Source organism: Bacillus sp. YKCMOAS1, from assembly GCF_030268125.1.
GTDB lineage: Bacteria > Bacillota > Bacilli > Bacillales > Bacillaceae > Bacillus > Bacillus safensis.
Genome location: NZ_BSEI01000001.1, coordinates 285,007 through 515,692 on the forward strand (window position 1 = coordinate 285,007; position 230,686 = coordinate 515,692).

Here is a 230,686-nt window from a genome sequence, read left to right on the forward strand (position 1 = left end):
GGCCAAAGCCGCCAGATTCTGTGTAAACTTCTACTTCAACTGTTGGGTTACCGCGAGAGTCTAATACTTCGCGTGCATATACGTCAACAATGTATGGCATTTTTAATTTCTCTCCTTTTGAATCAATTTGTTATTTTTGAATCAATGATGTTCCTGTCATCTCTTTTGGTTTTTCAAGACCAAGTAAGTCTAAAAGCGTTGGAGATAGATCGGCTAAAATGCCGCCTTCTCTAAGCGTCGCACCTTTTTTCGTCACGATGACTGGCACAGGATTCGTTGTATGTGCAGTATGCGGCTTTCCTTCTTCGGTAATTAGCACGTCTGCGTTACCGTGGTCTGCCGTGATGATGGCATGTCCGCCTTTTGCCAGGATTGCGTCGACTACAGCTCCTAAGCACTCATCTACTGCTTCAATAGCTTTGATTGTTGGCTCAAGCATACCTGAATGACCAACCATATCCGGGTTAGCAAAGTTCAGAATGATCGCATCATGCTTGTCAGCATTGATGTCTGCAACAAGTGCATCCTTTACTTCATAAGCGCTCATTTCCGGCTTGAGGTCATAGGTTGCCACATCTGGTGAATTGATTAAGATGCGGTCTTCACCAGGAAATTCTTCTTCACGTCCACCGCTCATAAAGAACGTCACGTGAGGATATTTCTCTGTTTCAGCAATCCGCAGCTGTTTCAATCCGTTTTGAGCAAGCACTTCTCCTACTGTGTTATCCAAATTCACTGGTTTGAAGGCAACATAGCCGTCAACCGTTTCACTGAAGTGTGTGAAGCAAACGAAGTGTAAATTCTTCGGATGAGCTTCTCCGCGGTCAAACGAGCGGAAATCTGCATTTGTGAAAGTGTTCGAGATTTGGATGGCACGGTCTGGACGGAAGTTATAGAAAATCACAGAGTCGCCGTCGTTTACTTTGGCAACCGGCTCACCATTTTCTCTCGTAATGACAGATGGAATAACGAATTCATCGTAGATTCCATTTTCATAGGAGTCATCAACGACATCATAGATGTTTTGATAACTTGGGCCTTCACCATACGCCATCGCGCGGTACGCTTTCTCCACACGATCCCAGCGTTTGTCACGGTCCATTGAGTAATAGCGTCCAGAAAGTGTTGCCACTTCACCGACACCGATTTCTTTGATTTGTTCTTCCAGCTGTTTTAAGTACACTTTGGCTGTCTTCTGACCAACGTCACGTCCGTCCAAGAAGCCATGAATGTATACCTTTGTTAAGCCTTCTTTTTTCGCCAGCTTCAGCAGGGCAAAAAGATGCTGGATATGACTGTGCACACCGCCGTCTGACAAGAGACCAAATAAATGAAGCGCCTTGTCATTCTCTTTTGCATAAGTCATTGCCTCTAGGAACGTTTCGTTTTTCTCAAATTCCCCATCACGAATGGCAACATTCACTCTTGTTAAGCTTTGATATACAATGCGCCCTGCACCGATGTTCAAATGCCCCACTTCAGAGTTCCCCATTTGACCTTCTGGGAGACCTACTGCCTCACCTGAAGCCGTTAAGGTTTGATGCGGAAATTCGTTCCAGTAGCGGTCAAAGTTCGGTTTTTTTGCTTGTGCGACAGCGTTACCGACTGTTTCGCCTCTTAAACCGAACCCGTCTAAGATGATTAATGCTGCTGGTTTCTTACTCATATTGACCTTCCTCCAATAATTGAACGAAAGACTGAGGTTCTAAGCTTGCGCCGCCTACCAAAGCACCGTCAATATCGGATTCTGCCATATATTCCTTAATATTTGCCGGCTTCACGCTTCCGCCATATTGAATGCGAAGGCTGTCTGCCGCTTCTTGACCAAATTCGCTTGCAACGGTTTGGCGGATGTGTGCGCAAACGTCGTTTGCATCTTTCGCTGTAGAAGATTTTCCTGTACCAATAGCCCAGATTGGCTCATAGGCAATCACAGATTCAGCAACTTGCTGCTTCGTTAAACCAGCTAGTGCTTTCTTCACTTGATCAGCGACAAGTTCATTTGTTTTGCCAGCTTCACGCTCTTCAAGCGTTTCACCAACACAAATAATTGGAACGATGCCATGCTTGAATGCAGCATGTGCTTTTTTGTTCACTGTTTCATCTGTTTCAGCAAAGAATTCACGGCGCTCTGAATGCCCAATCACTGAATAGCCGATGCCTAGATCTTTTAGAGCAGCAGGGCTGATTTCACCAGTGAATGCACCATTTTCTTCAAAGTGCATGTTTTGTGCACCAATTTTAAGGTCTGTTCCGTTTGATAGGCTGTTTAGCTTTTCAAGGAAAAGAGCTGGCGCACAGACAATGGATTCCACTTTGTCAGGAGATGGAATAGATGACTTAACTTCTTCAACAAAGCTGACTGCTTCGCCAAGTGTTTTGTTCATTTTCCAGTTCCCAGCTATAATTGGTTTTCTCATGATTGACACTTCCTTATAGCAGTTTTGGTCTTATTTATCGTTTAATGCAGTAACACCAGGAAGTTCTTTGCCTTCCATAAATTCAAGTGAAGCGCCGCCGCCTGTAGAAATATGGCTCATCTGATCGGCAAGACCAAATTTCTCAACAGCTGCTGCTGAATCTCCACCGCCAATGACAGAATATGTATCTTTTGCTTCTGCCAGTGCTTCTGCGATTGCTTTTGTTCCTTTAGCGAATGCATCGATTTCAAATACACCCATTGGTCCGTTCCAGACAACAAGTTTGCTGTTTTTAATAACGTCAGCATACTTTTCTCTTGTCTCTGTTCCAATATCAAGTGCTTCTAGATCACTTGGAATTTCAGAGATTGGCACAATGCTTGTATTCGCATCATTTGAAAAATCGTCGGCTACCAGAACATCTGTTGGAATCAGGAAGTTCACGCCTTTTTCTTTTGCACGGTCCATAAAGGATTTCGCTAAATCGACTTTGTCTTCTTCTAATAGAGATTTCCCTACATCGTGGCCAAGTGCTTTCACAAATGTGTAAGCAAGTCCGCCGCCGATGATGAGGTTGTCTACTTTATCAAGAAGACTTTCAATGACACCGATTTTATCCTTTACTTTTGCGCCGCCGATAATCGCAGTAAATGGGCGATCAGGATTTGAAATGGCTTTTCCTAACACCTCAAGCTCTTTTTGCATGAGGAAGCCTGAAACAGCCGGAAGATAAGCTGCAATTCCTGCTGTCGATGCATGTGCACGGTGTGCAGCACCGAACGCATCATTGACATACACATCGGCTAAATCAGCAAATGCTTTTGATAATTCCGGATCGTTCTTTTCTTCACCAGGATAGAAACGAACGTTTTCAAGCACTAGCACATCTCCTTCTTTTAAGTCAGAGATTTGCTTTTTCACGTTGTCGCCGTAAGCTTCATCTGCTTTTTTCACATCTCTTCCAAGAAGCTCTTGCAGACGTTTTGCCACAGGTGTCAGACGCAGTTCTTCAGTAACTTGACCCTTCGGACGACCCAAATGACTAGCTAGCAGTACCTTTGCGCCTTGTCCTGTTAAATACTCAATCGTTGGTAATGCTGCGCGGATACGAGTATCATCCGTCACTTCTCCGTCCTTCATTGGAACGTTAAAATCTACGCGGCAGAACACAACTTTACCTTTTACGTCAATGTCTTTTACTGATTTCTTATTCATGCTCGTCAGGAGATCCTCCTTTATTCTGGTTTCCTTACGCATTGGACAAGACTCTCTTTATCCTTTTCCCATTTTGCCCTCATCAAAACGAGAAATCGTGCAGAACGGATAAAAACAGAGAAAAAGGGAAAGGGATGCTTCCCCTTCCCTTGTCCGTCTTCATTATATCGTGTCTCTAGGAAAGAACCAAGTGAGTTCCTTCAGTGTGAGAAATTAAAGACCTTGTTTTGCAATGTAAGCTGCAAGGTCAACAACGCGGTGAGAATATCCACTCTCGTTATCGTACCAAGAGATCACTTTCACCATGCTGCCTTCCATCACCATTGTAGAAAGAGCATCGATTGTTGAAGAGTTTGCATTACCATTGTAGTCACCAGATACTAATGGCTCTTCGCTGTAGCCAAGGATTCCTTTAAGTTCTCCTTCAGCTGCTTCTTTAAGTGCTGCATTTACGTCTTCAGCTGTTACATCTTGGTTTAATTCAGCAACAAGGTCAACTAAAGAAACGTTAGGTGTTGGAACACGCATAGCGCCACCGTTTAATTTACCTTTAAGTTCAGGCAATACAAGCGAAACAGCTTTCGCAGCACCTGTAGAAGTTGGGATGATGTTTTCCGCAGCTGCACGAGCACGACGGTAGTCTTTGTGCGGAAGGTCAAGAATTTGTTGGTCATTTGTGTATGAGTGAACAGTTGTCATCATACCGCGTTTGATACCAAATTTATCGTTAAGTACTTTTGCAAATGGTGCTAAGCAGTTTGTAGTACAAGATGCATTAGAGATGACATCGTGGCTAGCTGCATCGTATTTGTCTTCGTTTACACCCATAACGATTGTGATATCTTCTTCGTTAGCAGGAGCAGAGATGATGACTTTTTTAGCGCCAGCTTCTAAGTGTTTCGCAGCGTCTGCACGTTTTGTGAAGAATCCAGTAGATTCAACAACGATTTCTACGCCTTGTTTACCCCAGCTTAATTTCGCAGGGTCACGCTCAGCTGATACTTCGATTGTTTTACCGTTCACTACTAAGTTTGTACCGTCTACAGAAACCTCTGCATCTAGTTTTCCGTGAACAGAGTCATATTGTAAAAGGTGTGCAAGCATGTTAGCATCTGTTAGATCGTTAACCGCTACTACCTCAACTTCAGGATTATTTAATGCTGCACGAAATACGTTACGTCCAATACGTCCAAATCCGTTAATACCGACTTTTACTGCCATGATGTTTCCTCCTTTTATAGGTCACAATGTTTTATATTGAGGGATCAATTGACTCCCTTAATAACTCTTTTGCGGCTCCTTCGTCTGTGACGAGAACCGTTCGGCGTGGTTTTTTGAAATAAGCTTCAATCGCCCCCGCCTTTGATGATCCACCTGCAACAGCAATGATGTGTGGAATGCTTTCTAGATCATCTAGCTGCATGCCGACGGAGTGCACTTTGTGTACGACCTCACCATCACGATTAAAGTAATAGCCAAAGGCCTCTGTCACTGCGTCATGCTCATCAATCTTTTTTAAATCTTCAGCTGGTGTATTTCGTCTCATCGCCATTGTTTTTGCTTCACCAATACCATGAATGAGCATCGTGGACGATTTAATCGTTTGAAGCACTTCTTTGACGGACGGCTCTTCAATAATGGAAGAGTATGCACCTTCTGACAGCTGTCCTGGAACAAACAGCAGTTTGTAAGTACCGGAAGCTTTTTCAGCCATGTGGGCACAAATGGTGTTTGCCTGATTTTTTACATTCTCCCCAAGACCGCCTCTAGCAGGGACAAACATCATATCGCGGTTTTTGGCATCAGGGGTCATCATTTCGGCAACGGCTTCCATCGTCGTTCCGCCAGTGACGGCGACGATATTATTTCCAGTAAACCTTTTTTTCATACATTGGACAGCAGCTCTTCCCATTTCTTGCTTCACCCACGGGGATTCGTCACTGTCACCAGAAACGATAATGACTTCTTCCAGGCCTAACTTTCTCTTTAATGTATTTTCCAAAAAGGTTAAACCTAAAACGTCCTTCATCATTCCTTCAAGCATTTCAAGCAAAGCGTGACCCTCACTCGTCAGCATCATGCCGCTCGTTTTGACATCCAGCAGATTTTGTTCTTTTAAAAACTGAACTTCAGCACGTAAGATACGCTCACTGAGACCAAGACTCGTCGCAAGACTTCTGCGGCCAATTGGTTCAGCTAATCTGATGTACTGCAAAATGTCGTAGCGTTTTTGCATAACAATGAGAAGATCTGGCAATAATTTTTTTTGAGCTTCCAATAAACGATTCATGGCTAACGACCCTTTCTTTTCACGTTGGACTAAAAACGTCCCACTGTGACAAAAAACGTCCCGCCACAGCCAAAAAAAATCAATCCCTGCTTTCTTTAATTATTTTAACAGGATAATCTTGCATTTTCAACTCTTAGAAACACATTTAGACAAAAAATAGACACATTTTCACCGAAAGCCTGCTTGTCATCAAGGTTCTTGCGATGATATTTCTTTTCAAAATATTTATTTCCTTTATATAGAATGAATATACGATTGAAAATGTGCATGCTGGTGATATCAGCATGCACATTTTTTTCAGGACCTGCTTATGTTTTTGTGATGGTTCCAAACTGTTTTGCCTCTTCCTTCGGTTTGATTTTAAGATAATAAATGATGTAGCAGGCGGCCATGAACGGGATTCCGCAATAAAGGCCGATCCGCTGATCCTCGATAAAAAATAAGCTGATGAGGACGATGCCAAATGCGATAAAGCCTGCTAATGGAACAAATGGATAGAGCGGTGTTCGGAAGACGAGATCCTTTACATCTCCACCCTCCTTTATGAATTGTTTTCTAAAGAAATACTGAGACAAGCAAATGGACATCCACACCACAACAAGGACCATACCAGAAATAGAAATGAGCCATACATACACCGTTTTTGGTGCTACAACACTTGTAAGCAGAGATAGTGCAGATACACCCATTGTCACCAATAATGCATTGATCGGAATTTTACGCTTGGACAGCTTTTTCGTAAAGTCGGGACCTTTCCCGTCTTTCGAAAGCGCCCAGAGCATACGTGATGATGCATATAACCCAGAGTTTGCTACAGATAAGACGGCTGTGATGATGATAAAATTCATGATATCTGCAGCATATGGTATCCCGACCTTGTCCAGCACGACGACAAACGGACTGTCGACGGTGCCTGCTGTCTGCCACGGAAGAAGTGCGGCCAGAACCGCAATGGATAAAACGAAGAAGACCATCGTTCTCCAAATAATATTTCGTATAGATCGCGGTAATGTTTTTTCAGGGCTTTCACTCTCTCCTGCAGCAATCCCTACAAGTTCTGTTCCTTGAAAGGAGAAATTGACCGTGACCATGGTTAATAAAATAGCAAAAACGCCGTTAGGAAATAGTCCGCCATGATCCGTCAAATGACGAAATAGAGGGGCTGGTTCTCCATCTTTCAGATGAATCATTCCGAAAATTGCGCCAATTCCAATGATAATAAATAATAGGATGGCAGCGACCTTAATGGCTGAAAACCAGAACTCGGTTTCAGCGAAGCTGCGAGCTGAGATGGCATTCACGGCAAATAAAATCACACTAAATGCAAGACACCACAACCAAACAGGGATATCTGGGAACCATCTTTGGAGCAAAATGCCTGCTGACGTAAACTCCAGTCCAATTGTACATGCCCAGCTAAACCAGTAAAGCCAGCCGATCATAAAGCCTGTGGACGGGCCTATATATTTGGTTGCATACTCCTGAAAGGAACCCGCTGTCGGCATCGCCACCGCTAATTCTCCAAGACAGAGCATCACCAAATACATTAACAATCCGCCAATGATAAAGGATAGAATAGCTCCCCCGGGTCCAGCCTGATGGATAATGAGTCCTGACCCAAGGAAAAGACCAGTACCAATGACGCCGCCTAAGGCAATCATAAAGAGATGCCTGCTTTTCATGGAACGTTCTAGTTCATTATGCTGTTCTTGCTTCAAATCCGTTTCCCCACTTTCACTCTTCTATTCATCATCCTTTGACAAAATTCGCTGTTCGTGGAAAGAGAAAGGGAGAAAGTGAAGGTTTCTCCCCCTTTGACATTTATGCTTGAAATAATGCTTCAATATGACCAATCGCCCAGTCTAAATCTTCTTTAGATATCGTGAGCGGTGGTGCAAAGCGGATGACGGTCTCATGAGTTTCCTTACATAACAGTCCTGCTTGTTTCAGCTTCTCACAATAAGGTCTCGCTGCTTCTGTCAGCTCCATGCCGATAAATAATCCGCGGCCGCGCACTTCCTTGATAACAGGACTTTGAATGCGCGTGAGTTTATCTTTTAAGTATTCGCCAAGCTCCATAGAGCGCGCTGCAAGGTTTTCGTCGATTAAGACATCTAGTGCAGCCAGCGACACCGCACACGCAAGAGGATTGCCGCCGAAGGTAGAGCCGTGAGACCCAGGGTTAAACACGCCTAATATATCGCGGTTTGCTACCACACATGAGATTGGGAATACACCGCCGCCTAAAGCTTTCCCAAGAATCAGCATATCTGGCTCAATGTCTTCCCAGTCACATGCAAACATCTTGCCTGTTCGCGCTAATCCGACCTGAATTTCATCTGCAATGAACAGCACATGTTCCTGTTCACAAAGCGCCTTCGCTTCCTTCAAGAAGCCCTCTGGCGGCATGACAATTCCCGCTTCCCCTTGAATAGGCTCAATCAGAAAAGCCGCTGTTTGTGGTGTGATGGCTTCACGTAACGCTTCAATATCTCCGTAAGGAATCAGTTTGATGCCTGGAAGCATTGGACCAAAACCTCTTTGATATTCTGCTTCAGAAGAAAGGGAAACAGCCGTCATCGTTCTGCCATGGAAATTTCCGACGCACGCAATGATTTCTGCGCGATTGTCTTCGATTCCCTTGACGTCATAGCCCCATCGTCTTGCTGCTTTTACAGCTGTTTCTACCGCCTCAGCTCCAGTATTCATCGGAAGTGCCATCTCTTTATTCGTCAGTTGACAAATTTTTTCATACCAAGGGCCAAGCTGATCATTGTGAAAAGCTCTTGAAGTCAGTGTCACACGGTCTGCCTGTTTTTTGAGCGCCTCAATAATGCGGGGATGGCGATGGCCTTGGTTCACTGCGGAATACGCACTCAGCATATCCATATATCGATTGCCTTCAGGGTCTGTCACCCAAACTCCTTCAGCCTCTGAAATCACAATTGGCAGCGGATGATAGTTTGCCGCACCGTATTGTTCCGTTTGTTGAATCACTTCATTTGTCTGTGTCATCGTCTATTCCTCCTTCTATAAGCTAGCCTTTTTTAAATTAAGTTCATCTACACACATATGATATGCAAGGATCGTGCCAACTTTCTGCCTGCATCATGGCGATGATTGTACAGGTTATTTATGCAAAATATATTTGCACATGCCAAATTTTTTAGAGGAAACCGCAAAATTTTTCGTGTAAAATAGAGGTAACGTCTGGAGGTGTAGCAATGAAAGAAGATTCATATACTGCAAAGCTGATAAATGAGATTGATCTGTATAAGCAAATGCTCGATTTAATAGATGTCGGGGTTCATGCAATTGACGAGAATGGCAATACTGTTGTTTATAATAAAAAAATGATGGAGATTGAGTCTTTGAAACGCTCTGATGTTCTCCATAAAAATGTATTAGACCTCTTCGTCTTCCAAGACGAAATGCACAGTACGCTCGTCCAAGCGCTGCGAACTGGGAAACAAACCGTTCATGCAAAGCAGACGTATCATAATTACAATGGAAAAGAAATCACAACGATTAATCATACATACCCGCTCGTTCGAGATGGCCTCATCCAAGGAGCGGTTGAAATTTCGAATGATGTGACCAAGCTGGAACGGCTGATTCACCACAATATGAAGAAAAAAGGAAGCACACGCTTTACCTTTGATTCCATTATTGGACAAAGCCCTGCGTTTTTAGAGGTGATTGAGCATGCAAAACGAGCAACACGCACCTCTTCTTATGTCCTCATTGTGGGAGAAACAGGGACAGGAAAAGAACTATTTGCTCAAAGCATTCATAACGGCAGCAGCCGGTCATCTGGACCATTTATTACCCAGAATTGCGCGGCACTGCCTGATAATCTCATTGAAAGTCTGCTCTTTGGTACACAAAAAGGGGCTTTTACCGGCGCAACTGATCAGCCCGGTTTATTTGAACAGGCGCAGGGTGGTACACTTCTGCTTGATGAGATCAACTCATTAAATCCTGGTCTTCAAGCAAAACTGCTGCGCGTATTACAGGAGAAGCGGGTGAGAAGGTTAGGCAGCACAAAAGAAATCGCTGTTGATGTAAGAGTCATTGCCAATATGAATGAGGACCCTGTGGATGCTATCGCAGGCGGACGCATGCGCAAGGATTTATTTTATCGGCTAGGTATTGTCACCTTATTTATTCCGCCGCTTTCTGAGCGAAAAGAAGATATTCCTACGTTTGTCAGTCATTTTATTCAAAAATATAATGAGCTGTTTCAAATGGAGGTGAAGGCAGCAGACGAAGAGGTACTAGCCCTTTTTCAAGCGTATGATTGGCCGGGGAATGTACGGGAACTCGAGCATGTGATTGAAGCGGGGATGAATATGATGATGGATGAGGATTACTTAAGCATGCATCATCTTCCATATCATTTTAGATTTAAACAACATAGGGAAGGCCGTCCTGCAGCGCAATTACAGACGAATCCTTTACAGTATACCGCAGCAGCTGACACGTTTATTTATACAAGCCCAGAACATACGACTGATTTCCAAACCCAGATGGAACGATTCGAAAAACAATACATCGTCCATTACTTAGAAAAAATGGACGATAATATTTCACAGACTGCAAAGATATTGGGCATGAGCAGGCAAAGTCTGCAGTATCGCATGAAGAAACTGCATATTTCTCGTTCATAATAGAGCTGTGCCCTCATTCGGCACAGCTTACTGTGGTTCTGACTGTCCTGCCGGTTCTTGACTCACATCACTCAGCAGTTTTTCTACATTTTTTAGATGCGTGAGCATCGCTCTTTCTGCTTCTTCTGGCTGTCTTGCCATAACAGCTTTGTAAATGTGTTCATGTTCTTTGTAAAGCTGCCGAATGGAGGCTTTCCTTGAAAACAAGACGACTTTTCTCGTTTCCCGCATTGTTTCTACCAGCAAGGTGGAGACCTGATTCATTAACGCCTTTAATAAATCATTCTTTGAGGCTTTGGCTAAAGCAAGATGGAAGGAGAGGTCTGCCTCTTCACCAATTTCTTTATGCGCTTCTGCAAGTTTCATTTGTTCGAGTGCCTCATGCAGCTGATGAAGGTCATCGTCCGTTCGCAAAAGCGCTGCCTTTTTGACAGCACCCGTCTCAATAATGGTTCTTAATTCAAGGAGCTGCGTGATATCATGCTGCTTCATCAAAAATGCAGAAGACAGACTAAATGTGAGCTGCTCAGGATCGAACTGCTTCACATACGTGCCTTCCCCTTGCTTCATCTCTATTAATCCGATCGCTTTAAGAGCAGACAGTGCCTCTCTTACAGCGGAACGGCTGACTTGAAAGCTTTCTGAAAGCGCTTGAACCGAATCTAATTTTTCCCCTGGAAGAAGCTCACCTGTACGAATGGATTCAATTAATGCATCCGCAATTTCTTCATATATTTTTTTCGTTTTGATTTGTTTATATTTCAATTGGTCTCACCTCATCACTGTTGTCTATCCCTATCGGCTCATGCCCTATCTTATACTTTACCCCAAAATTTCAGATCACACGTCTCCCCTCTTTAATTTTCAAGAAATCTATGGGCTGCCTTGCTTTCAACAAAAAAAAGAAGCACGCGCCATGTTCTGGCAAGTACTTCTTTTTAATCGTAGCGCTTCCTCAGCGTAGAGGACGGAAGATTCATTTGTTCGCGATATTTTGCAATGGTTCTGCGCGACACGCGGATGCCAAAGGTTTGCTGAAGCAGCGTCATGATTTGCTGATCTGAATACGGTTTTTTCTTATTTTCCGTTTGAATGAGCTCTGCAATGTGCGTTTTGACTGTGTAGCTGGACGTCTCTTCTAGCGAATGCCCTTCTAATTTTGCTTGGAAAAATTGTTTCATTTCCATGAGACCATAAGGGGTTTGCACCATTTTCCCTTTTACAGTACGGCTGACTGTTGACTCATGGACTTGCAGTATTTCTGCGATCCGCTTCATAGTAAGCGGTTTCATTTTATGTTTCCCTGTAAGGAAAAAATCCGTCTGATGTGAGATAATCTCACGAACGACATGAGTCATCGTTTGCTTTCTTTGCCTCAGCGCTTGGACAAGCCAATTGTACTGTTGCTCTTTTTCCTTTAAATACGTGTATGCTTCGTGCCGCTTTTGGTCTTGAATCATGGCGAAATAGCCTTCATTCATTTCAACGTCTGGAAAAGCGCGCTGATTCAGCTCAAATGTGATGTGATCCTGCACCACAGTAATCGTCACATCAGGCTCGATATACACATGCTCTTCATCATATGAGAAATGAAGGCCTGGTCTTGGTTCAAGCTGAGACACTTCATCTTGTACCGCTTGGAGTGTTTTCATTGAAACACCAGTTTTCGCCGCAATTTCCTTCCAAGCCTTTCTGGCAAAAAGAAAGAAATGCTCTTCGATGATCAGCTCGGCTTCATACCAGCGCTCCTTTTTTCTTCTCAGCTGCAGGAGGATGCATTCCTGCAATGATCTTGCGCCAATCCCGGCAGGCTCTAGTGATTGCAGCTGATGAAGGACGGCTTCTACTTCTTCAGCTGGCACCTTTAAGACAGCTGCCATTGCGTCGATCGGTTCATTTAGATAGCCATTGGAATCAATGGACTCAATCATAAAATGAAAGATTCTTTGATTCTTTTCACTTAAATTCAAATCAATCGCCTGTCTTTTTAAAAACATTTGCAGGCTTTCTTTTTGATGCGTTCGATACGGCTCTGTCATTCGTTCTTGTGATTTTTTATGATAAACTGGTTGATAGCTGTCCGTGTCTTTCCGCTCAATCAGAGGGTTCTCAAGCGCTAACTGGTCAAGATACTCGCCGAGCTCTGCGCAATTCAGCTGCAGCAGCGTAATGGCCTGCCTGAGTTCTTGTGTGAGCACCTGCTTTAATACCTGTTCTTGTTGCAGTTTAAGGCTCATTGTCTCCCCTCCCTCTCATCATTTTACATGAAGATTGACGGACCGTATATACGAAATAGGAGTGATTTCTATGTCTGAACTTTTTTCCGTTCCATACTTTGTCGACAACTTGAAACAGCACATCGCCATGAACCAAAATGAAGACAAAGTTCATGCGATGAATGCCTATTACCGCTCAGTGGTATCAACACTTGTTCAAGACCAATTGACCAAAAATGCGGTTGTATTGAAGCGAATTCAGCATCTTGATGAAGCCTATCAAAAGGTGAAAAAAGAAAGCGAATAAACGAAAAAGAACACCCTTTGTCAAGATGGCAAAGGGTGTTTATCATATGCGAAAAGCTTCTGATCCAGCCGCGATTTATACATCATCAAAAAACCAGACCGCCCTACAGTATAGATGATAAAGGCAAACCATAGACCATGATTGTGCCAAATGGGCGTGACCGCGGTTTGAACTACGATAAACAAAATCATTGCAAACAGCATCGAATTTCTAACAGGGGCAATTTCTGTCGCACCTGTAAATACGCCGTAAATGACCAAACCGAAGCAAGCCGCAAACGGATAAAGAACAAGCCAGTCTGCATAGCGTAATGTCATGTCAAGCAGCTGAGGGAGATTTGTAAACAAGCTCAATATCGGCTCTTTAAATAGAAAATAAACCGCCGCAATGACACATGCCATAACAAGTGCCCACTGCCTTGAAAGGGTTAAAGTTTTTTCATAAAGAGAACGGTCATTTGCACCAACCGACCGCCCAACAAGGATGCTGGACGCATTGGCAAAACCATCGAACAAATAAGCCATGATGTAGTGAATTTGAAATAAGATAGCATTAGCTGCCAGCAGCTCCGTACCAAAAGAAGCACCTTTTGCCGTAAACATGTTGATGACCACTAGCAGACAGATCGTACGGATAAACAAATCTTTATTCACATGAAACATTTTCTGCACTGCCTGTGTATCCATGATCTTCTTAATGGAAGGCATCTGGAATCCGTTTGACGAATGCTTCATGATGATCCATGCCCCCAACACAAAAGCGGTTAATTCAGACATCAATGTCGCAGCCGCAACTCCTTTGACCGCAAACGAAAACACATGAACAAGCAAAAATGCAAGCGCCATATTCATGACATTGATCAAGATCTGTAAAGAAAGGGCTTCTTTCATTTTTGCCATCCCCATCAGCCAGCCCAATATGACATAATTCATTAAAGTAAATGGCGCTCCCCAAATGCGAATATGAAAATAGTCTGCGGCAAATTGACGGACATCAGCATCAGGAGAGATCACTAGAAAAGAAGATTGAATAATTGGCCATTGCAGGGCAATAAAACAAAGTCCGACGATGATGGCGACGAAAAAAGGTCTTAGAAAAGCAAGAACACCCTGCTCCTCATTCTGCGCCCCGTTTGCCTGAGCAGCAAAAGCAGATGTACTTACCCGCAAAAAACCAAACAGCCAATATAATGTACTGAAAATGAGACTGCCGACCGCAACGCCTCCAATATAAGCAGGATTTGCGAGCTGACCGACAACCGCTGTATCAACAGCTCCAAGTAAAGGAGTGGTCATCGTTGAAATCGTTAAAGGAATGGCCAAAGCTAAATACGCTCTATGGTTCACGACGCCACCTGCCTTTCATGAAAAATAGCCTCTTCTACAAGAGGCGTTGATAATAAAGCTTTACCGAACCGGTCTGCCAATCGTTCTTGACAAAGGATGGTCTGCAAGCATTGCATCTCTCATTTTCCGCACCGCTTCCTCTTCTGATGAAAAGAATTCATCCTTTGATTGAAATTGGGCCACAAGCTCGCCTTGATCAAGAATCGCCAATTGATCACTTAAGTGATAGGCTGCTGTCATATCATGTGTAATAAATAAGTAAGACACACCCAGCTCCTTTTTTAATTCTACTAATAAATCTAAAATGACAGCCTGTGTGACCATGTCTAAGCTGCTGACAGATTCATCAAGTACAATGAGCTTTGGCTGGAGCAATAAAGCTCTAGCAATGTTGATCCTTTGCAGCTGGCCGCCGCTGAATTGGTGCGGATATTTAGACAAATCCTTTTCACCGAGCCCGACTCTTTCAAGCCAGTGAATCAGCACGTTTTTACGTTCCTTTCGGCTCATGGTTTCATAGTTTTCAAGCGGTTCAGATAAAATTTGTTCAACTGTCCATCTTGGATTAACCGCCGAATAGGAATCCTGAAATACCGCTTGCACATGCCTGCGAAAATGCTTACGTGTTTGCTGATCTGCACGATAGACATCCTGACCTTCAAAAAGAACCTGTCCAGCTCTTGGTTTCTCTAAACCAAGTATGATGCGGCCAAGTGTACTTTTCCCTGCGCCGCTTTGTCCCAGCAGCCCAAGGCATGTGCCTTCTTCAATGTTCAAATCGACGCTTTTCAGGACAGGGGCTGCGCCTTTATTTCTTATTAGAAACGACCGGCTGTTGTATGCATGACTGACTGCTTTTACTTCTAATAAATGCAAGGGCCTTCTCACCTCAAATCGGGCAAACAGCTGGGATGGATGGACGAGCTGCTAGTAGTTTTTTTGTATAATCATGCTTTGGTTGTTCAAAAAGTTCAAGAACTCCTGCCTTTTCCACAATTTCTCCTTGTTTCATGACGACAACTTGATCTGCCATTTCAGCAATGACACCAAGATCGTGGGTAATGAGTAAAATGGCCGTTCCATAGTCATGACGAATTTGGTTCAGATGCTGAAGCACCCGTTTCTGATTGTGTACATCTAAAGCAGTTGTCGGCTCATCTGCAATGATGAGGGGCGGGTGCATACAGGCAGCCATGGCGATCATGACACGCTGCAGCATCCCTCCGCTTAATTCAAAGGGGTATTTGTTGAACAGTTCGTCTGGCTGCGGCAGATTCATTTGTGCTAATGCATCTATTGCCTGTGCTCGTGCCTGCTTTTTACTAACAGCAGTATGCCGGCGGATGGTTTCAACCAGCTGATGGCCGATTGTCCATACCGGCGTAAAGCTGTTCATTGGATTTTGCATAATATATGAGATGTCTTTGCCTCGAATGGACCGCATATTCTTTTCACTTATACCGATCAATTCTCGTCCCTGTAATGTGATACTGCCAGTGACTTCAGTTGTTTTTCGATCAAGCATACGTAAGATCGACATACTTGTCACTGTTTTCCCGCAGCCGCTCTCACCAATTAATCCAAGGATTTGACCGCGCTCTACTTCAAACGATACTTCTTGAATAAGAGGGGTTGTCCCTTGAGGTGTTTTCGTATGCACATGCAGGTTCTCTATTTGTAAAATGGGCTCTTGCACATTGATCATTCCTTTACACACGGCGTTTGATACCATATTTCTCTGAAAGGGCTTCTCCTAGTAAATTAAACAGAATCACCACAGTCATGATCACAAGACCCGGGTACAGCATCAACTGAGGATTCGTTTGAATATACGACTTCCCTTCATGAATCATTGCTCCCCATTCAGGCATAGGAGGCTGAACCCCTAATCCGAGGAAAGACATCGCAGAAATGTCCATAATCGCCCAGCCCATTTCGAGTGTTCCAATGACTGCTAAAGGCGGCAGGACATTGGGAATCATATGCTTTCTCATGATGTTCCAGTGCGAGGTCCCACTGATTTTTGCAGCTGCAATAAAGTTCTGTTCTTTTAAACTGAGCACCATTCCACGGAAGACGCGGGCATAATACACCCATTGCACAAGCATCAAGGCAAGTACGACTTGAGAAAGTCCCGGACCGAAGATGCCGACTAACCCAAGGATCAGCACCAAGTTTGGAAATGCCATGACACCGTCACAGATTCTCATCAAAACATGATCAATCCAGCCGCCTTTGTATCCTGAAAACAGGCCGACAATTAAACCAATGAATAACGAAGAAAGAAAGATTAATAACGCACAGCCAAGCGAAACACGCGCACCATATAAAATACGAGATAAATTGCACCGCCCTAATTGATCTGTTCCAAGCGGATACTCCCACGAAGATCCCTTTAGCTTCATCGCTAGATTAACAGCTGCCGGATCATGTGGAGCGATCCATGGCGCACATATTGTCACAATCAGCAGGAGACCGAGCAGCAGGGCGCAGATCGAGATCATCTTTTGATGAGAGAAGAGATGTTTTACTTTTGTCATCATTGCTGGCGGCCTTCCTTTCTAGAAATACGAGGGTCAATGATCAGCTGAATCAAGTCAACCATCAAGCTGCTCAAGATAAAAATACAGGCTGACATGAGGACATAAAATTGAATGACTGGCAGATCCCGGTTAAAGATCGCTTCAATAAAAAAGCGGCCAAACCCTGGCCATGAGAAAACGGCCTCTACAATAATGGTTCCGGTTAACAGCTTGCCGAGGTTCACCCCAAGACCGGTCAGCATCGGCGATATCGCAATTCTGAACACATGCTTGAACATGATCGATTGTTCCTTCAATCCTCTCATTCTCGCATATTGAACGAAAGGTTCTTGAAGCGCCTCACTCACACTTGAACGTAACAGCCTTGTATACGTAGCAATTAAAGGGACTGCCAGTGTGATCGACGGCAGGATGAGATGCGCCCATGTTCCGACCCCTTCAACTGGTAAAAGGTCTAGCTTCACTGAAAAAAAGAAGATGAGCAAATACCCCAAAACAAACGTTGGGATAGATGCTCCTAAGAAAGAAATCAGCCGGCTCACATGATCAACGGCACCATTTTTCCTCATGCCGCTGAAAAAGCCGAGCGGAATGCTGACACAAATAGCGATCAGCAGACTGGTCAGTGCCAATTGAATCGTTGCCGGTATTCGATACATCACCTCATCAACGACAGGCTGATTGGACATATACGACCGGCCGAAATCAAGATGAATGACTTTTTCAATGGTATGAAGATACTGCATATAAAATGGCTCATCTAAGCCGAATTCACTTCGTTTTTGCGCTAATATTTCATCCGTAGGTTGGATATGAGCCGCTGCTAAATATGCCTCAGCCGGGTCAACTGGCGAAAGGTGAATCATACCAGTTGTGAGCAGTGTGGCTAATAAAAATACAGGAATAATTGATAGCAATCGTTTGACGATATAGCGGCCCATTTCCTTACCTTCCTTCTGTTACTTCAGCTTAATGCCTGTGAAAGGTTGTTCATCACGATTCGCAGGGAATTCAAAGTCTTTCACAGCTTTTTGATAAACGGCTGTCTTTTTAAAATAAGAGATTGGCACAATTGCCCCTTGATCCTGTAAAGAGGATAAGACAGACGAATACAGTGCTTTACGTTTCTTTTCATTTGTTGTTGATGGAATTTCCGTCATTTCTTTGATCAGCTTTTCCTTATTTGGGTAGGCTGAAATGGCTTCTTTGAATCCAAATCCATCTGATGAGAGAACGTTCATAAACGTATGCGGATCATACGGCGCTCCGTAGTTGCTAAAGAAGTTCATATCAAACTTATTGGCTTTAAAGCGCTGAACCTGTGTGGCCAAATCCACACCCTCAAGCTTGACGCCGACACCAACGGCTGCCCATTCGGCTTGCAGCGTTTCTGCCATCGCTTTTTGAATCGATTCTGCCGAGTCATACATCATGCTGAACTCAAGCTTTTTCCCATCTTTTTCACGAACGGATTTTCCTTTTGGAAGTGTCCAGCCCGCTTCATCCAGCAATGCTTTGGCTTTATCCACATCATATTTGAAAGACTTCACCTGAATGTTTGACGTATACGGCATGTTTGTCGGCAAGATGTGATCTGCTTCATCCTCTAAACCAGAAGTGACCCCTTCTACCATTGATTTTTTATTGAAGGCATATTGAAGGGCATGACGCACTTTCTCATCTGACAGCTGATCCACTTTTGTGTTCATGACAAGCTGTCTCGTTGCAACAGGCTCTGACATTTTCGTTTCATACTTGCCGCTTGCCTCTAGCTGTTTGTAGGAATCAAGGCTAATGGTTCCTTCTCCGTAAAGTAGATCCACATCACCTTTTTCAAATGCCATGACTCTCGTTTCCGCATCTGGGATAACCTTTACCTTGATTTCTTTTACCTTTGGTTTTTCTCCCCAATAATGATCGTTTCGTTCGAAAATAGCATAATCATCTTTCTTATATGTTTTTAAAATCCAAGGGCCTGTCCCCACTGGTTTTTCAATTCCTTTTGACGTATCTCCATTTTTAGGGAAGCCTGCTTCACCTAAGAAACGAACTGGACGAACAACGGCTAATTCTTGAACAGTTGGATAATATGGTGCTGTTAATGTGAGTTTAAATGTCTTTTTATCAACGGCTTCTGTCTTTTTGATTTTCTTAATGACACCTAACCAGCTATGTAAATCTTTATTTTTTAAAATCGTATCAAAGTTCTTTTTAACAATATCCGCATTAAATTCAGAGCCATCTGAGAATGTTACTCCGTCTCTTAAATGGAACGTATACACCTTGCCATCCTTTGAAACATCCCATGATTTCGCTAATTCTGGTTTCAGCTTTCCATTCTTTTGATAGCTCACCAACGGCTCATAAATCATTGATTGTGCAAACAATTGTGATGGGTTGTATACGTGTGGATTCATTTCACCAATATCTCTTGGCCACGCCATAGTGATCATGTCAGGGTGATCCTTGTTTCCATCCGCTCCATTGTTTGTTTGAGAGCATCCTACTAATAAAAAGAGAATAAGCAGGAAGGGTAACACAGTATTTATTTTAATTTTTGGAAAATTATTCCAAATAGTCATAAGTTGCTCCTCCTAATTGATGCTGATAATCATTTTCATTTTAAGGAGGAAGGGAGCCCTTGTCAATATCATATTTGAAACGACATGACAATACTTATTCCTAATTATTCCACAAATTGAGGAATTTGATAGAAAGAGAGGAAGGCTGCTTACGAATGAGCAGCCTGTGAAGAGGTAAATGTTTTTTCTCGCAGCATGTCATGAAGTATATGGATGATACGCTCCTGATCTGCATCTGTCATGCTCGTTCCAGACGGGAGACAAAGCCCCCTCTCAAATAACAGCTCGGATACAGGCGTTCCTTTTTCCGCAGTATAAAAAGGGCAATGACGAAAGAGCGGCTGCTGGTGTAGCGGCTTCCATACATGCCTTGCTTCGATTTGTTCTTTTTCTAAAGCAAGAATGATATTTGCTGGAGACAATTTTGTATCACAATCAATGGTCAATGCCGTCAGCCAGCGGTTGGATTTCGTTTCTTGATATTCTGGCATCAAATGAAGACCCTCCGCTTCTGATAAAGCGTCCTGATAACGCTGGAAAATACGGCGCTTTTGATCAACACGCTCGTCCAGCACTTCCATTTGAGCAATCCCGACCCCTGCTAAGAGGTTGCTCATGCGATAGTTGTAGCCCATCTCTTGATGCTCATAGTGCATGGCTTGTTCTCTGGCCTGTGACGCAAGAAAGCGGCATCGTTCAATCGCAGCTTCATCATCACTCACAAGCATTCCGCCCCCTGATGTTGTAATGATTTTATTTCCATTAAAAGAATAGATACCGAACCTGCCCATTGAGCCGCTTTTTCTTCCTTTATACAAAGCGCCTAACGATTCAGCCGCATCCTCAATAACTGGTACATCATATGCATCACAAAGCGCCATGATCTCGTCCATTTTTGCACTTTGTCCATATAAATGGACGACAATGACCGCGCGTGGTTTTTTCCCAAGACGGGCTGATTCAACAAAGGCTTTTTCTAAAGCAAACGGACACATATTCCACGTCTCCCTTTCAGAATCAATAAAAACGGGCGACGCTTGTTCATATAAAATCGGATTTGCCGTTGCAACAAACGTGAGGGTGGAACAAAAGACAATGTCTCCTTTTTGTACACCTATCAGCTTTAAAGCAAGGTGAATCGCCGCTGTTCCTGAGGATAAAGCCGCTCCTGACTTCACTCCTGCATAGTCCGCCACTGTCTGCTCAAATTCATTCACAAGCGGTCCAAGCGGCGCAATCCAGTTGCTCTTGAAGGCTTCCTCTATTTTAAGATACTCTTTTCCGCTCATATGCGGAGGAGATAAGTAAATTCGCTTCCTTTCTTTCATGACTTCCCACCTTCTTTCCGATCTTTGATTTCCATTGCAGGAATTCCTACAGCGACCTTCTGATCATGTATATCTCTTGTCACTGCCGCTCCAGCGCCAATGACCGTCCAGCTTCCAATCGTTGTACCCGGTGTCACCACGGCACCTGCCCCAATATGGGCACCCTCCCGCACGGAAACACCGCCAGTCAGAACCGCGCCTGGTGACAGGTGCACAACCGATTCGAGTATGCAGTCATGCTCCACGATAGATCCTGTATTTATAATCGCATGCTCACCGATGACTGCATCTGCTTGAACCACTGTCCTTGCCATCACGACAGTCCCCCTTCCAATGACAGCTGACGAACTTATGACCGCCTCTGGATGAATGAGTGTGGCGTACGCTGTGTTTTCAAATGAGAGGCGTTCCTTCATGAGCTGTCTGATCTCATTTTGTCCGATCGCAATCAGCCATTTCATATGTGGCATGGTCTTTCTCAGCTGCTCACTCATTGAGATCGGTCCATACAAAATCCCGCTTTGAGTGACCACCTCTTCAAATTGATCATCTAACACCGCACATAATGAGTAATCGGAATGTGCAGAAATGAGATCTTGGATGACTTTGCTATGTCCTCCAGCCCCAATTAAACCAATGGTTTGCTTCTTACATATCGGTTCCTTTGAATTTTTCAGCTGTGGCATGATCCGGCTGCTGCACCCCCTCTGTTTTCATGACTTTCAGCAAGGTCATCCATAGAATTTTCATATCGAGCCAAAACGATTGATGCTCGACATACCAAAGGTCATAGGTGAATTTCTCCTCCCAGGAAAGCGTGTTTCGGCCGTTCACCTGTGCCCATCCTGTTATGCCGGGCTTTACAAGATGACGCCTTGCTTGTTCTTCTGTATACATAGGCAAATACTCCATCAAAAGCGGTCTTGGCCCGACGAGACTGAGCTCTCCTTTGAGTACATTGACAAGCTGCGGCAATTCATCAAGACTAAGCTTTCGAATCAAGGCGCCGGTTTTTGTTAAACGCAGATGATCTGGCAGAAGCTCCCCATGTTCGTCGCGTTCATCGGTCATTGTCCGAAATTTATAGAGCATAAAAGGCCTGCCATACAGACCAGGCCGCTTCTGCCGAAACACCACAGGCGTTCCAATTTTCCATCTAATCAGTCCATAGATGAGAAGAAAAAGAAGACTGCCTGCGATGAGCAGCGTCAATGCCACCATCACATCGATCATTCTTTTCATCATTGCATCTCCTTTTCATATTAGCGGGAGACCGCATGTTTTACCTTACGCATCAGCTGCATCCGCTCTCGTTTCGTTCCTGCAAACACATACAAGTAGCCTATATAGAGAATGAAACAAAGCCCGCCAATACAAAACAGCTCCCACCATGAAGTCACGTTATATACCACTTGAATTCCTGCGCAGACGCCCCAAATAAATAGCGCTCCTGCAAGCGGAACCAGCGTATGCTTGTAAAAGATGGTGCGTTTCTGATTCGTGATGCTAGCCGTATAAAATGGCAGAAACACAATATTTTTGATCAATAAAACAATTGCCCCCGCGGATGCAATGCCATATAAACCGAGCTGCAGCATATGAGTCAATCCATAGGCAAAAAGCACATTAGACACACCTAATATAAGGGTGATAACCGCAGGAACTTTAAAACGATTAAACACGGTTGGCACATATGTGAGCGGTAAAAACATCAAGGTCAAACATAAATAAGCCGCATGAATCATGAGAAGCCATTTCAGCTCCTCAAAAGCAGGGCCAAGCCATAGAAGCATGAGCGGACCAGCGAGACCTCCTAAAAGCGCGGCTGGGAACGCAACAAATAAGCCGCTCCACTTAATAGCATTTGCAGCATATTGAATGAGCCCCTCTTTGTCGTGATTCGAATAAAATTTCGTGATTGTTGGTGCAAACACAACGGCCAGTGTCCCTGCCAGTGTGCGTAATAATAATGGAAACTGTAAAATCGCCGCATATTTGCCTGTCGCTTCAGCTCCAATGAGCAAGTTGGTCATCAATAAATCAATTTGTAAAAACAACAAAATCCCCATTTGCTCAAATGAATGCCAGACCCCTGATCGAACAAGGGTGAGACTAGACGATAATGAGACATGCCGCCACTTAAACGAAAACCAAGGGATGAGTTTTTTAAAATAATAGATACCGATCCCCATAGCCGCTAAGCTTCCAATGACGGCCGCAAGTGGAATATGCCAAATGGCTGGTGTCGTCCATGTAAACAGGATGACAATCATCAGTGCTCTCAGAAACATTTGAATTGCCTGTCCAACACTTGATACATAGAGCTTATTCGCATAAAACGGTGCAGCCCCAATGCCAGACATGACGAAATTGAGCATAAATAAAAGACCCCCTAAAATAAAGGCGGTCTGTGTGTCTTTTGCGAGATGATCGGGCACATGAAGCCACTCAACCAGCTGATGAGATATGAAAAGACAAAGCAAAAAGAGACTAATAGATAGTAAAAACGAACTGACGAAATAGGAAGCGAGATAGCGCTGCGCCTTCTCCATCTCTCCTTTATGAGCCGCCACAGAAAAAAAACGCACAACAACCGCACTTAACGAAGCAGTAATGACCGATAAATAGTTGATCATATTTTGCGTCAGATGGATTAAGCCGAATGCTTCCACTCCAAGCGTATGAACAATATAAGGTGTTAAACAAACAGACATGAGCATCATCAGGACAAATGTGATTAAGTTCGCACTGGCATTATAAAGAAACGCTCGATTCATTGTGCTTTCACGCAGCGTTTAAGAGCCCTCATCCAGCTTCCTCTCCCTTTTGACCGTTTGTTTTCATCAGCTGATGAACGGCCTCTTTCACAGCGGCCTCATTTGGTTCTTTTAAAAGGGTCATAAACGGAAGGTGAGCCACCCACTCAAATCCCTCCATCACCTTATGATCAAACGATCTAAGGACAACACACGGTGTATGAGTGATCGCACAAAAGATCATGCCATGCAGACGATCTGTCACGACGACCTGTGCTTGTTTTAACTCCGTCCATAAAGCCGTTAACTCCTCCAAGCGAGTTGTTCGATCGACCCGTCTGCCAATTGTCGTTGTGATCAAACCGACTTGATCATATGTCTCTTGGATATACTGCTGCAGCTGCTGGCGCTCCTCCTTTGTGAGATATGCTTCTTGATCCTCACGCAGACAAAGCAGAACCCCTTCACGTGTTTCATCCTTTGATGATTCGTCTAATGACAGCACCATATCAGGCTGTTTCCACACATCTTGATCAGGAAAATGCTGCTTCATCCATTCATAGGTTGTTTGATCTCTTGCCATGAGGAGCAGTCTTGGGTGCTGCTTATACGTGTGTATGGCGCGGCGCTCCTCCCTTTTCCCTTTCTTTGTTTCTGTAAAATGAACAGTAGCAGGCAGCTGGATCATGGGATAGGACTTGAAGGTCTTGATGATAAATTGTCTCGTCCATTCTTCGTACCGGTATAAATCCCCCATATTGCCCCCACCGATCATACAGACGATGTCTTCTGGGTGCCGGCTGCGCTTTAGCGGACGAGCGAGGCGATAGATCTCTTTCATGTCCACTTCTATGATGTCATAGGCTGGAAAGTGTTTCTTTAAAAAACAATAACTCGCATAGGCAATCGCATGATCCCCTAAATTATCATGGCCCGGCAGCAGCGTGAGAATGATTTTCTTCTGATGACTCAGCTCTGGCAGCCTTTGGCGGCTCAGTCTATACTCAAGCGGATATTTGACCTTTAAGAGCAGCCACTCTGCGGTTTTTGCCTTCATTTGCTGCACTGTCAATCCCATCACCCCTATTTCCTTGTCTGATATTCGATCCATTTTTGATAGCTAGATGCCGCGGCAGAAAGCGGATAAACCAATCGGCACTTAGCAAGAAATAAAATCATTCGCTTTCGTACTGTGAGCTTCGATGGTTCCACTTGTTTAACGGCATGCTGGAAAGCATCGTGTGTCACCATTTCCCGCATGTGATCAAGCTTTTCCCGAATGGAGAGGTCATTTTGGCTCTTCCATTCGTTGAGCATACAATGAAGCGTATGATTGACGATAAAAAAGTCTAATGCTTTCTCATACAGAGAGATGTCATCATACTCTTTTAAAAACGAGTGCTGTGCATGATAATAGGTCAGTCCATGATGAAAATACTGCTTCTGATATCGCTGCACAATAGATGACAGATGAACCCTGTAGTAATAAAGGGGCTCATGAACAAAAGCGATGCTGCGTGATAAAGAAAAACAGCGCAGCGTCACATATTGATCTTCAATGTTCTCAAGCTCCCCCCGCAGCGGAAATCGAATGTGATGTTCTTCCATGAAGGCACGCCGATACAGCTTATTCCATGAGAATCCAGTTAAGTTTCCATGTAATAACGCTTTGATTAAATCCGTTTTTTCAGCTGACCGCTTGTCTAACAGCGTCGTTGGTATCGTTCGCTTTGACTGTTCAAATTGAATCCAATACTCACTCACAACAAGATCTGCCCCGGTCATTTCGGCTTTTTCGTACATGGCTTCACAGTAATGAGGAGCGAGAATATCATCTGAATCCACAAAGGCGAGGTACGTCCCTTTCGCTTCCTCGATGCCCCTGTTTCTCACAGCGCCTAACCCTTGATTGGATTGATGAATCACCCGGAAACGCTCATCACGCTTAGCAAACGCTTCAAGCCATTCACCGCTGCGGTCGGTCGATCCATCATTGATAAGAATGACTTCTATATCGGAAAAGCTTTGATCTGCAATTGATTGAAGACATTGCTCCACATATTGACTCGTATTGTAAACTGCGACCAATAGACTGATAGCTGGCATTACAGCATGCCCCACCTTTCTTCAAATCTACTTTGTAAATATCGTTCTATACGGCAAAACCGAAGAATCGAACGGCATCAGCATGATGCTGTACAGAATATAGCAAACAGCAATCCCTACATACATAAACACATTAGACCGCTGATCAAAAATACGTGTGAAATATGGCAGTAAAATGAGCTGATACAAGCCAAAATAAATATGAAATCTTGCATAAATGACATCCTTCGTTGCAAGGATGCCAAACAAGAAACCAAGCAAACAAAAATTCACAATGTAATCACTCTCAGGTGTCAGCTCACGAAGTCGTTTTCGATAAAAGAAAGCGAGCAGAAGCGGCAAAATCAAGACACCGATTTTTGTCACATTCATTCCATTCGTATTCGTTGTGAGCCATTCCTCGTAATGACCATATGAACTTCCTTGCAGCATCACGACAAACACTGAGACAAAACGGTCATAAAGCGCGGTTAAGCCTAAGAAAATCAGGCATAAGAACAGCATCATCCAAGACCAAGCCTTTGTCCTCACAATAAAATACACAGGAATCATGATGAGAGCCGATGAATGAAACAATGAACATACAAGGACGAGCGGAAAATACAATTTCCACTGACCATTGATCACCAACCGGATGGCATAAAAAAGAATCGCTGCCACCATATACTGACGCATGCCATTAAATGACGCATAATAATGAAAGGTCCCAAGAAAAAGCAGCATACTGAGCTCAAATGGACGGCCATATTGAATAAGCGTCTTGATAATAAAAAAATAAGTAATGGCTCCGACTGAGATATACATGATTTGCGGATCATGAGTCAGTTGATTAAGCATCCATAAAATAAACGTAAACCCTGGATCCGTTGCGGCTTTATCCACACCGAATCCAAATATATGCCAAGGCTTTTCATAGTTAATGGAGAACTCATACATCTGTCCATATGTGACAAAATCGGTTCCTACTTTATACCGAATACCAGACACGATACAAAGAAACAAAAACGGAAAAAACACAAGAAGCTTGTTAGGCCGCCATCCGCTTTGAATGGTATCATCACGTCTGCCGTAAAATGCGGCAAAGCTCGACCATAAATAGACCATGATCATGTTCACCAAATAAACCGCCATCTGCCATTCCTTCCTTACAGTCCATATAGATTCATCACACGTGTAATATTCTGTTTCACATCAAATCCTCTTTGTTCAAGCTGTGAGGTAATGGTCTCTTGAAGAGGAGGTTCTGCATGATATGCTTCAAGCACCGCCTTCATCCATTCATGCGCGGAATCTCGCAGCGACATCCTTTTCACAAGCCCGCAGCCTAAATCTACTTCCTCTGTAATATGATCTGAAATCACACAAGGCAGCCCAGATGCCTGTGCTTCCACTAATACAAGCGGAAGACCTTCAAACAAGGAAGGCATCACAAAAACATCAAATGCTTTCATATACTGTGGAACGTCTGATACGACGCCTGTAAAGACAATGTCCTCCATCAAGCCTGCCTTCTCCGCATATGATTCGACTACTTGCTTCAGCGGTCCATCTCCTACGAGGACAAGCTGAAATGAAACGCCTTGCTTCTTTAAGATCTGGGCCAGCTCCATAAAAAAAACATGATTTTTTTGCTCATGGAACCGCCCAATATGACCGATGACCATGCTTTTTTCGTGAAGATGGAGCTGCTTTTTGATCTCCGCCTTTTCGTCTGGATCAGGCTGAAAAAAAAGGGATAAATCAATCCCATTTGGCAGCACCTCAACTTGCCCGTTCTGCATTTTTTTCTGTCCAAATAAAAAGACTCCGGCATCCTCGCCGCATGCAACAAGCTGTGTAGAGAATGCAAAGATCAGCTGGCGAAACCCTTTGAGCATCATATGATCCAGCCAGTTTGGCGACTGCTTCCACGCTGTATTATGCGAATGGCAAATGCGCACCTTCACACCCGCTAGTTTTGCAGCAAGTGCGGAGAAGCCTGTCTGAAAATCCGTATGTGCATGCACGGCCTGATAGGGTCCTGTTTGCCTAATTGTCTTTGTCAATGTTTTCACAAAAGCAACCGGAGAGGACGCCCCAATACTCGGGACATAAAAGATGCGTCCCCCAAGCTCGCGAATTTCCTCATCATAATCACAGACGTCCTGCCGGTGGGTAATGAAATCAAATTGAAGGACATTCCTGTCGAGTGCACGATAGATGTTCATAATCATCGTTTCAGCTCCGCCGCGGTTCATCCCGCCCACAATATGAAGCACGCGCTTTGGCTCACTCATCCCGAACAGCCCTCCTCTTCAGCATAGACGACGCCAGCTTCCGGCGATGATAAAGCTTCATGACCTTCGGTGACAAGCAGGCACGGACCACCGGTTTTAGAGCAAATAAATAGTCAAGCGGTGATAGCTTTAATAGCCAGCATGCTTTCAAAACGAGCCAGGCATTATCCATCGAATATCGAAACTTTCGCCGCTGAAAGGCTGCTTCATCCTCTCTCACAAGATATAACGGCTCTTGTAAATTAAAGCCTTTCCTCCCAGCAGCAAAAAAGCGGATCCAAAGATCGATATCTTCCATCCGCCTTGTTGTTTTCACAGAGCGATAGCCATTTAAAGCTTTGTAAGCAGAATCCCTCATCATAATGGTCCCATGACAAAAAGGAGTCCCTCTTGCCATCACCTTCCGATCAGGCTCTGAAACAAGTGCCCGCACACCCTTTGTTCCCGTTTCATCAAAAACCGTCATCGCCGTACCGACCACATCGTATTCAGGATATGTATCGAGGAAATGAACCTGTTTTTCTAAACGAACAGGCACCGATAGATCATCGCCATCCTGCCTTGCAATCAACTCTCCCCTCGCTTCAGCCAGACAGCGATTGAGACTGGCAGCGAGCCTTTGATTTTCTTGATTACGGATCAGGCGAATTCTTTCAGGATGTCGTTTTGTATAAGACAGCACCTTCTCATAAGTGCCATCTGTTGATGCGTCATCACATATAATGAGCTCCCAGTTTTCATATGTTTGATGAAGAATGGATTCAATACTTTCTTCTACTGTCTCTTGGCAATTGTAGACACCCATGATAATAGACACCTTTGGTTTACGCATGCTGTATCACCTTCTCTGCTTGATCCATATAAATTGTATAAATTTCTTCCATTGCACTGACCGTCTGCTCCTGTGCAAATGCATGAGCGATAGATCGTCCCGCTTTTCCCATGAGAAGCAGCTGATCCTTTTTGTCATAGAGCTGCTGCAAGTAATCAGCTAAACCATTCACATCTTGCGGTTTAACTAAAAAACCATTGACGCCATGTTTGACAAGCTCACAATGCCCTCTATTCTCCGTTGCAATCACGGGTTTTTCTGCCGACATCGCTTCAAGCAGGTTCATGCCGAGCCCTTCTCTCAAGCTGGCGGAAACACACACATCGCTCATATGTATCCATTCCTCCATTTGTTTGCAAAACCCAGCAAATTTGACATGCTTTTCAAGCTGGAGCTGGCGGGTAAGCTTTTCATAGTTTGGCCTCATTGTCCCTTCCCCGGCAAACACGATCTTTATATTTGGTATTTTCCTAGACAGCTGTGCACATGCTTTGATGAGCATTCCTTGATTTTTATTCATGTTTAATTCGCCAGCACACAGCACGATAAAATCTTCCGCAGAAAGGCCGTAGGCTGCGCGAAGACGCTGCTTCTCTTTTTCATCGACTGGTGCGAACCGTTTCATATCCACACCCATACCGGGCACATAATAAACAGATGTCCGCTCTTTTGATAGACGGTCTGCTCTTTTAAAATCCTCTCCATTAATGGTGATCAGTGCGTCTGTATAACGGGCAAGAAATCTCTCAATCGGATAATAGAGCAGCCAGTTTTGAAGCGGCGCCCCCTGCCAAAAGTGAAAGCCATGTGCCGTGTAAAGAACCTTCGTTCCTTTTTTGCGCGCGCCTTTGGCCGCAAGCCTGCCAATGACACTTCCCATTGGTGTGTGGCAATGGATGAAATCATAGTGCTCTTTCGCTAACAGCTTCTTCAGTTCTACATACGCAAGCCGGTTGCGGACATGAAAAGGAGATCGCTGAATCGGAATCGAGTGAGCTTGATTCACATAGGGCAGCTCCAGCTGGCCATTTGCCACTGTATGCACTTCCCATCCTTTTTCCTGAAACCACCGGAAATATGGAAGATGAAAGGCCTTAAAGTGATAATCAACCGTTGCGCAAAACAAGACTTTTTTCTTCATTGGCAAGCGGATCCTCCTCTCGTTTCATCTGTTCGGACAACATATCATGCGACTCAATGGCAGCAAATAATGCTTGTCTCATTTGCTCTTCACTCATCATGTCAAATTCATGGATAAAGCGGTTCAACACATATGGGTCACCATCCAGCGCATGGCCGATATGAATTTTCGGGAAGATTTGCTCCTGTGCTTTTTCATGCTGGTTGAGTAGTTCTTCGTACATTTTCTCCCCAGGACGAATGCCTGTGAAAGTGATCGGAATCTGGTCTGTGGTGTAGCCTGAGAGGTGAATGAGGTTTTCTGCGAGGTCTACGATTTTCACTGGCTCCCCCATATCTAAAACAAAAATCTGTCTTCCTTCTGCCAGTGCACCTGCCTGAATCACAAGCCTTGATGCTTCTGGGATGGTCATAAAATATCTTGTCATGGCTGGGTGCGTAACCGTCACCGGCCCGCCTTGCTCGATTTGTTTCTTAAAAATAGGGATGACGCTCCCCCTGCTTCCAAGTACATTTCCAAATCGAACGGCGACAAATTTTGTTTCGCTGCTTGCCCCCATTTGCATAATCAGCATTTCAGCAAACCGCTTAGTGGCTCCCATCACATTGGCAGGGTTGACTGCTTTGTCAGATGAGATGAGGACGAATGTTTCAATGCCGTGCTCATGCGCGGCTTCTGCGACATTTTTTGTCCCGATAATATTGTTTTTCACGGCTTCTTTCGGACTGATCTCCATGAGCGGAACATGCTTATGTGCCGCGGCATGATAAATCATATCTGGTTGAAACTGACCAACGATTTCACTCATTTTCTGTTTATCTTGAATATCCGCAATTTGTGGATAGAGTCTGATGCTGTCTCCATATAATTCTTTCAGCTCTAGTAAAATAGAATGAATGCTAAATTCTCCATGTCCCACAAGTACAATCGCTTGAGGAGCAAACACACAAATTTGACGGCAGATTTCTGACCCAATTGATCCGCCTGCCCCTGTGACCATGATCGTTTTTCCTTTTAAATGTACAGATAGACGGCTCGTATCTAATTGAATCGGTTCTCTCCCTAGTAAATCCTCTGGCTGTACATCCCGTAATTGATTCAGCGCATGGGTTCCCTTTAGAATCTGATCCATTTCCGGCATGATCTGTGTTTTGACTCCGGTCGCTACACACTCCTTATACAGCCCTTTTAAGGTGTGGCTGCTTTTGGACGGAATGGCGATGATGATCTTCTGAATATCCATCATCACAACAGCTGTTTGAATTTGTTCTTTTCCTCCTATGACAGGCAGACCCATAATTTCAAGCCTATGTTTCGTCTTGTCATCATCGATGAAGGCGACTGGCTCAATATGTACATCACTCGATTGCTGTAGCTGACGAACGAGCATGGTCCCCGCTGATCCGGCACCAATGATTAATGCCCGCTCCTTTTCTGCCTGAAGTCGCTTTGCCCCATCATGAAATAGTCTAGAAGCCATACGAGATGCACCGATAAATAAGACATGAAAAAGCCACACGATGAATAAAAACCGAAATGGCCATGTCTGCACGAAAAGGTACAGCATCGTCATCGAAAATAAAAAAGAACACACAAAGGTCTTCATTAAAGAAAATAACTCTCTTACTCCCGTATAAGCCCATACTTGCTTGTACACATGAAATATGCAGGCAAATAGATGGTGCCCAATGAGCAGACTGAGTGAAGAAATGGCGAGCATTTCAAATGTATAAACGGTTAAAGCCGCCTCTTGGACAAATTGAAAACCAAAAAAGACGGCAACTAAGATGAGATATGAATCTAGTGCTACGATGATTGATAATCTTTGGGCGTAAGTCAACGCTCCTCCCCCTTTTTAAAGCATCACTATTCTTACGTAACATGGGCATCAAACCCGTCCTCACACCCCACTACTGATGACGAGCATCTAAGGCACCGGTTGTGCCCACAGCAGGATCGAGTGCCTCCATTGTTAAAGATTAGGAGACATCACCTATCAATCTTTTTAATACATGTACAGCCTGCCCTTTTTCTCTTTCTTGCCATTTAGCATAGCTCCAAGCAGTTTACTTGTTGTTCCCTCTAATACTTCTTTTGATTTCTTCACAGCAGCAATCTTTGTTTTGCCGCTTAAGACAACGAGAATGCTCCCATCCGTCCGATTCGCCAAGATCTTTGCATCTGCAACTGGCAGAAGCGGCGTGGAATCAACAATCACCATGTCATATTGCTGTTCAATCTCATAAAATAGCTGCTTCATCACAGAAGAGGAGAGCAGCTCAGCTGGATTCGGCGGAATGGTTCCGCTCGGAAGCAGCTCTAAATGTTCAATCGGTGTAGGTAAAATAGCTTCTTCCAAGCTGCAATTATTTAATAGCACATTTGTCAAACCGGTGTGATGACTCAGGTCAAAATATTCATGAACGGCCGGCTTTCGCAAATCAGCGTCCATGAGCAGCACCCGCTTGTTCTGCTGTGCAAAAACAGCTGCTAAGTTTGCAGCCGTAAATGATTTCCCTTCCTTCGGCAAGGAGGAGGTCACTAATATCGATTTCAGCCTTGTTTGGATCGATGTGAATTCGATGTTTGTTCGGATCGTACGGAATTGTTCCGCAATGACAGAGTGAGGATTTAATACAGAAATACAGGATAAATCTCTCTTTTCTCTCTTCTTCCTCTTAAAGATCAATGTTCTGTCCTCCCGTTATGACGGACTGCTTGTCTTTTTTGGCCCTCCTGTCTGCCTGCATCTGATAGACACTGCCTAGGGACGGCAATCCGATCTCTTCTCTTATTTGATGTGTTCGTTTTACAGTATCATCGAGTAAATTCATTAAGAAAATGAGTGTCATTCCTCCTAATAAAGAGGCGCCTAGTGCCAGAACGATATGAACGAATTTCCTCGAATTCATCAGAATCGTGTTGGACAGCTTGGCTTCAGACAAAACATTAATGCGATCCATATTCATCGTTTTTTTGATTTCTTCTTGCAGCACCTCTGTTGCCGTATTCGCAATGGCGACTGCCTTCGCGCGATCCTCATCTTGTACAGAAATATTAATGACCTCAGACTCATTTTCTGTACTTGTGGCAATTTTGTGTTTTAGTCCTTCTGCTGATTCTGTGAGATGGAGTGTTTCTTTTACTTTTTCAATGACGATTGGGCTTTTTAATAAAACTTGAAAGGTACGTGTATATTGAAGGTTCATCTGAATATCGTTTAAATCTGCTTGTGCGTCATTGCTGCGTTTATGAACAAGAATTTGAGTGGTTGCCTGATATACAGGAGTCGAGACATAGAACTGATAATAGGCTGAAATGCCCGTTACGATCAGGACAATCAGGATCAGAAGGGCCATTTTCTCTTTAATGACAGAAAACAGCTGCTTAAAACCTATATTCTCATTCATAGATACCTCCCGATTTCATCATAAAAAGGTTATATATGGTTTCTTTTTGTTAATGATTGGATTATAAAAGATAATACCCGCAAAGAAAAATGTCATAATAGGTCTTATAGTTCTTTTTAAAGAACGAAATCGTTCGTTTTCTTTTGTTTACTTCCTGATTCTTACGTTTTTGAATTTTATAAAGAACAATTTATTTCTTATAATGAACGAAAAGGTCGCAGAACTATTCGCCGGGGAGAAGGGAGATCATTGATCGAATGATAGGCAAGGTGATACGCATTTACCGAAAGAGAAAAGGATACTCGATTCAGCAGCTGGCTGAGGATGCTCATGTCTCTAAGTCATATTTGAGCAAAATTGAGCGTGGTGTCCACAGGAATCCATCTGTCCAGTTCTTAAAAAAGGTATCCTCTTCATTAGAGATTGATTTACAAGAGCTGTTTGATGCAGAGACGATGATGTTTCATTACACTGAGGGTGATGAACACGAATGGCGGGAGCATATCGTCAATGCCGTCCAAGCCGGGATGCCTAAAGAAGAGCTCTATCAGCTGCTCCAAACGTACCGAAAGGAGCAGGAAGAAAAGTCGATACATGTCACCCATAGAAAGCTGACTGACTCAAATATCGCAGAATGGAAGCGTCTAATGAGTGAAGCGAAGGCAATTGGCTTAAGCATTGAGGAAGTAAAAGCTTTCCTCAACAACATGGGAGAACGCCGGGCGTAAGCCTTTCAGGAAGAATGATTGCGGGGAGAGGCGTTTGACGCTTCGATGAAAAAGAGCCTTTGATTCATGAAAGGCTCTTTTTTCTCTTATTCTTCTTTTTTTGTTCGTGCTTTTTTCGTTATATCATTGTTTTTCCAATAGGCCCATAATGATGTAATCCCCAGAAAGGCCAGCGTGATGAATTGCTGAATGCCTTCTTCATCAATAGGAATTGGGCTTTTTCCCGCAGCGGTTAGCGCACTGTTAACAAGCGCCAGTAAAAGCAGCACAAGCCTTGCAATGGTACCTGCACTAATTTTTTGAACCTTCAACTGTAACCCCTCCCTTTCCTCTTCTCACGGGCGGTATTGCTCGTTCTCTCTCATATGTATGCAGCAGCCGAATGAATAGAAGAACGAATCAAAAAAAGAGACATCATTCCTATACGCGGAATGATGTCTGATTTCATTTGCTATTTATTTAGAAAACATCTCTTTTGCTTCATCCAATGCCATTTTATTGCCTAGAGCTGAGTAATCGAGCCATGGCTGATCAGCAATCGGATAGACTTGGTTTTTCTTCACTGCTTTTAGACCCTTCCAAATCGGAGTCTTTTCTAATTGCTTGAATGCCTGCTGCGCTTTATCATCTCGGTTGACGACAACAAAGATAGCATCAGCATCATAGTCAGGAAGAACCTCTTGAGAAATCACTTCAAATGGGCGCTTGCTGTCCAGCTTTTTCACACCATCGACAGGTGTCAGGCCTAAATCATCGTATAAAATAGGACCCATTGGGCGCTTCATGCTAAATACGCGTAGCTCCTTTGCTGTCACGCGGATCGCCATGACTTTTCCGTTTCCAATCTTTTTCTTGATGAGCGATTTGACTTCTTTTGCTTCTTGATTGTAATTCTTAATATATTGGTCCGCTTCTTTTTCTTTATTGACGTGTTTGGCGATTTTTTTCAAATGATCACGCCATGTGCCATCATTTAAATTAAACACTTCTGTTTTGGCGATCTTCTTATATTTCGATAAATCTTGTCCGGCTAATTCTTCATCAACATAAATGACATCTGGTTGTAACGCAAGCAGTGATTCCATATCTGGATCAGATGCAATACCGAGCTTCTTTGTCTGACTCAGCTGCTTTTTCGCATGTGGAAGGAAATCTTTTAAGTCTCCTCCTACAACAGAGCCCGCTGGTTTAATACCGAGGGCTAACAAGTCATTTGTTAAATGAATGGACAAGGAAGCAATCTTTGGTGTTCCATTGGTCTTTTCATTTGTTGTATTCTTTGTTTCCTGTTGTCCGCAAGCGGCAAGCAGCAAGAAACAGAGCGTTAATCCAAACACTAGTAGTTTTTTCATGATGAGTTCCTCTTTCATGTTTATTTCGTTTTAGTTAATAAATAGAGAAAATACGGGGCACCGATAAAGGCCACGACCACACCCGCTGGTATGGCATTTGGAGCAAAGATGGATCGCCCGATTGTATCGGCACTGACCAAAATCAACAAACCAAGCAGCGCACTAACTGGTAAAAAATACTGATGCAGTGACCCGACAAGTCGTCTAGCCAAATGCGGGGCGACGAGGCCAATAAAGCCAATACCGCCTGTCATCGAAACACTTGCACTCGCGAGGCCAACCGCTAATGTCAGCAAAAGGAGACGTTTACGCTGGACTCGTACACCTACACTTGAGGCGACAGCGTCTCCTAATGTCAATGCATTGAGCGTGTTTGACTGCATCAGCGTAAGCGGCACAAGGCATACAATCCAAGGCAGAAGTGCCAGTACATGAATCCAGTCTCTCCCCCATACATTGCCCACAAGCCATCTCGAAGCAAACGTGTATGTATCTTCATCCAGCTTCAATGACAAATATAAGGTGAGTGCACTAAATCCCGCAGCAACCGCAATGCCAACTAAGATCAGACGGATAGGAACAAGCCCCTCATGCCGGTCATATGCAAGAAGCACAATAACCGCCGCCGCAAGCAGTCCGCCGCCAAACGTAAAGAGCGGAATAAGAAGAGACGGATTGCCTTCAAGTGCATGAAAATATGTCACAAACACAATTAAGCCAAATGCTGCCCCTGCATTCAGTCCAATGATTCCAGGATCAGCCAGCGGGTTACGGGATAAGCTCTGCAAAATGCCACCAGCAATGCCAAGACCAATACCAGCTAACATCGTCACCACGATTCGAGGCAGACGATAGTCAAACAGCACCGTTTCACTTTGGAAATCTCCAAAGCCAAATAACGTCTTGACGACCATGACAGGGCTGAGTTTCAGCGTACCGGTATTTAAACTATACAGAACAACAGCCGCACTCAGGCAAATCAAAGCGACTGTCACGGCAAGAGCACGCTGTTTCTCTCTCATGACAGGTTCCTCCCTTCTTTTCGGGCAATGTATAAGAAGAAAGGAACACCAACAAGTGCCACCATCACACCAATGGCAAGCTCTCTTGGCGGATTGACTGTACGGCTGGCAAGGTCTGCAAAGACAAGCAGCATTGCGCCTAATATCGCTGACATCGGAATAACGAAACGATAGTCTACACCAACAAGCTTTCGTGCAATATGCGGGATGACGAGACCGACAAACCCAATCGACCCGACTGCTGATACAGAAACCCCTGCTAATAACACAGCAGCGGTCATGCCTAGTATTCGCACTTGTCGGGTTTTCACCCCTAAATTCGCCGCTGTATCTTCACCGAGCGATAGTAAGGAAAGTGACCGGCCTAATAGTATTGCCCATACGATCACAATCAGAATGACCGGAGCAAGAATCGTCAGCTGCGGCCATTTCACACCAGCTACCCCGCCTGCATACCAAAAAGCCAGATCCTGACTCAGGTCAAAATAAATCGCGATCCCAGAGCTGAGCGCATGAAGCAATGCGGCGACAACCGCTCCTGCTACAGTGAGACGCAGCGGTGTCAATACGCCGCCAGCCGCCCCAATCGCAAAGATCAGTAGCGTACTGAGCACAGCACCAATAAAGGAAAAAAACATCAGTGCCGAATAAGGCATTCCTGGGAAAAAAGCAAAACAGAGAGCGACCACAAACATCGCACCGCCATTAATACCCAAAATCCCCGCATCTGCCAGTGGATTTCTAGTGATGCCCTGCATAAGAGCACCCGCTACGGCAAACGCCGCTCCCACTAGAGCTGCCCCTAAAACACGTGGAAGTCTTAATTCATGGATGATCTGCTGCTCTGTGACATTTGACTGATAGTCAAATACAGCTGTCCAAACCGTTTGCAGAGACAATGTTTTTGCACCGTATGACACAGCAAAAAACATGGCAGCCGCTAAACCAATAACGGCGAGAAAAAATATTAAAAAGAACAGAATATGTGATGATCGCTTTTGTTGAGGTTTTCGCTTATCCTGCAAAATCGGTGTCATCCTTTTCTTCATTAAAAGTCAGTTTGAAAATGAGAATCATAATCAACAAAATTATAGCCGCCAGCCTCTAAAAAATCAATGTACACCCTATTTTTTAATTAATGAAGGTATGTGCGGAGCAGAGAAAGGCGGGGTTCTTTTTGCCTCACAGAACGACCTATCATGTTTTCTCATATTTTAATAGGAAAATAGTTGACATTTTGCATGAATATCCACTAAAATTACAAAAGTAAGTCAAATGTTATAAAAATATTACAAACAGATGTCAAAATAATAAAGAATGACCCGTCATGAGAGGAGATTTGAAAGTTGTGTCAGTAAAGGGAAAATGGAGTATCGTCCTATTTGCGCTTGCAGTCGTCATTGGAGCAGTTGCTTTCTTTCAAAATCAACAAGCAAGCGGTACAGAAAAGAAAAATGTAAAGCAAGATACGAACTATAAAAACGTGGAAATTGTCACTCTCGTAAATGACGGGAAATTTATGAGATATGCAGTCAACTATCCTCTTTTTCATCAAAAAGAGCTAGATGACAAGATTCAAAGCTATGCCAATTCAGCATTAGAGCATTTCAAAAAAACATTCAGCGAAGCAAAGGATATCGATGAACATAAACGCTATGAACTGAATATTGATTATGAAATGGTGCATTATGCAAAGCAGTCTGCTGCCATTCGCTTTACGACCTATACGTATACTGGTCAGCAAAATGGAACCACCAATCATCTCACGATTAATTTTGATTTTCAGAAAAAAACCTTTCTTGACACAAAAGATCTATTCCTGCCTAAAACCAATTATTTAAAGAAATTATCCTATATTACATATACGGAGCTTCGAAAGGATAAAACCTTATCTAAGGATCAGCCTCTCCTTCAGAAAGGAACAGCCCCTGATGCTCAAAACTTCAGTCAGTTTGCCTTGAAAGACAAATATGTAGAATTTTATTTCCCTGCATCTCAAGTAGCCGCAGAGGATCTTGGGCCGCAAACACTTGCAATCAAAAAGACATTGCTGAAGGACATATTAAAGCCAGAATATATGGATAAAATCAAAAATAAAAATGAAATGAAAGAACCGAACCCAAAAAGAAAAGCCGTCAAGCTTCCGCAAAAATCAAAGCTTGACCCGAATAAAAAAGCCATCGCACTCACATTTGATGATGGACCGAATCCAGCGACAACATCAAAAATTTTAGATGCGCTCAAGAAAAATAAAGGACATGCCACCTTTTTCGTCTTAGGCAGCAGGGTGCAGTATTATCCTGGAATGCTTGCCGACATTCTAAAAGGCGGGAATGAGATCGGAAACCATTCCTACAATCACCCTTTATTAACAAGACTGCCTTTAGAAGAAGCCGTGAAACAAGTGAAGGACACCCAGCAGCTGATTGAGAAAGCAAGCGGATATACACCTACGCACTTTAGACCGCCATATGGCGGTACAAATCAAGACATCAATGAGGCGATTGGGATGAAGGTCACTTTGTGGGATGTTGATCCTGAGGATTGGAAAATCCGCAACAGCCAGCAGATCACAAACCGCGTTCTCTCACATGCAGCAGATGGCAGAACAGTGTTAATGCACGATATTTATGAAAGCTCAGCTCAAGCAGCAGTAAAGATCATCCGTGAACTCACCAAACAAGGCTACCAGCTCGTCACAGTGAGTGAACTTGAACAATTAAAAAAAGAACGACATGAACAAACCCCTGTAAAGTAAACAGGGGTTTTTGTTTTATGACTCCAAAGACTTTTTTTGCTTCAATAATGCTTGAAATCTCTCTTCAAGCTCTTGCGACGGCTCAATACTTAAACGACTGAGTACTTCAGACAACTCCATATCAATTAACAGAAGCTCCTCTTCTCTATTTGTCACAGCAGGTTTTTCTTCCTTTTGTTTATATGCTTCATATGTGCCGTCAAATCCTTCAATACGTTCCTCATGAATATGGAAAATACGAGTGGCAACTTCCTCAATCAGCCTGCGATCGTGGGAAACAAACACAACGGTACCTGGATAATCCTTCAAGAGACCTTCAAGTGCTTCAACTGCGGCCAGATCTAAAAAGTTCGTCGGTTCATCCAGCATGAGAACATTGGCATCACTGACAAGTAAGGACGCAAGCATCGTTTTCACCCGTTCTCCCCCGCTTAATACGCCAACAGGCTTATGCACATCATCCCCTCTAAATCCTAGTCTCGCCAAAACCGTTCGAACCACTGTCTCTTCTTGAACCGCCTCTTTCAGCGCATTTTGTAAAATCGATTCATCTACCTTCAGTCCTGAAAGATCCTGACGGAAGTACGCTAGCTTGACGGCCTCTGAACGAGTAACTCCGGGATATCCATTCACTAACATACGGAGAAATGTCGTTTTGCCGCTCCCGTTCTTTCCGATAATAGCAACCTTGTCTCCGCCCCTCACTTCCACATTCGCCTGCTTCCAAAGCACTTTATCGCCCGCCTTGCCATCTACATTTTCCACGCGCAAAATGGTACGGCTTGCTACTTCCTTCATCGTATGCTGAGTCATTTGGATCGGCTGAATGTCCTTTACTTTCTCAACCTTTTCTAATTTCTCCATCCTGGTTTCAATGGATTTGGCTGTTTTTTGCAGCTTTTTTTGCTTATTTGCATAGTAGGGCTTTGCAATTTTAGGTCCTGAGGATTTCACCTTTTGGGATGGCTTTGTCGCTTTGTCCGCCTTTTTCTTTTTCTTTTCCAGTGCATGCTCTAATTGTTTTTTCTTTTGTGTATAAGCTTCGTACGCTTCCACCTGCTGACGATGTGCCAGCTCTTTTTGCTGTGCAAAATGTGTGTAGTTGCCTTTGTAATGATGAAGCTTCCCATGATCTAGCTCCCAAATCTCCGTACATATTGCATCTAAAAAAGCACGATCATGTGAAACAACAATGAGAGCTCCCTGATAATGACGCAGCTTATCTTCCAGCCACTCAATATGCTCTGTATCCAAATGAGTTGTCGGTTCATCTGCTAATAAAAGGGCTGACGGCCGGCTTAATGCTCTTTCAATATAAGTCTGGGTCATTTCACCGCCACTCTGTCTGCCATCTCCTTGTTTCAATTGTGGAAGCAGGGTACAAGTCGCAGTGGCGGCCACCGTGCCGCTGTCTGGTGTTTCTTGCCCCGCCAGCACATGCAATAAAGTCGTTTTGCCGCTGCCATTTGTCCCTACAAGACCAATGCGATCATCTTGATGAATGGCTAGTTCCTCAATATCAAATAACAAGCGATCTTTTCGAAATACCTTTAACTGATTGGCTTTTAATAACATCCAATCCTCTCCTTTCATATCAGGAGACATGAAAAAGCCTCCCATTCTCAGAATAGGAGGCAAAATGGTGTACAAAAATAAGCGGATTGATCCAGTATGGTGTGCCGTTCCAATTTGAACACACACATCCCACGTATCAAACACCTCATTCTTTGATTCCCAAGCTGTACCATCCTATTCCGAAGCTAAAAAATGAAAACGCAGCAAACATGGCAAACCGATCGTTTGCTCACTGCCTTCGTTCATTCATTTTGCTTACAGGTCATAGGATTAGTACTTCATTGCATTGGGTCACCCTTCCGTCGTTTGTTACGTATACGATAAAAGATTGGTTATTTTTTGTCAAGCTGAAAAGGCATAAGTGAGTCGATTAACTGGAGTGTAAATGGATGGGACACTTCAAACAATTCGTCCTTTTTGCATTCCTCCACTAGGCTTCCTTCATGTAAAAATAGAAGACGGTCACATAGATACACCGCTGCTTCTACATCATGGGTAATGAGAAGGATCGTCATGTCTAGCTCTTGTTTTAATGTCTCAAGCAACTCCAATATTTGTACTTGAACAGAAACATCCAGTGAACTCAGGACTTCATCTAGTATGAGAATGGATGGGTGCGTTGATATGGCTCGTGCGATGCACACTCGCTGAAGCTGACCGCCGCTTAGCTGATGAGCATATTGATTCAGTACAGACGAGGGCAGCCTGACTTGCTGAAGTAATGACAAAACTTTCTGATCCAGATTCTGATTCTGCTTTAACAAACGCATCGGTTCTGCTACGATCTCTTTCACCGTAAAGGAGGGATGAACAGAAGATAGATAATCCTGAAAAACAACACTCATTTTCCCCCGATTCACCCTCCGCCACTTGTCAGCTGGCATGCCATCAATCTGTACCTCGCCTCTATCTATTTTTTCTAAACCGAGCAGGATACGTGCCAATGTACTTTTGCCACTGCTGCTCTCACCGACTAATCCGGCACATTGTCCTTTTTCAATTTGAAACGAAACGTTTGATATGCGGTCTTTTGGTTTCTTTTGATGTGAAAAAAGACCTTTCTTCTCACCGTGTTTGACTAGATTTATAGCTGTGATCAACATGGAAACGCCTCCGCTCTCTTCTGCTGCCGCAGTGCTTTAATAGGAGCAGATAATCGAAGCCTCGTCTCCAGTAAATGCTTTGTTTGGGGATGCTCGGGTGATGTGAACACTTCCTTGGCTGACCCATGCTCAAGCATCACTCCTTGGTGCATGACCATCAACTCATCGGCGATTGCCTGAACGACGCCTAAATCATGCGTTATAACGATCAAGGTAACACCGGTTTCTTCCTTTAGCCTGTGTAATTGTCTGATGACTTCACGCCGATTAAAGGCATCAAGCGATGCAGTTGGCTCATCTGCAATGATCACGTCAGGAGAAAGCATCAACGTGATGCCAATCATCACACGCTGAAGCATTCCTCCAGACAGTTCATACGGGTATTTTTTCATCAAATCATATGGATTTTTTAAATGAACACGTGCAAGCCCAGCCATAGCATGTGCTTTTGCTTCTTTCCCGCGTAAGCCCAAATGCTGCTGAAATGTTTCCAATATTTGATGACCAATCGTTTCGATGGGATTGAATGCATTCATAGCATCTTGTGAGATGAAACCTATTCGTTTCCCCCGCCATTGATGTGCTTCTTGATTTGTCAATGTTTTGCCGTCAAAAATGATCGTTCCTTCCACTTCTAGCGAAGGGGCGACAAGGTCAATTAACGCTTTTGCGAGAGTTGATTTTCCACTGCCACTTTCTCCAATGACGGCTAAACAGCGTTGTTGGTGTAAAGAAAATGTGATATTCGTCACTATATTCTTTTGCTGCTGCGGATCATGTACGGACAGATTTTTTACGTCGATTAAAGGCAAATGGCCTCACCCCTTTCTTTCTTGCATGATGCATGGCAGGATTCGCGGCATGCTGAAGGCTGTCTCCTAAAAAGTTCAACGCCATGACCACAAACAAGATGGCAAGTCCAGGCGCAAGCATATGGGCAGGATGTGTCACCATGACATTCTTCGCCTCGTTGAGCATCATACCCCATTCTGGTGTAGGTGCACTCACACCTAACCCAAGAAAAGACAGTGCTGATATATTTAAGATTACCCAGCCCGCATCAAGTGTCGCAAAAACAGCAATTTCTCCTGAGATGCGAGGAAATAGATGTCTCCTCAATATGTAAAAGGGTGTGCCGCCAGACACCTTCGCAAACTGAACAGAAGGTTCATTCGCATATTGAAGGACAGATGAACGAATCATTCTTGTATACCAGGCCCATTTCGCTAGGACATTCGCCAAAATAATATTGAATAGTCCAGGTCCGAGGATTCCCACAACCGCAAGGATCATCACCTCTGCTGGAAAGGAAAGCATGACATCACACAGCCTCATCAAAACCCCATCCACCTTTCCTCGAAAGAATCCCGCCATGAGTCCAAGTACACTGCCAATGAGCATCGTGATACACATCGTCAGCATGGCCGCAAGCATTGTTGTCCGAATGCCATATAAAAGGCGAGACAATTCACATCTCCCTAGATGATCCGTTCCTAGTGGATAAGTAAGACTGATACCGGCATATTTTTGAAGAATGTTCGTATTTGTTGGGTCATGTGGTGCTAACACTGGTGCAAACAGTCCAGCTAATGCGACAAGTGCTAACAGCCAGATTGAAAGAATCGCCATACGGTCTTTTCTTAATTGATGCCACCCTATCATCGTTGTCAGACCTCCTTTCGCAACTGCGGATTCATGGTCATTTGGATCACATCAGCGATGAGATTGCACATAACAAACAGGAACCCCATCACAAACAAATAGGCTTGAATAATAGGGAAATCAGCATGGAAAATAGCTGTTACACACAACCGGCCAACCCCTGGCCAAGCAAAAAGGTTCTCAATAATAACAGTTCCTGCAATGAGCTTTGGAATAGACATGCCAAGTGCTGTCACCGCTAATTGCAGGGCATGCCTCATGACCTTCAGTTGAACGGTTCGTTCCTTTAAACCACGTGCTCTTGCGTAAAAAACAAAGGGCTCGTGCTGAAATTTTAGAATTTGATTGCGTATCAGTCTCACATAGGTCGATAAGTAGCCAAATGATAATGTGACAGCTGGAAGAAGAATCGATTTGAACCCTTCCATTCCACTCGTATTGACCCAATTGAATTTGACAGAAAAAAGCCAAATCAACAATATCCCCAGCCAAAAACTAGGCATTGAAGCGGCGATAAACACAAAGGCTCTCAAGATCCGGTCCACCCAGGAATGAGCAGCATATGCACAAATCACCCCGAACAACAAACTGAGCAATATGATCAAAAAGAGCGCTGCTCCTGCAAGCTGCAATGTAGCAGGCAGCGCCTCCATGATAAGATTAAAAACCGGCTCCTGTGTGACATAGCTCTTACCAAAATCACCTGTTAATCCATCTTTAAGCCATGTGGCATAGCGGATGAAAAACGGCTGGTCTAAACCTAACTCCTGACGCATCGATTCAATCATTTCTTCTGTTGGAGTGACTTGATTCACCCGCAAAGCGACCTCAGCTGGATCACTTGCCCGCATCGTCAGCAGGACAAAAGCAAAGAAGGTGATGAAGATCATAAGCGGAAAAAGCATCAGTATTCGTTTTAAGAGATAGCGAGTCATGTCTCTACCTCGTTTTATGACGCAAAATACATACGGTCAAATGGGATTTCATACTGAGACACATGAAAACCTACGCCTTTCAGGCGCTTATTATAAACGGCCTTTGTCACAGAATAAGAGATTGGGATGTAGACATTTTCATCATGGATATACGTCAATATTTCTTGATACATTTGTTTCCGCTTTTGCTCATCTGGTTCTACTAATACTTCCGTAATCGTCTCATCCAGCCACTTTTTCTTGTTCAGTCCTAATTGGGCTTGATAATCAGCATGGGATGCTACACGGAATGAAGAGACATAAGTTTGTGGATCATATGGGAGTCCCCAAGACAGCGAGTACATCAGATCGAACTTTCCTGTTTTTTGGCGATCTAAAAATGCCTGTTTTTCTTCTCCTCTAATATCCAGCTTGATCCCCACCTGCTTGAAATCTTGTTGAATTGATTCGCTGATCGTTCTTTCCCCTGCATTATCGGAATTATAGTAAATAGCCACACTCAGCAGTTTGCCATTTTGATAGCGATACCCGTCTTCTTTCATCCTCCAGCCTGCCTCATCCAATATTGCCTCTGCTTTCTTCTTTTGATAAGTTTTCTTTTTCAATGGAATATTTGCGTAAGGGACAGAAGGAGCAAGCAATGTGTGTGCCACCTTTTCCGTTCCATTTAAAATGCCTTCTGTGATCATGTCCTTTTGAATGGCGTATTGAAACGCTTCTCTTACTTTCGGATCTTTTGTGATTGGCTGGTTTGAATTAATGACTATCGATCTTGAACCAACAGGAGGACTCACGGTTACACCATATTGACCTGCTTCTTTTAAAGCCTGGAATGAGTCTCCATCGATCATGTCACCATCTGCTCCAAATAAAAGATCTATCTCTCCTTTTTGGAGCGCAAGTAAGATGGTCTGGTGATCCGGCATGACTTTCCATTTCACGGTTGAAATTTTCGGCTTTTTCCCCCAATAGTGGTCATTCATTTCAAAAACGGCATATTGATTTTTCTTATGTTCCTTTAGAACATAAGGACCTGTACCTGCATAGCTTTTGACTCCTTTTGCAGTCGTTCCATCAATGAAGCTTTTTGGAGAAATAAAACGGAAGGGGCGTGTTAAGCCCAGCTCTTCTAACGTAGGATAATAAGGCTCTTTCAACGTGAGAACAAATGTATCGTCATCTAACGCCTTTGTGGATTTGATTTCGGATACGAGATTAAGCCAAGCGTTCTTTTCAATATTTTTGACGACAGCATCAATATTCAATTTCACTGCCTTTGCATTAAAAGGCTCACCATCTGAAAAAGTCACACCTTTTCGAAGATGAAAGGTGTAGGTTTTTCCATCTTTTGAAATGTCCCAGCTTTTCGCTAAGGCAGGCTGAACGCCCTTCTCTGTATTGACGACAAGCGATTCAAACACCATATTTTGAGCAGCCATCTCTCCGCCGTATAGATGGGGATTGATGTCCCTGATATCTTTTGTACTTGCATACACGAGCTCATCTTCTTCTCTATCATTCATGCTGGAAGATGCTTTGTTTCCAGAGCATGAGGCCAATAAAAAACAAGCCATCACTGAAAACAGCATCAAGGTGTATGTCACATAGGGATGCTTTTTCTCATATTTCTTCTTTATGTAAACAGGTTGATCACTCATATGTATTTCCTCCAATTCAACATTATCGTAATCATTACGATTATTAATCGAAATGATTACGAATTGAATATTAGCATACAGAAATGGGAAATACAACGTCTTTTCATAAAAAAACAGACTCATGATTGAGTCTGTTTCGCTTGTATGAATTGATCGATCACCCTTAATGCTTTTTCTGTTCCACCTGCTGCTTGGAAGCTTTCTTCAATTTTCTCAATCCCCGCCCGGTACGTATCACTGCCTAAAACCGTCTCAACGGTCTCTCTTAGCTCCTCTGCTGTCAGCTGATCTTTATCAAGTGCACAGGCAGCAGATAATTCGGTCACTCTTTGTGCCACCATCGGCTGATCTTTGTCGACTGGAATGACGACCATCGGAACGTGGTAATGAATACCTTCATTGACACTGTTCATTCCGCCGTGCGTTACAAACACATCTGTCAATTCGAGCACCTCAAGCTGCGGCACATAAGGCTCGATCAGAAAATGAGCAGGCGCCTCTTTTAAGAGAGAACGATCTACTTTTTCACCTGTTGCGATGATTACTTTTCCGTCAAAGTCTGCGAAGGCATCTATACACATATTAAAAAATGCTTCTGTATCCCCAAGAACGGTGCCCATGGAAATAAAAACGACTTTTTCTTGCTCAAGTGCTTCCAGCGGGAAATCATGCTGGTCGGCTCTTTTTAGAAAGCTCGGTCCAATGAAAACAAACGAATCGTTTAATGAATCAACAGAAGGCTGGAAATATTCACTTGTATAAACGATATTCAGTTCTCCACGGTTTTTCATAAATTGCATCAAACGCGTTGGCTGAACGCCAAAACGCTCTTGTATTTTTTCTAACAGATGATCGGCTTTCTCATCCTTTCTGTATAGCGGTGTATCAAAATGCGCCTCTTGCAGCACAAAAGATGGGTTGGATCCAATGCTCGGAATGCGCAAGTAATCTCGAACAAGCTCCCCTGCCCCAAACATATCGAAGTAGACCAAATCAAATGAATACTTATCAGAAAGTGTTTCCACTACCTCTAAAATATCATATGATGTTTGCAGCATGGCATGAAAGAACGGCTGCATGGAATCTAAATCTCCTTCTTCCACATGTAATGTCCGAATATAGTCTGGATGTATATGTACGTGAGCGCCTAAGCGTTTGATTCGTTCCTCATAATGTACAGTTGTGACCGCATGCACTTCATCGCCTCGATCCGCCCAAGCTTTAATCATTCCTAACATAGGGTTCACGTGTCCTTCAGCTGGAAACGTAATCAATAAAATCTTCGCCACAAGAAATTCCTCCTCATTGTCAATTCCCTTCCATGTTAATCATATACAGCAAGCCGGCTCAACAAATACGCCTGAAAAGGAGAGAAATGAGTCTTATGTCCAGTATTTCATGATAAAGTGGCAGAAAAAAAGACAAAGTCTCCTAATAAGCACTTTGTCTTTTTCACATTATGATTTGAGCAGCATTTTTTTAAATACATCAGACTGTTTTTCAATGGAGATCGGATCTGCATAGATAAATTCCTTGATTGAATAGTACAGGACATGCCCTTGCTTCACCGCTTGATTTTTCTTCCATACACCGCTGTTCGTAATATCAAGATTTGGCTCTTTTCCATCCTTTGTTGGTACAAGTAAATAGTCTCCTGTATACTCATTCATTTCTTCTAATGAAATTCCAAGATAGCCTTCCTTTGGAAGTGCCTTTTCTGCCTTTTCAGGTAAGCTGAATCCATAGCCTTGATAGATGACTTCCCCGCCGCGGCCAAAGTCCGTACCAAATAAGTACACTTGCTTTGGCTGGACATCCATAATGGAGAATGTCTTGTCATCACCAATTTTCGCTTTCACTTCTTCTCCGTCTTTCTTCAGCTTCTCGTCCATTTCTTGTATTTGTTTTTTCGCTAACGCTTCTTTTCCAAGAATCTTTCCAATTTCAATATGCATCTCTTTGAAGCTATGTTCACTTGTCGTAAACGTGATCGTTTTGGCAATCTTTTTATACTTTTCAATCTGTTCGTTTTGTGAATAAGCAATGATTAAATCAGGCTTCAGCTTTGCAATCGCCTCCACATTTTCCATCGGCACCCGCTTCACACCTGTTTCATCTAAAAAGGATGATTTAGGATAAACATCTGTCATGCCAACAGGTGTCACACCTAACTTTTTAAAGTTCCCAAGCTGCGCTGTTAACACAACAATCCGCTTCGGCTTGGCAGGAATCGTGATCTTTTCACCCGTTTCCGTTGTATATGTACGCGTACTTGCTGCTTGCTCTTTATTCTCTTTCTGCCCGCATGCTACTAACAGCAGTGCCAGCAGACTGACTAGCCAAATCATTTTTTTCACTTACAAAACCACCTTTAATTGAGAATGATTATTAATTATAGCATAAATAAACATTCATAGATGAAACGTTTTAAAAGTGAATCATACATGAGGCGGAACAAAAAAACCCTCTCCAAAGGAGAGGGCTTCGTTGAGACCATTGTCTATCGTAAACAAGGTCAAGTACGCGCTCGGAGAGAGTATAATATATGTGTTTGAATACTGTTGTAACAACATTTCAAAATGATTCCGTGCAAAATTTGTGCAAAGAATATTTCTATTCTCACTTACTTTAATAAAGTATTACCAACATACATATTTTAAAAACTTTTACCAGATGGGGTAATTACCTTTAAATTCTCGCCAATTACCGTTATCATCATAATTTAAAGAACCTCGAAACCCACAATGATTCCATATCAAATCATAGCTCGGTTTTAATAGGGTTTCTAGTCTATCATCCCAAGAATTAATAATGACCGTTGGTAACTTTAAGGTGGATTCATTTATTTTCTCTCTTGGTGATTTCGGGTTTCCAACAAAATAATCTGAAATGTTGAAAAGGGTAATACTAAGAGCTATCGGTAACTTAATATCTACACTCTTGATGACTTGAAGATACTTATAGGTGTAATTAAATATATCTTGTTCAAATTTTACGATTGGTATAAATTTCTTTCCATCACTTTCCGCAAGAATACCCGCATCAACGGATTCAATTATTCCATTTCTAAAGAATTGTACGTATGCATGGGGTTTTTCAGAATGTGACCACTTTGCAAATGTACAGTATCCATATTTATTAAATTTATAGTCCCAGCCTGATGTAAAGAATGGTTTCAGGGAAGTGGGATGCTCTAATTTACTTGTAGGTAAGCTAATATCCTTAGCAATAGATTCAAACGGCACTAAGTGTACAGCAAATTTTGCCCCTTCCAAAATATTCTCAGCAAAATTATTTTCCTCAAGTTCTTTTATTCGAGACTCTAACCATTTCTCATAATACTTTTCTTGGATTAATTCATTTTTTTCGCGCATCGGTATCTTTCCTGGAAATGGGGGAGGAGACGTTGGTTTTTTCCGTTCAGTTGAAACTCCTTCGAGTATTGCCGCCTTAGCCTCCTTCTCCTCTTTACCAACTAAATCTATGTATATAATTTGTGGCAAGAGTCCTTCCAGTTCAATATCTTCAATTCTTACAGGCATTAACTTTTGATTTATTCCTGTTGGATCTGAAGCGAATGCTGAAGCCCATTCCGGTTGTGTATACAAAGCATTCAAATAGTTTTGGGAGAGTAGCGCTAAGGTGTGTTTAGCGCATTCGGATCCACGCTGCATTTGAAGAATAAAGTTGTTCCCAGTTTTAAAATCCCATTCTTGAAAAAAAACTTTATGTCCAGCCTCCTCTAACATGTACGAAATCCAACTAGCATAACCTTTATCATTGCCATTGTAGCTAATGAAAAAATCATATTCTTTTTCTGTCATGTTTTTCCCCTCTTTATCAAATATACCTTTACTATTACTATACCACTAATTCTTTGAAAATAAGTAATTAAAAAGGACTACATATAAACTTGACCTTTTTAGGCCAATGGTACAACCAGAGGATTAGAGTTAAGGGAACTGAAAAACAATATTCTAAGCCATACACACTTAAAACTTCTGCAAAACTCAAACCTCCTATCTGCTATTTGTTTTTTATCCATTCCAAGTCCTCTTTTGTGTCCCTCTTGGTAAGCCATTCTGGAATGGATCATCTGCATACACTGGCTTCAAAAAGAATCTCATCAAATTCTTTCGTTTCTGAATACATATGAACGTATAGCTCTAGTCGCTGTTGCACATTCACCATAACGAGATTCACACTCATAGGCTGTGATTTCAGTTTCATGCCATCTTCCCCTTATAAGACCAAATAGGTCTATAAAACTTACGACCTCCATCCAAAAGGTCATAAGAGATTCTTTTATCTTTCTCCCCGACCCGCTCATCATCAAACAGGTGACCTGATCTTGAATGGAAACGGATTCGGGCATACATATGAGCGTAACTTTTTTACAAAAAAAATAGCCGCTCTTATTGAACGGCTGCTAAATTTAATATTAAAAATCATTTCAATCCTGTTGATTTGAAATATTGAATGGTTTATCTTCTTTAGCTAATTCATTTCTTAGCATTTCACTAATATTAACAGTTGGCAAAATTACTCCTTCGTTGCTCCCTTTACTCGTTAAATCCGTTACTAGAGATCTTATATAAGGATAAAGAATTGCTAAACCGTTTACTTGCAAGAGTTCTTTTTTGTTTTCATTAGATATCTCTTCTTCAGACTCAAATTCAAAAAGACCTGCAATCTGCGCATAAACATATAAACTAGTTTCTTGAACTTTCTTATCTCCAAATTCTATGCTTAATTTTATGAATGCATGATCCTTTTTAGTTAATCTAAGAGTAACCTCAAATTCAGGGTTCAACTCTTCAAACTCTTTATCATCTAATGCAGGATTATGCTTATATACTGTATTCAAAACCTTGTAATCTACAAATTGTAAAATAGCTTTCACGATACTAACGCCTCTGACATATGGAAAAATTTGTTATTCATTGATTTAAAACTAATGTTTTTTCTTTTAACAGGTTGAATAGACTCTACTCCATGGATAGAAAATTTACTATCATCTTCTTTTTCCGTAAATATTTCTTCTTTATAAAAGAATAGATTGGAATCAACTTCAGGGAATACATCTTTTAGAGATATTTTTTTCTCAATTCCACCTTCCGAAACAAAATGACCGGGATTATCAGAATTAAATTCTAATTCAATGTCTAACTCCTCTGCGATTTTATTCAACTTATCTAGACTAAAGTTTATATTCATATTACTCACACTCTTTCTTAAGAGTTAAATTAATTTATTTTTTCTCTATTTTCATTATTACCATAACTAAGTTTATTTAAACTAATTTTATCAAAATCGATAATACTTTGATCTCTTATACATAATTGAACACCATTCAGATGCATGTTTACTTTTTTTAATCTCTTTAAATTGTTTAATCTCTTTGAAGTTGTTTTAAATGTTCTTTGAATTGCCTTAATTTCATCTGTCAAAAAATTGCAATAAAAATTCATCAAAACGTTATGGCTATCTTCATTGTTTTTATGTTTAAACTTAATACCTTTTGTTTTTTCATCAATGATGCTGATAAATTTTTGAAAGTATTCAATTCCATCTCTAGAATCCAAATTCAAAAAATAGTCCGAGTTCAATGATAAATCAGCTTTTATAACAGCACAGTTCTTTTCTTCATTTTTTATTTTAGCCCAGCTCATTGCCTGTTCTGGATCATCTCTAAAAAAATAAACTCCTGTACCTAGCCAATGATTTTTTCTATTTTTCACCTCGAATTTTTTTTGTGAAACAATTTTCATAGCATTTGTGTGAGACGTGCCATGAAATGCGTAAACAAGTAAATTCAATCCTGAACGATTAAAATCAGCCATTTCCCAAACACCTTTTAGGTTTTTTTCCGAAGAATCAACTCTTCCTTATTAATATTCTAGGTTATTATTGGATATTAAACAAGACTTATGCCTAATTTTTCTTGTCAGTAGAGCCGTTTTAAATATAACTCAATACAAAACGTTTTTATTAATTAGTGGCATTTGTAAGACCAAACTAGAATCAATAAATTTTTCGTATTATTAGCATCTCTACTAATTTTTTTGCTCCAAATCATTTATTCGTTTGGAGCTGATTAGACCTCATCTTTTTTAGATTGGAGGATGTATAATACTCAACCCTAGAAATCAACACCATATTATATGGCCGATGTAAATTTATTTCTTATTTATCCATTCCATGTCCTCTTTTGTCCATCCCTCTGGTAATCCATTTGGGAATGGATCATCTGCATACACTGGCTTCAAAAGAACCTCGTCATATTCCTTCGTTTCTGAATCCATATGGGCATACATATGAGCGTATAACTCTAGTTGCTGTTGCACATCCACCATAACAAGATTCACACCCAAAGGCTGTGATTTCAGTTTCATGCCATACTTCCCCATATAAGACCAAATAGGGCTATAAAACTTACGACCTCCATCCACAAGATCATACGTGATTCTTTTGTCTTTCTTCTCGACCTGTTCATCATCAAATAGGTGACCTGTATGACGCTCAACGTTTATATGCGGAAGCTCATACGTAATGTCATACACTGATGTTTCGCCCTTCATTTCACTGCTGTGCTTCGTTTCTTCCATTTCAACTAAAGAACGGTTTCCGCTTTTCTTGTATGTCAAATAACTATCGACCATATTAGTCGGGACTTCAAAATCAAATGCAGGCGCAACCTTTCCTCAGATGTCTTTTATTTAGATATTATGCTCATGTTATGAAGGAGTTTAGAGAAGAAGAGACTATAAGTACTTTAGATTTGTTTCAAAATGTTAGTACTCGAAAGTTACACAAGTGAAAAATTTTTGCAAAACCAATCTAATTAATAACGTTTACTTACATATTTCAATCACATAAAAAACAAAGAAAAACCCTTTATTCAAAAGGGTTTTCTCATTTTTCACAATTTATTAATCGAATCCTATCAGATACTAAGTACGCGCTCGGAGGGATTCGAACCCCCGGCAGACGTGGTACCGGAAACCACCGCTCTATCCAACTGAGCTACGAGCGCACGATATGTTTTTTGAACGTCAGCATATCAAATTATAAGGGAAATACTGCGAGAAAGCAATGATTAATCATTCGTCATGATGATGTATTTTCTTACTTTGGATACATAAACTAATATGATGGTTTGAAGTGGAATGATTTTGGGGAAAATGGATAGGGGTATTTGAATTTAGGTCAGCGTTTTGTTTGACCTTTATTGACCAAAAATGTATCATTGAATTACATACTTACCTAAAAGGTGAAGGAGGAACATTATGAATTTAATACCTACAGTCATTGAGCAAACAAATCGTGGGGAAAGAGCTTACGACATTTATTCTCGTCTTTTAAAAGACCGTATTATCATGCTTGGTTCTGCGATCGATGACAATGTTGCCAACTCCATCGTGTCACAGCTGCTTTTCTTAGAAGCTGAAGATCCAGAAAAAGATATTTCTATCTACATTAACAGCCCTGGCGGTTCAATCACAGCTGGTATGGCCATTTACGATACGATGCAATTTATTAAACCAAAGGTATCAACTATTTGTATTGGTATGGCTGCATCTATGGGTGCGTTCCTGCTTGCTGCTGGTGAAAAAGGTAAGCGTTATGCTCTTCCAAACAGTGAAGTCATGATTCACCAACCACTAGGCGGAGCCCAAGGTCAAGCAACAGAAATTGAAATTGCGGCAAAACGAATCCTTTCTTTACGCGATAAACTGAACCAAGTACTTGCTGAACGTACTGGTCAGCCAATTGAAGTCATTGAGCGCGATACAGATCGTGACAACTTCAAAACAGCGGAAGAAGCACTTCAATACGGACTCATTGACAAAGTCTTGACCCGTAATACAGAAGACCAAAAATAATGATCACAACACAAACCGTCTGTTCCTTGAACAGACGGTTTTTTGTCATTTAAACATACTTTAAGACAGCTCCGTCCATTTCTGCTGAAGAGACGGTGTTTGATAAGAAGCCATCTGCGTGATTAATTCCTCCGGTTCGCTCGAAGCATGTAACAATTGAAGGTGTGATTCATTTGAAAAGCCTTCCTGTACACTAAACTTCACCATGTCCATAAGCGGGTTGAAATAGTCATTCACTTGATACAATCCAATCGGCTTTTGATGGATACCGATTTGTGCCCAGCACAGCACCTCAAATAATTCTTCATATGTACCAAAGCCACCTGGCATCGCGATAAATCCATCGGCCAGCTCGCTCATTTTCGCTTTTCGTTCATGCATGCCTGTTACCTCAATTAACTCTGTCAGCTCTTGATGCACGACTTCTCCTCTAAAAAGCCCCTTAGGCATGACCCCGATCACTTGTCCGCCATGTCTCATGACCTCATCGGCAATCGCGCCCATTAACCCAATACGCGATCCGCCGTAAACAAGACGAATGCCCTGCTTCGCCATATAAGCCCCCAGCTCTACAGCCTTTTGTTTGTAGACATCATTTACACCTGGATTCGAACCAGCAAACACACAAATCGTTTTCATCAAAACAGCTCCATCTCTCTCTATGATTTCTTCACTCATTCTACTATAATGATTTGTAAAAAAACAGCCGTTTCTTCTATATATAGTGTAAAATCAAAAGAGTGAACACCATATAAGGAGCTGTATAGAGAGAATGCAAACAACTGAAATGGAGAAGTGGATCAAGGATTTTTATCAAATGAGAAACTGGACAGAATATGGACCGTTTATCCGGTTAGGCTTCTTAATGGAAGAAACGGGAGAACTCGCTCGTGCTGTTAGAGCAATAGAAATTGGACGAGACCGGCCTGATGAGCAGAGACAGGAATCATCTGAGCTGAAGAAAGAACTCATTGAAGAAATGGGAGATGTCTTAGCAAACCTCCTCATTTTAGCGGATCTCTATGACGTCACAGTAGAAGAGGTCTTCAGCACTCATCAACAGAAACTCACAAAGCGTTTTTCTGGAGAAAAAGAGTCAGTAAAAAACACGTGACCAAGCTGTCACGTGTTTTTCTAAGCCTTAAAGATGCTGTGGTGAGATGTCATCTGTTCGTTCAAAGAAATGCTGCTTTCCGATATGATGGAAAAGACCTGTTCGATGCAAAAGCTCCTTAGGCTGTGATTGAAGCCCAACGATCATCAGCTTTCCATTATGATGCTTTAACCGATTGGAGATATTCATGAGAACCGCTTCTGCCGACGTGTCCATATAATTGACTTTATTCATAAGCAGAATGAGTGTTTTCGGTTTTGTTTGAACATGGTCCAAAATCGAATTTTCCAATGAATCTGTTGTTCCGAAGAAGAGCGGCCCTTCGATGGAATACATACTGATCCCTTTCTCGTCTACCTGTTTTTCTAAAGCAGCTGCTGTTTCCATCTGAGGAACAGCGACATTTGTATGGATATTGGTCGTCTGGCTCATTTTTTTGATAAAAGCGATAAACGCTAAAATGAGACCAGCGGTGACGCCAATAATCAAATCACCGATCACTGTGAGCAGGAAGGTCACGACAAGTACAAGCGAATCGGCATTTTTCACTTTCACAATATTGATAAATTCTTTTCTCTCACTCATATTCCAAGCAACAAACATTAAAATTGGTGCCATTGCAGCAAGTGGAATCATTGACGCATATGGCGCAAATACCATTAAAATTAACAAAACGACAACGCCATGCACAACACCAGAAATCGGACTTGCTCCGCCATTTTTTATGTTCGTTGCCGTGCGGGCAATAGCGCCCGTCGCTGGAATTCCTCCGAAAAGCGGTGCCGCCATATTGGCAATTCCTTGCCCAACAAGCTCTTTATTGCTGTCATGCTTAGAGCCTTTCATATTATCAGCAACCATTGCGGATAAAATCGATTCCACGCCGCCCAAAAGTGCAATGATAATTGCTGGAGGCAGGAGGTATATCATTTTTTCAATCGTCAATTCAGGAAAAGCGAAGGTTGGCAGCTGACGAGGGATTTCACCATATGCAGAGCCAATCGTTTCAACTTGTCCTTGAAAGAAGAGAACGGCGAGAAACGTAGAAGCCAATAGACCTAATAGAGCACCAGGTATTTTGGGAATGTATTTTTGTGCCGCCAAAATCACGATGAGCCCGGTGACGGCTGTGATGATGGCGAGACTGTTTGTGGTACCGAGATGGACCACGATTTCTCTCATATTGAGGAAAAAGCTTTCATGTTTTTCAACACCCTTTAATCCGAGGAAGTTGGCAATCTGTCCTGAAAAAATAATGACAGCAATGCCAGCAGTAAAACCGATGATAACCGGACGAGGAATAAATTTCATGAGCTTTCCTAGTTTGAATATTCCGAATAATACAAGCATACAGCCTGCCATAAAACCGGCAATAAGCAAGTTTTCAATACCGTACTGGCTGACGATCCCGAATAAAATTGGAACAAACGCCCCAGTCGGCCCGCCGATCTGATACTTTGAACCACCAAACAATGAAATCAAAATGCCGGCAACGATGACTGTGTATAATCCATATTCTGGTCCGACACCAGATGCAATGGCAAATGCCATGCCTAAAGGAATTGCCACAACCCCCACGACAAGCCCAGCGATTAAATCGCGCCTAAACTTTGATGAATTGTACCCTTCAAATCTTCCATAAAAACGCATGGTATGTGTTGGCCTCCTTTAAGTATGTGTAGATGATTTAGGTATACTGCGGGTCAATCAATTTATCTTTCACAACGACATCCAGCTTTCCTGTTGCTGGATGAATCACCAGTCCATGAACAGCCACATCACTTGGCATCAGTGGATGCTCTTTCACTAATTTCACACTTTGGGCCACGCTCTCTTCAACTGAATCAAAGCCTGTCAGCCAGCCCTTTAAATCGACTCCTGAGTTTTTTACAATGCTTAAGCATTTCTCTTCGATTCCGCGTGCTTTCGCCTTTTCAAGTAAAGGATCCGCCGCAAGACCTGCCATTCCGCATTCATGATGACCTACAATGCATACTTCCTCTGCCTTTAGCTCATAGATAGCTAGCAGGATACTCCGCATCACACTGCCGAACGGATGTGTCACGATGGCGCCCGCATTCTTAATGATCTTTGCATCCCCATTGCGCAGCCCCATAGATTGCGGCAATAATTCCAAAAGACGGGTATCCATGCACGTTAAAATGACCAATTTCTTCTCAGGGAATTTCCCCGCTTTGTAAGGCTCATAGTGTCTCTCATTCACAAACTCTGAATTGTGCTGAAGAATCTGTTCTAATTTTGATCCCATTTTGCCATCTCCCATCTTTTTTAAGTAACGTAAGCTCGTGCCTGTCCCCCTTTTCCTTCTCGTGTTCTCAAGAATAGAGAAGAAAAATGATAGAAAAAAAAGAAAAAAATGAGAAAACGATGAGAAGAAATATCATTATTTTCTCTATTTTACGCTGCATCCCAACGGATTCGCGGGTTTGTTTTCAATCTATTGTTCTCATCACACTAAAAGACAATAAAATGGTTTAGTAGAAAATGACCATCCCGTTTAATACATTTCAAATATAATAAATTTTCTATCAAAAAGTCTCGATCTATTTTCCAGTTTGTCAGATAACCTCTCGTAAAATCTTGCAAATTCACATGTCTCCTCTACCATCCAATTATTTTTATATAGATAAAAAATGCATCAGATGGCATATGAATCTACTTTTTCACTAAGAAAATGTCTTTCTTTACCGTTATTTTAGTATATTAAATATTGAGCTGCTAACATTCAAACGTGTTCTGCCGAAATGGTTGCTTTATAATAAAAGGAGTAAGATGACCATGTGAAAGGAGCGAATTGACTGTGATACCACACATTTTTGTCGCCAAACCCTTACCTGCTTCTTTTGAGGAAATGCTAAAGGAACATTGTACATACGAGGTTTGGCAATCTAAAGACCCTATTCCAAGAGACATTTTGTTTGAGAAGCTGCAGCACGCTGATGGTCTTTTAACGTCTGGGACGAAAATCGATCAAGAGCTGTTAGATCACGCACCAAAACTCAAGGTAGTGAGTAATAACTCTGTCGGCTATGACAATTTCGATATAGAAGTGATGAGACAAAGAGGCGTGATTGGTACGCACACCCCTTATACGCTCGATCATACCGTGGCTGACCTTGCCTTTTCACTCATACTCTCCTCTGCGAGAAGAATCGCCGAGCTTGATCGTTTTATCCGTGAAGGAAAATGGACGAAATTCGTACAGGAAGAAGAGGTCTTTGGCATCGATGTACATCACCAAACGCTCGGTATTATTGGCATGGGTCGTATTGGAGAACAAGTTGCCAAACGGGCAGCACATGGTTTTGATATGAATGTTCTTTATCATAACCGAAGCCGGAATGAAAAGGCTGAATCGGCGTATGGCGCTGTCTATTGTGTACTTGATGATCTTTTAAAACAAGCTGATATCATCGTGTTGATTACACCGCTGACCGAGGAAACGTATCATATGATTGGGGAACGAGAATTGAAGTTAATGAAGCAAACGGCTTTATTTGTAAACATTTCCCGCGGGAAAACAGTGGATGAAAAAAGCCTCATTCAAGCACTTCAGGAGGGATGGATCAAAGGCGCTGGTCTTGATGTGTATGAGCAGGAGCCGCTTCAAGAGGATCATCCTTTCAAAGAGATGAACAATGTCACCCTAGCCCCTCATATCGGTTCCGCTACTGAAACAACAAGGGATCTCATGCTGAAACGAGCCATTCATAATGTGATTCATGGAATAGATGGGAAGGCGCCTGTTGATGTTGTGAAGGAGCTTGCTTCATCTTGATCAAATAAGACGCAGGGAACTGAACTGCGTCTTTTTATTTATTTCTTTAAGAGGCTTCAGGAGAAAAGTCTCATTTTAGCAAAGATCCTGATTCTTTACATTTCCTTCATGTTCGGGTGCTATAATATGAGGTAGACAAGCATCAAGAGGACGGCATCGGATTTCCTTAATAGGAGGATGAAGATGAAAAGATTGAGTTCAGTTTTGACTATGTTCGCTCTGATCGCTGCTATTCTGTTTTCTGGATTTATCCCGCAGCAAGTTCATGCAGAAACACCTCTTACACCAACAGCCACAACTGAAAATGCTGCTATTCAGCTTACGTCAGATGTACGTACCCTTGCCGTCATTAATACGTTTGATGGTGTAGCAGATTATTTAATTCGCTACAAACGACTGCCTGATAACTACATTACGAAATCACAAGCAAGTGCTCTCGGATGGGTGGCATCTAAGGGAAATCTAGCAGAAGTGGCGCCAGGTAAAAGCATCGGTGGAGATATTTTCTCAAACCGGGAAGGACGTCTTCCTTCAGCAAGCGGCCGCACATGGCGTGAGGCAGACATCAACTACGTTTCAGGCTTCCGCAATGCTGACCGTCTTGTGTATTCAAGCGACTGGCTCATTTACAAAACAACAGACCATTATGCGACTTTCACACGTATTCGATAATCAATAAAAAAGACAGCCCTGTTTCATCTGGGGCTGTCTTTTAGTATGGTTTACGGTATAAGCTTTTTCACGTAATCCTCAAAAGGAATCGGAAGCGGCTTTTTCGACACTTCTTCATGTTCATGTGTGGTGACATGATCCTCAGTAACGATCACACGTCCTGTTGGCGTGAGCTTTGACGCAAGCGGTCTTTTGTTAAAAGGAGAGGATTCATTTTCATAAATCTCGTGTCTCAATTGGACCAATGCAGCCTCGTCCACCTTGTTCAATGTGAAAGCATAGCCTGTTTCAGCACCATCTCCCTTATCTAACTGAAGCAGATGTGTCCCTTTTTCGGTTTCCTTTGCTTTGACGCGAAACCGAATAGACGCTCCTTCCACCCAATCTTCTGTAAAAGGCACAGGCTGAAGAGGTAAATTCACACCAAATCCCGCATCAATGAGAAAGCGTTCGTTATGATGCTTCAACATGATGGCTACATGCGTGCCATCAATGGCCCACGTGTCCGCTTCTTTGATATACACTGTCCCTTGAAGAAGCTGTACAGAGAGCCCTGCCTCTTTTAACACATAGTATAAGAGAGGATTGAGATCGTAACAAAGACCTCCTCTGTTTTCTTCAAGAAGATGCTGCTTCAACCCTTCTTGATTCAAAGCGTAGGATTGTTTGTTCAGAACAGATCTATTTTCGAACGGAAAGGTATAGGCCATTTTTTTTAATAATACAGGTAAGTCATTAAAGGTTATGGACTGACCTTCATATCCGATCTTCTGTAAAAAAGCTGATTGAATCATGACATTCCCTCCTAAAAAAACTGAGCCTTTGAAGAGACTCAGTTTTCTTGATTGATAAAATCTGTTAACGCCTCAATGGCTTCTTGTTCGTCCGCACCATCTGCAATCAGTGTGACAGTAACCCCAGAGCTGATCGCAAGACTCATGAGACCCATAATGCTTTTCGCATTGACTTTTTTCCCGTCTTTCTCTAGAAAAATATCAGCTCCAAAGCGATTGGCTTCTTGTACAAACAAAGCAGCTGGACGTGCCTGCAAGCCTGTTTTCAGCTGGATGGTGACCGTTTTTTCCACCATATGATCTGCCTCCCTTTTTCATTCTCCTATTTGAGTGTAACAGCTTGTCCATTTCGTAATTGTTCTGCAATTTGATCTAGCTTTCTTAAACGGTGGTTAATCCCTGACTTGCTAATCTTGCCGCTTTCCACCATTTCTCCAAGTTCCTTCAGCGTGACTTCTTGATAGTCGACTCGCAGTTTGGCAATTTCACGAAGCTTATCCGGCAGGGCATCAAGTCCAATTTTTTCATCAATAAATTGAATGTTCTCAACCTGACGCAGTGATGCACCAATCGTTTTATTCAAGTTTGCTGTTTCACAATTGACGAGCCGGTTGACGGAGTTCCTCATGTCTCGGACGATTCGCACATCTTCAAAGCGAAGCAGTGAATTATGAGCGCCCACAACACTTAAAAATTCCGTGATTTTTTCTGCTTCCTTCATGTACGTAATGTACCCTTTTTTGCGCTCAAGTGTTTTACTATTGAGATGAAATTGATTCATCAGCTCACAAAGGGCATCATTATGTTCTTTATATAGTGAAAAAATCTCAAGGTGATAGGAGGACGTTTCTGGATTATTCACAGAACCGCCTGCTAAAAAAGCACCTCTCATATAGGAGCGCTTGCAGCATCTTTTCTTCACGAGCTCCTCTGAAATATTGCGCTCAAATACAAATTGCTCACCTAATATTTTCAAATCCTCTAAAATGGTTTTCGCTCGTTCTACCAGTCTGACAATATACACGTTATTCTTTTTCAATCTCATTTTTTTACGGACGAGCAGCTCGACTGTCACATCGTATTTCTTTTTGAGCAGCGTATAAATACGTCTTGCAATGGCTGCGTTCTCTGTCTGTATATCTAAAATCAATTTTCGATTAGAGAACGATAATGAACCGTTCATACGGATGAGGGCAGAAAGCTCTGCTTTTGTGCAGCAGTCCTTCACGTCCAGATTAGTCAGCTCTTTTTTTGTTTCGGATGCAAATGACATCCTTGCCACCCCCATTCCTATTTTTTCTGATGCAGTAGATCGACAAGCAGCGAGGCTACTTTCAGCGTGTCATGACGAATGACATGCTGGTCATATGTAATGATTTCTCCAGGAATCACTTCTAGTCCCATTGCTTTCAGTGCATCTGTGTCGAACTGGACAGGCTGTGCCTGTTCTTCTGCATATTTTGCTTTGATTTCTTCTGGAATTTCTTTATTGTTCACAAAAATCGTATCGATAAATGGACGAGCCATATGATCATTTAATGCCTGAACATGATCAGCAGCACTGTAGGAAAGCGTTTCCCCTGGCTGCGTCATGACATTGCAAATATACACTTTTTTCGCCTTTGAGCGAATCACTTCTTCTCCAATATGCGGGACAAGCAAGTTTGGCAAAATACTCGTATACAGGCTGCCAGGCCCAATGACGATCAAATCCGCCTCACGAATGACTTGAATAGATTCTGGCAGCGGTTCAATCGTATCGGGTGTGAGGAACACTCGTTTAATTCGCTCACCATAGGTGGGAATTTTCGATTCTCCTGTCACCATTTGCCCATTTTCTAATTCCGCATGAAGAACAACACTTGAATTTGCTGCTGGCAATACTTTTCCTCTCACATTTAAAACCTTACTCATTTCAGTAACGGCATGAAAAAAATCACCGGTTATATTTGTCATGGCCGCAAGAATGAGGTTGCCGAGTGAGTGGCCTGTTAAGTCATTCCCTTTGTTAAAACGGTGCTGAAATAAATCTTCTACAAGCGGTTCAACATCAGAGAGAGCCGCAAGAACATTTCGAATATCACCTGGAGGGGGAATATTCAAATCATGCCGCAGTCTGCCTGAGCTGCCTCCGTCGTCAGCAACCGTTACTATAGCGGTAATGTCCACTGGCTTCGTTTTTAGCCCTCTGAGCAAAACAGATAAGCCAGTGCCACCGCCAAGAATGACCACCTTTGGTAGTGTCGTCATCTATTTTCTGCTTCTCTTTTCAATGTCCCGGTGAGTGACATGTGTATAGTAATCGTTTTTAAAATACTCCGATAAATAGTTGGCCAGCGTCACAGATCGATGCTGCCCGCCTGTACAGCCGATGGCGATCACAAGCTGGCTTTTTCCTTCCCTCTTATACGACGGAAGCATAAAGCTGAGAAGATCGATTAATTTCTCTGTGAATTTTTGCGTTTCACTCCATTTCATCACATAGGAGCGCACTTCTTCATCGTTTCCAGTCTGTGGACGCATACTCTCAATATAGTAAGGATTAGGCAGGAATCTCACGTCAAAGACAAGATCAGCATCAATCGGCAGACCGTATTTAAAGCCAAAAGACATCACGTTTACTGTAAACACCTGTCCTTGGTTTGTGGCAAAGTGCGTGACGATTTTTTCTCGCAGCTGTTTTGGTTTTAAATCCGATGTATCAAAAATCATTTGAGACCGGCCTTTTAACTCCTCTAACAGCTCGCGCTCCATTGCAATTCCTTCAAGCGGCAAACCTGTTGTCGCAAGGGGATGCGAACGTCTCGTTTCTTTGTATCTTGAGACAAGCACCTTATCATTTGCATCTAAAAATAGAATTCTTGGCGTGATCCAGTCAAGATCACTCATTTCATCTAAAGCCGCAATTAAGCTGTCGAAAAATTCGCGTCCGCGCAAATCCATCACAAGAGCGACCTTGCTCATCTTGGAATTCGATTCCTTCATGAGCTCTAGGAATTTCGGTAAAAGTGATGGCGGCAGGTTATCAACACAAAAGTAGCCTAAATCTTCAAAGCTTTGAATGGCGACGGTTTTCCCCGCACCTGACATTCCTGTAATAATCACAAGCTGAATATCTTCTTGTTTGTGTGTATTCATGCCTGCTTCCTCTCCTTCTTTATGAAAACGGTTCATGTATTATTCTCCCTGAGGATCTAACCGATAAGCAATCAGCTCAAAATCGGGTGTATACGTAAAAGTGCCGTGCAGAAGTCCTTTTCCTTTGAGCATAAAATCAAGAATATGGGAATCTCCTGGAGCCATCGGCAAATGAGGCACATCCTTTACGTCATGCCATTTTAAAATGCCTTCCTCTGACTCTGTTACATTTTTTCCGGTAAATGAATCTGCCATAAAGGTGAACATCATCCACTCTTGAACGATTTGATCGCCTTCTTTTATGATAAAGGTAAAAACACCTTTCAGCTGCGGATTTAAAATATAAATACCTGTTTCTTCTCTATATTCTCGAACGACTGAATCCTTGACCGATTCTCCGCTTTCCATTTTGCCGCCCGGTGCTACCCACCAGCCCCGTCTTGGCTTTTGCAGCAAGAGAACTTGATCTTCGTGATGCAGCACACAATTGGTTACTCGTTGCATCAGCTGTCACCTACTCTTTTATGTCTTTAACTTATTATACAGGTTCAACCTGACTCCCACAATGAACATGCCCGTTCTTCCCCGAAAACAGACCGGTTTTCGTTTGAATGATGTCACGGGCAATTTCTCTACTCTTTATTTTACAGCATCTAACGGTTCTCCATGCGTCATTTGTGAACATCTGGTGAATTTCTGATTTTAGGCAAAAAAAAGGACACGGATTCACATCCGTGCCAAACATGTATTCCTTATAAAAGGGGGTCAATTACTAGTTTTATCATAACGGAAAATTATTTCACCCGTGTTACATTCCAGTTAAAAGCCCATGACGCTATATTAAGGATTTACGACAGCCATTTATTTCGTTGCTTTGAGTTTTTCAGCAAGCTCTTCTACATAATGCTGTGCGCTTTGTGCTGCAATACTTCCGTCTCCTGTTGCTGTGACAATTTGACGAAGTGTTTTTTCACGAATGTCACCCGCTGCGAAAATACCTTCCACTCTCGTTTCCATTCTTTCGTTTGTCTCGATGTAGCCTTCTTTATTTGTAATGCCGAGATTTTCAAATGGTTTAGACAGTGGCAGCATTCCGATATAGATAAAGGCGCCGTCTGTTTTAAACTCTTCTTCTTCACCAGTCACCGTATCAATCAATGTCACACTGCCGACTTTCCCGTTTTCTTCATTGATCTGTTTGACGGTTTTGTTCCACATGAAGTCAATTTTTTCATTATCAAAGGCACGCGCTTGTAAAATGCTTTGTGCACGAAGCTTATCGCGTCTATGGATAATCGTTACTTTAGAAGCGAAGCGTGTAAGATACACACCCTCTTCTACAGCAGAATCTCCGCCGCCAATGACGACAAGCTCTTTGTTTTTAAAGAATGCTCCGTCACATACTGCACAATATGATACACCGCGGCCGCCAAGTTCTTTTTCACCTGGTGCACCGATTTTTTTGTATTCAGCCCCTGCCGCGATAATGACAGAGCGTCCTTTGTATTCTTTTGAGCCGGCTTTGACGATTTTGTACTCTTCACCGTTCACGATTTCTTTGATATCGCCATACGCATACTCTGCACCGAATTTCTTCGCATGCTCAAACATTTTATTTGAAAGTTCCGGCCCCAAAATGCTTTCAAAGCCAGGATAGTTCTCGACATCTTCCGTATTCGCCATTTGTCCGCCTGGAATTCCTCTTTCAATCATTAATGTTGAAAGATTTCCCCGTGATGTATAAACAGCGGCTGTCATTCCGGCAGGACCCGCTCCAATGATGATCGTATCGTAGATTTTTTCTTCTGACACAACTGTCACTCCCTCTTCAATTGCTGCTCGCATTTCTTATTAGAATGCCCTTGGGTGATGCTTCCATTCATGACAGAGAGCATCATTTCCACTCTTAGCTTTTATTCCTTACCCATATCCTATTAAATCTGCGGGGAATAAGCGAATCATTTGCTCATATCTTCAAAAAAAGAAAAAGCTTCCTTAAACTGCTGTTTAAGGAAGCCTGTTTACGGTTATATAAAAAGTAATGATTTATTCAACGACTCTTCTTACAACGCCTTTGAATGCTTTTTTCCAGTATACGTTGCTCATTGAGTCAACTGAAACACCGCGAGAGCTGTTATCGTTCAAGAATGTACCGTTTCCTAAGTAAATACCAACGTGTCCATTTACTTTATACGTATCAAAGAACACAAGGTCTCCGCGTTTCATGTCAGATGCACTTACAGCTCTTCCTTTACCTACAAGCGAATCTGTTGTTGTACCGCCAACTGGTCCAAGGTTGATACCTGCTGATGCAAATGCCCAGCGAACGAATGAAGAACAGTCAAAACGACGTGCGTCAATATCGGCTTGTGATCTGCCGCCGCCCCATTTATATGGAGATTGTCCAACAATAGTAGAACCTGTGCTGATTGCACCTTCAATTCCGCCTACGTTACTGCTGACAGGTGATCCACCGCCAGTAGATGGCTTCTTGCTTGGTGAGCTGCTGTTGCTGTTATTGTTATTGTTGTTATTAGATGACCCGCTGTTACTCGAAGACGGGCTGCTATCGTTATTTGAGCTGTTGTCTTCCGCTTGAACACTAGCTTGACGCTGCTGCTGTTGTCTTTGCGCTTTTTCTTCTTTTGCTTTTTGAGCTGCTTCTCTAGCTTCTTTTTCAGCTTGTTTTTGTGCAGCTACTGTTGCGTCTTTTTCAGATGCAATGCTGTTAGCCTCACTGTTTAACTCGCTGATTTCTGAAAAAGCACTTCCTTTTTGCTTTTTCACTTGCTTGAATAGCTTGTCTTTTTCATCAAGCTGTTTATTCAAGTCTGATTGAAGTGTTTCAAGCTTTGCAAGTGTGCTTTGCACATTTTCAAGCTTTGTGTTTAATTCGTTTTCAGACTTTTGAAGCTCTGCTTTGTCTTTTTCCTGCTCTTTAATGATTTCACTGTCTGCGTTGATCAGTGTAGAAACTGCACCTGCACGACTGATGAAATCACTAAAGCTTTTTGCTCCTAGTAATACATCTATGTATTTCGTAGAACCGCCGCTCTCTTGAAGGGCACGTACACGCTTTTTCAAGAACTCGTTTCTTTCTTCAATACGTTTTTCTGTATCAGCAATTTCTTTTTTCAGTGCTTTGATTTCTTTTTTAGTTTTTTCATTTTCTTTTTGTTTTTCTTCGATTTGATCACTTGTTTTTAAAGCTTTCTCATCAATATCTTTAAGCTTTTGTGCAAGTGCCTCTTGTTTTGCTTCAAGCTTTGAAAGCTCTTCTTTTTTCTTTTGAAGATTCTTGTTTACCTCAGATTGTTTGCTGTCTAGTTCTTGTTTCTTTTGTTCAAAGTTCTGTGCGTTTGCTTCATGTGTAAATGGAATAAATAAACCGCTCGCTCCGATCACCGAAGCTAAACCGAAAGTAATAAACTTTTTCACGAATAGTTCCTCCTTTGACAATTTCCCAAGCGACATTAGAAAGCAGCAAATTCTCTGCGACCAATCTGTGCTCTCTATGTCTTTCTTCCTGATTGTTCAGTCAGATGTTGACCAGATTGTTTCTATCACTAGGTGTTTCATTATGTATAGTAAAATATTTAAATATCTATCTTTGTTTTAATCCACGATTTTCATTATACATGAGACATCGACAAAATGAGCTAATATTTTTATTACATTTATGTTTCAAAAACATGTCGTGATTGTCATACTTCGCCAATTCCTTGCAAATCCCACCTTTTTATCCAAGAAAAAAGCATGACCTTTTCGGCCATGCTGGGACGTTCTCAATCTATTTACCTATTTAATCAATTAACGTACAGATTTCTCGTTCGTATTTTGACAGTGTTTGAACACTGATTTGAAAAGCAGACGCAATGTCTTTTTTGCTGACAGCTGATTCTTCTTGTTCATTCATCCATAGATAATAGGATGCTGCTGCCCAGGCAGGCGCATTTTTCTTATCAATACCAGAAGCACGTGCCTGCTGAATAATATGGAATAACCAAAAATAAGGCATATGGCTGTCAGGCTGAACGGCTTCCTCCAAACTAGATGCCGCCTGTTTTGCAAAAACTGCATCTTCTGAAAAAGACTTTTCTTTCATTTCATCTTCATACAAAAGCAGTTCTATGAATTGCTGTTCAAAGGCCGTTTTCGCTGCGCGTGCATCAAGGACAGACTGCAGAACGTCACGTTCTCCTTTTTGTTTACTGACATAATACGCAGTCAGCCGTTCCTCAATCGAGACCATTGGCTCAGTCACCTCAGGTTTATCCTGCCAAGGCTTGATTTCATCTGCGTCGATGTCTTCTTCGACCATCTTATCCCAAACCGTTTGGGCGAGCGTCTTGTGACCTGTATGATAGGCTGCGCTTGCAAGCCAGTATAAAAATGTACTATCTCCCTGAAAACCTGTTTTGTACAAAGAATAAAGCCATTTAAAGGCCCATTCAAATTCTCCTATAAGGGCAAATGTTGCACCAAGCTTATAACGCTGTTCACTTAGTATTGGATACACGTGCGTTAATTGCTTCGCTAACTTGTTGACCTTCTCTTCTTCTTTTTCATAATGGTAGAAGACTAGCTGATTGCAAAGGGCATGCAGATTACCGGGATTTTCATGAAGGACCCGGTTCAACATTTCTTTCGCCTGATGGATTCGACCAGAATAAAAATAGGCCAAAGCGAGATTATTATACGCTGACCAAAATTCTGGATACTCAACAATCATCTGTTCTAGCATCTCAATGGCTTCATCGAGTCTGCCGCTTTCTAGCAAATGGTTTGCTTGATCCTGCTTCACAATCAGGTCATCCTGATCATAAGGAAAATCTTCGTCCTCTTCGTCGCTCATATCGAGCAAGTCAAGAAGGTCGTCATTTTCATCCGCAAATTCCCCGTTCTCTTCCAGCGCGGCATAAGCAGTAGCTGATTTATATGCCTCTTGAAATAGTCCGAGATTGGCATAATTATTGGCTTTAAAGTAGTGACACTCAGACATGTTTTCATCGATGTGTTCAAGGATGAAATCAAGCAGTTCATTTGATTGTTGGTAATGACCCATTTCAGTATAAATAATGGCAAGCTGTGACAGCATTTCTACATTTTCAGGCTCAAGTACGATGGCCCGCTGTATTAGCTTACTTGCCCTAGACAAATTTCTTTCTCTATATGCTTTAAGACCTTTATGAAAAAAGTAATGCCCATCTTGAAAAAGCTGGACGACTTGTGTGTGATTATTTTGAGAAGTGTATTTACTCACCGATACCCTCCATTTCGAACAGTGTACCGTGTGTAGTATAACATACTTCACCAGTCGTCACATAGAACAAAAGGAAAGGAAGGATTTGTTTTTCATTTAAAAATAAAAAGCCTGGGATATCCCCCGGCTTTTCATTCACCTTGATGACGCTTTTTTAATACCTTTAATACATCATCAAGCGGCAATTGCTGTTCACGTAATAGCACAAGAAGATGATAGAGGAGGTCCGCTGTTTCCCATTTCAATTCTTCTTGATCTCGGTTTTTCGCTGCAATGATCACCTCAGACGCTTCTTCCCCTACCTTTTTCAGGATTTTATCGACCCCTTTTTCAAATAGATAGGTAGTATAAGCACCTTCAGGCATTTCCGCCTGACGCTTTGCAATGACCTGTTCAAGTTCATTTAATATCGCAAAACGATCCTGCTCTTCGCTTTGGCGCTTTACGCCTTCTTCCGAAAAACAGCTATAGCTGCCAGTATGACAGGCTGGGCCGCTTGGCGCGACAAGGACAAGCAGAGCGTCCTTGTCGCAGTCATATCGAATAGAACTCACTTGCTGGGTATGTCCAGAGGTGGCGCCTTTGTGCCAAAGCTCGTTTCTCGACCGGCTATAGAACCATGTTTCGCCTGTCTCCAGCGTTTTTTCATAGGACTCTTGATTCATATATGCCAGCGTCAATACTTCCTTACTTTGAGCATCCTGTACAATCGCAGGAATCAGGCCTGCTTCATTAAAAGTTAATTCATTTGCCTGTTTCATCTGACCTTCACCCCGTGTTCTCTCAAATATGTTTTCACCTCGTGAATAGAGGTTTCTTTATAATGGAAAATGGAGGCTGCTAATGCTGCATCAGCTTCTCCTTTTGTAAATGCCTCCAGCATATGCTGGGCATTGCCAGCGCCGCCAGAAGCGATAACTGGCACAGTGACTGCCTCTGATACAAGCTTTGTCAATCGATGATCAAAGCCTGTCTTTTCACCATCGGCATCCATACTTGTCAGTAAAATCTCTCCTGCACCTCTTTGCACAGCTTCCTTCGCCCAGTCGCTAACCTCTAAATCTGTTTGACGGCGTCCTCCGTGTGTATAGACCATATATGCTTTTTTCTCTTCATCGTATTTTGCATCAATTGCAACAACGATACACTGGGAGCCAAAAAAGTCAGCACCTTCTGAAATCAGTTCTGGCCTTAACACAGCTGCTGTATTGACAGATACTTTGTCTGCACCCGCTCTTAATATACGCTTCATGTCATCAAGGTGGTTAATTCCGCCTCCTACCGTAAATGGTATGGCAAGAGTGGACGCGACTTGTTTGACCACATCCACCATCGTTTTCCGGCCTTCATGCGACGCAGAAATATCAAGAAAGACGAGTTCATCCGCCCCTGCCTCATCATAGATCTGCGCTAATTCTACTGGATCACCAGCATCCTTTAAGCCTAGGAATTGCACTCCTTTGACAACACGCCCTTCCTTCACATCAAGACATGGGATGATTCGTTTTGTCATCATATGCCGTCAAGCCCTTCAAATGCTTCCGCTAAAGTAAACTGCTTCGTGTAAAGTGCTTTTCCAATGATCGCACCAGACACACCAGTCTCTTTTTGCGCTGACAGCTTTTGAAGATCAGCTACCGCGCTGACACCGCCTGAAGCAATCACTTGTTTGCCGGTTGCTTCTGCTAAGCGAACCGTGCTTTCCACATTGGGACCAGACAGCATGCCATCCATTTGAATATCGGTGAAAATAAAGACCTCTGCGCCTTCCTTTGCCAATTCCCTGCCGAGCTCCTCTGCCTTCACTTTAGACGTTTCAAGCCACCCTTCAGTCGATACAAAGCCATTTCGCGCATCAATCCCAATTGCGATTTTCTCTCCATATTGCGACAGCATTTTTTTCACAAAGGCTGGGTTAGATACAGCTGAGCTGCCAAGAATCACTCTATCGACGCCGTTACTTAAATAAAAGGCAACGTCTTCTTCTGTCCGAATACCGCCGCCAATTTGTACCTTCACATCTAAGGAAGAAGCAATCGCCAGCACATGCTCATGATTGACACGTTTCCCTGCTTTTGCACCATCCAGATCCACAAGATGAATCCACGTCGCTCCATCCTTCGCAAATTTCGCGGCCATGTCGAGCGGTGAATCTCCATAAATGGTTTCCTGATCATAATCTCCTTGTACAAGACGTACACATTTGCCATTTCTCATATCAATCGCTGGATATAATGTAAACTCACTCATTTGCTCACCCTCTGTTCGTTTGCTAATAGAATAAATTGTTTGAGCAGCGCCATTCCCGTTGTACTGCTTTTTTCAGGGTGAAACTGTGCACCAAGCACATTTCCCTTGCCAACGATTGCTGGTACTTGAACACCATAGTCCGCGCTTGCTAATTGCTCATCTGGGTTCATATCACTCACATAATAAGAGTGAACAAAGTATGCAAATCCTTCTGGTACACCGTCAAACAATGGGGAGGGCTGATGAAATGTAAGCTCATTCCACCCCATATGAGGTACCTTCAGCCTTTGCCCGTCCTGATCACGATCTTTTAAAAGAACGACACGCCCTTTTAACAGCCCCAATCCTTTTGTGTGGCCTGCCTCTTCGCTTTCTTCAAATAACAGCTGCATGCCAAGGCAAATGCCGAATAACAACTTTCCTTCCTGTACAACTTGATGAATAAACGCCTCAAGTCCAGTCTCTTTTAACAGCTGCATTGCATCACGAAACGAACCAACTCCGGGCAAAATATAAGCATCTGCTTTTTTCAGCTCCTCCACATCAGAGGAAACGATATAGCGGGCACCTGCTCGTTCCAATGCTTTTGATACGCTGAACAAATTTCCCATTCCGTAATCAATGACTCCGATCATTAGAGCATCCCCTTTGTCGAAGGAATTCCTTTCACACGTGGATCAATGGTTGTTGCTTCATCTAAGGCACGTGCCATCGCTTTAAAAATGGCTTCAATCATATGGTGTGTATTCGTTCCGTAGTGAACAATGACATGAAGGTTGATCCGGGCTTCAAGTGCAAATTTCCACAGAAACTCATGTACTAACTCTGTATCAAAGGTACCTACCTTTTGACTTGGAAAGGACGCTCTCATTTCCAAATGAGGACGATTGCTTAAATCGACCACGACCTGGGCAAGTGTTTCGTCCATCGGAACAAAGCTTGAACCATACCGCTTAATTCCCTTTTTATCGCCTAACGCTTCCTTAAACATTTGCCCAAGCACAATGCCGATATCTTCTGTTGTGTGGTGATCGTCAACATCCGTATCTCCTTTCGCATCGACGGTCAAATTAAAGTGTCCATGCTTCGTAAATAAATCAAGCATGTGCGTCATAAAAGGGACGTCTGTTTGAATATCCGCTTTTCCTTCTCCATCAATTTCTAGCGCTAATGAAATGTCCGTTTCATTTGTTTTTCTCGCTGTTTTCGCCTGTCTCATTACGATTCCTCCCGCTTTCTCGCTTCAATCGACCTTGCATGCGCTTCAAGCCCTTCTAATCTGGCAAAAGCGGCAATGCTTTCACGGTGTGTTTCAAAGGCCTCTTGACTATATGAAATAATGCTCGTTTTCTTTTGAAAATCAGTCACACCAAGCGGGCTGGAGAATCGAGCTGTTCCGTTTGTTGGCAGCACATGATTCGGTCCTGCAAAATAATCGCCCACCGGCTCTGGACTATAGCGTCCTAAGAAAATCGCGCCCGCATGCTTGATTTGACCAAGAAGTGATTCTGGATATGCTGTCAGCACCTCTAAGTGCTCTGGTGCTAATTGATTGACGACGTCTACTGCACGATCGATTGATTCTGTCACGTAAATATGGCCATGATCTTGAATGGATTGTGCTGCGATTGATTTTCTCGGCAAAGTATCAAGCTGCTTTCTGACTTCAGCCTGCACGCTTTCAGCAAGTGTCTTAGACGGTGTTACCAAAATACTAGATGCCAGCGCATCATGCTCTGCCTGCGAAAGTAAATCCGCCGCTACCTCATGCGCGACTGCTGTTTCGTCTGCTAGAACTGCAATTTCACTTGGACCTGCAATCATATCAATATCTACCTGACCAAATACTTCCCGCTTTGCCAGCGCTACATAAATGTTCCCTGGACCTGTGATTTTATCAACAGGCTTGATGCTTTCCGTTCCATAGGCAAGTGCCGCAATCGCCTGTGCACCGCCCATTTTATACATCTCAGAAATACCAAGCTCCTTCGCCGCAGCTAAGACAGCGTCAGAGAGACGTCCATCTTTCCCAGGGGGTGTCACAAGAACGATTCGTTCAACGCCAGCAACTAGCGCAGGGATCACATTCATTAAGACAGATGATGGATAGGCCGCTGTTCCGCCTGGGACATACACACCTACCGCATCAAGCGGTGTCACCTTTTGACCAAGCATTGAGCCGTCCTTTTGGTGATAAAACCAAGAGGATGTCAACTGGCGCTCATGGTATGTGCGAATATGCTTGATAGCCGTTTGGATAATCTGAATCATCTCTTTGTCCAAGCGGTCACAGGCTTTTGCCATTTCATCCTCTGTAACAAGCGGATCTTCAATCAACACACCGTCAAATTGCTTTGTAAAAGACCGTACAGCTTCATCACCATTTGTTCTCACTTCTTGTATAATGCGCTGAACAGCCTGACGCTGCTCTTCTGTTCCTGTATCTAAAGACCGTTTGAGTGAGAGAGTATCTGTCTCACCTTCTTGTATGCAGGTGATGTTCATGATGATTCCTCCCCTTCTCCTTCAATAATTCTTGCAAGACGCTGTGCCATTTCATCGATCACCGTATCCTTCATCCTGTAGCTCACAGGATTGACAATAAAACGTGACGTGATATCACAAATATGCTCCGTTTCCACAAGTCCATTTTCCTTTAGTGTTTGACCTGTAGAGACGATGTCTACAATGCGATCGGCAAGCCCAATGAGTGGTGCTAATTCAATGGAACCATTCAGCTTAATGATCTCCACCTGCTCCCCTTGCTCTCTAAAATAGGACGATGCGACATTTGGGTACTTTGTTGCCACACGCGGTGCGACACCACCCCAGCTCGCTCCTGGCAAACCAGCAACAGCTAAATGACATTTACTGATGTTTAAATCGAGCACTTCATACACATCACGAGCTTCTTCGAGCATGACATCCTTTCCTGCAATGCCAACATCCGCCACACCGTGCTCTACGTAGGTGGTCACATCCATTGGCTTGGCTAAAATAAAGCGGAGGTTTTCTTCTGGTACATCTATGATTAATTTTCTTGAATCCTCGAATTCCTCTGGCAGCTGGTACCCCGCCTGTCTTAACAGCCCGGCTGCTTCTTCAAATATCCGGCCCTTTGGCATTGCCATCGTCAACACTTTACTCATTTCACTCTTCCTTTCTAGCGCCGATAAAATAAGTCACCTGTTCAAATGCCTTGGTCATCGCGTCAATATTTTCAATCCCCGCTAAGTCTTGCAGGACGATCTTTTTCCCTTTTGAGCGCTCCTTTTCTGCAAAAGCAAAAGCTTCAAGTCTTTGTTCTTTGCTAAAAATCACAGCCTCCTGCGGCTCATTGATCTCTTTTGCATCGAGCGCTTCAAGAAGACGGTCTAGTCGAAGCCCGAACCCTGTAGCTGGTGCGGGTGCATTAAAATGAGCAAGTAATTGATCATATCTACCGCCACTTCCGATGACCGATCCAACATGATCAGCAAATACTTCAAACAAAATACCCGTATAATAGCTCATATGACTCACCATGCTTAAATCTAAACGGATATATTCTGTACAGCCGTAATCTTCAAGTGTCTCCCATAGCGACTTTAACTGTGCGAGCACCTCTTTTCCTTCTTGTGAAACGACGATTTCCTCTGCCCGCTCTATCACTTCTTGGCCGCCTCTTAACTCTAAAAGCTGTAACAGCCTCATTTTATCGATGGAGGAAAGCGGTAATTGTTTCACATGCTGACGGTATCCTACATAATTCTTTTCATATAAGAAGCGGCGAAGGACGTTTGCACGCTCTGTATTTCCGAGTACATCGACAAATAACGTCTCTGCTAAAGCGACATGCCCGATCGCGATTTTGAAGGATCTTAGCCCGGCATTTTTTAAGGCAAATACGGCAAGTGCGATGACTTCAGCATCTGCACTAATCGAACCATCACCAATCAATTCAATTCCGACCTGCTCAAATTCTGATGGCCTTCCGCCTTCTCTTTCCTGCGCACGAAACACATTGGCTGCATACCCAACACGAAGTGGATACGCCTGTTCATGAAGCTTAGAAGCCGCCACCCTTGCAATCGGACCTGTCATATCAGGTCTCAGTACAAGGGTTTGCCCGTTTTGATCAAGGAGCTTAAAAAGCTGTGTATCAGTAATCGCCGATTGCACACCGACTGTATCGTAAAATTCAAGCGTTGGTGTCTCCATTAAACGGAAACCCCAACCATTCATGATCTCTGTTAAAGAATGTCTCACTTTTTTCTTCGTCTCATACAATCCAGGTAATGAATCCCGCATACCATATGGTTTCTCAAACATAAACATGTTCTTCCGCACCTCCAACACATTAAAACAAAAAATTCCGAATCCTTTAGTTCGCTAATATGATAATATGCTAACAAAATAAAGTAATTAAATCAATCATTTTTATTTCTCCCTATTTTCATCAACATATTCTGGAATTATTACATTCAAGTGACACCTGTGCCTTTTCTGCATGTTCGGTGAAGGAACGTGCTATAATACTTAAAAATATTGAATAACACAGGAGATTAACAGTGAAGTTCATCCAGACATTAATCTTAACTTTGTTGTGCGCATGTCTTGTTTATTTCGGCTTTATATACGTTTCACAACTCGACCAAGTCAAGAAAACAGCATCGCCGCAAGAAGCAGCAAAAAAAGAAAACGAAACGGCACTCTCGGCTGAAGAAACTCGTTCAACAAAAAAAGCAGAAACCACACATCATTCACTAAAAGGAAGCAAAAAAGCCATGGACGTCATTCTCTACAATCAAATGGATGCACCAAGGCTTTATAACGGATGCGAAGTCACGAGCTTAGCGATGCTGCTTCATTACAGCGGCTATGAGCACATAACGAAAAACGCATTGGCAAATGAAATCAAACGTGTTCCGCTCAATTATGAAAATGGCTTAAAAGGTGACCCTCATGACGGGTTTGTAGGCGATATGGAGAATGGACCGGGTCTTGGGGTTTACCACGAACCGATTTATCAGCTTGCGAAAAAATACGCGGGCGATCAAGTTGTCGACTTAACCGGAAAGCCTGTTAAAAAGGCCATCTATCAGTCACTTGAAAAGGGCTATCCTGTCTGGGTGATTACGACATCCACCTTCGACAAAACCGATAACATCGAAACTTGGGATACACCAAATGGCAAAATAGATGTAAGCTTTAATGTGCATAGCGTAGTCATCACAGGCTATGACAAGGAGCATGTCTACTTGAATAATCCATATGGAGAAAAGAATCAAAAGGTCGACCGTGATCAATTTGAAGATTCTTGGGAACAGATGGGCAGTCAGGCGATTATCATTAAAGCGTAAAAAACAACCTCTATCCGCATAGAGGTTGTTTTTAAATGATTTATTTTTCTAGAAATTCCTTTAGGCGGTCTTCAAGCTTTTCAGCCGTCATTGCACCTCCGCCCAGGCTGAAGTATTCATCCCCTCTTTTTAATATAAGTGTAGGATAGCCATTCACATGAAGTTGATGAACCTTCGCAAAGTCAGCATATGCATCATTGATCGCTTCTTTTGTTTTCATACGTTCAATGACTGCGTCAGGATCAAGATGATGCGCCAAAGCGATCTCCCGATACGTTTCCTCATCACTCAGACTTTTTCCGTCTTGATAAAAAGCCTTTTGCATCGATGAAGCCAAGTACAATGAACGCTCAGGTGCGATGGATCTTAATGCAGAAAAACCAATGGCCGCAGCCTCAGAGTCTAAAAGAAACGTTCCGTTTGCTAGCAGCTTCTGATAACGTTCACCAAACTCGACACCAGTCAGCTGACTAATACGCTGATTTGCTTCTGGAATGTGCGGATAATCCTTTATCGGAAGACTCCTTTCCCCTACAAATAAACCACCCGAAACAAGTGTTAGTGATATCTCCGGATGATTTTCATGCAAAGTGCGGATACTGTTTGAAAATCCATAACACCAGCCACAATACGCATCCCATACATAGATGAAAGACAATTCTTGCTCATTCATACGTTAGACTCCCCATTTATCATTTTTAGGCGGCCATGAAACTGCTTATTCAGCTTCAGATACAACGGTAAAACGTTCTCCAACATGGGCTGCCTGCTCCACTTCATCAACCAGCGCAATGGCATAGTCAGCATAGCTCACATAGCTGTCACCTTTAGAATTGACAATTAGATTGTCTTTCCCTTTCACATAAGAACCCGTACGTTTGCCAGTTGGATTAAAGAATGCAGCGGGGCTGAGGAAGGTCCATTTTAACCCCTCTGACTGTTGAAGATCTTTTAGATTTTCTCCTTGCTGTGAAGCAGTAGGCACATACTCCTTCGGAAATTCTGGTGTGTCAACAAGTCTTATTGTTTTCGCCTCATCTACAAATAGACTTCCAGCTCCGCCCACAACGATTAAACGAGTCTCAGGTGTTTCTTTTAAAATATCAATCAGCTTTTTCCCAGCTTCTACGTGAAGATGCTCCTGTCCAGCAGGTGCGCCAAATGCATTCACAATCACATCAAAGCCTTTGATGTCTTCTGCTTGCAAGTGAAACACATCCTTCTCAAGAACAGCTAGTGATGAATCAGTCACTTTTTGTGCATCACGGACGATTGCCGTTACTTCATGTCCTCTTGATTGAGCCTCTTTCACAATTTCTTGTCCTGCTTTTCCTGTTGCGCCAATAATTCCAATTTTCATGTTAACTCCTCCTGCAATATGGTTTTATGTTGATAAAGAAAGGTGTAACTAATTCAGTTACAACAGAGGTAAAAAAAATTGAATAGATCATCCAATTTTTTTGATTAACACATGCGTTAGTTCACTTAATTTGATCTCAGCAAGTACTTGCTCCATCGCACTTTGAGCGCGGCATAAAATTAATTCAAGCACCGCTTGAATATTTGCACCGATCGGACAGTCAGGATTTGGGCTTTCATGAATTTGAAACAATTCACCCTCATCTACGACTTCAACCGCTTTATACACATCGAGCAATGTGATGTCGTCTTCACTGCGGTTCAGCTGAGAACCACCTTTGCCAAGACTCGTTGAGATTAGGCCTGCTTTTTTTAATTTACTCATAATGCGGCGGATGACCACTGGGTTTGTATTCACACTTCCTGCGATATCCTCCGATGTCTGTAAAGATCCTTTTTCAAGTGATAGCAAGGCCAGAATATGGACAGCGACAGTAAATCTGCTGCTGATTTTCATGTTTTCTCACCTCTGTTGTAATCATTATAGTTACACCATGTCACATTGTCAACAAAAAAGTCTGCCGAGCTACTCAGCAGACTTAGATTGACGTGCTTCCATTTCTTCCTTCGTATAAATCATGCGCATTGGATTTCCTCCAACAAATGAGCCTGCTGGCACATCCTTATGAACAAGTGTACCAGCCGATACGATCGCTCCATCCCCAATAGTCACACCAGGTAAAATAGTTGAATTAGCTCCAATTAAGACTTCATCACCAATATAGACTTCCCCAAGTCTGTACTCTTTAATCAAATACTCATGGGACAGGATGGTCGTGTTATAGCCGATCACACTATTTCGACCGACAGTGATTTTCTCAGGAAACATAATATCAACCATCACCATTAAGGCAAACGCCGTATCCTCGCCAACCTTCATACGAAGAAAGGTACGGTATATCCAATTTTTCATTCCCATAAAAGGCGTGTACCTTGCCATTTGAATAAAAATGAAGTTTTTCACCACTTTGAAAAAGGGAACTGTCCGATAGACTTGTCGCAACGAATTGACCCCTTTTACAGGATAACGATCTGTTTTTCTCAACTTAATCAGCTCCAACAATCGCCAGGAGATCACTCATTTTCTTCAGCATGAAATCAGGGCGATGCTTTAAAAGGGCCTCTTCTCCCTTAATAGACCAAGCAACACCTGCCGTTTTTGTCCCTGCCGCTTGACCAGACAAAATGTCGTGATAATTATCACCGACCATCACCGCTTCATGCGGATCACTGCCAAGCTTTGATAATGCCAGTTGAACAGGCTCCGGATGCGGCTTCTCATTTTGTACATCATCGAGCGTCACAATGACCTCAAAGAACGGCTCTAAACCGGTCAGCTTCAATCCCATCAAAACCGTATCCCGTATTTTCGTTGTGACAATACCGAGCTTAAACCCTCGATCCTGCAGGACTTTCAATGTGTCGATAACGGTCTCATATTCAGTCACAAGCAGATCATGCTGCTGATGATTAAACGTGCGGTACATCTGAATCATGTCATCTGTCAAATCAGGGTCCATTGCAGAGAATGTATCAAACAAGGACGGACCAATGAAATGAAGAATATCCTCACGGCTGTACTGACCAGGGTAATAATGATCCAGCGTATGCTGAAATGAAGCAATAATTAATTCATTTGTATTGATTAATGTGCCATCTAAATCAAATAGCACTGTGTTGATCGTCGATTCGTTCATATGGCTTCCTTTCTAACAGCTGCAAGCTCCCGCTTCCGCCAAATATAGCTAATAGCAGCTGTCAATAAAATTGCAGAAATCAGACGGATGACAAGAAGCGGCCATACTGGAATACCAAGTGGAATAAAAATCAGCGTATCTTCGACCACCGCATGGCAGGCAACGAGAAAAATAAAGGCAAGTGTTAAGTCCTTTTTACTCACACCGTCCTCTTCCACTGCCTTCATCATCACGCCAGCTCCGTACGCCAGACCAATCGTTAATCCAGCCACCATCGTCATAGACGTATTTTCTTTCATTCCAAGCATTCTAGTAAAAGGTGACAGCCACTTAGACAGCGTATGAAGCCACCCTAAATCTCTCATGAATTGAATGATGATCATGAGAGGGATGACGATACAGGCGAGCTGGAGCACACCGAGTACAGCTTTTTGTAAAGCAAGAAGGACGATCATGTACCAGCTAGAAGGCACATCAGCCGCCTGAGCTGCCGTCAGCAGTCCATATTGCGCCGGCTCCTCGCCTCCCTGCCAAACGAGATGAATGACAATAGCCGAAATCACAGCAAGACTGATTCTGACCAGTAAAATCACAGACACTCTCAGTCCAACCTTTGCTGCCACTGTCGATTCGATGATCAGGTTATGGCAAAAGGAAAGCATCACTGCCAAAATAAACACTTCCTTCACAGGAAGCTCTAATGTCAAAATAGCTGCAATCCCCGCATATAAGTTCAGCATATTACCTAAAACAAGCGGAATAGCCGCTTCTCCCGAAAGACCAAACAACCCCATAAATGGCCGAATGAATTGTATGATCCAATCCATTACAGGCGTATGCTGCAAGATACTGACGAGAATGGTAACTGGAAAGATGACTTTGCCAAGTGTCCAAGTTGTCGATAGTCCTGCTTTCAAGCCGTTTTTCCATGTCTCTCCCATCTCTTTTGATCCCCCCTGCTTAATTCGATGAGTTGTTCTCTTTATACGGAATCGATGCGTATCCTTTCATTCTTCTAAAGAAAATCAGTAGAACAGCCACTACGAATATCGCAATCGAAATCATCTGTGCGACTCGAAGATGCTCTGTCAGCATTAAGCTGTCTGTTCTCATCCCTTCAATGAAGAAACGGCCGATTGAATACCAAATTAAATAAGACAAGAAGATTTCGCCTCTTCGCAGCGATGTTCTGCGTAGTAAAATCAAGATGACAACACCGGCAAGATTCCATAATGATTCGTATAAGAACGTCGGATGATAATAGGTACCATCAATATACATTTGATTAATGATAAACTCAGGCAGATGCAAATTTTCTAAAAAGGCTCTTGAAACCGCCTCACCATGCGCTTCTTGGTTAATAAAGTTCCCCCAGCGCCCAATTGCCTGCGCTAGTAAAATACTAGGTGCTGCGACGTCAGCTATTTTCCAAAAGGATACCTTTCTCACTTTTGTAAAAACGATGGCTGTCAGCACGGCACCGATCAGCCCGCCGTGAATCGCAATTCCACCATTCCAAATTTTAATGATTTCGTTTGGGTGCTGCTGATAGTAATCCCATTCGAAGGATACATAATAAATTCGTGCACAAATAATCGCTATTGGAATGGCAAATAAGATTAAGTCAATAAACATATCTTTATTGATTCCTCTTTTTTCACATTCTCTCAGTGCGAGCCAGAGTCCAAGCAAGGCCCCGACCCCAATGATCACACCATACCAATGAACCGAAATAGGTCCAAGCTGAAAAGCAATCGGATCAATTGGCTGAATTGCTTCGTTCATATAGTCAACTCCTATTCATCCTGGCCATTGTCTTCAATGACATCGGCAAGTTTACTTGTAAATTGTTCTGCTGCATTATGTCCCATCCGTTTCAGCCTGAAGTTCATCGCAGCCACCTCAATGATGACAGCTAAGTTTCGACCTGGCCGTACAGGAATCGTCAGCTTCGGTACATCTGTATCGATGATTCGCATTTTCTCTTCTTCAAGTCCTAAACGATCATACTGTTTGCCTTGTTCCCAAAGCTCAAGGTTCATCACAATCGTAATTCTCTTATAGCTTCTGACAGCGCCTGCTCCAAATAAGGTCATCACATTAATAATGCCTAACCCGCGGATTTCTAAAAGATGTTCAATCAGCTCTGGTGCGCTCCCAACTAACGTATCCTGATCCTCTTGACGGATTTCCACGCAATCGTCTGCGACCAGCCGATGTCCCCTCTTCACTAATTCTAAGGCTGTTTCACTTTTTCCTACTCCGCTTTTCCCAATTAACAACACACCTACACCATATACATCTACGAGCACACCATGAATAGCAGTCGTTGGTGCAAGTTTACTTTCTAAAAAGTTGGTCAATCGACTCGAAAGTCTTGTCGTTTTTAGGCTAGATCGTAAAACGGGCACGCCATTTTCATTTGATGCTTCGATTAATTCCTTCGGGACATCACGATCTCGTGACAAAATAATGGCAGGGGTAATATCTGTACAAAGAGACATCATTCTCTGCTTTCGTTCGCGTTCTGGGAGCTGTTCAAAAAAAGAAAGCTCTGTTTTCCCTAAAAGTTGAACTCTTTCTTTTGGGTAATATGTAAAATAACCAGCCATTTCAATACCTGGTCTGGAAAGATCACTGATTGTAATGGGACGATTAATCCCTTCTTCCCCACTTACCAGTTCAAGATGAAATTGTTCCATTATGTCCTTCGTACGAACTTTCGGCACGCTTCTTCCTCCTTTTATCACAGGCGATTCAGAAATACAGCTCTATTTTATCACTTTCAATGATGAACCCAAAACAGTATTTTATCCTGTTCCTGTTTCACCACCCTAACTGGTATAGACAACTATACTTAAAAAGAGTAAACTTAAAGCAAAGATAACGAATAAGGGGGCTCAAACATGAGCGGTTCTTTATTGCTCTCCAATATTCATATTGTGACAAAGTCACAGGTCATTGAAAACGGTTTTGTCGGTTTACGCGATGGCAAGATTGACTATATTTCAACATCACCACCGACAGGAAATTATGAAAAAGTATATATTTCCCGGGAAAACTTTTATTTACTCCCCGGAATGATTGATATTCACATCCATGGTGGATATGGTGCAGACATGATGGATGCGACGGCAGAAGCGATGAATACACTCGCTGACAACCTACCGTCAGAAGGAACGACAAGTTTTTTAGCGACAACCATCACACAAAACCATCATGAGATTGAGCATGCACTTAAAAATGTCGCTCAGTGGAAACAAAGTAATGAAGCACAAGCAGGAAATCAGGCACAATGTATAGGAATCCACCTCGAAGGTCCATTTATTTCTAAAGATAAGGCAGGGGCACAGCCTGTTCAATGGATTAAACAGCCGGACATCCCGCTTTTTAAAAAATGGCTGGATGCTTCTGATCAGCTCATTCGAATTGTCACGTTTGCACCTGAGGAAGACACAGATTTTGCATTTCTTTCCCTATTACAGGAAAAGAACATTATCCCTTCCATTGGACATACGAATGCCCATCATGACATGATAAATTTAGCTGCTAAGCATGGTGCACGCCATGTAACGCATCTTTATAATGCAATAAGTTCGTTTCAGCACCGTGAACCGAACGCTGTAGGTGCTGCTCTTACGAACGAGAACCTATATACCGAGCTGATCACAGATGGGATTCACTCCCACCCTCTTTCCATCAAGCTTGCGTATTTGGCAAAAGGAAGTGATCGTTTAATCATGATCACAGACTCGATGCGTGCAAAGGGACTCGGGTATGGAACGTATGAATTTGGCGGTCAGACGGTCACAGTCAGCGGCGAAAAAGCATTGCTGGACGATGGTACACTTGCAGGATCAATTTTGCGAATGAAAGACGGCGTCAAACGGATGAAACAGCTCACCGATTGTGAGTGGACAGAGATTGCGAAGATGACCTCAACCAATGCGGCCGCTCAACTGGGACTTGATCAACAGCTCGGTTCCATCGAAGTTGGAAAACTAGCAGATTTGGTGATTTGGGATGAATCTGGTGAACTGATGATGACGATCTGCCGTGGACAAATCGTCTTTGAAAAAAAGGAGGCCAACCACTAATGAACATCATCGAATTTGAAAGCAAAGAGCAATTAGGAAAAGAAGCAGCTACGATTATTGCAAGGACAATTGCTGCTAAACCCGACACCGTACTCGGCCTAGCAACGGGCGGTACACCTATTGATACTTACAAAGAGTTAATTCAACTTCATCAAGCGCGTCAATTGTCTTTCAAGCAAACAAAAACAATCAATTTAGATGAATATGCAGGACTTGATCCAGAACACGAAAATAGTTATATGACCTACATGAAACGTCATTTATTTGATCATATTGATCTCCCTCACGATCAGTATTTTCTTCCAGATGGCAATGCAGCTCATTTAGAAAAGGAATGCTTAAGATATGACCAGCTCATTGAGGATGTAGGCGGCATCGATCTTCAGCTCCTTGGAATCGGTCAAAATGGACATATCGGTTTTAACGAACCTGGTACCCCTTTCAACTCAAAGACTCATGTCGTGCAGTTAGATGAAAACACGAGACAGGCCAATGCAAGATACTTTTCGTCTATCGATGAGGTGCCTACACATGCTATCACGATGGGAATTGCGAGCATTCTTTCAAGTAAAAAGATTCTCCTTCTTGCTTCAGGAAAATCAAAAGCGAAAGTGATACAATATTTAGAACAGGCAGAGATTCATCCAGACTTTCCAGCTTCAGCACTGAAACTTCATGAAGATGTAACGGTTTTGATTGATCGAGAAGCTGGATCACTACGCTAAAAACGAGAGGATTTTCACATGTTTATTGATAAGCAGTCACCTATTCCGATGTACCATCAGATTATGGAGAACCTGAAAAAACAGATTGAGGATGGAACATTAGCACCTGATACACTCATTCCTTCTGAAAGAGAATATGCCGAACGCTTTGGTATTAGCCGAATGACTGTCAGACAAGCCTTATCGAATCTTGTGAACGAAGGATATTTGTATCGACAAAAAGGAAAAGGCACCTTTGTTAGCCGAAAAAAATTTGAACAGCCGCTGCAAGGCTTAACAAGCTTTTCAGAGGATATGCGCCAGCGTGGACTCAAAGCATCAAGCCAGCTGATTGACTTCAAAAAAACTACATGTCCAGAGCACTTGCTGCCAGTCTTACATCTGTCAAAAAGTGATGCTGTATTTGAGCTCAAACGGATACGCCTTGCAAATGATGAACCAATGGCGATTGAAACGAGCTATATACCTGAAAGATTTGCCGAAGATTTAACAAAGAAACATTTAACTGGCTCTTTATATGAATATATAGAAACTCACACTGGCCATGTCATTGCTCATGCAAAACAGGAACTTGAAGCCAATGTTGCCTCAAAGGAAGAAGCAAACTTGCTGTCTATTTCAACAGGCGATCCTGTGCTTTCCATAACAAGAACGACTTTTTTTCAACAAGACGTTCCATTTGAGTATGTTGTTTCCGTTTATAGAGGGGATCGTTACAAGCTCATTCATACAATGGAAAGATAAACAGTGCCCCTGACACGGAGCACTGTTTTTTTATTTCCTAAGAAATTTTGTTTCATCATCATTTTTTGTATGAATTTTCCATATTGGTGAAATGGTTTTTCCTTGGAAACGATCTTTTGCTACAGTGTACCAATAATAATCTTCATTTGGCTTTAAGCCCTTCCACTCAAAGCTCGCTTTTTTGCCGCTTTTTACGCCGCGCGCTTCTCCTAGAAGAACATTCGTATACACATTGAGTTCAAAATAATTGGTTTTGACCGATTTCATTTTCGGTGTCAAATCCACATCGATTGAAAATTCATCTTGATCTCCATACGTTTTAGGATCGTAAAAATGCTCTTTATTCAAGTAAGGTGAATATGTCGTAAAATGAAGCTGATTTTTTTCTTGATCGGCTGTTATGACCCTCATAAACCCTTGCCCACCTTCAGGTCCTGACTGATAATCGGCGAGTATTTGATATACTTTCCTATCTGCTTTTCCATCATGGTCATCATCAAGCTCATCTACTTTCCTGCTGGCTCCATGGTAGTGGCCGCTAAATACCGCCACAATATTAGGATGGCGTTTCACCACTTGGTGGAAGATGAGATCGCCAATCGGGCTTCGGTTGCCGCTCACTAACAAATACTCATGGAAATTTAAAATGACAATACGATCTGGATGCTCAGAAATCACGCGGTTTAACCAATCAATTTCATCTTGCTTAATCCCCCAGCCCATGTACACCATCATATAATCATTGCCGCCGGCAGAGATGAGATCATAATGACCTTTATTGTTTCGATAGGATTCACCATAGTAAGGCTTATCAGCAAAGCGTTTTTCCCCGAAATATTTCCCGTATTCCGCATATAAACCGTCCTTGTGTCTAACATCATGATTTCCTGCTAAAACACCATAGGGAATGTGATTCTCATCTAATACACGCATAAATGTATCAGCACGGTGCCATTGCTTATCCTTTGAATCATCCACAATATCGCCTGTATGGAACACATATTGAATGTTTAATTTCTCCCTCTGATCTCTGATCCATTCGACCATTTGTTTAAAGATATGAGGATAGCTCTTTGCATAATATTGAGTGTCAGACATCCACACCATCTTATATGGCTTTTGCGATTTGCTGATTTCATCCTGTACTAGCAAATCAAACGTTTGATTCTTCATGTACTGTCTCACTGACAGCAGCCCTTTTAGGTAAAATTCCTTTTGATCCTTCGCAAAGTGATGAGTGATTTTATCCCACTTTTCCTGGTGGTGATTCCATGCGTACATTGTCACCTTTCTCCCTGACAGTGAACTCCCTTTCCATACAGCTTCGACGACATCCTTTTCGCGCACATCATGATGAACCTTAATTTGAAAACGATGATAAGGAAAACGCTGTAAATCCTTCGTTTCAACTGCCTTCCCATCAACAAATGCAATGCGGTTCCTTTCTTGATCAGAAAAAATCATTTCTCCTTTTTGGAGAAAACTCTTTGGCGGCTCTGTCTCTGCTGCATACTTAAAAATCTTCATTGAAGGATGCAGCGATGTATATTGATAGGCACGATAAAAAGAGTAATCTAACTTATCATTGGTTGGATCCTTGGTTAGCACAGTTTGCTTTGATGATTTCATTTTCGTCTTATCTGCCACCCGTTCTGGTGTTTCTGGATGCTCATGTACCGTCTTGAACTCTTTTTTCAACGTCGACATGTTCCCAGCTGCATCTTTTGCTTTGACCATAAACGTGTGCTTGCCAGGCTTTAATTCACTAGAGGACGTCTGATATGGCAAAGAAACTGGTTTGCCATCTACATACGCCTTCAACTCTTCTATATCACTCCAACGATCCGTTACTTTTGCTTTTAATGTAAAGGCGCCTTTATATTGATCCTTTGCTTGTACGTTGGTCTTAATTCTCGGCCCAGTGTTATCAACTTTCACACGTACTGAAGCATGCTCGTCTGAGGTTTTCGCCTCAATTAAGTGCGGCCCTTCTTTCAGCCTTTTTGTATCCCACTTTATATAGGTTGAGACATAAGCCTCTTTTGGAATCTCAAATTGAAACGTTCTAACCTTTTTTGCGTTCCCGCTGTCTCCCATTCTCCATTCTTTTTGAGGCTTCGCATTGATTGGATGAATTTGTGTTCCATTCGATAAGATCATCCTGACGTTTTTCAATTCAAAATCATCATGATTCTCTCCAGGAAGCCGGTCTATCGGAGAAGACTTTGTGCCAGCGTGGAATGAGATCGTTTGGAGACCTGCCTTTTTTATCTCTTCTTCTGGTATTGGCATTGTATAGGTACGATACACTTTTGTCGAATCATCAAAAACAGAAAGTAAACGCTTACCTATAGATACACCATTTTTAAAATATAAATTTGTTCCTTTCACATCAAATGCAATATATGGATCTGCTTCAAGGGCAGCGGATACTTGCTGATTCCGTTTTCCATCTATCCGTAATTCGATGCTTTTTTTCTGATCAGACGTTGCCTTTAATGAAAATAACCCTGAAACCGTATCTCCCTCTTCAACATTGAATCGGAGACCGTGGGCTTTGCTAACCTGCTCCACATCAACCGTTTTTTTCAAAGTCTTGGCTTCATTTTCGCCATCTGACGCTTCAAGCTGATATTCCAATTGTTCCTTCCCAATCAACTCAGGTGAATAAATAATATGATGAAATAACCGGTCATTTTGGTCTTTTTGAAGCAGTATTTCCTTGAACGCTTCTTTTCGATTCGTTCGATAACGCAGCTTGACGGTTTTCACGGCCTGATCATCCTGGACATCTGCTTTAATCTCTACACTTTCAGTTGGTTTCACCGGTTTCCTTATCGTCATATCTTCAATCACAGGTTTATGGATATCTTGAGAAATTTCCTTTTTCTCAGATGGAATTTGTGCTTTTAGCACTTTACCTGGAGTGGGCTCTTCCTCAATTTTCGAAATCAGCTTCGTCTGCGTCGTACCATCCATTGGATACTTAAACAGCAAGGATTTATGCTCGCTAAACCATGATGGCTTCAAACGAAATGCGGCAGAAGAAATCTCTTCACCTATATTTGTTGTGATCGAAACAAGACGAGATTTAGAGTTGGACAGTCCTTTGCTCTCGATAATGGTTAGATGCTCGCCCTCTTTTAATTGGCTTTTGTACATGGCATTAAAGTCTGCTACAGTTAAATGCTCCTGCCCTTTTTTTCTCAGCCAAAAAACATAAGGTTTTCCAGGTGAAATGGTGATTGGATTTTTATGAAAGGAATATACATCATCCAATTCGATGCCCTGCGTGGGATTGCGGTAGCGGACCTGATAATGTTTAAGTGAGATAGGCGCATGTGTCGTGTTATACACTTCGATAAACTCAAAAGCATCTTTGCCTTTTCGGTTTTTTGAATTAACGACAATTTCTGTGATGAATAAGTCCGGAATATGCGAAAGATCCTCTTCAAATCCATTTAAATGAACCGATTTCTCTGCTGTTTTGATCACTGATTTTTGCGTAAGGAACTCTGTATAGTAATGAACGGTTGGATTCCATAATTGATCTGGCGGAATTTTCGCTGTAAATTCTGGCTTCATTCCGGGCAGCCGTTCCATTGGAATCAAGCGATACCCCAGTTCATCACTTTGTTTATAATACAAGTTCGCAGACAAAATCTGTTCTTGGTCACTAATGGACGCACGAAACTGAAGGTCATGGCTTTTTCCTTGAACCGGGCGGACATCCACATGAAATTGATCAAAGATAAAAGGCGAAAAAGGCTTGTCCGGTACATTCACTTCTGTTTGAAGAAAAGGCCCTGCTGAAGCAGGCTGACTGAAACAAAAAAGAATGATAAAAAAACATAAAAGCATGATTTGTCTGCTCACGTTCACCATCTTGCACCGCCTCCCTTCGGATATTGTGTCTCCTGAAGGTGGTTTTTATGTCAGATGGAACGGAGAAACGATACAAATTTGCACAAAAAAACCGTTAGCTTTTTTTCGCTAACGGCTCTACGATTCCTTTTTGTATCAACAGATGGAAAATGGACAAAATGACAGCCATCCAAATGGCCGTTCCGAATCCATCAATGTTAAAGCTATCTCCCATAAAGCTCGATGTCATCATGAGTGTAATGGCATTGATGACAAATAAGAACAATCCTAGTGAAAGGACGGTGACTGGAAGCGTTAAAATGATCAAAAACGGCTTCACTAAAATATTGAGCAAGGACAAAATGATACTTGCCACAATGGCTGCGCCAAATCCTTCAATATACACGCTCCCGAGCCCAGGCAAAATGCCTGAATCAAAATATCCAGCAATGACGATTAAAAGTAATGCATTTACTAAAATACTGACGATCCATCTAAGCATTTATTTAGTGCCTTCTTCCGGAACAACAAAATACCATATGAAGTAGATCAGGAAGATCGGCATAAATGCTGTCAAAAATCCGATGATGACGGTTAAAATGCGAAGCAGCGATGCATCAACACTTAAATATTCCGCAAGTCCACCAACAACACCCGCTATTTTTTTATCTGTTGCTGAACGATAAAGCTTCTTCATGTAGAATCACTCCTTGTCTGATTGGTGCTTTACTTGTATTGAGCCTGTTTTTGTTTCTGCAAAAATTGATATACTGTGTGCCGCTTGTTGATTGGCTTTGATCATTTTCTCTTTTTGTAATGTTTCATTTTTTTCTTTAATCATCTCTGCATCAAGTAAATCGTGAGAGATAGACCCGAGATTGCTTTTCAGCTCAGCGGTCACTGCACATGCGCGCGGGATCTGAACGTCCACACTGCCTGTTGTCGTTTTCGCATAGATGGAACGGCACTTTTCATCTGACAGCTGAACCGCAATATTTCCGTTAAAGCTTTGTGCATCAATTGATTCACTTTTCCCGCGCAGGTCTATGAGCCCATTGATGGTTTCTACTTCAATCATACCACACTCGTGATCTGCCAGTTTGATTTGTCCGTTTGCTGTTTCAATTCCGACTTTTTCTGCCTGTAACGAGGCAAAAGAGACAACACCATTTGTGGTTTTCGCGGCAAGTTCTTTTGTCTTTAGCTTTTCCCCACGAATCGGCCCATTAAACAGCTTGACCTTGATCTTATCGTATTGGATACGCGGTACGTATAAAGTAACATTGACTTTCATCGTCTTCTTTTCGGTTCGAATAAAAAATTTATCTCCTTCAAGCCCGCAGTCCAATTGATTGAGAAATTGCTGTCTTGCCTGCTCTCCATCCTCTGCACGGTAGATTTTCGCATGACACTCTGCTCGAATATCTTGATCGTCCCAAGGCATTACATTGAGGCTGCCGTTCGCTAATTGAATATCTAAATGAGAGAGCGAGGCGTCTTTGAACTGAAAAATATGCTCAACATCAACGGACTGTCCAAAGTTCAAATCAAGATCCACGTCTTTTACCTTTTTCACCGCAGTATCTAGCCAGCCAAACAGCTTTGCCCCAAGATTTTCGGTGCCGTTTCCTTTACTCTCTGCTCCAGCTTTTTCTTCATGAAAGGTGTGATCAGTCGTAGACTTTTCTAATGAGACGGACTGACCTTCTTCTAATTTTTCTAGCAGCGTAATTGCTTCTTTTGCTGATAATACCCCGTCTTCTACTAATTTTAAAATTCGTTCTTTTTCATTCATACAAAGCCCTCCTAAGATTTGATGGATTGAAGTACTTTAATACCTTGAATGATATTCCAAATGACAGAGATCAAAAAGCCAATGACTACTAAAAAAGACAAGATGAACACCGTCATGACTGGAATGAGCGAGTCGCCTGCCTGTGTCGCCAATAAAAACGGGATAGACCCAAAAACCAATACAATGCATGCTGCGACCGGTAAAAGATGTGACCATAATGCCCGCATCGCATGCCGTTTCGTTTCCTTTTGGTCTACTACAAAAACCGCCACGATCGGTACGATAAACGGCATAAAAAATACACTAAAGTAACAAATAGAAGCAATAATCGACTGATCTCTATTCATATATATTCGCTCCTTCATAACGAAAATTCCTTTCTAACTCATACGTTTATTGCGTATAAAAAGTTTCAAAATCATTCGATTTACATATGACCTTAGACACAAATTATTTCTTTTTGCACCTAAGAGTAGATTCTTCACAGATTACCCTTTAAAATATGTTGAAAAGATGGTGATTATCATTATAGGGGGTAATTATTTTGACAGATCATCATAATTCAAACCATACGGCTCAAACGCTTTTAGACCTTATACAGAAACAGAAAAGCATGAACAGTGATATGATCAGGGAGCTTGAGACCATTCATCCGTCTCATCCAAAGTATGGTGATATCCGTTATTTAAAGGTACTGCTCGACAGCAGCAGCACGCATATTTTAAAGGATTTAACGCACCTCAGTAATTTAATGCCGAAAGAAGATGTCCAATAAAAGAAAAACCCCTCTTATCGAGGGGTTTCAGACTGTTGACAAAGGGCTAAAATGATCTTGATTTTAGCCCTTTGTCTTCTTTTCAGCGTGATAGAAAACCTTTGCAGTCTAGGAAGGACGAGCATCGGAGCGGAGCGAATTTGACATTCTTGAGCACCGAAGCGCAGAACTGACAAAGAATGCGAGGGTTTGTCTACACGCTGAACCCCTCATATCGAGGGGTTTTCTTTATGAAGAAGTCACACTTTCCGTTTCTTTAACCAACTGTTTCATACGCTTACGGTCACGCTCTAAAATAGGCTTCAAGTATTGACCTGTGTAAGATGTTTCTTCTTTTGCAATGTCTTCAGGAGTGCCGGAGGCAATGATCGTTCCGCCGCCTGCACCGCCTTCTGGTCCGAGATCAACGAGGTAATCAGCAGCCTTGATAATGTCAAGGTTGTGCTCAATGACCAGCACCGTATCACCGTTCTCAACCAAACGCTGAAGCACTTTTAATAAACGGGCAATATCATCCACATGCAGACCTGTTGTCGGCTCGTCCAAAATGTAAAGAGACCTTCCGTTTGAACGGCGGTGAAGCTCAGATGCCAATTTCACGCGCTGCGCCTCTCCTCCGGACAATGTCGTTGCAGGCTGTCCAAGTGTAATGTATCCAAGCCCCACATCATAAATCGTTTGAAGCTTCCGCTTAATTTTCGGGATATTCTCGAAAAATTGGAGTGCGTCCTCCACCGTCATTTCCAGCACATCAGCAATGTTCTTCCCTTTATATGTGACCTCAAGAGTTTCACGGTTATAACGTTTCCCGTGACACACTTCACAAGGTACATACACATCTGGCAAAAAGTGCATTTCAATTTTAATGATGCCATCCCCACGGCACGCCTCACAGCGTCCGCCTTTGACGTTAAAACTGAATCTGCCTTTTTTATAGCCTCTTACCTTTGCTTCGTTGGTTTGTGCAAACACATCCCGCACATCATCAAAGACACCTGTATACGTGGCAGGGTTCGATCTTGGTGTACGGCCAATTGGAGATTGATCAATATCAATGACCTTATCCAAATGATCCATTCCTTTGATTTCTTTGTGCTGACCTGGCTTCGCCTTCGCTCTGTGCAACTTTTGTGAAAGTGATTTTAATAGAATTTCATTCACAAGCGTACTTTTCCCTGAGCCGGATACTCCAGTCACAGCTGTAAAGACGCCAAGAGGAAACTTCGCATTCACGTTTTTCAGGTTGTTTTCTTTTGCACCTTTTATCTCAATATAGCGGCCGTCAGGCTTTCTTCTCTCAATTGGCAGCGGAATAAATTTCTCACCAGATAAATATTGCCCTGTTAATGATTTCGGGTCCTTCATGACTTCTTCTGGCGTTCCAGCTGAAATCACTTCTCCTCCATGAACTCCTGCTCCAGGTCCAATATCTATTAAATAATCAGCGGCTAGCATGGTATCTTCATCATGCTCGACGACAATCAGTGTGTTCCCGATGTCGCGCATGTTTTTCAACGTCCCAATCAACCGGTCATTATCGCGCTGATGCAGACCAATGGATGGTTCATCTAATATATAAAGAACACCTGTCAGCCTTGACCCGATTTGAGTCGCCAGGCGAATCCGCTGCGCTTCTCCACCTGATAGTGTGCCAGCTGACCGGCTCAAATTCAGATAATCTAATCCCACATTATTTAAGAAAGACAAGCGCTCTTTGATTTCACGCAAAATGAGCTGGGCAATCTGCAAATCTTTCTCAGACAACTCGATTTTTTCATAGAAATCAAGGGCATCAGAGACAGACAAATCGGTGATTTCTCCGATATGCTTGCCATTGATGAGAACCGCCAGCGTTTCTTTTTTCAGACGATATCCTTTACATGTCGGACATGGCTGATTCGCCATATATTTTTCCATTTGCTCACGAATATAATCAGAGCTGGTTTCTTTATAGCGTCGTTCAATATTACGAAGAACACCTTCAAACTCAATTTCATTTTCACGTACCTGTCCAAAATCATTTTCGTATTTAAAATAAATCCGTTCAGATCCGCTTCCATATAAAATTTTATCGAATAAATGCGATGGGATATCTTTCACAGGAATGTCCATGTCGATGCCATAATGTGTACATACGGCCTCAAGAAGCTGAGGATAGTATTGCGAGCTTTGCGGCTCCCATGGTGCAATGGCATGCTGACGTAAAGTCAGATCCTTATTAGGAATGACAAGCTCAGGGTCGACTTCTAGTTTGGAACCGAGCCCATCACAGCTCGGGCAGGCACCAAAAGGACTATTAAATGAAAACATTCTCGGCTCAAGTTCACCAATAGAGAACCCGCAATGCGGACAAGCATGATGTTCGCTGAATAACAGCTCTTCTTGTCCAATCACATCAATCATCACTCGGCCTTCGCCCAGCCGCAGCGCGGTTTCAAGTGAGTCAGACAGACGAGCAGCCACGCCTTCCTTCACCACAATTCGATCAATGACTACTTCAATGGAATGCTTCTTGTTCTTTTCAAGGTCGATATCTTCTGAAAGGTCTTCCATCTCTCCATCGACTCTCACTCGCACATAGCCCTGCTTCCGAATTTGATCAAGTACTTTCACATGTGTTCCTTTGCGGCCGGAAACAACTGGGGCAAGCACTTGTAATTTCGTTCTTTCAGGATACTCTAAAATACGATCTGTCATCTGCTCAATCGTTTGTGACGTAATTTCAATCCCATGTATAGGACAAATCGGTTTTCCGACTCGAGCATACAAGAGACGCAAATAATCATAAATCTCAGTGACAGTACCAACTGTTGATCTAGGGTTTCGGCTCGTCGTTTTCTGGTCAATACTAATCGCCGGAGAAAGACCTTCAATGGCATCTACATCCGGTTTATCCATTTGCCCAAGAAATTGGCGTGCATACGCTGAAAGAGATTCAACGTACCTGCGCTGACCTTCTGCATAAATGGTATCAAAGGCAAGCGACGATTTTCCTGAACCAGATAATCCCGTAATGACCACTAGCTGGTCACGCGGGATATTCACATCAATATTTTTAAGGTTGTGGGCTCTAGCACCTTTCACCTCTATTCGTTCCATAGCCATCAGGCAATCATCCTTCCGCTTTTAGCTCTAGCAATAGATCTCTTAATTCTGCTGCTTTTTCAAAATCAAGCGCTTTTGCTGCATCTTTCATTTCCATCTCGACTTTTTCGATCACTTTTTCTCTTTCTTTTTTGCTCATTTTCGAAAGCTTTGGTGCTGCTTTTGTTTCGTATTCTTCCGAATCCTCATGTATCTTTGTTGCCTTAATAACATCTCGAATTTTCTTATGGATCGTTTGTGGGGTAATCCCAAATTTCTCGTTATATGCTTCTTGCTGTTCTCGTCTTCGCTTCGTTTCTTGAATCGCAATGTCCATCGATTTCGTCATATTGTCTGCATACATAATGACCCGACCTTCTGCATTTCTCGCTGCACGGCCAATCGTCTGGATGAGGGATCTTTCAGAGCGCAAAAAGCCTTCTTTATCCGCATCTAAAATGGCCACGAGCGACACCTCTGGAATATCCAGTCCTTCACGAAGAAGGTTGATTCCAACAAGCACATCATATTTACCGAGACGCAAATCACGGATAATCTCAATCCGCTCAAGGGTCTTAATTTCTGAATGCAGGTAATTTACCTTGATTCCGATTTCTTTTAAATAATCAGTAAGATCCTCAGACATTTTCTTCGTCAATGTGGTCACGAGCACACGCTCATTTTTCTCAATTCGTGCATGAATTTCTCCAATTAAGTCATCAATTTGTCCTTCAATTGGGCGGACTTCAATAATTGGATCAAGTAATCCTGTTGGACGGATAATTTGTTCCACAACCTCAGGCGTTTTCTCAAGCTCGTATGGACCAGGCGTTGCTGATACATGCACGATATGATTGATATGCTTTTCAAACTCATCAAAGGTGAGCGGTCTGTTATCAAGTGCTGATGGCAGGCGGAATCCGTGATCAACCAACACTTGCTTTCTCGCTTGGTCCCCGTTGTACATGGCACGGATTTGCGGAATCGTCACATGCGATTCATCGACAACAATCATAAAATCATCTGGGAAATAATCAAGCAGTGTGTAAGGTGTTGAACCAGGAGGACGCAAGGTCAGATGTCTTGAATAATTCTCGATTCCTGAACAAAAGCCCATCTCTCTCATCATCTCAAGGTCATATCTTGTCCGCTGCTCAAGGCGCTGCGCTTCAAGCAATTTTCCATTTTCGCGAAGCTTTTCGAGCTGTTCTTCTAGCTCTTGTTCAATATTGATAATTGCTTTTTCCATTTTTTCTTCTCTTGTGACGAAGTGAGATGCTGGGAAAATGGCCACATGATCACGATCACCAAGTATTTCTCCAGTCAACGCATCCACTTCACGAATACGTTCAATTTCATCACCGAAAAACTCCACTCTGATACAATGCTCATCTCGTGAAGCAGGAAAAATCTCAACGACATCTCCTCTGACTCGGAAGGTTCCGCGCTGAAAATCTATATCATTACGAGAATACTGAATATCCACCAGCTTACGAAGGAGCTGATTGCGTTCAATCTCCATTTCAGTGCGCAATGACAGCACAAGCTCTCTGTATTCCTCTGGCGAACCTAAGCCATAAATACAGGACACACTGGCAATGATGATGACATCCCTTCTCTCAAATAACGAGGACGTAGCCGAGTGTCTCAGCTTATCAATCTCATCATTGATACTGGCATCCTTCTCAATAAATGTATCGGTCTGAGGTACATATGCCTCTGGCTGATAATAATCATAGTAACTCACAAAATATTCAACAGCATTATTCGGGAAAAATTCCTTGAATTCGCTGTATAACTGACCGGCAAGTGTCTTATTATGCGCAATGACAAGAGTCGGTTTGTTCACTTCTTTGATCAGGTTGGAGACAGTAAAGGTCTTTCCCGTACCTGTAGCACCTAACAGCGTTTGATGCTGTTTCCCCTGATGGATCCCCTCAACAAGCTTTTCAATCGCCTTTGGCTGATCTCCTTGGGGCTGATAGTTAGAAACTAATTCAAAGCGGTCACTCACATCAAAGCCTCCGTTTCGTTACGAAAATCTATCTAATGAATATATTATCATAAAAGAACACAAAAATACGAACTAAAGTTCGGCTCTCACTTGATTTTTATTTCCAATACAGTCATACCCTCTCTCCCTTGGCAAATAACCCTCTTAAGAAAACCTTCCTTTCAGTATGGAACATTTTGGAGTGAGATATTCGATGAGCAGAAAAAGAAAGCTGCGCTTACTAGAAATCGTAAGCACAGCTCTTGTTTAAAACATGTCAGTTTTCAGCCATCATGCTCTTGATGGCGATGACATCATTGATTTTCTTCAGCTTTTTCTCTTTTTTCGATTTCTTTCTTAGCCATAAACAAAGCCCCAGCTACTAAAGAAATAATATCTAATCCCACAATAAAGTAGGTTTCTGTATAGCCCTTCATATACGAAGCAAATAAAAGCGCTGCTGTTAACGCAATGCCCACGTAATGATTGTAAGTAACCTTTGAAAATAAAATAACGAGCAAGAAAGGAAAAACTAGTGCAAATATGGCTTTTGTAATCACAAAAACCCTCCCTCTTCATGGTCTACTTCCTTGATTATAGTAAAGATTGGCATATTGAACAATTCACAGTTTTCAATTTCGCCGTTTTTTTTCATGTTCGGAGACTTTTGTTTTAGAAATAGAAGGAAATTAGTGAGATTGTCCCCTTTGTAAAGATAGGTCTTTCTGTCTTTGACAATAACATCCAATCAATCCTATGATTAAAATGATAGTGCGCACTATCATTTTAAAAAAATAGAGAAACATACAAACCATTGGCTATTTGGATAAGGGGGCATTCCCATGTATTCAGTTTTATTTCATGCGGCTGAAGAATCCGCATCACTCGCAGGGGCAAAAGGCCTAAATTTAATCAAATTAAACAATCACGGCCTGCCAGTCCCAGATGGATTTATTATTAAAACCAACAGCTTTGAAAGCTTTCTTTCATATCACAATCTGCAGCCAGCAGAACAAAACCTTTCTCAAAAAATCAAAGAAGCATCGTTTCCTTCACAAATGGAAGCAGAGCTACTTTCGTCCTTTCAATCATTGCGGAAGACTTATCCCTCAGTTGCAGTCCGCTCCTCTGCTGTTGCTGAAGATCTCGAAGGCGCCTCATTTGCAGGACAGTACGAGACCTATTTAAATATCAAATCAAATGAAGAATTTTTACTAGCTGTCAAAGAATGCTGGTCTTCTTATTTTGCAGCGAGAGTCACAGACTATAAGGAAGAGATGTATGAAAACGAGGAAGAGATGCCGCTTATGGCCGTTGTCGTTCAAGGATTGATCCATTCTGACGTTTCCGGTGTCATCTTTAGTGAGAATCCCATATCGGGAAAAACAAATGAAATGATGCTGACCGCAAGCTACGGATTGGGAGAAGCAATTGTCTCCGGTCTTGTGACACCAGACACGTTTATTGTAGATAAAGAGAACTTTTCGATTGAAAAAACACTTGGGGCGAAAGAGCTACAAATTGTTCCTTTCCAAGAGGGTGTCATCGAGGAACCAGTAGCGGAGGAAATGGCTGGCCAGTTTTGCCTAAACGATGATCAATTAATAGAAATCGCACAAATCACAAAACAAGTAGAAGAACTTTACGGACATGGAGTCGATATCGAATTTGGTATAGCAAATGGGTCGTTTTATTTACTTCAAGCAAGGCCGATTACCACAGCTCTCTCAAAATCAGCAAATGAAACAGCAGGTGCTTCTTTTCTCATGCAGCCAGAAGAGCTGCAAGATTTCTGGATTTCAATGGACGATCATATGCCTGGTCCAACAAGCCCTCTTTTCTCAAGCCTGATCATACCAGCCTTAAAAAGCGGGATGAAGAAAAATGGAGAAAAGTATCAAGTACCTGATATGAACATCAAAGATATTAAGCTTTACAGGGGACACCTATACTCTGCACCGGAAATGTCTCAAGCGGGAGAGACAGCTGCACCCGTTTTTAATGAAAGTATGTTTGAGTTATTTCCACATCTAAGTGAACGGATGTATAAGATTCTTGAAGAAAACTTCTTTCCATTTTACGAAAAACTCGATCGCCAAATAAATGAGCCTATGACCATTGAAAAAGCAATCGAAGGCTTTGAAGAATTAAAGGCTTTTTATATACGAGCATATGATGATCATTTTGATATCATCATGCCACAAGTCATTCTATCATCCATAATCGAAGACATGCTTGTGACGTATACCGGTGATCAAACACAAGTCGTCTTGCTGCACGAAATGATGATAGGCGTAATGAACAAATCTCTTGAAATAGATAAGATGCTATCGGATATAGCAAAGGAAGTCCTTCAAGATCCAGAGCTTCATCAAGCATTTATTCAACATGAAAAGAACCCAGAGCTGTTGTATGCACTCAATCACTCGAAAAAAGGAAAACACTTCATTTCGAAATTAGAAGAATTTCTCCAGGTTTACGGCTGGCGATCTGTTAAAAGTCATGACTTTACGGAAGAAACATGGATAGAGAACCCTGAGTATATATTAGATATCATTAGAAATAACATTCAGACCCAATGTGATTTTGATGAAGAATTTGCAAAAGCAGTGATCAAAAGACAAGAAACGTATAAACATTTTATGAGTCAAGTGAAGGATGAGTCGTTTAAAACAAAATTTGAGACGCTGTATCAATTTGCCCTTCAAGCAGCGAATATCCGAGATGACCACCATTTCTACATTGATGCCATGTTAGATGCTAAAGCCCGGGTATATCTATTAAAAATTGGTGAACTTCTTACACAAAAAGGAGCAATTCCTCATCAAAATGATATATGGAATCTCTATGATGAAGAGGTATACAAAGCACTCACAACGTCTACCTCATTCGAATCGGTTGTCCAGCAAAGAAAAATAGAAATGAAAGAAAATGAAGACATTCAACTCCCAGCTTACACCGGCACACCAACTGAAGCTGAATTGCAGCAAGTGGAAAGAATGCTTGGTTCGTTAAGAGAAAACGAAAACAACACAAACGATGTGATCCATGGAATTGGCGCATCCAGTGGTATTGTTTCTGGAAGAGTAAAAGTCATTACATGCGCTGAAGAATTCTCACAATTTCAAAAGGATGATATTTTAGTTTGCAAATCGACTACACCCTTATGGACGAGCTTATTTAGAGATGCAAAAGCAGTCATCACAGATGCTGGAGGCATTTTATCTCATTCAGCTATTATTGCTAGAGAGTATATGATGCCAGCTGTCTTAGGGACTAGAATAGCAACTGAAACACTCCAATCCGGTGACCTTGTGACAGTAGATGGCAGCAATGGACGCGTTCAGATATTAAATCAGCATTCACGTTCATGAACTAATCGTATTGGCGGTCATAGATTTTATCGGTATACTTACTTTGTTGCAAACACATTCATAACCTGAGGTGAGTATGCTTGTTAAAATCTACAAATCAACGAATCATTCGCGCAACAATGGATTTATTAACTGAAAAGGGCTATCAAAAAACAACAACCAAAGAAATAGCGGCAAAAGCGAATGTGAGTGAAGCAACTATTTTCCGCAACTTTAAAAACAAACGCGGCGTCATTGCTGCCATTATGAAGATGAAATCATTACCGACAAAAACTCTAGAAGCAGAATTTAAAGGCGATTTATACACCGATTTAAAGTTTCTCGGTACCTATTTCCTTGAAAATTTGAATTCCAAAAAAGAATTTATTTATATCAGCATGCGAGAACCGGATATGTTTAAGGATTTAACGAATCATGAAAAGTTATATCCTCAAGAACTGAGAGAAATGCTGATACAATATTTCAAAAAGATGGGTGCCAAGCATCATGTATTAAAAGGAAAAGAAGACATTTATGCAGACATCTTCATTAGTACGTATTATGGATTTTTCATTCAGCAACTAGAGCAAGATTTCCAACTCGTGCTCACACAAAAAGAAGATTTTATTGAGACATGCACACACATTTTCATGAGAGGAATTTCTCCCGCTTAAAGGGTGAAATTCTTCTTTTTTACAAAAGGTGGTATACACATTGAAGTTAAACAAAGAGAGCCTCATCATCTATTCTTTGTTGCTTGGGGCTATACTAGTTCCAGTCAACTCAACGATGATCGCAGTTGCTCTATCATCCATATCAACGTATTATGATCAATCCCTTTCAAACATCACTTGGGTTGTCACAATTTATCTTATTGTCATGGCAGTCACTCAGCCTATCGCTGGTAAGTTAGGAGATATATACGGACACCGGCGAATGTATTTAATTGGGGTCATGCTCTTTTTAATTGGCTCGATTGGATGTGCTTTAGCACCTAATCTAGCTTTTCTCATCATTTTTCGTTCCATTCAAGCAGCTGGTGGTGCTATTTTAACACCGAATAGCATTGCATTGATTCGTGCAACAGTATCCCCCGAAAAACTGTCTAAAACAATGGGATACTTTGGTTTTGGAGCCGGTATTGGTGCCGCACTTGGACCTTTTATTGGTTCGATTCTTATTCAGAGTTTTGATTGGCACTCTATATTCTTTGTAAATATCCCATTCTTGTTCCTTACACTTGTTACCGGCGTATTACTCATTCCAAAAATAAACCATACACGCTTACAAGTAAATGTGGACATCATTGGTTCATTGTACTTAACCATCGGGATTGCCACACTCATTCTATGCACAAAAAGCCATTTGCTAAATGAATACTTGATCTATGGAATTCTAGCGTTGATCGTCATTCCATTATTCTTTATACATGTACGGAAAGTAAAGAATCCGATCATCGATTTATCGCTTTTTAAAAACAGTTCATTTACAAATGCTAACCTGTCGATCATGCTAAGTAATTTTGTCATGTATGCCATCCTTCTAATTATGCCGCTGTTTATGGAACAACAACTTTCACTGTCTCATACACAAAGCGGTATCATTCTATCAGTATTTTCTCTTTGCATGTCTATTAGCGGCTTGCTAGGGGCAAGACTCCATCCGAAAAAAGGCGCGAAAAAAATGATTGGTTTTTCATTTATCTGCCTCACTTTATCAGGGATCATGTTAATCACACTCAGTCAGTACCCTACCTTACCACTGCTAATCGTGACACTTATCGCAGGTGGAATTTCATCAGGGATTGGAATGACTAGTATGCAGATGGCTTCTTTAACGTCTGTTGATCAAAGTTTATCTGGTTCAGCATCTGGTATTTTCTCTACCTTTCGATATTTTGGCAGTATCATTTCGTCTACATTGATTGGGGTCATGAGTGGTTTTCAATCTTTATTTATTGTATTGATGGGTGCAGGCATTCTTGGTTTCTTTTTATCTCAACGTGTAAAAACAAAATCAACCTCCCCATCATCTGAACATTCCGCCTAATGGCTCCCTTGCTCTATGTCTATTTAGAGCGGGGGAGTTTTTCATCATTTGTATCACTGTAAGCTATCGCAAGTGCATCCATCAAATCCTGAAAATCATCTTTTAAAGAAGGAAAAATGGCATACGACCAGACAAAAAAGGAACTTCAGGTACAAATTGTCTCCCCTCACTTCACCTAAAAACTCTTTTTCATTCTTTTCAGCATAAATAACTTCAATTTTTTTTCACAATTTTTGTGGTATGATTTTGAAAATAGAGAACGCAAAGGAGCGGAAGAATGGAACGTATGAAATATGTTTTAATCTGTTTATCAGCTCTACTTTTATTCTTGACAGGCTGTGGAAAAGAACAGCAATTTACACCGCCAGGCAGCTCTCAATCGATCGCTGTCATCTCTCAATTAAAAAAAGCCTCCTTTTCAATAGTTGATATACAAAAAAATAAAATGCTCTCTTCTGTGGATTTAAAACACCCACTTACTGATCTTATTCAAATCAATAAAGACGTCATCATCGCTACAAGTAAAGAGGGAGAATCCCTTATCGAAATCAATCTAAAAAATGGGACAGCAACAGATTATATGAATGTTGATAAAGGGCTGACTTCCCTTACATATGATGCAGCTTCTCATACATTAATTGCTGCAAATTCGCAGAAAAATGTCGTTTATTTTATTGATACGAAAAGGAAAAAAATAAAATCAACTGTGAAAACCGGAAAATTACCTTCTTCTATGACACTTTCTTCATCAGGTGTTTTATTTGTTTTAAATGCAGAAAGTCATACTGTCTCAGTCATAGATATTGAAAAGGAAAAAAATATACGTACGTTTTCTGTACTTGAACGGCCTTCTGGGATTCATTTTGATGGACAGTCCATTTGGATCGGCGGCCATGGTAAACAAGGTACCTTAAATAAAAGTATTCTTGCTTATGACCCTAAAACAGGCAAAAAACAGCGAGAAATAAAGCTAGGCGTTATGCCTGTTGCATTTTTTCCAGAGAAAAATTCTTCTACTTTATATGTACTATGTCATGGAGATCATACGCTATACAAAGTAGATACCAAAACAAATAAGCAGCTTGCTTCTGTTGAAACTGGTCAAAATCCGAATTATATCACCGCTGATACGACATCAATTTATGTGAGTAACTTGGATGACAACTCAGTATCCATCATCGATAAACACTCACTTATTATGAAAAATCAACTAAATGTCCCATCAGGACCTTATGCTATCGTGTTGGAGGAAAAGAAATGAAGGAACAAATGCGTATTTTAATCGTAGATGATGAGCTTGATATGCTTGAGTTAATCGGGTCTTTTTTAAAGAGACATGGCTTTCACATTACTACTGCGAATAATGGAAAAGATGCCTTGCATCAGCTTGAAAAGGAATCTATTGACCTTGTTGTATTAGATATCATGATGCCTGACATGGATGGATTTGAAGTCTGTCAGCGTATTCGACAAACATCTCAAATTCCAATTTTATTTTTAACAGCAAGGAGTTATGAGGAGGACCGAATTAGAGGACTTGAAATTGGAGCAGATGACTACATCATGAAACCTTTCAGTCTGCGTGAGCTTGCAGCAAGAATTGAAACAACCCTGAGACGAATTAGAGGTCTTTCGCTAAAGCGCAGCCGAATACAGATTGGTGACATGGAGATTGATCAAGATGGCAGACAAGTTTACCTCCATCAACAGCCCGTTAATTTAACAAGAAGAGAATTTGATTTGCTCATGTTTCTTTTGCTCAACCAAGGACATGTGTTTTCAAGAGAACACCTTTATCAAAAATTGTGGGAATCACATTCAACGAGCGGCTCTTTAAGAACAGTCGATACACATATCAAAACGCTGCGACTGAAATTAAAGGAAGCAGAACGATATATTAAAACCGTTTGGGGTGTCGGCTATAAGTTTGAGGAGGAAGAATGAAGCCATTATCGATTAAAAAGAAAGTACTCTTCTTAATCCTTGCAGTAATCGGAATCGTTGCAGCCTCAGCGCTTGCCCTTACCTTTTACTTATACCAGCATTTATATATTGATAAACAGATCGATTCCTTAAGTCTGCAAGGTAAGAAGCTGGCAGAAATCTACCACACACACGGGAAAGACAAGTATTTTACCGACAGAATGAAATGGGCAAATGACTCAAGTCAGGCGAACGTTATTTTTACAGATGATCCAATGGAACTTTCAAGTGGACTTCCTTTTGATACGGACACAAATGACAATCTCATTACGTTCAAGGAACGCCAAAGGCTCCTTCAAGGTGAAACCGTCGTATTAATTAGAGAACACCCAAAGTTTCACCAAGATATTCTTGGTATCGCCATTCCTGTTTTCTCAAGCAATGATGATCTATCGGGAACTATTTTCCTCTCCATGCCCTTATCAGATGTATATGAACCCTTTGTCCAAATTAGATTAACGCTTGGTATATCAATCTTATTGATTCTGCTTCTGATATTCTTGATCGGATATAAGAGCTCCAATCAAATTGTGCAGACCATTAATAAAATGAAAGAAATTGCAATAGAAATGGAATCTGGTGATTTCTCAAAACGAATGGCCGTAACCAAAAAAGGAGATGAGTTAAACCAGCTTAGCCGCTCCTTTAATAAACTGTCTTCAACCCTCGAAAAAGTTGAACAGCACCGCAGAGAATTTCTTGCGAATGTCTCTCACGAACTTAGAACGCCTTTAAGTTATATGAAAGGCTATGCAGAAGGAATTGAAGAAGGGATCATTGATCAAAAGAAAGGGATGCAAATCATCCAAGATGAGGCCACACGTTTAAGCCGTCTTGTGCACGATCTTTTAGATCTTGCACAGTTAGAAGGAGACTCTTATCCACTAACGATGGAGCCAATTGTCTTTGCACAGCTGATCCACGATGTTCTTGATCAAATGGCATTCGTCGCTGACAAAAAAAGCATTACTTTCAAACGAACGCTTGAAGAGGATTGTATTGTTTATGGTGATAGCGACCGTCTCCAACAAGTGATACGTAATTTACTGGACAATGCCATTCATTACACGCCATCTGGGAAATCAATATCAATTGAATTACAAGCTCACCAAAGTGTTGCTCAATTGAGAGTGACCGACGAAGGCAATGGTATTCCAAAAGAAGATCTTCCACATGTTTCTGAGCGATTTTATCGTGTAAATAAAGCACGAACAAGAAAAGATGGCGGCTCTGGCCTTGGACTAGCCATTGTCTATCAAATCATCAAAAAACATCATGGGACATTCGACATTCAATCTGAGCCTGGCTTTGGTACAACAGCCATCATTCAACTTCCCAATGCTCCATTCAATGAGAGCTCACCTACTCTATAGCTACTCACATATTTTACTCTCATTGGAATCACTACTTTATCTGATAAATTCAGTATCCATAGGACTTTCTACAACTTGAACAGCTCTTTTCATCAAGAGCTGTTTTTATTTCTAAAAAATAAAAAAATGGCCTTTTTTTATTAACATTTTATTCATATTTGCTTGTTACACTTTTTTCAAGTGAAGAAAAAGGAGTGACATGCTTTTGATCAGACGTTTTCAGAAATTTGATATTTATTTATTTTTCATATTGATCTTATCTGCCATCTTAAACATTTATAACATTTGGGAAGATGATACGGTGAATGCGTATTATACTGCGGCTGTCACAAGTATGATGCAAAGCTGGCATAATTTCTTCTTTGTGTCATTTGATCCAGCAGGATATGTCACGGTGGATAAACCCCCGCTCACCTTCTGGCTGCAAACGATCAGTGCCAAAATTTTTGGTCTCCATGGATGGAGCGTCATCTTGCCTCAAGCTTTAGCAGGCATTGGATCTGTTTATCTGATCTATCGTCTTGTCAAACCAACTTTTGGTCAAACAGCGGCAAGATTAGCGGCACTTATCATGGCGTGTACACCTATTGCGGTTGCTGTATCTCGCACAAATAATATTGACAGCTTACTTGTCTTTATACTTTTACTAGCAACAGGAATGATGTTCAAGGCTGTAAAACAGCAAAAGGTTCTTTGGGCGATTGTTTCGTTTGCGATGATTGGCGTCGGCTTTAATACAAAAATGCTACAAGCCTATATGATCGTACCAGCACTCATTCTTTTTTACATCATTGCCTACAGAACGACATGGAAGAAAAAGTTGTTATCACTGATGATTTCAATGATTGTTCTTTTAGGTGTGTCTGCTTCTTGGTCTATAGCGGTTGATCTCACTTATAAAGACAATCGCCCTTATATGGGATCAAGTCAATCGAACTCAGCACTAGAATTAGCCTTTGGTTACAACGGTCTTCAGCGGTTGACTGGTCAACAGTCTGGCGGGGGAGGCGGCTCAAATCAGGATGAGGGACAGCCCCCTTCACAGCAGGGTGATCAGCAAAATGACAATGATTCATCCACCATGCCTCAGCCGCCATCTAATGGAAATCAAAACAACTCAGACAATTCAAACCAATCATCCAGTCAGGAACAGCCTTCAATGCAAGGACCCCCAAGCAGTGCAAACGGCACAACACCACCTGATATGCCATTTGGCGGTAATGGTGATGGACCGCCAAATGGCGTGGGCGGAAAAATGGGAAATGGGTCCGGCATGTTTGGTACAGGAACCAAGGGACCGCTACGTTTATTCCAATCTGAACTATCCGATCAAATCAGCTGGCTGCTTCCATTTGCAATCTTCGGTGCGATTGGTATCTTCTTCTCGACTGCCTTTGAAAGAAGACGTCTCAATACAAAACAAAAAGAAACTCTATTTTGGTTAGCTTGGCTTATACCTGTTGCTGCATTTTTCAGTGTAGCAGGATTTTTCCATCATTATTATTTGATCATGCTGGCACCGCCAATTGCTGTTTTAGCAGGAGCCGGATGGGTTTCTATGACACAATTATTTCAAACAGGAACTGGGTTTAAAAAATGGCTGCTTCCAATTGCGATATTCGTTACAACAGCATTTGAAATCTTTATCCTACCCACTTTTACAAGCGCGATCGGTCTTGGACTAAGCATTGCAGTCGGTATCATTGGTGTTGGAACAATCCTTTCTCTACTTTTGATAAAAGGAAAAGAAAAACGAAAACAATTCGTGTCTCTCATCGCCATCCTTTGCATGCTGATTGCACCACTATACTGGGCAAGCACACCTCTTCTTTATGGAGGAAACAGTATGCTTCCAGAGGCTGGTCCTCAGCTTGCCACTTCAAGTGGCAGCATGAGTTCACAAGTCAATGAAAAGTTGATCAGCTATCTTGAGAAAAACAATACGGGAGAAGAATTCCTATTCGGAACAACAGATGCAACCACTGCTTCACCTTACATTATTAAAACAGGAAAAGCTGTTATGGCATTAGGTGGATTTAGTGGATCTGATAACATTCTCACGCTTAGTGAATTCAAACAGCTCGTCAAAGACGGCAAAATCAAATATTTCTATCTTACTGGTATGAGAGGCGGCAGTTCTGACATTCTAACTTGGATTCAAAAAAATGGCAAAGAAGTATCTGCTTCTAAATGGCAGAACAGCTCTACATCCAAAACGAACCAGCAAACAGACAGCCAACAATCAGAACAAAATGATCAGTCAAATGGACGAATGGGCGGAATGGAGAGCGGCACTCTTTATGAACTATCCGTTGATTAATTCATCTATTAAAAGGGAGGAACGATGACTGATGGAAAAGAACATACGATATTCTATTGTAGTCCCAGTCTATAATGAAGAACTTGTGATCCATGAATCCTATCAGCGACTGAAAACAGTCATGGATTCGACGGGAGAAGCATACGAGCTTCTCTTCGTCAATGACGGTAGTATGGATCGAACAGCTGAACTAATTAAAGGGTATTCCCAAAACGATCCGAATGTAAGACTCATTGATTTCTCACGTAACTTCGGACACCAAATTGCAATTACAGCTGGGATGGATTATGCAAAGGGAGAAGCTGTCATCGTGATAGATGCAGACCTACAAGATCCGCCTGAATTGATATTAGAGATGATCGCAAAATGGAAAGAAGGCTATGAAGTCGTATACGCCGTGCGCACCAAACGAAAAGGCGAAACTTTTTTCAAAAAGCAAACCGCTTCCCTTTTCTATCGCGTTTTACGTCAGATCACCGAAGTAGATATCCCAATCGACACCGGTGACTTCAGGTTAATAGATCGTAGAGTGTGCCATGAAATGAGAAAAATACGAGAAAAAAATCCATTTGTTCGCGGCCTAGTCAGCTGGGTAGGTTTCAAACAAATTGCAGTAGAGTACGTTCGAGATGAACGTCTAGCAGGAGAAACAAAATATCCGCTCAAAAAGATGCTTAAGCTCTCGATGGATGGAATCACTTCCTTTTCCTATAAACCTTTGAAGCTAGCGAGTTTAGCAGGAATTGCCCTTTCCGCTATCGGATTCATTTCAATGTTTCTTGTACTTTACTTAAAGCTTTTTACAAACAGCACCATTACAGGATGGAGTTCATTAATTGTCATACAGCTGTTCTTTAGCGGCATTATCCTCTTTATGCTGGGAATGATTGGGGAATACATCGGCCGAATCTACGACGAGGCAAAAGATCGACCACTTTACATCATAAGAGAGAGTTACGGGCTTCAATCAAAGCCACTTCCTGTTCAACCCCCTGTTCATTTCAAGCAATACAAACAGCATTAAAAAAGCGTGTGAGACCTCTTTCAAGGTCCCGCACGCTTTTTGTATTAAGCAGCTGTTTCAAACCGCTTTCTGTTAATGAAGAAAGAAAGAGTAATAATCAGATAAATGCCCATTGTGACCATTGTTTGGACAATTGGAGTTGTTGACACAACGCCGATGAAAATGGCAATGATCGCAATCACAGAAAACCATGTTGTAAAAGGATACAGCTTCACACGATATCCTCCTGGTTCTGCTACACTTCGAGATTTTAAATGCCCGACAGCAATAATAAACCAGATGAATAAGACCGTATAGCTTAAAGATCCCATTAAATAATTAAAAGTTTGACTGCCTACAAAAAGAGAAATCAATACAGCGGCATACAATGTAGATGTACACACTAGGATTGCTCTAACAGGCACCTGCTGTTTTGATAGCTTTGAAAAGCCCTTCCATACTCGTCCATCCATCGCTTGCGTATAAAGTACCCTTGAGGATGCGTACAGTCCAGAGTTCATAGAAGACAAGATCGCTAGTAAAATGATACCGTTCATGATATCACTTGCGTATGGCACGCCAATTGTTGCAAACACGGTGACGAATGGACTCACTTGCTCATTGTTTACTTGATTCCAAGGAATCAAACTGACGATGATGAAGAACGGCAGTACATAGAAACCAATGATTCGTACAAATGTACTTTGAATGGCCTTTGGGATGACTTTTTCAGGGTTTTTTGTTTCTGCTAATGTGACCCCAATCATTTCAGTCCCGCCATATGAATACACCACAACAAGCATGGCCGCAATTAAGCCGCCCGTTCCATTCGGGAAAAATCCTCCGTGACCGGTTAAGTTGGATAATCCCGGTGCTGCATGCTGTCCGAATGAGACAAACAACATGGTTAACCCAATAATAATAAATAAAATAATAACAGCAATTTTAATAGAGGCTAACCAGTACTCTGTCTCAGCAAACATTTTAACAGAACATACATTGATCAATGTCACAACTAGTGAAATGATTAACACAAGTGTCCAAATCGGCACCTGTGGGAACCAGTACTGAATAAAGATCGCAGACACGATCGCTTCTGCTGCAATGTTCAGCACCCACATTTTCCAGTATATCCAGTCTAAGAAATAAGCCGGATATTTACCTAACACAGGTTCAATTAAATCACGAAACGTTCTTGCGCCAGGTCGTGCAACCGTCATTTCGGCAAGTCCTTGCATAATAAATAATAAAATAAGTCCACCAATCATATATGCCAAAATGACAGCAGGACCTGCGATATCAATAGCAGAGCTGCTTCCTTTAAACAGACCAGCACCAATTGCACCGCCAAGTGCGAGCATCATAATATGCCTTGACGTCATTGTTCGTTTTAACTGCACATGTTCCTTTTCCATTTTCTTTAGCTCCTTTAAATTTGAATCTTCAGACAAATATAAGATAAAAGCATATAAAAAGGCCAGTCATCTCCTTGAAGAGACGACTGACCTTGCAACCGCGTTACCACTCTAATTGATTCAACCATAGCTGAATCCATCTTAAAACCCGTTAACGGAGGTCACACGTAAAGACTTACTATTCATTCAGTCTTACCGCTCTTTGAGCGAGTTCAATGATTCGTTTTACTGCGTTGCACCAACCCGCAGCTCTCTTAAAAAACGGATGTTCATCTACTATTCTCAAGTCAAAGCGTTTATAGTCCATTTGTATATTCATCAAAGATTTTATTTTTTAAATATACTGACTAACCACGCAATTGTCAACATCCTTTTTCAGACATTCTCTTTTAACGAATCCAAACAGCTACTTCATCCATCGGACGGCGTGTTTTGCCGCGCTTCGGCTCGGTCACACGATAACCAAAGGCTGCCATGACAGAAATATCATACTGACCATCCTCAAGCAGCCCTTCTTCATCTAGAATGCGATGAATCTCATCGTAGCTGAATCCCTCGACTGGGCATGAATCAATCCCAATCTGTGCAGCGGCTGTCATCATGTTTCCAAGGGCAATATACGTTTGTTTTGAAGCCCAATCAAAGAGCGTACGTTCATTTTCTAACAAATGAAGATCATTCTCTTGGAATTCTTGGTAGCGTCCCTTCACCATCTCGAACGTTTCGTCTGACATTCCTTTGATTTGCTTGTTGATGTATTCTGCATATGCTGAATCATAACGGGCGTCTGTTCTTGCCAAGATGATCACAAAATGGCTCGCAGTCGGAAGCTGCTTTTGCGCTCCCCATGTATACTCTTTTAATTTTTCTCTAAATGCTTCATTTTGAACAACGAGGAACTTCCAAGGTTCAAACCCTACAGAGCTTGGGGAAAGTCTTCCTGTTTCTAAAATAAACGCAAAATCATCCTCTGATATTTTTTTCGCTGGATCAAACTCTTTTGTCGCATGGCGGAACTCATACGCCTCAATGATTTCTTTTTTTAATTGTTCTTTGTCTCGCATTGTATTCATCCTTTCTATTAACCAATGAGGGTGTGTGTTTCATCAATCCAATTTCTTTCCATTCACATATAGAAATTGTTATGATAAGAAAACAAACAGCCCGAATGTGTGATGTGATATCTCTATGGTATAAGAAAAGCTTCGGGTGATTCAAGTACGCACATTTTTGTTCGTTAGTTACCATCTTGTTCGTATATCACCAAATTTGCCTTAGAAAGGAGTCTTAAGATGAGTGCACCATCCAATCCAGTCAGTATTGTTAATCATGGCTGTCCCGTTTCAGTGACGACAAGTGTCATCGGAGGGAAATGGAAAGGAGTGATCCTTTATCATTTGACTTGCGGACCAAAACGCTACAATGAATTGCGCCGGCTTCTGCCAAGAATTTCTCAGCGTGTCCTCACACTGCAATTGCGTGAGCTTGAACAAGACGGCGTCGTTCATAGAGAAGTCTATGAGGAGGTCCCCCCTCGTGTCGAATATTCACTCACTTCTCTCGGAAATACCTTAAAGCCTATCATCTTCGCCATGCGTGAATGGGGCGAATCCTATGGGAAAGAAGCGCGCCCAAAAGAAAAAAGCTGCCATCTCTAGCAGCTTTTTTTAAGATGAAATTGCCGTTGGTTCTTGCTGTGGATCATCCTTTACAAACAGGATGCCAAGCTGATGATGCTCCCCTTCGTAAGAAGCACGTTTCTCAAATCTTGTCTGACCATTTAAGCCAATGATCTCGAGCTTTGTCAGAGCACGATTGGTTTGAAGGGCTTCATAAAATTCCGAAACGGTTTTTACCTCAATTCCATTCACTTTTGTAATGACTTCTCCGATCTCAAGCTTTAAATCAGCCGCTGGTGTATTTGGAATAATTCCTAGCACCATCAGCCCTTGATTACGCTTAGAGAAGTAGAACGGGGCAGCATTGTCATTGACCCTCTGCTTCCATGAGAGAAAGGCTCTTCCTATCACCGCAATCAATACAGCTCCCCAAGCAATCGGTTCAAACCAAATACTTGCAGCACCTAATAAGGCGACAGCGAGTCCGAGCATGAGAATACGCCGCGCTGTAATTTGAATACTAACAATTGGCAGTGAGCCTTGAATTCTCTGACCGAATCCGATGATATAAGGAATCAAAATAAATGAAAAGCTTTGATCATGCACTTGAAGCACCGGCCACCATGGCAGAGAAGAAGTGAATTCACCTGCCGGCATCAGCAAAACAAGCGGTAAAAGCCACAGACGGTTTGCCCGCTGCTGACCAATTAAAAGTCCTCTCGCACTCATCACCATAGCAGGCGATGTACGTAAATGCGCCGTTCGATAGGCTAGGATCCCCTCGGTCATTAATAAAAGTCCTAGCAGAATGACAACGGCTGATGCATTCATCATTGAGAGCTGCGGCAGCCAAGAATGACTCACTTGGAAATGCATCAGTCCAAGTGCCGCAATAAAACTGAAACCGAGTGTGTATGCAGACGAAAGCGCACTCGCCTTAAAGAATAAAGAGAAAACGATGGTCATCGCTGCAATCAGCACGATGAATCCAGGGGGGAGGGCAATCCCTAAGCCTACTGAAATGACGGATAGGCATATCCCTAGAATCCATCCCTTTGAATATGTAAATTTAAGTTCATCGTATACATCTTCTATTCTTGTTTGAAACGCTTTTCTCTCCCGCTTTACGCGGATGTAGCCATGCAATAGGCTGATTAATATCATGAAATAAAAAAGAGGATGGATTAAAAACAGACCGACCGCTTTTAATCCGGCTCCCATCCACTCCGAGCTCATTATCGTTCACCGCCCAAGTCAAGCATTTTCTCTTATTCTATCAAATAAATCGATGCTTGACATCAGGTTTATTTCTCCTGATTCATCCAAAGTGTGACATTCGACAGTGAAAAATCTTTTAAGTAGTGATTGACATCTACATCTAGTATGCCGCCGAGCAGCTGCATCGACCTCTTGATGTCGGTTAAGTTTATACCAAGTCTCTTATGATTATCCATTAAATAATTGAAGTATATCTCAGCACAGTCTTCATCGATTTCGTCGACTGATTCTACCGTTGTGTAATTGACCAAGTACCTGCTTAACAGCATGAGCAGACTTAATGCCTTTGTAGCGGAAAACGTCACATCTTTCGAACGACTCTTAAGTTCCTCTACCAACTCGTAATATTTTTTCTCTCTCACAATACTTGCCCTTTTCAATTGTGTACCCCCATTTACTAGTTCTTTTAAGAAAAGCGCAAACCTCGGTACAGCTTAATGCTCAAGCTGAATATCCGCAAAAAATAAAATATTTAAAATGAGTGCTACTTTTTATTGTAAGAATTATTTATGTAACATACAACTTTCAAAAGTTTCATTTTCATGACATGTTTAAATCAACAGAAAGTCTCTTATATACATATGTTATCGGGTAAAATCGAAGGAATGTTATGTTTTTTGTAAAATAAATGAATATATTTCTCGATATAATTTATTTTTAATCATAAATTATTACATGTTCATGACACTTATGAACCAAAAAAAAGAGGCTATTATTCGCCTCTTTATTTTTTAAGATATAGTGCTTTTAGTGCAGTCTGTAATTGAAGGTCATTTTTTTCGTATGATTTCACTTCATCCACCATTTTGTTCATCATTTCCGCTGTTTTCAAATCAATGACACCTGATTTATCGAGATTGTATGTGCTTTGGAAGGCAAGTACGGCCTTTTTCGTTTCTTCATCAAAGTATCCATCTACTCTGCCAGGGTCAAATGACAATCCCTTTAACAGCGTCTGGGCTTGTCTCACTTCCTCATTGTTCATATCAAGCTGAAGCGGTTCTTTTAGCTGAAGCGGACCTGCGGTAAAGTAATCCGGCTGATGAATCGCAATTGTCGGTACGACGCCTTTTTTGTGAATCCAATTGCCTTTTGGCGTGAGCCATTTATACAGCGTTAATTTAATATTACTTCCATCTCCCATCGGAACCGCCTGCTGCACAGTTCCTTTTCCAAAGGAGACATCACCGACAACTTCATACTTTCCGGCTTCTTTCATGGCTCCAGCAAGTATTTCCGAAGCGGAAGCACTGCCTTTATCAATTAAGACATTGACTGGGTAAGGCTTTTGTTCTTTCAGTTTTGAAAAATATCGTTTCCGGTCGCCATTCCGTTCTGCGATTTGAATATAGGGCTGATCCTTCGTAATAAAATGCTTCAAAATATCTTCCACACTTTGCAGATAGCCGCCAGGGTTTCCTCTCACATCCAGTACAAGGCCTTCTATGCCCTTTTTCTCGAGCTGTTTCAAGCTTGACGTGAAATCCTTCGCCGTATCTTCAGAGAAGCTGGAGATCGCAATATAGCCTGTTTTATGCCCATTGACCTCTTTTACAGAAGAAGTCACTGTTTCAAGCGGGATTTCCTCTCGTTTGATATGGAACGTTAGCTCTTTTTCAATCCCATTTCGTTTGATTGTTAAGGCGACAGACGTTCCTTTTTTCCCTCTTATTTTAAGCACAGCATCGTTTAAGCTTTTTTCTTTCATCGGTTCACCGTCAATGCTGATGACTTCATCTTTCGGCTTTAGACCCGCTTTTGCCGCAGGGGATTTTTTAAAGGCGGAGACGATAATGATCTTTCCTTCATCCATCCCCACTTCTGCCCCAATTCCCTCAAAGGAAGAATCAAGCGAATCAGAAAATTGCTTTGCGGTTTGCTTGTCCATGTATACTGAATATGGATCGTTTAACGTCGAAAGCATTCCTTGGATCGCGCCTTCAAGCAGCTTTTGGCGATCCACTTCCTCTACATATTCATTCGAAATAAGGTCATAGGCTTTCTCGATCTTTTCCATCCCATTCTCTTTCGCCTTATCACTTGATTGAGCTTGTCCAGCCATTACAGCAGCTGCTTGCAGTGACTCCGCATGAGTTCCCTCTTTATGCGTCATCACACCTGCACTTATTAAGAGAACGACACTTGCCATAATAGATGCGATTTGTTTTTTCATATTTGGCCTCCTTCTTCAACTCTTCCTGATGACCTGAGTTATTATATGCCAGAAGAAGGGATTTCATGTAAAGACATTCTCCCGTGAAGGCTTGACGAATCATTTTATTAGGTGTAATTTTTATTTTGTTATGATTGAGAAGGAGTCTTCGCTATGTATATTATCTTGACGATGCTTTTATTAGGAATTTTATTAGGTTTTGTAGGAGCAGGCGGGGCGGGATTTGTCATCGCATTGCTTACATTAATTTTTGATATCCCTATCCATACAGCACTCGGGACGTCATTAGCCGCTATGGCATTTACGACACTATCAGGTGCATACAGCCACTACAGGGAAGGGAACATTCAGCTGAAATCTGGTTTGATTGTCGGGGCTCTGGCTTGTATTGCTTCTTTTGCTGGGGCTAAAGTCGCTCCTTTTATTCCAGAAGAGAGTCTGCACTATTTAACAGCAGGGATGCTTTTTTTATCCGCTGTTTTTATGATGATCAAACTATTTGTTCTTAATGAAGAGGCTGAGCAGCAGCCGCTTTCTTCACGCCAGCTGATGACAAGAGGCATTATTTTAGGCCTTGTGTCTGGAATGCTGTCAGGCATGTTTGGTATCGGGTCTGCACCATTTATTCAAGTAGGACTTTTGATTTTACTGAAGCTGTCGATTCGGCAAGCTGTTGGCACGACGATGCTTGTCATTATTCCGATTTCCATCGGCGGTGGAATTGGATATATTTCAGAGGGCTATGTTGATTTTATCTTGCTGATCCAAATATTAATTGGAACCGTCTTAGGCGCATTTATCGGCGCGAAATTCACACGCCTTGCACCGAAGCTCTTATTGAAATCAGCTGTTCTGTTAACACCTATTATTGCCGGGTTACTGCTGTTATTTTAATTCTATCTAGACCAAAAAAGCCGATAACGTTATGTTATCGGCTTTTTGATTAGCGGATATATTGCGCTGGATTGACTGCATTTGATTTCGCGCCATTCCATAATCCTTTATGAATTTCAAAATGAAGATGCTGACCATGTGATTGGCCGGTATTTCCCATATAGCCAAGGAATTGTCCTTGTTCAACTCTCTGTCCTGTTGACACACTTCTTGTAGACAGGTGGGCGTATACAGTTTGATATGTCTGTCCATTGATATTGTGCGTAATGAACACAACATTTCCGTAGCTCGATGAGTAGCTTGAGTTTGTGACGGTTCCAGATGCTGCTGCATAGACAGGAACTGTGCCTTTTGCTGCAATATCTAATCCGAAGTGGTTTCCGCCAGAACGTCCGCCAAAGCCAGATGAGAAACGCCCTGCAGCTGGTTTAATAAAGCCTGAGCTGCTTGCTGGTGTATCAGATACTTGATCTGAGCCGCCGCTACGAGGTGCAGGTGCATTTTTTTCAGCTGCTTGTTTTGCTTTCGCCGCTTCTTCCTTTTGACGGTGTGCTTCCTCAGACTTCACAGCCGCTTTTTGGTTCGCAAGAATTTCTTGTTCATTCTCAAGCTTGCCTAGTTCATCATGTGCATGATTTTTTTTATCTGTCACATCACCTAAAATGTGTTCTTTTTCTTTATGCTTCTTAGATAAATCTTTTTTCAGTGCTTCTAGCTCTTTCAGAGATGTTTCAAGTCCACTTAGCTGATTATTTAGCTCTGCTTCTTTTTGCTCCACCAGCTTTAAATCATTTTCATGTTCTGTAATCATGTCTTTGTCTGCTTCGACAATCGTTGTGACAGCCCCAACACGACCGACAAAATCACTAAAGCTGCGAGCACCTAGCAGCACATCTAAATAGTTGATCGTACCGCCACTTTTTTGCATAGAACGAATTCGGTCTTTGAAAATGGCTTTTCTTTTTTCAATTCGCTCATTGATGACTTGAATGTCTTTTTTCAGCTGTTTGATCTCTTGCTTCGTTTTTTTAACTTCTTTCTCTTTTTCAGCGACTTTTTCAGTTGCAGTACTTACCTTTTGGTCAATTTGTTCAATTTCTTTCTTGAGCTTTGATTCTTTCTTTTCAAGCTTTGCCAGCTCTGACTTCTTCTTCTTCAAGTTTGATTCAGTCTTCGATGTTTTCTCTTCGATTTGTTGACGTTTTTGATCTAGGTCTTCGTATGCGAATGCACGATTCTCGTTCCCTGGAATGTATAGCCACGTTGTTCCAATAAACGCTGCCATTCCAGCCATCATCAGCTTTCTTTTCAAAACGATATTCCCCTCCCATGACAACTGTCGACATGAAGAGCCGACCGGATGAATCGGATCAACCGGTCACATCTTCTATAGAATCCTCGAGTGCTGCCATCAAAATATATTTATACTTTTAAGAATTTACGGATAGACGTTAAGCTTCCCCATACCCCAATGATTGCACCGATCACTAGCAGGATCAGTGATACTTGATAGACAAACGGGTTGTATGGAAGCATTGAAATAAATGAGCCTTGTACTCTCGGTGCGACCCAGCCCACTGCATATTGATACGTGCCAAGCAATAGAGCAATAGGTACAATGGAACCAAATACACCAAGCAATAATCCTTCAATGAAGAATGGCCAGCGAATAAACCAGTTCGTTGCACCTACCAGCTTCATAATCTCAATTTCTTTACGTCTAGCAAAGATGGTAATTTTGATCGTATTGGAGATTAAGAACATAGCTGTAAATAACAGCCCAATAATGAGCACAATGCCGACATTACGCGCTACTCCGACTACATTAAAGAGTCGGCTGACCTCTTCTTTCCCATAGGTTACTTTATATGTACCCTTTAGGTTTTCTAATTTCTTCGCTACTTTTGGTGTATCGTGAGGATCTGTTGTTTTCACAATGAACGCATCGTTTAATGGATTTTCTTGATCAACAAGTCCCATGGATTGTCCATTTTCTCCGAAGCTTTTAATCAGAGCTTTCAGTTCGTCATCCTTAGATGAGTACTTCACATTACTGATTTCAGGAATCTTTTCAATTTCTGCTTTTAATTCATCCTGCTGCTTTTGATTCGCCGTTAATTCGATTAATACTTTTACTTCTACTTCTTTTTCAGCGTTCGATGCCATGTTATTCAAGTTGAGCATAATCACAAGGAAAACCCCAACTAAAATCAATGTGACAGTAACCGCACTAATTGATGCAAAAGTCATCCACGTGTTTCTTCCTAGTGAACGGAAGCTCTCACGTAAATGCCGCGAGAGAGTTTTAATCATAAATTCCGTACTCCCCTCTTGCTTCGTCACGCACAATCATTCCATCTTCGATTGCGATGACGCGTTTCTTCATGGTGTTTACAATTTCTTTGTTGTGTGTCGCCATAACCACTGTTGTTCCGCGGTTATTAATATCCTCGAGCGTCTTCATGATTTCCCAGGAAGTGTCTGGATCAAGGTTTCCTGTCGGCTCATCTGCAATGACGACCTCAGGGCTATTGACGATCGACCGAGCGATAGATACACGCTGCTGTTCACCGCCGGACAGCTGGTCAGGAAATTGGCGCGCTCTGTGTTTTAGCTGGACCAGATCGAGAACATCAAGCACTTTTTTCTTAATGATATGAGGCTGTTCACCAATCACTTCAAGAGCAAATGCAACATTCTCAAACACAGTAAGAGTTGGAAGTAGTTTGAAATCTTGGAATACTACGCCAATTTCTCTTCTTACGTAAGGAATTTCTTTTTCCTTCATTGAACCTAAATCTTTGTTATTAATTAAGATTTGCCCTTTGGTTGGCTTCTCTTCACGATACATCATTTTGATGAAAGTGGATTTACCAGCACCACTGGGACCAACAACATACACAAACTCTCCTGGATGGATAGAGACATTGATTCCATTGATCGCCTTTACGCCATTAGGATAGATCTTGTAGACTTCCTTCATTTGAATCATGTAATCACCTAATCTTTTCTTATTCGCTGACTAACAGCTTATCATGATGTTTTGACACTTCTCGTCAAAAAACGTTATGTATGGTTACGCACATACCCTTCGATACTTACTAGCAATTTATGTCCTTTTCATCCAAAAAGATGAAAAAATTGAATCGTCTCATTTTCAACAACTCCAATTATACGTCATGAATCGACGCAATGGTATTACATTTATATTTCAAAACTTATAAATAAAAGGTAAATAGAACAATCAAAACCGAAAAACGTGCCTTTATACCCTTATTTTTTAAATAAAATTTAATATAATGCGTTTTCATACTATCCAAAAGTCTTTTTCTACATATAAAAAACAAAAAAACCTTGTCGATTAGACAAAGGTTTTATTTTTTCTCTGCAAGCCATTTTGCTACTTCTTTTGCTTGCTTCTCATCTACCATTCCGCTTGGCATAGAGCCTTTACCGTTTTGCGCAATATCTGCGATTTGGCTTTCATTATATTTCTTCCCTACTTCTTTCAGGCTTGGTCCGCCTCCGCCAGATAGGTCTTTCCCATGACAGCCAATACAGTTTTGCTGATAGATCTCCTCACCACTGCTCACAGATGAAGCACTTTTGCTGCCTTCTTTTTCGCTGCTGCTTGAATTTCCTCCACAAGCCGCGAGAACAAGAAGCATTGCTGCAAATAGCATCGTTAATCCGCTTTTTTTCATCTATTTCCCTCCCTTACAATCATTTGGTCAACGCTATTATATCCTTGTTTATGCCCTTTTAAAACCCTCACCAAGCACCTCTTTTGCATCCATTACAATGACAAATGCTGATGCATCGATTGCTTTCACCACTTGTTTCAACTTTGTGAATTGTGACTGCCCAACGACACACATCAAAATTGGGCGGTCATGATCGGTATACCCTCCGACTGCTGAGATCTTCGTCACACCGCGGTCAATTTGATCAAAAACTGCCTGTCTGACCTCATCTTCATGCCCTGTAATGATCATCGCCATTTTCGAATGACTGAAGCCAGCCTGTACCACATCAATCGTTTTACTCGAAATAAACACACCAATGACCGCGTATAGCCCCTCTTCTATTCCAAAGACCGTCATTGCAGCCAGAACAATCAAACCATCCATCATCGCTAAGCATGTGCCTAGCGTGAGTCCGGTGTACTTATTGATGATTTTGGCAGCGAGTGCCGTTCCACCTGTTGATCCATTCCCAAGGAACACGAGCCCTATACCGATTCCAATGACCACACCGCCAAAAATAGCTGCCAGCAGCGCTTCGTGTGTGACAGGTGCAATATGTCGTGTGACAAACACCATGAAAGGTAAAAAAATCGAGCCAACGAGTGTTTTCACTCCAAATGTACCGCCTAATAAATAAAAGCCAGCGATAAACAGCGGAATATTGAGCCCCCATTGCACATACGCTGCTTCAAAGCCGAATGACTGCATAATGGTACTAATTCCGCTCACACCGCCTGCTGCAATCTGATTCGGCAATAATAACGTATTAAATCCAATCGCCACAATGGCAGATCCGATTAAAATGAACAAATAATTTTTCACTTCAATCCAAAATTGTGAATATCCCTGCTTCATGTCTTTCTTCCTCCGTTACTTCTGAATGCACACCTATTTTAAGCCCTCTTAAAACGATTGTAAATAACAGCCAAATGCAGTGCTAATGGATTAATACTTTATCACACAGACGGATCAGCGTACTTGCCAGTTGGCATAGGAGTAAATGATGGTATATTTAATATGTACATGAGAAAGAAGGGGCATGCGATGAAGAAAATACTGAAGATAACAGGTATGACATTACTTGCACTGATCATCTTAGCTTTTGGTGCTTTCTATATATGGAGCCGCTTTACATACGGACCATCAGAAGCATTAAAAAAACAGGTGAACATGGAGCAAGTGGAACATAAAAACGATGTTTATACTTTTGAAGCATCAAAAAGTGATACTGGCATCATTCTCTATCCTGGGGCAAAGGTGGAACCACTTGCGTATGCCTATATTGGGGATACGCTGATGAAAAAAGGCTACTCTGTCTTTATCCCTGACATGCCATTTTCCTTTGCGATCTTCAATCCAAACAAAGCACAGGACATCATCAAAGATCATCAAACGATCAAACACTGGTATATTGGCGGGCATTCACTTGGCGGAGCAGCTGCCGCTATGTTTGCAGAAAAAAATCAGAGCAAGCTAGATGGACTCTTTTTCCTAGCATCTTATCCAGCATCAGATGACCTGAAACAATCGTCACTAAAAGTCCTCTCTATTTCAGGTGAAAAGGATGGGCTGGCAACACAAGAGAAAATCAAAAAATCGAAAGCAAATCTGCCGTCTCAAACCGTTTATCATGAAATAAAAGGCGGGAATCATGCGCAATTTGGCATGTATGGCAAACAAAAAGGAGATCAGCCGGCGGACATTCCAGCCCTGTCTCAGCAAAATGATCTCATTCAGACAATGCTGGATTGGCTGAATCCAGCAAAAAAGCTCCCATAACGGGAGCTTTTCACTTTTATTTTTTCGTCACTTCTAAAAATTCTTCAGCATCTGCTACAGCCAAACGAATGGCTTCTTCCCAAAATGCTTTTTGGGTAAGGTCGACGCCTAGATGCTTTTTAGCTAAATCTTCCACTGTCATTGAAGCAGTATCTTTTAATAATGCAATGTATTTCTCTTCAAACGATGTACCAGCCTGCAATGCTTTTGCATAAATTCCTAACGAGAACATGTATCCAAAGGTGTATGGGAAATTATAAAATGGAACATTCGTGATATGGAAATGCAGCTTAGACGCCCAGAAATGAGGATGGTATTCATCTAATGAGTCACCAAACGCTTCCTTCTGCGCTTCGACCATCAATTCATTCAATCGGTCAGCCGGCACTTCTCCTTGTTTACGCTCTTCATAAAATCGCTGTTCAAATAAGAAACGAGATTGAATGTTCATGAAGAATGCTACACTGCGCTGCAGCTTATCCTCTAACAAGCTGAGACGCTCCTCTTCATTTGCCGCTTCTTTTAATGAAGCATCAGCTACAATCATTTCTGCGAAGGTGGACGCTGTTTCAGCTACATTCATTGCGTATTTGCGATTCAGAATGCGAACATCCTGCATCACGTCCTGATGGAATGAATGACCAAGCTCATGCGCTAGTGTCGCCACATTGGATGGACTTCCTGAGAAGGTCATAAAAATGCGTGATTCTCCGCTGTCAGGGAAATTTGTACAAAAGCCGCCTACCCGTTTGTTTGGACGGTCCTCAGCTTCTACCCAGCGTTCGTTAAAGGCTTTTTCTGTAAAAGCAGCGAGCTCTTCTCCAAATCCAGCGAAATGTTTCACAATAAAAGCAGCTGCTTCTTGATAAGGATAGATTTTGGTCTCACTGCCGATAGGAGCCCCAACATCGAACCAGCTCAGCTTATCCACTCCAAGCATCTCAGCTTTTCGGTGTAAATAATCAATGAATGGCTGCTTATGTTCATCAATCACAGACCACATTGTATCAAGGGTTTCTTGTTTCATACGGCAAATTTCAAGCGGCTCTTTTAAAATGTGATCCCAGCCTCTTGCTTCATACACTTGCAAACGAAAACCAGCTAGGTGGTTGAGCGTACTTGCAAATAAATGTTCATCCTGCGTCCATGCATGCTCTAGGTTGTGGTAAACGGCTTTTCTGACTTCACGATCTGAATCATCCATAGCATTTTCCGCTTGGCCTACAGAGATCATCTGCGTTTCACCATGCTGTTCAAACGGAATGGTAATTTTATTCACTAAGCTGGAATAAAGCTCATCCCACGCATGGTAACCATCTACAGCCAGCTTTTGAATCAGTGTTTCTTGTTCAACAGGTAATTGATCCTTCACACGGTCTCTTCGCTCATTTAATATGTAGCGGACATCTGAAAAGGCTGCTGAATTCATCAGTTCTTCCCACTTGTTTGCAGAAATAGCAGCAAGCGCTTGATCAAACAGTGCAAGGATGGTTCCTAAATCCGCTTCTAGCTTGGCAATCGTACCTCGAAGGCTGCCTGCTTTCATATCCTTCGTATTTTGAGCTTGGAGACAGGATACATATGAACCTGCTTGAGACAATTTTTTATATGTAGTTTCATACGTGTCAAGGACAGACGTTAATTTGCTTTCAATGTGTGTATCTTCTTTTGAAAAGGCATCCACCTTTTGTCGTAATTCATCTAATAGCTGCTGAATGGTTTGCAGGTATGTCTTAAATTCTGGTGAAGAACTGCCTCCTTTAAAAAAGGCATCTAAATCCCACGTTTCTTGCAATGGTGTTAATCCCAAAATATTTCCCCCTTTATTTACTAATTTCATCATACAAAGGATATAGAATCAGTATGTCGTATGTATTCCTTTATATTCATTATATTTTCTCACAATTAAAAAAACCCGGCAAGAAGCCGAGTTTTTATGATAATTTCGAACGTAGGTATGCATCGATAAATGAATCTAAATCTCCATCCATCACCGCTTGAACATTTCCCATCTCCGTATTGGTTCGATGGTCTTTCACAAGAGAATAAGGGTGGAATACATAAGAGCGAATCTGGCTTCCCCAGCCAATTTCTTTTTGCTCTCCTCTGATTTCATCCAATTCTGCCTGCTGTTCTTCGATCCGTTTTTGATAAAGTTTCGATTTCAGCATTTTCATCGCACGTTCTCTGTTTTTGATTTGTGATCTTTCTGTTTGGCACGTCACGACGACATTGGTTGGAATGTGTGTGATACGAACAGCAGAGTCCGTCGTATTGACGTGCTGACCGCCAGCTCCACTTGCACGATACGTATCCACCTTGATATCCTCTGTGCGAATATCAATATCAATTTCTTCATTGAATTCCGGCATAACATCACATGAAACGAAGGATGTATGTCTACGGCCAGATGAATCAAAAGGAGAAATACGGACCAAACGATGGACACCTTTTTCTGCTTTTAAATAACCGTACGCATTATGCCCTTTGATAAGCAATGTCACCGACTTAATTCCTGCCTCATCACCTGGAAGGTAATCAAGCGTTTCGACCTTAAAGCCTCTGCGCTCTGCCCAGCGAGTGTACATTCTCAGAAGCATAGAACCCCAGTCCTGTGATTCGGTACCGCCTGCACCTGGGTGAAGCTCCAGAATGGCATTGTTTTTATCATAAGGTTCGCTTAAGAGAAGCTGCAGCTCAAATTCGTTAAATTGCTTCGTTAAGTTCTTCAGCTCTTTTTCAAGCTCTGCATGAAGCTCCTCGTCATAATCTTCCTTTAATAAGTCATGCGTCATTTGCAGCTCTTCATGTGATTCACTGAGCTCATGATAGGAATTCACAGAATCCTTCAGTGCATTGGCTTCATTGATAACGCCTTGAGCCTTTTGCTGATCATTCCAAAAATCAGCCTCTGACATCGTCGCTTCAAGCTCTGCGATTTTGGCTTCTTTTGTTTCTAAGTCAAAGAGACCCCCTAAAATCAGCTAGCCTGCTAGCCATATTTTCAAGCTCTTGTCTAATTTCTACTAATTCCATATCCTTCACCTCATAGATGTATGGGGGCTGACATGAATAGAAAGAGGTTTTCACCTCTTTCCATTACTTATTCTGTCTTCCCATGACAATTTTTATATTTCTTGCCGCTTCCGCAGTGACATGGAGAGTTTCGTCCAATGTCTACGACTTTACGTACCGGCTTTTTCTTCACTGTCTTCTCCTCATCGCCCTCTTGTGGCTGATGAGCGGTTGTTTGACCTTGAACCACTTCTTCGCGTTCTAGGTTGTTTTGGATTTCTGATTTCAAGACATACTTAGCCACATCATCTTCAATTGAAGCAACCATATGCTCAAACATCGCAAATCCTTCCATTTGGTATTCACGAAGCGGATTCGTTTGTGCATACGCACGTAAATGAATACCTTGACGCAGCTGATCCATTGCATCGATATGGTCCATCCACTTCGAATCCACCGCACGAAGAACGATGACTTTTTCAAATTCACGCATTTGTTCTTCGCCAAATGTTTCTTCTTTTGCATCGTATTTTTCTTTAATACGATCCATGATGAAAGTTGTGATTTCATCTGCTTCTTTACCGAAGATATCTTTGACCGTGATGGCACCTTCGTCTAAATAGTTCGTGTTGATTAATTCAACAAGACCATCTAGTTTCCATTCTTCAGGCAGCTCTTCTTTTGGCGTATAAGATCCCACAGCACGCTCAATTGAAGATTGGATCATATTGATGACAATTGATTTTAAGTTGTCGGAATCGATGACTTCAAAACGCTGTTTGTAGATCACTTCACGCTGTTGACGAAGCACATCGTCATATTGCAGAAGCTGCTTACGGGAATCAAAGTTGTTCCCCTCTACACGTTTTTGAGATGATTCAACGGCTTTAGACACCATTTTACTTTGGATTGGTGTAGAGTCATCCATGCCAAAGCGGTCAAGCATCGCCATCGTTCGCTCTGCACCAAATCGGCGCATCAATTCATCTTCCATGGATAGATAGAATTGGGTAATCCCTGGGTCTCCTTGACGTCCAGAACGTCCGCGAAGCTGGTTATCAATACGACGGGATTCATGACGCTCTGTCCCGATAACAGCCAGACCTCCAAGTTCTTTTACACCTTCTCCAAGCTTGATGTCAGTACCACGTCCTGCCATGTTTGTCGCAATGGTCACAGCACCTTTTTGACCAGCCTCTTCAATAATTTGTGCTTCACGCTCATGGTTTTTCGCGTTTAACACTTGATGAGGAATGCCTTTATTTTTAAGCAGCTTAGAAATAAGCTCAGATGTCTCAACTGCTACTGTTCCGACAAGAACTGGCTGTCCTGTCATATAGCGCTGCGCAACATCCTCAGCCACTGCTTTAAATTTACCATCCATTGTGCGGTAAATTAAATCAGGTCTGTCATCACGAACTACTGGTTGATTGGTCGGGATTGACACAACCTGCATGTTGTAAATGTTACGGAATTCTTCTTCTTCCGTTTTTGCTGTACCAGTCATACCAGATAACTTTTCATACATACGGAAGTAGTTCTGGAACGTAATTGTTGCTAGTGTCATGCTTTCGTTCTGCACTTCAAGACCTTCTTTTGCTTCGATGGCTTGATGCAGACCTTCACTATAACGGCGTCCTTTCATTAAACGTCCTGTGAAGGAGTCAACGATGACTACTTGGCCTTCTTCTACCACATAATCCACGTCTTTTTGCATCGCAACATGTGCTTTCAGCGCCTGAGCGATGTGATGGTTGAGCGCGACATGTTTGACATCAAACAGGTTCTCAATACCGAAAGCTTTTTCCGCCTTCGTCATTCCGCTTTCAGTCAGCTGCACACTTTTTGTTTTAATATCATACGTGAAATCATCTTCGATTTTTAATGTACGGACAAATGCATTGGCTTGTACGTAAAGCTTTGTTGATTTCGCAGCTTGTCCAGAAATAATAAGAGGTGTTCTCGCTTCATCAATTAAAATGGAGTCAACCTCATCGATCACAGCATAATGAAGTGGTCTCTGAACCATCTGCTCTTTGTAAAGCACCATGTTATCTCGTAAATAGTCAAAGCCGAGTTCATTGTTTGTTGAATACGTGATATCAGCGGCGTACGCTTCTCTTTTTTCATCTTTGTCTAAGCTGTTTAAGTTTAAGCCGACCGTTAAACCAAGAAATTCAAAAATTTTGCCCATTTCCTGCGCATCACGGCTTGCCAAATATTCGTTGACTGTCACGATGTGGACGCCTTTTCCAGAAAGAGCATTTAAATAAACAGGCATTGTTGATGTCAATGTTTTCCCTTCACCTGTTTTCATTTCAGCGATGTTGCCTTCGTGAAGTGCGATCCCCCCCATGAGCTGCACCTTAAATGGGAACATTCCTGTTACGCGGCGGGAAGCCTCGCGAACCGTAGCAAATGCTTCAACCAACAGGTCATCCACGGATTGTCCTTTTTCAAGTTTTTCTTTCAATTCAATCGTTTTATTTCGTAAAGCCTCGTCAGATAATTTTTCAAAATCTTGAGCGAGAGCTTCGATTTCATTTGCCTTTTTTTCATATCGGCTGATCGTACGTTTCGTAGGATCAAACACTTTGTTTAAGATTCCAAGCATATAATAACGCTCCTCTATTTCATGCAATTTTTCGGCATGTCCAAAAGTTTGACAGGTCCATATTTACCTGCATTTATCATACCATACCTTCTTTCATTTCCAAAGAATTTGCCATAATTTCGCACAAAAAACCCGCCCCTTATGAAAGGAACGGGTTTACTTTATTTAGGTTGTTTTTGAATCAGCATCAACTGATATTTAAGCGTTTGGCTCAATGAGTCCATATTTACCGTCATTTCGGCGATAAACCACATTGGTCAAATTTGTCTCAGCATTTGTGAAAACGAAGAAACTATGACCTAACATGTTCATTTGGAGAATGGCCTCTTCGCTATCCATCGGCTTTAAGTTGAAACGTTTTTGTCTGACGATTTCTGTTTCATCAATCTCTTCGTCATCTTGAACCGCTACTTCAGCCGTACCATTTCCTCCAGCAAATAAGTGCTTTTTGGCACCTTGCTCTCGGAATTTACGGTTTACTTTTGTTTTGTGCTTTCTAATTTGACGTTCTAATTTACTGGCTGCTAGGTCTACTGCATTGTACATATCCTCATTATGCACCTCAGCTCGAAGTGCTAGATCAGTCATTGGAATGGTAACCTCAACTTTAGATTCTTGATCGTTGTAAAACTTCAAGTTCACGTTGACTGAAGCATCAACATCTGTCTCAAAATAACGCTCCAGCTTTCCAATTTTTTTCTCGACATGATCTCTTAGTGCAGGTGTTACGTCGATGTTTTCTCCTCTGACATTGTAATTCATGTAAAGAACGCCTCCTTTAAAATTAAGGATATGTAAACCTATTTCTACTTTTCCCTCCTTTTCTCCTGCTCAAACGTAAAAAAAATGTGAATATTTATTGAAATTTGTCGAATTTTGCGGTGCTTCAACTGTTTCTTGATAGGTGATGAATATATATTCGGCTGATTCTTGAAAAAGACCAGCGCACATTAAATGGTAAAAGATGAAATCGATGTTTTCAGCGATTGAGACAAGGATTTTAAATCCTCCGCAGCGGCTTTCATTTCTTCATTTGCCGCTAATGATTCTTCAACAGCAGCAGACATGTACTCCGTCTCTTCTGAGTTTCGTTTGGCTCCTTCTTCAATGACACCAACCGTTTGAGAAATTTCCTCTGTACTAGCAGAAATTTGTTCTGCAGTGGCTGACAGCTCTTCGGCTTTCATTGAAATATCACGAATAGATTCCAGGATTTCATGGAAGCTCTGTTCAGATAATTGTGATACTTTTACACCCTCTGCTACATCCCGCTCAACCTTCGTCATCGATTGCGATGACCTTTCTGTATCTTTGTTCACGTTCTCGAGTAATTGACTAATTTGATCTGTCAGCTGACTAGATTCTTCTGCCAGCTTCCTCACTTCATCTGCTACAACTGCAAAACCTCTTCCATGTTCTCCCGCTCTTGCTGCTTCTATAGCTGCGTTTAAAGCAAGTAAATTCGTCTGGTCAGCAATGGCATGGATATGACCTAACAGACCTTGAATGCCTGTAAACTGCGCTTGTACATTGGCCATTGTGGAATGGTGTTCATTCACAGACTCTTTAATAGAACTCATTTGTTTCACAAATTGTTGAATAAGAGCGGCACCCTCTTCAGCCTTTTCAGTCACTGAAATTGAGTGACCCGAAACATCGGACGTGTGTACAGCTGCATTTTGCATGCCAGTCGATACTTCTTGAATGGCAGAGGCGACTTTTCCGACCGCATCTGATTGTTCACGTGAAGCTTCACTGACCTGTTCGATCGAGCTAGATGTCTGCTCACTAGCCGATATCGTTTGACTGATGGTTTCCTCAAATTGAGCAGCAGAATCAGCAAGCTGTCTTGATCCGCTTTGCACCTGCAAAATAAGCTGACGCAAATGAGCTGTCATTTGATTAAAGGCTGTGCCGAGCTGACCAATCTCATTTTTAGAGGTCACTTCAATCTCTTCAAGGGTCAGGTCACCATCTGCCATCCTTCTTGCGGCATTTGTGACAGAAACAATTGGTTTTGTCATGCGATGAACGAATCTGACACCAATCACCAGAAAGCCAATAATAATCCCAGCACTGACCAAAATGAGTGTAAGCAATAATTGATTACTATCTTGATTAAGCTGATTGATTTTTTGATCACGTTGTTTTAGCTGGTTTTGAGCGAATTCTTTTGTAAAGGTATGTATTTCTTGTTCGATAGGTTGTAATTCTTGAGTGAGGCGGGTGTTGAATTCTTTTTGATTTTGCATATTTAATGAATTAAATAATCGATTCGTTGAGGTGTAGTAGAGATAATTTTTTTCTGAGATTTGATCTAATAGATTTTTTGCTTGTTTGACCGTACTTAATTTCGAAGCTTCTGTTGTTTTCTTATTAATATCTTCATATGTTTGCTCAATTTTCTGCAAATTTTCTGCATCTTGGACGACGACATATGTTTTAATCTGTGCTTCCTGCTTTTGCAGAAGCGCCTCTAATTCCAGCGAGGTCTGATAAAGCTTCACTTCCTTGCTTAATAACGCTTTATAGGATTGATCTGTTTTGTAATAGAGAAAGCTTGAGAATCCTAACATACTGACAAACAATACACATATGACAATAAGCCCAAATAAAAATTGATTTTTTAGTCTCATAATTTCCTCCGAATGGTCTGAATTGGACAAAAATTAATGAATGACATACGGCCTCATACAGGCATGTATTTCATCCATCCACTTTCTATATTCAGGTATAAAATATGATTTCAGGAATGATTGGAAGTGATTTGAAGGGAATGTATAGAAAGCTAGTATATCAAAACTTAAAAATATTTGATCAAACGAACGAATCGTTTTGGCAAAGTGTTCATTTTCTATAATTGAAAGCAGAAGGGGGTGTGTTGTGTCTAAATGAAAGAAGGCATGGATCAGATCATTAAAGATCCGATCCCCTTCTGTTTTGTCAAAATCCTTCTCAATTTCATCTAGATATTTTAGACTCTCTTCTATCGTATATAGAAGTTCATAATATGTGGTTAATAAAATATAGTCATTTGAACGATACGCCACAGGTCTCACCTATTTATTTCCGTTTATCGTAGTATACGCCGTCACTTGTTATGGGCTGGTATGGATTTTGATAATTCAGCTGTTTTGTTTTCTTTTTTTGAATGGCTTGAATATCTGCTTTTATCCCATTTTGGATAACCGTTAATTGTTTCGCCATCTGTTGATCTGTTTGTATGATTTCTCGGATTTTCTCTTTTTCTTGATCCGTCAATTCATGCTGTATATCTCTCATTAATTCGTCTCTCTCAATTAAAAAGGCATCAAAGTCTTCAACAAGTGTTTCACTTTGCGGATTTTCCGCTATTTCGGCTGCCATTTTTAATGTTTGTTCATGCAGCTGGTCCACAATACTCATAGAGAGCCACCGATAGAGTGGTGACGGCCTTTTCGATCGGTTTGAATGACTTCCTTCCACGCATCACGGAAATCAGTTACGTACTCTTCTACTTCATTCAAAATCTCTTCGTCATTTTGAAGATTAGCTTCTATTAGTCTGCGATAAATGTAATCATACATACTTGCCATACTCTTTGATACGTCATAGGAACGATTTAAGGTGACATTTAATTCTTGAATGATGTTTTGAGCCTTTTTCAGGTTCAAGTTTCTCGTTTCTGCATCCTCTTTTTGAATGGCATGCTTCGCTATTCTAATGAACTTTAAGCAGCCTTCATAAAGCATAAGCGTCAACTCGGCAGGTGTTGCGGTCTCAATAGAATTTTTCTGATAGGCGGCATAAGGGTTCTGTATTGCCATATGTTATAAACCTCCAATTATTGTCCAAGCAGTTGAGAAAGGTAGCCAGATTGGTTGTTTAGCTTTTGAATTGCACTATCCATGGCGTTAAACTTTTTGTAGTAACGGGCTTCAACCATTTTTAAACGATCTTGGAATGTACTCATTCGTTTTGTCAAAGAATCAAGGTCCTTACCAAGTCCGTATTCCTTTAATTCCATTGTTGTGCTTCCCGCCTTTGTTTGAATGCTCTTCGTGAAGGCAGTTAAGGAATTTTTGACACGATAAATGATTCCTTGTTCTTGATATTGCTGCTGTGCTTTGTCTTTATCTTTTGAATCCACATTTAAACTACCCGAGATAAACATTTGTCTGACTTTCTCCGGGTCTTCTTCAATGGCTTTTCTTAATTTCTCTACTCCATTTATATCCTTACTAAATTCCAGCTTTCCGCCATCTTTATACTTGGATGATGTCTCAATACCGATTTGTGTGAGTTGGATTTTATTCGCATCACTTGTCGTAATATTAGCATACAAATCACTTCTTATTTTAGAGGCACCAGATCGTAAAATGGAATCACTTCTCAGCAAGCCAGACTTCGCAGTCGTTTCCCATAGCTCTATTTCTTTTTCAGACATCCCTTTTTTCTCTTCAGCCGTTAATGGCTGATAGTCTCTGTTTTTCTTTTCATTGACTTTACCATTAATCTGCTCAACGAGCTCATTGTATTTATCAACAAATTGTTTAATTTTGTCATAGATTGCATCCACATCTGTTGAAACGTTTAAGCTGACAGGCTGATCCGTTGTTCCTTTAAGTTCGTACGTAATATCAGCCTGTGTGAATGTATTGTTGTTATTTTCCATTTTCAGACCATTAATCTCGTATTGCGCCTTCTGTCCTTGAGTGGTCGCAACTAATTTGTTATCTCCATCTACTTGGAAGCCTAATTGCGTTAAAAATGAAGCCGAATTGCCATCAGCTGCTTTAATACTGACACCCTCACCAGTTGTCCGAGAAGTAAGAGCAATTGTATCCACGTAGTTAGTGCCATCAGAGATTTGGCCTTTGTAAGCCGTCACACCTAATTGCGCGCTGTTCAGCTTTTTCACGATGTCATCGATTGTATCGGAATCAGAGGTATTGATCGTCACCATTTTCGGTTTTGTTGAATCTGGTGTCGTCACTTCAAACGTAAACGTGCCATTTGCTGGTGTAAATCCAGATGTACCAGAGGATTTGAAGACAGAAGCTGTCGCTAGTTGAGTGACATGAATAGAGCTAGAGGTCGCATTTGTTGACCCAGTTGCTGTGACAGCAGATTCATTAGAGCTTGTTACCTTTTTTGCGCCATATGTAGTTGGACGCGTTAAGTTTAAACTGTTGATCAAATCATCTAATTCTTTGATTTTCGAGTTAACCTCGCGATAGCTGTCTCTTTGCCATTCAAGTGTTTGTTTCTGGCGTGTCATTTTATCAAGTGGTGCCTGCTCCGTTTTCATCAGCTTTGATACGATTTCATCAATATCGAACACATTTGAAAATCCAGTAATACGATTGACCATTGTTTATGTTCTCCCTTCATTTACATTCTTTTATCTACAAATAAACCGACAATTTCTGTCATTGCCGCATAGAAATCAAGCCATTCCTTGGAAGGAATTTCTCTAATAACTTCTTCTGTTTGGTTATCTACGACTTTGACATAATATTCATTGAGTTTTTCATGTAATTCAAATTGAAGATGAAATTGAGTAGGTTCAATCAGCTTGTTTGCACCTTGAAGCGTTTTTTCAATTTCTTCTTTTGAAACAGCCCTGCCATTTGCTTGTGAGTCAGAGTTTACATTGTCATTCTGGTTATTAGAAACACGGGTTTGAAATGCATCGATAATTGGCTCTAGCGATGTCAACTTACCAACAGACATAGTTATTCAGCTCCTGTGCTTTAATCTATCTTTTATATCGGCTTTGAATTTGCAAATTAAATATAGATGGACCGATTTGTTAAAGTTTCCTATAGATCATGAACATCTGTATCGAAACGCTTTCACACGGAGAAGGACAGCTGAATGCAATAAAAAATCCTCACTTTTTTTGTGAGGATAATTGAGAGAGGAGATCTAAGGATAAGCTCGCAGCACGATTGTTCTCTTCTTGAATAGACAGGTACACTTCTTTCCTGTGAATATCAATGTGCTTAGGAGCCTCAATCCCGACTTTCACTTGATCGCCTTCGATTGAAATAATCTTGACTTCAATATCATCGCCTATTTGAATTGATTGGTTTAATTTACGAGACAGCACTAACATGAGGATGCCACCTCTAACAAATGTTTTGTATGATAGGCTGAATCATGCAAAATCACCTGCTTGGCTTTCATGTTTTTCCGGTTCACAATAATAGGCGCTCTTAAATTAGCTGTTGTTTTTTCAATAGATGATTCCATTGTTAAAATAACCATTACTTCCACATCATTGGCATCTTCTACTTCCAGAATGTCTACAACCGTTTCGTCTAAATCAAATTCGTATTCATTGAAGAATAAAAACGGACTGCTGACGATAAAGCCCAATGCTGCGTTTTTCAATGATTGAAGAACTAAAAACGGAGATTCTTCTGATAAAGGCAAAATGACAAACTGTTTTTGATCCAGAAATCCTGGTATCCCGTTAGAGAAGTTGATGATTTGCTCCTCTTTGATTGTCACTTCACCATGGTATTTTGTTTGAATGATCATAATTCACGACCTTTTTTGTTTTTCTTTACTATACCTTATCACCATTATGGCCCGTTTCGTCAACTTCTATTTTTAATTCTGGGTATTGTAACATATCAATATTGACCTTACCTGGCTGATAGTTAACGATTGGTTTATGAGGTGTTGCCTCTATGACAGCTTTTTGAGGCTCCACATCAATTTGAAGCTCAGAAGGCTGATAGTGAATTTTCACACTAAAGAATGAAGGTATCACACCAATGGTGAATTGTTTTGCTGGAGGACTGCCGTTGATCTTGGCAAACTCAGCAATCGCATTTCCACCATTCTCGATCTTGATAAGTTCACTTCCTTCTTCCGCTCTTCGGCCAATTCCTTCTCCAACAGCACGTTTCCCCTCAGCTGCCCATTCCTCAGAACGTCTAAAAATCGACTTGATGTCCATATCGGCAAATGCCTCAGTTTGATCAATGGTTAATTTCGATGGTGTCTTTTTGATATCCATGACAGCTCGCGGCTGCTGAATCTCAAGGTCCGCTCGTGGCTGCTCTACTTCTTGCCTAGAAGGAGTAGTCGACATTTGAAGCTTTGCATAGGTTTGCTGCATTAACAATTTAGGGATTTGCATATGTTCACCTCCATGATGCAAAAAAGCACCCATCGGATGCTTTTTATTATCTTAAGAAATCAACAAGGGATGGCTGAATGACTTTAGCTGTTGTCGCTAAAGCAGCTCTATTCACCGTCTCTTGTTGAAGAAGATCAAGAATGGCCTTTTCACTTTCAACATCTTCATTATCTGATTTAGCATTTTTCAATACTTGGTATTGTGAAGTCAAACGACTTCCTACTAAGTCAACACGATTCGAACGCGCTCCTAGGTCAGATCGCTCAGCACTCATCACTTCTTTAAACTGATCGATACTTCCTAATGCATCATCAGAATTCGCGAATGTTCCATTTTTCAATGAATTTTCTAAATCAGTCAGCATTTCAATGACATTTTGACCGTTGGCCTGTCCACCAAACGCTGAGATTGGATTTGAGTTTACATTTAAAGTAATCCCATCAGAAATGTTCGCTTGAACAGCATTTGCATCTGTATAATTTTCGAAGTTAAATGTATACGTACCGTCTGCATTCTCAACAACTGGCTTGACATTTGTACTTGTTCCATTAAATACAAACTTACCTAGCATTTGAGTGTTCATTGCATCGATGATTTGATTCTTCATCTGACCAATTTCCACTCCGATAGCTGCTAAATCTTCTGGCTGCTTTGTTCCGTTTGCCGCATCAAGCACTTTATCTCGTATATTTGACATAATATCAATAATTTCAGTGACACTTGTTTCAGATGTATCAATCCAGTTTTGTGCTTCATTTAAGTTATTTTTATACTGTTCATTTCGAAACAAGGCAGTACTATATTGAAGGCTTTTTACTGCTGCAACAGGATCATCTGACGTATTCGTGAAACGTCTTCCTGTTTGTGCCTGCTCATTAATCTTAGAAAGTTTTTCATAACTTTTACTAATATTTCGAAGTGAGTTTTGAGAAATCATACCTTGTGTGACTCGCATCCGTTATCCCTACCTTCCTACGACACCCATGCCGTTTATTACTTTATCCAGTACTTCATCTTGTAATGTCATAATTCTCGCAGCCGCATTATATGCATGCTGGAATTGGATCATATTCGTCATTTCTTCATCGATGGAGACAGCGCTAGTCGACATTCTACGTTCATTGGCTGAATTGACAAGAGCAGCTGAACTGCTTTCAAGCGTCATGTTCTTTTTCCCTTGTACCCCCATCTCAGCAATGACATTTTGGTAATAATCCTGAATGGTCGTTGTATTTCCTCCGATTGGTAATTTTAAGTCTTGTATATTAGCTAATTTCGTAGCATTCGAACCGTCACCTTGAGTTTGATTGAGAGATGCTGCAATATTATCTGTTGATGCTAAAATGACATCGCTCACTTTAATACGAGCTGCCAAACCTTTATTTAATTCATTGTTATTCTCGATATCAAAAAAGTCTTGTCCACTTGCACCAGTTAACGTGTACCCCTGCTTATGTACATCGTTAAATGTATCCATGAATACTTGTGCTACTTCATCCAGCTCTGCAAGCATATCTGGATACATGCCTTTTTCAGCACCATTTGACATGTAGCCATAAGCCTCAACAAGTGCTTTTACTTTACCGTTTACTTGTAATTGATCCGCTGCAATAGTTGTTGTTCCGAATTGAAGTGAGTTAACAAGTCCCGTTGTATTATCGTAAGAGATTTGCAGTTCAGACTTTTCATTTGTAATACCATTCAAAATGTTTCCAGCAGATTGTCCATTTGCACCGATAATGTCGATGTTGACAGTTCCTTCAGCAATTTTAAGTGCATTACCGCCAGGTGGATTGTAGCTGACCTTAATATCAACAAGTGAGGATAATTGATCTACCAAAGTATCACGTGTGTCATAAAGATCATTTGGAAGATATCCATTTGGCTCAACTGCTGCAATCTGTTTGTTCACTTCATCTATTTGAGATAAAAGAGTGTTTACATCTTTGGCAGTTGAATCGAGTTCCGTTTTCAAATTCTTTTGTACCGTTGTTAAAGAAGAATTGAGCAGACGGAATTGGTCAACTAGAGCCTGTGCACTTGTTTTAACAACTGTACGTGCAGAAGCTGTATCAGCATTTTTTGTTTCTGATAAGACCTGTAATGATTTCCATAGGTTATCAAAAGCTCTGTTCAAGCCTTCATCCGTCAAATCATTCATAACCCCTTCCATCTGTGAAAGGGCATCTGACTTCGTTGAGTAGTAAGACAAGTTGTTGTTATGATCTCTATATTGTAGATCTAAAAAGCTGTCTCGAATTCTTTCAACCGTTCCAACTTGTACACCTGTCCCCATTTGACCATACGTCTTTCCATCATAAACAGAAAGGACTGGATAAGGATTTTCTGCTTTAAAGGTCACTCTTTGTCTTGAGTAGCCCTCCGTATTTGCATTGGAGACGTTGTTTGATGTGACATAAAGCCCTGCACGCTGGGCTGTGATTCCTCTTTTTGCCGTTTCTAGTCCCATGAATGTAGAACCCATTGGTATCCTCCTTGTTTACGCCTTTGAATCAAACAAAGCCCTTTGCTGTTTAGGCTTTGAACTCTCAAGACCATTTTGTCCGTAATTCAAATTTTCTTTATTAGGGTTAACGAGATCGAATGTCAGTGAAATAAATTGAAGTGACTGCTGAATAAGCTGCTTGTTCAGTTCATTTACATCTTTTAGTTCCACCATGATGTCATTTAGTTTCTCATATAATGAAATGAGCTCTTCTTGATCTGTACCTTCAGCCTTTTCGATACATGCAGTGATGGTTGGTGATTGATCACTTTGTAAAAATTGAACGGTCGCTTCAATTCGTTTTTCTTCTAATTGAGAAATGGCCTGAATATACTTTTGCTCTAAATTCAGAACCTCTGAAAGAGCATCAATCTCATTGCTTTTCAGCATTTCTGTTTTATCCTTAGACAACTTTAAAAGCTGTTCATGCAATCCATAGAGACGATGCAGTTCTTCAATAATTATTTTAACTGACATTCACGCTGCTCCCTTTTGTTATTGTTGTTTATAAAAATTCAGCATTTTATCTGCAATGCCTTTTGTATCTACTTGATATGTTCCGGCTTCAATGCTTTTTTTAATTTGGTCAATTTTATCTTGACGTTCTCTCATAATATTCGGCACCTTTTGCATTTCGATTGCCTTTTTAGAAATTTCGACTTTATCAGTTGATTTTGCTTGATTCGATTGCAACGTTTGTTTCTCATATGTTTTCTTGTAAGGATTTACTGGTTGTGTTCCATATCGATTAATTTTCACGGGATTCCTCTCGCTTTCCGTTACAGTCTGTCTTGATTCTATCCATTTTATCGACCAAACTGCAACTTAGTTTAGGGAATCAGTCGTTTTTAGGATTAATGGCATAATAGGTGTCTTTTTTCCTAGATTCAATCTCCCTTTTACGCTCTTCTTCTTGGTTCATTTGGCTGATTTGCGAATGAATATCCTGTTCACATTGGCTGCATAGCTTGTTTTTCCTGATCGCTTTGCCACATCTTTCACAAGGATAATTAATATTCGGAAATTGACTAATTTGCAGTCTTTTCAAACGAATAAATTTCAAGATTAATTCTTCATCAACTTCAGTTGCATCTACTATTTCAGCAATGGTTGATTGTCTATTACTTTGCTTCCTCAAGAATTTATATACGATATCAAAAGAACGTTCTTCTTCTTCATAGCATTTGTTACAAACCGTTTGGATGGTGGTTTTTAAAAATAGCTGATTACATTGTGGACAGTTTGCCAATTGATTCATAACCAAAACCCCTTACGTTATTTTCTTTACTTATTATCGGTTAATTATCATGATTTTTAACTACGTATCAACGTAAAAGAAGAAACACTTTTGGCACCTGCGTCTTTTAAAATTCTTGCTGCATCATAAATGGTTGCTCCCGTTGTATAGATATCATCAACTAATATAATATCCCTTTGAACAATCACATCTGTATGCTTTATTTGAAACAATCCTTTTTGATCTAGGCGTTCATTTTTCTTTTTTTTGGACTGCTTACTTTGATGTATTTTCACGAGTGGCTGCAATATTGGCTTACCTATCAAGGAAGCGATGATGACGGACTGATTAAATCCTCTTTCTTTTAGTCTTTCATGACTTAAAGGGATCGGAATCAGCAATGGTTCTTTTATGCTGAAGGAATGTTTAAATGCTGATTGTACATCTCGTTTAAACAGCTCAACTAAAGCCGTATCACCCCGAAATTTAAAGCGAGCAAGGACATCTTTCATCAACTCATTGTAAGTATAAACTGACCTATTTTTCACAAGGACTTTAGTAGAATCAGGGCGTTCATTCCATCTATCACAGTCCTGGCACATTTGGTCATTTGACTGCGCCCTTCCACACGTTGGACAAATAGGACGCTCAATCTTTACTAAGTCATTCTTACATGCTACACAAAGACGATCATCATTTAATAGTAGGAATGATTTCCATGTAAAAGCAGGCACAAAATGCCCCTCACAAATTTGGCAAATCAATTGGGTCCCTTGTTCAGCAGCAGACGATTTTCACACCTTGGAAATGCGGAAACCTTGGAAGCTGCTTCTGTCAGAATAACCAGCATAGCAGTATTCTTCTGTTTATCCACCATCTCAGATTTACTGTAAGATATTTTATCGATATCTGTTATATATTGTGGTTTCACTTGATTCAGTGAAATTGCTAATACATCTTCCATACACTTTTCACAATGACAAATCATGTTTAATTGGTTGAGATATTGATTGAGAATTTCCTTGAGTAGTATTTCTTTTGCATTGAGTAGCATATTTTGTCTCTCCTGCCATTTGTGTATTGTGAATATAATGTACCATGATTTAGTTGAACCCACACTGTTTTTCAGAAAACTCTTTTGCAGCCGTAGCATTCATTATTACGATATGCTTCTTTGCTTGTTTCATACTTTTCGTTAAACCAAAATGAAAAAAGAAAACGTCTCCTGTACAATACTCCGGATGTCTGCCTACTCTTCCAGAAATCTGAACAAGTGCACTTTCTGTAAAAATAGTAGATTCCGAACCTAATACCCCCACTTGAACATTTGGAATGGTTACGCCTCTTTCTAGAATAGTGGTTGTAACAAGTACATCGTATACGTAAGCTCTAAAGTGCTGAACCTTTTGTTTCCTATCTGGATCATCAGCAGATACTCCCTCCACGTTTAAGGAGTGTTCTCGAAGAATCTTCGTTACCTTCTTCATGGTAGCGATTGAAGGAACAAAAAGTAATATTCTTCTCTTATTTGCAATATGTCTCTGCATCCAATTCATCACTTTAGTGGGCAGCTGATTCTTTTTTAATTTCTTTTTCCAATGTCCAATCCAATGAAAGGTCGGTACGGGTAATGGTTGTTTATGAAAACGCAGAGGAATTTTTATCGCTTCCAGTTTTCCACTAGAAACCTCTCTCGTCATTTTTTTAGAGGGTGTCGCACTTAAATAAATCCTAACCCCTCCGTTCTTTCTCATCGCCTTTAGAACAGCAAATTGGAGACGTTCATCCATTGAATAAGGAAAGGCATCGACTTCATCTACAATGAGCACATCAAATGCATTTTTGTACCTCATCAGCTGATGGGTTGTGGCAATTACAAGCGGTGCAATCTGAAACCTTTGAGAACTGCCTCCATAAAGTACAGCTATTGTCATCCCCTGAAATGCTTTTCTAAGTCGTGGTTCGAGTTCAAGCACAACATCTGTTCTAGGTGTCGCAATACAGACACTCATTCCTTGATTTAACGCATATTCGATTCCGTGAAAAAGCACCTCCGTTTTCCCTGCCCCGCAAACCGCCCAAACAAGTAGATCAAATTTGCTTTTGATAGCTTCAATCATTCTTTCTGACGCTCTTTTTTGTCCTTTAGACAGCTCTCCCTGCCATGTTAATTCAGCTTGATATGTTTCTACCATTTGTGGACCTGTCCATTCATAAAGAAACCCACATTCAGTTGCTTTTCCCATCATGATGCATGATCTACAGTACACACAATCCTTTTGACACACTTCACATGGAGAGTGAGCAAAGTACCGCTTGCGTGATACACCGCACCGGCAGCATGTAAAACCATTTACTTTCCTCTCAATCGCAAGTGTTCGATTGACTAAGCCCTTCTCCTCCAGCCAATCCAATTTGTACTGTGAGCACCTTGTTTCGGCGGTGAGCAGATGGCGTGAATGCAGCTGCCGCATTAGTTCCATTGCTTTGTCCATATTCAACTTCACCAAACACCTTTCAATTGATGTTTGCCTATTATGCGCAAAGACATGACCTTTCGTCCAACGGGTAAAATAGAAAAACAAAACCCCTTTTCCATAAGAAAAGAAGTTTTTTAGGAATTATCTAATCACCCAGCCAAGAGCTAAAGAGCCTTCACCTAGATGGGTGCCGATCACGGCACCAAAGTAGCTTTTATAAAATTCAACATGAGGATATTTTTCTGATAAGTGCGCAATTAATTCTTCTGCTTCTTCTTCTCTATTACCATGTATCAGTGTTGCTCTCATCGGAACACCACGTGATGCATCTTCATCAAATAATTCAAAAATACGTGAAATGGCTTTTTTACGTGTGCGAATCTTCTCAAAAGGGACAATTAGCTTGTTGTCAAAATGCAGAATAGGCTTTACCTTTAAGAGGCTTCCAATAAAAGCCTGTGCACCATTTAATCTGCCGCCTCTTTGCAAATGAGTTAAATCGTCTACCATAAAATACGCCCGCTGACTTTCTTTCAGGTAATTTAGATGTGCTAACACTTCTTCTAAAGAAGCACCTTCTTGGATTTTTTCAGCAGCTTCTAACACATAAAAACCTTGTGCCATACAACTTGTTTCTGTATCAAACGGGTAAATATCAATCCCGTCAACTAGATCATTCGCTGAGGCAGCACTATTATACGTTCCACTAATTCCACTTGAAAGGTGAATACTAATCACGGCGTCGTATGTTTCACTTAGTTTTTCATATAAGGCTATTAATTCACCAAAAGCAGGCTGAGATGTTGTTGGAAGATCTTTGTGTTTTTTTATTTCTTCATAATATGTCTTCCAATCCATTTCTATTTCTTCACGGTATGATTCACTGCCAAAGATGACGTTGAGGGGGATCATATGAATATTATATTTATCACGTAGCTCTTGTGGTAGATAAGCAGTACTGTCTGTTACAACGGCTATTTTCATTCTTAAATACCTTCCTTATTCGTTAAGTTACTCTTTTTTATTTTAAAAGAATGATCATTTTTTCATTAGATTTATAATAGTAATCAAAAAAGCCTGCCTAATCAATAGGCAAGCCCGCTATATCCGAAAAAGACTCCTTACCCTGTCTATCGTTTCCCTCCAGCTAAAATGTGAGAGAACAAAAAACAGGCGAAAAAGGAGTACTTGTCCGGAACATTATCTCATTTCTACCCAGCCGTTTTTAATTGCTACAACAACAGCTTGTGTACGGTCGTTTACATTCATTTTTTGCAAAATGTTACTCACGTGGTTTTTGACTGTTTTCTCACTAATAAAGAGCGATTCACCAATTCCTCTGTTGCTCTTTCCGTCAGCTAACATTTGAAGAACTTCGCATTCACGTCTAGTTAAGATATGAAGTGGTCTGCGAATTTCAGGATATACCTCGTGCTGTGGATGTGCTGAAACGCCGCTAGTTGCTAGGCGTCGGAATTCATTTACTAAATTATGAGTGACTTTCGGATGTAAATAAGAGCCTCCGTCAGCTACAACTTTCACTGCTTCGATAAGTGTGTCTGCATCCATTTCTTTTAACAGGTAGCCTCTCGCTCCTGTTTTCAATGCATGTGTTACATAGTTTTCATCATCATGAATAGATAGAATAATGACTTTTGATTCGGGATAAAGCTCAACAAGCTGCTTTGTAGCCTCTACACCATTTACATTCGGCATATTAATGTCCATAATGACAACATCCGGATGATAGTGTTCTACGATACGTGCAGCTTCGTCACCGTCGTCTCCTTCTGCAACTACTTCAAAAGTAGGTTCAAAATCTAAAATCCGTTTGACACCTTCACGGAATAATTGGTGGTCATCAATAATTACAATATTTACTTTAGTCACAAGCTACGCCTCCCCATGTTTATTGTTCTACACCTGAACTTTATGGTCAATATGTCTTTTGACTCTATTTTACAATTTTATTTTGCAATGTTAGCGGCACGCGAATCATGATGAATGTCCCTAGACCTATTTTTGAGTCTATGGTCATTTTACCTTCCAGTAAGTCTACGCGTTCTTTCATGCCAAGTAAACCGAAGGATTTGTTTTTGTTTGTTTTCACATCTTTCATATCAAAGCCTTTTCCATCGTCTTTAATAATTAAGGTCACAAAGTCTTTCGTTACTTCTACTTTGACAGAGATTTCTTCAGCTTCAGAATGCTTTAATGAATTTGTGACAGCTTCTTGGGCTAGTCTAAACAGTGCTACTTCAAATTGAGAAGCAATTCTTTCGCTTTCTGTATCACCTAGGCATTGGAACGTAATTTTGGTTTTCCCATCATATTCTTCAATTGTGTTTAAGTATTTTCTCAGTGTTGGAATCAGACCCAAATCATCTAAAGCCATCGGTCTTAAATCATAAATGATTCTTCTCACTTCGTACAGTGCATTTCGCACATTTTGTCTGAGACTTCTAATTTCTTTAAAGCCTTCTTCTGTACCGCGGTCTCTAAAAATCCGTTCAATTAATTCGGAACGCATCATCACGTTTGCCAGCATTTGAGCAGGGCCGTCATGAATTTCCCGAGACACTCTTTTGCGTTCTTCTTCTTGGGCTTCAATAATTCTGAGCCCAAAATCTTGTTTTGCCTGAGCATCTTCAAGTAAAACGCCGACCTGGCGTAAATCCTGGTTGAGATAGTTGAGAACAACTGTAATCTGACTCACAAGGGTTTCAGAGCGTTCTATGACGTCTTGCAAGCTTAATAATCGTCTTTCAAGATCGTCTCTTCTTTCTCTCAGCTGCTTCTCGCGCTGCTGAATCATGGTGAGTTCCACCTGCAAGTTATGTGCTTTTTCGTAGGCCTCACGTATTTCTTCTTCGCTGAATTTGTTGAAGTTTCTGCTGACCTCAGATAAGCGATTTCTAGCATGTCTTGTATGGACTTCCAGCTTATCCCCAAAATCAATTACTTCGTTTACTTGCTGCTTGATTTGCTTCAGCTCTTCTACTAGGCTTTCATATTGTTGACGGGACTGTTCGCCTATTCTAAATACTTCGTCCTTGCTGCCATCAACTGTACTTAGCATTTTCATGATGATTGAATCCAATAATTTTGGATCCATTTTGGGTGTTGTCATGGCTTTTCCCTCCCGTAACAGTGATGTCATCTTTTTTTATTATAAATGTCATTGATCTGCATTTTATGTCGAATTATAATGAAAGAATGCGTATAAATCTTGAAGTTTTTATGACGACCCTTTTTCCGCTCCTATCATCATAACAAAATACGCTGTAAAATTCTAAAACCAATGCAAATTTTCACTAGTCTTACAATTTGCTTGTCAGGAGGGTATGTCTTTTGCTGAATCGCTATCTTACAGTAAAAAGTCGTGGCGAGCATGAGATCGTCATTGAAAAATCACGTTTTATTTGTCATATACAGCGTGCTGTCTCAGAAGAAGAAGCACAAGCATTTATACAATCCATTAAAAAACAACATTGGAATGCCACACATAATTGTTCAGCCTATCTCATTGGTGAACATGATCTCATTCAAAAAGCGAATGATGATGGTGAACCAAGTGGTACAGCAGGTGTGCCAATGCTTGAAGTGCTAAAAAAACGGAAGCTGAAAGATACAGTTGTTGTGGTCACTCGTTATTTCGGCGGTATCAAGCTAGGTGCCGGTGGATTGATTCGTGCCTACGGAAAATCTGTATCAGAAGCGATCAACCATGTTGGAATGGTAGAGCGCTGTTTAATGCGTACAATGCACACAACAATAGATTATACATGGCTTGGAAAGGTAGAGAATGAGCTTAGAGCCTCATCTTTTCAGCTAAAAGAAATCCATTATGCAGAAGATGTTATTTTTGAGACATATGTCGAAGAAACACAAACAGAGCAGTTCATTGAGTGGATGACTGAGCTGACAAATGGAAAGAGTGTTACAAAAGAAGGCGAATTGATTTATTTAGAAAAGGACATTGGTCCGATAAAGGAGACAGATGAATGGCACAACGAGTAAAAGTGCGTGTACGAAAGAAAAAGAGTAAGAAGAAAAGAATTATCAAACGTATTCTGGTCTTATTTTTGCTACTTATCATCTGCATGGGCGGATTCGCAGTATATAAAATCGTCAATACTCTTCAAGCTGCTGACAAAACATATGATGAACTAGATCGCGGAGAGAAATCGAATCTTCGTGATGCTGTCATTGATATTAAGAAAAAACCTTTCTCTGTATTATTTGTCGGAATTGAGGATTATGCCACAAAGGGTGATCACGGCCGTTCAGATTCACTCATTGTCGCAACGATTAACCCTCAAGACAAAACGATGAAAATGGTTAGTATCCCTCGTGACACACGCGTACAGCTTGCAAGTGATACGACAGGAAGTAAAGAAAAGATCAATGCAGCATTTGCTAAAGGTGGTAAAGACGAAACGATTGAAACTGTCGAACAATTCTTGCATATTCCGATTGATAAGTATGCGACCGTTGATTTTGACGGGTTTAAAGATGTCATCGATGAAGTCGGCGGAATTGATATCGATGTTCCATTTGACTTCAATGAAAAAAGTGATGTTAAAAAATCGAAAAAGATTTACTTCAAAAAAGGCAATATGCATTTAAACGGGGAAGAAGCTCTTGCTTACGCACGGATGAGAAAACAAGATCCACGCGGTGATTTCGGACGCAACGATCGTCAGAAACAAATTTTACGCGCAATGATTGATCAAATGGCGAAGCCAAATAACATTGCGAACGTCGATAACATCGCTAAAGAGGTCAGTGATCACATTACGACCAATTTCCGTATCACAGAAGGTCTTGCGCTTCAGCAAATCTACAGCGGGTTTAAAGGAGACGACACAGAAACACTTTCTATTAAAGGAAAAGACCTTTACTTAGGTCCAAATCGGACGTATTACTTTGAGCCAGATCCAACCAATCTAGCTAACGTCCAATATGAATTACGGACCCATTTAAAGCTTCCTACTGAATCTTCAACTGAAACAGATTCACAAACCAATCCGCCCTCTGATGAAACAGGGACAAGTGATACAACTAACTCTTCCACCAGCACCCCTGGACAATAATAAAAAACAGCCCAGTTCCTAGGAACGGGCTGTTTTTTATTGTCTTTTGACCATTCGTTTATAAAATTTCGTAAATGGTTTGAACTCTTCATTCACCAAGCCTGTGACTTCCGCAATCACTTGCATGAACATGACCAGTAAAAAGATAATGATCAGTGATAACCAAATGGTGGCGCTTGTCAGCAAAATCGCACTTAGACTAAAGACTAATCCAATCATATAAATCACGATGACAGCCATGCGATGGGACAAGCCAAAGGCCATCAGTCTATGATGAATATGAGACTTGTCAGGTGCTGAGATCGGCTGTTTGTTTAATATTCGTCTAATGATGGCAAAGGTGGTATCGAAAATTGGGACACCTAAGATGATCACTGGAACAACAACACTAAACAAAGTGACACTTTTGTATAGCCCTAATAGTGACAGTACCGAAATCATATAGCCTAAAAAAAGCGAACCGGTGTCACCCATAAAAATCTTCGCCGGATGAAAGTTGTAAAAAAGAAAGCCGATGGTACTGCCAATGACAACAAGGGATAAAGAAAGAATCAAAATTTTATCAGCTGAAAATGCCATCACGGCAATGGTTGATAAACCGATGACAGAAATACCGGCAGCCAGTCCATCAAGGCCGTCAATTAAATTAATGGCATTTGTGATTCCGACAATCCATAACACGGTTAGGGGATATGCCATCCAGCCTAACTCAATTCGATCTGTTAAGAAAGGAACAGAGAAAAAGTCCATTTTTAAGCCTGTGCTTACAATCAGACAAGCAACAAGAACTTGTACGAGAAATTTAAATTTTGCACTTAAATTATATTTATCATCAAATATACCTAGAATGACGATAAGTACGGCACCAACTGAAATTGCTGTAATTTTATTATGTAGAAACAGCCCGCCTGCTAATGCTCCAGCCGCTACCCCAATAAAAATTGCCAAACCGCCCATTCGAGGCATTACTTTATCATGAACTTTTCGTTTATTCGGCTGGTCCACTGCACCAATCTTAATTGCAAACTTTTTGACGATTGGTGTCACAATTAAAACTGTAGCCAGAGAGACAAAAAACGCTAATAAGGCGCGTTCGTAATCCATAGGTCAGTCTCCTTCTAAATTGAAATCTGTATTTTGTATATTGGCCGCTCTTTCCATTATACAATTGAATAGAGGATGATCACAAGCTCCCCCTATGAAGAAGAAACAAATAAAAACGCACAATCCCTGATGAATTATGCGTTTTCTTTAATATTCGTTAGTTCCACCATGTTTGTGAACAGCGCGTGCCAATCTTTTTTCTTCGCACGGCTTTGTCTTAGATGTCTATAGTCCATGTCGTCTTTTTTGCTGATCACTTTTTGGCAGGCTTCTACGAAGAGCGCAGGATCTTCGCCCTCTAAATATTCATACACATCATTCTCTTTTAGCCTTTCCGTTGACGGAAGATTTAAACCGACAACCGGTATTCCTGCGGCTAAAAATTCATATAGCTTGAGTGGGAACACGGCTTGATTGTAAGGAGATTGTTTGTATGGCATCATGCCTACATCAATCAGCTTCATATACGCAGGCACTTCTTCTGGTGCAACAGCACCTGTCCAAATCACATTTGGCAGTTTAAGTGCATGCTGAAAAGATGGATCGCCATTTGTTCCATCCGGACCGACAAATAAAAATGTCCAATCAGGCTGCATGCGAGCAGCTTCTGCTATCATGTCAAAATCCAGCTTCGGCTTGATGCCTCCAATAAAACCAAGAACAGTTCCTTCTCTTCCCCCCAGCACATCCTCCTTACATGGGAGATTGCTTTTGGCAAACACATCGTACTCAACGCCATTTTCCACTGTAAAGACATCTTTCGGTTCACCCATGAGACGTTTTTTAATTTGATCGTGTAAGTATTGAGAAGAGCATGTAATGCTGTGTACGTATTTGATAATTCGATTTTCTGCTTTGACAATGACACGCTGCCTCATATAAGAAAGCAAATTATTTTTGCCGCTTATCGGCTCTCCCCACAGGTCACTGCAGTCATAGACAATATGTTTCCATTCAAATAAAGAAGATAAGAGCGGAAAGCCCGGAAACGTATACCATAAGCAAACAGCGATCCCCTTCTTTTCCTCCTGCCGCAAATGCTCAAGAAGAGGGGACAATTTATGAATATAGAACATGTCTTGATATCGGCCAAAGCGAAAAAATTTGCTCTTAAGCACATCAGGAATGGTCAATTGCTTCATTCGATCGGTTATGGACTGAAAGGGAGCTTTATGACGGGATGCAGATGGGCATACCCAGATGACCTCTTTCGTTTCTGGATCAGATGCTAGAAATTCCGCCAGTCGATGCCGTCTGTACCTCAAACCGTCCTGTCCCCATTCTCCTGTCGCTACGATAACATGTATGATCGAGTCTGCTTTCACCTTTATCACCTTTTTTCCCTTCTGTTTATAAGCGCTTCTTCACAGCATTTGTCGCATAGTGCATAAAACACCAAGATGCTTTGACAAAATGAAGCTGCTCAATTTCTCTGTAGACGAACCACGTTTTTTTCGCTGCTTTCCACTTGTTACTAGAGATCGAGTTTCCAACGATGCGGTATTCACTGAGCGGTTCACTCATACCATAGGCTGTAAATCCTCTTTTTAATATGGACAGCCACGTAGCTAAATCCTGTCTTGTGCGGATGTTCGGCATTTCTATATGTCCGATCTTCTGTACATCAAGCATCACCGTTAAACAGCCGATAATGGTATTTTTCAAAGCTTCATCATAAGTTAATCTTGCTGGTGCAGTAACGGTTTTTTCTAATCGTTCTCCATTTTCTGCGATAATATCATATGCCGTGAATGTAAAGGCATAATCATTTGTCAGCATGAAGTCTACCTGCTTTTCGAGCTTCGTCTCTTTCCACTTATCATCGCTGTCTAAAAAAGCAATAAAGCGGCCTTTTGCCTTTTTGATGGCTGTATTTCTAGCGATGGCGGCTCCCCCATTTTTCTCTAAATAAATGACGTTGATTCTGTCGTCTGCTTCACTTAAGTCCCCAAGCAGCTTCCTTGTTCCATCTGTTGAACAATCGTCTGCGATGATCAGTTCCCAATTGGAATAGGTTTGGGCAAGGACGGAATGAACTGTATCCGTTAAATAACGTTCCGCATTATAGGCCGGTGTAATGATTGATACTAACGGTTGATTGTTCACCTAAGACTCATCTCCAGTTCATCACTAAGATTCTTTGAACACTTCGGGCAAGACCACAAACATGAGTGAGATACTAAAGCCAATGACAAGCCCAAGCAGTGTACGCTTTTTCGCTGACATGCCTTTATTGCCTTCATCAAGAACTTGAGCAGGGTCAACAATCTTCGCCTGCTTCATTCCAAGCTTTGTAGACTCCAATTCATATAGGAATCGTTCTTTATCTACTTTGGAATCGTTGCTGACAGATTCGTCTTTTAAAGCAGATAATCTACTTTCAATCACCTGCTGCCTTTTTGTAAATAATGCTTTGTCTTGCTTCAGAAATGTATCTGACACCTGCTTCACGACAGCTAAAGCATGATCCTTCTCAGCATCTGTGAAGGACAGCTGTAATTGTGTATCTGATTGATTGGTGAGGATGAGGCGGCTTTTCACATCCTGCCTTTCTTCTTCTTTGATGTCACTGAGCGCTTCATTCAGAAATGCATCGCTTTTTAATAGAGATGTCACTTCAGCTATATTGTTATACACTCCGTCATCATATTTACCGAGCGTGAGAGTAACAGCAGCTGTGTAACTAGACTGCTGCGTTGTTCCTTTGGCAAAAAAGAATCCAAAAGCGCCTAATACGACAGGCAGCAGCACGAGCCATACGATATACTTTTTGATTCGCTTCCCTATTCTAGATATGAAACCAGACATGTTCATTCTCCCAACATTGACGTATTTGCTTTTTCACTAGTGTAGCCATACCAGCGCAGCATCACACACGGTTTACCAAGTCTTAAACCGCTGTTTGTTTTTCAACATATTCACCGCTGCGATCACGAGTCCTAAAAAGACCCAGTGGAAATATAAATTCGAGACAGAACTAGGACTGATACTTGAAACGAGAAAGCTCAGCATGGCAGCGAACAAACCTTCAATGATCATTTTTGCTGATCTTGTGTCAGCCCATTGATATTGTTTATACAGCGTGAACATGAGATAAGCGTAGACGGAGATATAGCCCAGCATGACCGCAAATCCAAAGTTCGTCATCACTTCCAGCAGCCAATTGTGCACTTCAACAACTTGATCTGTATCAAAGATTGAAAAGTGGGCTAAGTAGTAAGACACATTCCCCGCTCCGACACCAAATCCGTATGAATCCGTAAAGAAATGCCATGCATTTTTGATCAAATTCGCTCTCGCAATGTTGGATGGGAGTGGCTCACTAAAAGAATGCGCGACCTGAGAAGCGAGAAACAAGTCATAAAAGACTGAATAAATCTTGGCTGAAAAAACAACGATACAGATGACACCAAGTCCGCCTGCTGCGATGAGTGACCACTTTTTGAGAAAGCGCGGCATGAGCAGCCACACATAGATGGCCACTCCTGCAAATATGCCAAGCAGGCTGGCGCGGGATTCTGTTAACAAAATGAGATACAGTGCTCCGATGGCGCCAAATAATCCAAATGCTTTGATATAACCATTTTTCATTTGACGCATACACGCTAAATATAAGAAAAAACTAATCGATAAAAACGTCGCAAAATCATTTTGATTAAAAAAGACAGCTGTAGGATAGTGCTGTTTATACGCCGGCCCAAGATACAATGAAGTATTCGGTAAATGGTTCAAAGTAAAGTGATTATAAAACCCTATGCCCATAACAAATACAGTCATGACGAGCCAAATGCTATAAAAGGTGACTACTTGATCCATTCGCTGGATGTACATGACCACAAGAAAGACAAATCCCATCCCCATCGCAAGCAGGGACATATATTTGAGACCATCTGTCACTGAATGAGCCCACAGCAGTGAGATGAGCCCATAAAGAAACCATGCAGCGAAAAAACCAAGAATCCCTTTTACACGAATCTGCTGCCACTGCGATATGTACGTCCCCTTATCTCTCATCCGCCATATGAATAAAGCAAAGGCAGCAATGAGCATAATACGGTAGAGAAAAAGACTGAAGAACCCGGCACTAATTGAAAAGAAAGCGTTGTTGAGAAAGGTCAATGCAATTAAAAGATAAATGGCTGACATGAACACCTGCTCACCGTTCATGTATAGCTTCATTAACACGAGAAAAGCCGTCAGGATCAAAAGCAGGACCGGAATGGCGACGATCTTTTTTAACCCGATGGGCTGCGCAAACGCCATTTGTACAAGTCCTAGCCCTGCTGCAAATAATATACATCCGATCATGATTTGCCATGCTGTTTGTTTCACGCTCATACCCATTTTCCTCCTAAGCAACCCATCCGATTTGAGGGATTAAGCCTTGACTTCCTGTTTATAGTAGGAAATGGTACGAGCCAAACCTTCCTGTAAACTCACAACAGGCTCCCAAGCTAAGACTTGTTTCGTTTCCTCATTTGCTAATGTACTATGCACGATATCTCCTACACGCTGCGGCTTGTAAATCGGTTCAAGCTGTGATCTTGTTACCCGTTTCATCGTTTGAAACAGTTCATTCACAGTGATGGAATGACCACACGAAATATTTAAACAAACGTTTGATTGGGCTGTTAATGCCGCAACATTCGCTGCTGCTAGATCACCCACATAGATAAAGTCTCTTGTTTGTTCCCCATCTCCAAAGATAAAAGGGGCCTCATCCTTTGCAAACTTATCAGAGAAAATAGAGACAACACCGCCTTCACCAAGTGCATCTTGGCGCGGACCATATACATTGCTGTACCTGAGAATACAATAGTCCACATCATAGAGTGATTTTGCCATTTCTAAATACCGCTCTACTGTCAGTTTTGCTAGGCCATAAGGTGAACCAGGCTTCAGCCGGTGAGCAGTGTCTACTGGCAGATACACCGGGTCTCCATAGACAGCTGCTGATGAGGCAAAGATGACTTTTTCCACCCCTGCTTCAGCCGCAGCTTTCATGACGTGCAGAGATCCTTTGATATTGACCTCTTCGTCATAAACAAAATCCTGAACGGAAATGGCTACACTTACTTGTGCTGCTAGATGAATGATATAATCCGGTGCGATTTGTTTGATCAAATCAATCGTCGCTGGCTTTGTGACATCTGCCTCTATGCATTGCACGGAAAGATGGGCAATATTTTCTCGAGATCCAGTTGAAAAGTTATCAAGAACGATGGGCTCATAGCCTTTTTCTAGTAAAGCCTCTATCGTATGTGACCCAATAAATCCGCTTCCCCCAGTAACCAAAACTTTCTTCATCCAAGCTCCCCCTGTTATTGTGCCTTCGATACCAATTCTGCTTCCCATACACTTGGGCGGCCGATAGACTGGTAAATAAATCCTCTCTCTTTCATTTCTGCTGGATCAAACAAATTCCTTCCATCAATTACAATTGGCGAACGAAGCAGCTGCTTGATCTGATCTTTATCCATCTTCTGTACGTCGTCCCATTCTGTTAGGATGAGACAGGCATCGGTATCTTTTACTGTTTCATACAGGTCATTGCTGAAGACCGCCTGCGGACCAAGCTCCCGCTCAGCTTCCATATAAGCAATCGGATCATAGGCTTTTACAAAAGCACCTAGCTCTCTCAGCATTGGGATAATATCTAATGCAGGTGCGGAACGCATATCATTCGTATTCGGTTTGAATGCAAGGCCTAAGACAGAAATGGTTTTTCCTTTAATATCACCGAACACACTCATCAGTTTGCTGACAAGGTGGGCTCTTTGGTTGTTGTTCGTTTCAATGACAGATTCGATCAGCTTGAACCGATACCCGGATGTTTCGGCAATTTTGAGAAGAGCCATCGTGTCTTTCGGAAAACAAGAACCTCCAAATCCAATGCCTGCTTTTAAAAATTTATGCCCGATACGGCTGTCTAATCCAACTCCTTCACTGACTTTTTCAACGTCAGCACCCACCCTTTCGCAAATATTTGCAATGTCATTAATGAAAGAGATTTTTGTGGCAAGCATGGCATTTGCAGCATACTTAATCATTTCAGCACTTTCTAAGTTGGTCTCCACAACTTCTGTTTGAAACGGTTCATGCAGCCTTTTGATGGTGGCGGAAGCATGAGTGCTTGTCGCACCAATGACCGCCCGCTCCATATTCATCGTGTCCTGAATCGCAGAGCCTTCTCGGAGAAACTCTGGATTGGATACGACGTCAAAGGGGTATTTGCTGCGCGATGCCTTTTCCACAATGGCTTGAACGAGACGGCCTGTTCCAACGGGCACTGTGCTTTTATTGACGATGATTTTATAGCCATTCAGGTGTTCACCGATCGTTTGAGCGACGGCTTTCACATACGTTAAATCCGCTTCCCCCTGCGGTGTCATCGGTGTCCCTACGGCAATATAGATAATCTCTGATTCCCTAATAGCGGCAGGAATATTCGTTGTAAAAAACAGTCTTCCTTCTTCTGTATTCTTTTCAATCAATTCCTTTAAACCTGGTTCATAAATGGGAACGACACCACTTTTTAAGCTGTTGATTTTTGATTCATCGATGTCACAGCAGATGACACGATTTCCGATATCAGCAAAACAAGTACCCGATACTAACCCGACATACCCTGTTCCAATCACAGCAATTTTCTTCAACATTTTTCATCCTCTCAGTAAAAGCATATTGTCCGTTCCAAGCTGTTTATCTATCTATCATTCTTTGCACATTTCATCTTATTTAAACGATCGATGTTGATTGATTGAACACCTTCTCATATTGCTGGATGAGATGCTTCGCATTATGTTCTGATGAATATTCTTTATGAACCATTTCATGAAGATCGCTTTTCACTTGCTCATTCCATCTGTTTTCATAAAGGCAGGCGTGAATCGCCTCTTTCAGCTGACTCGTCGAACGTGGTTCAACGAGCAGGTGTTGATAGGTAGAAAATAAGGAGGGGAGACCACCAACCCGTGTTGCAATGACTGGTACTTTTAAAGCGAGCGCTTCTAGAACGACGGTTGGCATTCCTTCACTGTAGGAAGGGAGTGCAAACAGATCAGCTGCCATTAAGTAGTCTCTTACCTGCTCATTCGGTACCTGCCCTGGAAGTATAATAGATGCTCCCGCCCGTTCCGTGAGCTCCTTTTCAAGGGGGCCTTTTCCGACAAAGACTGCTTTCACACCATCCATGCTGCTGACAGCATCAGCTAATTCAAGCAAGCCCTTCTCTTTCACTAAACGCCCGACGAAAATAACAAGCTTATCTTGAAGCGGTAAACCTAAGTGCTTTCTGATGCCTTTTTGATCTTCTTCCGTTCTTGAAAATGATTGGAGCGGTATACCAAGCGGAAGACATTTTGCTTCTACCTTCGTCATATCATTTGTCTTTTTAGCCAGCTCCTCACTCACTGTCAGAACTACAGACGCCTGCTTCACCGCTGTTTCAAAGGCTGCCTGTGCCCCTTTGCTATAGCTCGGATATACGTTCACATCACTGCCGTGTAAGGTCAGAAGATAAGGGATTTGCATTTCTTTCTGAATGACAGCCGCCGCTCCGCCAGACGGCATGGCAAAGTGCGCATGGATGAAATCTGGTGACAGCTGATGATGCTGCATTGCCCGGAGAACAGAAGCCGCTATTCGTTTACTCGGCTGTGCCCATTTCAGTTGTCCAGGGAGCGCTCGATAAGACGGTCTGTAAACCTTCACTCCGTTCCGCACTTCCTGTTCAGGCAGCTCTTTTTTCTGCCGATAGGATGACTTGAGCATCCGTAAAACCGGCGGATTCACTGGATTAGGACAAATGACAGTCACTTCCATTCCTTGTTTGAGCAGCTCCTGGACTTGCGTTTCATGAAATACGCCCTCACTCGGATGTTTTTCACTAGGATATACACTTGTCAGCCATAGTACCTTCATGACGAACGACCTCTTCTCAATAATTTGCCTGCAGCCTGGGGATACATTTTGATGAGCAGCAAGCCATACAATGCAGCACTGACACAAACAGTCAGAAGTAATTGAAGTGAAATATCTGCTGATGTCAGCTTCATTCCTTGATGTAAAACTATCGCACAGATCGCCATAAGCAGTGTCATGACAGCAGGCTTTCCAAGTGATTTTAAATACACCTTCATATCAAGCTGAATGACATATGCCATGAGCCATCTGCCGACAATAAAGTTGAGCAGGCTGACACCTGAGTAAATCCAAGCTACTGTGAGCAGACTGCCTGTCATGACACCTGCATATAATGCGCAGCCATACACGATGAGCATCCCCGTATCCCAATAAAAGGCTAAGTCCGCTCTCCCTTTTGCAAGAAGTATGGAACCGTTTGGATTCATCAGCACACGCAGCAGGCCGACAATGCACAATATATTTAAAACCGGAACCGCTACTAGCCATTTCTCTCCAAACACGACTTCTATAAAACTGTCTGATACGGCAGCAAGGCCGATTAATAATGGAAAACTAACCAATGCGAGCATATTCGTCATACTGAGGAAGCCCTCACGCAGCATGGAGTGATCACGCTGACTTTTTGCGAAAACTGGGAAAGCCACTCTTGTCACAATCGGATTTATCTTCAGTACGGGTATCGTCACAATTTGATACGCCAAGCTGTAAATACCTAACGCCTCCGCTCCAAGAAATCGACCGATTAATATCATGTCGATGTTTGATCCTGCTCGGTTGACCAGTCTGGATGCGAGCTGGAATGCACCGAATGAGAAAAATTCCTTCACCTCTCCTAATGCAAAAACAGGTGCTGGACGCCACTTCTTCCAATAAGCCGCAGCATACATGAGACCTTTTCCTGATTGCAGCAGCACTTGAGAGATGACATAGGCGACAATCGGATTCATGAAGAAGGCGAAAACAAGTAAAACGAGCAGCGATATGATGGTCGCAATGGTTTCAATAGTGCTTAATGTTTTAAAGGCTAAGTCTTTTTGCATCATATACTGGTACTGCTGGCCAATCGGTGCGATTAGAAACATGATCGATAATAGCTTGAGCAGACCCTCTAGCTCTGGCCGGTTATAAAAAGCGGCTATCATTGGGCTTAGCAGGATGAGCAGACAAAACAAGATAATCCCTGTGAGCAAGTTGATCCAATATAATGTAGATAATTGACGTTCTGTCGTTTGTTCCTTTTGAATGATCGCTGCCCCAATTCCTAGATCAAGTAAAATTTGCGTAAATATTGTGACAGTTGTGATCATGCCAACGAGTCCAAACTCCTTGAGTGACATCACATTCCCTAAAAAGGCGAACTGTGCAATTTGGATAATGGTGATGATCAATGCGGACAAGCTTGTCCATTTTGCCCCGCCTAGCATGCTTTTTTTCATACTTGCCATTTCTCTTCCCTACTTTACTTATCTGGCTCCGTCACCAGTCATGATGACTTTTAACGTTTTTACCATAATCTTCGTGTCGAGAGAAAATGTCAAGTTTTGAATATACTGTAAGTCGTGTGTTAATTTTTCACTTGGACTCATTTCATATCCGCCATTTACTTGAGCAAGACCTGTCAGCCCCGGCTTTACCGCCAACCTTTTTGTGAAGCCTGGAATCGTCCGATTAAATTCTGCGGTAAACATCGGTCTTTCTGGACGAGGACCTACGATACTCATTTCTCCTTTTAACACGTTGATAAATTGCGGAAGTTCATCAATTCTTGTTTTACGGATGAATGCCCCCACTTTGGTGATACGCGGGTCATTTTTTTGCGCCCATTTCGCTCCTCCGCTTTCTGCGTCAATTCTCATCGATCTGAGCTTCCATAATTTAAAGTAAACACCGTCTTTCCCGACCCTTTCCTGCATATAAAAGGCTGGCCCTGGTGTTTCCAGCTTAATCAAAAGAGCAAACAGCAAAATGATTGGCGTACTCAACATCAATCCGATGAACGAGAACATTAAATCTATGAAACGTTTTGCAAATAAATAACGAACCATATGTTCTGTTAAGGCAAAAGAGTGATTTCGTCTCACTTCATATTCTCTGTAAAGATTCATCGCTTTCTCTGCACTCACTGACCTGCACCTCACCATTCAAAGTAGTTGTTGTGTAAAGAGATGTTCTATGAAAGTCAGTTTAGCAGAGCAACATTAAGAAAATGTAAATGGGCTGTTAAGTCTTGTAAAACTGTGTTAAGAATGTGCACTTATATCAAGTTATGCCCTTTTCAACGTAAAAAAGACCCGCAATTCTGCGGGTCTCTGGGTCTTTTCTTTATTTTGCTTTTACAGATTCGATCGTTTTCAATCGAAGTGTTCCATTTGCATCTTTTGTATAGGTTACTTTTACTTTTGATTCTTCTTTTAAGCTGTTCACTTGTTTAGAAAAGGTATTTCCGAATTGAATAGCTACTTCTTTTCCATCAATGTTGACAGCAATTGTATGTCCATCAGCCAAACCGACATATGTGCCTTCTTTGGTGACTTCATTTTTCTTACTAGTCGTTGATTCTTTCTTTGTTTTAGAGTCAGATTTTGAGTCAGATTTTGATTGGTCTTTAGCAGGTTCTTCTTTTGTAATTTCTTTGCTTGAGCTGTCTTTTGCTTCTTCATCAGATTGACCTGCTGGTTCTTCTGTTTGAGCAGCTGTTTCTTTACTTTGATCATCTGATTTTTCGTTTTTTGATGATTGATCATCTTCTGATTTTTCGTCTGCAGCCTTATCTTTGTTTTGATCAGCTGCTTCAGTTGTTTCTTTTTTACTGTCATCCTTTTTGTTATCACTTGATTGATTTGTTGTGCCGCACGCTGTGAGCAATACTCCTAAAAGCAATACGAGAAACGGCATTGTGATTAATTTTTTCAAGATCGTCACCTCTTCATGATTTGTCGGTTTGCTGAAGATTTATGCGTAAACCATTCACCTTCTATGTTTCAATTATAACAAACATAACCAAAAATGAAATGTATTTTTAACTTGACAATGTTTCTTCCTGGAGTTTTTAAAAAAGGCTGCCGAGTACGTACTCGAGCAGCCTAAGAGGAGTATCTGAGGCACCCCTCAGGTTTGTGTTTTCTTATCTAAAATAACCTGATACACCGCTTGAAATACCTGACGCTAAACGATCTTTATACGTAGCAGATTTCAAGATGTTTGAATCAACTGGACTAGAAACAAAACCAGTTTCTAAAAGAACACTCGGCATCTTAGAATATTTAATGACGTAGAAGCCAGCTGTTTTCACACCACGGTCTCTTGTTCCTAGTGCACTAACCATTTTAGGCTGGATGTTTTGCGCCAGCTTCAGGCTGTTTGCAGCCGCATATGTTTTGTCATAGTATGTTTCTGTTCCATTTGCACTGCTGTTATCATTTGAGTTCGCATGGACACTAATGAAGATATCTGCTTTCGCATTGGCACCTTTGCTCACTCGTGTTTGAAGGCTATCAAATGTGTCTGATGTTCTTGACATGGTCACAAGTGCACCAGCGTTGTTTAATTTCGTATTTAAACGCTTTGCTACGTCTAAATTCAAATTCTTTTCATATAATCCGTAACCTACAGCTCCTGAATCATGCGCGCCATGACCTGGATCAATGAATACTTTTTTCCCAACAGCCGGGTTTTTCAGCTGGTTTACAACAGTTGGTGTGACAGTATTTGTACTGCCTACGACAGTAAATTTAGTGATTTTCTTGCTGCTCACTGTTGCTCTTGTTACTTTTGGCAGCGTCTTTTCATTCGTTAGAAGCAATGCTTTGTTTTGCTTCGCCGCAATGCCTGCAGCAGAAGAAGAAGTGGCATAGCCAAATCCTCTTCCTACATAGGTATTATTGACGCTCATATTGTATTTTTTCACAATATTTGCCGCGACATCATAACGAGTCGAGCCTTTGATTCGTGTTGGAGATTTCAATTGGTTATAAGCTGCTTTTGTGACGTAATTCTCTCCGCCGACTACAATGGTTTGTTTCACATTGCTTGCTTTTGCAACAGAAGCGATTTCAGAACGAAGTCCCTTTTTATCTGTGTATAGAATTGGGAATCCTTTTTGAGCGGCTACAGGTGCAATCGCAATCCCATGTGCATAGAAAGAACCCTCAACGACAACGACGCCTGCTGGCTTTTTCATTTTTTTCGCGATATTGGCAGATAGCTCATATCGGTTTTTTCCTGAAATACGCTGTGTGGAGATGCCCATTTTCTTCACTTGGTTGACAACGTTGTTTGACACACTTGATGTGCTGCCTAAAACGATCACCGTCTTTGTTTTTAATGAAGTTAAGGCTTTTTTTGTATCACCCGAAAGGCTTTTACTGTTTGTGTAAAGAACTGGTCCATTTTTTTGATGTGCAAGTGGAATTCCTGCTGTTGCATCTGCATACGCAGTTTTCCCTACTAAAACGACTGTACTTGCAGTTCCCCATCCTTTTTTCGCTACGTTTGCCGCTACAGCATATCTGCTCCCGCCATCAATTCGTGAGACTGAATTATCTGCCAAAGCTGTTGGAACGATAACGAAAATAGCGATGAGGCTGAGGATGGCTGTTTTCATCAATGAGCGCATCTTCTATGTCCTCCTTTTACCCTTTAATAGTTTGTTAGTTTTGTACCTGGATAGTAGAACGAGAGTATGGAAGAATATGAGTTTCCAGATTCAGCTCTCGCTTTGGCTCCGTATTGGCTCATACCAATGCCGTGTCCATACCCTTTTCCTGAAATCGTGAAGTCATTTGTGTTGTTTTTGACTGACGCAAACGTGCTTTTCACCTTTGTTGCGCCCATGACTGATCGAAACTCGGTCATCTTCATACTTGCCGTTGTGCTTTTGTTCACCGAATATGTGCCTGTTTTGTTTTTCAGATGGTATGTCAGTTTGATCGATACCGTCTTCGCACGCTGGCCTTTTGTTTTCCCTGAGAACGTCAGGCTTGAGATGGATGCGATTTTCATATCAGATGCAGCAGTTTCTTTGTTTTTAAGAAGCCATGATTTCAGGCCAGCAAGGTCAGCTGCATTTGTCTCTTTTGCTTTAGACCACTCAGATGCTGCTGTGCTAGCAGTCCATGTCGTGCCTAGTTGTTTTTTAGAGAGTTTCAGTGTCCATGGATTGACTGGATCTTTTGGATCCTTTTTGGCCACTAAGTATGGCAGTGCATTTCCCCATACTTCTTCACTTGCCTCTGTATAACCGCCATTGCTAGAGTAATAGGTTGCTGAAATGAGCTGATTGTTGTATTTCAGAACCTTTCCTTTTGTGGCATCGACAGCTTTTGTCGAATTTGTGTACCAGTTATATCCTCCATAGACTTGGAAGGCTGTTGTATCAGGGACGACTTTTCCAATACTTTTCACCGAATACGTTCTAGCGGCAACCGCCTGTGCTTTTAACGCTTCAACATTCCAGCTTGCAGGCATTTCATTTGGCACTACGCCTTTTAGATAGTCTTCAAATGGAATATTTTCGAGAGTCGGCCTGATATACCCTGATTCAATTGCAAAGTTTACGCTGCCTAAGTACGGCTTTCCTGCAATTTGAAGGACATTTTTTGTTGAATATTTCTCAGGAACAACTCTTACTGTGTTATACGTTTTTATGCCTTTTAATGAAATTTTTCCGTTAGAAACATTCAATTGGTAGTTTTGATTTTTTTTCAGATAAACTTGTTTGGCTAATGAATTTTTCAAGCTATCTTTAATCGCACTTGTGCTACCCGCAAGATGATAAGCATATGTACCTTTTTCTTTCAGCAGTGCTTTTAAAGACGCTGTGACAGAATCGGGTTTCACATACACAACGGTACTGTTAGATTTTGCAGCCAATTGCGACAGCGGCATAGCATAAATATAGCTAGAGGCTTTCGCCAAATAAACTTTATCTGCATTAATATTTAATTTCTTTATAATATTCACAGATAATTCATAGCGATTGGCACCACTGATTCTTGTCACCTGTGAGGTTTTTTTGATTTGATTTTCAACTTTTTGTCCAGTACTTTTCGTACTGCCGATGATGATCACTTTACTTGGCATTCTATAAGACGGAATGGAATCTTTTTTTGTTAACAGGATAGGATATCCCTTTCTCGATGCATAGGATGCAATGGCAATCCCATTCATAAATGAGTTCCCGCCGACAACGACAGCTTGCTTATAGTTACCCATTTCTTTAGCGATTTTTTGGGAGATTTCAAACTTGTCTTTTCCACTAATACGTCTGACTTTGCCATACTTTTTAATAGACTTCTCAGCAGCTGTTGAAATGCTTTTCGTATTTCCGACAATCAGAATGTTATCCGGCTTCATTTTCTTCAGCTGGTTTTCTGTTGTTTTCGTCAGTTTTTCAATATTCGTATACAAAATAGGTGCGCCCAGTTTGTATGCTAACGGTGATACAGAAATCGCATGATCAAATGCATCACGACTGACAATGACAACAGTTGAAGGATTTTTCCAGCCAGCAGATGCAATGCTATTGGCTACTTCATAGCGATTTTTGCCATCGTATCTTTTTGTGACAGCCACATTCGAACCTGAAAGCTTGTATTCTCCAGTTGTGGATACATCCATCGTTTTTTTGTTTCCGATATAATTAGACAATTTCACTGAAATTGTCGAGCTAGCCATGGCAGACTGAAAGGGTGCAACTAGTAGAGTCAGTATCATGAGAACAATTAGTGTAATGCCTGTTTTCTTCAATTTTGTTCATCCCGCCCATCTTTTTTACTTCTGTTTTTCAATCTTCTGGATTTCCTTTTGACCACTGTCATTAATAAAGTAAGAGATTTCTACTGTGTCTCCTGGTTTAAATTCATTTAACACATCTTTAAAATTATCCGTAAATTCATAGCTTAAGGTCGTATTCACTTTTTTCACTTCGACTGTATGTGCATCAGCCATTCCAATAAATTCAGCTTTCTCTTCCAGTACCTGAGGAGTTGAACTGCTTGTCTTGTTTTCTCCTGTGGACTGCTCAGCCGTTCCACATGCTGTGAGCACGATACCAAGTAGCAGTATTAAGAACGGTAAAACGACGATTTTCTTCATTTTTTTCACCTCATGTCTTTGTATCGTCTTATAACTTATTATTTTAAGGTAAATTTAAGGTTTTTTGAAACCTTTTTTTTGTTACAACGTCTATATCTAGGTTCAGAGTAAAAAAATAACTTGTTTATCAAGATTCGTAAACCTATAATCATGGAAGAATCATAGAAAAGGTGAGGGACATTATGAGAGCTGAAAGAAAAAGAAAGAAGAAAAAGGTTCTTTGGATTGTTTTATCGATTATTGGCTTATTCGTATTAGCCACTGGCGGATACGCATATCATCTTTGGAACACAGCAGCATCGACCGTCGCAGGCATTCAGGAGAATTTAAAGAAGTCAGATAAGCGTGACAAAGATGTCGATTTAAATAAGAAAGACCCGATTTCTATTTTAGTCATGGGTGTCGATGAACGAAAAAATGACCGAGGCCGTGCAGATACATTAATATACATGACAGTAAATCCGAAAACGAAAACGACCGAAATGGTGAGCATCCCGCGTGATACGTATACGAAAATTGTCGGAAAAGGCACAATGGATAAAATCAACCATTCTTACGCATTCGGTGGTACACAAATGGCGGCAGATACTGTAGAGGAACTGCTTGATGTACCTGTTGATTACTTCGTTAAAGTCAATATGGAAAGCTTTAAGGATATTGTCGATACACTTGGTGGAATTACGGTGAACAGCACGTTTGCATTTAGCTATGATGGCCACTCATTTGGTACAGGAGAGATTAACCTGAACGGGGATCAAGCCCTTGCCTATACGAGAATGAGAAAGCAAGATCCAAAGGGTGACTTCGGACGCCAGCAAAGACAGCGCCAAGTCATTGAGGGCATCATTGCAAAAGGTGCCAACATTTCATCTATTACGAAATTCGGCGATATGTTCAAAGTCGTAGAAAATAATATGAAGACAAACATGTCATTTGACGATATGTGGACGATGATGAATGATTATCGTGATGCAAGACAGCATGTAAAACAGCATGAACTGAAAGGATCAGGCGCACGTATCAATAACATTTATTACTACCAGCTTGATGACAGCAGTCTTGCGAATGTGAAGAAGGAATTGAAGGAAAGTTTGGAGCAGTAAAAAAGAAGACTACAGAAATGTAGTCTTCTTTTTTTATGATTGAAATGGAACTGGTTTTTCTTCACTTAATCCAAAACGATGGAGAAGCTCTTCGACAATTCGTTTTGACGCTTGTCCATCACCATATGGATTAGACGCCTTCGACATGTTGTCGTACTCTTTCTGATCGACTAGCAGCTGTTTCGCCATGTTGTAAATGGTCTCTTCATCTGTACCTGCGAGCTTAAGTGTGCCAGCTTTCACGCCTTCAGGGCGTTCTGTTGTATCACGGAGCACTAATACTGGCTTCCCTAGAGAAGGCGCCTCCTCTTGTACACCGCCAGAATCCGTTAATATAAAGTGTGAGGCAGCAGCAAAGTTATGGAAATCAACGACTTCAAGCGGCTCAATTAAATGCACACGATCAAGATCACTGAATTCTGTCTGAGCCGCATCACGAACAGCAGGGTTTAAATGTACAGGGTATACAACCTGAACATCTTCAAACTCTTCTACAATACGTCTAATTGCTCTAAACATGTTTTTCATCGGCTGACCGAGATTCTCCCTGCGATGGGCCGTTAACAAGATCATTTTATCTGTGCCTATCTTCTCTAAAATTGGGTGCTCATACTGTTCTGTAACCGTTGTTTGCAACGCATCAATCGCAGTATTCCCCGTCACACAAATGGTCTCTTCTTTTTTATTTTCAATTAAAAGGTTCTGCTTCGCCTCATTTGTAGGAGCAAAATGAATATCAGCAATTGTGCCTGTCATTTGTCGGTTCAATTCCTCAGGGAACGGCGAGTATTTATTGTGTGTTCTTAAACCCGCTTCAACGTGACCGACTGAAATTTGGTGGTAGAATGCGGCCAAGCTTCCTGCAAAGGTTGTTGTTGTGTCTCCATGAACAAGGACAATATCAGGTTTTTCCTCTTGGAATAATTGATCTAGCTTCAATAGTGCATTTGATGTGATTTCAGATAATGTCTGGCGCTGCTTCATGATGTTTAAATCATGATCTGGCGTAATAGAAAAAGCCTCAAGGACTTGATCAAGCATTTCTCTATGCTGAGCTGTTACAGTAACAATCGAATTTATTTGTGGATGTTTATTCAGTTCAAGGACAAGTGGTGCCATTTTGATTGCTTCAGGTCTAGTACCGAAAATAGTCATTACATTTAGTTTTTTCACTTGTTTACGCCTCTTTCCATCAATACATATTGTTTTTATTATACAAAAGATCTCTTCGAATGATAAACTAACCATGCTAAAATTAATAAAAATTTCACAGATCTGATTGTTTATATTTACAATTTTCTATTAAAATTACTTTAAACATCATAAATTTATTTGATTACTTTTAAAAGTAAGGTAGAATTTAGTGGTATTCTCTTAATTTTCACATCAGTATTTAAGGACGGTGCAAAATACATTGAAAAAAGTACGTAAAGCCATTATACCAGCTGCAGGTCTTGGGACACGTTTCCTCCCTGCAACAAAAGCCATGCCTAAAGAGATGCTCCCAATCGTTGATAAACCAACCATTCAATATATTATTGAAGAAGCTGTTGAATCAGGTATCGAAGACATTATTATCGTCACTGGAAAAGGAAAAAGAGCAATTGAAGATCATTTTGATTTTGCTCCAGAACTTGAGCGTAACCTAGAGGAAAAAGGGAAAAAGGAGCTGTTAGAAAAAGTAAGGAAATCTTCTAACATTGCTGATATTCACTACATTCGTCAAAAAGAACCAAAAGGTCTTGGACATGCTGTTTGGTGTGCACGCAATTTTATCGGTGATGAGCCTTTTGCTGTTTTATTAGGTGATGACATTGTGCAAGCCGAAACACCTGGGCTTCGCCAGCTGATGGATGAATACGAAAAAACTTTATCATCTGTCATTGGTGTTCAGCAAGTAGCAGACAGCGATACGCATCGCTACGGGATCATTGACCCTCTTACTCAAGAAGGACGCCGCTACCAAGTCAAAAACTTTGTTGAAAAGCCGCCGCAAGGAACAGCACCATCGAACCTAGCCATCTTAGGGCGCTACATTTTCACGCCAGAGATCTTTATGTACCTTGAACAGCAAGAGATTGGTGCAGGCGGAGAAATTCAACTTACAGATGCCATTCAAAAGCTAAATGACATCCAGCGCGTCTTCGCCTATGATTTCGAAGGAAAACGATACGATGTCGGCGAGAAGCAAGGCTTCATTGAAACGACGCTTGAGTTTGCTCTTCAGGATGAAGAATTAAAAAAGAAACTCATTCCATTTATGAAACAGCTTCTCGAAAAAGAAGAAGTGAACTAAAAAAGCTGCCGGCATCGGCAGCTTTTTTATTTAATGACTGAAATAGTCAGTGTATGCTGTTCATTATCAATGACAAACAGGTTGTTTTCGCCCTTCACTGCGAATTTTGTTCGTTTCTTATTCATCCAGACATTTTGTTCTGTCAGCCCAAGTGTGGAAAGAGAGATTGGCATAATATCGCGAAACACAATGGTGTTTGCCTGACCCTTTTGAATGACATAGTCGGTTTTCTCTGTGGTCAAACGTTCAATCGTATCTCCTTGATCATTTTTCACTGAACTCAGCGTTTGCATTCTCTGTTTCAGCACAGATTCTTCTTTTCCAAGGAAAGAAAGTAAATACTCATACGAACCTGCCGATGCAGGTGATACATAGGAATTAAACTGTCCTGGTCCAATTGATAATGACTTTAAATCCTCTTCATTTTGAAGCGCGGCAGGTTTAACAAAATACGTTTCTGACGCTGTTTTAATTTGAACGGTTTGTTTATTTTCAGCCACAGCCTGTACTTCTTGTCCAAATGGCAAAGTGACATCAGCCTTTTTTTTCATGGCTTGGTCTTTGTAAACCTTGAGTGGATCAGCGGTGACTATCACCTGTTGATCCACCTTTTTCATATCAGGAGCTTCTTTGGTCTCTGGGTTCTTCGACTGAGGCGCTTCTGTCTTATCTGATGGGATAGCACCAAATGTCGCCAGTGTACGAAGCGGGCGATCTGAAAACATCGATAAGGCTAGCAATATCGTTAAGACCGCTAAAACTGTCACTTGAAATGCGGGTCCGAACAATGAGCGGCGTTTTCCGTTATCTTGATAGCGAGACACCTTTTCTGTCTTTTGTACGCCTTTTCTGCCTTCCTTCTGTTCCATTTGGTATTTTTGTTTCTCTTTCTTAGAAAGCTTGTTAAACCAGTCAACAAACTCCTTATATTCCTTCACGACCTTTTTCGTATCATCAAACATACGAAGCTCACCATAATGCATCCAAGCCACCCTGTCACAGATTTTTTGGATTTGGCTAATGGAGTGACTGACAAAAAAGATCGTCTTTCCTTGTTCCTTGAATTCTGTAATGCGGTCTACACATTTTTGATAGAAGGTTTGGTCTCCAACAGACAGTGCTTCATCAATAATCAGGATATCCGGATCGATATGCGCTGAAATGGCAAAGCCAAGACGTGATTTCATTCCGCTTGAATAGCTCTTAACCGGCTGGTCAATAAAGTCACCAATATCCGCAAACTCTACGATTTTTTCATAAAGCTCATCTATCTCTTTATTCGTCAGCCCCATCATTAAGCACTTTAGGCGAATGTTATCTTTCCCGCTTAACTGGTTGTTCAGCCCTGCCGCAATGGCAATTAACGAAGGCTGGCCATTCATATCAATTTCACCACTTGTCGGTGGAATGATTTTCGCTAGAAGGTTCGACATTGTCGATTTTCCAGATCCGTTAATTCCTACAAAACCAATCGTCTCGCCTTCATATACATCAAAAGATACATTACGAACAGCAAAAAAACCTTTTTCATTTTTATTAGGTAAAAACAGTCCTTTAATCTTATCCGACTGTTTTTTATATAGGACGTATTGCTTGGATACGTTTCGAAACGAAACCTTTAGTTTCATCGTATAATCTCCTTACTTTTAAAGAAAATCGACAAATTTATCCCTAAATTTCATATGAAGTAATGAACCGATTGTTAAGAGAAGTAAAGTAATCAACCAAAAATAAAGCGTATACTTCAGATCATTGTAGAACCATTCTCCTCTAAGAAAACTTTTCCTAAATCCTTCAATAATATAATATAGAGGGTTTAGCTTTAACGTAGTCGCAATCCATTCATACTTCCCGGTGAACTTATCTCCAATATCCCATAAAATAGGCAGCAAAAACATTAGAAGTCTTGTCAAGGATTGCAGCAAGTTTTGGTAATCACGAACAAGGACACTAATAGTTGAATTAAACAGGCTGAAAGCAAACATAAACGTTATCAAACAAATAAAATAATATATATATTGAATCCAATGAACATCGGGATATATTCCATGAGAAATGAGCATGATTACATAGATACCCATCATTAAAAAATAGCTAAATAAATTTGATGTTATGACAACAGAGGGCAGTGCACTAATTGGAAAATTCATTTTCGATACTAAATTTATACGCTTAAAAACACTATTTGCACCCTCTGTAATAGTCGAACTAATGAAAAACCATGGAATTAACCCCGCTAGCATCCATATAAGAAAAGGTATACTTACATGAGAACCATCTGCCATTTCTGCAGTTCTTCCAGATCCTCTAAGACCTAAACCAAACACAAACCAATAAGCCATGATTTGAATTAATGGATTCAACAATTGCCAAAAAACACCTAAATAATTAAGCTGATATTTAGACTTTGTTTCATAAATAGCCAGTCTAAAAATTAAAGTGGTTGAATTGAACTGCTCTTTAAGAATTTTAAACATTGCATTCATAATAATCGTCCTTAAATTTAATTATTGGCATAATCTATTTCAAAACACTGCTCTTAATTGTAACAGATTACATTAATTTTTTCATCTTAAATCAAATATCCTAGAATCATCAACTGTAAATATAAATTGAATGCTACTTAAAGAATTGTAATTGGCTATTAAAACAAAAAAGCTTATAGACAGTATCTACAAGCTCAAAATTTTCACAGCATATTGCTTAAATTAATACATTCTCTTTTGGGATGGCTGTATATAAATTGCCCAAATTGATATAATCAAATTCACTTGAACGATTCTTCACTACATTTTTAGTATCCAGCACTTGTTTATTAGACATTTTTGAAAGCTTGTCCCAATCTAATTCAACAAACTCATCATGATCAGATAATATTAAGATTAAATCTGCATCTTCAGTAGCCTCTTCAATATCATACATGACAAAATCTTTTTCAACATGAGGGTCATAAGCTCTAACTTGATATTTTTTTTGTTGTTTAATTAGTTGTAATATTTCCATAGCCGGGCTTTCCCTAATGTCATCAACATTCCCTTTATATGTCAAACCAAAAATAGTGATGATTTTCCCATCAGACTTTTCCATAATTTTATTTACATTTTCAACAATATAATAAGGCATAGAAGTATTAATTGAGCGAGAAGTATCTATTAACCTAGCACTCTCAGGAGCTTTAGCTATAATAAAGTACGGATCTACTGCCAAACAATGACCACCAACACCTGGGCCAGGAGTATGTAAATTTACACGTGGGTGTTTATTGGCCATATCAATAACTTCTAATGCATTGATATCTAGCCCGTTACAGATTTTTGTTAATTCATTTGCAAGAGCTATATTCACGTCACGGAATGTATTTTCCATCAATTTTGACATTTCAGCAGTTTTCGCATTCGTCTTAATAATTTCTCCTTGAACAAAGGTACTGTATATTTTTGCGCCAGCTTCTGTACAAGCCGGGGTTACTCCACCCACGATTCGGTTATTATGAATCAATTCATGCATGATTTGTCCTGGTAAAACCCTTTCTGGACAATGGACTAAATAAATATCTTCCCCTACTGTTAAACCAGCTCCCTCTACTAAAGGTTTTACATGGTCATCCATGCTCCGAGGGGCTATGGTTGATTCGACAATAAGCACGTCTCCCTTTTTCAAGAATGGAATAGTATTTCTTACAGCACTCAATACGTAAGACAAATCACAAGATTTATATTCGTCATCATTATTAGGGGTTGGAACAGAAATGATAAATGCCTCTGCACTTTCAGGTGAAACGGACGCACGGAATTTACCAGAAGCAATTACATCTTCAAGAGCTTCTTGGAGACCTGGTTCCTCAATATGAATTTCCCCTTTATTTAATGATTCAATGACTGCTTCGTTAACATCTACACCTACTACTTCCACTCCATATTTTGCAAACATAATTGATGTAGGCAAACCAATATATCCTAATCCTACTGTACAAATTTTCATTTTGTATCCTCCAATTGGTTTATGACTAGTTCATTAGTATACTGTGTAACCTTGTTGCCAAACTGATCACGAACAAAAATTCTAACCTGATATACACCAGGTTCTTTTACATAATACGTCGTTGTTGATTTCGGACCATACATTATTTTTTCTATAACTTCTTTATTTTTGTATATATAATATGCAAAATTCAATTGATCCCCTGAAACATCACACATTATGTTGAGCAATGAATTTGAATAATTAATATTCGAGCTCTTAATCTCAGGAACCTTATACTCTATTCCTAACCGACTCACAATTGTCTCCATGAGATATTTAGGAAAGTGATCTTTTAAACCTTCATGATCTATGCCTTGCTCAATCTTTAAAGATACCTCGAACTTTCTTTCCTGAAGTGCCTCTACAAGGGGCTCAACATGATTTTTAAGATGATGATCCTTACTTCCAACCATGATTTTTATAAATGGGGAAACATCGGAAGGTTGCTGTATTACCTTGTAAAGAAGTTCGTCTAAATAAACTTGATCTGCCTTCTCAGCTCTTCCAGAGATATACGAAGCGATATTTGGATGTTTCGCTTGATTTATTAGAAAGTGTCCTAAGTTACTTTGAGGTGCCCCCGCTATAACATTGCCTACATAGTTTTTTAATCCAAAATATATAGCTGCATAACCACCTTTAGATGATCCAACCATTGTAATGTTTTCATTATAAATTTTAAGTTTTCTTTGAAAATATTGAATTAGAGAATTTACAGTTGTTTCTATTGAGAAATCTTTATTTCTTCCTAAGTAGTATGCACCTTGATCTCCAAAATCATCTAAGATGAACAGTTTATTAACATGCAAGTTTTCTAACGTTCTAATATAGTTGTACCTAAACTTATTTTTTTCAGTAAGGCTTGAAAAGATAATAACTAATTTGTCTTTTAATTTTTCATTCTTGGCTTCCTGAAAGTAATACCGTACATTTCTCATACTGCTAAACTCAGCCTCTAAACAAAATGGAGGTACTGGAGTTTGGATTTTAAATTCACTCAGTCTGAAAATTGTTTCAAATTCACATGTATTTCCTTCGAACTCCACTTCCAAAACTGTAGAAGGAACTGCATTTTCCATTTTACTGAACATCCAGCCTTTCACCATAGGCTCTTTCTGACCAGCATACTTAGAAACTTTAAAAGGAACCTCAGCCACAAATTCTATTTCAGCTACTTTCTCACTGCCTCTAAAAAGTTCAACCATGTGATCTCTTAAATGAACATCTACTCCAATAGCTACATGCCACAAAAGTTTGTAATTATGTCTTTTTTTAGAAAAAATAGCATCCTTTACTTGAATCACTTGATCCCTTTTCATAAACGACACATTTCTATTATGGGTTACATCTTCATATCGTTCATTAATTCCAGTTACTTCAGCATAATCATCTGCAATAACATAATCTTCAATAAATACCTTATCGTATTGACCATCCGTACGTACAAGACCCACTCCATCTACAATTAAGGTATTATGTGCGTATGAAGAATAAGCATATTGGGTTAGCGGATCTGAATAATTATACCCATTGGGACCAGCCTCAGATATCAAATCTCCATTTGCATAAATAAATAACCCAAGATCATCGCTATGTTTATGATAATTACCATGATAAGCAGCATTAAATAAAACGTAAGTAGCTTTCTCTTTTTTCAACCAATTATCTCTAAATATAGCGTAACCTGACTCTTTGAATACCTTACACGATTCTTCCGGAGGGTTTCCATTTCTTCCTTTAGAAGATGAAAACAAGAATGACTCTCCTTGATATAAACCCATTAAGCCTGTTTCCTTTATTGGTTTACTTTCAGTATCTCCTAAAGGTGGCAGTGAGCTGTCTGGCTTTAGTATAAATGTTGCATATTCCTCAGTTTTTGAGAATATTTCATTCAAAGTATTACTAAGATTAAAATTAATATTCTTTATAAAATCAACGGTTTTCTTTAGGTTATTTGATACTACCAAATGATACGCAGGTGAATGCTCTTTGTGTACTCCTTCAGTAGTATAGACATGTTCAAAATAATTTAACAGCCTACTTAATGCCAGCTCTTTTTTTTCATCATCATTTTTGTAATAACTATATTGCAACAACGCAATGTCTTGAAACATTCCATGATTGGTGTTCGTTGAATGGAAGCTTTCTTTAGCTAACAAGTTGCAAGTAAACTCCATTATTTCCATTAGCTTTTTTTGGTCAGAAGATTGGATATGAGGATGGCCCACTAGATAGAATCTTAAAATATACTGAAGTCTTAGAGCAGTAGTCTCATCATGAAACGCCATCTCCTTAGAATTTTCAGAATATTTGTTGGTACTGCTCCAATCCAGAATGAATTCTAATCCTTTAATCAAATATTTTACATTGCCAGTACGTTCAAAGGCTTCAGTAAGACACCCTAATGGAGTAAATCCATGAAGCAATCTAAGGAAACTTCTTGACTCTTTTGCTGTCCAGTCCACCCCTTGAGAGTAATCACGTAAACCAAATGGCGGAATAGTATAAAGATTATTTTCTAAAATTGTATTAGCAGTAGAAATAGGGTCTTTATTTCTACTCTTGGGAAGAATGGATAAGAGCTTTTGCTCTCTTTCATTAAGAAAATCATTGTTTAGACTGTCCACGTATATCCCCCATTAAAGCAAATTAGCAACTAAGGACTCAATTTTATTATTAATAACTTGAACATCATAATTTACTGCAGGGAAAATCTTTCTAGAAGCTTGATTTTCAGTAGCTTTATTCCTAACAATATAATTTGCTGCTGTTTCTTTATCTTTAAAAATATAGTCACTTGGATAAATTGTTTCAGAGCCTCTCCAATTTAAAACAACTGGGATACTACCAGTTGCCATCCCTTCCATAGGGGCAAGATGAAAGCTTTCAAAGTCACTGGTTGATAATACATATCCGATTTTCCGGAACCATTCACCCATATCATCTCCGTGCTTTTCAAAAATAACATTTTTACCCCAAGGGGCTCGCTCTATTCTATCAAATAAATTTTCGAAATACTTCATTTCTTCTGGACGATTTTTCATCCACGGCAGATCGCTGGGAAGTTTGCTTTTTACATAAAGTTTGTAACGCTTATCAATACTCCAAAGGATTTCTAATATATCTACTGCCTTATCCAATCTTTTACGAGAAGGAAGTACTCCGCAAACACCTAAGGTGTAATTGAGTTCTTTAAGGTTTTCTTTCGGTTGATTTAATGCCTTCGTGTCAATCATGTTATAAATCATAGTCATCTTGTTTCTTGGAATCTTACAAGCTCTTGAGAACTCCTCAAAGATATATGGTGAGATTGCAATAAAACGATCAATGTTTTCAATATTAAATTGACTAGGATAATCTGTTTCTCGCTCTTGCAAATGCATTCTAACGACTAATTTCTGACCTTCTCTTTTATTTCGAGAATACCAAACAGCATTTCCTAATCCCCACTCACAAAAAACGATGTCTGCCCAATCTCTTAATTTTTTCGACCTTTCAGGATCATGATTATTATGACCCTTCCACTGATCAATTTCTACATCGTAAGAGGAATGATTTTCAAAGTGAGCTATTGTATGCTTTAAAAATTTCAAGTCATGACCAGCAAATACGATTTTGGTTTTCCCCTTATAAAAGCTCCAAATCAGAGGTTTTAATCCTTCATACACTTCTTTAAAAGTATATTTTTCACATGCTTCATAAACTGCTTTTGCACTCTTTTTATAAAGTTTGCGATTATATAAGAGCTCAATTGTTGCTTCAACAAAATCTCCTAGGGTGTCCACAAACATTGGGTAATCTTTCCCCAATACCTCTTCATGAAGCTTTGTTCTTCTAAGTAGAATAGGCTTCCCTGCCCTTCCATATTCTAGCAACTTAGTAGACAACTCAACACTGTGGTCATTATCAATCAAGCTGCTTCTCCATGCAATCCCTATATCGGCTTGGTCGAGTAAATCTTGAACCTCACTCCTTGAGATTGCCCCTCTCCAGTTAACTCCATTTTGGTTTTCAAGCCTGGTTATAATTTCATCTTTTTTGTCTCTAAGAGCACCTTGAAACTTGTCTCCAGCTATATTTAAACTAATAGTAGAATCTAACTTTCTGATTTTTGAGAATGCATCAAGGATTTCTTCTGTATACCAATCTTCGGCAAATTTACCTGCATAAATTAATGAATTATTTTCATTTTTAAAAGATGGGGTACCTTTATAATTAGGAATCATAGGAGAAAGGAGTTTAAATTTCTCACCATTGACATTCAGTATGGATTTTAAAGTTTCTTTCATACTGTTCGTTTGAACAAACATATACGGATATACGTCATAGAAATCTCTTAATTGAGAAATTTCCGCATCACTAATCAACTCTCGATCATGATTAAAATCAGTCACATAAGGTATAATCTTTTGAGTAAGGCTGCTTTGAGCAAGTTCATTGACAATATTTTTTCCTCTTACAATTATTAAATCGTAATGGTTGGTCGAATCCATTTCTTCAATAACTTCTCTCGCTTCTACTACATTCATTCTCTTTCGACTTTTAAATGTTCTATGAGAGAATACTTTGAACGTCTCAATCACATTAACTGTAGATAGCCCCTCTAGTGATTGTATAAGTTGAGTCTTAACAATAGGAGCCTTAAGAATGACATCTACTTTTATATTTACATCTGTACTAAAGACATTTGCCAGGGATGTCAGCCAAACTGCCGAACCATCCATTATGTTCAAGTCTACATCACCATATAAAAGAACCTTTAATTTCCTCATACTAACCACCTAAATTTCTATAGTATTCTCAATTTTTTCAGTTGAATTTGAAGAAGGATTTTTTACAAAGTTGAACTTATCAGAACTGAAAAGCCTATACCCCTGCTTGAAGTACGAGTACAAAGAGATATTGTTTTCAAAATCTGAAATAACTTTCACTAGTTCTACTCCTTTAAAGACTCGTCTATGAAGTAAAGAGTTATGGATATTCAAGTCGCTGACATACACATACTCTGCGCCCTGCCCTACTTCATGAATTTGGCCTTCATCACCAACAAAATGATTTGCTTTCCCTATGATTTCAGCTTGACTATATTCTGTTGCAATCAATAGATCTAGCAAATAATTTTCCCCATAAAAATGATTAGGTGAGAAATATGAGACATAGTCTGAATCAACAAGGTGCTCGATTCGGTCATAATGATCCATGTACGAGAGAACATAAGCAGTGACGTTAACATTATTAAATTGATTTAATATATCAATATATCCATCGAACAAATCCAATAGCAAGATGAGTTTCTTATTTTCATAAGATTGTTTTCTGAACAGATTAATCACTTGATATGCTTCTTCCTTGGAGCGGACAACTGAAATAACTGCAACAGTCTTCTCTTCCTCTTTCAGATCAAATCCAAATTTTTCTAACATATAAGTAAGCCTATGTTTGTAGGTATGATTCAAGTGTACTTCCCTAATCCCTTCCATTGATTTGCTTCTATAGAAGGTTTCGTCTTTAAACACTGATTTCAAATGTTGCCTTAATGTCTCCTCATCTTCTGATATCATAACAATATCTTTAAAGATTCTTTTAATACCTTCTGAATAACTGCTTAATATAGGGGTCCCGCTGGCCAACCCCTCGAATACTCTCCTTGAAAACATGGTTGGTGAATTTTTGACACTATTGACATTTAACATTACCTTGTAGCCTTTATTAGCCTTTGCTATTTCATCATATTTCAAGCTCCCTTTAATACTTTGTTGAAACCTTTCAGGGAAACTAAAATCTCCATCTTTTTTTTGATTTAAGGTATAGTTTCGATCATAGATGTCCAAACCGAATTCAGCAGCAATATCCAGGACTTTCTCCATGTCTCTCTTTCTATCTTCATGTCTGTTTGCATAATAAGAACCAGCAAAGCAAATCTTATCTATTCTATTCTCCTTTAATTGAATAGGGTTATGCAGTTTAGGCTCTGCTGAGAAAGGTAAAGCATACACTGTAGGTCTTCCAAGAACCTTTACGTATTCACTTATCATATTTTGATCAGTTGTAAATACATAATCAAAAAGTTGTGCTGAATGAATGAATTTTTCAAAGTGAATCGGGTCCTCCTTGTTCCAAAATGCAGTTGGAATCCCCCTTTTTTTACACCATTCAACTAGCGCAATAAGTTCGCTTTGGTCTTGATTATTATATTTTCCAATCATATACTCCCATGAACCAAAATTACCTTTCCATGCAGATTCAACGATGAGTACATCCGGCGGAGTTTGTGTCAATACTTCTTTCCAATTATCTTTTGTAAAGGGAATGAGCTTCACTTGTTCTTTAAAACAAGTCATGCTGAATTCATCAAAAATACATGCCACCTTAAATTCTTTAAGAGGTTTTGAAACATGGCGAGGAGTATGATGTTGGAAAAAGTCCATTCTCGAAAAAGATGAGGCATCAAAATCAAGGTTTCTAGTAATTCTCATGCTTTCAACAACGATAAAACCTTCTCCTGAAATTTTTAAAGCGATTCTCAGATTCCTCGAGTTTTTTGAGGTGATAAATTCTTTCAATTGATTAGGTCTCACTACTTCAGTACCTAGTTTCTTACTTTCATCATATTCAATCGCTATTAAATAAACACTGATATCTCCATATGTCTTGATCCTAAAATCAACACTGATTCTTTCCTCTGGATATATCCGTATTTCTTGTTGAGGAAGTATCTTGAAACTATTATTCTTCTCTTTAAATGAAAGATAAGTCTTCTCTTTTTGATTTGTTGCAATGATAAATTTTTCACCTTGATTAAATGTTTCAGCAGAAGAATCATTATTAGTAAACCAGAGACTCGCATTAACTAGCTCATCATCTTCAACAACTTCTGGCTTCAGCTCTCTTTTTAACTGTGTTTCGAAGCTTTTGAGCTCCTTCTGTAGTTCTAATAATTTCATTTCCTTTTATACCCCTCTTCTCAACCGTTTACGTAAATTCCAATACTTTAACGTCAATTTACCTAATGTTGAATTTTGCAAAGCAGAGAGTTTGCGTTCGGTAACTTCTAATTGCTTTTCTACCCTGCGTAACTTAGAGAGTAACTGGTCTTTTTCTATACCATTAAAAACATCTATTTTGTCACGGGACAACGCTTCACTGTTTATCTCTTTCATGACAGCTATATATTGAAGCATCCTTTTCTTCAAACTAACTAACTCTCTTTCTAATTCGACACTTTTTGCTCTGTAGTCAATTTCATTTTTCAAGCAGTTTCTCCTCCTAATGATTCGTAGATGCGCGTGAAGTTTTCCTTTTCGTTTTCCCAGTTATACTGATTGCTAGCTTCAGAAGCATTTTTACTAAATTCAGCAGTTTTCTCAGGGTGCTCAATCATATAATTTACTGCTTTAGCAATTTCCTCATGATCATGAGAATCAATACACATTCCTACGTTGTTACCTTCAACTACTTTCTTTATCTCTGGAAAATTACAAGCAACTACTGGTACTCCGCTCATTAGATACTCAAATAATTTATTTGAAGACGCTGAATAATGATTAAAACAGACATTATTAAGAACTTGAAAACCTAAATATGCATTCTTTGTATATTTAGGGAGGTCTGCTAAAGGAACCTTTGAAAGGAACTTAACTTTATGAGAAAGATCCATTTCTTCAGTCAATTGAATAAGTTCATTTTTAATACGCCCATCTCCAATAAAAACCAAAATCCCTTCTGTAAAATATGGAGCAGCTTTCACTAAATTTTCTAAACCTCTGCCGGTTTGAATTCCTCCTTGATACAACAATATTTTTTCTTTTGCTGAAATTCCTAAAATTTTGTGTAAATTAACTTGATCTAATGATTTATTTTGAACAAACGGGTAGTTGTGAACTACCTTAGGGTAAAATCCATAAAGATTTTTATTATATTCTGCTCTTGTATGATTTTCTACAATCATTTGATCAACAAATCTTAAAAGAAAACTTTCCATCACTCCGTAGAATTTACTATCATATCCTGTACGACTAGTTTGAACTTCATGTGAATCATAGATTAGTTTTTTCTTATTTAGTCTAAACTTAGAGCATATAACTCCTTGCAGTAATGTATTCAAATCATTAGAATGATAAAAATCATATTTATTATTAAAACCCTTCAATATCATTCTGCATAAAATGTTTCCTCGAATAATTAAAGTTTTTATTTTCGTTTTTAATAAAAGTATTAAGAAAATTGTAACTATACTCGTGTATAACGGCTGGTAATATACGCTCAAAATCCAAATTAAAAAAATAAAAAACAAAAGATATTTTTTACTTTTCAACAATTTAATTATGGTCTGAAATAATACTAACCATTGTGGGAATCTTTTCACTCGATAAACATGAAACCCGTCATTCATTTCTTCATATCTCTTTAAATCTTTCATTGACGGATCATGGATACAAATTAAGTCTACAGTGTATCCTTTTTCTGACAATGCTGTGCATTCTCTCATTACTCTAGCATCATTTGTAAAGTGGTTCCAAACATACATACATATATTTTTTTTCATGACTAATTAACCTTTTTTATTATATTTTTTATTAATTCATCTAATATCAGTATATTATTATCCCACAAAAAGTTTTTTTCAATAAACGTGCCACAATTACGTTTCATTGATTCAACTAGTTTAGGATTTTTATATAAATGAAGAATATGAGAAACCATTTCATTACTAGTTTTCGTACTTGCGATTAATCCAACTTCTTCTCGCTCAATTAACTCTTTTGAATAACCTGAGACCGATGCAACTACAGGTAACTTACAACTTAAATAGTCTATAATACGCCCAGGGAGCACTGTCTCAAAGATAACCGAGTGATTAAGAGTTGCTATACCAACATCACATTGTGCCATTATTTCCAGGCATTCTTTTCTTGACACTGGTATAATGAATTCAACATGTTGAAATTTTTTTTCAGCTATAGATTTCTCAAGTTTTTGTTTATTAACCCCATAACCGATTATTATCACTTTAATATCATGATCTTTAAGTTTATCTATAATATTCTCAAAGACGTTTATATCTTGGGCTAACCCTAAATTACCAGCAAAAACAACCGTAAATTGTTCTGTTGTTTTCTTATCATCGTTAGGTAACTCTTCTTTTCTTGCTGAATTTGGAATGAATGTTATTTTCTCTTTTTGATCCAACAAATGATTTTGGAATCCTTTGCTATTTATTACGATGTGATCAGATTTTTTATAAATATATTTTTCAACTCTTTTGAAAAACCAAATAATTAAAGAATGTTTAAATACACCCACACCCTTTAATGAGTCTGGCCACAAATCCCTTATATCTAAAATCATTTTTGACTTATATTTGTGTTTTGCAATTACTCCCGAAAATGCGACAAATATTGGTGGAGTTGTAACATAAATTAGATCATATTTATTTTTATCTCTAAAAATAAATATGATCATTCTCGACATGATTTCTAGATAATAAATAAGTCTATTTATAAAACTAAATGCATATTTCTTATTTTTCACTGCAACTCTTATAATTCTCTTATCTTCACTATTTAATTCTTCCTCATCCCAAAACTTATCATTATGATAGAAGTCCTTTTCAGGATAACTTGGGTGAGTTGTTAAAACTCTAACATCATAACCTTTTCTCTGGAGCATTAAATATATATTTTTAAGCCTATTACCAGCACTACCAATTTCAGGATAAAAGTTTTGAGTGATAAGCAAAATTTTTTTGGACAAAATGATCCCCTTCACTTTCAATTGACGACAATTTTAGAAACAGATTCATATTTTAACAATTTCTCTATTATACATACAATTATAGGTTTTCACTTGTGTAAAAACAACAATTTTTTCAATACTTAAGCCTAATATTCTAACCAATTGCAAATAAAAATCGATAAAAATAATTCTTTTTTCTCGTAAACTTTGAATACAATTAAGAAAGAAAATGGGTTCAAGGTTGGTGTTTCACTCAAAGAAAAAAGCATAAATCAGTCAAAATACACAATAAATGTGTATAAAGTGATTTATGCCTTCAATATCATATTTAATAATTAAAAACAGTCTCCACAACCCGCTTCGATGACTCCCCGCTCTCTAAGTAACAGAATTTCTCATAAAACGGTGCAAATGATTCTGGTAGTGTAAAGGTCGACTGTTCTGTTTCCCTCACCCAGTGAATGACACTTGCTGTCTCTTTCACAAGCGGTCCAGGTGCTTCTTGTTCAAAGTCGAAGTAAAAGCCTCTGAGCTTGTCTCGATAGGTTTCAATGTCTGGCACATAGAACAGCATCGGGCGTTTGAGGTTTGCATAATCAAAGAACACAGATGAGTAATCTGTGATGAGCAGATCTGAAATCATATAAAGGTCTCTAATGTCTTCGTAATGAGAGAAGTCATAGGCAAAGCCTTCATATGGCCCTAAATCAAAGTTTTCAGCAACTAGATAGTGCATACGCAGAATGATGATATATTCATCTCCAATTGCAGCTCTCAGCTCATGCAGATCAAGGTCTAAATCAAATTTGTACTGCCCTTTTTTATAAAATTGATCGTCTCTCCATGTCGGCGCGTATAAGATCAATTTTTTATCGAGCGGCAGGTTCATTTTTTGTTTCAGTGCTCTCATTGTTTCTTCATTGTTTTGATTGTGAAGGAAGTCATTTCTCGGATATCCTGACTCAATCATCGTCTTTTGAAATTGGAATGCACGTGTAAAGATTTCAGTCGAGTAGGCATTAGGAGAGATGAGATAATCCCAATTCGATGCTTCTTTCGTGAAATTCTTTTTGTATTTCTTCGTGTTTGTTCCAGGCATATGCACCTCGTCCATGTCCATTGCCAGTCGTTTTAACGGCGTACCATGCCAAGTCTGCAAGTATGTTGTGTGATCTGGCTTTGGAACCCATAGCGGCAGACGGCTGTTTACGACCCAATACTCGGCTCTTGCCATCGCAAAAATCCATTTCAATGACAGACGATTGATATAATAGATGCCTTTTTCCTTAAACGGTGCTTCATGACCCTTTTTAACGCTCCAGATCAACGTATATTCAGGGTGATTTTCTTTCATATACTCATAAATACCACGCGGATTACAGCTGAATTGTTTTCCGTTAAAGCTTTCAAAAACAACGGTTTTCTTTTTCACAGACAGCTTACTCGCCAGTTTAAAAGTCGTTTTAAACGTTCTTGTCACAAGGCGGTTACGGACTTTTTTGATTTTACTGATCTTCTTTTTGAATTTCTTCCACTTGCTTTTGACGTAATATTTGGCACGTGTTTTCATGGTGTAATCATTAATACGGATGCCAAGCGTTTGTCTTTTTTTCTTTCGGTACACTTCATATCGAATTGGTACATCGTTTCGTTTATGAATTTGAACAAGTCCTTTGAGTTTGTTCGAACGGTCTCCAAGCACTAAAGAAGTGGTTGTTAATGTTTCCTCTACTCCGTTCACATCACAGATAAATTCAAGATAGAAGCGATATACAAGGCGTCTGTTCAAGGAATAGGTCAATTCCTCTAAAGGAACTTCTGCTAAAAATTGATAAAGCTGTGGTACATGTTGATCATCACGGTATTCGATCACTTCATCTTTTATATGGGTGATATTGACCGGAAAACGATGTTCAATTGGTTCTTCACCATTTTTCTTCAATAGAAGTTTTGCTTCTTTGATCTCATATGGATGTTCTGCACTTAGAACACCTGCATACCCGGATAAAGATAACATACATCCTTTGTTGAGCTCGATATGATTGAATTTCACAACCTTTAGCTCACGCTTAATTTTCAAAGAAGCATTCCCTTTGTCTGTGCGGTATGGAATGATATACAGCATGGCGTCTTTATTTTCTAAAAAAGTCAGCTCAGGCTTTTCTATTTCCATTTTTAAACGGCGTTTATAGTTTGACGTTTTCTCTTCAGATTCAATATCTGTAATGATATCTGCTTCTTTTACTTCTTCTTCCTCTTCTTCGGTATCAGAATCATAAGCTGAGTCCTCAAGTTCGTCCTCATCCTCTTCTTTGTTTGTGCTTAAATAGTCCGTGACATACAAGTTATATGTTTGGCCTTGTTCTAACGCAAGCGGCAGCGATGATTCACTCAATACCAATTTGAATAGATTCTCTTCTTGATGAACAAGCGGAAGGAAAAGTTCTTGTTTTGATACTCTCTCCCTCATAAACAAATAAAATTCTCTATCTGTTAATGGCATGTCATCATGGATGCGAATCAGCATTTCTAGTTTCTCATGGTGATTTTTTAACCCTTCAACGACACTCTTCTTCTTATGAATTCCCTCTTCAATCATTAATCGTTAATCTCCTCTGTTTCAGAAATCTTATTGTTTAGTGTATCGCTACTTCACTTTCCAAGAGTAGTTTCCTTGTTTCGTTTGATACGACCACCCATCTAGCGATGAAGGTTTGTTGGTGAGCAGCTCCTTATCTACTTCTAGGCGATGCAGGACTTCTTGCCTATCTTCTGTCTTAAACCGGATGTAAAAATCAACATATTTCGTTTGGTTAATTTCAATGTTGTTCTTTGTTTGAAAATGGCCAATTGGGAAGCTGACTACAAGGTTTTCATCGATTGTTTGAGAAATGATTTCAGCTCCATTCATTCGATCATATCCTGCAAAATCGATTTGCACATGATCCGCATGACTCATTTCACCTTTTAACTCAAGCTGAAGATGAAGAACATGGTTCTCAGAGCTCAGATCACGCAAGATCCATTTTGTACAATCCACAATCCTTCTTAGTTCATCTTTACGCTCACGATTTTCGAGCATATGATGAAGTGCTGTATTCCAAACCGACATTTTATCAGAAGGTATAATATAAAAATAGGCTTGTTCTCCTAAAACCTTCTCGACATCTTCTTTATGCTTAGTATCTCCAAAGAACACGGCATCCATTTGCTGTTTTCTTATTTGTTTAAACAATTCCTCATATTGGGGTTTCAGCTGATGCTGCTCTTCCTCATAATGTGCGTCATGCACAAATGCAGCATAATAAGTTGTTTCAGACTGCTCAATTTTAAACAAGTGGCGGTCTTGATCCCGGTCTTCTGTGATCATCAATTTCAAACGGTCATTTTGGGATTGAATGCTGGATAGCCATAATTGTTTAATATCCGTCTTCTTTGTAAATGTTTGAATTCCTGTTTTTTTATACCAATTAATATGTCGAACTGTATTCTTTTTTACATCTCCATGGTAGATGAACTCCATATAAATACTGCCATCGTCATTGATCAATTCTTCTAAGTATAGAGCACCTGTATGGGGAACAAAGCTTTGTACTCTGCACAAAACGCCCTGCCAATTGTATTCTTCCCTCTTCACTAATTGCTGTTCTTCGTTATATTGATCAATATAGCAAATAGGGGAAGAAGGCAATTCATATCTCGTCACCTGAATCATGGATTCATCTGCTGGAATCACTGCTTCATTGATCGAATGCGATGATTCACCAACAATAAATTCCGAGTAACGTCTTTTACTACCACTTTCCAGTAGAATATAGTGTTCATACACATTCAAGATGTCAACCTCAGGAGAAAAGATCTCTTCCATGCTGTGAATACGTTCCTTCATATTTACATCATAATTCAAAGTTAAAATTGCAGTACGTTTATGTGGATCAACTAATGGTTTTATCCTTGCCTTTAAAGACTTCGTTAAGCTCTCATCCTGTTTTGGTACATCGCCCATAATAAAGTAGTAGTCCATATCAGGCATGTCCACTGAGGCCATTGTTTCATGTTGTTCAGGTTGATCAAATGTGTCTTCAACTTTTTTCTTCATCCAATTTTGAAACAAAGGAAGCTCTCCTTCATAATATTGTTGACTTACTCATTGTATTTTACATGAAAAAGTACTTCTTACCAAAAGATAAGAAGTACTTTTTTGATCTATTAAAGTCCAGCAATTTCTTCTTTAATTTGGGTTGTCGAGATGCCTTCGGTTCTCTTCAAGTAAACGACTTCGCAATGTTCTTTTAAGAAATCGAACTTGCCTTCCCAGTCATCTCCCATCACAAACACATCAATATCATGCTCTTGCACATCATGGACTTTTTGATCCCAGCTGTTTTCTGGAATAACTTCGTCTACATAACGAATGGTTTCAAGAATCAGCTTTCTATGCTCGTAACTGTGATAAGCTTTTTTTGATTTTTGTAAATTAAACTCGTCTGTAGAGATGGCCACCACTAAGTAATCTCCGAGCTGCTTTGCACGTTCTAGCAGCTTAATGTGCCCCCAGTGTAATAAATCAAATGTACCGTAAGTAATAACTTTCTTCATTGCAAACATAAACTCCTTTCTTTCATCCTTATTCGTCTGCTTCAAGCAGTAATGTTATCCGTAATCCTATTATCATCGATCATTTTTTCGCTCTTCGGAAGTTCATTATATCACAACGCCTATGAAAGGTTAAGAAAATGTAAAGACAAACTATTTCCAATTTATTGGGCACAGAAGGGAAAGTCCGAAGAATCAATGTTTCACAGAGTATCGTCCATTTGAATTGATGAAAATGTCATGAAATTTAAAGGTTTGTAAAGTTATTGTTAATATTTCATGGAGCATCTGTGATAAAATGATGAGTAGGCGAAGAATGAATTTACAATGAACGTTCATAGATAACAAGTTAAAAAGGAGGTCTAAACAATGCAAACAGAAGTGGTCTCTAACCTTTCTTATGTAAACGGCGACTTAGATGAATTTATCAGCTATATGAACCAGCATCATGTTTCTCAGAGAAGAGGCGCCATGATTGCGACTGTCAATCCAGAGATAGGCTATGCCGTCATGAAGGATCATGCGTACCATCAAGTCGTCTCATCTGCGGATTATGTACTGCCGGATGGCGTAGGCGTCGTATTGATGTCTCGCATGACCCAAAGTCCGCTTAAGTCAAGAATTGCCGGCTTTGATGTCTTCATGTCTATGCTTGATCTAGCAAACAAGCAGTCTAAAAGAATCTTTTTATATGGTGCGAAAAAAGAAGTGCTTGAGGCTGTGAAACAGCGAATTGATACGGAATATCCAAATGTGGTCCTTGCCGGAAGCTGTGACGGCTATCAAGCAGATAAACGTTTCGTAGCGAAGCAAATCGCGCGCTCGAAACCGGATATGGTGTTCGTTGCATTAGGTTATCCAAACCAAGAGAACTTTATTTACGAATACCGCCATTTATTCCCGCAGGCTGTTTGCATCGGTTTAGGCGGAAGCTTTGATGTATTTAGCGGAACGGTGAAGCGTGCACCACGCTGGATGATTAAGACAAATACAGAATGGCTGTACAGATTGATTGTGAATCCATGGAGATGGAAACGAATGCTGAATATTCCTAAGTACGCTTTTGCCGTATTGAAGGAAAGCAAAGGAAAAAAACGTTACTATCCTGAGCAGGTAAAGGATCAGACGAAGCAGCTGTGAGAGACTGACAAATGATGAATATACGCTCAATGATGATTTCATGTTACGCAGCTTTTATTTCTTTCATTGGATGGCTGATGAGCGGCGTGAAACCGCGTGAAAACCAGGTGACGCTGCTTGTTTCGTTCCAAGAGAATGCGGCTGCTCTCATTCATACTTATCAACAACAGGCGAACATGACAATGAAGCTTACTGTCCTCTATACGAAGCATGCTTCTGCTATAGAAAAGGACGGGCCTCATCTGTCATTTCGCTATTTTCATGAAAAAAATCCTCTCCATCTCATTCAATGTATGTATACGATGTTTAAAAGCAAGGTTGTCGTGACGGATAATTACTTTCTCATGACGAGTGTGCTTAGAAAACGGCCTTCTACCACCTGTATTCAAGTATGGCATGCCAATGGGGCTTTGAAAAAGTTCGGACTTGAAGATGCTTCAAATTCCGAACGAAGTCCCCGTGACATCAAACGCTTCAAACGCGTCTATGCTTCTTTTGATTACATCGTGACAGGCTCAGATCACATGCGTGAAATTTTCAAGACCTCGTTTGGGGCCAATGATGAACGCTTTTTATCAACTGGTGTACCACTGACGGATCTGTACTATGAACAGCATCAGCCTTCCTTAAAGCTGAATGATATCCCAAAAGGGAAAAAGATCCTGCTCTATACACCTACCTATAGAGACTTTGCAATGGACAGCCTTGTCCTGCCTTTTTCAAAAGAGCAATTACAAACTGAGCTGAATGGCGATTATATTCTGCTCGTCAAGCTTCATCCTGCAGTCAAACATTTAGCAAAAGCAGAAACAGACGGTGAATGGATATTTGATGTGTCCGATCAGCCGCTCTATCCATTACTTTGTGCTTGTGATGTCCTAGTGACAGATTATTCGTCGATTGTGTTTGAGTATGCACTGCTCGAAAAGCCTGTCTTGTTCTTCACTTATGACTTAGACACTTACCGGAAGAAACGCGGCTTAGTTGATCGGTATGAAGACATCATTCCTGGAAAGGCTTGCGTCACTCAAGACATGCTCTTGCAGGAGCTTTTACACCTAAACGTATCAACCAATAGAGAGCGAATCAAAACCTTTGCTGAGGAATGGAACCAATATTCAAAGGGACAATCAAGTCAGCAGCTCCTTTCATTCATTGAACAGCAGCTGCTCTTACAAAAAAAACGTCCGGCTTCTCAATAGGAAGCACGGACGTTTTTTTATTTGTTATACACCGGGATATCGTAATAAAGCGTATAGTCATCAAGCAGGTTATACAAACTATACATACGAGTGACTTGCTTAGAAGCCCAGCCAATATCTGTTGCATATTGATGAGTTGCTGTAGCAGACCAGCGCATTTTATAAATCGTATCTTGTTTGTATGTCGCATTATTGATGTAGCTGTTGCCAATGAATTTTGCCCCGCCAATAATCGCAGCCTCTGGTGTGAACCATTGCTGTTCATACGCATACTTTGCACCGAGATAATTCGGATTGCTGTCATATGCGCCAATGCCATACATGTTATATACTTTCTTTCCATTAAACATTGTACCATTCGCTAAAATGGAACTTCCGTTACCCGTTTCAAGCAACGCATGAGAAATAAGATAAATTTCGTTGATATGATACGTTTTTGCTGCTGTAATAAAGGCTTGTCCTTTACCAGCAAGAATCCCTTTGCCTGCTAAAATCTTTGTATTGACCTCTGCCGGATTGAGATTCGCAGCTTCAGAGAGTTTCAGAAATTGAAAATAAGATTGCGTACCTTCTGCAATATTGGCTGGATCTACATATTTTTGCACCTCTGCTGCACTTGCATTTCTCCAGCCGAGGTTGATCCTGATCCAGTTTCCTTCTTTTCCAAGCTGTTTCACTTTTGCTCCTTTATTCAGCTGTGCGACAATGTTGCTTGCAGAGCTCGAATCAGGTGTAGAACGGACATTTAAGCCATCCGTATTCACTGTCGATGTTGCTTGGTCTACATATGCGGCATAGACATAGGCCGCACCATCTGTCTGTGGTGACACCTTCATTTGTTTGTTTACCATCTCATTGACAGTGAGGTTGTAGTTCGTTTGCATGACCATTGGGCCATTTTTAATTTTTACGGCTGTGGCAGTCCAGCCATATTGACTTTTCACAAATGCAATGGCTTCATTTACAGTTGGTAATCCTGTAAATTGCTGCGTAATGTTGATTTTGTAAGTTGGTTTCGTTGTTGTTGTATACACAGCGGTTTCATTCCGTTTTTTGAAAAATGCCATGCCTTGGTCACGCAGTGCAGCTGTTGAGATGGCACCTGTTTTGATCTGATATTGAGCATAATCGACTGCGCCTGTTTTTTGTGCAGCAGCCTTCATTTTTTGTTTCGTCAAATAGCTGAGTGCTTGATTCAGTTTTGTCTGATTCACTGTCGGCTCTGTCGTGATACGGTATTGCTTGACCGCTTCAGTCAGCGTTTTTGTACTGCTGGCAATGCCATTTTTCTTGATGATCTCTTGAGCCTGCTTCACTTTAGTTTGTTCATATACAGGTGTTGTCTTAAGACTATATGTTTTGCTGACAGCCTGTCCCTTACTTGTCTTGATGCTGCTTGTCACCTTCTGCGTTTTTAAGTATGCGGCACCTTTATTCACTTTCGCTTGGTCCACTGCTTGATTGACGACGAGTCGATATGTGCTGTCTGATACCTTGCCTGTTTTTTTCGTTGTCGCAGATACTTTTTTCTTTTGGAAGAAAGCCGCTGCTTTTTTCGCTTGATCATCTCCTAAAAGATTCCCCGTCACTACTTGATATGGCTGTGTAGAAGAAATCTTTTTAGATGTGTAGCGCCATTTCTTTTTCTTGAAAAAAGCGATCGTTTTTGCGTAAGCTGTATCGTTTAATTGATTGAGCTTTACGATATAATTTTTTGTTTTTCCCACTCGCTGCACAGTACCTGCAGCACCGGTTTGCTTCTTAATTTGAGCCGCAGCTGAAGCTGCTTGTTTGTTGTCTTTGAAATAGCCTGATTCCAAGCTGTAGACATTTTTTAAGGCACCTGTCTTTTGAATCTTCCCGCTGATTTTTGCTTCTTTTTGCAGCTGAGTAAGGAGTGTCTGTGCTTTCGACTGGTTCGCTTGTGCAGCGGATGTGACGATGTAATACGGCTTACCCGCTGTTACCGTTTGAAGCACTGGTTTTAAACCGGATGCCTTCTGAAAACCTTGCAGAATGGTATTCGCCTTACTTTGTCCAACAATACCACTTGAAATCAGCTGATATACAGTGCCAGCTTTGTTTTCGGTTTGGTATGTACTGGTGACGCCTGCCTGCTTTTGCAACTCGGTTTGAATATTTTTCACTTTCGTTTCAGAATCAATGGTTCCTGATATGACCTGATAAGAAGGCCTGCTTTGATTGATAACTTCATAGGAGCTATTGAGCCCAGATGTTTTTGTTAGCTCAAGTGAGAGCTTTTTCGCCTGGCTTTCATCATTGACTGGGTCAGATACGACCTTTTGTAAAGGAAGGCGGTCACCTACTGGAGACACCGTACCGCTCATGCCCACCTCTTTTTTTAATGCAGCTGCACTTGCACTCGCTGCTGCTTGTGACTCATATCCTGAGGCAGTGAGCTGATAGCTCGACGTATTTCCTGAGGTTTGGTAAGTGGCTGTCCACTTTTTGTCCTTCTTCAGTGTTTCCACTGCTTTTTTCACTTCTGCTTCTGTTGTAAATACCTTTGTGGTGTTCATCGTATAAATGGATTGGTCGACATAGGAGGCTGCTTGCGCTTCTTTACCCGTGTGTAATGTCATACCAAAGGCAGCTGCGAGTAACATAATCTTGATGGTTTTTTTCATGTTCCCTGTCCCTCTCTTAACTTTGCATAATAGTCTACTAATCTCTTTATCGACAGAATCACCTAATTATTTTAACAACAAAAGACTCATTATATTTATATCTTTCTATGAAAAATGACATATTCAGGATATTTTTCACCTAAATATCATTTCATCATCTTAAATTTCCATTAAAGATTTAGTATCATATTAATTTCTCATTAAAGATATGGTATCATATAGCATCATTTGTATTTTTTTATCGAAATTTTTAAATTCACTTGTCTGTATATCACAACAAATTTTTGACTTTTTAAAAAGGAATGTTAAAAGGAGTCACAATCATGAATAACAAGATCATAAAAAGGAACAAAAAGATTTTAAAAAGGAAAATAAACTTTCTAAAAGACCCTTTAAGGAATTTTATTAAAGATAAAAGACACCAAAGGAATAACCTATATGCATACTATTATCAACATCTTGATGTTGTTGATAAAACCGTACTTTATGAATCTAGAGATGGAAAAAGCATGACCGATAGTCCTTTAGCCATTTTTGAATATTTGCTTCATCAGCCAAATTTTAAAGACTATACTCATATTTGGTCTATTGAAGACTTTGAAACATTAGAACCAATTTTAAGTAAGTATAGAGATGACAAAAACGTGATTTTTGTTAAAAGGAACTCTAAAGATTATTTGAAATATTTAGCCACTGCAAAATATTTAATCAATAACTCTACTTTCCAACCTTTTTTTATATGTAAAGAAGAGCAAGTCTATATTAATACGTGGCATGGTACACCATTAAAGTATATGGGCTTTGATATCCCAGGAAATCCTGCACATTCTCAGAACGTATTAAGAAATTTTTTAAGCTCAGACTATCTTATTAGCCCAAATGAACATACAACAAGCATGTTCTTAAATAGTTATAAGTTGAAACACATTTTTTCAGGGAAAGTAATAGAAGAAGGATATCCAAGAATTGATCTAACATTAAATACTGATCCTCTCGCATTTAAAAAAAATCTTCAATCTTTTGGAGTTAGCCTATCTTTAGAGAAAAAAACTATTGTATATGCACCGACATGGAAAGGGACGAATGTTGGTAAGGTTAAAAATAATTTAACTCAGATCACTTCTGACCTGAATTACTTACAAGAACGATGCGGTCAAGAATTTAATATTCTTCTTAAGCTTCATCCATTTCTTTATCACCAAGCAAGTCGATCAACGGAATTACAAGGCCGGCTCATACCGGATTTTATTGATACAAATGTGCTTTTAAGTGCGACCGATTTATTGATCACTGACTATTCGAGTATATTCTTTGATTTTTTAGTTACAAATAAACCAGTCCTATTTTATATGTGGGACGCAGATGAATATAACGAAGAACGGGGAATGTATTTTAATCTTGAAAACCTTCCAGGACCTCGTGTCTATAATATAAGAGATTTGGCAGAATCAATTGGTCGAATAAAGGAAATAAATTTAGAATTCAAAACCAAGTATGAGCAGTTTAAACATGACTTCACAAAGTACGACGATGGTAAAGTGACTGAAAGAGTAGTTGAGGCTATCTTCAATAATGAGACTGAAACCGTTCGCTGCATCGATACTCATAATAAAGTGAAAGAAAAGATATTGATATATCCAGGAGGTATGAAAAATAATGGTATTACTTCCTCTTTCATTAACTTAACTCAAAATATTGATTATGATAAATATGATGTGAGTTGTTATATGAGTACACCAAACTCAAAAGAAGTATTAAATAATATTGCAAAAGTCAATAAAAATGTCAGATTTATCTTCAAGCCAGGCTTACCTGTATATACTCTGCAAGAAGTTTATAAAGATAAATTAATTCATAATCGCGGAGCAAAAGGGAAACTAGAAAAAAGACTCTATCCACAAGAAGCTTATTCCAGAGAATTCAAGCGCCTATTCGGAAAATCCACTTTTGATCATGTGATTGATTTTAGTGGCTATAGCTTATACTGGGCTAAATATCTCGTTTCTGCAGATGCGAAAACAAAAATATGTTTTATGCATAATGATCTTCTCTCAGATAGCGAAAGGACGATTAACGGTAAGAAACCTCATAGAATTAATCTGAGAGGTTTATTCACCATATATCATAAATTCGATAAGTTAGTGAGTGTCTCTAAAGGGACGATGGAGTTAAACAAACAGAATTTATCTCAATATGCAGAAGAAAGTAAATTTGATTATGTAATGAACTCTATTAACCCAGACAAAATTTTAGGAACAGAATTAACTTCTAGTGAAGAAGAAGATACAAGCCTAATCATATCGAACAAACCTTTTAAATCCAGGGCGAAAATTTTAAGCAGTAAACACGATAAAATACTCCCTACATTAGTTGAAAGTAATTATTCCACTTTTTCAGCTAAAGAATTTGAAAATAAAGTGGTCATGATTACAAGAAAAGCTGTAACAAAACAAAACGAAGTTTTATATAAATTCACTTATGAAGATCATGTGGTGGGATGGTTAAATAAAGAAGCGTTTAAGATTCTACCAGATAGCATTATATGTGAAGAAGAAGTTCATAAGCTAGCAGTGATTGCATCTCCTAAGCGCAATGATATTTGGACAAAACCCTATAAAACGAAGGGAATTAAAAAGGTTTCTTCTAGCCATCCATATAAGAATATTATGGTGGAAATAGATAGAGAAGCTAGAACTGAACGTTCCGTCTATAGCAGATTTTATATTAATAAACAACTAATTGGCTGGATAGATTCCTCAGCACTAAAAATACTGAAAAATTACGAAGTTAATAGTGACCTCCCTGAAGATAAACAGGCATTGATCGAAAAAGAAAAGCACACATTATTAACTGAAAATTACCATAAACATGAAGAATTTATTCACTCTTTGAATAATAGAACACTTTTAGAAAGAAATTTAAACAAGCAAATGAAGATTGTTCATACAGAAAATCATAAAGTATGGTCTAAAGCATATCCAAATTTCGGTTATGCTGAAGTCTGCAGCGCTGATTTCTATAAAGATGCGATCGTAACTGTAATCAAGAGCCATAAAACCAGCAAATCTACCTATTATCAATTTTCTTATGATGGAAAAGTGATTGGGTGGTTAAACGTAAAAGCATTTAAACAATTAGACCCTCAATCTATTTTAAATCGTAAAGAAGTGAGTTATTCTGCATTGCTTCATTTGAATGAGTTTAAAATTTATAATAAAACAAATGAAAATACACGGTTTCAAGTCGTGGAAGATTATTATCTATATAATCAAAAAGAAGTTGATGTCACTGAAGAGGTCACCACACCTATATCAACATACTGTGCAATAGAGCTCAATAATGAAAAAATAGGCTGGGTAGATAAAAAAACACTTGAAATCATCGAAATTCGCGGTTTCCAGATAGGAAATGAGTTTGTTCCTTATCCATCAAAACATCACTATAATTTTGTTAATATGGGACGCTTATCGCCAGAGAAAGGGCAAGATAATTTAATCACTGCGTTTAAGCAACATGTCGAAACAAATGCAAATAGCAGGCTATATATTCTCGGTGACGGTCCATTAAAGAATGACCTTCAAATGTTAATAGAACAATTTGAATTGCAAAACCATGTATTCTTAGTAGGCCAAGTTGAAAACCCATTTACCATCCTAAAAATGTGTAATTGCTTTGTTTTATCTTCACATTATGAAGGGCAGCCGATGGTCCTTTTAGAAGCAATGACACTAGGAATGGATATTTTAGCGACAGATATCGTTGCCAATAGGACTGTTTTAGAGAATGGTAAATACGGGGATCTAGTCAATAATAGTATTGATGGGCTTATAGAAGGTTTAAACAACTTTAGCTCTCAGACACACACTTCTTATGCTCCATTCAATTATAAAGAGTATAATAAAAAAGCAATGGACACTTTTTATAAAGTTCTAAACTAACCTTTCTATATTTGTAATAAAAAAGACTTTCAAGCTGTTATTTATGCTTGAAAGTCTTTTCATTTTTATATATGCGACACAATCAGTTCACAAGATCCTTCAATTGAGAAGCTTCCTGTTTCAGCCGGCAGAATAAAATGAGCGCCCTTTGGCAATGGATATGTGTTTCCATCATGCTCTAAAGACCCTTCTCCATTAATCACACTGCATAGCAAAAACGGATAATCCTGCGAAAGCTCTACTTTTTGATCAATTTCCCATTTATACACAGAGAAGTATTCTGCTTCGACAAATGTACGAATGGTCACTCCTCGGCGTGTTTCAACTGATTCATCTGCATAACCGTCTACATGAGGAACCGTCGTGACATCAATTGCTTGTGCAAAATGAAGTTCACGTTCGTTGCCATCCTGGTCTTTTCGTTCATAATCATATACGCGATAGGTTGTATCTGAGCTTTGCTGCGTTTCAAGGACAAGCGTTCCTTCGCAAAGTGCATGAATGGTACCGCTTGGCACATAATAAAAATCACCAGGCTTAATTTTCACCCGTCGCAAAAGACCTTCCCAATCTCCGCTATTCATCATGGTGACAAGCTCAGTTCTTGTTCTTGCATTGTGCCCATAGATCATTTCCGCTCCTTCTTTGCAGTCAATGATATACCAGCACTCTGTTTTTCCAAGCTCGCCATTTTCATGTCTTTCCGCATAATCATCATCTGGATGTACTTGAACAGACAATTCTTGGTTTGCATCTAAAATTTTGGTTAACAGCGGGAAGCGATCGCCTTCTATCCCCCCGAACAATTCTCTATGATTGTCCCAAAGTTCGATCAGCGTTTTCCCTTTATATGGACCGTCTTGCACGACACTTGGTCCGTTTGGATGAGCAGAAATTGCCCAGCATTCTCCCGTTTGATCAGAAGGAATATCGTAGCCAAATTGATCCCTTAAGGCTGTACCTCCCCATATTCTTTCCTTCAATTCAGGCAGTAAAAAAATTGGTGACTGCTTCATTCAGGATGACTCCTCCCTTTGCTACCCTTTGATAATCCTTACCTAGCTTGATGAAAACTAGTAAGTCTCAACTTTTATTATGACGCTATCTAAAGAGAAGTCAATCCTTTCAGTACACCGAATGAAAACGATAACACAAAATTGTTTTACCCTTTGACAGAGCCTGCAAGAAGCCCTTTGACAAAGTATTTTCCAAGAAGAATATAGACGAGTAGTGTCGGCAGCGCAGCCAATATCGCCCCTGCCATTTGGACGTTCCATTGCACAATTTGACTGCCTGATAGATTTTGCAAGGCAACCATCACCGGCTGATGCTCCGCAGTGGTCATCGTGACTGCAAATAAAAATTCATTCCACACATTTGTGAACTGCCAAATGGCCACCACAACAAATCCTGTGATTGAAAGCGGAAGAATCATATATCTGAAAATCCCGATAAACCCTGCGCCATCCATTTTCGCCGATTCAATCATTTCATCTGGGATGCTCACATAGAAATTTCGGAACATGAGCGTTGTGATCGGAAGTCCGTATACGACATGGACAAGCACAAGCCCTGGAATTGAATTATACAATCCGACTTCACGCAAAAATTGAATAAGTGGAATTAGAATACTTTGATATGGAATAAACATCCCAAACAGCATCAGCGTAAAGACGACTTCTGATCCTTTGAAACGCCATTTTGATAGGACATAGCCATTCATTGCACCTAAAACAGCGGACAATAAAGTAGCAGGAATGACTAGATAAAGAGAATTCATTAAATTAGGCGCCAGCTTTTCAAACGCGATCTGATAGCTTGAAAAATCGATTGTAGATGGCAGCGACCACATTCGTTCAAGGGTGACTTCACCTAATGGCTTCAAGCTTGTGACGAGCATGACATAAACTGGCATTAAAAAAAATAGACTGCACAAAATCAATAAAGCATAAAGAACTGGACGGACAAACCATCTGGCTGTCATGATGAAGCCCCCTTCCGGCTCGACAGGAGGTATGGCACGATAAAGACCGCAACAGAGATCAGCATGACAATCGCAATGGCGGCACCACCTGCATAATGGTTTCCTCTAAAGGTCATTTCAAACATATACACGCCCGGGACATCGGTGACAAAGTTCGCACCCGGTCCTGTCATCGAGTAAATCAAATCGAAAATCTTTAATGAAATATGAGCCATGATGATAACAACACTTGCAGTAATCGGTTTTAAAAGAGGAAAAATGATTTTCCAGTAAATCTGCCACTCCGATGCACCATCCATTCTAGCAGCCTCTCTTACTTCCTCTGGAATTCCTCGCAGACCCGCCAAATACATCGCCAGAGAGAAGCCTGTCATTTGCCAAACAGCTGCAATCACGACGGCAATCATGGCCGCAGGTACACCAAACTCAATTTTCCCCCAGACAAATCCGGCCAAAATGTTCGTATCCGTGTACCATTTAGGCTGGATACCGAGCGTTTTCAAAAATAAATTCACCCCTGTTGACGGGTTTAAAATCCATTGCCATACAACCCCTGTGACAACGAAGGAAAGGGCCATCGGAAAGAAGAATAAATTCCGAAAAAGAGATTCCCCCTTGATCTTCTGATCTAGTAAAATCGCAAGTGCGAGACCAGAGACAATGACAGCTCCAATAAAAAATAGAGTAAAAAAGACCGTGTTTCGAAGATCTGACTGAAAGCGGAAATCTTGAAACAGCATGGCATAATTGCGAAGACCTGCAAAAGAGAAATCAGGAACAAGCGTGGTCCAGTTTGATAATGACACATATCCTGTCCAGCCAATAAAGACGTAAACAAAGATGAATAATAAAACCGCTGACGGGGCTAAAAAGAGCAGCGCCAACAGCTGGTCTCCATTCCATTTTTTCCGCATACGTTTGACCTTGGGCATAGATGTTTTTGTCATCGGCGATGTGTCCATGCGCATGAAGCTACACTCCTTTTAAAAAAGAGGCGGTGCCTAGCCGCCGCCTCTTTCGTCTTTATTTCATTGCATCTTTTAAAGATGATACAAACTGGCTGCTGTCTTTTTGTGTCACGAAGATATTGACGGCTTGATTCGCTTTCGTCACAAACCCTTCTTCAGCAGCTGAGCCATGAGCAAGAGACGGCGCCAGCTTTGACTCTTTAAATGCCTTCATCGCCGATTTTCCGTATTCATCATATTTTGATACGTCTGCATCCACACGTGCTGGAATCGACCCTTTTAGCGGATTAAACGCATCCTGTCCTTCCACAGATCCTAAAACAGATAAGAATTTCTTCACGTTTTCTGGCTGTTTCACACCCTTTGGCAGTCCAAATGTATCGGTGATCACCATAAAGCTTCCTTCCGTTTCAGGAGTCGCCGTGTATCCAAAGTCTTGATTCACCTTCAAATCAAGATCATTCACAAAGTACCCCTTCGCCCAGTCACCCATGACATTCATTGCAGCTTCGCCTTTTGCCACGAGCTGTGAGGCATCCTGCCAGTTACGTGAGCTGTGATCATCATTGACGTATTCGAGCATGCGCCCAAAGATGTCTGCCGCTTCCTTCACTTTCGGGTCATCCATTTTCATGTCGCCAGCCCAAAGTTTTTGATAACCATCTGCACCTAATACACCCAGCAAAACACTTTCAAACAAATGAGTCGCTGCCCAAGGCTCCTTATCTCCAAGCGCAAGTGGTGTGATCCCTTTTTTCTTTAATGCATCTGCTGTTTTGAAAAATTCATCAAATGTCGCTGGCGGCTCTAAGCCTGCATCATCAAATACCTTCTTGTTATACCAAAGCACATTGCCCCTGTGAATGTTCACTGGCACGGAATAGATTTTTCCATCTTTGCTGACAAGATCAATCAGTGATTCTGGAAATTTGTCTTTCCAGCCTTCTTTTTCATATAAATCATCCAGCGGCTCCATTTTGCCTGCCGCGACCCAGCTCTCATTCAGCTCCGCCCCGCCATGCACTTGAAACGTAGCAGGCGGATCATTCCCCTGCATACGGCTAGTCAGAACAGCCTTTGCATTCGTACCAGCACCACCTGCGACGGCTGCATTTTCAATTGGAATGTCTTTATTTTTCTCTTCAAACAATTGGATGAGTGCCTTCAGCCCGTCTTCCTCACCCGCTCCTGTCCACCAAGAGAAAATCTCGAGCTTTTCCGTTCCGCCTTCTTTTTTTGCCTCTGAGTTCGTCGATGAACTGCAGGCAGTGACGATAAGCATACAGAGTGCAAGCAGTGTAAAGCCTAATTTGACCTTCATAATTGATCCCCCATCCCTATTTTGTAAGCGTTATCAAAATAAGTATAATGGAAGATCCTTGCTTTTTTTCAGGCAAACTTCTTCACTTTTTTATGAAATTCTTCATTTTTTTACGACCTGTTTTCGATATTCCTTCGGTGAACAGCCAACCATCTTCTTAAACACACGGCTGACGTAATTAGGATCTGTATATCCTGCTTGATAGGTAATTTCTTTTAAGCTAAGCGAGCTGTCTTTGAGGAGCTTTTTGATTTTATCTAGCCGGCAGTTTGTCACATACTCTTTAAATGTCAGACCCGCCTCGTCTTTAAATCGTTTTGTGAAATAGGTTGGACTTAAATCAACATAAGCGGCCGTTTGCTCAAGTGTGATCTGTTCACAATAATGCGTTTTGATGTAACGTTTTGCCCGCTCAATGTCATTGATAGTCTGGGTTCTCGCTTCGTACACGTCAAATAGGTATTCACAGCACTGACGGCATTCAGCTGCGGTGCTGATTGTCAATATCGATAGATCTGTACGGAGACGTGATTTGAAGAGAATCAGCAGTTCCTTTACTTGTGAAATCGTCGCCCCCTCTAATTGAAAGGCATCAAATAAAGCCAGCGCATCCTCTCTTCTCCCTTCCTCGAGCGCCTGCATCATGCTATCCGCAAGGTCTGGCAGATGAATCAATGGACCGGGCTTTATGTCTGTTTGGTAAAAGCCATAACGAACAACGCCGCCACTCTTTTTTCGCTGATAATAGGAAAGCTTCGCCTCTGCTGCACTTTTCTGAAGATGAAGCGGGTTTGAGACTGGGTGCCCTATGCCAACGACAGGTGAAGGCTGACCGTTTGTCATGGCAGCTCGAATGGCTTGCAGCACCTCTACCTTAAGCTGACCTGGTCCTTGCTGACTATAAATGAAGCATGTAAACAGTTCACCCCCCATCTGAATCGGCACCGTATGAAATTGTGCAGATTTCAATAAATCGTTCAACAGCTGATCCCCGCCCGTCCGCTGCACCGCGATGATAAGACCTGCTTCATATTCTGAAAATAGTTGTTGAAACTCCATGGAGGTATAGGATTGACCGTTCATGATATGGGCTTCAAGCCACTTTGACTGCTGATCGGCCGCTGCCGCCTGCCGCTGAGACGCCTCCTGCTTTATTTCTGCTGCTACAAATCGAATGGCTGCGATGGTTTCGTCTTTATCAGCTGGTTTGACCAGGTATTGTTTCACCCCTTCTTGCATCGCTTGCTTGGCGTAATCGAATGTATCGTAGGCTGTCAGCATAATGAATTTTGTATGAGGACTGCTTGCTTTGATCTGTTTGATCGCCGCCAGTCCATCCATGCCAGGCATCTGGATATCCATGAGCACAAGATGAATGGGCTCAGATCGCACGAATTCAACCGCCTTCTTTCCATTTTCCGCTTCTCCTGCTATATGACACTCTGGAACCCATTCGGTTAAGAACTTCCGCATCGCTAGTCGTTCTATTTTTTCATCATCGACAATCAGTACGTTCAGCATGCCGGTCCCTCCTTCATCGGAATAGCCAATTGTATGGTGGTGCCTTCGTTTGGCTTTGAATCAATTTGAAGGGCATCTTGCACCCCATAAAACAAACGTAGTCTTGACATCACATTTCGAAGACCAATTCCTGTCGAGTGGCCTTTACTCAGGATGTTCGGATCTTCCTCTGCTTTTTCTGACAGCAATCTTCTTTTCTCCAATTCATTGATGCCCATCCCATTGTCCCGAATCCGGATCATCACATAGCCGCCTTCTTGATAGATCGAGAGCTCGACAAGTCCCTCTTCCTCCTTTGGTTCGACGCCATGAATGAAGGCATTTTCGACAAGCGGCTGCAAGGTGAGACTTGGGATATGTACAGATAAACACGACTCATCGATGGATGTTTTGCAGGTAATACGATCGGCAAATCTCGTTTCTTGTATATGAAAATACTCTTTTACCACTTTCACTTCTTGTTCCAATGTAACGGATGTACTCAGAGCAGACAGCGAATACCGCATCAGCGTAGAAACGGATTGAATCAACCTCGATGTGGCTTCCGCTGATTCTAAGTAAGCCATCCGCGAAACGATGTTTAATGTGTTAAATAAAAAATGCGGGTTCATTTGGTTTTGCAGCGTTTTTAGCTTCATGTCTTTGATTTTTTGATCCAATGCTGCCTTTTGTTTGATCTCTTCAATCATCATTTTCATCTCTTGCCGCATACGCTGAAAGGCTTCATTTAAAACAGAAATTTCATCCTTTGAGGTGACATGCAAATTCGCTCCATCAAAATTTCCTTCTGATACTTCTTTTACGCTTCGGGACAGATGAACGATGGGTCTTGATATCCCGCCAGCAATCATATAAGCCATCCATAATGCGACCCCGATTGATAACGTAAACAGGCACAAGGTAAAGAGCGCATAGGTATGATGCCTTTTTTGAAGAGATTGATAGAGTACTTGATATTCAGATAATTCATCATCAAGCAGGGTCATCGTCTGCTCTTGTATATAGGAGGAGATGGTTCTCACTTCCTTCACACTTGCAGCATATTCTTCGATTTTCCCTTCTTTTACATGTGTCATGGTCGCATCACTTTCATTGATGAGCGTCCGTATCATATATTGATATTTTTCAATAGAAGGAATCGCAGCATGAAGCCCGGCATCCTTTCGCAACGCTTGATCGTAGGATTTCATTTTCTGTTTTGACGTAAGATATTCTTTAGCAAACTTCCGATCCTTTTCAATGGCATAGGCATTGACTTTTTCATACATCGTTTTCGCTTCTGTCGATATATCATTGAGCAGCAGAAAAGAACGGAAGCTCCTGCTATATTCTGATGTGATTTTTGAACTGCTCCAGTAGACAAAAAAAGCGGCTACGTTGCCAAGAAGCACAAGGATTAAAAATGCCAATAACAGCTTACTTCGAATCTTTCTCATGGCTGCATCCCCTGCTTTCTGTCTGTTTGCTGAAGAGGCAGATCCCCGCGCCGGATCACACTCGTTCCCGTGTACTGAAGCGGTTCTTCTTTTTCACCTTTTTGCAAACGAACAAGCGATTCAACCGCTTGATAGCCCATTTCATAAGGATGCTGCACGACCACGGCATCAATCGTTCCATCATCAAGCGCCTGAATCGTATCAGGCAATGTGTCAAATGCAAGCACATAAAAATCAGTGGATGATTGGTACTGTGCGATTGCTTGAATGATGCCTGCACCATCTAATGCACTTGTGCCATAAAATGCGGTGAGCTTCGCATGATCGTTTAATAGTTTATAAGCGGCACCTGAGGCACCTGACTTCGTAATGGCTGATTCTTCTATTCCAGCAATATGAATGCGTTTTTCAGCGGAGACGGCATCTCGAAAGCCTTTGACGCGCAGCTTTTGATGAATGGCATCCAGCCTGCCTGTGACAATTCCTACATACTGTTCACCTTTTGTATCTGCGATGAGTGCCTGCCCTGCGATAAAGCCTGAATAGTAATTGTCCGTTCCTACATACACTTGACGCTTGCTCCCTTCTGCATCCGTATCGACGGTGACGACATCAATTCCTTTTTCCCTCGCCTTCTGAAAAAGCGGTTTGTATTTTTTCGCATCAAGTCCCTGCGTCATAATGCCATCAACATGCCCAGCGATCGCCATATCGATGGTTTTCAGATGATCGTCTACATCCGCTTGCTTTGGGCCCAAATATTCTAGATACACATGATGAACGTCTGCCGCATCAGCAGCTCCTTTTTGTACAAGCTGCCAATATTCGTTATCAAGTTCCTCCGGTACAAGGACAAAATGGTATTGATACGTTGACGCCGTTTTATCGGAAGCGCTTTCAATTTTAAATAAATCTTGACCTAATAACGTTAAAAAAATGACAGATACCACACAAAATGTGAGAAATGCGCTCATTCCGATCCACTTAGATAATTTCACCGTACCCTCCCCCTTTTCACTATTTCCGCATAAAAAAAAGAGCTGCTTATAAGCATACTCTCTCGACCTCTATAATTCCTTTGTCATAAATAAACTGTTTGGATCTTCTTGATATGTACCAAAAGGCGGGCAATACTGAAACCCAGCGCTTTCATATAGTTTTCTTGCTGGTTCAAAGAAAGCCATTGCCCCTGTCTCTAAGCTGACACGTGTATACCCGCGCCGTTTTGCCTCTTGGAGAAGATGATTCAGCATATACCTCGCTACACCTTTCCGCATATGGAGGGCTGCAGTTCTCATCGATTTGATTTCCCCATGTTCACTTGACAGCTCCTTTAACGCTCCGCAGCCAAGAAGCTCCTCTCCATCTCGCACACTCCACACGGTGACATTCTGTTTTTTTAAATCAGTTAATGGAAGGGCATGAATGCTTTCGGGCGGCGAATGCACCTTCATTTCTTCTATATGTGCAGTAATCAGCTGATCAATTCGTCCATCCGTAAGTTCATCTTGTAGAATATACATTTCCATCACTCCTTCACAATCATTGTACGTGAAGAGTTGAATGGTTATCTGCTGTTATGTCAGATAACCGAACAAACAACTGGCATCTACACCCAATTGTTTGTTCGGTTTACAAGTATTTATGAGGAAAGAACGGCTTGTAATTCCTCTGCTGTACTGTTTTCAAGCTGACTTCCGACACCGACAGCCACCGCGCCTGCTTGAAGCCACTTCGGAACATCAGCTGGATGAATGCCACCCGTAGGAATAAATTCAATCTCTGGAAATGGACCTTTCAGGTTTTTCATATAGGATAAACCGAAGGAGCCGCTTGGAAAAAGCTTGAGCAAGCCGTAGCCATCTGCTTTCGCCTGCATGATTTCACTTGGGGTGAGAACCCCTGGTACATAGAGTGTGTCGTAAAATGAGAGATGTTCTCCAATCATAGGAAGATATCCTGGACTGACGATAAACTGTGAGCCTGCCTCAACAGCTGATTGTGCCTGCTCCAGTGTCGTAATCGTTCCCGCTCCTACAATGAGGTCTTGCTCCTGCTGAAAGGATGCGATGATGCGTTCAGCATTTGGCGTGGTATACGTCACTTCAATGGCACGGACCCCTTTTTTCTTTAAACGCTCAATCATTTCAATGCCTTCTCTTTCACTACCCGCTCTCACCACTGCGATCAACTTACAAGACGCGAGCTGCTTTTTAACGCTCAAACTTGCTGACTTTCCCATATCTCTCATCCCCTTTCATATAATCCCGCCTTTGATATCGCTTGGCTTCTTTCATAAAAGCTTGAAGCTCCTCCCGGGTAGGCAGTCCATCCTTATCGCCAGGAGACATCACTGCCAGTGCCCCGACTGCATTGCCTCTTGTCACGGATTTTTCATTTGATAAGCCGTCAAGTAAGCCGCTGATGACCCCCACTGCAAATCCGTCACCAGCACCAACTGTATCTACGACATCCTGCACATAAAAGCCATTCACAATTCCTTGTCCGGCTGCACTTTTATAAAAGGCACCTTCTGCCCCTAGCTTAATGACCACTAACTTGACGCCTTTTTGCAAATAAACATCTGCAATTTCTTCTGGCTCGTGACAACCCGTGAGCCTTTGCCCTTCTGCAAGCCCTGGAAAAAACCAATCCACTTGCGAGGCGATTTGATTCACCGTCTGAATCATGTCCTCCTCCTCTTCCCATAGCTGAAGCCGAAGATTTGGATCAAATGAAATGGTTTTGCCCGCTTCTTTCATTTCTTGAAGGGCACGAATAGAAAACGCTCTCATTTCACTGGATAGGGCAGGCGGAATACCAGTCATATGAAGGTGGCCTGCCTGTTTGAAATAAGTGGCGGGAAAGTCGCTTGGACTCATTGTGCTCGCAGCAGAGCCTTTCCGATAATACGTGACGTCAGGGTCTCCATCGATCACTTTTGATTTAAGTAAGATGCCCGTTTGAGACTCATCATTTGAACGGAGCACTGCACTTGTATCGACCCCTTCTTTTTGAAGCTCTTCTAAAATAAATGTGCCAAGTGAATCTGCTCCGACTTTGCTCATCCAGCCCACATGAAAGCCCAGCCTCGCCAAACCGACAGCCACGTTACTTTCTGCACCAGCAAGCGCCTTTTGGAATGTATGCACTTGATGAAGCTCCCCAACTTCCTTTGCATAAAACATCGCCATTGATTCCCCAAATGTGACCGCATCCAATGCTTTCACTCATTTCTCCCCTTTCTTGGTACCGGTTTCAAATCAGTTGAAAAAGAGAGAGCATGCACGTATGTATACTCTTCTCTGCCTATCATTTATAAAGATTTCCTTACAATGATTTCACCATCAAGCTGAATCGTTTGGGGCGCACTTTCATCCCCTTCAAGCCGTGTCTTGATTTTTTGCATGGCTGCTTTCCCCATTTCATGAGATGGCTGGGCAACCGTTGTGATTCCAGGTCCAATCAGCTTATACCATTCTGTATCATCAAACCCTGCAATACCTATCTCATCAGGAATCTTCATCCCAAGCTCTACAAGTTCACTAATCAGCTTCAGCATGAGTAATCCATTGCCTGCTAAAATCGCTTTTTTCTGTTCGTTTGATTGTAGAAAACGGACAATCTCTTCGCGCATTTGTTCCTTTTGCTTTAAATCAATTTCTGCAATGATTGGCTTCTTATGTTTACTCAAAGCTGTCTGTTCATATGCTTCCTTTCGTTCTTCACGAGGACTGATTCCATCGACGGGCTCAGTAAAGAATGCGATGTGATCATAGCCTTTCTCATACATTTGTTGAAGCAGCCGGATTGTGATATCACGGTTGTTCGTGGTCACTGTGTCGACTTTTAGTTCAGGCAGCTTCCGGTCCACCAGAACAATTGGCACACCGTTTTTCTTAAACTCCTCCAGAATGTCATTGTTCTGTCCTGTCGTATTGATGATGAGCCCTTCAATATAATGTGCATTCAGTTTAAGGAGCATTTCCCGTTCTTTTTCTGGACGATTATCTGTGTTACACACCATGATACTGTATCCATATTCATCACAAATCTCTTCAACTCCGCGAAGTGTTGCCACAGAGAATGGATTCGTAATGTCGGCTACAATAAACCCAATGACTTTGCTTTTTCTGACTTTTAGTCCTTGAGCAAGCTGACTCGGACGATAATGGAGTTCCTCAATGGCCTTCTTGATTTTTTTTACCTTTTCAGATGAAATTTCATTTGTTCTGCCATTGATATATCTGGATACAGTTGATTTTGAGACCCCTGCATAAGCTGCTACTTCATTAATGGTCACTTTCGTTTGCTTTTTCTCTTTCATTCAAAAAACTCCCACAATTGATCTTCTCATTTGGTTCGGTACCGATTTCAAATAAACTTAAAAAGAGCATATCATAATTAATTGCATTTCAGAAGATTTTTTTGCTTGATGATGGCAAAAATTCGTTTAATTAGAGAAAAAGAAAGCGATTTCAAATAAACGGTTGACGGCGCTCTCTTTTTCCTCTAGAATTTTCCTTGAAACCGATACCAAATAAATATCAATATTTGTTTCAGATGGAAAGGGAGGCTTATCCAAATGGAAAATCGTTATGCTGTACATCCTGAACAGGTCAAACGTTTTACAACAGAGGAACTTCGTCGTCATTTTCATATTCCTACGCTATTTGTCAGTGGTGAATTAAAGCTTTATTACTCACATGAGGACCGCGTGGTGATTGGCGGAGCCATGCCAGCAGCAGAGCCGATCACACTAGATGCTGGGGACTTTTTACGGACGGAGTATTTTCTTGAAAGACGTGAAATCGGGATTGTGAATGTCGGCGGACAAGGAAAGGTCACTGTTGATGGTGAGGCCTTTGTGCTGGAGCATAAAGATTTCTTATATATTGGTCTTGGTCACAAAGATGTACAGTTTGCTAGTTCATCAGGCGACGAGGCCAAGTTCTATCTAGTTTCAGCCACGGCTCATAGAGCGTACCCTACGCAAAAAGCAGCCATCGCTGAATTAACACCAAACCACTTAGGGGAAGCAGCTGCTTCCAATGTACGAAACCTGTATCAAGTCATCCATGCAGACGGCATCCAAAGCTGTCAGCTCATGATGGGAATCACTCAGCTGGAAACCAATAACACGTGGAACACGATGCCTGCTCATATTCACGATCGCCGGATGGAAGTGTACTTATATCTTGATATCGAAGAGGATGCACGAGTCTTTCATTTTATGGGGGAGCCATCTGAAACAAGACATCTTGTTGTGGCAAATGAGGAAGCAGTCATTTCACCTGCCTGGTCCATTCATTCAGGTTCAGGTACAGCGAATTATTCATTTATTTGGGCAATGGCGGGCGAAAACTATACGTTCAAAGATATGGACTTTGTCCCAATGGATCAGCTGAGGTAACGAGAGTGATGACATCATCATATGCAGCGTCCCTCTTTTCCCTTGAAGGAAAAACAGCACTTGTAACAGGTCCTGGAACCGGTATTGGGCAAGGTATTGCCGTGGCGCTTGCCCAATCAGGCGCAGATATCATCGGCACATATCATCACACACCGCTTGAAGAAACAAAGGCACTTATCGAACAGGCAGGCCGATCATTTCATGCGGTTCAAGTTGACTTTTCTAACCCTCAGTCTGCAAAGCAGGATGTCGACGCCATATTAAAGAAGCACACGATTGATATTCTAATCAATAATGCTGGAACCATTAAAAGAGAGCAGGCGGCTCACTATTCAGAGGAAGATTGGCATACGGTCATGGATGTGAATATCAACAGTCTCTTTTTCCTCACGCAAAAGGTTGGACAGCAGATGCTGAAAAACGGGCAAGGGAAAATCGTCAATATCGCCTCCCTTCTATCGTTTCAAGGCGGCGTCTTTGTCCCCGCTTATACAGCAAGCAAGCATGCTGTCGCAGGGCTGACGAAAGCTTTTGCCAACGAATGGGCGAGCCAGCATATTCAAGTGAATGCGATTGCGCCTGGGTATATTGCGACCAATAACACACAGGCCATTCGTGACGATGAAAATCGAAATGAAGAGATTCTGAAACGAATCCCTGCCGGGCGCTGGGGAAAACCTGAGGATCTAGCCGGTGCTGCTGTTTTCCTTAGCTCACCAGCTTCTGATTATATGAACGGCCACATTTTAGCTGTTGATGGCGGCTGGCTTGCGAGATAATAAGACGAGAGAATTCCTATTCGGGGATTCTCTTTTTTCTATTTGCATAATTCTCCACCTTCCGAGTCACTCTATAAAAAAACATGTGATGAGGGTGAGGTATTATGAAAAGTCGCATTGAACAAGATATAGCGTCCGTCATTAAGCGTGTCAAAAGCTTTGCCGGAAGAAGTGATGATATCGTGTTCCACTCTTTTTCATTTGGTCCTTCCACTATTTCTGCATGTCTCGTGTACGTTGAAGGACTCACAGAATTTGAGATGCTTTCTAAGCAAATCATTTCACCAATGCAAAAGGAACTGGACATCACTGAGGTTGGTTCTACTACACTTTCCTCCCTTTCAAAAACGTTCTTTGGCATTCAAAGTGATGTGCTGGATGATATGAACCTTGCCATCGAGCAGTTATATAGCGGCAAGGCTATTTTATTTGTAGATGGAGCGGATCAAGCACTTGCACTCCATACAAATCTTTTTCAATTTAGGGAAGTAGAAGAGCCGCAATCTGAAGTTCTTGTAAGAGGACCGCGGATCGGATTTATTGAGAATCTCGAAAAAAACACGGCTTTACTCCGTGAACGAGCAAACGACCCAAATCTTGTGATTCAAAAGGTGAGTATCGGTACTCGCAATAAAAAATCCGCTGCCCTTGTGTATGTTCGTGATATTGCTGATCCTAAACTAGTAGAAGATGTTCTATCACGCATGGCCGAAATCAAAATGGATGACATCCCTGAAACTGGCTATATTGAACAGTTGATTGAGGACAGTCACATCTCCATTTTCCCACAGATTCAAAACACAGAACGTCCTGACCGGGTGATTGCATCTGTGCTTGAAGGCAAAGTCTCTATTTTGCTCGATGGGACTCCTTTTGCCCTCATTTTACCTATGACACTTACAGCTTTGATGCAATCACCAGAGGATTATTATCAGAGGTGGACAAGCGCGACTCTTTTGCGTTTACTTCGTTATATTGCCGTGCTGCTCACGATTTTTTTACCCGGGCTTTACATTGCACTTGTCTCTTATCATCCCGGTTTATTACCGACAAGAATGGCACTCACCATCGCAGGCAGCCGGCAGAATGTTCCCTTCCCTCCTGTTGTCGAAGCCATTCTCATGTCTTTTACGATAGAGCTGCTGCGGGAAGCTGGACTACGGCTTCCAAGAGCCATTGGACAGACAATTGGGCTCATTGGCGGGGTTATTATTGGTCAGGCAGCTGTTCAAGCCAATATCGTCAGTGCCTTAATGGTGATTATTGTGTCGCTGACCGCACTGGCTGACTTCACGGCACCGTCATATGACTTTAGTTTCCCACTGCGTATTTTGCGGTTTATGGCCATTTTTAGTTCGGCATTGTTTGGATTATACGGTTTAATCATGTGTTATTTATTTGTGCTTTGTCACTTGATGCAGTTAAAGACCTTTGGTTTTGACTATTTCACACCTGTGTTGTCTTCACCGTTTTCAGATTTAAAGGATACGTACGTCCGTTTACCAATCGGGCTATTTAAATCCAGACCAAAAACAGCAAAAATAAAAAACCTCAGAAGACAAGGAGATTAAACGATGTACAGACCTGAAAAGCTATCATTGTTACAAGTCACCATTCTGTGCAGTTCTACAATGATAGGCGCTGGAATTTTAACCATTCCACGCAGTTCTGCCAATTCAGGATTCCCTGATGGCTGGATCATTGTATTAATACAGGGCGTCATCTTTGCTTTCGTTGCTTTTTTGTTGGGCTGGATTGCCGAAAAGAATGCACCAGACACCATTTACGAGTCAAATACAAAAGGAGCGGGCGCATTCTTTGGCACAATCTTTAATTTAATGCTGATCGCCTATTTACTAGGCATTGTCGGCTTTGAGGCACGTGTCCTTGGGGAAGTGGTTCAGTTTTTCCTGCTGCAATCAACTCCCATGACCGTGATTGTGATGATTTTTTTACTCGTGGCGATCTATCATTTGAAAAGCGGTATCTTTCCAGTCGTCAAAATGGTGACCTATATTTATCCGATCACCATGGTCATTTACATAGCGCTCATGCTGTTTTGTTTAAAAATATTTGATTTTGATTATTTACGCCCTGTGATGGCGCATGGTTTTAAAGATTTTAGTAACCTTTTCTCTCAAACCTTTATTCAATTTACAGGCTTTGAAGTGATTTTGTTTGTTGTCCCGCTCATTTATAAAGACAAATGGTCTAAGGCAAAATGGGCGGCTGCAATCGGGGTTGGAATTACTTCTCTTGTATATTCCCTCACACTCTTTATAGTGATTGGCTCCATGACCGTTGGTGAAACGAAATCTCTCACTTGGCCGACGGTTTCTCTTATACAAGCGCTTGAACTTGAAGGGGTGTTTATCGAACGATTTGATATTTTCTTACTGACGATCTGGACGTGCCAGCAGTTCATTTGTATGCTGGGTTTTTTCCAGTTTGCGATTAAAGGCTGCTTCACTGTTTTTAAAACAACCAATATAACGAGACTGTTATGGCTGTTATTTTTGATTACATCAGCACTCTCACTTTTCCCTAGAAATATCAACGAAGTCTTTTACTACTCTACTTTACTCGGCTACGCATTGTTTGCGGTTTTAGCCATTCCTTTTATTACTGCTATCCTGCTGATGATACGCAAAAAATGGGGAGGTCGTTCTACATGAGAGGCAGGCGTATACTGTTATTCTTTTTTTCCTGCTGTCTTTTCCTTCTATCAGCAGGCTGCTGGGACTTAAAGGATATTGAAAAACTATCGTTTGTACGCGGGGTTGGTATTGATGAGGAAGATGACAATGGAGTTAAGCTGACCTACCAAAACCTTGTACCGAAATCAAGTGGAACACAAGAAGCCGATTCTCCCGGCTATGTGAATGTTGTCTCCAAAGGAAAAAATGTGCTTGAGGCTGTCAGTAATGTCGCCTTGAAGGACCCGCCGATCTATAGTGATCACATGAAAATCTTCTTGTTTGGCAGAAATCAAGCAGAGCATCACGATATTCAAGGAACACTTAATCATTTTATTCGAGATGATGAGGTTCGGCGCAGCAGCTATCTCCTCGTGTCACGAGGAGATGCGTCAAAAGTCATCAATCAAAAGTTAAAGTCTCAACAGAAGGTACCGGTTGAGCATATCTTTGAAACATCCAAAAACCGAAGCTTTAACGGGAAGATCGCACCGCCAACACGTATAGGCCGGTCGTCTGATTACTTTCAGATGGGCGTTAGCTTCCTCGTACAAAGTGTAGATGTGATCAACAGTGAAATTATTTATGATGGGGCAGGAATCATACATGGGAAAACGAGAAAGCTGATTGGTTTTATCCCAGCAAAAGATGTCCAATCTTTAAACTGGGTAATGGGCCGTATCACTGGCGGCGTTGTACCTGCCACCTACAAAGGTTATCCGATCACGTATGAAATAAAAAAAGCAAAAACCAAGGTCAAGCCCTATCTGAAAGACGGAAAGGTATCCTTTAAAATTAGCATACAAACAAATGGAAAATTGTCTGAGGATCAATATCCTCCTGAAAACTCATTCGATGAGCAGTACATCAAACGATTTGAGCGTATCTTTGCTCATAAAATTAAAGAACGCATTCAACAAGCAGTAAATCATGTGCAAAAAGAAGTCGGCGTTGATCCCATATTTTTAAACCAGCAGTTCCGTATGAAATATCCCGACTATTGGGATCAGCATGGTACCGAGTGGGATAGGCTCTTCCAAGAAGCAGCCATCGAATACGATGTCAAAGTCAGCATCTTGAATTTTGGTGCAGAAGGCGCAACAAAAAGCTTTAAATGGTAATGCCAAAAGGCGGTTATCCCAATGGGGAGCCGCCCTCATACTGTTGACAAAGGGCTAAAATGATCTTGATTTTAGCCCTTTGTCTTCTTTTCAGCGTGATAGAAAACCTTTGCAGCCCTAGGAAGGACGAGCACCGGAGCGCAGACCTGACACCGAATGCGAGGGTTTGGCTACACGCTGAAGCGGTTATCCCGATGGGGAGCCGCCTTTTTTACGTACGACAATGAGAAGCTGATACAAAGTCACTTGGTCAGACAACGATTTTGTTTGAAAGCCAAGTGATGCTCCTATTCTTGCCACCTCATCAAAAAACAATTGAACGTTTTGATCAATCTGTACATTGACCCGCTGCTCGATCACGCGTTCAAACAATTGGTCTGGGAAAAGCGCACGCATGGTGTTTGGTGTGAAGAACCGCATATGGGTTCGATCTAAAATTCCTACATCTTGATACGTAAAGTCCCCTGTCATCAAAGGAAGAAGCACCTCTGCATGCATCATGTTAGGCAGGCAGCAAATGATGACACCGTCTGGCTTTAAAGATGCGTGTGCTTGCTCAATGATGTGCCAAGGGTCTGACACATGCTCTAAAACATCTGAAAAAATGACCGCATCAAAAAAGGCCTCTTTCTCTGACCATGGGTATTCATCCGCATTTGCCTCAATCACTTCTTCGTAATACGCCTTTGCGACCGCTGCTTTTAATGCATCCTCCTCTACCCCGTACATGGTTACAGACTGCCGGTTCATCAATTCAAGCCCGGTTGCCCCTGCGCCGCATCCAACATCCAGCACACATGCAGCTTCCTCAGGGAGCAATTCCGTAAAATACGGATGAGGGGTGATCAAATTTAGATCTATGCCCCACTTATCTAAAAATCGAAGTCTGTTTTCAGTAAACAGTGTAGAGATGTTCGTTTCTTGATTGGCATTGAAGGTAGCATGACCATGATGATGCACAAAGGAATCATGCACAATTTGCAGCTGATACCCTTGCAGTAATGAACGTAAGCAAAGATCGTCATCCTCAAATGATCCATATACGAACCGCTCATCAAATACCCCCACATCCTCGATCAGCTTTCTTTTCACGAGCAAGCAAAACCCTACAAGCCGGTGCACATAAGTTCTCTGACCTTTTCTCTTAGATGTATATTCCTTAGCAAAGGCTGGGAGCTCCTTCACATCTGTATACGACGGCTGGACCATCTGAGGGCCGCTTACATAATTGGAGACTGGCCCCACCATCCCAATCTGTTCTGATGCGAATAGCGCCTCTTTTAATGGAGGAAGCCAATTTTCCGTCACGATCGTGTCATTATTTAAAAAGAGAATGCTGTCTCCTGAAGCTTCTTTTGCCCCTTGATTACATCCCTTTGCAAAGCCTTCATTCTTTTCATTATCAATGAAAATCACATCATCCAGCTCTCTTACATATTCCTTCGTGCCGTCAGTTGACGCATTATCAACGATGATGAGTTCATATTGGTCGCTGCTCGTATGCTGTTTAATGCTTTCGATACATGTTTTCGTTAAATGGAGCTCGTTGTACGTCAGCATGACAATGCTTGTTTTCCCTTTCATCTCATTTCCACCTTTCGCCCGCCTGTTCCATATGTATGTGATAGGAAGCACGTTCAGAAGATGAGGGAATGTCCTTTCTTGATTAAACGTTTGTTTAACATAGAAAAACCAGCTGCATACGGCAGCTGGCCATTGTTCACACTGTTTTCCCTTCGTCACCTGCGACGGCACGATTTCTCTTTTTTAAATCTTCTTCAATTTCTTCAAGACTTTTCCCCTTCGTTTCGGTCACCAAGTACCTCACAAATAAGAAGGCGCCTACGCCGATGACCGCATAGATGAGGAAGAGATTACTGATACCAATCGCGCTTAATAAAGCTGGGAATGTAAGCGAGATGATTAAATTTCCTGTATGAAGGAGGAAGGTCGATACACCTGTACCGATTCCTCTTACATGTACCGGGAACAGCTCTGGAAGCATCACCCAAACGACTGGCCCCCAACTGACAGCAAAGATGACGATAAAGAGACCTAAACAAATAACGGTTGTCCATCCTGCAGCTGTCGACCCTTCGAAAAATCGGTTGACCACTGACAGGACAATTAAACTAAGGACCATTCCTGCATTCCCAAATAGGAGCAGCGCTTTACGCCCTACACGGTCAATGATTTTGATGGCAACAAACGTCATGATGACATTCACTGCACCAATTCCGACAGTGCCTAAAATCGCCGCAGAATTCCCAAAGCCAACACTTGTGAATGTTTTTGGTGCATAGTAAATGATCGTATTTGTACCGATAAACTGCTGCAGAAAGGCTAGGCCGACACCGGCAATCAATGCTGGGCGTACCCATGGCTCAAATAATTCCTTAAAACCGCCTTTTTCTTCACTTTCCGCCTTTTGAATATCTGAAATTTCTTCTTCCACTTCTTGCTTACTTTTTCTGAGTTTAGATAATATCTCCTTCGCACGATCAGCCTGTCCGTGGACAAACAGCCAGCGGGGACTTTCCGGCATAAACAAAATTCCAGATAATAAAAGAACAGAAGGAACAACCGCAATTCCAAGCATCAAGCGCCATGCCTCTGCATCCGCTAAAGCGTAGTTCACAATATAGGCTAGAAGAATACCAAATGTGATCATGAGCTGGTTTAAAGAGGATAGTGCCCCTCGTGATTCTTTTGGTGCAAGTTCAGATAAATATAATGGAACAATCGTTGTCGAGCACCCGACAGCGAGCCCTAGTACAATTCGGAATAAGACCATCACTTCCGTATTCGGGGCAAGAGCTGTACCAAATCCGCCGATAATAAATAAAATCGCTGCGGCGATGATGGCTTTTTTCCGCCCAAATTGGTCTGTTAATTTTCCAGAAAGAGAGGAACCGAGCATCGCCCCGATTAAAATCGAGCTGACGACAAGCCCCTCTGTAAATGCATTTAAACCTAAATCCTCTTTCATAAATAAGATGGCGCCAGAGATGACACCTGTATCATAGCCATATAAAGCACCGCCAAGGGCGCCGAAGAAATAAAGCCATCCATTCCGATTTTTCATGTTCATAACCCCACTTTTGTCTCTGTACTCTATGAAAAGTCATTTTCCTCACTTCCTGTCATTTCAAACATTTCGATGTTTTATGACAAATATATTTCATTTGTATATCTTTGAAACTTTTTACGAGAAGGATACGTCAATTAAGCGTTAGTGAAAAAAATGTCGCACTATATCCCGTTTTAAGGTATATTTGTTTTAGTTTGTAAGCAGAAAGAAGGACATCTTTACTATAAAATCATAGCGAGGGTTTAAAATATATGGATCAATCACGAAGTAAACGCAAAGGAAAAAAGCGTTTAAAACCATGGGTGAAAGTCACTCTTTTTATCATTAGTATTCTTTTACTGACAACTGCTTCAGTCACAGGCTATGCCTACTACAAAATAACAAATGCTGCCAAAAAGGCTCAAGTATCTCTTGATCGCGGCGCACAATCTGTGAAACGGATTGAAGCATTCGATCCAGGAAAAGACAGCTTTTCTGTCTTGCTGCTTGGAATTGATAGCAGACCGGGCGAAACAGTGAAACAAGCACGAAGCGATGCAATGGTGTTGGCAACTATTAACCGCACAAACAAAACCGTTAAATTATTAAGCATTCCCAGGGACTCATACGTTAATATTCCAGGCCACGGTTTTGATAAAATTACTCACGCACACGCATTTGGCGGTGCAGATTTAACAGTAAGTACAGTTGAAGATTTACTAGATATTCCGGTCGATTTTGTCATCCAAAGTAATTTTGTAGCATTTAAAGAAATCGTCAACGAATTAAACGGTGTTCCTATTAACATCAAGGACGATTACCTTGTGAAACAGATTAAAAAAGATACAAAAGGCAAGGTTGTGCTTCAAACTGGAACTCATACACTAGATGGGGATCAAGCACTCGCCTATGTGAGAACAAGAAAAGCAGATAGTGACTTAATGCGTGGACAGCGTCAAATGGAAGTGTTAAAAGCCATTTTTGATAAATCAAAATCATTAACATCTATTCCGTCATACGACAATATCATTGATACACTCGGCGATAATGTGTCAACCACCCTTTCTATGAAGGAGTTAGTCGGTCTTTTCCCGCTTTTGACTTCATTGAAATCGGTTGATACTATCCAGCTTAAAGGATCTGATTACCAGCCAAACGGGGTTTATTATTTCCAATTGGATCAAAACCAGCTGAACGAAGTGAAGACTGAATTGAAGAAGCAGCTTGAATTATCATAAATAGAAGCGTCCCTTTGGGGCGCTTTTAGATTGTTGACAAAGGGCTAAAATGATGTTAATTTTAGCCCCTTTGTCTTCTTTTCAGCGTGATAGAAAACCTTTGCAGCCCTAGGAAGGGCGAGCACCGGAACAGAGCGAATTTGAGATTCGTGAGTACCGGAGCGCAGACCTGACACCGAATGCGAGGGTTTGTCTACACGCTGGAAGCGTCCCTAAGGGGCGCTTTTTCTTATTTCCTTGATCATTCGCTCATTTTTGTTTAGCCTTGATAGTGAGGAAACAACCATCCTTTTTTATGAGAATGAAGGAAATCGTACATACTTTGAAGAGGCTATTGCATGAATGAAGGAGGATTTGACAGCGATGAAAAAAATGATTGCGATTGATCTAGACGGTACACTTTTAAATACAAAAAGTGAAATATCCGCTCAAAACCGAGAGGCATTGATTCGTGCGAAGGAAGCGGGATATATTGTGACCATCTGTACAGGGCGGGCAACTTTTGATGTAAAGGAGCTGCTTGGCGATTTGGACATCCCCATTATTGCGGCAAACGGCGGGACTGTCCATACAGAAGGATACGAGCTTTTCAGCCGAATCACATTGGACCAAGAAGCGGGCAAGCGCGCTGCTAAGGCATTAGTGGAACGAAACATTTACTTTGAAGTCTATACGGACGATGCTCTCCTCTCTCCTTACGATGGAAAAGAGAAACTAAAAGCAGAATTTGATCTGATCGAAAGCGCAAACCCAAATGAGGATCTCGCTGATCTATGGGAAGGAGCCATGACGCAATTTAAACAATTTGGCATCAAACCAGTGGATGATATCCGTCAAATTTTTGAGTCGAATGAACCGACCTATAAATTACTCTGTTTCTCGTTTGATATGAACAAACTGACCGAAGCACGAAATCTTCTGGCAGACATGCCCGAGCTTTCATTGACCTCGTCTGGAAAACATATTATTGAGGTACTGCCAAAAGAGTCTGGAAAAGGACATGCCCTGAAAAAACTCGCAGCCCATTATGGTGTAGACCGCTCACATATTTATGCAATTGGTGACAGCCCAAACGACCTTTCTATGTTTGAAGAATCAGGCCACCGCATTGCAATGGGGAATGCGGTTGATGTCATTAAAGAAAAGAGCACTTACATCACAAAAGGGAATCATGAAGATGGTGTCGCTTATTTTATTGATCTTCTTTTACAAAATCAATTCCATGAAAAAAAGACGCTTGTCTGATCAGCGCCTAGAGAGAAGTCGAGAAGTCCGATACAAGTATTGATCGGGCTTTTTCTTTATTTTTTGATTCTAACAGCCGTTTCATATTTGTCCTTCCAGTACGTACTTGTTTTCATATTGGTTAAGACAACACCGTTTGAGACAGTCACATGAATGACTTGATTTGATCCTGCATAAATTGCCGGCATCAATGATGTCCCGCTAAAGAAGACAAGATCTCCCGGCTGAAGCTCAGAACGTTTCACAGGCGTACCTGCTTTGACTTGACCTGATGCATAGCGAGGCAACTCAATGCCAAGCACTTCTTGATACACGTACTGCGTGAACCCTGCTGTATCAAATCCTTGTTTTGGGTTCGTACCGCCTTTGACATAAGGGACTTCGCCAATATACGTAGCAGCTTTTGATACGATAGGGTCCTCTTTCGAAAGCTCCAGATCTGTTAATCGTTTGGCACCTGTCCATTTTTCGCGCCAATACGATTCAGACAAATAAGAAATTGTCACACTTTCAGAACGGCTCGCATGAATAAAGCGATCGCCTCCAATATACATACCTACATGAGAAATTCCTGGCTTATATGTGTTGCTAAAAAAGACAAAATCCCCAGGGCGAATATCGTCTAATGCCACTTTTTCTCCAACGGTCCACTGCTGTTCAGCACTTCGAGGTAAATAAATACCAAGTGATTTTTCAAATAAATACTGTAAAAATCCTGAGCAGTCGAATCCAGTCTTTGGATCGGTTCCTCCAAATACATAAGGAATACCTAAATAGGTCATCGCATCTTTCACAAGAGGGTCATCAGAAATGTCTTGTGTGCCGGGCAAGCGTTTGACCGCATAAAATCGATCAGTCCAATATTTGCTTTTGCTGACATCCGTTTTCACCACACCTTGACTAAGCGTAATATGGATGACCTGATCGTTCCCCGCGTACAACGCCACATGTGTTGGGATATCCTTCGTTTCTTCAAGACTTCGGAAATACACAAGGTCACCGGGCTGCGCTTTCTCCCATGATACCTTTTTTCCAATCTGATATTGGTCAATTACCTTCCGCGGCAAATCAAATGTTTCGGATGTCTTGTACACATATTGAATAAACCCAGATGCATCAAAGCCCGTTTTTGGATCGGTTCCTCCTTTATGATAAGGCGTTCCAATCAGCTTTTCCGCTTGCTCCAAAAGAGATGGTGTTTGAGCAGATACCGCTGGTTGAGACATGAACATCAGCCCTACAAGCGCACACCCTCCGATCAACATTCCTTTCCATTTCATGATCCTTTCCCTCCTATCTTCTATAGTTTCGGCATGACACCATTCATTTTACACCCTTTTTCGACAAAAAAAGAACACGCGATGTGCGTGCCCTTTCTCCTATTTAGGTTATTTACCTGCTTCCGCTTTTGACTGCTTTTGCTGTTCAATTTTCTGCATTTCAACCGAGATCTTTTGTTTCTCGTGATCTGTCAGACTGTCACTAAATTTAAAAGCAGACATAAAGACAAAGACTAAAATTAACGCAACAAACGGCCAGCTTGCTTTTAGGAATTTCATTTCTTCTCTTTCCCTCCGTTTTCTTTTAAGTTTTTAACTTTATCAGCGTGATCTACTTCAAAGAAAATGTGTCCGTCTTTTTCTTTCCAATCCGCATTCGTTCCATTGGTCAGCATACGGATAATCGCTTTTGATTCAAGAGATCCTGCTTTTACTGGGGCAGGTGTTGCTTCTTTGATGTACATTGGGACAACTTCAAATGTCGCTTTTCCATCTTCATTCAGATGATACTGAACAAGTGCAGAATCACGTGTTCTTGACCAGCCTTGGTCAAAAATAAAGTTTCCTAGGCTATAGAAAATCGCCGTTCCATTATAAACTTCCATCGGTTCAAGGACGTGCGGGTGAGCACCGATAATGATATCAGCACCGGCCTTAGACATCGCTCTTGCCAATTCTTTTTGTCTGTCGTTTACTTCATTGTTGTACTCCTGTCCCCAGTGAGCATGAACAACGACGAGATCTGCCTTTTCAGCAGCCTGCGAAATCATCGGAATAAAGATAGATGGATCGGCTGGCAGAATACCCGCCTGGCGATTCGTTGCTTTGAAATCTTTCCCATACACATCTGTAAAACCAAGCGTTGCAATTTTGACACCATTTACTTCTTTGTATGAAATGTTCTGCTTCGCATCTTGGAGGTTACGACCTGCACCTGTATAATCCATGTCAGTTTGTTCAAAGGCATCGATTGTATTATTCAGCCCTTTTTCACCATAGTCTGCCGCATGGTTATTGGCAAAGTTTAAGACAGAGAAATTTAAATCCTTCAATGCTTGGACAGAATCTTCATCTGTTTTTAAATGAATATTCTTTTGGGCTGCCTGTTCTTTATCTGATGCGACTGGATGCTCAAAGTTTCCTGTCACATAATCTGACACATCAAAATATGGCTTGGCATAGCGAAAGAGATGCTCTTTACCATAGCGTTCTGTTACTTTCTCTACGTTTCTTCCAAACATAATGTCACCGACAAACGAAGCGGTCAGGATGTTTTCTGGATTCTTTTGTACAGTTGGCACTTGTGCTTTCCCGATAAACGTAAATAGAAATGTACAAGCAATGACGATCGGTAAAGCAATGAGTACGTGTTTATTCGTCTTTTTCTTTTGGTTCTTTGTGATTTTCAGCAGCTTTTCCTGAAAGCTCAATTTTTTATTCATCATTGGACACACCTTATCTTAAAATAGATAGTAAACATACATGATGGCAAATGTTGCACCACTTAGAAGTAACGTGCTTCCAAGGGTAATTGTAAGACCTTGCTTTTGAATCGTATTCGCAATCAATCCAGGGACGATGATTCCAATTCCGCGGAATTCTGCTATTTCAAATGGGACCACTGGATAGAAGAAATCAAATATGAGTTTTAAGGCAATCCCTGTAATCAGCATCGCAGCAAACTTTCTGCGTCCGTATAAAATCATGAATTTTGATAAGCCAAAACGAACGATCACATACGTAAGCAAGCTGACAGATAAGACGACTAAAATGAAGACTGGCTGGTTAAATACGAGCGCCAGATAACCCGGAACAACAAGTCCAGCTGGTACGATTCCTGTTTTTTCTGCAAAGATTAAACTGAGTAGAACACCTAAAATTAACGAGATATAAAGATCTGATCCGAACATTTTCTATATTTCCTCCTAGCTGACAAGCTGCTTAATTTTGTATTCTTGAATTTTTTCGATTAACGGTTCAGCGGCACCATGGATATTGCCGACTCCATAAACCACTCGATTATGAAGCTTTTTCTCAAGCATATTCATAATTTGTTCTGTAGATTGATATTCAAGGTTGTGTAAGTGGTCAGCCGGAATTTTCCCTTCCTCATATGCCTTCACAATTGGATCTGTTGTTTCTCCAATTAATACAAGGTCACTTGCTTCAATATAAGGAAGTACATCCTCCGCAAACTGGATCGTTCTATCTACTCGATCCGCACGGCAGTTCATAATAATAATCGGTTCATCTGTTGGATATCCAATTTCTTTCACACGCTTCCAAATGTTCAATGTAGAGGATGCGTCATTTGCCGCAAATCCATTTACAAAGTGTCCAGGTGTTTTCGCGTCCATTAATGGAAGGATTCTCATCGCTCCTGGATCAGGTGGCGCATTTAACATTCCTCTGAATGCCGTATCTTCATCAATCCCTAATGCTTGGGCAACACCAAGTGCCAGTGAAGCATTATCTGGGAAAACCATGTACTCAAATTTCCGCAAAAACTCATCAGAAATCTTGGAATTATCTGCAACAATGACTTCTGTGTTGCGTTTTTTCGCAATCTCTTTAAAGAAATCCGTATATTCACTATCCGTAATAACCAAGTGTCCATTGTAAGGAATTGTCGCTGTAAAGGCTTCTGCTATTTCATCAAGTGTTGGCCCCATGACGTCCATATGATCTTCAAGAACGTTTACGATTACGCCAATGTTTGCTTGAAGCAGCTCTTCCTGAAAGATAATTTGGTAATCTGGATTTACCGCCATACATTCACTGACGATGGCATTTGCTCCTCTTTCAACTGTTTCTCTCATAACTTCCTTCTGCTCTCCGATATTCGGTCCTTGCGGTTTCCTTTTAATCGGTTTCTCCTCTGGCGTATCCCAATAAATCATTCTTGCATCCGTTCCCGTTGTTTTACCGACAGTTTTATAACCTGCCTCCATTAAGATACCGGTTGTCAATCTTGTGACGGTAGACTTTCCGCGAATACCATTAATATTGACGCGCACCGGCAGGGCATCGATATTTTTCTGATGACGCTTCTTTTCAATAAAGCCAATCCCTAACATGATGACACAGGCTATAACGATTAACCACATCGCTTATCTACATCTCCTTTTTTTATGAGTGTGATATGTAAATTCAATCAACAGTATATAGGTTCAGCATAAAATCACAATCGGTATTATGTAACATAATCTTTCACTTCCTCGTATGCCAAATTCCTCTAATCAAAAGGCTTTTTTGCCTACCTATCCTTTAAATGAAAAGGCCAAAAGACGGACAAAAATCAGCCTGAATTTCTGCTGAATTCAAGAGAAAGCGTTAACATCAATGATCCGAAAATCTTTTGTCCTTTTCTCCCTAAATTTTTCGACAATTATTAAGATGTATTTTGAATCAATGTTTTAAAGCCTTTTATTCTCTATAACATCAGTCATATCAGCGCTTTAAATAAATAGTGCGTGTTTTGGAATGTTTTATATTTTTGAACGAACAGGTTAGAAAGTCATTCTCATTGGTCAGATTGCTGTGTGTTGACCTATGACAAAGGTCACCTCTAAAAAAATCAAGTCATCTGCTTATTTTTAGGTCACGAAAAATTGGGATAAGATGTAAAACATTGATCATTTAGGTGTACCTTCTCTTTACGAGATTCGCACCTTATGACCTAAACAATGAAACATTATTCATTTGTTTTTATCAAGATTCATCATTTCTTAACATTTTTAATATGAATTTAGTTGAAAGTTGTCAGGTCATGTCATGCTTTCCCCCAAGATGACGAATAAAATTCGCATCTTCGCTTACACTATGGTTAAAAAATCTGTGAGAGGAGGCTAAAGATGCCAAACACCAATGAGCAAACACGCCTGCATTTTTTATCAGGCAGCTTCGAGGAAAAAATCCGGATCCTGAAAAAAACATTTCAGCAAAGCGGTGATTTTGAATACCGAGAATTAATGGTGAATGAGACGAAATCTGCGCTGCTTTTTATTAAAACAAGAATAGATGAAGGAAAACTAAATGATTTCATAATCGGCAACTTGTTAGGCTCTCCTGGAAAGCAGGATTATACAAAATCTCTTAGCACACTTGAAACAGGCGACTTGACGCTGATCACAGACAGTATTATTGCAGGAAGTATTGCCTTTCTGGATGAAAATTCCTCACAAATTAAGCTATTTGCTGTTGGACAGCCTCCGCTGCGCTCTATTTCTGAACCTTCTTCTGAAAGTATTATCGCAGGCGCACATGATGGATTTGTGGAAAGTCTTGATACCAATATCTACTTACTGCGTTCCCATTTAAATGATCGGAAGCTCGCCATTCAATATCATAAGATCGGTACAAAATCGGAAACAAAGCTTGCGACGGTTTATATATCTGATATTGCCAATCAAGAAAAGGTCGAAGAGGTCAACAGACGGATTTCTTCTATTAAAGTAGACACACTGTTAAGTCCTGGCTCTATCGTTGAGGCAATTGAGGATGATTCATTTTCTATTTTCCCGCAGCTGATTGATACAGAACGACCGGATAAGGTGAGATCTGCGATCCTTGAAGGCAGGATAGTCTTACTCATGGATGGCAGTCCAATGGCCATCATTCTGCCTATCACGTTCTTTAGCTTCTTTCAGTCACCAGATGATTATAACAGCCGCTGGATTCCTGCTACGTTTATTCGCATTTTGCGTTATCTCGCCTGCTTCATCGCAGTTATATTGCCATCTTTTTATATTGCTGTTATTGCGTTTCATTATGAGGTTGTCCCAGATGAACTAGCCATTACGATGAAGAACTCTATCATCGGAATTCCCTTTCCTCCATTGATAGAGGCCATGCTGATGGAGATCACGATTGAACTTATACGTGAAGCCGGGGTGCGTCTCCCTAAACCAATCGGTCAAACGATTGGGATCGTAGGTGGTTTGGTCATTGGGGATGCGGTTGTACAAGCAGGACTTATCTCGAATGTCCTAGTCATTGTAGTTGCTGTGACGGCTGTCGCTTCGTTTGTACTTCCATCATTTGAAATGACATCCACCATCAGGATGCTTCGTTTCCCGCTCATGTTTATGGCATCAATGTTTGGATTTATTGGCATTTCATTTGGGCTCGCCATTATTATCATGAATTTATGCCGTTTAGAATCACTAGGGGTACCATATTTATCACCTGTTGCTCCATTTAACTGGCAGGACTTAAAGGATACGGTGATTCGACTCCCAATGTGGATGTACAAGAACCGACCTGTTTATTTAAATCCGCAGAAGAAAAAACAAATTGAACAACTGAGAGGGTGGAAAATGAAAAATGAAAAATAAAATATCTCCACCTCAAGCTGTTTTTTTTATCATCCAATCTCAAATTGGTGTTGGTATTTTAGCGCTCCCCCATTTACTGATGAAAGACATGGGACACGATGGCTGGATGGCGATAATTGTCGCGTGTTTTTTTATCCAGATCATCAATACGATTTTTCTTTATATCATTTACAAGTATCCAGAAACGTCATTTTTCCAAGCACTGATTGAGGTCTTTGGAAAATGGATTGGACGCGCCTTGGTCGTGCTCTATACGGTATATTTTGCCTCGGTTTGTATTGTTGTCCTTTCTATATTCACAAGGATTCTTGGTATATGGGTGCTCCCGCTCACACCAAACTGGGTCATTAACCTATTACTGATGATATGCATTATCTATATCGCAAAGGAGCAAATTACAGCCATTGTCAGGTTCAACTTTATCTTAACTCCCTTTTTACTCATGCTCTCTTTATTGATGTTCTATGCGTTGAAAGGAACCAACATTGATTACCTCCTTCCTTTTTTCCAAACGGATATCTCTCAATTTCAGCTTGGATTGAAGGACGTTGTGCTGTCATTGAATGGATTTGAGATGATTTTGATCATCTCTCCACTAATGAAGGGCACCATTAAGGAACGATATAAAGTAATGACCATTTCAAATATATGCACAACACTTTATTACCTATTTATTACTATAATTTGTTTTATGTTTTTCAGCCCGGCTGAGCTTGATGTGATTCCAAATCCTGTTTTGTATCTATTAAAAACCATTACGTTCGGTGTTATTGAGCGGACGGATTTAATTTTTCTAAGCTTTTGGGTCTTTATCATTCTAGCGACACTGAGTAATTATCTGTACTTTTGTGCAAATGGTGTATCCAGTATGCTGAAGAAAAAAAATCACAAAAAATATGTCTACTATTTTGCCATTTTGATTTATGCTGTCAGCTGTTTTCTTTCAACTGATAACTTTAGAATTCAGCGATTTAATGACTTTACCACCGTTGCACAATATTCATTTATTTACACACTTCCGATCATTATGGCCGTTATTATCTTGATCAAACATCGTAAAAAGAAGGTGAAATCACATGCGTCATAAGTACATGTTGACACTGCTTATGTGTGTTTCCCTCATTTTCATGCCTGGCTGCTGGGATCAAAACCTATTAAAAGACATCTCTCTCGTTTTAACTTCAGCTGTTGATCAAGGAGAGGATGACAATGCGAGATATTCGATTACCTATCGAAAGGTGCAGCAGTCTCAAAGTATGCAGCAAGGGAATTCTGGCAGCTATTTAACCACTGTTCTCACAACTGATGCGCCAACTTTAAGAAAAGCAAGAAGCAACTTTAGCCGGAGTGTAGACCAAAAAATTGATATGTCGAAAATGCGTGTGCTGCTGATCGGTGATGAATTTGCCCAAAACCGGCTGCTCCCTTATTTAGATATGTTTTACCGCGATCCGAAAAGCCCTTTACTCGCAAACTTGGCGGTGGTGCAAGGCGGGAGCTGTGTGGACTTAATCAATTCTCTGCTCAAGGAAAAACTGATTGTGAGCGACTATTTAAACAACCTGATCACTTCTGCAGCACGCTCCTCACAAGTTTCACCTAAGAACATTCAAAACATCCGGTCCAAAATGCTGCAAACCGGTGAGGATTTCACACTGCCGTTACTCTACTACGATAAGTCAAAAAAGTTAACGAGTGTGAGGGGGGTTGCCTTATTTGATAATGAGAAAAAGAAAGGTGAACTCTATGCCCAAGATGCCATTCTGCTCACCGTTATGGATGGTAAAATGGGCAGTTATGCAAACTTCACGAAAAAAGTAAGAAGTGATATGAAATTAAAAGAGAACAATTACATCACCGTTCAAGTAACCGATTCAAAGAGAGACATTAAAATCGTCAATCCTGATCACCGAAACTTAACCTTCTCTCTTGAGTTTGAATTCAACACCTCTGTTCTTGAATACCCGAAAGACAATTTAGATACAGATAAAAAAATTGAAATGTTAAATAAAAGGCTATCAGCTATCTTCACAAAAGACGCTGAAAAAGTTATTGCCGCCCTGCAAGAAGCGAATTCTGACGTTCTCAGCCTTGGCAGAAAATATCGGGTAAGACACTATGATGAGTATATGAAAATGAACTGGGTCACCGATTATCCGAAGGTGAAAATCATTCCAAAAGTGAAAGTGAACATTACACAAACAGGTATTATTAGTTAAGAAAAGGAAGAAGTCATCTTTCTTTTCTTTTTTTATTTTTTTTAGATTGTCATTTTGATTCTTTCATGATAATCTATGTGTGTAAACGGTTACACATTCATGAAGGGAGGCTCTCCATTGGCTACCATTAAAGATGTTGCAAAAGCTGCACAAGTATCTGTTGCCACTGTTTCACGCGTGCTCAATGATACTGGATATGTCCATTCAGATACGAAAACCCGCGTGACACAAGCGATGCAGGAGTTGAACTACTTTCCCAATGAAGTGGCTAGATCCCTTTTCAAAAGAGAATCACGCCTAATCGGCTTAATCTTGCCTGATATCACAAACCCCTTCTTTCCTCAGTTGGCTAGAGGTGTTGAGGATGAGATTCATGCGCACGGTTTTCGATTATTATTCGGGAACAGTGATGAGGATCGAGAGAAGGAACTGGCCTACTTACAAACCTTTAAACAAAATCAAGTGGTCGGTGTCATCGCAGTCACAAATGAACCTGAATCAGATATATACAATGATGATGATTTACCTGTTGTGTTTTTAGATCGAACCGTTCCACATGCACCTTCTGTTTTTGCAGATGCTGCAGCTGGTGGGAAAATGGCCGCGATGGAATTAATTAGACGCGGCAGCCGGCAGATCACACTGCTAAAAGGACCTGCCCATCTGCAAACAGCTCGGCAGCGATTCAAGGGCGCACTCGATGTTCTCACGGATACAGGTGTCGACTTTCATGTGATGTCTAATGCTTCCTTTTCCTTTCAAGAAGCCCGAAAAAGCGCCAAAGCCCTCTTCCAGCTGTACCCTGAAACAGATGGGATCATTGCCAGCAATGACATCGTCGCAACAGCGGTCATCCATGAAGCGCTTCGTATCGGAAAAGCCATTCCAGGAGACGTTCAAATCATTGGATTTGATGATATTCCGCAAAGCGAGCTGCTTTTCCCTTCCTTATCGACCATTAGGCAGCCCGCCTATGAGATGGGGAAAGAAGCGGCACAGCTGTTAATCAAAGCGATTCAGAAACAACCGATAGATCAGCCAGTTATTCAAATGCCCGTCTCTTTTATTGAACGAGAGACCACAAGAAAGGTGGATTCACAATGAGTCATATTGTTGTAGTAGGAAGCTGTTCAATGGATTTAGTCGTCACATCAGATAAACGGCCAAATGCCGGTGAAACGGTTTTAGGCGAATCGTTTAAAACGGTCCCAGGCGGAAAAGGGGCAAATCAAGCAGTCGCAAGTGCCAGACTCGGTGCAGATGTATATATGGTCGGCCGAGTTGGTGATGACGCTTATGGTCAGGAAATTCTCAGTAATTTACAAACACAAGGTGTCCGCATCTCATATATGAAACCGGTTACCGAAATGGAGAGCGGCACAGCTCATATCATTTTAGCAGAAGGTGATAACAGCATTGTCGTGGTCAAAGGGGCAAATAATGAGGTCACTCCTGACTATGTAAATGAGGCTCTTTCTACAATTGATGATATCGGGATGGTTCTTATCCAGCAGGAAATACCTGAAAAAACGGTCGAAGCGGTCTGCGCCATTTGCAGTGAAAAGGAAATACCTGTGATTTTAAACCCTGCACCAGCTCGCAAAGTATCGCAGCAGGTTTTAGATCAGGCTGCTTACATTACACCGAATGAACACGAAGCTGTTCTTATGTTTGATGGTCTGCCAATTGAAGATGCCTTGCGTCATTACCCTAACAAATTACTAGTCACAGAAGGGAAAAATGGGGTTCGATATTTTGATGGATCGAAAGAAGTGTTAGTTCCAGGTGTACCTGTCGAAGCAGTCGATACAACAGGAGCTGGCGATACCTTTAACGGAGCCTTGGCTGTCGCCCTAACAGAAGGCAAATCCCTCTATGACGCACTTGCCTTTGCCAACCTTGCAGCATCAATGTCCGTCACAAAGTTCGGCGCACAAGGCGGCATGCCAACAAGAGAAGAATTGGAGAAAAAGAAATGAAAAAAAACGGCATCCTAAACAGCCATATCGCCAAGGTGCTTGCTGACCTTGGCCATACAGATACAATCGTCATCGCAGACTGCGGCCTCCCTATTCCAGAAGGTCCAGTCAAAATCGATCTAGCATTATCAATCGGCACACCGTCCTTTCAGGAGGTCACCTCCCTCCTTCTTCAGGAAATGGCTGTTGAAAACATGACTGTGGCTAGTGAAATCAAAGAGGCCAATGAACGAGATCACTTATTTCTTAAGAAAGCGTTCTCAAAACCATTACATGAAGTAGACCACGAGACGTTCAAAGACATGACCAAACAGGCAAAAGCAGTCATTCGAACGGGTGAAGCCACCCCATACGCAAACTGCATTCTTCATGCCGGTGTCATCTTTTAAAAGGAGGAGCCAGATATGAACATAGAGATGCATAACATCCATAAGGCTTTTGGGAAAAACACCGTTCTCTCCGGGGTCTCCTTTGACCTCGTCACAGGCGAAGTCCACGCACTCATGGGTGAAAATGGTGCGGGAAAATCAACTTTAATGAACCTGCTTACAGGTCTTTATTCTTTAGATCAAGGAACGATACAAATCGACGGAAAAGAAACCGCTTTCAAAAATCCGAAGGAAGCGGAACAGCACGGCATCGCCTTCATTCATCAAGAGCTCAACATATGGCCGGATATGACCGTCTTGGAGAACCTATTCATCGGGAAAGAAATCTATACGAAGCTTGGGCTGCTAGACACAAAGAAAATGAAGGTCCTCGCCCAAACGCAGCTGGACCGATTGTCTGTGAATCTCTCGCTTGATCAAGAGGCAGGCAGCTGTTCTGTTGGACAAAAACAAATGATTGAGATTGCAAAGGCATTAATGACCGATGCGAAAGTCATCATCATGGATGAACCGACAGCAGCTCTAACGGAACGTGAAATTGAAAAGCTCTTCCAGGTCATTGAATCTCTCAAAAAAGAAGGCGTTTCCATCGTCTATATTTCTCACCGTATGGAGGAAATCTTTGCAATCTGTGACAGGATTACGATCATGCGTGATGGAAAAACGGTCGATACGAAAGCCATACCTGAAACGAACTTCCACGAAGTCGTCAAAAAAATGGTCGGCCGTGAATTGACAGATCGATTTCCCGAGCGAACGCCTTCTACAGGAGATATTGTCCTCGAGGTGAAACAAGCAACGAAAAAAGGACAATTTCAAGATATCAGTTTCTCAGTTAAAGCTGGAGAAATCGTCGGTGTTGCAGGCTTAATGGGGGCTGGCCGGACCGAAATGATGCGGTCACTCTTTGGCCTTGATCCTCTTGACCAAGGAGAAATCTGGGTTCACGGAAAAAAGGCTGTTATTAAAAAACCAAGTGATGCTGTCAAGCTCGGTATCGGCTTTATCACAGAGGATCGCAAGGATGAAGGGCTCATGCTTGATGCATCCATCCGAGAAAACATCGGTCTGCCAAACTTAAAAAGCTTCTCTCCAAAGGGACTGATTGATAAGAAAAATGAACAGGATTTTGTCGACCTGCTCATCAAACGACTGACGATTAAAACGGCTTCCTCTGACATTTCTGCCCGAAGCCTGTCTGGTGGAAATCAGCAAAAAGTCGTCATCGCCAAATGGATCGGCATACAGCCAAAGGTCTTGATTTTAGATGAACCGACACGAGGTGTCGACGTCGGAGCGAAACGAGAAATCTATCAGTTAATGAATGAACTGACCGATCGAGGCGTTGCCATTTTAATGGTCTCCTCTGAACTCCCAGAGATACTCGGGATGAGCGATCGAGTACTCGTCATTCATGAAGGAACCATCAGCGGAGAATTAGACAAAACAGAAGCAACACAGGAACGAATTATGACACTAGCTACAGGAGGGAAGTAACATGAAACCACTTACTTCAAATGGACGATTTGACCACATCATGCAAAAGCTTGGGCCATTCTTAGGACTCATCATCCTTGTCGCCATTGTTTCTATTTTAAACCCGGCCTTTTTAGAGCCTTTAAACATCTTAAACTTACTGAGACAAATCTCCATTAATGCCCTCATTGCCTTTGGGATGACATTTGTTATTTTAACTGGAGGCATTGATTTATCAGTCGGTGCTATTCTTGCCCTGTCCAGTGCCCTGACTGCTGGCTTTATCGTTTCTGGCATGGACCCGATTTTAGCCATTATCGTCGGCTGTATCATCGGTGCCGTTCTCGGGATGATTAACGGTCTTTTAATTACAAAAGGAAAAATGGCTCCTTTTATCGCAACGCTTGCGACGATGACGATTTTCAGAGGTTTGACACTCGTTTATACAGATGGAAACCCGATTACTGGGCTTGGCTCTAACTATGCCTTTCAGTTATTCGGCCGCGGATATTTCTTAGGCATTCCTGTTCCAGCGATCACGATGCTTCTCACCTTTATCGTACTTTGGGTACTGCTTCATAAAACACCTTTCGGCAGAAGAACATATGCGATCGGTGGGAATGAAAAAGCGGCTCTCATCTCAGGCATCAAAGTACCGCGCGTGAAAATTATGATCTATTCGTTAGCAGGCTTCATGTCTGCCTTAGCAGGTGCGATCTTAACATCTCGTCTGAATTCTGCACAGCCAACAGCTGGTACGTCCTATGAGCTTGACGCCATTGCTGCCGTCGTACTTGGCGGGACAAGCCTGTCCGGCGGAAGAGGACGAATTGTCGGCACACTCATCGGGGTACTCATTATCGGTGTCCTGAACAATGGTATGAACTTACTTGGTGTTTCATCATTCTATCAATCTGTTGTGAAAGGGATTGTCATCTTGATTGCAGTCCTGCTAGACAGAAAGAAATCTGCTTAAGGAGGCAGCTGCTATGAAAAAATATCTTATTCTCATCCTGACTCTCTCATTGTTCATGCTTTCTGCCTGCTCACTTGAACCACCTGAGTGGGCCAAGTCATCAAAAGATGGCAAGAAAAAAGACATCAAAATCGGGCTGTCAATCTCGACATTAAATAACCCATTCTTCGTTTCTTTGAAAAACGGTGTGACAAAAGAAGCGAAAAAGCTAGGCATTGACGTCGTGATTGCAGATGCACAAAATGATTCAGCTAAACAAACAAGTGATGTAGAAGATTTAATTCAGCAAGGTGTCGACGCATTGCTCATCAACCCAGCGGATTCATCTGCCATATCAACCGCTGTCGAATCAGCGAACGCTTCTGATATACCTGTCATCACATTAGATCGCTCAGCCGAAAGTGGAAAGGTAGAAGCACTTGTCGCCTCAGATAACGTCAAAGGCGGCGAAATGGCAGCTAAATTTATCATCGACAAGCTCGGCAAAGGAGCAAAAGTCGCTGAATTAGAAGGCGTACCAGGCGCTTCCGCTACACGTGAGCGCGGAAAAGGATTCCATCAAATAGCAGATAAAGACTTAAAAGTGACAGTGAAACAAGCTGCTGACTTCGACCGGACAAAAGGACTGAATGTCATGGAAAACCTCCTTCAAGGAAACCCTGACATCAAAGCCGTTTTTGCCCACAATGATGAAATGGCACTTGGCGCGCTAGAGGCAATTCAAAGCTCCGGAAAAGACATTCTCGTCGTTGGTTTTGACGGGAACGAAGATGCACTCAGCTCAATCAAAGCAGGAAAACTCTCTGCAACAGTTGCGCAGCAGCCAGAGCTGATCGGTCAACTGGCGGTCGGTGCTGCAAACGACGTATTAAAAGGGAAAAAAGTACAAAAGAACATCGCAGCTCCACTGAAACTAGAACAGAAGAAATAAACAGAACCCCCGAGCATCACTCGGGGGTTTTTCTATTACTGTGGTCTTTTCAGCACAAATGACGTGCCTAAATGGGCATAATCATTACCTGCTAGTCGCGCGACTGGTTTCAGTTCATTAGTAGAAACATAGCCTTTTTCTACATCATAAACACCCTCATCTAAATGTGCACATACAACCCGGCCAATGATATGATCGACCGTGATCTCCCCTTCATCATTTTGAAAGGTGAGATGTTTTTCCAGCTGACATTCAAAACGAATGCGCGCTTCCTTGATCCCTGGCACTGAAATGACATGACTCTCTACTTGATGAAGACCGGTTCGATACAGCTCACTCTCTTCCTGCGGCAGCGTAGCAGCTGTTTCATTAATATCTTCTATTATGGCTTCATCACTCACATGAACGACAAACTCTTCCCTATCGATAATATGCTGAGCAGTATCTTTCATCTGACCTTCACGTCGTCCGATAGAAACGGCAATGAGCGGCGGGTGTCCACTGATGACATTAAAGAAACTAAATGGTGCGGCATTGACGACATTTTCTTTAGATAGACTTGTAATAAACGCTATCGGTCTTGGAACGATAGAACCAGATAATAATTTATATGCCTCTTTTCGTGACAGCTGATCCATTTGCAATGTAATCAATTCAGGTACGCCTCCTTTTAATGTAACGACATCATACCATAACCCGTTCCCTATACCTCTTATTCTAGCTCGGTGCGATGCAGGATATGGTGGACAAGA

At 41.0% G+C, this 230,686-nt stretch carries 211 protein-coding genes, 1 tRNA gene, 1 pseudogene and 1 other annotated feature (2 of these 214 running past the window's edge); of the genes and pseudogenes, 47 read left to right on the forward strand and 166 right to left on the reverse strand.

Going from position 1 to position 230,686, the window contains the following annotated elements:
* From eno to QSJ46_RS01595, 8 genes are all read right to left on the reverse strand, one after another.
* On the reverse strand, positions 1–100 hold the 5' end (the start) of the coding sequence (gene eno / locus QSJ46_RS01560) for a phosphopyruvate hydratase (RefSeq protein WP_003212752.1). 1,193 nt of this gene lie to the left of the window's left edge; 100 of the gene's 1,293 nt are visible here — the first part of the coding sequence; its start codon is at positions 98–100; its stop codon lies beyond the left edge, outside the window.
* 30 nt (positions 101–130) lie between these two features.
* Positions 131–1,666, reverse strand: coding sequence for a 2,3-bisphosphoglycerate-independent phosphoglycerate mutase (gene gpmI, locus QSJ46_RS01565; RefSeq protein WP_107163049.1), 1,536 nt, complete (start codon positions 1,664–1,666; stop codon positions 131–133).
* Positions 1,659–2,420: a triose-phosphate isomerase gene (tpiA, locus tag QSJ46_RS01570; RefSeq protein WP_017359213.1), complete on the reverse strand. Its 762-nt coding sequence runs from the start codon at positions 2,418–2,420 to the stop codon at positions 1,659–1,661. The genes gpmI and tpiA overlap by 8 nt, the downstream gene beginning before the upstream one ends.
* A 30-nt stretch (positions 2,421–2,450) precedes the next feature.
* Positions 2,451–3,635, reverse strand: a complete 1,185-nt coding sequence (locus QSJ46_RS01575) for a phosphoglycerate kinase (RefSeq protein WP_285604182.1) — start codon at positions 3,633–3,635, stop codon at positions 2,451–2,453.
* 213 nt (positions 3,636–3,848) lie between these two features.
* On the reverse strand, positions 3,849–4,856 hold the full coding sequence (gap, locus tag QSJ46_RS01580) for a type I glyceraldehyde-3-phosphate dehydrogenase (protein WP_007500174.1): 1,008 nt from the start codon (positions 4,854–4,856) through the stop codon (positions 3,849–3,851).
* A gap of 31 nt (positions 4,857–4,887) precedes the next feature.
* Positions 4,888–5,925, reverse strand: a complete 1,038-nt coding sequence (locus QSJ46_RS01585) for a sugar-binding transcriptional regulator (RefSeq protein ID WP_039181517.1) — start codon at positions 5,923–5,925, stop codon at positions 4,888–4,890.
* Between the two features lie 308 nt (positions 5,926–6,233).
* Positions 6,234–7,607 carry an amino acid permease gene (locus QSJ46_RS01590; protein ID WP_047203010.1) on the reverse strand — a complete coding sequence of 458 codons (1,374 nt, stop codon included), beginning with the start codon at positions 7,605–7,607 and terminating at the stop codon, positions 6,234–6,236.
* Positions 7,608–7,746: 139 nt separating this feature from the next.
* Positions 7,747–8,940 carry an ornithine--oxo-acid transaminase gene (locus tag QSJ46_RS01595; RefSeq protein WP_107163048.1) on the reverse strand — a complete coding sequence of 398 codons (1,194 nt, stop codon included), beginning with the start codon at positions 8,938–8,940 and terminating at the stop codon, positions 7,747–7,749.
* Positions 8,941–9,149: 209 nt separating this feature from the next.
* Between QSJ46_RS01595 and QSJ46_RS01600 the strand changes: the two genes are divergently transcribed.
* Positions 9,150–10,595: a sigma-54 interaction domain-containing protein gene (locus QSJ46_RS01600; RefSeq protein WP_285604183.1), complete on the forward strand. Its 1,446-nt coding sequence runs from the start codon at positions 9,150–9,152 to the stop codon at positions 10,593–10,595.
* Between the two features lie 27 nt (positions 10,596–10,622).
* Here the strand turns inward: QSJ46_RS01600 and QSJ46_RS01605 are convergent, their stop codons facing one another.
* The gene (locus tag QSJ46_RS01605) at positions 10,623–11,360 is read right to left on the reverse strand and encodes a FadR/GntR family transcriptional regulator (RefSeq protein ID WP_047202990.1); all 738 of its coding nucleotides are present in this window, start codon (positions 11,358–11,360) and stop codon (positions 10,623–10,625) included.
* Positions 11,361–11,533: 173 nt separating this feature from the next.
* The gene (gene rpoN, locus QSJ46_RS01610; RefSeq protein ID WP_224929521.1) at positions 11,534–12,832 is read right to left on the reverse strand and encodes an RNA polymerase factor sigma-54; all 1,299 of its coding nucleotides are present in this window, start codon (positions 12,830–12,832) and stop codon (positions 11,534–11,536) included.
* 70 nt (positions 12,833–12,902) lie between these two features.
* Here rpoN and yvfG point away from each other — a divergent pair, with 70 nt between their 5' ends.
* A complete protein-coding gene (yvfG, locus tag QSJ46_RS01615) occupies positions 12,903–13,118 on the forward strand; it encodes a protein YvfG (protein WP_024423509.1) in 216 nt (71 codons plus the stop codon).
* A gap of 20 nt (positions 13,119–13,138) precedes the next feature.
* On the opposite strand, the gene QSJ46_RS01620 is transcribed toward yvfG, so the two are convergent.
* The 19 genes from QSJ46_RS01620 to QSJ46_RS01710 all read right to left on the reverse strand — a co-directional run bounded on the left by QSJ46_RS01620 (position 13,139) and on the right by QSJ46_RS01710 (position 33,438).
* On the reverse strand, positions 13,139–14,464 hold the full coding sequence (locus tag QSJ46_RS01620) for an MATE family efflux transporter (protein WP_224929524.1): 1,326 nt from the start codon (positions 14,462–14,464) through the stop codon (positions 13,139–13,141).
* Between the two features lie 60 nt (positions 14,465–14,524).
* A complete protein-coding gene (gene nikE, locus QSJ46_RS01625; RefSeq protein ID WP_047202993.1) occupies positions 14,525–15,340 on the reverse strand; it encodes a nickel import ATP-binding protein NikE in 816 nt (271 codons plus the stop codon).
* A gap of 13 nt (positions 15,341–15,353) precedes the next feature.
* Complete coding sequence (gene nikD, locus QSJ46_RS01630; RefSeq protein ID WP_285604184.1) at positions 15,354–16,169, reverse strand: nickel import ATP-binding protein NikD; 816 nt, start codon at positions 16,167–16,169, stop codon at positions 15,354–15,356.
* Between the two features lie 4 nt (positions 16,170–16,173).
* Positions 16,174–17,007: a nickel ABC transporter permease subunit NikC gene (gene nikC, locus QSJ46_RS01635; protein WP_039181542.1), complete on the reverse strand. Its 834-nt coding sequence runs from the start codon at positions 17,005–17,007 to the stop codon at positions 16,174–16,176.
* Positions 17,004–17,948, reverse strand: a complete 945-nt coding sequence (nikB, locus tag QSJ46_RS01640; protein WP_039181545.1) for a nickel ABC transporter permease subunit NikB — start codon at positions 17,946–17,948, stop codon at positions 17,004–17,006. Before nikB ends, nikC begins: the two co-directional genes overlap by 4 nt.
* 18 nt (positions 17,949–17,966) lie before the next feature.
* Positions 17,967–19,589 (reverse strand): nickel ABC transporter substrate-binding protein, encoded by a 1,623-nt coding sequence (nikA, locus tag QSJ46_RS01645; protein WP_126682324.1) that lies wholly within the window; start codon positions 19,587–19,589, stop codon positions 17,967–17,969.
* A gap of 149 nt (positions 19,590–19,738) precedes the next feature.
* Positions 19,739–20,917, reverse strand: coding sequence for a DegT/DnrJ/EryC1/StrS family aminotransferase (locus QSJ46_RS01650; protein WP_285604185.1), 1,179 nt, complete (start codon positions 20,915–20,917; stop codon positions 19,739–19,741).
* A complete protein-coding gene (locus QSJ46_RS01655; protein ID WP_285604186.1) occupies positions 20,914–21,603 on the reverse strand; it encodes an acetyltransferase in 690 nt (229 codons plus the stop codon). Before QSJ46_RS01655 ends, QSJ46_RS01650 begins: the two co-directional genes overlap by 4 nt.
* Positions 21,566–22,159 (reverse strand): sugar transferase, encoded by a 594-nt coding sequence (locus QSJ46_RS01660; RefSeq protein WP_039181552.1) that lies wholly within the window; start codon positions 22,157–22,159, stop codon positions 21,566–21,568. The genes QSJ46_RS01655 and QSJ46_RS01660 overlap by 38 nt, the downstream gene beginning before the upstream one ends.
* Positions 22,160–22,179: 20 nt before the next feature.
* Positions 22,180–23,694 carry an MATE family efflux transporter gene (locus QSJ46_RS01665; RefSeq protein WP_285604187.1) on the reverse strand — a complete coding sequence of 505 codons (1,515 nt, stop codon included), beginning with the start codon at positions 23,692–23,694 and terminating at the stop codon, positions 22,180–22,182.
* A gap of 28 nt (positions 23,695–23,722) precedes the next feature.
* Complete coding sequence (locus QSJ46_RS01670) at positions 23,723–24,745, reverse strand: polysaccharide pyruvyl transferase family protein (protein ID WP_285604378.1); 1,023 nt, start codon at positions 24,743–24,745, stop codon at positions 23,723–23,725.
* Positions 24,746–24,756: 11 nt separating this feature from the next.
* Positions 24,757–25,779 carry a glycosyltransferase family 2 protein gene (locus tag QSJ46_RS01675; RefSeq protein WP_285604188.1) on the reverse strand — a complete coding sequence of 341 codons (1,023 nt, stop codon included), beginning with the start codon at positions 25,777–25,779 and terminating at the stop codon, positions 24,757–24,759.
* Between the two features lie 27 nt (positions 25,780–25,806).
* Positions 25,807–26,910: an EpsG family protein gene (locus QSJ46_RS01680; protein ID WP_064498015.1), complete on the reverse strand. Its 1,104-nt coding sequence runs from the start codon at positions 26,908–26,910 to the stop codon at positions 25,807–25,809.
* A gap of 14 nt (positions 26,911–26,924) precedes the next feature.
* Positions 26,925–28,055 carry a glycosyltransferase family 1 protein gene (locus tag QSJ46_RS01685; protein ID WP_285604189.1) on the reverse strand — a complete coding sequence of 377 codons (1,131 nt, stop codon included), beginning with the start codon at positions 28,053–28,055 and terminating at the stop codon, positions 26,925–26,927.
* Positions 28,048–28,887: a glycosyltransferase EpsE gene (gene epsE, locus QSJ46_RS01690; protein ID WP_285604190.1), complete on the reverse strand. Its 840-nt coding sequence runs from the start codon at positions 28,885–28,887 to the stop codon at positions 28,048–28,050. The genes QSJ46_RS01685 and epsE overlap by 8 nt, the downstream gene beginning before the upstream one ends.
* Entirely contained in the window at positions 28,880–30,028 is a 1,149-nt protein-coding gene (locus QSJ46_RS01695; protein ID WP_047203004.1) for a glycosyltransferase family 4 protein, read from the reverse strand. The genes epsE and QSJ46_RS01695 overlap by 8 nt, the downstream gene beginning before the upstream one ends.
* A complete protein-coding gene (locus tag QSJ46_RS01700) occupies positions 29,994–31,868 on the reverse strand; it encodes a polysaccharide biosynthesis protein (RefSeq protein ID WP_047203005.1) in 1,875 nt (624 codons plus the stop codon). Before QSJ46_RS01700 ends, QSJ46_RS01695 begins: the two co-directional genes overlap by 35 nt.
* A gap of 165 nt (positions 31,869–32,033) precedes the next feature.
* On the reverse strand, positions 32,034–32,717 hold the full coding sequence (locus QSJ46_RS01705; protein ID WP_024423527.1) for a CpsD/CapB family tyrosine-protein kinase: 684 nt from the start codon (positions 32,715–32,717) through the stop codon (positions 32,034–32,036).
* Positions 32,707–33,438 (reverse strand): YveK family protein, encoded by a 732-nt coding sequence (locus QSJ46_RS01710; protein ID WP_024423528.1) that lies wholly within the window; start codon positions 33,436–33,438, stop codon positions 32,707–32,709. Before QSJ46_RS01710 ends, QSJ46_RS01705 begins: the two co-directional genes overlap by 11 nt.
* A gap of 257 nt (positions 33,439–33,695) precedes the next feature.
* Between QSJ46_RS01710 and slrR the strand changes: the two genes are divergently transcribed.
* The gene (slrR, locus tag QSJ46_RS01715; protein ID WP_058837587.1) at positions 33,696–34,166 is read left to right on the forward strand and encodes an HTH-type transcriptional regulator SlrR; all 471 of its coding nucleotides are present in this window, start codon (positions 33,696–33,698) and stop codon (positions 34,164–34,166) included.
* Positions 34,167–34,252: 86 nt separating this feature from the next.
* Here the strand turns inward: slrR and QSJ46_RS01720 are convergent, their stop codons facing one another.
* From QSJ46_RS01720 to QSJ46_RS01735, 4 genes are all read right to left on the reverse strand, one after another.
* Positions 34,253–34,477 carry a phage holin gene (locus tag QSJ46_RS01720; protein ID WP_034660052.1) on the reverse strand — a complete coding sequence of 75 codons (225 nt, stop codon included), beginning with the start codon at positions 34,475–34,477 and terminating at the stop codon, positions 34,253–34,255.
* Positions 34,478–34,621: 144 nt separating this feature from the next.
* A complete protein-coding gene (locus QSJ46_RS01725) occupies positions 34,622–35,521 on the reverse strand; it encodes an iron-hydroxamate ABC transporter substrate-binding protein (protein ID WP_416053656.1) in 900 nt (299 codons plus the stop codon).
* Positions 35,522–35,538: 17 nt separating this feature from the next.
* Positions 35,539–36,540, reverse strand: coding sequence for a FecCD family ABC transporter permease (locus QSJ46_RS01730; protein ID WP_064498011.1), 1,002 nt, complete (start codon positions 36,538–36,540; stop codon positions 35,539–35,541).
* Complete coding sequence (locus QSJ46_RS01735; RefSeq protein ID WP_180272443.1) at positions 36,537–37,565, reverse strand: FecCD family ABC transporter permease; 1,029 nt, start codon at positions 37,563–37,565, stop codon at positions 36,537–36,539. Before QSJ46_RS01735 ends, QSJ46_RS01730 begins: the two co-directional genes overlap by 4 nt.
* 323 nt (positions 37,566–37,888) lie before the next feature.
* Between QSJ46_RS01735 and QSJ46_RS01740 the strand changes: the two genes are divergently transcribed.
* Entirely contained in the window at positions 37,889–39,298 is a 1,410-nt protein-coding gene (locus tag QSJ46_RS01740; RefSeq protein ID WP_126682328.1) for a polysaccharide deacetylase family protein, read from the forward strand.
* 15 nt (positions 39,299–39,313) lie between these two features.
* On the opposite strand, the gene abc-f is transcribed toward QSJ46_RS01740, so the two are convergent.
* From abc-f to QSJ46_RS01815, 15 genes are all read right to left on the reverse strand, one after another.
* Positions 39,314–40,873 carry a ribosomal protection-like ABC-F family protein gene (gene abc-f, locus QSJ46_RS01745; RefSeq protein WP_197412108.1) on the reverse strand — a complete coding sequence of 520 codons (1,560 nt, stop codon included), beginning with the start codon at positions 40,871–40,873 and terminating at the stop codon, positions 39,314–39,316.
* A gap of 332 nt (positions 40,874–41,205) precedes the next feature.
* A complete protein-coding gene (locus QSJ46_RS01750; RefSeq protein ID WP_285604191.1) occupies positions 41,206–41,976 on the reverse strand; it encodes an ABC transporter ATP-binding protein in 771 nt (256 codons plus the stop codon).
* Positions 41,970–42,788 (reverse strand): ABC transporter ATP-binding protein, encoded by an 819-nt coding sequence (locus QSJ46_RS01755; protein ID WP_064498008.1) that lies wholly within the window; start codon positions 42,786–42,788, stop codon positions 41,970–41,972. Before QSJ46_RS01755 ends, QSJ46_RS01750 begins: the two co-directional genes overlap by 7 nt.
* Entirely contained in the window at positions 42,751–43,638 is an 888-nt protein-coding gene (opp1C, locus tag QSJ46_RS01760; protein ID WP_260774879.1) for a nickel/cobalt ABC transporter permease, read from the reverse strand. Before opp1C ends, QSJ46_RS01755 begins: the two co-directional genes overlap by 38 nt.
* Before the next feature lie 5 nt (positions 43,639–43,643).
* The gene (gene opp1B / locus QSJ46_RS01765) at positions 43,644–44,573 is read right to left on the reverse strand and encodes a nickel/cobalt ABC transporter permease (RefSeq protein WP_058837582.1); all 930 of its coding nucleotides are present in this window, start codon (positions 44,571–44,573) and stop codon (positions 43,644–43,646) included.
* Between the two features lie 14 nt (positions 44,574–44,587).
* On the reverse strand, positions 44,588–46,231 hold the full coding sequence (gene nikA, locus QSJ46_RS01770) for a nickel ABC transporter substrate-binding protein (RefSeq protein ID WP_285604192.1): 1,644 nt from the start codon (positions 46,229–46,231) through the stop codon (positions 44,588–44,590).
* A gap of 119 nt (positions 46,232–46,350) precedes the next feature.
* Positions 46,351–47,520, reverse strand: a complete 1,170-nt coding sequence (locus QSJ46_RS01775) for a macrolide family glycosyltransferase (protein ID WP_285604193.1) — start codon at positions 47,518–47,520, stop codon at positions 46,351–46,353.
* A gap of 168 nt (positions 47,521–47,688) precedes the next feature.
* Complete coding sequence (locus QSJ46_RS01780) at positions 47,689–48,579, reverse strand: ABC transporter substrate-binding protein (RefSeq protein ID WP_260776110.1); 891 nt, start codon at positions 48,577–48,579, stop codon at positions 47,689–47,691.
* 318 nt (positions 48,580–48,897) lie between these two features.
* Complete coding sequence (locus QSJ46_RS01785; protein WP_075611952.1) at positions 48,898–50,055, reverse strand: toll/interleukin-1 receptor domain-containing protein; 1,158 nt, start codon at positions 50,053–50,055, stop codon at positions 48,898–48,900.
* Between the two features lie 268 nt (positions 50,056–50,323).
* Positions 50,324–50,461, reverse strand: coding sequence for a hypothetical protein (locus tag QSJ46_RS01790; RefSeq protein ID WP_155761602.1), 138 nt, complete (start codon positions 50,459–50,461; stop codon positions 50,324–50,326).
* 223 nt (positions 50,462–50,684) lie between these two features.
* Entirely contained in the window at positions 50,685–51,134 is a 450-nt protein-coding gene (locus QSJ46_RS01795; RefSeq protein WP_163116048.1) for a protein-export chaperone SecB, read from the reverse strand.
* A complete protein-coding gene (locus QSJ46_RS01800; protein WP_075611954.1) occupies positions 51,131–51,448 on the reverse strand; it encodes a hypothetical protein in 318 nt (105 codons plus the stop codon). Before QSJ46_RS01800 ends, QSJ46_RS01795 begins: the two co-directional genes overlap by 4 nt.
* A gap of 29 nt (positions 51,449–51,477) precedes the next feature.
* Positions 51,478–52,074: a hypothetical protein gene (locus QSJ46_RS01805; protein ID WP_075611955.1), complete on the reverse strand. Its 597-nt coding sequence runs from the start codon at positions 52,072–52,074 to the stop codon at positions 51,478–51,480.
* Between the two features lie 336 nt (positions 52,075–52,410).
* A complete protein-coding gene (locus QSJ46_RS01810; protein WP_285604194.1) occupies positions 52,411–52,878 on the reverse strand; it encodes a hypothetical protein in 468 nt (155 codons plus the stop codon).
* Positions 52,879–53,191: 313 nt separating this feature from the next.
* Positions 53,192–53,267 (reverse strand) — tRNA-Arg (locus QSJ46_RS01815).
* Positions 53,268–53,520: 253 nt separating this feature from the next.
* Here QSJ46_RS01815 and clpP point away from each other — a divergent pair.
* Positions 53,521–54,117: an ATP-dependent Clp endopeptidase proteolytic subunit ClpP gene (clpP, locus tag QSJ46_RS01820; protein ID WP_024427684.1), complete on the forward strand. Its 597-nt coding sequence runs from the start codon at positions 53,521–53,523 to the stop codon at positions 54,115–54,117.
* A gap of 60 nt (positions 54,118–54,177) precedes the next feature.
* On the opposite strand, the gene QSJ46_RS01825 is transcribed toward clpP, so the two are convergent.
* On the reverse strand, positions 54,178–54,756 hold the full coding sequence (locus tag QSJ46_RS01825; RefSeq protein WP_041088147.1) for an LOG family protein: 579 nt from the start codon (positions 54,754–54,756) through the stop codon (positions 54,178–54,180).
* Between the two features lie 133 nt (positions 54,757–54,889).
* Here QSJ46_RS01825 and QSJ46_RS01830 point away from each other — a divergent pair, with 133 nt between their 5' ends.
* Positions 54,890–55,231 (forward strand): MazG nucleotide pyrophosphohydrolase domain-containing protein, encoded by a 342-nt coding sequence (locus tag QSJ46_RS01830; protein WP_047203862.1) that lies wholly within the window; start codon positions 54,890–54,892, stop codon positions 55,229–55,231.
* A gap of 27 nt (positions 55,232–55,258) precedes the next feature.
* Here QSJ46_RS01830 and QSJ46_RS01835 read toward each other — a convergent pair whose 3' ends face one another.
* Together QSJ46_RS01835 and QSJ46_RS01840 are read right to left on the reverse strand one after the other, a co-directional pair.
* Positions 55,259–56,881: a SulP family inorganic anion transporter gene (locus tag QSJ46_RS01835; protein WP_047203861.1), complete on the reverse strand. Its 1,623-nt coding sequence runs from the start codon at positions 56,879–56,881 to the stop codon at positions 55,259–55,261.
* Positions 56,882–56,918: 37 nt separating this feature from the next.
* Positions 56,919–57,500, reverse strand: a complete 582-nt coding sequence (locus QSJ46_RS01840) for a beta-class carbonic anhydrase (RefSeq protein ID WP_047203875.1) — start codon at positions 57,498–57,500, stop codon at positions 56,919–56,921.
* A gap of 552 nt (positions 57,501–58,052) precedes the next feature.
* On the opposite strand from QSJ46_RS01840, the gene QSJ46_RS01845 reads away from it, so the two are divergent.
* Complete coding sequence (locus QSJ46_RS01845; protein WP_047203860.1) at positions 58,053–59,030, forward strand: 2-hydroxyacid dehydrogenase; 978 nt, start codon at positions 58,053–58,055, stop codon at positions 59,028–59,030.
* A 345-nt stretch (positions 59,031–59,375) separates the two neighbouring features.
* Positions 59,376–59,702: pseudogene (locus QSJ46_RS01850) on the forward strand (ribonuclease); the annotation flags it as partial.
* Between the two features lie 50 nt (positions 59,703–59,752).
* Here QSJ46_RS01850 and QSJ46_RS01855 read toward each other — a convergent pair.
* The 17 genes from QSJ46_RS01855 to QSJ46_RS01935 form a co-directional block, all read right to left on the reverse strand.
* Positions 59,753–60,496 (reverse strand): arylamine N-acetyltransferase family protein, encoded by a 744-nt coding sequence (locus tag QSJ46_RS01855; RefSeq protein ID WP_047203859.1) that lies wholly within the window; start codon positions 60,494–60,496, stop codon positions 59,753–59,755.
* A 38-nt stretch (positions 60,497–60,534) separates the two neighbouring features.
* The gene (locus QSJ46_RS01860; protein ID WP_024423549.1) at positions 60,535–60,792 is read right to left on the reverse strand and encodes an HPr family phosphocarrier protein; all 258 of its coding nucleotides are present in this window, start codon (positions 60,790–60,792) and stop codon (positions 60,535–60,537) included.
* A 26-nt stretch (positions 60,793–60,818) separates the two neighbouring features.
* Complete coding sequence (whiA, locus tag QSJ46_RS01865; protein ID WP_003213321.1) at positions 60,819–61,769, reverse strand: DNA-binding protein WhiA; 951 nt, start codon at positions 61,767–61,769, stop codon at positions 60,819–60,821.
* A gap of 17 nt (positions 61,770–61,786) precedes the next feature.
* A complete protein-coding gene (locus QSJ46_RS01870) occupies positions 61,787–62,746 on the reverse strand; it encodes a gluconeogenesis factor YvcK family protein (protein ID WP_047203858.1) in 960 nt (319 codons plus the stop codon).
* Positions 62,747–63,634 (reverse strand): RNase adapter RapZ, encoded by an 888-nt coding sequence (gene rapZ, locus QSJ46_RS01875; protein ID WP_039183329.1) that lies wholly within the window; start codon positions 63,632–63,634, stop codon positions 62,747–62,749.
* A gap of 39 nt (positions 63,635–63,673) precedes the next feature.
* Positions 63,674–64,138, reverse strand: a complete 465-nt coding sequence (locus tag QSJ46_RS01880) for an 8-oxo-dGTP diphosphatase (RefSeq protein ID WP_024423553.1) — start codon at positions 64,136–64,138, stop codon at positions 63,674–63,676.
* A 357-nt stretch (positions 64,139–64,495) separates the two neighbouring features.
* Complete coding sequence (gene trxB, locus QSJ46_RS01885) at positions 64,496–65,446, reverse strand: thioredoxin-disulfide reductase (protein ID WP_048238006.1); 951 nt, start codon at positions 65,444–65,446, stop codon at positions 64,496–64,498.
* Between the two features lie 234 nt (positions 65,447–65,680).
* Positions 65,681–67,072 carry a C40 family peptidase gene (locus tag QSJ46_RS01890; protein WP_047203857.1) on the reverse strand — a complete coding sequence of 464 codons (1,392 nt, stop codon included), beginning with the start codon at positions 67,070–67,072 and terminating at the stop codon, positions 65,681–65,683.
* Between the two features lie 364 nt (positions 67,073–67,436).
* Complete coding sequence (locus tag QSJ46_RS01895; protein ID WP_285604196.1) at positions 67,437–68,897, reverse strand: tetratricopeptide repeat protein; 1,461 nt, start codon at positions 68,895–68,897, stop codon at positions 67,437–67,439.
* A gap of 131 nt (positions 68,898–69,028) precedes the next feature.
* Positions 69,029–69,658 (reverse strand): bifunctional phosphoribosyl-AMP cyclohydrolase/phosphoribosyl-ATP diphosphatase HisIE, encoded by a 630-nt coding sequence (hisIE, locus tag QSJ46_RS01900; protein ID WP_058837573.1) that lies wholly within the window; start codon positions 69,656–69,658, stop codon positions 69,029–69,031.
* On the reverse strand, positions 69,655–70,413 hold the full coding sequence (gene hisF, locus QSJ46_RS01905; protein WP_047201833.1) for an imidazole glycerol phosphate synthase subunit HisF: 759 nt from the start codon (positions 70,411–70,413) through the stop codon (positions 69,655–69,657). Before hisF ends, hisIE begins: the two co-directional genes overlap by 4 nt.
* Positions 70,410–71,147 carry a 1-(5-phosphoribosyl)-5-[(5-phosphoribosylamino)methylideneamino]imidazole-4-carboxamide isomerase gene (gene hisA, locus QSJ46_RS01910; protein WP_047201834.1) on the reverse strand — a complete coding sequence of 246 codons (738 nt, stop codon included), beginning with the start codon at positions 71,145–71,147 and terminating at the stop codon, positions 70,410–70,412. Before hisA ends, hisF begins: the two co-directional genes overlap by 4 nt.
* Positions 71,144–71,782, reverse strand: coding sequence for an imidazole glycerol phosphate synthase subunit HisH (gene hisH, locus QSJ46_RS01915; protein ID WP_047201835.1), 639 nt, complete (start codon positions 71,780–71,782; stop codon positions 71,144–71,146). The genes hisA and hisH overlap by 4 nt, the downstream gene beginning before the upstream one ends.
* Positions 71,782–72,366 (reverse strand): imidazoleglycerol-phosphate dehydratase HisB, encoded by a 585-nt coding sequence (gene hisB / locus QSJ46_RS01920; protein ID WP_212039661.1) that lies wholly within the window; start codon positions 72,364–72,366, stop codon positions 71,782–71,784. Before hisB ends, hisH begins: the two co-directional genes overlap by 1 nt.
* Positions 72,366–73,652 carry a histidinol dehydrogenase gene (gene hisD, locus QSJ46_RS01925; RefSeq protein ID WP_047201837.1) on the reverse strand — a complete coding sequence of 429 codons (1,287 nt, stop codon included), beginning with the start codon at positions 73,650–73,652 and terminating at the stop codon, positions 72,366–72,368. Before hisD ends, hisB begins: the two co-directional genes overlap by 1 nt.
* The gene (gene hisG / locus QSJ46_RS01930) at positions 73,649–74,296 is read right to left on the reverse strand and encodes an ATP phosphoribosyltransferase (protein WP_039181668.1); all 648 of its coding nucleotides are present in this window, start codon (positions 74,294–74,296) and stop codon (positions 73,649–73,651) included. Before hisG ends, hisD begins: the two co-directional genes overlap by 4 nt.
* 1 nt (position 74,297) lies before the next feature.
* On the reverse strand, positions 74,298–75,464 hold the full coding sequence (locus QSJ46_RS01935; protein WP_107163020.1) for an ATP phosphoribosyltransferase regulatory subunit: 1,167 nt from the start codon (positions 75,462–75,464) through the stop codon (positions 74,298–74,300).
* Between the two features lie 233 nt (positions 75,465–75,697).
* Between QSJ46_RS01935 and QSJ46_RS01940 the strand changes: the two genes are divergently transcribed.
* Complete coding sequence (locus QSJ46_RS01940; RefSeq protein WP_269773631.1) at positions 75,698–76,489, forward strand: C39 family peptidase; 792 nt, start codon at positions 75,698–75,700, stop codon at positions 76,487–76,489.
* A gap of 40 nt (positions 76,490–76,529) precedes the next feature.
* Here the strand turns inward: QSJ46_RS01940 and QSJ46_RS01945 are convergent, their stop codons facing one another.
* The 8 genes from QSJ46_RS01945 to hprK form a co-directional block, all read right to left on the reverse strand.
* The gene (locus QSJ46_RS01945) at positions 76,530–77,162 is read right to left on the reverse strand and encodes a DsbA family protein (protein ID WP_212039658.1); all 633 of its coding nucleotides are present in this window, start codon (positions 77,160–77,162) and stop codon (positions 76,530–76,532) included.
* 45 nt (positions 77,163–77,207) lie between these two features.
* Positions 77,208–77,849, reverse strand: coding sequence for an NAD(P)-dependent oxidoreductase (locus tag QSJ46_RS01950; RefSeq protein WP_047201841.1), 642 nt, complete (start codon positions 77,847–77,849; stop codon positions 77,208–77,210).
* An 87-nt stretch (positions 77,850–77,936) separates the two neighbouring features.
* Complete coding sequence (locus QSJ46_RS01955) at positions 77,937–78,365, reverse strand: Rrf2 family transcriptional regulator (RefSeq protein ID WP_024423567.1); 429 nt, start codon at positions 78,363–78,365, stop codon at positions 77,937–77,939.
* 69 nt (positions 78,366–78,434) lie between these two features.
* The gene (locus QSJ46_RS01960; protein ID WP_285604197.1) at positions 78,435–78,953 is read right to left on the reverse strand and encodes an acyltransferase; all 519 of its coding nucleotides are present in this window, start codon (positions 78,951–78,953) and stop codon (positions 78,435–78,437) included.
* A 1-nt stretch (position 78,954) separates the two neighbouring features.
* Positions 78,955–79,605, reverse strand: coding sequence for a pyrophosphatase PpaX (ppaX, locus tag QSJ46_RS01965; protein WP_024427663.1), 651 nt, complete (start codon positions 79,603–79,605; stop codon positions 78,955–78,957).
* Entirely contained in the window at positions 79,602–80,546 is a 945-nt protein-coding gene (locus QSJ46_RS01970; protein WP_144472059.1) for a nucleoside recognition domain-containing protein, read from the reverse strand. Before QSJ46_RS01970 ends, ppaX begins: the two co-directional genes overlap by 4 nt.
* Positions 80,547–80,565: 19 nt before the next feature.
* Positions 80,566–81,390: a prolipoprotein diacylglyceryl transferase gene (lgt, locus tag QSJ46_RS01975; RefSeq protein ID WP_285604198.1), complete on the reverse strand. Its 825-nt coding sequence runs from the start codon at positions 81,388–81,390 to the stop codon at positions 80,566–80,568.
* 11 nt (positions 81,391–81,401) lie between these two features.
* The gene (hprK, locus tag QSJ46_RS01980) at positions 81,402–82,334 is read right to left on the reverse strand and encodes an HPr(Ser) kinase/phosphatase (protein ID WP_024423572.1); all 933 of its coding nucleotides are present in this window, start codon (positions 82,332–82,334) and stop codon (positions 81,402–81,404) included.
* A gap of 177 nt (positions 82,335–82,511) precedes the next feature.
* Here hprK and nagA point away from each other — a divergent pair, with 177 nt between their 5' ends.
* The 3 genes from nagA to QSJ46_RS01995 are packed head-to-tail and all read left to right on the forward strand — an operon-like array spanning position 82,512 to position 85,171.
* Positions 82,512–83,702 (forward strand): N-acetylglucosamine-6-phosphate deacetylase, encoded by a 1,191-nt coding sequence (gene nagA / locus QSJ46_RS01985; protein ID WP_285604199.1) that lies wholly within the window; start codon positions 82,512–82,514, stop codon positions 83,700–83,702.
* Positions 83,702–84,427, forward strand: coding sequence for a glucosamine-6-phosphate deaminase (nagB, locus tag QSJ46_RS01990; protein ID WP_285604200.1), 726 nt, complete (start codon positions 83,702–83,704; stop codon positions 84,425–84,427). The genes nagA and nagB overlap by 1 nt, the downstream gene beginning before the upstream one ends.
* 18 nt (positions 84,428–84,445) lie before the next feature.
* A complete protein-coding gene (locus QSJ46_RS01995) occupies positions 84,446–85,171 on the forward strand; it encodes a GntR family transcriptional regulator (RefSeq protein ID WP_285604201.1) in 726 nt (241 codons plus the stop codon).
* Positions 85,172–85,201: 30 nt separating this feature from the next.
* On the opposite strand, the gene QSJ46_RS02000 is transcribed toward QSJ46_RS01995, so the two are convergent.
* The 5 genes from QSJ46_RS02000 to QSJ46_RS02020 form a co-directional block, all read right to left on the reverse strand.
* On the reverse strand, positions 85,202–89,056 hold the full coding sequence (locus QSJ46_RS02000) for a metallophosphoesterase (RefSeq protein WP_285604202.1): 3,855 nt from the start codon (positions 89,054–89,056) through the stop codon (positions 85,202–85,204).
* A 94-nt stretch (positions 89,057–89,150) separates the two neighbouring features.
* On the reverse strand, positions 89,151–89,537 hold the full coding sequence (locus QSJ46_RS02005; RefSeq protein ID WP_024423577.1) for a phage holin family protein: 387 nt from the start codon (positions 89,535–89,537) through the stop codon (positions 89,151–89,153).
* Positions 89,538–89,732 (reverse strand): PspC domain-containing protein, encoded by a 195-nt coding sequence (locus tag QSJ46_RS02010; protein WP_024423578.1) that lies wholly within the window; start codon positions 89,730–89,732, stop codon positions 89,538–89,540.
* A 6-nt stretch (positions 89,733–89,738) separates the two neighbouring features.
* Complete coding sequence (locus QSJ46_RS02015) at positions 89,739–90,830, reverse strand: DUF4097 family beta strand repeat-containing protein (protein WP_285604203.1); 1,092 nt, start codon at positions 90,828–90,830, stop codon at positions 89,739–89,741.
* Between the two features lie 11 nt (positions 90,831–90,841).
* Complete coding sequence (locus QSJ46_RS02020) at positions 90,842–91,177, reverse strand: membrane protein (protein ID WP_047201847.1); 336 nt, start codon at positions 91,175–91,177, stop codon at positions 90,842–90,844.
* A 197-nt stretch (positions 91,178–91,374) separates the two neighbouring features.
* Between QSJ46_RS02020 and QSJ46_RS02025 the strand changes: the two genes are divergently transcribed.
* The gene (locus QSJ46_RS02025; RefSeq protein ID WP_047201848.1) at positions 91,375–91,605 is read left to right on the forward strand and encodes a hypothetical protein; all 231 of its coding nucleotides are present in this window, start codon (positions 91,375–91,377) and stop codon (positions 91,603–91,605) included.
* Positions 91,606–91,833: 228 nt separating this feature from the next.
* Here QSJ46_RS02025 and uvrA read toward each other — a convergent pair whose 3' ends face one another.
* From uvrA to QSJ46_RS02040, 3 genes are all read right to left on the reverse strand, one after another.
* Positions 91,834–94,710 (reverse strand): excinuclease ABC subunit UvrA, encoded by a 2,877-nt coding sequence (gene uvrA, locus QSJ46_RS02030; RefSeq protein WP_285604204.1) that lies wholly within the window; start codon positions 94,708–94,710, stop codon positions 91,834–91,836.
* Between the two features lie 7 nt (positions 94,711–94,717).
* On the reverse strand, positions 94,718–96,703 hold the full coding sequence (uvrB, locus tag QSJ46_RS02035; protein WP_039181713.1) for an excinuclease ABC subunit UvrB: 1,986 nt from the start codon (positions 96,701–96,703) through the stop codon (positions 94,718–94,720).
* Between the two features lie 293 nt (positions 96,704–96,996).
* Positions 96,997–97,242 carry a CsbA family protein gene (locus tag QSJ46_RS02040; RefSeq protein ID WP_024426229.1) on the reverse strand — a complete coding sequence of 82 codons (246 nt, stop codon included), beginning with the start codon at positions 97,240–97,242 and terminating at the stop codon, positions 96,997–96,999.
* Between the two features lie 282 nt (positions 97,243–97,524).
* Between QSJ46_RS02040 and QSJ46_RS02045 the strand changes: the two genes are divergently transcribed.
* From QSJ46_RS02045 to QSJ46_RS02080, 8 genes are all read left to right on the forward strand, one after another.
* Positions 97,525–100,056 carry a PEP/pyruvate-binding domain-containing protein gene (locus QSJ46_RS02045; RefSeq protein WP_285604205.1) on the forward strand — a complete coding sequence of 844 codons (2,532 nt, stop codon included), beginning with the start codon at positions 97,525–97,527 and terminating at the stop codon, positions 100,054–100,056.
* Between the two features lie 80 nt (positions 100,057–100,136).
* The gene (locus QSJ46_RS02050; protein ID WP_047201852.1) at positions 100,137–100,709 is read left to right on the forward strand and encodes a TetR/AcrR family transcriptional regulator; all 573 of its coding nucleotides are present in this window, start codon (positions 100,137–100,139) and stop codon (positions 100,707–100,709) included.
* A gap of 40 nt (positions 100,710–100,749) precedes the next feature.
* On the forward strand, positions 100,750–102,084 hold the full coding sequence (locus QSJ46_RS02055; protein ID WP_058837553.1) for an MFS transporter: 1,335 nt from the start codon (positions 100,750–100,752) through the stop codon (positions 102,082–102,084).
* Positions 102,085–102,361: 277 nt separating this feature from the next.
* Positions 102,362–103,345: a YncE family protein gene (locus QSJ46_RS02060; protein ID WP_269773639.1), complete on the forward strand. Its 984-nt coding sequence runs from the start codon at positions 102,362–102,364 to the stop codon at positions 103,343–103,345.
* On the forward strand, positions 103,342–104,028 hold the full coding sequence (locus QSJ46_RS02065; RefSeq protein ID WP_107163007.1) for a response regulator transcription factor: 687 nt from the start codon (positions 103,342–103,344) through the stop codon (positions 104,026–104,028). Before QSJ46_RS02060 ends, QSJ46_RS02065 begins: the two co-directional genes overlap by 4 nt.
* Entirely contained in the window at positions 104,025–105,440 is a 1,416-nt protein-coding gene (locus tag QSJ46_RS02070; RefSeq protein ID WP_285604206.1) for a HAMP domain-containing sensor histidine kinase, read from the forward strand. Before QSJ46_RS02065 ends, QSJ46_RS02070 begins: the two co-directional genes overlap by 4 nt.
* A 205-nt stretch (positions 105,441–105,645) precedes the next feature.
* Positions 105,646–107,760 (forward strand): ArnT family glycosyltransferase, encoded by a 2,115-nt coding sequence (locus QSJ46_RS02075; protein WP_285604207.1) that lies wholly within the window; start codon positions 105,646–105,648, stop codon positions 107,758–107,760.
* A 31-nt stretch (positions 107,761–107,791) separates the two neighbouring features.
* Complete coding sequence (locus QSJ46_RS02080; protein WP_212039650.1) at positions 107,792–108,784, forward strand: glycosyltransferase family 2 protein; 993 nt, start codon at positions 107,792–107,794, stop codon at positions 108,782–108,784.
* A 44-nt stretch (positions 108,785–108,828) separates the two neighbouring features.
* Here QSJ46_RS02080 and QSJ46_RS02085 read toward each other — a convergent pair whose 3' ends face one another.
* Positions 108,829–110,178, reverse strand: a complete 1,350-nt coding sequence (locus QSJ46_RS02085; RefSeq protein ID WP_047201859.1) for an amino acid permease — start codon at positions 110,176–110,178, stop codon at positions 108,829–108,831.
* A gap of 75 nt (positions 110,179–110,253) precedes the next feature.
* Positions 110,254–110,478 (reverse strand) — a binding site (T-box leader).
* An 89-nt stretch (positions 110,479–110,567) separates the two neighbouring features.
* On the reverse strand, positions 110,568–111,242 hold the full coding sequence (locus QSJ46_RS02090) for an NAD(P)H-dependent oxidoreductase (RefSeq protein WP_285604208.1): 675 nt from the start codon (positions 111,240–111,242) through the stop codon (positions 110,568–110,570).
* 228 nt (positions 111,243–111,470) lie between these two features.
* Between QSJ46_RS02090 and QSJ46_RS02095 the strand changes: the two genes are divergently transcribed.
* Positions 111,471–111,836 carry a winged helix-turn-helix transcriptional regulator gene (locus QSJ46_RS02095; protein WP_024423595.1) on the forward strand — a complete coding sequence of 122 codons (366 nt, stop codon included), beginning with the start codon at positions 111,471–111,473 and terminating at the stop codon, positions 111,834–111,836.
* Positions 111,837–111,845: 9 nt separating this feature from the next.
* Here the strand turns inward: QSJ46_RS02095 and QSJ46_RS02100 are convergent, their stop codons facing one another.
* From QSJ46_RS02100 to ctpB, 3 genes are all read right to left on the reverse strand, one after another.
* Positions 111,846–113,033 (reverse strand): PDZ domain-containing protein, encoded by a 1,188-nt coding sequence (locus tag QSJ46_RS02100; protein ID WP_024426241.1) that lies wholly within the window; start codon positions 113,031–113,033, stop codon positions 111,846–111,848.
* 68 nt (positions 113,034–113,101) lie between these two features.
* Positions 113,102–113,455, reverse strand: a complete 354-nt coding sequence (locus tag QSJ46_RS02105; protein ID WP_003212923.1) for a swarming motility protein SwrAA — start codon at positions 113,453–113,455, stop codon at positions 113,102–113,104.
* Between the two features lie 344 nt (positions 113,456–113,799).
* Positions 113,800–115,248 carry a carboxy-terminal processing protease CtpB gene (ctpB, locus tag QSJ46_RS02110; protein WP_047201861.1) on the reverse strand — a complete coding sequence of 483 codons (1,449 nt, stop codon included), beginning with the start codon at positions 115,246–115,248 and terminating at the stop codon, positions 113,800–113,802.
* Between the two features lie 153 nt (positions 115,249–115,401).
* Here ctpB and QSJ46_RS02115 point away from each other — a divergent pair, with 153 nt between their 5' ends.
* Positions 115,402–116,142 carry a sulfite exporter TauE/SafE family protein gene (locus QSJ46_RS02115; RefSeq protein ID WP_024423598.1) on the forward strand — a complete coding sequence of 247 codons (741 nt, stop codon included), beginning with the start codon at positions 115,402–115,404 and terminating at the stop codon, positions 116,140–116,142.
* 49 nt (positions 116,143–116,191) lie between these two features.
* Here QSJ46_RS02115 and QSJ46_RS02120 read toward each other — a convergent pair whose 3' ends face one another.
* The 5 genes from QSJ46_RS02120 to QSJ46_RS02140 all read right to left on the reverse strand — a co-directional run bounded on the left by QSJ46_RS02120 (position 116,192) and on the right by QSJ46_RS02140 (position 120,743).
* Positions 116,192–117,454 (reverse strand): murein hydrolase activator EnvC family protein, encoded by a 1,263-nt coding sequence (locus QSJ46_RS02120; RefSeq protein ID WP_039181752.1) that lies wholly within the window; start codon positions 117,452–117,454, stop codon positions 116,192–116,194.
* 110 nt (positions 117,455–117,564) lie between these two features.
* Positions 117,565–118,455 (reverse strand): permease-like cell division protein FtsX, encoded by an 891-nt coding sequence (gene ftsX, locus QSJ46_RS02125; RefSeq protein ID WP_047201863.1) that lies wholly within the window; start codon positions 118,453–118,455, stop codon positions 117,565–117,567.
* Positions 118,448–119,134 (reverse strand): cell division ATP-binding protein FtsE, encoded by a 687-nt coding sequence (gene ftsE, locus QSJ46_RS02130; RefSeq protein ID WP_047201864.1) that lies wholly within the window; start codon positions 119,132–119,134, stop codon positions 118,448–118,450. The genes ftsX and ftsE overlap by 8 nt, the downstream gene beginning before the upstream one ends.
* Before the next feature lie 382 nt (positions 119,135–119,516).
* Positions 119,517–119,846 carry a cytochrome c551 gene (gene cccB / locus QSJ46_RS02135; protein ID WP_058837547.1) on the reverse strand — a complete coding sequence of 110 codons (330 nt, stop codon included), beginning with the start codon at positions 119,844–119,846 and terminating at the stop codon, positions 119,517–119,519.
* Positions 119,847–119,894: 48 nt separating this feature from the next.
* The gene (locus tag QSJ46_RS02140) at positions 119,895–120,743 is read right to left on the reverse strand and encodes a YitT family protein (protein ID WP_047201865.1); all 849 of its coding nucleotides are present in this window, start codon (positions 120,741–120,743) and stop codon (positions 119,895–119,897) included.
* Between the two features lie 189 nt (positions 120,744–120,932).
* Here QSJ46_RS02140 and QSJ46_RS02145 point away from each other — a divergent pair, with 189 nt between their 5' ends.
* Positions 120,933–121,667, forward strand: a complete 735-nt coding sequence (locus QSJ46_RS02145; protein WP_285604209.1) for an alpha/beta family hydrolase — start codon at positions 120,933–120,935, stop codon at positions 121,665–121,667.
* A 16-nt stretch (positions 121,668–121,683) separates the two neighbouring features.
* Here the strand turns inward: QSJ46_RS02145 and QSJ46_RS02150 are convergent, their stop codons facing one another.
* From QSJ46_RS02150 to degS, 24 genes are all read right to left on the reverse strand, one after another.
* Entirely contained in the window at positions 121,684–123,477 is a 1,794-nt protein-coding gene (locus QSJ46_RS02150) for a M3 family oligoendopeptidase (protein ID WP_285604210.1), read from the reverse strand.
* 124 nt (positions 123,478–123,601) lie between these two features.
* Positions 123,602–124,703, reverse strand: a protein-coding gene (prfB, locus tag QSJ46_RS02155) for a peptide chain release factor 2 (protein WP_098677688.1) whose coding sequence is annotated in 2 segments (ribosomal slippage) — positions 123,602–124,630 and positions 124,632–124,703 — 1,101 coding nt in all. Because the reading frame shifts where the segments join, the coding sequence is not laid out codon by codon here.
* A 67-nt stretch (positions 124,704–124,770) separates the two neighbouring features.
* Entirely contained in the window at positions 124,771–127,296 is a 2,526-nt protein-coding gene (secA, locus tag QSJ46_RS02160; protein ID WP_047201868.1) for a preprotein translocase subunit SecA, read from the reverse strand.
* Positions 127,297–127,494: 198 nt separating this feature from the next.
* On the reverse strand, positions 127,495–128,058 hold the full coding sequence (hpf, locus tag QSJ46_RS02165) for a ribosome hibernation-promoting factor, HPF/YfiA family (protein ID WP_024423608.1): 564 nt from the start codon (positions 128,056–128,058) through the stop codon (positions 127,495–127,497).
* Between the two features lie 188 nt (positions 128,059–128,246).
* Positions 128,247–129,932: a methyl-accepting chemotaxis protein gene (locus tag QSJ46_RS02170; RefSeq protein ID WP_285604211.1), complete on the reverse strand. Its 1,686-nt coding sequence runs from the start codon at positions 129,930–129,932 to the stop codon at positions 128,247–128,249.
* Positions 129,933–129,965: 33 nt separating this feature from the next.
* A complete protein-coding gene (locus tag QSJ46_RS02175) occupies positions 129,966–130,346 on the reverse strand; it encodes a DUF8042 domain-containing protein (RefSeq protein ID WP_039181775.1) in 381 nt (126 codons plus the stop codon).
* Between the two features lie 13 nt (positions 130,347–130,359).
* A complete protein-coding gene (gene fliT / locus QSJ46_RS02180; RefSeq protein ID WP_107163001.1) occupies positions 130,360–130,701 on the reverse strand; it encodes a flagella biosynthesis regulatory protein FliT in 342 nt (113 codons plus the stop codon).
* Positions 130,698–131,102, reverse strand: a complete 405-nt coding sequence (gene fliS, locus QSJ46_RS02185) for a flagellar export chaperone FliS (RefSeq protein ID WP_024423612.1) — start codon at positions 131,100–131,102, stop codon at positions 130,698–130,700. The genes fliT and fliS overlap by 4 nt, the downstream gene beginning before the upstream one ends.
* 17 nt (positions 131,103–131,119) lie before the next feature.
* Positions 131,120–132,649: a flagellar hook-associated protein 2 gene (locus QSJ46_RS02190; RefSeq protein ID WP_285604212.1), complete on the reverse strand. Its 1,530-nt coding sequence runs from the start codon at positions 132,647–132,649 to the stop codon at positions 131,120–131,122.
* Between the two features lie 20 nt (positions 132,650–132,669).
* Entirely contained in the window at positions 132,670–133,011 is a 342-nt protein-coding gene (gene flaG, locus QSJ46_RS02195; protein WP_039181788.1) for a flagellar protein FlaG, read from the reverse strand.
* 160 nt (positions 133,012–133,171) lie between these two features.
* The gene (gene csrA / locus QSJ46_RS02200; RefSeq protein WP_008360181.1) at positions 133,172–133,396 is read right to left on the reverse strand and encodes a carbon storage regulator CsrA; all 225 of its coding nucleotides are present in this window, start codon (positions 133,394–133,396) and stop codon (positions 133,172–133,174) included.
* Positions 133,390–133,824, reverse strand: coding sequence for a flagellar assembly protein FliW (gene fliW, locus QSJ46_RS02205; RefSeq protein WP_107162999.1), 435 nt, complete (start codon positions 133,822–133,824; stop codon positions 133,390–133,392). Before fliW ends, csrA begins: the two co-directional genes overlap by 7 nt.
* A gap of 28 nt (positions 133,825–133,852) precedes the next feature.
* Positions 133,853–134,431, reverse strand: a complete 579-nt coding sequence (locus tag QSJ46_RS02210; protein WP_047201872.1) for a DUF6470 family protein — start codon at positions 134,429–134,431, stop codon at positions 133,853–133,855.
* A 46-nt stretch (positions 134,432–134,477) separates the two neighbouring features.
* A complete protein-coding gene (gene flgL / locus QSJ46_RS02215) occupies positions 134,478–135,386 on the reverse strand; it encodes a flagellar hook-associated protein FlgL (RefSeq protein ID WP_107162998.1) in 909 nt (302 codons plus the stop codon).
* Positions 135,387–135,395: 9 nt separating this feature from the next.
* Positions 135,396–136,916 (reverse strand): flagellar hook-associated protein FlgK, encoded by a 1,521-nt coding sequence (gene flgK / locus QSJ46_RS02220; protein ID WP_041088045.1) that lies wholly within the window; start codon positions 136,914–136,916, stop codon positions 135,396–135,398.
* Between the two features lie 15 nt (positions 136,917–136,931).
* A complete protein-coding gene (locus QSJ46_RS02225) occupies positions 136,932–137,414 on the reverse strand; it encodes a flagellar protein FlgN (RefSeq protein ID WP_047201874.1) in 483 nt (160 codons plus the stop codon).
* 18 nt (positions 137,415–137,432) lie between these two features.
* Positions 137,433–137,696 carry a flagellar biosynthesis anti-sigma factor FlgM gene (gene flgM, locus QSJ46_RS02230; RefSeq protein WP_024423620.1) on the reverse strand — a complete coding sequence of 88 codons (264 nt, stop codon included), beginning with the start codon at positions 137,694–137,696 and terminating at the stop codon, positions 137,433–137,435.
* A gap of 79 nt (positions 137,697–137,775) precedes the next feature.
* Positions 137,776–138,195 (reverse strand): TIGR03826 family flagellar region protein, encoded by a 420-nt coding sequence (locus QSJ46_RS02235; RefSeq protein ID WP_039181808.1) that lies wholly within the window; start codon positions 138,193–138,195, stop codon positions 137,776–137,778.
* A 56-nt stretch (positions 138,196–138,251) separates the two neighbouring features.
* Complete coding sequence (locus tag QSJ46_RS02240; protein WP_235435992.1) at positions 138,252–138,908, reverse strand: ComF family protein; 657 nt, start codon at positions 138,906–138,908, stop codon at positions 138,252–138,254.
* Between the two features lie 26 nt (positions 138,909–138,934).
* Entirely contained in the window at positions 138,935–139,228 is a 294-nt protein-coding gene (gene comFB / locus QSJ46_RS02245) for a late competence protein ComFB (protein WP_047201875.1), read from the reverse strand.
* A gap of 49 nt (positions 139,229–139,277) precedes the next feature.
* The gene (locus QSJ46_RS02250) at positions 139,278–140,675 is read right to left on the reverse strand and encodes an ATP-dependent helicase ComFA (protein WP_285604213.1); all 1,398 of its coding nucleotides are present in this window, start codon (positions 140,673–140,675) and stop codon (positions 139,278–139,280) included.
* Between the two features lie 120 nt (positions 140,676–140,795).
* On the reverse strand, positions 140,796–141,638 hold the full coding sequence (locus QSJ46_RS02255; RefSeq protein WP_047201877.1) for a DegV family protein: 843 nt from the start codon (positions 141,636–141,638) through the stop codon (positions 140,796–140,798).
* A 216-nt stretch (positions 141,639–141,854) separates the two neighbouring features.
* A complete protein-coding gene (gene degU, locus QSJ46_RS02260) occupies positions 141,855–142,544 on the reverse strand; it encodes a two-component system response regulator DegU (protein WP_008348273.1) in 690 nt (229 codons plus the stop codon).
* 64 nt (positions 142,545–142,608) lie between these two features.
* Positions 142,609–143,784, reverse strand: coding sequence for a two-component sensor histidine kinase DegS (gene degS, locus QSJ46_RS02265; RefSeq protein WP_003213166.1), 1,176 nt, complete (start codon positions 143,782–143,784; stop codon positions 142,609–142,611).
* A gap of 221 nt (positions 143,785–144,005) precedes the next feature.
* Here degS and QSJ46_RS02270 point away from each other — a divergent pair, with 221 nt between their 5' ends.
* Together QSJ46_RS02270 and QSJ46_RS02275 are read left to right on the forward strand one after the other, a co-directional pair.
* The gene (locus tag QSJ46_RS02270) at positions 144,006–144,674 is read left to right on the forward strand and encodes a YigZ family protein (RefSeq protein ID WP_012011434.1); all 669 of its coding nucleotides are present in this window, start codon (positions 144,006–144,008) and stop codon (positions 144,672–144,674) included.
* Positions 144,659–145,750 (forward strand): LCP family protein, encoded by a 1,092-nt coding sequence (locus tag QSJ46_RS02275; protein ID WP_285604214.1) that lies wholly within the window; start codon positions 144,659–144,661, stop codon positions 145,748–145,750. The genes QSJ46_RS02270 and QSJ46_RS02275 overlap by 16 nt, the downstream gene beginning before the upstream one ends.
* Before the next feature lie 36 nt (positions 145,751–145,786).
* On the opposite strand, the gene QSJ46_RS02280 is transcribed toward QSJ46_RS02275, so the two are convergent.
* The 14 genes from QSJ46_RS02280 to QSJ46_RS02345 all read right to left on the reverse strand — a co-directional run bounded on the left by QSJ46_RS02280 (position 145,787) and on the right by QSJ46_RS02345 (position 161,875).
* Positions 145,787–146,854, reverse strand: coding sequence for a glycosyltransferase family 4 protein (locus QSJ46_RS02280; protein ID WP_034660156.1), 1,068 nt, complete (start codon positions 146,852–146,854; stop codon positions 145,787–145,789).
* Positions 146,855–146,988: 134 nt separating this feature from the next.
* Positions 146,989–148,188 (reverse strand): teichuronic acid biosynthesis protein TuaH, encoded by a 1,200-nt coding sequence (gene tuaH, locus QSJ46_RS02285; RefSeq protein WP_483298722.1) that lies wholly within the window; start codon positions 148,186–148,188, stop codon positions 146,989–146,991.
* A gap of 16 nt (positions 148,189–148,204) precedes the next feature.
* Positions 148,205–148,960: a teichuronic acid biosynthesis protein TuaG gene (gene tuaG, locus QSJ46_RS02290; RefSeq protein WP_212039647.1), complete on the reverse strand. Its 756-nt coding sequence runs from the start codon at positions 148,958–148,960 to the stop codon at positions 148,205–148,207.
* Positions 148,961–148,984: 24 nt separating this feature from the next.
* Positions 148,985–149,662 (reverse strand): teichuronic acid biosynthesis protein TuaF, encoded by a 678-nt coding sequence (gene tuaF, locus QSJ46_RS02295; RefSeq protein WP_285604215.1) that lies wholly within the window; start codon positions 149,660–149,662, stop codon positions 148,985–148,987.
* A 72-nt stretch (positions 149,663–149,734) separates the two neighbouring features.
* Positions 149,735–151,192: a teichuronic acid biosynthesis protein TuaE gene (gene tuaE, locus QSJ46_RS02300; RefSeq protein ID WP_269773644.1), complete on the reverse strand. Its 1,458-nt coding sequence runs from the start codon at positions 151,190–151,192 to the stop codon at positions 149,735–149,737.
* Positions 151,193–151,231: 39 nt separating this feature from the next.
* Positions 151,232–152,161, reverse strand: coding sequence for an NAD-dependent epimerase/dehydratase family protein (locus QSJ46_RS02305; RefSeq protein ID WP_107162994.1), 930 nt, complete (start codon positions 152,159–152,161; stop codon positions 151,232–151,234).
* A gap of 14 nt (positions 152,162–152,175) precedes the next feature.
* Positions 152,176–153,513 carry a UDP-glucose 6-dehydrogenase TuaD gene (tuaD, locus tag QSJ46_RS02310; RefSeq protein WP_047201883.1) on the reverse strand — a complete coding sequence of 446 codons (1,338 nt, stop codon included), beginning with the start codon at positions 153,511–153,513 and terminating at the stop codon, positions 152,176–152,178.
* A 79-nt stretch (positions 153,514–153,592) separates the two neighbouring features.
* Positions 153,593–154,777 (reverse strand): teichuronic acid biosynthesis protein TuaC, encoded by a 1,185-nt coding sequence (tuaC, locus tag QSJ46_RS02315; protein WP_285604216.1) that lies wholly within the window; start codon positions 154,775–154,777, stop codon positions 153,593–153,595.
* Positions 154,774–156,225 (reverse strand): teichuronic acid biosynthesis protein TuaB, encoded by a 1,452-nt coding sequence (gene tuaB, locus QSJ46_RS02320; protein ID WP_285604217.1) that lies wholly within the window; start codon positions 156,223–156,225, stop codon positions 154,774–154,776. Before tuaB ends, tuaC begins: the two co-directional genes overlap by 4 nt.
* Before the next feature lie 18 nt (positions 156,226–156,243).
* Positions 156,244–156,903 (reverse strand): sugar transferase, encoded by a 660-nt coding sequence (locus QSJ46_RS02325; RefSeq protein WP_024423636.1) that lies wholly within the window; start codon positions 156,901–156,903, stop codon positions 156,244–156,246.
* A gap of 199 nt (positions 156,904–157,102) precedes the next feature.
* The gene (locus tag QSJ46_RS02330) at positions 157,103–157,702 is read right to left on the reverse strand and encodes a hypothetical protein (protein ID WP_258182558.1); all 600 of its coding nucleotides are present in this window, start codon (positions 157,700–157,702) and stop codon (positions 157,103–157,105) included.
* 202 nt (positions 157,703–157,904) lie between these two features.
* Positions 157,905–159,395 (reverse strand): N-acetylmuramoyl-L-alanine amidase, encoded by a 1,491-nt coding sequence (locus tag QSJ46_RS02335; protein WP_039181847.1) that lies wholly within the window; start codon positions 159,393–159,395, stop codon positions 157,905–157,907.
* Positions 159,396–159,418: 23 nt separating this feature from the next.
* Positions 159,419–161,527, reverse strand: coding sequence for a SpoIID/LytB domain-containing protein (locus QSJ46_RS02340; RefSeq protein ID WP_285604218.1), 2,109 nt, complete (start codon positions 161,525–161,527; stop codon positions 159,419–159,421).
* Between the two features lie 24 nt (positions 161,528–161,551).
* Positions 161,552–161,875: a hypothetical protein gene (locus QSJ46_RS02345; RefSeq protein WP_039181853.1), complete on the reverse strand. Its 324-nt coding sequence runs from the start codon at positions 161,873–161,875 to the stop codon at positions 161,552–161,554.
* A 182-nt stretch (positions 161,876–162,057) separates the two neighbouring features.
* Here QSJ46_RS02345 and tagU point away from each other — a divergent pair, with 182 nt between their 5' ends.
* A complete protein-coding gene (gene tagU / locus QSJ46_RS02350) occupies positions 162,058–162,978 on the forward strand; it encodes a polyisoprenyl-teichoic acid--peptidoglycan teichoic acid transferase TagU (RefSeq protein ID WP_039181856.1) in 921 nt (306 codons plus the stop codon).
* Between the two features lie 33 nt (positions 162,979–163,011).
* Here tagU and wecB read toward each other — a convergent pair whose 3' ends face one another.
* A complete protein-coding gene (gene wecB / locus QSJ46_RS02355; RefSeq protein ID WP_024426271.1) occupies positions 163,012–164,151 on the reverse strand; it encodes a non-hydrolyzing UDP-N-acetylglucosamine 2-epimerase in 1,140 nt (379 codons plus the stop codon).
* 241 nt (positions 164,152–164,392) lie between these two features.
* On the opposite strand from wecB, the gene galU reads away from it, so the two are divergent.
* Positions 164,393–165,274: a UTP--glucose-1-phosphate uridylyltransferase GalU gene (galU, locus tag QSJ46_RS02360; protein WP_095409693.1), complete on the forward strand. Its 882-nt coding sequence runs from the start codon at positions 164,393–164,395 to the stop codon at positions 165,272–165,274.
* Positions 165,275–165,300: 26 nt separating this feature from the next.
* On the opposite strand, the gene tagH is transcribed toward galU, so the two are convergent.
* From tagH to tagD, 12 genes are all read right to left on the reverse strand, one after another.
* Positions 165,301–166,902, reverse strand: a complete 1,602-nt coding sequence (gene tagH, locus QSJ46_RS02365) for a teichoic acids export ABC transporter ATP-binding subunit TagH (RefSeq protein WP_285604219.1) — start codon at positions 166,900–166,902, stop codon at positions 165,301–165,303.
* 18 nt (positions 166,903–166,920) lie between these two features.
* Positions 166,921–167,760, reverse strand: a complete 840-nt coding sequence (locus tag QSJ46_RS02370) for an ABC transporter permease (RefSeq protein WP_039181868.1) — start codon at positions 167,758–167,760, stop codon at positions 166,921–166,923.
* A 217-nt stretch (positions 167,761–167,977) separates the two neighbouring features.
* Positions 167,978–169,255, reverse strand: coding sequence for a nucleotide sugar dehydrogenase (locus QSJ46_RS02375; RefSeq protein WP_135031321.1), 1,278 nt, complete (start codon positions 169,253–169,255; stop codon positions 167,978–167,980).
* Entirely contained in the window at positions 169,252–171,924 is a 2,673-nt protein-coding gene (locus tag QSJ46_RS02380; protein ID WP_285604220.1) for an alginate lyase family protein, read from the reverse strand. Before QSJ46_RS02380 ends, QSJ46_RS02375 begins: the two co-directional genes overlap by 4 nt.
* A 12-nt stretch (positions 171,925–171,936) precedes the next feature.
* Positions 171,937–174,069 (reverse strand): glycosyltransferase, encoded by a 2,133-nt coding sequence (locus QSJ46_RS02385; protein ID WP_285604221.1) that lies wholly within the window; start codon positions 174,067–174,069, stop codon positions 171,937–171,939.
* Positions 174,070–174,078: 9 nt separating this feature from the next.
* Positions 174,079–176,241 carry a CgeB family protein gene (locus tag QSJ46_RS02390; protein ID WP_285604222.1) on the reverse strand — a complete coding sequence of 721 codons (2,163 nt, stop codon included), beginning with the start codon at positions 176,239–176,241 and terminating at the stop codon, positions 174,079–174,081.
* A 6-nt stretch (positions 176,242–176,247) separates the two neighbouring features.
* Positions 176,248–176,550: a hypothetical protein gene (locus QSJ46_RS02395; RefSeq protein ID WP_125585935.1), complete on the reverse strand. Its 303-nt coding sequence runs from the start codon at positions 176,548–176,550 to the stop codon at positions 176,248–176,250.
* Entirely contained in the window at positions 176,547–177,842 is a 1,296-nt protein-coding gene (locus QSJ46_RS02400; protein ID WP_285604223.1) for a glycosyltransferase, read from the reverse strand. Before QSJ46_RS02400 ends, QSJ46_RS02395 begins: the two co-directional genes overlap by 4 nt.
* A gap of 2 nt (positions 177,843–177,844) precedes the next feature.
* Positions 177,845–179,050: a glycosyltransferase family 4 protein gene (locus QSJ46_RS02405; RefSeq protein ID WP_285604224.1), complete on the reverse strand. Its 1,206-nt coding sequence runs from the start codon at positions 179,048–179,050 to the stop codon at positions 177,845–177,847.
* Positions 179,051–179,360: 310 nt separating this feature from the next.
* Positions 179,361–181,631, reverse strand: a complete 2,271-nt coding sequence (locus tag QSJ46_RS02410) for a CDP-glycerol glycerophosphotransferase family protein (protein WP_285604225.1) — start codon at positions 181,629–181,631, stop codon at positions 179,361–179,363.
* A gap of 48 nt (positions 181,632–181,679) precedes the next feature.
* Entirely contained in the window at positions 181,680–183,146 is a 1,467-nt protein-coding gene (locus tag QSJ46_RS02415; protein WP_285604226.1) for an alpha-glucosyltransferase N-terminal domain-containing protein, read from the reverse strand.
* A 95-nt stretch (positions 183,147–183,241) separates the two neighbouring features.
* Positions 183,242–183,631: a glycerol-3-phosphate cytidylyltransferase gene (gene tagD, locus QSJ46_RS02420; protein WP_034281137.1), complete on the reverse strand. Its 390-nt coding sequence runs from the start codon at positions 183,629–183,631 to the stop codon at positions 183,242–183,244.
* Positions 183,632–183,997: 366 nt separating this feature from the next.
* On the opposite strand from tagD, the gene QSJ46_RS02425 reads away from it, so the two are divergent.
* Together QSJ46_RS02425 and QSJ46_RS02430 are read left to right on the forward strand one after the other, a co-directional pair.
* Complete coding sequence (locus QSJ46_RS02425) at positions 183,998–184,768, forward strand: WecB/TagA/CpsF family glycosyltransferase (protein ID WP_047201897.1); 771 nt, start codon at positions 183,998–184,000, stop codon at positions 184,766–184,768.
* An 11-nt stretch (positions 184,769–184,779) separates the two neighbouring features.
* Positions 184,780–185,970, forward strand: coding sequence for a CDP-glycerol glycerophosphotransferase family protein (locus tag QSJ46_RS02430; protein WP_285604227.1), 1,191 nt, complete (start codon positions 184,780–184,782; stop codon positions 185,968–185,970).
* A gap of 17 nt (positions 185,971–185,987) precedes the next feature.
* Here QSJ46_RS02430 and QSJ46_RS02435 read toward each other — a convergent pair whose 3' ends face one another.
* Positions 185,988–188,618 (reverse strand): glucosaminidase domain-containing protein, encoded by a 2,631-nt coding sequence (locus QSJ46_RS02435; protein WP_285604228.1) that lies wholly within the window; start codon positions 188,616–188,618, stop codon positions 185,988–185,990.
* A gap of 323 nt (positions 188,619–188,941) precedes the next feature.
* Between QSJ46_RS02435 and QSJ46_RS02440 the strand changes: the two genes are divergently transcribed.
* Entirely contained in the window at positions 188,942–192,556 is a 3,615-nt protein-coding gene (locus QSJ46_RS02440; protein ID WP_285604229.1) for a CDP-glycerol glycerophosphotransferase family protein, read from the forward strand.
* 65 nt (positions 192,557–192,621) lie between these two features.
* Here QSJ46_RS02440 and manA read toward each other — a convergent pair whose 3' ends face one another.
* From manA to QSJ46_RS02495, 11 genes are all read right to left on the reverse strand, one after another.
* Positions 192,622–193,572 carry a mannose-6-phosphate isomerase, class I gene (gene manA / locus QSJ46_RS02445; RefSeq protein WP_285604230.1) on the reverse strand — a complete coding sequence of 317 codons (951 nt, stop codon included), beginning with the start codon at positions 193,570–193,572 and terminating at the stop codon, positions 192,622–192,624.
* Positions 193,573–193,718: 146 nt separating this feature from the next.
* Entirely contained in the window at positions 193,719–194,540 is an 822-nt protein-coding gene (locus tag QSJ46_RS02450; RefSeq protein WP_039181910.1) for a carbohydrate ABC transporter permease, read from the reverse strand.
* Entirely contained in the window at positions 194,537–195,508 is a 972-nt protein-coding gene (locus tag QSJ46_RS02455) for a carbohydrate ABC transporter permease (protein ID WP_285604231.1), read from the reverse strand. The genes QSJ46_RS02450 and QSJ46_RS02455 overlap by 4 nt, the downstream gene beginning before the upstream one ends.
* Positions 195,509–195,563: 55 nt before the next feature.
* Positions 195,564–196,829 (reverse strand): ABC transporter substrate-binding protein, encoded by a 1,266-nt coding sequence (locus tag QSJ46_RS02460; RefSeq protein ID WP_047201899.1) that lies wholly within the window; start codon positions 196,827–196,829, stop codon positions 195,564–195,566.
* 102 nt (positions 196,830–196,931) lie between these two features.
* Entirely contained in the window at positions 196,932–198,350 is a 1,419-nt protein-coding gene (locus QSJ46_RS02465; protein WP_285604232.1) for a response regulator, read from the reverse strand.
* Positions 198,344–199,786, reverse strand: a complete 1,443-nt coding sequence (locus QSJ46_RS02470; protein ID WP_224929644.1) for a sensor histidine kinase — start codon at positions 199,784–199,786, stop codon at positions 198,344–198,346. The genes QSJ46_RS02465 and QSJ46_RS02470 overlap by 7 nt, the downstream gene beginning before the upstream one ends.
* On the reverse strand, positions 199,783–200,784 hold the full coding sequence (locus QSJ46_RS02475) for a sugar-binding protein (protein ID WP_047201902.1): 1,002 nt from the start codon (positions 200,782–200,784) through the stop codon (positions 199,783–199,785). The genes QSJ46_RS02470 and QSJ46_RS02475 overlap by 4 nt, the downstream gene beginning before the upstream one ends.
* A gap of 69 nt (positions 200,785–200,853) precedes the next feature.
* Positions 200,854–201,309 (reverse strand): GNAT family N-acetyltransferase, encoded by a 456-nt coding sequence (locus QSJ46_RS02480; protein WP_047201903.1) that lies wholly within the window; start codon positions 201,307–201,309, stop codon positions 200,854–200,856.
* A gap of 119 nt (positions 201,310–201,428) precedes the next feature.
* Positions 201,429–202,028 carry a bifunctional 4-hydroxy-2-oxoglutarate aldolase/2-dehydro-3-deoxy-phosphogluconate aldolase gene (locus QSJ46_RS02485; RefSeq protein ID WP_269773656.1) on the reverse strand — a complete coding sequence of 200 codons (600 nt, stop codon included), beginning with the start codon at positions 202,026–202,028 and terminating at the stop codon, positions 201,429–201,431.
* On the reverse strand, positions 202,000–203,016 hold the full coding sequence (locus tag QSJ46_RS02490; RefSeq protein WP_285604233.1) for a sugar kinase: 1,017 nt from the start codon (positions 203,014–203,016) through the stop codon (positions 202,000–202,002). The genes QSJ46_RS02485 and QSJ46_RS02490 overlap by 29 nt, the downstream gene beginning before the upstream one ends.
* 86 nt (positions 203,017–203,102) lie before the next feature.
* A complete protein-coding gene (locus QSJ46_RS02495; protein ID WP_039181927.1) occupies positions 203,103–204,113 on the reverse strand; it encodes a LacI family DNA-binding transcriptional regulator in 1,011 nt (336 codons plus the stop codon).
* A 258-nt stretch (positions 204,114–204,371) separates the two neighbouring features.
* Here QSJ46_RS02495 and kduI point away from each other — a divergent pair, with 258 nt between their 5' ends.
* The 5 genes from kduI to QSJ46_RS02520 all read left to right on the forward strand — a co-directional run bounded on the left by kduI (position 204,372) and on the right by QSJ46_RS02520 (position 209,795).
* The gene (gene kduI, locus QSJ46_RS02500) at positions 204,372–205,199 is read left to right on the forward strand and encodes a 5-dehydro-4-deoxy-D-glucuronate isomerase (RefSeq protein ID WP_285604234.1); all 828 of its coding nucleotides are present in this window, start codon (positions 204,372–204,374) and stop codon (positions 205,197–205,199) included.
* An 8-nt stretch (positions 205,200–205,207) separates the two neighbouring features.
* On the forward strand, positions 205,208–205,978 hold the full coding sequence (gene kduD, locus QSJ46_RS02505) for a 2-dehydro-3-deoxy-D-gluconate 5-dehydrogenase KduD (protein WP_039181933.1): 771 nt from the start codon (positions 205,208–205,210) through the stop codon (positions 205,976–205,978).
* Positions 205,979–206,082: 104 nt separating this feature from the next.
* The gene (locus tag QSJ46_RS02510; protein ID WP_285604235.1) at positions 206,083–207,549 is read left to right on the forward strand and encodes a spore germination protein; all 1,467 of its coding nucleotides are present in this window, start codon (positions 206,083–206,085) and stop codon (positions 207,547–207,549) included.
* A 3-nt stretch (positions 207,550–207,552) separates the two neighbouring features.
* A complete protein-coding gene (locus QSJ46_RS02515; RefSeq protein WP_285604236.1) occupies positions 207,553–208,653 on the forward strand; it encodes a GerAB/ArcD/ProY family transporter in 1,101 nt (366 codons plus the stop codon).
* Positions 208,650–209,795 (forward strand): Ger(x)C family spore germination protein, encoded by a 1,146-nt coding sequence (locus QSJ46_RS02520; RefSeq protein ID WP_107162965.1) that lies wholly within the window; start codon positions 208,650–208,652, stop codon positions 209,793–209,795. The genes QSJ46_RS02515 and QSJ46_RS02520 overlap by 4 nt, the downstream gene beginning before the upstream one ends.
* Positions 209,796–209,981: 186 nt before the next feature.
* Here QSJ46_RS02520 and QSJ46_RS02525 read toward each other — a convergent pair whose 3' ends face one another.
* Both QSJ46_RS02525 and QSJ46_RS02530 read right to left on the reverse strand, forming a co-directional pair.
* Positions 209,982–211,379 carry a bifunctional glycosyltransferase family 2 protein/class I SAM-dependent methyltransferase gene (locus QSJ46_RS02525; RefSeq protein ID WP_285604237.1) on the reverse strand — a complete coding sequence of 466 codons (1,398 nt, stop codon included), beginning with the start codon at positions 211,377–211,379 and terminating at the stop codon, positions 209,982–209,984.
* Between the two features lie 136 nt (positions 211,380–211,515).
* The gene (locus QSJ46_RS02530; RefSeq protein ID WP_126682393.1) at positions 211,516–212,880 is read right to left on the reverse strand and encodes a sugar porter family MFS transporter; all 1,365 of its coding nucleotides are present in this window, start codon (positions 212,878–212,880) and stop codon (positions 211,516–211,518) included.
* A gap of 257 nt (positions 212,881–213,137) precedes the next feature.
* On the opposite strand from QSJ46_RS02530, the gene QSJ46_RS02535 reads away from it, so the two are divergent.
* Both QSJ46_RS02535 and QSJ46_RS02540 read left to right on the forward strand, forming a co-directional pair.
* Positions 213,138–214,103: an LCP family protein gene (locus tag QSJ46_RS02535; RefSeq protein ID WP_047202510.1), complete on the forward strand. Its 966-nt coding sequence runs from the start codon at positions 213,138–213,140 to the stop codon at positions 214,101–214,103.
* A 363-nt stretch (positions 214,104–214,466) separates the two neighbouring features.
* The gene (locus tag QSJ46_RS02540; RefSeq protein ID WP_180272449.1) at positions 214,467–215,348 is read left to right on the forward strand and encodes a Cof-type HAD-IIB family hydrolase; all 882 of its coding nucleotides are present in this window, start codon (positions 214,467–214,469) and stop codon (positions 215,346–215,348) included.
* Between the two features lie 56 nt (positions 215,349–215,404).
* Here the strand turns inward: QSJ46_RS02540 and QSJ46_RS02545 are convergent, their stop codons facing one another.
* The 5 genes from QSJ46_RS02545 to pgsB form a co-directional block, all read right to left on the reverse strand.
* Positions 215,405–216,628, reverse strand: coding sequence for a C40 family peptidase (locus QSJ46_RS02545; RefSeq protein WP_285604238.1), 1,224 nt, complete (start codon positions 216,626–216,628; stop codon positions 215,405–215,407).
* Between the two features lie 108 nt (positions 216,629–216,736).
* Complete coding sequence (edmS, locus tag QSJ46_RS02550) at positions 216,737–216,907, reverse strand: extrachromosomal elements maintenance protein EdmS (protein WP_087976066.1); 171 nt, start codon at positions 216,905–216,907, stop codon at positions 216,737–216,739.
* Entirely contained in the window at positions 216,904–218,070 is a 1,167-nt protein-coding gene (locus QSJ46_RS02555) for a CapA family protein (protein WP_039181959.1), read from the reverse strand. Before QSJ46_RS02555 ends, edmS begins: the two co-directional genes overlap by 4 nt.
* A gap of 18 nt (positions 218,071–218,088) precedes the next feature.
* Complete coding sequence (gene pgsC, locus QSJ46_RS02560; protein ID WP_007497520.1) at positions 218,089–218,538, reverse strand: poly-gamma-glutamate biosynthesis protein PgsC; 450 nt, start codon at positions 218,536–218,538, stop codon at positions 218,089–218,091.
* 15 nt (positions 218,539–218,553) lie between these two features.
* The gene (gene pgsB, locus QSJ46_RS02565) at positions 218,554–219,735 is read right to left on the reverse strand and encodes a poly-gamma-glutamate synthase PgsB (RefSeq protein WP_039181962.1); all 1,182 of its coding nucleotides are present in this window, start codon (positions 219,733–219,735) and stop codon (positions 218,554–218,556) included.
* Positions 219,736–220,482: 747 nt separating this feature from the next.
* Here pgsB and QSJ46_RS02570 point away from each other — a divergent pair.
* From QSJ46_RS02570 to rbsB, 9 genes are all read left to right on the forward strand, one after another.
* Positions 220,483–221,964, forward strand: a complete 1,482-nt coding sequence (locus QSJ46_RS02570; protein ID WP_285604239.1) for a spore germination protein — start codon at positions 220,483–220,485, stop codon at positions 221,962–221,964.
* On the forward strand, positions 221,954–223,051 hold the full coding sequence (locus QSJ46_RS02575; RefSeq protein WP_268473643.1) for a GerAB/ArcD/ProY family transporter: 1,098 nt from the start codon (positions 221,954–221,956) through the stop codon (positions 223,049–223,051). Before QSJ46_RS02570 ends, QSJ46_RS02575 begins: the two co-directional genes overlap by 11 nt.
* On the forward strand, positions 223,041–224,183 hold the full coding sequence (locus tag QSJ46_RS02580; protein ID WP_285604240.1) for a Ger(x)C family spore germination protein: 1,143 nt from the start codon (positions 223,041–223,043) through the stop codon (positions 224,181–224,183). Before QSJ46_RS02575 ends, QSJ46_RS02580 begins: the two co-directional genes overlap by 11 nt.
* Positions 224,184–224,300: 117 nt before the next feature.
* Positions 224,301–225,287, forward strand: a complete 987-nt coding sequence (locus QSJ46_RS02585; RefSeq protein ID WP_285604241.1) for a LacI family DNA-binding transcriptional regulator — start codon at positions 224,301–224,303, stop codon at positions 225,285–225,287.
* Positions 225,284–226,162, forward strand: a complete 879-nt coding sequence (rbsK, locus tag QSJ46_RS02590) for a ribokinase (RefSeq protein WP_047202516.1) — start codon at positions 225,284–225,286, stop codon at positions 226,160–226,162. Before QSJ46_RS02585 ends, rbsK begins: the two co-directional genes overlap by 4 nt.
* Positions 226,159–226,551, forward strand: a complete 393-nt coding sequence (rbsD, locus tag QSJ46_RS02595; protein ID WP_039181978.1) for a D-ribose pyranase — start codon at positions 226,159–226,161, stop codon at positions 226,549–226,551. The genes rbsK and rbsD overlap by 4 nt, the downstream gene beginning before the upstream one ends.
* 15 nt (positions 226,552–226,566) lie before the next feature.
* A complete protein-coding gene (locus tag QSJ46_RS02600) occupies positions 226,567–228,048 on the forward strand; it encodes a sugar ABC transporter ATP-binding protein (RefSeq protein ID WP_047202517.1) in 1,482 nt (493 codons plus the stop codon).
* A gap of 1 nt (position 228,049) precedes the next feature.
* A complete protein-coding gene (gene rbsC, locus QSJ46_RS02605; protein ID WP_024423678.1) occupies positions 228,050–229,003 on the forward strand; it encodes a ribose ABC transporter permease RbsC in 954 nt (317 codons plus the stop codon).
* A 13-nt stretch (positions 229,004–229,016) separates the two neighbouring features.
* Positions 229,017–229,934, forward strand: coding sequence for a ribose ABC transporter substrate-binding protein RbsB (gene rbsB / locus QSJ46_RS02610; protein WP_285604242.1), 918 nt, complete (start codon positions 229,017–229,019; stop codon positions 229,932–229,934).
* Positions 229,935–229,969: 35 nt separating this feature from the next.
* On the opposite strand, the gene QSJ46_RS02615 is transcribed toward rbsB, so the two are convergent.
* Entirely contained in the window at positions 229,970–230,572 is a 603-nt protein-coding gene (locus QSJ46_RS02615) for a flavin reductase family protein (RefSeq protein ID WP_483298725.1), read from the reverse strand.
* Between the two features lie 74 nt (positions 230,573–230,646).
* Positions 230,647–230,686: the end of an acetoin biosynthesis transcriptional regulator AlsR gene (gene alsR, locus QSJ46_RS02620; RefSeq protein ID WP_039181993.1), read on the reverse strand. It continues 848 nt past the right edge of the window; the window shows 40 of its 888 coding nt (coding positions 849–888); the start codon falls outside the window, past its right edge; it ends in the stop codon at positions 230,647–230,649.

What these genes read in the sequence shown, in the direction of transcription:
- gpmI (WP_107163049.1), bottom strand. Translation starts at nt 1,666, where the DNA reads ATGAGTAAGAAACCAGCAGCATTAATCATCTTAGACGGGTTCGGTTTA.
- tpiA (WP_017359213.1), bottom strand. Translation starts at nt 2,420, where the DNA reads ATGAGAAAACCAATTATAGCTGGGAACTGGAAAATGAACAAAACACTT.
- QSJ46_RS01575 (WP_285604182.1), bottom strand. Translation starts at nt 3,635, where the DNA reads ATGAATAAGAAATCAGTAAAAGACATTGACGTAAAAGGTAAAGTTGTG.
- gap (WP_007500174.1), bottom strand. Translation starts at nt 4,856, where the DNA reads ATGGCAGTAAAAGTCGGTATTAACGGATTTGGACGTATTGGACGTAAC.
- QSJ46_RS01585 (WP_039181517.1), bottom strand. Translation starts at nt 5,925, where the DNA reads ATGAATCGTTTATTGGAAGCTCAAAAAAAATTATTGCCAGATCTTCTC.
- QSJ46_RS01590 (WP_047203010.1), bottom strand. Translation starts at nt 7,607, where the DNA reads ATGAAAAGCAGGCATCTCTTTATGATTGCCTTAGGCGGCGTCATTGGT.
- QSJ46_RS01595 (WP_107163048.1), bottom strand. Translation starts at nt 8,940, where the DNA reads ATGACACAGACAAATGAAGTGATTCAACAAACGGAACAATACGGTGCG.
- QSJ46_RS01600 (WP_285604183.1), top strand. Translation starts at nt 9,150, where the DNA reads ATGAAAGAAGATTCATATACTGCAAAGCTGATAAATGAGATTGATCTG.
- rpoN (WP_224929521.1), bottom strand. Translation starts at nt 12,832, where the DNA reads ATGAGCCTTAAACTGCAACAAGAACAGGTATTAAAGCAGGTGCTCACA.
- yvfG (WP_024423509.1), top strand. Translation starts at nt 12,903, where the DNA reads ATGTCTGAACTTTTTTCCGTTCCATACTTTGTCGACAACTTGAAACAG.
- nikD (WP_285604184.1), bottom strand. Translation starts at nt 16,169, where the DNA reads ATGATCAATGTGCAAGAGCCCATTTTACAAATAGAGAACCTGCATGTG.
- nikC (WP_039181542.1), bottom strand. Translation starts at nt 17,007, where the DNA reads ATGATGACAAAAGTAAAACATCTCTTCTCTCATCAAAAGATGATCTCG.
- nikB (WP_039181545.1), bottom strand. Translation starts at nt 17,948, where the DNA reads ATGGGCCGCTATATCGTCAAACGATTGCTATCAATTATTCCTGTATTT.
- nikA (WP_126682324.1), bottom strand. Translation starts at nt 19,589, where the DNA reads ATGACTATTTGGAATAATTTTCCAAAAATTAAAATAAATACTGTGTTA.
- QSJ46_RS01650 (WP_285604185.1), bottom strand. Translation starts at nt 20,917, where the DNA reads ATGAAAGAAAGGAAGCGAATTTACTTATCTCCTCCGCATATGAGCGGA.
- QSJ46_RS01655 (WP_285604186.1), bottom strand. Translation starts at nt 21,603, where the DNA reads ATGCCACAGCTGAAAAATTCAAAGGAACCGATATGTAAGAAGCAAACC.
- QSJ46_RS01660 (WP_039181552.1), bottom strand. Translation starts at nt 22,159, where the DNA reads ATGAAAAGAATGATCGATGTGATGGTGGCATTGACGCTGCTCATCGCA.
- QSJ46_RS01665 (WP_285604187.1), bottom strand. Translation starts at nt 23,694, where the DNA reads ATGAATCGAGCGTTTCTTTATAATGCCAGTGCGAACTTAATCACATTT.
- QSJ46_RS01675 (WP_285604188.1), bottom strand. Translation starts at nt 25,779, where the DNA reads ATGCCAGCTATCAGTCTATTGGTCGCAGTTTACAATACGAGTCAATAT.
- QSJ46_RS01680 (WP_064498015.1), bottom strand. Translation starts at nt 26,910, where the DNA reads ATGGCGGTTTATTTGGTGAACATGATCATGGTCTATTTATGGTCGAGC.
- QSJ46_RS01685 (WP_285604189.1), bottom strand. Translation starts at nt 28,055, where the DNA reads ATGAGTGAGCCAAAGCGCGTGCTTCATATTGTGGGCGGGATGAACCGC.
- epsE (WP_285604190.1), bottom strand. Translation starts at nt 28,887, where the DNA reads ATGCGTAAACCAAAGGTGTCTATTATCATGGGTGTCTACAATTGCCAA.
- QSJ46_RS01695 (WP_047203004.1), bottom strand. Translation starts at nt 30,028, where the DNA reads ATGAAGAAAAAAGTCTTGTTTTGCGCAACGGTTGATTATCACTTTAAG.
- QSJ46_RS01710 (WP_024423528.1), bottom strand. Translation starts at nt 33,438, where the DNA reads ATGAATGAGAATATAGGTTTTAAGCAGCTGTTTTCTGTCATTAAAGAG.
- slrR (WP_058837587.1), top strand. Translation starts at nt 33,696, where the DNA reads ATGATAGGCAAGGTGATACGCATTTACCGAAAGAGAAAAGGATACTCG.
- QSJ46_RS01730 (WP_064498011.1), bottom strand. Translation starts at nt 36,540, where the DNA reads ATGAGAGAGAAACAGCGTGCTCTTGCCGTGACAGTCGCTTTGATTTGC.
- abc-f (WP_197412108.1), bottom strand. Translation starts at nt 40,873, where the DNA reads ATGTTATTAAAAGCCAATCAGTTAAAGGTATTTCGAAAAGATCGCTTG.
- QSJ46_RS01750 (WP_285604191.1), bottom strand. Translation starts at nt 41,976, where the DNA reads ATGTTGATCACAGCTATAAATCTAGTCAAACACGGTGAGAAGAAAGGT.
- opp1C (WP_260774879.1), bottom strand. Translation starts at nt 43,638, where the DNA reads ATGATAGGGTGGCATCAATTAAGAAAAGACCGTATGGCGATTCTTTCA.
- opp1B (WP_058837582.1), bottom strand. Translation starts at nt 44,573, where the DNA reads ATGACTCGCTATCTCTTAAAACGAATACTGATGCTTTTTCCGCTTATG.
- nikA (WP_285604192.1), bottom strand. Translation starts at nt 46,231, where the DNA reads ATGAGTGATCAACCTGTTTACATAAAGAAGAAATATGAGAAAAAGCAT.
- QSJ46_RS01780 (WP_260776110.1), bottom strand. Translation starts at nt 48,579, where the DNA reads ATGATTTGGCTAGTCAGTCTGCTGGCACTGCTGTTAGTAGCATGCGGG.
- QSJ46_RS01785 (WP_075611952.1), bottom strand. Translation starts at nt 50,055, where the DNA reads ATGACAGAAAAAGAATATGATTTTTTCATTAGCTACAATGGCAATGAT.
- QSJ46_RS01790 (WP_155761602.1), bottom strand. Translation starts at nt 50,461, where the DNA reads ATGAAACTGAAATCACAGCCTATGAGTGTGAATCTCGTTATGGTGAAT.
- QSJ46_RS01800 (WP_075611954.1), bottom strand. Translation starts at nt 51,448, where the DNA reads ATGAATATAAACTTTAGTCTAGATAAGTTGAATAAAATCGCAGAGGAG.
- QSJ46_RS01805 (WP_075611955.1), bottom strand. Translation starts at nt 52,074, where the DNA reads ATGGCTGATTTTAATCGTTCAGGATTGAATTTACTTGTTTACGCATTT.
- clpP (WP_024427684.1), top strand. Translation starts at nt 53,521, where the DNA reads ATGAATTTAATACCTACAGTCATTGAGCAAACAAATCGTGGGGAAAGA.
- QSJ46_RS01825 (WP_041088147.1), bottom strand. Translation starts at nt 54,756, where the DNA reads ATGAAAACGATTTGTGTGTTTGCTGGTTCGAATCCAGGTGTAAATGAT.
- QSJ46_RS01830 (WP_047203862.1), top strand. Translation starts at nt 54,890, where the DNA reads ATGCAAACAACTGAAATGGAGAAGTGGATCAAGGATTTTTATCAAATG.
- QSJ46_RS01835 (WP_047203861.1), bottom strand. Translation starts at nt 56,881, where the DNA reads ATGCGTTTTTATGGAAGATTTGAAGGGTACAATTCATCAAAGTTTAGG.
- QSJ46_RS01840 (WP_047203875.1), bottom strand. Translation starts at nt 57,500, where the DNA reads ATGGGATCAAAATTAGAACAGATTCTTCAGCACAATTCAGAGTTTGTG.
- QSJ46_RS01855 (WP_047203859.1), bottom strand. Translation starts at nt 60,496, where the DNA reads ATGATTCAATCAGCTTTTTTACAGAAGATCGGATATGAAGGTCAGTCC.
- QSJ46_RS01860 (WP_024423549.1), bottom strand. Translation starts at nt 60,792, where the DNA reads ATGGTGGAAAAAACGGTCACCATCCAGCTGAAAACAGGCTTGCAGGCA.
- whiA (WP_003213321.1), bottom strand. Translation starts at nt 61,769, where the DNA reads ATGTCATTTGCATCCGAAACAAAAAAAGAGCTGACTAATCTGGACGTG.
- QSJ46_RS01870 (WP_047203858.1), bottom strand. Translation starts at nt 62,746, where the DNA reads ATGACGACACTACCAAAGGTGGTCATTCTTGGCGGTGGCACTGGCTTA.
- rapZ (WP_039183329.1), bottom strand. Translation starts at nt 63,634, where the DNA reads ATGAATACACACAAACAAGAAGATATTCAGCTTGTGATTATTACAGGA.
- QSJ46_RS01880 (WP_024423553.1), bottom strand. Translation starts at nt 64,138, where the DNA reads ATGCAACGAGTAACCAATTGTGTGCTGCATCACGAAGATCAAGTTCTC.
- hisIE (WP_058837573.1), bottom strand. Translation starts at nt 69,658, where the DNA reads ATGAAACAGGCAAATGAATTAACTTTTAATGAAGCAGGCCTGATTCCT.
- hisF (WP_047201833.1), bottom strand. Translation starts at nt 70,413, where the DNA reads ATGATGACAAAACGAATCATCCCATGTCTTGATGTGAAGGAAGGGCGT.
- hisA (WP_047201834.1), bottom strand. Translation starts at nt 71,147, where the DNA reads ATGAGTGAGTTTACATTATATCCAGCGATTGATATGAGAAATGGCAAA.
- hisH (WP_047201835.1), bottom strand. Translation starts at nt 71,782, where the DNA reads ATGATCGGAGTCATTGATTACGGAATGGGAAATTTGTTCAGCGTATCA.
- hisB (WP_212039661.1), bottom strand. Translation starts at nt 72,366, where the DNA reads ATGAGACAGGCGAAAACAGCGAGAAAAACAAATGAAACGGACATTTCA.
- hisD (WP_047201837.1), bottom strand. Translation starts at nt 73,652, where the DNA reads ATGAACATCACCTGCATACAAGAAGGTGAGACAGATACTCTCTCACTC.
- hisG (WP_039181668.1), bottom strand. Translation starts at nt 74,296, where the DNA reads ATGAGTAAAGTGTTGACGATGGCAATGCCAAAGGGCCGGATATTTGAA.
- QSJ46_RS01935 (WP_107163020.1), bottom strand. Translation starts at nt 75,464, where the DNA reads ATGTTTATGTTTGAGAAACCATATGGTATGCGGGATTCATTACCTGGA.
- QSJ46_RS01945 (WP_212039658.1), bottom strand. Translation starts at nt 77,162, where the DNA reads ATGAATGAGCAAGAATTGTCTTTCATCTATGTATGGGATGCGTATTGT.
- QSJ46_RS01950 (WP_047201841.1), bottom strand. Translation starts at nt 77,849, where the DNA reads ATGAAAATTGGAATTATTGGCGCAACAGGAAAAGCAGGACAAGAAATT.
- QSJ46_RS01955 (WP_024423567.1), bottom strand. Translation starts at nt 78,365, where the DNA reads ATGAAAATCAGCAGCAGATTTACTGTCGCTGTCCATATTCTGGCCTTG.
- ppaX (WP_024427663.1), bottom strand. Translation starts at nt 79,605, where the DNA reads ATGAACGAATCGACGATCAACACAGTGCTATTTGATTTAGATGGCACA.
- QSJ46_RS01970 (WP_144472059.1), bottom strand. Translation starts at nt 80,546, where the DNA reads ATGGGAGAGACATGGAAAAACGGCTTGAAAGCAGGACTATCGACAACT.
- lgt (WP_285604198.1), bottom strand. Translation starts at nt 81,390, where the DNA reads ATGAACGAAGCAATTCAGCCAATTGATCCGATTGCTTTTCAGCTTGGA.
- nagA (WP_285604199.1), top strand. Translation starts at nt 82,512, where the DNA reads ATGAGCGGTTCTTTATTGCTCTCCAATATTCATATTGTGACAAAGTCA.
- nagB (WP_285604200.1), top strand. Translation starts at nt 83,702, where the DNA reads ATGAACATCATCGAATTTGAAAGCAAAGAGCAATTAGGAAAAGAAGCA.
- QSJ46_RS01995 (WP_285604201.1), top strand. Translation starts at nt 84,446, where the DNA reads ATGTTTATTGATAAGCAGTCACCTATTCCGATGTACCATCAGATTATG.
- QSJ46_RS02000 (WP_285604202.1), bottom strand. Translation starts at nt 89,056, where the DNA reads ATGGTGAACGTGAGCAGACAAATCATGCTTTTATGTTTTTTTATCATT.
- QSJ46_RS02005 (WP_024423577.1), bottom strand. Translation starts at nt 89,537, where the DNA reads ATGCTTAGATGGATCGTCAGTATTTTAGTAAATGCATTACTTTTAATC.
- QSJ46_RS02010 (WP_024423578.1), bottom strand. Translation starts at nt 89,732, where the DNA reads ATGAAGAAGCTTTATCGTTCAGCAACAGATAAAAAAATAGCGGGTGTT.
- QSJ46_RS02015 (WP_285604203.1), bottom strand. Translation starts at nt 90,830, where the DNA reads ATGAATGAAAAAGAACGAATTTTAAAATTAGTAGAAGACGGGGTATTA.
- QSJ46_RS02020 (WP_047201847.1), bottom strand. Translation starts at nt 91,177, where the DNA reads ATGAATAGAGATCAGTCGATTATTGCTTCTATTTGTTACTTTAGTGTA.
- uvrA (WP_285604204.1), bottom strand. Translation starts at nt 94,710, where the DNA reads ATGGCTATGGAACGAATAGAGGTGAAAGGTGCTAGAGCCCACAACCTT.
- QSJ46_RS02045 (WP_285604205.1), top strand. Translation starts at nt 97,525, where the DNA reads ATGTATTCAGTTTTATTTCATGCGGCTGAAGAATCCGCATCACTCGCA.
- QSJ46_RS02060 (WP_269773639.1), top strand. Translation starts at nt 102,362, where the DNA reads ATGGAACGTATGAAATATGTTTTAATCTGTTTATCAGCTCTACTTTTA.
- QSJ46_RS02065 (WP_107163007.1), top strand. Translation starts at nt 103,342, where the DNA reads ATGAAGGAACAAATGCGTATTTTAATCGTAGATGATGAGCTTGATATG.
- QSJ46_RS02070 (WP_285604206.1), top strand. Translation starts at nt 104,025, where the DNA reads ATGAAGCCATTATCGATTAAAAAGAAAGTACTCTTCTTAATCCTTGCA.
- QSJ46_RS02080 (WP_212039650.1), top strand. Translation starts at nt 107,792, where the DNA reads ATGGAAAAGAACATACGATATTCTATTGTAGTCCCAGTCTATAATGAA.
- QSJ46_RS02085 (WP_047201859.1), bottom strand. Translation starts at nt 110,178, where the DNA reads ATGGAAAAGGAACATGTGCAGTTAAAACGAACAATGACGTCAAGGCAT.
- QSJ46_RS02090 (WP_285604208.1), bottom strand. Translation starts at nt 111,242, where the DNA reads ATGCGAGACAAAGAACAATTAAAAAAAGAAATCATTGAGGCGTATGAG.
- QSJ46_RS02095 (WP_024423595.1), top strand. Translation starts at nt 111,471, where the DNA reads ATGAGTGCACCATCCAATCCAGTCAGTATTGTTAATCATGGCTGTCCC.
- QSJ46_RS02100 (WP_024426241.1), bottom strand. Translation starts at nt 113,033, where the DNA reads ATGAGCTCGGAGTGGATGGGAGCCGGATTAAAAGCGGTCGGTCTGTTT.
- ctpB (WP_047201861.1), bottom strand. Translation starts at nt 115,248, where the DNA reads ATGAAAAAACAAATCGCATCTATTATGGCAAGTGTCGTTCTCTTAATA.
- QSJ46_RS02115 (WP_024423598.1), top strand. Translation starts at nt 115,402, where the DNA reads ATGTATATTATCTTGACGATGCTTTTATTAGGAATTTTATTAGGTTTT.
- ftsX (WP_047201863.1), bottom strand. Translation starts at nt 118,455, where the DNA reads ATGATTAAAACTCTCTCGCGGCATTTACGTGAGAGCTTCCGTTCACTA.
- ftsE (WP_047201864.1), bottom strand. Translation starts at nt 119,134, where the DNA reads ATGATTCAAATGAAGGAAGTCTACAAGATCTATCCTAATGGCGTAAAG.
- cccB (WP_058837547.1), bottom strand. Translation starts at nt 119,846, where the DNA reads ATGAAAAAAAGCGGATTAACGATGCTATTTGCAGCAATGCTTCTTGTT.
- QSJ46_RS02140 (WP_047201865.1), bottom strand. Translation starts at nt 120,743, where the DNA reads ATGAAGCAGGGATATTCACAATTTTGGATTGAAGTGAAAAATTATTTG.
- QSJ46_RS02145 (WP_285604209.1), top strand. Translation starts at nt 120,933, where the DNA reads ATGAAGAAAATACTGAAGATAACAGGTATGACATTACTTGCACTGATC.
- secA (WP_047201868.1), bottom strand. Translation starts at nt 127,296, where the DNA reads ATGCTTGGAATCTTAAACAAAGTGTTTGATCCTACGAAACGTACGATC.
- hpf (WP_024423608.1), bottom strand. Translation starts at nt 128,058, where the DNA reads ATGAATTACAATGTCAGAGGAGAAAACATCGACGTAACACCTGCACTA.
- QSJ46_RS02170 (WP_285604211.1), bottom strand. Translation starts at nt 129,932, where the DNA reads ATGAGACTAAAAAATCAATTTTTATTTGGGCTTATTGTCATATGTGTA.
- fliT (WP_107163001.1), bottom strand. Translation starts at nt 130,701, where the DNA reads ATGAGTATTGTGGACCAGCTGCATGAACAAACATTAAAAATGGCAGCC.
- fliS (WP_024423612.1), bottom strand. Translation starts at nt 131,102, where the DNA reads ATGGCAATACAGAACCCTTATGCCGCCTATCAGAAAAATTCTATTGAG.
- QSJ46_RS02190 (WP_285604212.1), bottom strand. Translation starts at nt 132,649, where the DNA reads ATGGTCAATCGTATTACTGGATTTTCAAATGTGTTCGATATTGATGAA.
- flaG (WP_039181788.1), bottom strand. Translation starts at nt 133,011, where the DNA reads ATGTCTGTTGGTAAGTTGACATCGCTAGAGCCAATTATCGATGCATTT.
- csrA (WP_008360181.1), bottom strand. Translation starts at nt 133,396, where the DNA reads ATGTTAGTGCTGTCTCGTAAATTAAACCAATCAATTCAAATAGGCGAT.
- fliW (WP_107162999.1), bottom strand. Translation starts at nt 133,824, where the DNA reads ATGATCATTCAAACAAAATACCATGGTGAAGTGACAATCAAAGAGGAG.
- QSJ46_RS02210 (WP_047201872.1), bottom strand. Translation starts at nt 134,431, where the DNA reads ATGCAAATCCCTAAATTGTTAATGCAGCAAACCTATGCAAAGCTTCAA.
- flgL (WP_107162998.1), bottom strand. Translation starts at nt 135,386, where the DNA reads ATGCGAGTCACACAAGGTATGATTTCTCAAAACTCACTTCGAAATATT.
- flgK (WP_041088045.1), bottom strand. Translation starts at nt 136,916, where the DNA reads ATGGGTTCTACATTCATGGGACTAGAAACGGCAAAAAGAGGAATCACA.
- QSJ46_RS02225 (WP_047201874.1), bottom strand. Translation starts at nt 137,414, where the DNA reads ATGTCAGTTAAAATAATTATTGAAGAACTGCATCGTCTCTATGGATTG.
- QSJ46_RS02235 (WP_039181808.1), bottom strand. Translation starts at nt 138,195, where the DNA reads ATGAATCAATTGGCAAACTGTCCACAATGTAATCAGCTATTTTTAAAA.
- comFB (WP_047201875.1), bottom strand. Translation starts at nt 139,228, where the DNA reads ATGCTACTCAATGCAAAAGAAATACTACTCAAGGAAATTCTCAATCAA.
- QSJ46_RS02255 (WP_047201877.1), bottom strand. Translation starts at nt 141,638, where the DNA reads ATGAAAATAGCCGTTGTAACAGACAGTACTGCTTATCTACCACAAGAG.
- degS (WP_003213166.1), bottom strand. Translation starts at nt 143,784, where the DNA reads ATGACAACACCCAAAATGGATCCAAAATTATTGGATTCAATCATCATG.
- QSJ46_RS02275 (WP_285604214.1), top strand. Translation starts at nt 144,659, where the DNA reads ATGGCACAACGAGTAAAAGTGCGTGTACGAAAGAAAAAGAGTAAGAAG.
- QSJ46_RS02280 (WP_034660156.1), bottom strand. Translation starts at nt 146,854, where the DNA reads ATGGATTACGAACGCGCCTTATTAGCGTTTTTTGTCTCTCTGGCTACA.
- tuaF (WP_285604215.1), bottom strand. Translation starts at nt 149,662, where the DNA reads ATGTCTGGTTTCATATCTAGAATAGGGAAGCGAATCAAAAAGTATATC.
- tuaE (WP_269773644.1), bottom strand. Translation starts at nt 151,192, where the DNA reads ATGAGCGTGAAACAAACAGCATGGCAAATCATGATCGGATGTATATTA.
- QSJ46_RS02305 (WP_107162994.1), bottom strand. Translation starts at nt 152,161, where the DNA reads ATGAAGAAAGTTTTGGTTACTGGGGGAAGCGGATTTATTGGGTCACAT.
- tuaD (WP_047201883.1), bottom strand. Translation starts at nt 153,513, where the DNA reads ATGTTGAAGAAAATTGCTGTGATTGGAACAGGGTATGTCGGGTTAGTA.
- tuaC (WP_285604216.1), bottom strand. Translation starts at nt 154,777, where the DNA reads ATGAAGGTACTATGGCTGACAAGTGTATATCCTAGTGAAAAACATCCG.
- tuaB (WP_285604217.1), bottom strand. Translation starts at nt 156,225, where the DNA reads ATGGCAAGTATGAAAAAAAGCATGCTAGGCGGGGCAAAATGGACAAGC.
- QSJ46_RS02335 (WP_039181847.1), bottom strand. Translation starts at nt 159,395, where the DNA reads ATGCGCTCATTGATGAAAACAGCCATCCTCAGCCTCATCGCTATTTTC.
- QSJ46_RS02345 (WP_039181853.1), bottom strand. Translation starts at nt 161,875, where the DNA reads ATGAAGAAAATCGTCGTTTTACCGTTCTTAATACTGCTACTTGGTATC.
- tagU (WP_039181856.1), top strand. Translation starts at nt 162,058, where the DNA reads ATGAGAGCTGAAAGAAAAAGAAAGAAGAAAAAGGTTCTTTGGATTGTT.
- tagH (WP_285604219.1), bottom strand. Translation starts at nt 166,902, where the DNA reads ATGAAACTAAAGGTTTCGTTTCGAAACGTATCCAAGCAATACGTCCTA.
- QSJ46_RS02370 (WP_039181868.1), bottom strand. Translation starts at nt 167,760, where the DNA reads ATGAATGCAATGTTTAAAATTCTTAAAGAGCAGTTCAATTCAACCACT.
- QSJ46_RS02375 (WP_135031321.1), bottom strand. Translation starts at nt 169,255, where the DNA reads ATGAAAATTTGTACAGTAGGATTAGGATATATTGGTTTGCCTACATCA.
- QSJ46_RS02385 (WP_285604221.1), bottom strand. Translation starts at nt 174,069, where the DNA reads ATGAGGAAATTAAAGGTTCTTTTATATGGTGATGTAGACTTGAACATA.
- QSJ46_RS02390 (WP_285604222.1), bottom strand. Translation starts at nt 176,241, where the DNA reads ATGAAATTATTAGAACTACAGAAGGAGCTCAAAAGCTTCGAAACACAG.
- QSJ46_RS02400 (WP_285604223.1), bottom strand. Translation starts at nt 177,842, where the DNA reads ATGAAAAAAAATATATGTATGTATGTTTGGAACCACTTTACAAATGAT.
- QSJ46_RS02410 (WP_285604225.1), bottom strand. Translation starts at nt 181,631, where the DNA reads ATGATTGAAGAGGGAATTCATAAGAAGAAGAGTGTCGTTGAAGGGTTA.
- tagD (WP_034281137.1), bottom strand. Translation starts at nt 183,631, where the DNA reads ATGAAGAAAGTTATTACTTACGGTACATTTGATTTATTACACTGGGGG.
- QSJ46_RS02425 (WP_047201897.1), top strand. Translation starts at nt 183,998, where the DNA reads ATGCAAACAGAAGTGGTCTCTAACCTTTCTTATGTAAACGGCGACTTA.
- QSJ46_RS02430 (WP_285604227.1), top strand. Translation starts at nt 184,780, where the DNA reads ATGATGAATATACGCTCAATGATGATTTCATGTTACGCAGCTTTTATT.
- QSJ46_RS02435 (WP_285604228.1), bottom strand. Translation starts at nt 188,618, where the DNA reads ATGAAAAAAACCATCAAGATTATGTTACTCGCAGCTGCCTTTGGTATG.
- QSJ46_RS02440 (WP_285604229.1), top strand. Translation starts at nt 188,942, where the DNA reads ATGAATAACAAGATCATAAAAAGGAACAAAAAGATTTTAAAAAGGAAA.
- manA (WP_285604230.1), bottom strand. Translation starts at nt 193,572, where the DNA reads ATGAAGCAGTCACCAATTTTTTTACTGCCTGAATTGAAGGAAAGAATA.
- QSJ46_RS02450 (WP_039181910.1), bottom strand. Translation starts at nt 194,540, where the DNA reads ATGACAGCCAGATGGTTTGTCCGTCCAGTTCTTTATGCTTTATTGATT.
- QSJ46_RS02455 (WP_285604231.1), bottom strand. Translation starts at nt 195,508, where the DNA reads ATGCGCATGGACACATCGCCGATGACAAAAACATCTATGCCCAAGGTC.
- QSJ46_RS02460 (WP_047201899.1), bottom strand. Translation starts at nt 196,829, where the DNA reads ATGAAGGTCAAATTAGGCTTTACACTGCTTGCACTCTGTATGCTTATC.
- QSJ46_RS02465 (WP_285604232.1), bottom strand. Translation starts at nt 198,350, where the DNA reads ATGCTGAACGTACTGATTGTCGATGATGAAAAAATAGAACGACTAGCG.
- QSJ46_RS02470 (WP_224929644.1), bottom strand. Translation starts at nt 199,786, where the DNA reads ATGAGAAAGATTCGAAGTAAGCTGTTATTGGCATTTTTAATCCTTGTG.
- QSJ46_RS02480 (WP_047201903.1), bottom strand. Translation starts at nt 201,309, where the DNA reads ATGTATATTCTACAAGATGAACTTACGGATGGACGAATTGATCAGCTG.
- QSJ46_RS02485 (WP_269773656.1), bottom strand. Translation starts at nt 202,028, where the DNA reads ATGGGAAAGTCAGCAAGTTTGAGCGTTAAAAAGCAGCTCGCGTCTTGT.
- QSJ46_RS02495 (WP_039181927.1), bottom strand. Translation starts at nt 204,113, where the DNA reads ATGAAAGAGAAAAAGCAAACGAAAGTGACCATTAATGAAGTAGCAGCT.
- kduI (WP_285604234.1), top strand. Translation starts at nt 204,372, where the DNA reads ATGGAAAATCGTTATGCTGTACATCCTGAACAGGTCAAACGTTTTACA.
- kduD (WP_039181933.1), top strand. Translation starts at nt 205,208, where the DNA reads ATGACATCATCATATGCAGCGTCCCTCTTTTCCCTTGAAGGAAAAACA.
- QSJ46_RS02510 (WP_285604235.1), top strand. Translation starts at nt 206,083, where the DNA reads ATGAAAAGTCGCATTGAACAAGATATAGCGTCCGTCATTAAGCGTGTC.
- QSJ46_RS02515 (WP_285604236.1), top strand. Translation starts at nt 207,553, where the DNA reads ATGTACAGACCTGAAAAGCTATCATTGTTACAAGTCACCATTCTGTGC.
- QSJ46_RS02520 (WP_107162965.1), top strand. Translation starts at nt 208,650, where the DNA reads ATGAGAGGCAGGCGTATACTGTTATTCTTTTTTTCCTGCTGTCTTTTC.
- QSJ46_RS02525 (WP_285604237.1), bottom strand. Translation starts at nt 211,379, where the DNA reads ATGAAAGGGAAAACAAGCATTGTCATGCTGACGTACAACGAGCTCCAT.
- QSJ46_RS02530 (WP_126682393.1), bottom strand. Translation starts at nt 212,880, where the DNA reads ATGAAAAATCGGAATGGATGGCTTTATTTCTTCGGCGCCCTTGGCGGT.
- QSJ46_RS02535 (WP_047202510.1), top strand. Translation starts at nt 213,138, where the DNA reads ATGGATCAATCACGAAGTAAACGCAAAGGAAAAAAGCGTTTAAAACCA.
- QSJ46_RS02540 (WP_180272449.1), top strand. Translation starts at nt 214,467, where the DNA reads ATGAAAAAAATGATTGCGATTGATCTAGACGGTACACTTTTAAATACA.
- QSJ46_RS02545 (WP_285604238.1), bottom strand. Translation starts at nt 216,628, where the DNA reads ATGAAATGGAAAGGAATGTTGATCGGAGGGTGTGCGCTTGTAGGGCTG.
- edmS (WP_087976066.1), bottom strand. Translation starts at nt 216,907, where the DNA reads ATGAAATTCCTAAAAGCAAGCTGGCCGTTTGTTGCGTTAATTTTAGTC.
- QSJ46_RS02555 (WP_039181959.1), bottom strand. Translation starts at nt 218,070, where the DNA reads ATGAATAAAAAATTGAGCTTTCAGGAAAAGCTGCTGAAAATCACAAAG.
- pgsC (WP_007497520.1), bottom strand. Translation starts at nt 218,538, where the DNA reads ATGTTCGGATCAGATCTTTATATCTCGTTAATTTTAGGTGTTCTACTC.
- pgsB (WP_039181962.1), bottom strand. Translation starts at nt 219,735, where the DNA reads ATGTGGTTAATCGTTATAGCCTGTGTCATCATGTTAGGGATTGGCTTT.
- QSJ46_RS02570 (WP_285604239.1), top strand. Translation starts at nt 220,483, where the DNA reads ATGCCAAACACCAATGAGCAAACACGCCTGCATTTTTTATCAGGCAGC.
- QSJ46_RS02575 (WP_268473643.1), top strand. Translation starts at nt 221,954, where the DNA reads ATGAAAAATAAAATATCTCCACCTCAAGCTGTTTTTTTTATCATCCAA.
- QSJ46_RS02580 (WP_285604240.1), top strand. Translation starts at nt 223,041, where the DNA reads ATGCGTCATAAGTACATGTTGACACTGCTTATGTGTGTTTCCCTCATT.
- rbsK (WP_047202516.1), top strand. Translation starts at nt 225,284, where the DNA reads ATGAGTCATATTGTTGTAGTAGGAAGCTGTTCAATGGATTTAGTCGTC.
- rbsD (WP_039181978.1), top strand. Translation starts at nt 226,159, where the DNA reads ATGAAAAAAAACGGCATCCTAAACAGCCATATCGCCAAGGTGCTTGCT.
- QSJ46_RS02600 (WP_047202517.1), top strand. Translation starts at nt 226,567, where the DNA reads ATGAACATAGAGATGCATAACATCCATAAGGCTTTTGGGAAAAACACC.
- rbsC (WP_024423678.1), top strand. Translation starts at nt 228,050, where the DNA reads ATGAAACCACTTACTTCAAATGGACGATTTGACCACATCATGCAAAAG.
- rbsB (WP_285604242.1), top strand. Translation starts at nt 229,017, where the DNA reads ATGAAAAAATATCTTATTCTCATCCTGACTCTCTCATTGTTCATGCTT.
- QSJ46_RS02615 (WP_483298725.1), bottom strand. Translation starts at nt 230,572, where the DNA reads ATGGATCAGCTGTCACGAAAAGAGGCATATAAATTATTATCTGGTTCT.